At 66.5% G+C, this 227340-nt stretch carries 205 protein-coding genes, 8 tRNA genes and 3 pseudogenes (2 of these 216 running past the window's edge); 101 read left to right on the forward strand and 115 right to left on the reverse strand.

Features of this window, described 5'->3' with window-relative positions; all coding sequences use genetic code 11:
* From AC5P8C_RS01820 to AC5P8C_RS01840, 5 genes are all read right to left on the reverse strand, one after another.
* Positions 1-592 carry the 5' end (the start) of a (2,3-dihydroxybenzoyl)adenylate synthase gene (locus AC5P8C_RS01820; protein ID WP_495218277.1) on the reverse strand. Its footprint begins 1061 nt before the window's first position, so only the first 592 of its 1653 coding nucleotides appear in the window; it begins with the start codon at positions 590-592; its stop codon lies beyond the left edge, outside the window.
* On the reverse strand, positions 589-1782 hold the full coding sequence (locus AC5P8C_RS01825) for an isochorismate synthase (RefSeq protein WP_159360263.1): 1194 nt from the start codon (positions 1780-1782) through the stop codon (positions 589-591). Before AC5P8C_RS01825 ends, AC5P8C_RS01820 begins: the two co-directional genes overlap by 4 nt.
* Positions 1779-2975: an MFS transporter gene (locus AC5P8C_RS01830; RefSeq protein WP_241872694.1), complete on the reverse strand. Its 1197-nt coding sequence runs from the start codon at positions 2973-2975 to the stop codon at positions 1779-1781. The genes AC5P8C_RS01825 and AC5P8C_RS01830 overlap by 4 nt, the downstream gene beginning before the upstream one ends.
* A 154-nt stretch (positions 2976-3129) precedes the next feature.
* Complete coding sequence (locus AC5P8C_RS01835) at positions 3130-3441, reverse strand: DUF3817 domain-containing protein (RefSeq protein ID WP_053443181.1); 312 nt, start codon at positions 3439-3441, stop codon at positions 3130-3132.
* Between the two features lie 125 nt (positions 3442-3566).
* Entirely contained in the window at positions 3567-4502 is a 936-nt protein-coding gene (locus AC5P8C_RS01840; protein WP_495218278.1) for a TIGR03571 family LLM class oxidoreductase, read from the reverse strand.
* Between the two features lie 66 nt (positions 4503-4568).
* Here AC5P8C_RS01840 and AC5P8C_RS01845 point away from each other — a divergent pair, with 66 nt between their 5' ends.
* From AC5P8C_RS01845 to AC5P8C_RS01865, 5 genes are all read left to right on the forward strand, one after another.
* Positions 4569-5018: a GNAT family N-acetyltransferase gene (locus tag AC5P8C_RS01845; protein ID WP_010485217.1), complete on the forward strand. Its 450-nt coding sequence runs from the start codon at positions 4569-4571 to the stop codon at positions 5016-5018.
* A gap of 119 nt (positions 5019-5137) precedes the next feature.
* Positions 5138-6658, forward strand: coding sequence for a thioredoxin family protein (locus AC5P8C_RS01850; protein WP_495218279.1), 1521 nt, complete (start codon positions 5138-5140; stop codon positions 6656-6658).
* 439 nt (positions 6659-7097) lie between these two features.
* Positions 7098-7727, forward strand: a complete 630-nt coding sequence (locus AC5P8C_RS01855; RefSeq protein ID WP_019659930.1) for a superoxide dismutase — start codon at positions 7098-7100, stop codon at positions 7725-7727.
* Entirely contained in the window at positions 7724-8302 is a 579-nt protein-coding gene (locus AC5P8C_RS01860) for a flavin reductase family protein (RefSeq protein WP_019659931.1), read from the forward strand. The genes AC5P8C_RS01855 and AC5P8C_RS01860 overlap by 4 nt, the downstream gene beginning before the upstream one ends.
* On the forward strand, positions 8299-8634 hold the full coding sequence (locus AC5P8C_RS01865; RefSeq protein ID WP_019659932.1) for a tetratricopeptide repeat protein: 336 nt from the start codon (positions 8299-8301) through the stop codon (positions 8632-8634). The genes AC5P8C_RS01860 and AC5P8C_RS01865 overlap by 4 nt, the downstream gene beginning before the upstream one ends.
* Before the next feature lie 5 nt (positions 8635-8639).
* Here the strand turns inward: AC5P8C_RS01865 and AC5P8C_RS01870 are convergent, their stop codons facing one another.
* Entirely contained in the window at positions 8640-9788 is a 1149-nt protein-coding gene (locus tag AC5P8C_RS01870) for a fatty acid desaturase family protein (RefSeq protein ID WP_010485207.1), read from the reverse strand.
* Positions 9789-9799: 11 nt separating this feature from the next.
* Positions 9800-10870 (reverse strand): ferredoxin reductase, encoded by a 1071-nt coding sequence (locus AC5P8C_RS01875; protein WP_050563255.1) that lies wholly within the window; start codon positions 10868-10870, stop codon positions 9800-9802.
* Between the two features lie 92 nt (positions 10871-10962).
* On the opposite strand from AC5P8C_RS01875, the gene fabR reads away from it, so the two are divergent.
* The gene (gene fabR / locus AC5P8C_RS01880; RefSeq protein ID WP_005409961.1) at positions 10963-11619 is read left to right on the forward strand and encodes an HTH-type transcriptional repressor FabR; all 657 of its coding nucleotides are present in this window, start codon (positions 10963-10965) and stop codon (positions 11617-11619) included.
* A 111-nt stretch (positions 11620-11730) separates the two neighbouring features.
* Here fabR and mntR read toward each other — a convergent pair whose 3' ends face one another.
* Positions 11731-12195, reverse strand: coding sequence for a manganese-binding transcriptional regulator MntR (gene mntR / locus AC5P8C_RS01885; RefSeq protein WP_019659934.1), 465 nt, complete (start codon positions 12193-12195; stop codon positions 11731-11733).
* Between the two features lie 117 nt (positions 12196-12312).
* Between mntR and AC5P8C_RS01890 the strand changes: the two genes are divergently transcribed.
* Positions 12313-13644 (forward strand): Nramp family divalent metal transporter, encoded by a 1332-nt coding sequence (locus tag AC5P8C_RS01890; protein WP_495218280.1) that lies wholly within the window; start codon positions 12313-12315, stop codon positions 13642-13644.
* 248 nt (positions 13645-13892) lie between these two features.
* Here the strand turns inward: AC5P8C_RS01890 and AC5P8C_RS01895 are convergent, their stop codons facing one another.
* From AC5P8C_RS01895 to AC5P8C_RS01910, 4 genes are all read right to left on the reverse strand, one after another.
* On the reverse strand, positions 13893-14219 hold the full coding sequence (locus tag AC5P8C_RS01895; protein WP_019659936.1) for a thioredoxin family protein: 327 nt from the start codon (positions 14217-14219) through the stop codon (positions 13893-13895).
* Positions 14191-14658: a flavodoxin gene (locus AC5P8C_RS01900; RefSeq protein ID WP_080112517.1), complete on the reverse strand. Its 468-nt coding sequence runs from the start codon at positions 14656-14658 to the stop codon at positions 14191-14193. The genes AC5P8C_RS01895 and AC5P8C_RS01900 overlap by 29 nt, the downstream gene beginning before the upstream one ends.
* 25 nt (positions 14659-14683) lie before the next feature.
* Positions 14684-15724: a ribonucleotide-diphosphate reductase subunit beta gene (locus tag AC5P8C_RS01905; RefSeq protein WP_024957408.1), complete on the reverse strand. Its 1041-nt coding sequence runs from the start codon at positions 15722-15724 to the stop codon at positions 14684-14686.
* Between the two features lie 99 nt (positions 15725-15823).
* The gene (locus tag AC5P8C_RS01910) at positions 15824-18187 is read right to left on the reverse strand and encodes a ribonucleoside-diphosphate reductase subunit alpha (protein ID WP_019659939.1); all 2364 of its coding nucleotides are present in this window, start codon (positions 18185-18187) and stop codon (positions 15824-15826) included.
* 431 nt (positions 18188-18618) lie between these two features.
* Here AC5P8C_RS01910 and AC5P8C_RS01915 point away from each other — a divergent pair, with 431 nt between their 5' ends.
* Positions 18619-19596, forward strand: a complete 978-nt coding sequence (locus AC5P8C_RS01915; protein WP_019659940.1) for a zinc-binding dehydrogenase — start codon at positions 18619-18621, stop codon at positions 19594-19596.
* A 231-nt stretch (positions 19597-19827) separates the two neighbouring features.
* Entirely contained in the window at positions 19828-22455 is a 2628-nt protein-coding gene (locus tag AC5P8C_RS01920) for a TonB-dependent receptor domain-containing protein (RefSeq protein ID WP_026347015.1), read from the forward strand.
* Between the two features lie 108 nt (positions 22456-22563).
* On the opposite strand, the gene betT is transcribed toward AC5P8C_RS01920, so the two are convergent.
* The 4 genes from betT to AC5P8C_RS01940 all read right to left on the reverse strand — a co-directional run bounded on the left by betT (position 22564) and on the right by AC5P8C_RS01940 (position 25892).
* Positions 22564-24543: a choline BCCT transporter BetT gene (betT, locus tag AC5P8C_RS01925; protein ID WP_019659942.1), complete on the reverse strand. Its 1980-nt coding sequence runs from the start codon at positions 24541-24543 to the stop codon at positions 22564-22566.
* A gap of 195 nt (positions 24544-24738) precedes the next feature.
* Positions 24739-25119, reverse strand: coding sequence for a VOC family protein (locus AC5P8C_RS01930; RefSeq protein ID WP_019659943.1), 381 nt, complete (start codon positions 25117-25119; stop codon positions 24739-24741).
* A gap of 96 nt (positions 25120-25215) precedes the next feature.
* Positions 25216-25539, reverse strand: a complete 324-nt coding sequence (locus AC5P8C_RS01935) for a DMT family transporter (protein WP_019659944.1) — start codon at positions 25537-25539, stop codon at positions 25216-25218.
* On the reverse strand, positions 25539-25892 hold the full coding sequence (locus AC5P8C_RS01940; protein ID WP_019659945.1) for an SMR family transporter: 354 nt from the start codon (positions 25890-25892) through the stop codon (positions 25539-25541). Before AC5P8C_RS01940 ends, AC5P8C_RS01935 begins: the two co-directional genes overlap by 1 nt.
* A gap of 150 nt (positions 25893-26042) precedes the next feature.
* Here AC5P8C_RS01940 and AC5P8C_RS01945 point away from each other — a divergent pair, with 150 nt between their 5' ends.
* On the forward strand, positions 26043-26894 hold the full coding sequence (locus AC5P8C_RS01945) for a LysR family transcriptional regulator (RefSeq protein ID WP_019659946.1): 852 nt from the start codon (positions 26043-26045) through the stop codon (positions 26892-26894).
* Positions 26895-26968: 74 nt separating this feature from the next.
* On the opposite strand, the gene AC5P8C_RS01950 is transcribed toward AC5P8C_RS01945, so the two are convergent.
* Entirely contained in the window at positions 26969-27889 is a 921-nt protein-coding gene (locus AC5P8C_RS01950; protein ID WP_019659947.1) for a M14 family metallopeptidase, read from the reverse strand.
* A gap of 131 nt (positions 27890-28020) precedes the next feature.
* On the opposite strand from AC5P8C_RS01950, the gene AC5P8C_RS01955 reads away from it, so the two are divergent.
* The 3 genes from AC5P8C_RS01955 (at position 28021) to AC5P8C_RS01965 (ending at position 32782) form a co-directional block, all read left to right on the forward strand.
* Positions 28021-30102: a TonB-dependent receptor family protein gene (locus AC5P8C_RS01955; protein WP_495218281.1), complete on the forward strand. Its 2082-nt coding sequence runs from the start codon at positions 28021-28023 to the stop codon at positions 30100-30102.
* Positions 30103-30164: 62 nt separating this feature from the next.
* Positions 30165-31937, forward strand: coding sequence for a chloride channel protein (locus AC5P8C_RS01960; RefSeq protein WP_050563258.1), 1773 nt, complete (start codon positions 30165-30167; stop codon positions 31935-31937).
* Positions 31938-32065: 128 nt separating this feature from the next.
* Positions 32066-32782, forward strand: coding sequence for an MgtC/SapB family protein (locus AC5P8C_RS01965; RefSeq protein ID WP_005409984.1), 717 nt, complete (start codon positions 32066-32068; stop codon positions 32780-32782).
* A gap of 72 nt (positions 32783-32854) precedes the next feature.
* Here the strand turns inward: AC5P8C_RS01965 and AC5P8C_RS01970 are convergent, their stop codons facing one another.
* Positions 32855-33262, reverse strand: a complete 408-nt coding sequence (locus AC5P8C_RS01970; protein WP_019659950.1) for a MerR family transcriptional regulator — start codon at positions 33260-33262, stop codon at positions 32855-32857.
* 63 nt (positions 33263-33325) lie between these two features.
* Here AC5P8C_RS01970 and AC5P8C_RS01975 point away from each other — a divergent pair, with 63 nt between their 5' ends.
* Entirely contained in the window at positions 33326-34153 is an 828-nt protein-coding gene (locus AC5P8C_RS01975; RefSeq protein ID WP_019659951.1) for a class I SAM-dependent methyltransferase, read from the forward strand.
* A gap of 82 nt (positions 34154-34235) precedes the next feature.
* On the opposite strand, the gene AC5P8C_RS01980 is transcribed toward AC5P8C_RS01975, so the two are convergent.
* The 4 genes from AC5P8C_RS01980 to AC5P8C_RS01995 form a co-directional block, all read right to left on the reverse strand.
* Positions 34236-34526, reverse strand: coding sequence for a DUF6959 family protein (locus tag AC5P8C_RS01980; RefSeq protein ID WP_019659952.1), 291 nt, complete (start codon positions 34524-34526; stop codon positions 34236-34238).
* A 119-nt stretch (positions 34527-34645) separates the two neighbouring features.
* A complete protein-coding gene (locus AC5P8C_RS01985) occupies positions 34646-35488 on the reverse strand; it encodes an OmpA family protein (RefSeq protein WP_019659953.1) in 843 nt (280 codons plus the stop codon).
* A gap of 63 nt (positions 35489-35551) precedes the next feature.
* Complete coding sequence (locus AC5P8C_RS01990; RefSeq protein ID WP_495218282.1) at positions 35552-40657, reverse strand: YadA-like family protein; 5106 nt, start codon at positions 40655-40657, stop codon at positions 35552-35554.
* 236 nt (positions 40658-40893) lie between these two features.
* Positions 40894-41874, reverse strand: a complete 981-nt coding sequence (locus AC5P8C_RS01995) for an AraC family transcriptional regulator (protein WP_495218283.1) — start codon at positions 41872-41874, stop codon at positions 40894-40896.
* Positions 41875-42558: 684 nt separating this feature from the next.
* Between AC5P8C_RS01995 and AC5P8C_RS02000 the strand changes: the two genes are divergently transcribed.
* From AC5P8C_RS02000 to AC5P8C_RS02060, 13 genes are all read left to right on the forward strand, one after another.
* The gene (locus tag AC5P8C_RS02000) at positions 42559-42750 is read left to right on the forward strand and encodes a Flp family type IVb pilin (RefSeq protein ID WP_021204284.1); all 192 of its coding nucleotides are present in this window, start codon (positions 42559-42561) and stop codon (positions 42748-42750) included.
* 67 nt (positions 42751-42817) lie between these two features.
* Complete coding sequence (locus tag AC5P8C_RS02005; protein WP_058982314.1) at positions 42818-43363, forward strand: A24 family peptidase; 546 nt, start codon at positions 42818-42820, stop codon at positions 43361-43363.
* The gene (locus tag AC5P8C_RS02010) at positions 43360-43836 is read left to right on the forward strand and encodes a TadE/TadG family type IV pilus assembly protein (protein WP_495218284.1); all 477 of its coding nucleotides are present in this window, start codon (positions 43360-43362) and stop codon (positions 43834-43836) included. The genes AC5P8C_RS02005 and AC5P8C_RS02010 overlap by 4 nt, the downstream gene beginning before the upstream one ends.
* Positions 43837-43859: 23 nt before the next feature.
* The gene (gene cpaB / locus AC5P8C_RS02015; RefSeq protein WP_495218285.1) at positions 43860-44897 is read left to right on the forward strand and encodes a Flp pilus assembly protein CpaB; all 1038 of its coding nucleotides are present in this window, start codon (positions 43860-43862) and stop codon (positions 44895-44897) included.
* Between the two features lie 18 nt (positions 44898-44915).
* A complete protein-coding gene (locus AC5P8C_RS02020) occupies positions 44916-46274 on the forward strand; it encodes a type II and III secretion system protein family protein (protein WP_495218286.1) in 1359 nt (452 codons plus the stop codon).
* A 27-nt stretch (positions 46275-46301) separates the two neighbouring features.
* Positions 46302-47558 (forward strand): CpaE/TadZ family protein, encoded by a 1257-nt coding sequence (locus AC5P8C_RS02025; protein WP_495218287.1) that lies wholly within the window; start codon positions 46302-46304, stop codon positions 47556-47558.
* Positions 47543-48892 carry a TadA family conjugal transfer-associated ATPase gene (locus AC5P8C_RS02030; protein WP_019659962.1) on the forward strand — a complete coding sequence of 450 codons (1350 nt, stop codon included), beginning with the start codon at positions 47543-47545 and terminating at the stop codon, positions 48890-48892. The genes AC5P8C_RS02025 and AC5P8C_RS02030 overlap by 16 nt, the downstream gene beginning before the upstream one ends.
* Before the next feature lie 2 nt (positions 48893-48894).
* The gene (locus AC5P8C_RS02035; RefSeq protein WP_329766525.1) at positions 48895-49851 is read left to right on the forward strand and encodes a type II secretion system F family protein; all 957 of its coding nucleotides are present in this window, start codon (positions 48895-48897) and stop codon (positions 49849-49851) included.
* 25 nt (positions 49852-49876) lie between these two features.
* Positions 49877-50812: a type II secretion system F family protein gene (locus tag AC5P8C_RS02040; RefSeq protein ID WP_329764955.1), complete on the forward strand. Its 936-nt coding sequence runs from the start codon at positions 49877-49879 to the stop codon at positions 50810-50812.
* Complete coding sequence (locus tag AC5P8C_RS02045; RefSeq protein ID WP_329766524.1) at positions 50812-51702, forward strand: tetratricopeptide repeat protein; 891 nt, start codon at positions 50812-50814, stop codon at positions 51700-51702. Before AC5P8C_RS02040 ends, AC5P8C_RS02045 begins: the two co-directional genes overlap by 1 nt.
* Positions 51699-52157: a DUF3613 domain-containing protein gene (locus AC5P8C_RS02050; RefSeq protein ID WP_019659966.1), complete on the forward strand. Its 459-nt coding sequence runs from the start codon at positions 51699-51701 to the stop codon at positions 52155-52157. The genes AC5P8C_RS02045 and AC5P8C_RS02050 overlap by 4 nt, the downstream gene beginning before the upstream one ends.
* Positions 52158-52165: 8 nt before the next feature.
* Positions 52166-54319: a TadG family pilus assembly protein gene (locus AC5P8C_RS02055; RefSeq protein ID WP_019659967.1), complete on the forward strand. Its 2154-nt coding sequence runs from the start codon at positions 52166-52168 to the stop codon at positions 54317-54319.
* A 99-nt stretch (positions 54320-54418) separates the two neighbouring features.
* Positions 54419-55132 (forward strand): DUF2968 domain-containing protein, encoded by a 714-nt coding sequence (locus tag AC5P8C_RS02060; protein WP_019659968.1) that lies wholly within the window; start codon positions 54419-54421, stop codon positions 55130-55132.
* Positions 55133-55199: 67 nt separating this feature from the next.
* Here the strand turns inward: AC5P8C_RS02060 and AC5P8C_RS02065 are convergent, their stop codons facing one another.
* Positions 55200-55586, reverse strand: coding sequence for a hypothetical protein (locus tag AC5P8C_RS02065; protein ID WP_155029728.1), 387 nt, complete (start codon positions 55584-55586; stop codon positions 55200-55202).
* A gap of 186 nt (positions 55587-55772) precedes the next feature.
* Here AC5P8C_RS02065 and AC5P8C_RS02070 point away from each other — a divergent pair, with 186 nt between their 5' ends.
* Positions 55773-56597 carry an alpha/beta fold hydrolase gene (locus AC5P8C_RS02070; protein ID WP_495218288.1) on the forward strand — a complete coding sequence of 275 codons (825 nt, stop codon included), beginning with the start codon at positions 55773-55775 and terminating at the stop codon, positions 56595-56597.
* 123 nt (positions 56598-56720) lie between these two features.
* Here the strand turns inward: AC5P8C_RS02070 and AC5P8C_RS02075 are convergent, their stop codons facing one another.
* The 7 genes from AC5P8C_RS02075 to AC5P8C_RS02105 form a co-directional block, all read right to left on the reverse strand.
* Positions 56721-58367 carry an MFS transporter gene (locus AC5P8C_RS02075; RefSeq protein ID WP_019659971.1) on the reverse strand — a complete coding sequence of 549 codons (1647 nt, stop codon included), beginning with the start codon at positions 58365-58367 and terminating at the stop codon, positions 56721-56723.
* Positions 58361-59644 (reverse strand): alginate export family protein, encoded by a 1284-nt coding sequence (locus tag AC5P8C_RS02080; protein ID WP_495218289.1) that lies wholly within the window; start codon positions 59642-59644, stop codon positions 58361-58363. The genes AC5P8C_RS02075 and AC5P8C_RS02080 overlap by 7 nt, the downstream gene beginning before the upstream one ends.
* Positions 59623-61470: an amidohydrolase gene (locus AC5P8C_RS02085; protein ID WP_495218389.1), complete on the reverse strand. Its 1848-nt coding sequence runs from the start codon at positions 61468-61470 to the stop codon at positions 59623-59625. Before AC5P8C_RS02085 ends, AC5P8C_RS02080 begins: the two co-directional genes overlap by 22 nt.
* A 119-nt stretch (positions 61471-61589) precedes the next feature.
* On the reverse strand, positions 61590-62015 hold the full coding sequence (locus AC5P8C_RS02090; RefSeq protein WP_111102432.1) for a DoxX family protein: 426 nt from the start codon (positions 62013-62015) through the stop codon (positions 61590-61592).
* A gap of 2 nt (positions 62016-62017) precedes the next feature.
* Positions 62018-62674, reverse strand: a complete 657-nt coding sequence (locus AC5P8C_RS02095) for a hydrolase (protein ID WP_478418650.1) — start codon at positions 62672-62674, stop codon at positions 62018-62020.
* A complete protein-coding gene (locus AC5P8C_RS02100) occupies positions 62671-63114 on the reverse strand; it encodes a helix-turn-helix transcriptional regulator (protein ID WP_495218290.1) in 444 nt (147 codons plus the stop codon). Before AC5P8C_RS02100 ends, AC5P8C_RS02095 begins: the two co-directional genes overlap by 4 nt.
* Positions 63115-63164: 50 nt before the next feature.
* Positions 63165-63497 (reverse strand): hypothetical protein, encoded by a 333-nt coding sequence (locus AC5P8C_RS02105; protein ID WP_019659977.1) that lies wholly within the window; start codon positions 63495-63497, stop codon positions 63165-63167.
* 97 nt (positions 63498-63594) lie between these two features.
* On the opposite strand from AC5P8C_RS02105, the gene AC5P8C_RS02110 reads away from it, so the two are divergent.
* Positions 63595-66624 (forward strand): sensor histidine kinase, encoded by a 3030-nt coding sequence (locus tag AC5P8C_RS02110; RefSeq protein WP_235651840.1) that lies wholly within the window; start codon positions 63595-63597, stop codon positions 66622-66624.
* Positions 66617-67270 (forward strand): response regulator, encoded by a 654-nt coding sequence (locus AC5P8C_RS02115; protein WP_019659979.1) that lies wholly within the window; start codon positions 66617-66619, stop codon positions 67268-67270. Before AC5P8C_RS02110 ends, AC5P8C_RS02115 begins: the two co-directional genes overlap by 8 nt.
* A gap of 694 nt (positions 67271-67964) precedes the next feature.
* On the opposite strand, the gene AC5P8C_RS02120 is transcribed toward AC5P8C_RS02115, so the two are convergent.
* Entirely contained in the window at positions 67965-69248 is a 1284-nt protein-coding gene (locus AC5P8C_RS02120; protein WP_495218291.1) for an MFS transporter, read from the reverse strand.
* A 2-nt stretch (positions 69249-69250) separates the two neighbouring features.
* On the opposite strand from AC5P8C_RS02120, the gene AC5P8C_RS02125 reads away from it, so the two are divergent.
* The gene (locus AC5P8C_RS02125) at positions 69251-70180 is read left to right on the forward strand and encodes a LysR family transcriptional regulator (protein WP_019660202.1); all 930 of its coding nucleotides are present in this window, start codon (positions 69251-69253) and stop codon (positions 70178-70180) included.
* 119 nt (positions 70181-70299) lie between these two features.
* Here the strand turns inward: AC5P8C_RS02125 and AC5P8C_RS02130 are convergent, their stop codons facing one another.
* Together AC5P8C_RS02130 and AC5P8C_RS02135 are read right to left on the reverse strand one after the other, a co-directional pair.
* Complete coding sequence (locus AC5P8C_RS02130) at positions 70300-71757, reverse strand: amidohydrolase family protein (protein WP_026347047.1); 1458 nt, start codon at positions 71755-71757, stop codon at positions 70300-70302.
* Positions 71758-71808: 51 nt separating this feature from the next.
* On the reverse strand, positions 71809-72510 hold the full coding sequence (locus tag AC5P8C_RS02135; protein WP_019660204.1) for an ankyrin repeat domain-containing protein: 702 nt from the start codon (positions 72508-72510) through the stop codon (positions 71809-71811).
* A gap of 122 nt (positions 72511-72632) precedes the next feature.
* On the opposite strand from AC5P8C_RS02135, the gene AC5P8C_RS02140 reads away from it, so the two are divergent.
* Together AC5P8C_RS02140 and AC5P8C_RS02145 are read left to right on the forward strand one after the other, a co-directional pair.
* Positions 72633-73514 (forward strand): LysR substrate-binding domain-containing protein, encoded by an 882-nt coding sequence (locus AC5P8C_RS02140; protein ID WP_019660205.1) that lies wholly within the window; start codon positions 72633-72635, stop codon positions 73512-73514.
* 132 nt (positions 73515-73646) lie between these two features.
* A complete protein-coding gene (locus AC5P8C_RS02145; protein ID WP_019660206.1) occupies positions 73647-74084 on the forward strand; it encodes a DUF3806 domain-containing protein in 438 nt (145 codons plus the stop codon).
* A 78-nt stretch (positions 74085-74162) separates the two neighbouring features.
* On the opposite strand, the gene AC5P8C_RS02150 is transcribed toward AC5P8C_RS02145, so the two are convergent.
* Positions 74163-75323 carry an amidohydrolase family protein gene (locus AC5P8C_RS02150; RefSeq protein ID WP_049481998.1) on the reverse strand — a complete coding sequence of 387 codons (1161 nt, stop codon included), beginning with the start codon at positions 75321-75323 and terminating at the stop codon, positions 74163-74165.
* 182 nt (positions 75324-75505) lie between these two features.
* Between AC5P8C_RS02150 and AC5P8C_RS02155 the strand changes: the two genes are divergently transcribed.
* Entirely contained in the window at positions 75506-76147 is a 642-nt protein-coding gene (locus AC5P8C_RS02155; protein WP_019660208.1) for a hypothetical protein, read from the forward strand.
* Positions 76148-76227: 80 nt separating this feature from the next.
* Here the strand turns inward: AC5P8C_RS02155 and AC5P8C_RS02160 are convergent, their stop codons facing one another.
* Entirely contained in the window at positions 76228-78954 is a 2727-nt protein-coding gene (locus AC5P8C_RS02160) for a TonB-dependent receptor plug domain-containing protein (protein ID WP_019660209.1), read from the reverse strand.
* A 216-nt stretch (positions 78955-79170) separates the two neighbouring features.
* On the opposite strand from AC5P8C_RS02160, the gene AC5P8C_RS02165 reads away from it, so the two are divergent.
* Positions 79171-79770, forward strand: coding sequence for a GNAT family N-acetyltransferase (locus tag AC5P8C_RS02165; protein WP_019660210.1), 600 nt, complete (start codon positions 79171-79173; stop codon positions 79768-79770).
* On the opposite strand, the gene AC5P8C_RS02170 is transcribed toward AC5P8C_RS02165, so the two are convergent.
* Positions 79767-80543, reverse strand: coding sequence for a CDP-diacylglycerol diphosphatase (locus AC5P8C_RS02170; RefSeq protein ID WP_233654064.1), 777 nt, complete (start codon positions 80541-80543; stop codon positions 79767-79769). The genes AC5P8C_RS02165 and AC5P8C_RS02170 overlap by 4 nt on opposite strands.
* 68 nt (positions 80544-80611) lie before the next feature.
* Positions 80612-81286 (reverse strand): decarboxylase, encoded by a 675-nt coding sequence (locus AC5P8C_RS02175; protein ID WP_233654063.1) that lies wholly within the window; start codon positions 81284-81286, stop codon positions 80612-80614.
* 171 nt (positions 81287-81457) lie between these two features.
* On the opposite strand from AC5P8C_RS02175, the gene AC5P8C_RS02180 reads away from it, so the two are divergent.
* Positions 81458-81754: an I78 family peptidase inhibitor gene (locus AC5P8C_RS02180; protein WP_010485066.1), complete on the forward strand. Its 297-nt coding sequence runs from the start codon at positions 81458-81460 to the stop codon at positions 81752-81754.
* A 96-nt stretch (positions 81755-81850) separates the two neighbouring features.
* Here AC5P8C_RS02180 and AC5P8C_RS02185 read toward each other — a convergent pair whose 3' ends face one another.
* From AC5P8C_RS02185 to AC5P8C_RS02220, 8 genes are all read right to left on the reverse strand, one after another.
* Positions 81851-82735 carry a hypothetical protein gene (locus tag AC5P8C_RS02185; RefSeq protein WP_233654062.1) on the reverse strand — a complete coding sequence of 295 codons (885 nt, stop codon included), beginning with the start codon at positions 82733-82735 and terminating at the stop codon, positions 81851-81853.
* 115 nt (positions 82736-82850) lie between these two features.
* The gene (locus AC5P8C_RS02190) at positions 82851-83459 is read right to left on the reverse strand and encodes an SMI1/KNR4 family protein (protein ID WP_233654061.1); all 609 of its coding nucleotides are present in this window, start codon (positions 83457-83459) and stop codon (positions 82851-82853) included.
* 92 nt (positions 83460-83551) lie between these two features.
* On the reverse strand, positions 83552-85258 hold the full coding sequence (dld, locus tag AC5P8C_RS02195; RefSeq protein ID WP_026347049.1) for a D-lactate dehydrogenase: 1707 nt from the start codon (positions 85256-85258) through the stop codon (positions 83552-83554).
* On the reverse strand, positions 85255-86394 hold the full coding sequence (gene lldD, locus AC5P8C_RS02200; protein ID WP_021204483.1) for an FMN-dependent L-lactate dehydrogenase LldD: 1140 nt from the start codon (positions 86392-86394) through the stop codon (positions 85255-85257). The genes dld and lldD overlap by 4 nt, the downstream gene beginning before the upstream one ends.
* A 4-nt stretch (positions 86395-86398) precedes the next feature.
* Positions 86399-87163 (reverse strand): transcriptional regulator LldR, encoded by a 765-nt coding sequence (gene lldR / locus AC5P8C_RS02205; protein ID WP_005417039.1) that lies wholly within the window; start codon positions 87161-87163, stop codon positions 86399-86401.
* 53 nt (positions 87164-87216) lie between these two features.
* Positions 87217-88875, reverse strand: a complete 1659-nt coding sequence (gene lldP / locus AC5P8C_RS02210) for an L-lactate permease (RefSeq protein WP_233654060.1) — start codon at positions 88873-88875, stop codon at positions 87217-87219.
* Positions 88876-89080: 205 nt separating this feature from the next.
* The gene (locus AC5P8C_RS02215) at positions 89081-89533 is read right to left on the reverse strand and encodes an MgtC/SapB family protein (RefSeq protein ID WP_005413774.1); all 453 of its coding nucleotides are present in this window, start codon (positions 89531-89533) and stop codon (positions 89081-89083) included.
* Between the two features lie 129 nt (positions 89534-89662).
* Positions 89663-90421, reverse strand: coding sequence for an SDR family NAD(P)-dependent oxidoreductase (locus AC5P8C_RS02220; protein ID WP_019660217.1), 759 nt, complete (start codon positions 90419-90421; stop codon positions 89663-89665).
* Positions 90422-90744: 323 nt separating this feature from the next.
* Between AC5P8C_RS02220 and AC5P8C_RS02225 the strand changes: the two genes are divergently transcribed.
* Positions 90745-91698, forward strand: coding sequence for a helix-turn-helix transcriptional regulator (locus tag AC5P8C_RS02225; RefSeq protein WP_058981829.1), 954 nt, complete (start codon positions 90745-90747; stop codon positions 91696-91698).
* Between the two features lie 165 nt (positions 91699-91863).
* Here the strand turns inward: AC5P8C_RS02225 and AC5P8C_RS02230 are convergent, their stop codons facing one another.
* From AC5P8C_RS02230 to AC5P8C_RS02240, 3 genes are all read right to left on the reverse strand, one after another.
* The gene (locus AC5P8C_RS02230) at positions 91864-93774 is read right to left on the reverse strand and encodes a CocE/NonD family hydrolase (protein WP_495218292.1); all 1911 of its coding nucleotides are present in this window, start codon (positions 93772-93774) and stop codon (positions 91864-91866) included.
* A 213-nt stretch (positions 93775-93987) separates the two neighbouring features.
* On the reverse strand, positions 93988-94374 hold the full coding sequence (locus AC5P8C_RS02235; protein WP_233654058.1) for a DUF4440 domain-containing protein: 387 nt from the start codon (positions 94372-94374) through the stop codon (positions 93988-93990).
* Positions 94374-95732 carry an MFS transporter gene (locus AC5P8C_RS02240; RefSeq protein ID WP_019660221.1) on the reverse strand — a complete coding sequence of 453 codons (1359 nt, stop codon included), beginning with the start codon at positions 95730-95732 and terminating at the stop codon, positions 94374-94376. The genes AC5P8C_RS02235 and AC5P8C_RS02240 overlap by 1 nt, the downstream gene beginning before the upstream one ends.
* 105 nt (positions 95733-95837) lie before the next feature.
* Between AC5P8C_RS02240 and AC5P8C_RS02245 the strand changes: the two genes are divergently transcribed.
* Complete coding sequence (locus AC5P8C_RS02245) at positions 95838-96743, forward strand: LysR family transcriptional regulator (RefSeq protein WP_019660222.1); 906 nt, start codon at positions 95838-95840, stop codon at positions 96741-96743.
* A gap of 132 nt (positions 96744-96875) precedes the next feature.
* Here AC5P8C_RS02245 and AC5P8C_RS02250 read toward each other — a convergent pair whose 3' ends face one another.
* Positions 96876-99671 (reverse strand): beta-glucosidase family protein, encoded by a 2796-nt coding sequence (locus tag AC5P8C_RS02250; RefSeq protein WP_019660223.1) that lies wholly within the window; start codon positions 99669-99671, stop codon positions 96876-96878.
* A 338-nt stretch (positions 99672-100009) separates the two neighbouring features.
* Here AC5P8C_RS02250 and AC5P8C_RS02255 point away from each other — a divergent pair, with 338 nt between their 5' ends.
* The gene (locus tag AC5P8C_RS02255; protein ID WP_010485036.1) at positions 100010-100444 is read left to right on the forward strand and encodes a VOC family protein; all 435 of its coding nucleotides are present in this window, start codon (positions 100010-100012) and stop codon (positions 100442-100444) included.
* A gap of 305 nt (positions 100445-100749) precedes the next feature.
* The gene (locus AC5P8C_RS02260; RefSeq protein ID WP_019660224.1) at positions 100750-101454 is read left to right on the forward strand and encodes an AraC family transcriptional regulator; all 705 of its coding nucleotides are present in this window, start codon (positions 100750-100752) and stop codon (positions 101452-101454) included.
* Positions 101455-101463: 9 nt separating this feature from the next.
* Here the strand turns inward: AC5P8C_RS02260 and AC5P8C_RS02265 are convergent, their stop codons facing one another.
* Positions 101464-102342: a sterol desaturase family protein gene (locus tag AC5P8C_RS02265; RefSeq protein WP_227844431.1), complete on the reverse strand. Its 879-nt coding sequence runs from the start codon at positions 102340-102342 to the stop codon at positions 101464-101466.
* A gap of 116 nt (positions 102343-102458) precedes the next feature.
* Between AC5P8C_RS02265 and AC5P8C_RS02270 the strand changes: the two genes are divergently transcribed.
* From AC5P8C_RS02270 to AC5P8C_RS02300, 7 genes and pseudogenes are all read left to right on the forward strand, one after another.
* The gene (locus AC5P8C_RS02270; protein WP_495218293.1) at positions 102459-103409 is read left to right on the forward strand and encodes a LysR family transcriptional regulator; all 951 of its coding nucleotides are present in this window, start codon (positions 102459-102461) and stop codon (positions 103407-103409) included.
* Between the two features lie 92 nt (positions 103410-103501).
* Entirely contained in the window at positions 103502-104152 is a 651-nt protein-coding gene (locus AC5P8C_RS02275; protein ID WP_495218294.1) for a DsbA family oxidoreductase, read from the forward strand.
* A gap of 34 nt (positions 104153-104186) precedes the next feature.
* A pseudogene (locus tag AC5P8C_RS02280) lies at positions 104187-105195 on the forward strand (cyclase family protein).
* A gap of 218 nt (positions 105196-105413) precedes the next feature.
* Positions 105414-106028, forward strand: a complete 615-nt coding sequence (gene imuA / locus AC5P8C_RS02285) for a translesion DNA synthesis-associated protein ImuA (RefSeq protein ID WP_019660229.1) — start codon at positions 105414-105416, stop codon at positions 106026-106028.
* Between the two features lie 9 nt (positions 106029-106037).
* Complete coding sequence (locus tag AC5P8C_RS02290) at positions 106038-107447, forward strand: Y-family DNA polymerase (RefSeq protein ID WP_019660230.1); 1410 nt, start codon at positions 106038-106040, stop codon at positions 107445-107447.
* A 6-nt stretch (positions 107448-107453) separates the two neighbouring features.
* Entirely contained in the window at positions 107454-110564 is a 3111-nt protein-coding gene (locus AC5P8C_RS02295; protein ID WP_233654057.1) for an error-prone DNA polymerase, read from the forward strand.
* 81 nt (positions 110565-110645) lie between these two features.
* Positions 110646-111152: a hypothetical protein gene (locus AC5P8C_RS02300; RefSeq protein WP_495218295.1), complete on the forward strand. Its 507-nt coding sequence runs from the start codon at positions 110646-110648 to the stop codon at positions 111150-111152.
* Between the two features lie 102 nt (positions 111153-111254).
* Here AC5P8C_RS02300 and ptsJ read toward each other — a convergent pair whose 3' ends face one another.
* Complete coding sequence (gene ptsJ, locus AC5P8C_RS02305; RefSeq protein WP_197597123.1) at positions 111255-112541, reverse strand: MocR-like B6 salvage transcription factor PtsJ; 1287 nt, start codon at positions 112539-112541, stop codon at positions 111255-111257.
* A 76-nt stretch (positions 112542-112617) separates the two neighbouring features.
* Between ptsJ and AC5P8C_RS02310 the strand changes: the two genes are divergently transcribed.
* The 9 genes from AC5P8C_RS02310 to AC5P8C_RS02350 all read left to right on the forward strand — a co-directional run bounded on the left by AC5P8C_RS02310 (position 112618) and on the right by AC5P8C_RS02350 (position 120497).
* Positions 112618-113391, forward strand: coding sequence for a YggS family pyridoxal phosphate-dependent enzyme (locus AC5P8C_RS02310; RefSeq protein WP_010485014.1), 774 nt, complete (start codon positions 112618-112620; stop codon positions 113389-113391).
* A complete protein-coding gene (locus AC5P8C_RS02315) occupies positions 113388-114089 on the forward strand; it encodes a glutamine amidotransferase (RefSeq protein WP_235651856.1) in 702 nt (233 codons plus the stop codon). The genes AC5P8C_RS02310 and AC5P8C_RS02315 overlap by 4 nt, the downstream gene beginning before the upstream one ends.
* Positions 114086-114310, forward strand: coding sequence for a hypothetical protein (locus AC5P8C_RS02320; RefSeq protein WP_010485009.1), 225 nt, complete (start codon positions 114086-114088; stop codon positions 114308-114310). Before AC5P8C_RS02315 ends, AC5P8C_RS02320 begins: the two co-directional genes overlap by 4 nt.
* 94 nt (positions 114311-114404) lie before the next feature.
* Positions 114405-114911, forward strand: a complete 507-nt coding sequence (locus tag AC5P8C_RS02325) for a hypothetical protein (protein WP_019660235.1) — start codon at positions 114405-114407, stop codon at positions 114909-114911.
* A gap of 124 nt (positions 114912-115035) precedes the next feature.
* The gene (locus AC5P8C_RS02330) at positions 115036-115545 is read left to right on the forward strand and encodes an RNA polymerase sigma factor (RefSeq protein ID WP_111099238.1); all 510 of its coding nucleotides are present in this window, start codon (positions 115036-115038) and stop codon (positions 115543-115545) included.
* Entirely contained in the window at positions 115542-116468 is a 927-nt protein-coding gene (locus AC5P8C_RS02335) for a FecR family protein (RefSeq protein WP_019660237.1), read from the forward strand. The genes AC5P8C_RS02330 and AC5P8C_RS02335 overlap by 4 nt, the downstream gene beginning before the upstream one ends.
* Before the next feature lie 64 nt (positions 116469-116532).
* Positions 116533-119004: a TonB-dependent receptor gene (locus AC5P8C_RS02340; RefSeq protein WP_026347051.1), complete on the forward strand. Its 2472-nt coding sequence runs from the start codon at positions 116533-116535 to the stop codon at positions 119002-119004.
* A complete protein-coding gene (locus tag AC5P8C_RS02345) occupies positions 118991-119791 on the forward strand; it encodes a ChaN family lipoprotein (RefSeq protein ID WP_233654054.1) in 801 nt (266 codons plus the stop codon). The genes AC5P8C_RS02340 and AC5P8C_RS02345 overlap by 14 nt, the downstream gene beginning before the upstream one ends.
* On the forward strand, positions 119784-120497 hold the full coding sequence (locus AC5P8C_RS02350; RefSeq protein WP_019660240.1) for an energy transducer TonB family protein: 714 nt from the start codon (positions 119784-119786) through the stop codon (positions 120495-120497). Before AC5P8C_RS02345 ends, AC5P8C_RS02350 begins: the two co-directional genes overlap by 8 nt.
* Here AC5P8C_RS02350 and AC5P8C_RS02355 read toward each other — a convergent pair.
* The 8 genes from AC5P8C_RS02355 to AC5P8C_RS02390 form a co-directional block, all read right to left on the reverse strand.
* On the reverse strand, positions 120494-120928 hold the full coding sequence (locus AC5P8C_RS02355; RefSeq protein WP_019660241.1) for a RidA family protein: 435 nt from the start codon (positions 120926-120928) through the stop codon (positions 120494-120496). The genes AC5P8C_RS02350 and AC5P8C_RS02355 overlap by 4 nt on opposite strands.
* A gap of 123 nt (positions 120929-121051) precedes the next feature.
* Positions 121052-121954, reverse strand: a complete 903-nt coding sequence (locus AC5P8C_RS02360) for a cation diffusion facilitator family transporter (protein WP_019660242.1) — start codon at positions 121952-121954, stop codon at positions 121052-121054.
* A gap of 28 nt (positions 121955-121982) precedes the next feature.
* Entirely contained in the window at positions 121983-124271 is a 2289-nt protein-coding gene (locus AC5P8C_RS02365; RefSeq protein ID WP_019660243.1) for an Orn/Lys/Arg family decarboxylase, read from the reverse strand.
* A gap of 20 nt (positions 124272-124291) precedes the next feature.
* A complete protein-coding gene (gene adiC, locus AC5P8C_RS02370) occupies positions 124292-125644 on the reverse strand; it encodes an arginine/agmatine antiporter (protein ID WP_021204506.1) in 1353 nt (450 codons plus the stop codon).
* Positions 125645-125720: 76 nt separating this feature from the next.
* The gene (locus AC5P8C_RS02375) at positions 125721-127169 is read right to left on the reverse strand and encodes a DcaP family trimeric outer membrane transporter (RefSeq protein WP_233654053.1); all 1449 of its coding nucleotides are present in this window, start codon (positions 127167-127169) and stop codon (positions 125721-125723) included.
* A gap of 513 nt (positions 127170-127682) precedes the next feature.
* The gene (gene dsbG, locus AC5P8C_RS02380) at positions 127683-128525 is read right to left on the reverse strand and encodes a thiol:disulfide interchange protein DsbG (RefSeq protein ID WP_134730743.1); all 843 of its coding nucleotides are present in this window, start codon (positions 128523-128525) and stop codon (positions 127683-127685) included.
* Between the two features lie 30 nt (positions 128526-128555).
* Complete coding sequence (locus AC5P8C_RS02385; protein WP_233654052.1) at positions 128556-129359, reverse strand: TlpA disulfide reductase family protein; 804 nt, start codon at positions 129357-129359, stop codon at positions 128556-128558.
* 80 nt (positions 129360-129439) lie between these two features.
* Positions 129440-130507 carry a GlxA family transcriptional regulator gene (locus tag AC5P8C_RS02390; protein ID WP_019660248.1) on the reverse strand — a complete coding sequence of 356 codons (1068 nt, stop codon included), beginning with the start codon at positions 130505-130507 and terminating at the stop codon, positions 129440-129442.
* A 184-nt stretch (positions 130508-130691) separates the two neighbouring features.
* Between AC5P8C_RS02390 and AC5P8C_RS02395 the strand changes: the two are divergent.
* The 7 genes and pseudogenes from AC5P8C_RS02395 to AC5P8C_RS02425 all read left to right on the forward strand — a co-directional run bounded on the left by AC5P8C_RS02395 (position 130692) and on the right by AC5P8C_RS02425 (position 132028).
* Positions 130692-131104 (forward strand): annotated as a pseudogene (locus AC5P8C_RS02395) (heavy metal-responsive transcriptional regulator).
* 89 nt (positions 131105-131193) lie between these two features.
* A tRNA-Ala gene (locus tag AC5P8C_RS02400) sits at positions 131194-131269 on the forward strand.
* Positions 131270-131323: 54 nt separating this feature from the next.
* Positions 131324-131399, forward strand: a tRNA-Glu gene (locus AC5P8C_RS02405).
* A gap of 184 nt (positions 131400-131583) precedes the next feature.
* Positions 131584-131659, forward strand: a tRNA-Ala gene (locus AC5P8C_RS02410).
* Between the two features lie 48 nt (positions 131660-131707).
* Positions 131708-131783: transfer RNA gene (locus AC5P8C_RS02415), tRNA-Glu, on the forward strand.
* Between the two features lie 46 nt (positions 131784-131829).
* A tRNA-Ala gene (locus tag AC5P8C_RS02420) sits at positions 131830-131905 on the forward strand.
* Positions 131906-131952: 47 nt separating this feature from the next.
* Positions 131953-132028 (forward strand) — tRNA-Glu (locus AC5P8C_RS02425).
* Positions 132029-132168: 140 nt separating this feature from the next.
* Here the strand turns inward: AC5P8C_RS02425 and AC5P8C_RS02430 are convergent.
* Positions 132169-132585 carry a GNAT family N-acetyltransferase gene (locus tag AC5P8C_RS02430; protein WP_019660250.1) on the reverse strand — a complete coding sequence of 139 codons (417 nt, stop codon included), beginning with the start codon at positions 132583-132585 and terminating at the stop codon, positions 132169-132171.
* 77 nt (positions 132586-132662) lie between these two features.
* Between AC5P8C_RS02430 and AC5P8C_RS02435 the strand changes: the two genes are divergently transcribed.
* Entirely contained in the window at positions 132663-133619 is a 957-nt protein-coding gene (locus AC5P8C_RS02435; protein WP_171952754.1) for an SOS response-associated peptidase family protein, read from the forward strand.
* A gap of 10 nt (positions 133620-133629) precedes the next feature.
* On the opposite strand, the gene AC5P8C_RS02440 is transcribed toward AC5P8C_RS02435, so the two are convergent.
* Positions 133630-134010 (reverse strand): response regulator, encoded by a 381-nt coding sequence (locus AC5P8C_RS02440; RefSeq protein WP_021204524.1) that lies wholly within the window; start codon positions 134008-134010, stop codon positions 133630-133632.
* 132 nt (positions 134011-134142) lie between these two features.
* Here AC5P8C_RS02440 and AC5P8C_RS02445 point away from each other — a divergent pair.
* Both AC5P8C_RS02445 and AC5P8C_RS02450 read left to right on the forward strand, forming a co-directional pair.
* A tRNA-Leu gene (locus AC5P8C_RS02445) sits at positions 134143-134228 on the forward strand.
* Between the two features lie 384 nt (positions 134229-134612).
* A complete protein-coding gene (locus AC5P8C_RS02450; RefSeq protein WP_134735598.1) occupies positions 134613-136049 on the forward strand; it encodes a GGDEF domain-containing protein in 1437 nt (478 codons plus the stop codon).
* Here the strand turns inward: AC5P8C_RS02450 and AC5P8C_RS02455 are convergent.
* Positions 136046-137872, reverse strand: a complete 1827-nt coding sequence (locus tag AC5P8C_RS02455; RefSeq protein ID WP_495218296.1) for a methyl-accepting chemotaxis protein — start codon at positions 137870-137872, stop codon at positions 136046-136048. The two genes, AC5P8C_RS02450 and AC5P8C_RS02455, sit on opposite strands and share 4 nt — an antisense overlap.
* 577 nt (positions 137873-138449) lie before the next feature.
* Between AC5P8C_RS02455 and AC5P8C_RS02460 the strand changes: the two genes are divergently transcribed.
* A complete protein-coding gene (locus AC5P8C_RS02460; protein WP_495218297.1) occupies positions 138450-139538 on the forward strand; it encodes a DUF5694 domain-containing protein in 1089 nt (362 codons plus the stop codon).
* Between the two features lie 39 nt (positions 139539-139577).
* Here AC5P8C_RS02460 and AC5P8C_RS02465 read toward each other — a convergent pair whose 3' ends face one another.
* From AC5P8C_RS02465 to AC5P8C_RS02510, 10 genes are all read right to left on the reverse strand, one after another.
* Positions 139578-139808: a hypothetical protein gene (locus AC5P8C_RS02465; protein WP_495218298.1), complete on the reverse strand. Its 231-nt coding sequence runs from the start codon at positions 139806-139808 to the stop codon at positions 139578-139580.
* Between the two features lie 62 nt (positions 139809-139870).
* Positions 139871-142060, reverse strand: coding sequence for a PAS domain S-box protein (locus AC5P8C_RS02470; RefSeq protein ID WP_111099252.1), 2190 nt, complete (start codon positions 142058-142060; stop codon positions 139871-139873).
* A gap of 208 nt (positions 142061-142268) precedes the next feature.
* Positions 142269-144656, reverse strand: a complete 2388-nt coding sequence (locus AC5P8C_RS02475) for a Tex family protein (protein WP_495218299.1) — start codon at positions 144654-144656, stop codon at positions 142269-142271.
* Positions 144657-144863: 207 nt separating this feature from the next.
* Entirely contained in the window at positions 144864-145079 is a 216-nt protein-coding gene (locus AC5P8C_RS02480; protein ID WP_005410085.1) for a hypothetical protein, read from the reverse strand.
* Positions 145080-145840: 761 nt separating this feature from the next.
* Positions 145841-146293, reverse strand: a complete 453-nt coding sequence (locus AC5P8C_RS02485; RefSeq protein WP_019660259.1) for a hypothetical protein — start codon at positions 146291-146293, stop codon at positions 145841-145843.
* Positions 146290-146493, reverse strand: coding sequence for a PspC domain-containing protein (locus AC5P8C_RS02490; protein WP_019660260.1), 204 nt, complete (start codon positions 146491-146493; stop codon positions 146290-146292). Before AC5P8C_RS02490 ends, AC5P8C_RS02485 begins: the two co-directional genes overlap by 4 nt.
* Positions 146494-146557: 64 nt before the next feature.
* Entirely contained in the window at positions 146558-146926 is a 369-nt protein-coding gene (locus tag AC5P8C_RS02495; protein WP_026347052.1) for a YfeK family protein, read from the reverse strand.
* Positions 146927-146959: 33 nt separating this feature from the next.
* The gene (gene phaC / locus AC5P8C_RS02500; protein ID WP_495218300.1) at positions 146960-148027 is read right to left on the reverse strand and encodes a class III poly(R)-hydroxyalkanoic acid synthase subunit PhaC; all 1068 of its coding nucleotides are present in this window, start codon (positions 148025-148027) and stop codon (positions 146960-146962) included.
* Positions 148024-149088: a class III poly(R)-hydroxyalkanoic acid synthase subunit PhaE gene (gene phaE, locus AC5P8C_RS02505; protein ID WP_019660263.1), complete on the reverse strand. Its 1065-nt coding sequence runs from the start codon at positions 149086-149088 to the stop codon at positions 148024-148026. Before phaE ends, phaC begins: the two co-directional genes overlap by 4 nt.
* Before the next feature lie 22 nt (positions 149089-149110).
* Positions 149111-149725 (reverse strand): CDP-alcohol phosphatidyltransferase family protein, encoded by a 615-nt coding sequence (locus AC5P8C_RS02510; RefSeq protein WP_019660264.1) that lies wholly within the window; start codon positions 149723-149725, stop codon positions 149111-149113.
* A gap of 293 nt (positions 149726-150018) precedes the next feature.
* On the opposite strand from AC5P8C_RS02510, the gene AC5P8C_RS02515 reads away from it, so the two are divergent.
* A complete protein-coding gene (locus AC5P8C_RS02515; RefSeq protein ID WP_019660265.1) occupies positions 150019-150720 on the forward strand; it encodes a class I SAM-dependent methyltransferase in 702 nt (233 codons plus the stop codon).
* 81 nt (positions 150721-150801) lie between these two features.
* Here the strand turns inward: AC5P8C_RS02515 and AC5P8C_RS02520 are convergent, their stop codons facing one another.
* From AC5P8C_RS02520 to ppsR, 5 genes are all read right to left on the reverse strand, one after another.
* Entirely contained in the window at positions 150802-152163 is a 1362-nt protein-coding gene (locus tag AC5P8C_RS02520; protein ID WP_495218301.1) for an MATE family efflux transporter, read from the reverse strand.
* Positions 152164-152280: 117 nt separating this feature from the next.
* Positions 152281-152898 carry a DUF2239 family protein gene (locus AC5P8C_RS02525; RefSeq protein WP_019660267.1) on the reverse strand — a complete coding sequence of 206 codons (618 nt, stop codon included), beginning with the start codon at positions 152896-152898 and terminating at the stop codon, positions 152281-152283.
* Between the two features lie 143 nt (positions 152899-153041).
* The gene (locus AC5P8C_RS02530; RefSeq protein WP_495218302.1) at positions 153042-153530 is read right to left on the reverse strand and encodes an NUDIX hydrolase; all 489 of its coding nucleotides are present in this window, start codon (positions 153528-153530) and stop codon (positions 153042-153044) included.
* Positions 153531-153572: 42 nt separating this feature from the next.
* A complete protein-coding gene (locus AC5P8C_RS02535; protein WP_058981414.1) occupies positions 153573-154082 on the reverse strand; it encodes a DUF1249 domain-containing protein in 510 nt (169 codons plus the stop codon).
* A gap of 168 nt (positions 154083-154250) precedes the next feature.
* Positions 154251-155072 carry a posphoenolpyruvate synthetase regulatory kinase/phosphorylase PpsR gene (gene ppsR / locus AC5P8C_RS02540; protein ID WP_005417170.1) on the reverse strand — a complete coding sequence of 274 codons (822 nt, stop codon included), beginning with the start codon at positions 155070-155072 and terminating at the stop codon, positions 154251-154253.
* A gap of 144 nt (positions 155073-155216) precedes the next feature.
* Between ppsR and ppsA the strand changes: the two genes are divergently transcribed.
* The 3 genes from ppsA (at position 155217) to AC5P8C_RS02555 (ending at position 159533) form a co-directional block, all read left to right on the forward strand.
* Entirely contained in the window at positions 155217-157595 is a 2379-nt protein-coding gene (gene ppsA / locus AC5P8C_RS02545) for a phosphoenolpyruvate synthase (protein ID WP_495218303.1), read from the forward strand.
* 159 nt (positions 157596-157754) lie between these two features.
* Positions 157755-158528 (forward strand): hypothetical protein, encoded by a 774-nt coding sequence (locus tag AC5P8C_RS02550; protein WP_494533540.1) that lies wholly within the window; start codon positions 157755-157757, stop codon positions 158526-158528.
* Positions 158529-158639: 111 nt separating this feature from the next.
* Positions 158640-159533 carry a mechanosensitive ion channel family protein gene (locus AC5P8C_RS02555; protein ID WP_494533541.1) on the forward strand — a complete coding sequence of 298 codons (894 nt, stop codon included), beginning with the start codon at positions 158640-158642 and terminating at the stop codon, positions 159531-159533.
* 89 nt (positions 159534-159622) lie between these two features.
* Here AC5P8C_RS02555 and AC5P8C_RS02560 read toward each other — a convergent pair whose 3' ends face one another.
* The 5 genes from AC5P8C_RS02560 to AC5P8C_RS02580 all read right to left on the reverse strand — a co-directional run bounded on the left by AC5P8C_RS02560 (position 159623) and on the right by AC5P8C_RS02580 (position 163530).
* Entirely contained in the window at positions 159623-160738 is a 1116-nt protein-coding gene (locus AC5P8C_RS02560) for an alkene reductase (RefSeq protein WP_495218304.1), read from the reverse strand.
* Positions 160739-160877: 139 nt separating this feature from the next.
* On the reverse strand, positions 160878-161753 hold the full coding sequence (locus AC5P8C_RS02565) for an EcsC family protein (protein WP_227844455.1): 876 nt from the start codon (positions 161751-161753) through the stop codon (positions 160878-160880).
* A 170-nt stretch (positions 161754-161923) separates the two neighbouring features.
* Positions 161924-162496, reverse strand: a complete 573-nt coding sequence (gene orn, locus AC5P8C_RS02570; RefSeq protein WP_019660274.1) for an oligoribonuclease — start codon at positions 162494-162496, stop codon at positions 161924-161926.
* Between the two features lie 74 nt (positions 162497-162570).
* The gene (gene tadA, locus AC5P8C_RS02575; protein ID WP_010484897.1) at positions 162571-163095 is read right to left on the reverse strand and encodes a tRNA adenosine(34) deaminase TadA; all 525 of its coding nucleotides are present in this window, start codon (positions 163093-163095) and stop codon (positions 162571-162573) included.
* Positions 163096-163170: 75 nt separating this feature from the next.
* Entirely contained in the window at positions 163171-163530 is a 360-nt protein-coding gene (locus AC5P8C_RS02580) for a winged helix-turn-helix transcriptional regulator (RefSeq protein ID WP_010484895.1), read from the reverse strand.
* A gap of 77 nt (positions 163531-163607) precedes the next feature.
* Here AC5P8C_RS02580 and AC5P8C_RS02585 point away from each other — a divergent pair, with 77 nt between their 5' ends.
* Together AC5P8C_RS02585 and AC5P8C_RS02590 are read left to right on the forward strand one after the other, a co-directional pair.
* A complete protein-coding gene (locus tag AC5P8C_RS02585; protein ID WP_495218305.1) occupies positions 163608-164375 on the forward strand; it encodes an NAD(P)H-dependent oxidoreductase in 768 nt (255 codons plus the stop codon).
* Between the two features lie 68 nt (positions 164376-164443).
* Positions 164444-164881, forward strand: a complete 438-nt coding sequence (locus tag AC5P8C_RS02590) for an acetyltransferase (RefSeq protein WP_019660277.1) — start codon at positions 164444-164446, stop codon at positions 164879-164881.
* 21 nt (positions 164882-164902) lie between these two features.
* Here the strand turns inward: AC5P8C_RS02590 and AC5P8C_RS02595 are convergent, their stop codons facing one another.
* Positions 164903-165421: a GNAT family N-acetyltransferase gene (locus tag AC5P8C_RS02595; protein ID WP_495218306.1), complete on the reverse strand. Its 519-nt coding sequence runs from the start codon at positions 165419-165421 to the stop codon at positions 164903-164905.
* Positions 165422-165675: 254 nt separating this feature from the next.
* Here AC5P8C_RS02595 and AC5P8C_RS02600 point away from each other — a divergent pair, with 254 nt between their 5' ends.
* The 3 genes from AC5P8C_RS02600 to AC5P8C_RS02610 are packed head-to-tail and all read left to right on the forward strand — an operon-like array spanning position 165676 to position 168354.
* Positions 165676-166332 carry a hypothetical protein gene (locus tag AC5P8C_RS02600; protein WP_495218307.1) on the forward strand — a complete coding sequence of 219 codons (657 nt, stop codon included), beginning with the start codon at positions 165676-165678 and terminating at the stop codon, positions 166330-166332.
* Between the two features lie 43 nt (positions 166333-166375).
* A complete protein-coding gene (locus AC5P8C_RS02605; protein WP_019660280.1) occupies positions 166376-167029 on the forward strand; it encodes a hypothetical protein in 654 nt (217 codons plus the stop codon).
* Positions 167026-168354, forward strand: a complete 1329-nt coding sequence (locus AC5P8C_RS02610; protein WP_495218308.1) for an XVIPCD domain-containing protein — start codon at positions 167026-167028, stop codon at positions 168352-168354. The genes AC5P8C_RS02605 and AC5P8C_RS02610 overlap by 4 nt, the downstream gene beginning before the upstream one ends.
* 52 nt (positions 168355-168406) lie before the next feature.
* Here AC5P8C_RS02610 and AC5P8C_RS02615 read toward each other — a convergent pair whose 3' ends face one another.
* The 19 genes from AC5P8C_RS02615 to AC5P8C_RS02705 all read right to left on the reverse strand — a co-directional run bounded on the left by AC5P8C_RS02615 (position 168407) and on the right by AC5P8C_RS02705 (position 187681).
* Positions 168407-169675 carry a hypothetical protein gene (locus AC5P8C_RS02615; RefSeq protein ID WP_495218309.1) on the reverse strand — a complete coding sequence of 423 codons (1269 nt, stop codon included), beginning with the start codon at positions 169673-169675 and terminating at the stop codon, positions 168407-168409.
* Between the two features lie 96 nt (positions 169676-169771).
* The gene (locus AC5P8C_RS02620; protein ID WP_346469576.1) at positions 169772-170779 is read right to left on the reverse strand and encodes an XVIPCD domain-containing protein; all 1008 of its coding nucleotides are present in this window, start codon (positions 170777-170779) and stop codon (positions 169772-169774) included.
* A 57-nt stretch (positions 170780-170836) separates the two neighbouring features.
* Complete coding sequence (locus AC5P8C_RS02625; protein ID WP_019660284.1) at positions 170837-171373, reverse strand: hypothetical protein; 537 nt, start codon at positions 171371-171373, stop codon at positions 170837-170839.
* 541 nt (positions 171374-171914) lie between these two features.
* Positions 171915-172445, reverse strand: coding sequence for a DUF4189 domain-containing protein (locus tag AC5P8C_RS02630; protein WP_495218310.1), 531 nt, complete (start codon positions 172443-172445; stop codon positions 171915-171917).
* 347 nt (positions 172446-172792) lie between these two features.
* Positions 172793-173362, reverse strand: coding sequence for a DUF4189 domain-containing protein (locus AC5P8C_RS02635; RefSeq protein ID WP_329842100.1), 570 nt, complete (start codon positions 173360-173362; stop codon positions 172793-172795).
* Positions 173363-173628: 266 nt separating this feature from the next.
* Entirely contained in the window at positions 173629-174180 is a 552-nt protein-coding gene (locus tag AC5P8C_RS02640) for a DUF4189 domain-containing protein (protein WP_080112520.1), read from the reverse strand.
* A gap of 38 nt (positions 174181-174218) precedes the next feature.
* Entirely contained in the window at positions 174219-175361 is a 1143-nt protein-coding gene (locus AC5P8C_RS02645) for a TrbL/VirB6 family protein (RefSeq protein ID WP_495218311.1), read from the reverse strand.
* A gap of 79 nt (positions 175362-175440) precedes the next feature.
* The gene (locus tag AC5P8C_RS02650) at positions 175441-176238 is read right to left on the reverse strand and encodes a hypothetical protein (RefSeq protein WP_019660287.1); all 798 of its coding nucleotides are present in this window, start codon (positions 176236-176238) and stop codon (positions 175441-175443) included.
* Positions 176239-176297: 59 nt separating this feature from the next.
* Positions 176298-178736 (reverse strand): VirB4 family type IV secretion/conjugal transfer ATPase, encoded by a 2439-nt coding sequence (locus AC5P8C_RS02655; RefSeq protein WP_155029776.1) that lies wholly within the window; start codon positions 178734-178736, stop codon positions 176298-176300.
* 81 nt (positions 178737-178817) lie between these two features.
* The gene (locus AC5P8C_RS02660; protein ID WP_019660289.1) at positions 178818-179126 is read right to left on the reverse strand and encodes a VirB3 family type IV secretion system protein; all 309 of its coding nucleotides are present in this window, start codon (positions 179124-179126) and stop codon (positions 178818-178820) included.
* Positions 179119-179529 carry a TrbC/VirB2 family protein gene (locus tag AC5P8C_RS02665; protein WP_058981388.1) on the reverse strand — a complete coding sequence of 137 codons (411 nt, stop codon included), beginning with the start codon at positions 179527-179529 and terminating at the stop codon, positions 179119-179121. Before AC5P8C_RS02665 ends, AC5P8C_RS02660 begins: the two co-directional genes overlap by 8 nt.
* A gap of 73 nt (positions 179530-179602) precedes the next feature.
* The gene (locus AC5P8C_RS02670) at positions 179603-180586 is read right to left on the reverse strand and encodes a lytic transglycosylase domain-containing protein (protein ID WP_495218312.1); all 984 of its coding nucleotides are present in this window, start codon (positions 180584-180586) and stop codon (positions 179603-179605) included.
* 3 nt (positions 180587-180589) lie between these two features.
* Positions 180590-181633 (reverse strand): P-type DNA transfer ATPase VirB11, encoded by a 1044-nt coding sequence (virB11, locus tag AC5P8C_RS02675; RefSeq protein ID WP_019660292.1) that lies wholly within the window; start codon positions 181631-181633, stop codon positions 180590-180592.
* Between the two features lie 14 nt (positions 181634-181647).
* Complete coding sequence (locus AC5P8C_RS02680) at positions 181648-182919, reverse strand: TrbI/VirB10 family protein (RefSeq protein WP_019660293.1); 1272 nt, start codon at positions 182917-182919, stop codon at positions 181648-181650.
* A complete protein-coding gene (locus AC5P8C_RS02685; protein WP_019660294.1) occupies positions 182916-183695 on the reverse strand; it encodes a TrbG/VirB9 family P-type conjugative transfer protein in 780 nt (259 codons plus the stop codon). The genes AC5P8C_RS02680 and AC5P8C_RS02685 overlap by 4 nt, the downstream gene beginning before the upstream one ends.
* Positions 183692-184747, reverse strand: a complete 1056-nt coding sequence (locus tag AC5P8C_RS02690; protein ID WP_019660295.1) for a VirB8 family type IV secretion system protein — start codon at positions 184745-184747, stop codon at positions 183692-183694. The genes AC5P8C_RS02685 and AC5P8C_RS02690 overlap by 4 nt, the downstream gene beginning before the upstream one ends.
* A gap of 89 nt (positions 184748-184836) precedes the next feature.
* The gene (locus tag AC5P8C_RS02695; RefSeq protein WP_021202791.1) at positions 184837-185283 is read right to left on the reverse strand and encodes a hypothetical protein; all 447 of its coding nucleotides are present in this window, start codon (positions 185281-185283) and stop codon (positions 184837-184839) included.
* Positions 185284-185707: 424 nt separating this feature from the next.
* The gene (locus AC5P8C_RS02700) at positions 185708-187387 is read right to left on the reverse strand and encodes a type IV secretory system conjugative DNA transfer family protein (protein WP_019660297.1); all 1680 of its coding nucleotides are present in this window, start codon (positions 187385-187387) and stop codon (positions 185708-185710) included.
* A gap of 36 nt (positions 187388-187423) precedes the next feature.
* Positions 187424-187681: a hypothetical protein gene (locus tag AC5P8C_RS02705; protein ID WP_019660298.1), complete on the reverse strand. Its 258-nt coding sequence runs from the start codon at positions 187679-187681 to the stop codon at positions 187424-187426.
* Positions 187682-187810: 129 nt separating this feature from the next.
* Here AC5P8C_RS02705 and AC5P8C_RS02710 point away from each other — a divergent pair, with 129 nt between their 5' ends.
* The 9 genes from AC5P8C_RS02710 (at position 187811) to AC5P8C_RS02750 (ending at position 196259) form a co-directional block, all read left to right on the forward strand.
* A complete protein-coding gene (locus tag AC5P8C_RS02710) occupies positions 187811-188107 on the forward strand; it encodes a hypothetical protein (protein WP_233654032.1) in 297 nt (98 codons plus the stop codon).
* A gap of 246 nt (positions 188108-188353) precedes the next feature.
* A complete protein-coding gene (locus AC5P8C_RS02715; RefSeq protein ID WP_019660299.1) occupies positions 188354-189565 on the forward strand; it encodes an MFS transporter in 1212 nt (403 codons plus the stop codon).
* A 196-nt stretch (positions 189566-189761) separates the two neighbouring features.
* The gene (locus AC5P8C_RS02720) at positions 189762-190031 is read left to right on the forward strand and encodes a hypothetical protein (protein ID WP_019660300.1); all 270 of its coding nucleotides are present in this window, start codon (positions 189762-189764) and stop codon (positions 190029-190031) included.
* Positions 190032-190284: 253 nt separating this feature from the next.
* Positions 190285-190533, forward strand: coding sequence for a hypothetical protein (locus AC5P8C_RS02725; protein WP_019660301.1), 249 nt, complete (start codon positions 190285-190287; stop codon positions 190531-190533).
* A 10-nt stretch (positions 190534-190543) separates the two neighbouring features.
* The gene (locus AC5P8C_RS02730; protein ID WP_019660302.1) at positions 190544-190726 is read left to right on the forward strand and encodes a hypothetical protein; all 183 of its coding nucleotides are present in this window, start codon (positions 190544-190546) and stop codon (positions 190724-190726) included.
* 217 nt (positions 190727-190943) lie between these two features.
* Positions 190944-192647 carry an ATP-binding protein gene (locus AC5P8C_RS02735; protein ID WP_026347058.1) on the forward strand — a complete coding sequence of 568 codons (1704 nt, stop codon included), beginning with the start codon at positions 190944-190946 and terminating at the stop codon, positions 192645-192647.
* Between the two features lie 236 nt (positions 192648-192883).
* The gene (locus tag AC5P8C_RS02740) at positions 192884-195025 is read left to right on the forward strand and encodes a TonB-dependent siderophore receptor (protein ID WP_019660304.1); all 2142 of its coding nucleotides are present in this window, start codon (positions 192884-192886) and stop codon (positions 195023-195025) included.
* Between the two features lie 200 nt (positions 195026-195225).
* Complete coding sequence (locus AC5P8C_RS02745) at positions 195226-195792, forward strand: putative periplasmic lipoprotein (RefSeq protein WP_019660305.1); 567 nt, start codon at positions 195226-195228, stop codon at positions 195790-195792.
* On the forward strand, positions 195789-196259 hold the full coding sequence (locus AC5P8C_RS02750) for an outer membrane lipoprotein (protein ID WP_495218313.1): 471 nt from the start codon (positions 195789-195791) through the stop codon (positions 196257-196259). Before AC5P8C_RS02745 ends, AC5P8C_RS02750 begins: the two co-directional genes overlap by 4 nt.
* A gap of 133 nt (positions 196260-196392) precedes the next feature.
* On the opposite strand, the gene AC5P8C_RS02755 is transcribed toward AC5P8C_RS02750, so the two are convergent.
* Positions 196393-196746, reverse strand: coding sequence for a winged helix-turn-helix transcriptional regulator (locus AC5P8C_RS02755; RefSeq protein ID WP_019660307.1), 354 nt, complete (start codon positions 196744-196746; stop codon positions 196393-196395).
* A gap of 101 nt (positions 196747-196847) precedes the next feature.
* On the opposite strand from AC5P8C_RS02755, the gene acuI reads away from it, so the two are divergent.
* Both acuI and AC5P8C_RS02765 read left to right on the forward strand, forming a co-directional pair.
* Entirely contained in the window at positions 196848-197837 is a 990-nt protein-coding gene (gene acuI / locus AC5P8C_RS02760) for an acrylyl-CoA reductase (NADPH) (RefSeq protein ID WP_495218314.1), read from the forward strand.
* 150 nt (positions 197838-197987) lie between these two features.
* Entirely contained in the window at positions 197988-200741 is a 2754-nt protein-coding gene (locus AC5P8C_RS02765) for a UvrD-helicase domain-containing protein (protein ID WP_495218390.1), read from the forward strand.
* 52 nt (positions 200742-200793) lie between these two features.
* On the opposite strand, the gene AC5P8C_RS02770 is transcribed toward AC5P8C_RS02765, so the two are convergent.
* A tRNA-Ser gene (locus AC5P8C_RS02770) sits at positions 200794-200883 on the reverse strand.
* 124 nt (positions 200884-201007) lie between these two features.
* On the opposite strand from AC5P8C_RS02770, the gene AC5P8C_RS02775 reads away from it, so the two are divergent.
* A complete protein-coding gene (locus AC5P8C_RS02775) occupies positions 201008-202081 on the forward strand; it encodes a DUF4241 domain-containing protein (RefSeq protein ID WP_495218315.1) in 1074 nt (357 codons plus the stop codon).
* A gap of 81 nt (positions 202082-202162) precedes the next feature.
* On the opposite strand, the gene AC5P8C_RS02780 is transcribed toward AC5P8C_RS02775, so the two are convergent.
* On the reverse strand, positions 202163-203155 hold the full coding sequence (locus AC5P8C_RS02780) for a LysR family transcriptional regulator (protein WP_005410175.1): 993 nt from the start codon (positions 203153-203155) through the stop codon (positions 202163-202165).
* Positions 203156-203282: 127 nt separating this feature from the next.
* On the opposite strand from AC5P8C_RS02780, the gene AC5P8C_RS02785 reads away from it, so the two are divergent.
* Together AC5P8C_RS02785 and AC5P8C_RS02790 are read left to right on the forward strand one after the other, a co-directional pair.
* Positions 203283-203870, forward strand: a complete 588-nt coding sequence (locus AC5P8C_RS02785; RefSeq protein ID WP_171952781.1) for an FMN-dependent NADH-azoreductase — start codon at positions 203283-203285, stop codon at positions 203868-203870.
* Between the two features lie 136 nt (positions 203871-204006).
* Positions 204007-204363 carry an SH3 domain-containing protein gene (locus AC5P8C_RS02790; RefSeq protein WP_019660321.1) on the forward strand — a complete coding sequence of 119 codons (357 nt, stop codon included), beginning with the start codon at positions 204007-204009 and terminating at the stop codon, positions 204361-204363.
* A gap of 148 nt (positions 204364-204511) precedes the next feature.
* On the opposite strand, the gene serS is transcribed toward AC5P8C_RS02790, so the two are convergent.
* Positions 204512-205792, reverse strand: coding sequence for a serine--tRNA ligase (serS, locus tag AC5P8C_RS02795; RefSeq protein ID WP_019660322.1), 1281 nt, complete (start codon positions 205790-205792; stop codon positions 204512-204514).
* A 113-nt stretch (positions 205793-205905) separates the two neighbouring features.
* On the opposite strand from serS, the gene AC5P8C_RS02800 reads away from it, so the two are divergent.
* Together AC5P8C_RS02800 and AC5P8C_RS02805 are read left to right on the forward strand one after the other, a co-directional pair.
* Positions 205906-206544: an energy transducer TonB gene (locus AC5P8C_RS02800; protein WP_031269809.1), complete on the forward strand. Its 639-nt coding sequence runs from the start codon at positions 205906-205908 to the stop codon at positions 206542-206544.
* A gap of 119 nt (positions 206545-206663) precedes the next feature.
* Positions 206664-207236 (forward strand): energy transducer TonB, encoded by a 573-nt coding sequence (locus AC5P8C_RS02805; protein ID WP_495218316.1) that lies wholly within the window; start codon positions 206664-206666, stop codon positions 207234-207236.
* Between the two features lie 173 nt (positions 207237-207409).
* On the opposite strand, the gene aroA is transcribed toward AC5P8C_RS02805, so the two are convergent.
* The 4 genes from aroA to AC5P8C_RS02825 form a co-directional block, all read right to left on the reverse strand.
* Positions 207410-208717: a 3-phosphoshikimate 1-carboxyvinyltransferase gene (gene aroA, locus AC5P8C_RS02810; protein ID WP_021202773.1), complete on the reverse strand. Its 1308-nt coding sequence runs from the start codon at positions 208715-208717 to the stop codon at positions 207410-207412.
* Positions 208718-208795: 78 nt separating this feature from the next.
* The gene (gene pheA, locus AC5P8C_RS02815; RefSeq protein WP_019660326.1) at positions 208796-209995 is read right to left on the reverse strand and encodes a prephenate dehydratase; all 1200 of its coding nucleotides are present in this window, start codon (positions 209993-209995) and stop codon (positions 208796-208798) included.
* A 51-nt stretch (positions 209996-210046) separates the two neighbouring features.
* Positions 210047-211132: a 3-phosphoserine/phosphohydroxythreonine transaminase gene (gene serC / locus AC5P8C_RS02820; RefSeq protein ID WP_019660327.1), complete on the reverse strand. Its 1086-nt coding sequence runs from the start codon at positions 211130-211132 to the stop codon at positions 210047-210049.
* A gap of 253 nt (positions 211133-211385) precedes the next feature.
* The gene (locus tag AC5P8C_RS02825; RefSeq protein ID WP_495218317.1) at positions 211386-212192 is read right to left on the reverse strand and encodes an FHA domain-containing protein; all 807 of its coding nucleotides are present in this window, start codon (positions 212190-212192) and stop codon (positions 211386-211388) included.
* Positions 212193-212317: 125 nt separating this feature from the next.
* Here AC5P8C_RS02825 and AC5P8C_RS02830 point away from each other — a divergent pair, with 125 nt between their 5' ends.
* From AC5P8C_RS02830 to AC5P8C_RS02840, 3 genes are all read left to right on the forward strand, one after another.
* Positions 212318-212593, forward strand: coding sequence for a polyhydroxyalkanoic acid system family protein (locus tag AC5P8C_RS02830; RefSeq protein ID WP_019660329.1), 276 nt, complete (start codon positions 212318-212320; stop codon positions 212591-212593).
* A gap of 80 nt (positions 212594-212673) precedes the next feature.
* Positions 212674-213165, forward strand: a complete 492-nt coding sequence (locus AC5P8C_RS02835) for a phasin family protein (protein ID WP_021202770.1) — start codon at positions 212674-212676, stop codon at positions 213163-213165.
* Positions 213166-213403: 238 nt separating this feature from the next.
* Complete coding sequence (locus AC5P8C_RS02840; protein WP_021202769.1) at positions 213404-214414, forward strand: restriction endonuclease; 1011 nt, start codon at positions 213404-213406, stop codon at positions 214412-214414.
* A gap of 146 nt (positions 214415-214560) precedes the next feature.
* On the opposite strand, the gene AC5P8C_RS02845 is transcribed toward AC5P8C_RS02840, so the two are convergent.
* From AC5P8C_RS02845 to AC5P8C_RS02860, 4 genes and pseudogenes are all read right to left on the reverse strand, one after another.
* Positions 214561-214938: a type II toxin-antitoxin system HicB family antitoxin gene (locus tag AC5P8C_RS02845; protein ID WP_021202768.1), complete on the reverse strand. Its 378-nt coding sequence runs from the start codon at positions 214936-214938 to the stop codon at positions 214561-214563.
* A 138-nt stretch (positions 214939-215076) separates the two neighbouring features.
* A pseudogene (locus AC5P8C_RS02850) lies at positions 215077-215145 on the reverse strand (type II toxin-antitoxin system HicA family toxin); the annotation flags it as partial.
* Between the two features lie 93 nt (positions 215146-215238).
* Entirely contained in the window at positions 215239-215967 is a 729-nt protein-coding gene (gene hutC, locus AC5P8C_RS02855) for a histidine utilization transcriptional repressor HutC (RefSeq protein WP_021202767.1), read from the reverse strand.
* 28 nt (positions 215968-215995) lie between these two features.
* Positions 215996-217366, reverse strand: coding sequence for a formimidoylglutamate deiminase (locus tag AC5P8C_RS02860; RefSeq protein ID WP_495218318.1), 1371 nt, complete (start codon positions 217364-217366; stop codon positions 215996-215998).
* 67 nt (positions 217367-217433) lie between these two features.
* On the opposite strand from AC5P8C_RS02860, the gene hutI reads away from it, so the two are divergent.
* The 4 genes from hutI to hutU are packed head-to-tail and all read left to right on the forward strand — an operon-like array spanning position 217434 to position 222710.
* The gene (hutI, locus tag AC5P8C_RS02865) at positions 217434-218657 is read left to right on the forward strand and encodes an imidazolonepropionase (RefSeq protein WP_495218319.1); all 1224 of its coding nucleotides are present in this window, start codon (positions 217434-217436) and stop codon (positions 218655-218657) included.
* Positions 218654-220195: a histidine ammonia-lyase gene (gene hutH, locus AC5P8C_RS02870; protein WP_019660335.1), complete on the forward strand. Its 1542-nt coding sequence runs from the start codon at positions 218654-218656 to the stop codon at positions 220193-220195. The genes hutI and hutH overlap by 4 nt, the downstream gene beginning before the upstream one ends.
* Entirely contained in the window at positions 220192-221046 is an 855-nt protein-coding gene (gene hutG, locus AC5P8C_RS02875) for an N-formylglutamate deformylase (protein WP_019660336.1), read from the forward strand. The genes hutH and hutG overlap by 4 nt, the downstream gene beginning before the upstream one ends.
* Complete coding sequence (gene hutU, locus AC5P8C_RS02880) at positions 221043-222710, forward strand: urocanate hydratase (protein WP_495218320.1); 1668 nt, start codon at positions 221043-221045, stop codon at positions 222708-222710. Before hutG ends, hutU begins: the two co-directional genes overlap by 4 nt.
* 146 nt (positions 222711-222856) lie before the next feature.
* On the opposite strand, the gene AC5P8C_RS02885 is transcribed toward hutU, so the two are convergent.
* The gene (locus tag AC5P8C_RS02885; RefSeq protein ID WP_019660338.1) at positions 222857-223525 is read right to left on the reverse strand and encodes a GAD-like domain-containing protein; all 669 of its coding nucleotides are present in this window, start codon (positions 223523-223525) and stop codon (positions 222857-222859) included.
* Between the two features lie 190 nt (positions 223526-223715).
* Between AC5P8C_RS02885 and AC5P8C_RS02890 the strand changes: the two genes are divergently transcribed.
* Together AC5P8C_RS02890 and AC5P8C_RS02895 are read left to right on the forward strand one after the other, a co-directional pair.
* On the forward strand, positions 223716-225152 hold the full coding sequence (locus AC5P8C_RS02890; protein ID WP_019660339.1) for a serine hydrolase domain-containing protein: 1437 nt from the start codon (positions 223716-223718) through the stop codon (positions 225150-225152).
* 190 nt (positions 225153-225342) lie between these two features.
* Positions 225343-227340 carry the 5' portion of a TonB-dependent receptor family protein gene (locus AC5P8C_RS02895; RefSeq protein WP_495218321.1) on the forward strand. It continues 111 nt past the right edge of the window, so only the first 1998 of its 2109 coding nucleotides appear in the window; the start codon lies at positions 225343-225345; the stop codon falls past the right edge of the window.

Here is a 227340-nt window from a genome sequence, read left to right on the forward strand (position 1 = left end):
TCTGCAGGAACGCTACCGATTGCGGGTCCGGATCGACCAGCAGCTGGCTGCGATCGCCCTGCAGCGCCTCCAGCGCGACGAACTCCGCCGCATCGCCGTCGATCACCACATGGCGAACCGCCGGGACCTCGGCCTGCAGCGCCCGCGCCAGCCCGCGGTGATCGAAGCCGTCGTGCACTGCCGTGGTGATGTAGGCACTGGCTTCGGCCTTGCTGGCGAAGTGCACCAGCTCGGTGATGCGGTGCGCCGGCAACGCGTACACCGGGACCAGCCCGGCACGGAACAGGCCACAGACCGTGGTGATGAAGCCTGCCGTGTTGCCCAGCTGCACCAGCACCCGCCCCCCTGGCTGCAGGCCCAGCGCCAACAGGCCGGCGCCGATCCGCCCGGCCTCGTGCCACAGCTGTGCATAGCTCAGGCGGACGTCACCGGCGACCACCGCGATGTCATCGGCATAGCGTTCTGCACGGTCGCGCAGGAACGCCGGGAAGGTCTCGCCACGCCAGTGACCGGCCTCGCGATAGCGCGCCACCAGCGCGTCGGGCCACACCTGCTGCAGTGGCAGGCGGGAGGATTCAACGGAAGCATTCATGCGGCAGGCTCGATGGCGGGCGCGGATTCATGGACACCCAGCGCGTTCAACAGGGCAGCAAACTTCGCTGCGGTTTCAGCCACCTCGGCCTCGGGGCGCGACTCGGCGACGATGCCGGCACCGGCATACAGGCGCAGTTGCGTGCCCTGCAGGCGCGCGCAGCGGATCGCCACGTACCAGTCGCCGTCACCCTGCGCGTCCAACCAACCCACGGCGCCGGCATAGAAGCCACGCGGTACAGGTTCCAGCTCGCGGATGCGCTGCAGCGCCGCCAACCGCGGCGTACCGCAGACCGCCGGCGTGGGATGCAGCTGTGCCAACAGCTCGGCCGCCGATGTCTGCGGATCCTTCAGGGTGGCGTGGATGCGGGTGCCGAGGTGCCACATGCTGGCGGTGGCATGCAGCACCGGGCGCGGCTGTGCATCGATGTGGCTGCAGTACGGTGCCAGGCCTTCGACGATGGCTTCGACCACGTGGCGGTGCTCGTCGTGGTCCTTGGTCGAGGCCAGCAGCGCCTGCGCCGCACGCTCGTCCTCGGCGGCATCGGCACTGCGCCGCGCGGAACCCGCCAACGGATGCGACAACAGTTCGGCGCCGCGCTTGCGCAGCAGCAGCTCCGGCGTCGCACCGACCAGCCATGCCGGTGCCTGGCCCAGCTCCACCGGAAGCGGCACCGCGTAGGTCGCCACCGACGGATCCGCGCCCAGGCGTGCCAGCAGCACGTCCGGAGAAAGCGCCTGGCGGGTGCGTGCCAGCAGGCTGCGCGCCAGCACCACCTTATGCAGGTTCTGCTCGGGCGCACGCAAGGCCTGCACTGCCGCAGCGACTGCAGCGGCATAGTCCTGCGGTACAGGTTCGGCCCGCAGGGCGCCGTCCAGCGGCGGTGCGGCCTGCGGCTGCAGTGCCAGCGCCGGCAGCAGGCGCTCGGGCTGGTACAGCGCATCGTCGGCACGCGGCTCGAACGGCACCGCGCCAACCAGCAGGCCCGGGCCGCCACGCTGCTGGGCAAAGAACTCCGAAACGCGTTCTGCCAACGTCGCCAGTGCACCGGCTGGCAACGTGGCGCGGCAACCGCGGGCGTGCACGTGCTGGCCGGCATGCCGCAGCAGGAACAGCGACGCGTCGTCGGTGCTCTCCTGTGGTGCTGGCGCAGCCTCCGGCCACGCGCCCTGCATCAGGGAATCGTTCATGGGGTCTCCTTCATCCGATGCACTGCGGCCAGCGCGCACAGCAACAGCAGCAGCGCGCCCACCAGCAGGTAAGGCAGGCTTGGCCCGCCGCGATACAACAGCGTGCCGAGCATCGGCCCGGCCACCATGCCCAGCCCTTGCGCGGCCGCCACGGTGCCTGCGGCGGCGCCCTGCTCGTGCGCCTCTACCGCATCGGCGGCCAGCGCCTGGAACGAGGGGAATACGAAGCCCATGCCGAACGCAGCCAGCGCATACGCCGCAGGCAATTGCCAGGCCTGCTGCGCGCCCGCCACCGAAGTGAAGCCGATGCCGGAAATGAGAGCGCCGAGGACGATCCAGCGACGTGGATGCACCTCCAGCTTCATCACCAGCGCCTGCGCCAGGATCAGGCCGACGCCGACCGCTGTGAGTGCAATGCCGGCCATGCGCGCGCCGGTCGCCGCATCCAGACCCAGGCGATCAATTGCGAAGAAGCCGACCGTGACCTGCGCGATAGTCACCGAGACCATGGCGATGAACGCTGCCAGCTGCGGCAGGCACAGGCGCGCGTCGAGGCGGCTCATCGGCGTGCGGCGCTGTGCGGACGCGCCCACCACGGGCGGTGTAGCCGGCAGCCGCCAGGCCAGCAATGCCAGTGCCAGCAACGGCAGCAGCGCGGCCACGTACAGCGCCAGCGACAGATTCGTATAGGCCAGCCAGCCCGCGGCGGCCGGGCCGAGCACCATGCCCAGCGCGTTGGCACTGCCCAGGCGGGCGAGGAATTTTGCACGCTGTCCGGTGGGTGCTTTGTCGGCGATCAGCGCGGCTGCGGTAGGAGGCACAGCCGCGTAGAACAGGCCGATCAGGCCACGCGCGCCGACCAGCACCAGCACTGACACCAGCACCGGCGGCACTGCCTGCAGGGCGACGTCGATGAACACCGCCAGCGCGATGTAGACCACGGTGTAGGCACTCATCGCCAGCATCAGTACGCGCTTGCGTCCGATGCGGTCGCTGAGCTGGCCCCAGGGGCGCGCGGCCAGCATCCACAGCACGCCTGCAGCGGTGACCGATAGCCCGGCATGCCACTCGGACAGGCCAAGCATGCGGACCACCGGGCCGATCACGGCGACGAAGGACATCATCGCCATGGTGCCGATCAGGGCAGCCAACACCAGCGCCGGCAAGCCGGGAACGACGGGACGTGCGTGCATGGAACACCAGCCGTAACAGGAAAGGATTGGCCGGGCGCGTCTGCACGCCCCGCCCGGCACCCGCCCCACTCAGAACCGGATGCCACTCTCAAATGATAACGGCTCGTATTTGCATTTGATACCCATTCTCTTGAATGGGCATGCAACAGTGGGTTCAGCGCATCGCACGGAGGCCCAGCAGGCCACGGCGCTTGAACCACCACTCCAGCGGCAGCGTCACCAGCGGCGGGATTGCCGCCAGCAGCGCCAAGGCACTGGCCCACCACGGCCAGCGCAGGCGCACCGCCGCAAACAGGGTAACCGCCACATAGGCCAGGAAGGCCACGCCGTGCAGGGGCCCGAACAGCTTCACCAGCGCTACGTTGGCCATGGGGCCGTACTTCATCCACATGCCGATGAGCAGGCCGGCCCAGGTCACAGCCTCGATGAAAGCGACCGCGGCGAACAGGCGTCCGGTCGGGTGCATGGGGGAACGTTGGGTCACACGGGGCTCCGGCATCGGGGTATCAAATGCGAATGATACGCAGATGCGAACCCCATGTAGAGTCGAGCCGTGCTCGACCGCTTGAACGTGTCCACCAAGGTGGACACCTACCGGAGCCTATGCGGCAGAACGTGCTCCCCGATCTCGCGCAGTACCGCGTCCATCGGTCGCCCGTTGTCGACCAGGTTGAACGTCACATGCGCCACGCCCTGCGCATGCACGCGCAGCAGGTAATCACGCAGGCCATCGCGGCCGACCTTCAGGCCCAGCGGCAGCGGCTCGGCTGGCGCCTGCGGATCTGCCTGCAGATCCAGAAGCATCGACTGCACGAATGGCTTGCGTGGCCCACCGCGCTGCACCAGTGCCTGTTGCCACAGCCCGATGCGTCCTTCCTGAGCGGCCTCCTCGCGGTGATAGGTGGCCCAGCCTTCGGCCTCGCGCGCGATCCACTGCAGGCTCTGCCGCGCGGTACCCACCACCAGCATCGGAATGCGCGTGGCCGGGGCCGGCAGCACGTCGAAGCCACCGGTCACCTGCAGTACGGCGGTCCGCTCATCGGCCTCCGGTGACAGCGCCGCGCGCAACAATGCCCAGCGTTGACGGAACGTCGCCGCCCTGCCCTCCAGATCCTCGCCGAAGGCGGCGAATTCTTCCGGGCGGTCACCCGAACCCAGACCCAGTACGAAGCGTCCGCCGCTGATCCGGTCCAGGCTCAAGGCCGACTTCGCCACCTGCAGCGGCTGGCGCAACGGCAGCACAATGGCCGCGCTGCCAACCACGATCCGCTCGGTCGCCGCAGCCAGCATGCTCAGCCACAGGAACGGGTCGTCCAACGCGCTCGTTGTCGCGTCCGGACCCTGCGGCACCATCAGCGGCACATCGCGCGTCCACAACGCGGCAAAGCCCAGGTCATCGGCCAGTCGCGCGATACGTCGCGCCTCACGTGGATCGGCCAACCCATGCGACGCCACGGGCGTCATCAGGCCCAGGCTCAGACCCTGCTGCGGAAACAAGGCAGCGTACGCGGGATTGAAATCACTCATGCCGCCAGCTTAGCGTGAAGGCCTGCGGCAACAATGACGCGCCGCCCACCACCGGAAGAACACTGCATGCCGACGATCCGCCCTGCCCACGTCGATGACCTGCCCGCGATCAGCACGGTGTGCCTGGCTGCCTTCACTGCGGCGGTCGCACCTTCGCTCAGCGCGGCCGGCATCGCCACCTTCGGCAGCGTCGCCGCGGCCGAAGCGTTCGGCGCGCGCCTGCACGGCGACAACCACATCCTGGTGGCCGAGCAGGACGGCCGCGTCGTCGGCGTGATCGAACTGAAGGAAGGCCGGCACCTGGCGATGCTGTTCGTCGATCCCGGCTACCAGGGCCAGGGCATCGGCCATGCTTTGTTCGACGCGGTGCTCCCGCAGGTGCGCGAGCCGGTCCTGACCGTGCGCGCCTCACTCAATGCAGTGCCAACCTACCTGCGCTATGGCTTCGTGCTGGACGGCGACGTCGGCGAGTTCAATGGGCTGGTGTATCAGCAGATGGTGCGGGCAGCGGCCTGAAGGCATCCGCCGGCCAATACCCGGCGGGCGTCATGCCCTGCGGCACGCCCGTCATAAGCAAACTGAATCAGCAGGCTCCCCGGCCGTTCCTACAATGGCCTGTCACCCTGCCCTTCGAGATGCTGCCGATGCGCGTCGCGCTTTCTATGTTGCTGCTGGCTTCGGCGCTGAGCGCCTGCACCCCGGCCCCGGTTTCCATCGCCAACTCCGCCGAGGTGCCCGCGCCGGCCAAGGCAATCGCCTGGCGCCAGGGCGATGTCGATGATGCCTTCGCCGAGGCCGCCGACAGCGGCAAGCCGGTGCTGCTGTACTGGGGCGCCGTCTGGTGCCCACCGTGCAACCAGCTCAAGGCGGGCCTGTTCAAGGACCCGGCCTTCATCGCGCTGACCAGCAAATTCGTTCCCGTCTACCTGGATGGCGACGAGGAAGGTGCGCAAGCCTGGGGTGAGCGCTTCGGCGTACGCGGCTATCCGACCCTGATCGTGCTGGACCCACAGCGCAACGAAATCACCCGCGTGGCCGGCGGCAATGATGCAACCGAACTGACCCGGGCACTGACCGTCGCCGCAGGCCGCCGCAGTGCTGTTGCCGCCACCTTGGCCACCGCGTTGGCAACGCCGGACCGACTGGCCGCAGAAGACTGGCAGGTGCTGGGCGACTACGGCTGGGAAGTGGACGCCAACCGCCTGGCCGGCGAGCGCAGCAGCGAGGATGTGCTGCGCCAGTTGTCCAAGGCCGCACCCGACGCTGCCCTGCAGCGCCGCTTCGCTCTGCTGGCCTCGGCAACGGCCGAAAAGCCCGATGCCTCGCCCACCGAAGTACGCGAGCTGCTGCAGGCCGTGCTGGCGCAGCCCGCCGAAGTCCGCCGCAACCGTGAGTTGCTGGGCTATGCAGGCGTGCAGCTGGTCAAGCAGGCCAGTGCCGGGCCGGCCACCAGCAACACGCTGGGACAGCAGCTGCTGGTGGCATTGGAGCGGGCAGACGCCGAGCGCGGCGACCGCGCCGACGACGCATTGTCGCGTGCGTTGACCGAAGTGTCGCTGGCCCGCCTGCAGCAGCCGAAGGGCGCATTGCCCGCGGCCCTGGTTGATCGGGTCAAGCAGCGCGTGGCTGCTGCCGACGCTGCCGCCACCGATGCGCATGCGCGCCAGGCCACGATCAGCAGCGCGGTCTACGCACTACGCCAGGTCGGCGACGACGCAGGCGCCGAGTCGCTGTTGCTGGCGGAACTGAAGCGCAGCGAACAGCCGTACTACTACATGCCCGAGCTGGCCGAACTGGCCGAGCAGCGCGGCGACACCGCCGGTGCGCTGGAGTGGTTGAAGCGTGCCTACGACGGTGCGCAGGGCCCGGCCACCCGCGTGCAGTGGGGCGTGCTGTACGTGGAAGGCCTGCTGAAGCTGGCACCGAACGATGCACCACGCATCGAGCAGGCGACCGCCTCGCTGATCGCCGAGCTGGAGGCACAGCCGTCGGGCTACCACCAGCGCACCCGCCAACGCTTCGAGCGCCTGGCCGGGCAGTTGAAGGCGTGGAGCGGCAAGCACCAGGGCGCGGAGACGCTGGCGCGGTTGCAGCAGCGGATGCAGCAGGCGTGCGGGGAGCAGGTGGATGGCGCCTGCAAGGATTGGTTGAGTTGAGTTGATGAAGGCGCTGGCGGCTGGTTCGCCTGCCGGCGCCTTTGTTGATACCGGTTGTGGCGGGGGGAGGGGCTGGCCGGGACACGCCGTAAACCCATCCTTGGGGGCTCGATGGCGCCATCCATGGCGCCAACGGTCCCGGCCAGCCCCTCCCCCCCGCCACCGGACCGTTTCCTGCGAGCGCGGGCAGCACTTCAGCGCGCCGGTGAGGTTCGAAAAGCGGGTTCTGGTAGTGCCGGCCGCTGGCCGGCAACCCGACCTTGCCGGCATGCCGGCCAGCGGCCGGCACTACCATTTCGCTCGTGCTGTCCTGCAGGAAGAATCAAAGCGATGAACGCGCACGCACCTCAATCCCGCCCCTTGACCTCAACCAATGTTGAGGTGCGATAACAGTCTCCCCACGGCCAGCCCTCTGGCCTTCCCCACGGAGATTGCTTCGATGTCGTACTCGCTTCCCCCGCTCCCCTACGCCTACGACGCCCTTGAGCCGCATTTCGATGCGCGCACGATGGAGATCCACCACAGCAAGCACCACCAGGCCTACGTCAACAACCTCAACGCCGCCATCGAGCAGGCCGGCATCGCCGAGCAGCCGGTCGAGGCGATGATCGCCAACCTCGATGCCGTGCCCGAGGCGCAGCGCGGCGCCATCCGCAACAACGGCGGCGGCCACGCCAACCACAGCCTGTTCTGGACCGTGCTCAGCACCAACGGTGGTGCACCCGATGACGAACTGGCCGCCGCCATCGACCGTGACCTCGGCGGTTTCGATGCTTTCAAGGAGGCCTTCACCAAGGCGGCGCAGACCCGCTTCGGCAGCGGCTGGGCCTGGCTGACCAGCGATCGCGATGGCCGCCTGCAGGTGGAAAGCAGCGCCAACCAGGACAGCCCGCTGATGGGTGCGGCCGTGGGCCTGTCCGGCAACACCCCGATCCTCGCACTGGATGTCTGGGAACACGCCTACTACCTGCACTACCAGAACCGTCGCCCGGACTACATCGGTGCGTTCTTCAACATCATCAACTGGGCCGAGGTCGGCCGGCGCTACCGCCAGGCCAGGGCCTCATGAGCGGCGAGACACTGCCATACGCCGGGCCGTGGGCGGGGGTCTTCCCCTCCCCGGCCCCGGTGCCGTCGGTCGAGATGCCGCCGCGGGCCCTGCGGCGGCTGCTCGGCCACTTTCCTACCGGCGTGGCCATCGTCTGCACCCGCGATGCGCAGGGCAAACCCATCGGCCTGACCATCAATTCGTTCGTGCCGGTGTCATTGCAGCCGCCACTGGTGCTGTGGAACCTGGCGTTGCATGCGCAGAGCCTGTCCACCTTCCAGCGCGCCACCCGCTTTGCGATCAGCGTGCTGGCGGCCGACCAGGAAGCGCTGGCCCGGCGCTTTGCCGATCCGCAGGTCCGCAACCGCTTCGACGGCCTGGCATTGCTGGATGATGACGAGGATGCCCCACCACGCATCGCCGGTGCGGTCGCCCACCTCACCTGTACCCGCCACGCACAGTGGCCGGTGGGTGATCATCTGCTGCTGGCTGGCCGCATCATCGAAGTGCACGAGAACGGCGGCGCGCCGCTGCTGTTCCATCGTGGCCGCTTCCAGCCCGGCCGCACCGAACTGCTGGTGGAGGTGCGCGGATGAACATCGAAGCCCTGGAATGCATGCTTGCCAACGGCAAGGACGGCGCGCTGCTGCGCTTCGGCCTGGGCAAGGGTTGGCTGGATGCGGGCAACCCGGTGCGCGCGGCCACCCATCTGGGCCGGTGCGTGGTGCTTGATCCGCAGTATTCCGCGGCGTGGAAGCTGCTGGGCAAAGCCTGGCTGGCCAGTGGCCAGCCGCAGGCGGCGCGCGAAGCATGGCAGCGCGGCTTGAGCGTGGCCGGCAGTAAGGGCGACCAGCAGGCACGCAAGGAAATGCAGGTGTTCCTGCGTCGCCTGGACCGCGAACAGGCGGCCCTGGCGAAAGCGGGCTGAGTCGATCAGCCCGCGTTGGCCGATGCCGGTGCGGACATGATGTCCGGCATCGGCAGGCGGCGCGGCTTGCTCGGGAACGCGTGACGCAGGATGCGCCAGACCACCTGGCCGAACTGACGCGGCAGCGAGCCGTTGTTGTAGTGCTGGCCGTAGCGGCGGCAGATGTCCTTCACTTCCTTGGCGATGGCCGCATAGCGGTTGGCCGGCAGATCCGGGTAGAAGTGGTGCTCGATCTGGTGGCTGAGGTTGCCCGACAGCACGTTGATCAGGAAGCCACCGCTGATGTTGGACGAACCGCGCAGCTGGCGCAGGTACCAGTGGCCGCGCGATTCATTGCGCAGGCATTCCTTCGGGAAGGTTTCCGACTCTGCGGTGAAGTGGCCGCAGAAGATGATCACGTAGGTCCAGATGTTGCGCAGGCCGTTGGCCACCATGTTGCCCAGCATCACGGTGAGGAAGAACGGGCCGGCCAGCAGCGGGAAGAACACGTAGTCCTTCAGCACCTGGCGAGCCATTTTCCGCGCCACCGGGCGGGTCTGCATCCACATCGCACGGCCACTGATGCGGCCCTTCAGCCAACGGCCCAGTCGCAGGTCCTGCGCGGCCACGCCCCACTGGAACAGCAGCGCGAAGATCGGCGCGATGATCGGCTGCAGCAGGTAGAACGGCTTCCAGCGCTGTTCCGGGAAGATGCGCAGCAGGCCGTAGCCGATGTCATCGTCCATGCCACGCACGTTGGTATAGGTGTGGTGGCGGAAATTGTGGGTCTTGCGCCAGTTGTCGGCGGTGGCAACGATATCCCACTCGTAGGTGTTGCCATTGAGCTTGGGGTCGCCGGTCCAGTCGAACTGGCCGTGCATGACGTTGTGGCCCAGCTCCATGTTCTCCAGGATCTTCGACAACGCCAGCAGCAGCGTGCCGGTGATCGCGGCCGGCCACAGCAGCGGCATCCAGAACAGCGGCGAGAATGCTGCCAGGAACAGCAGGCCACGGCCACCCACGCCGAACCATCGCACGGCGGCAGCCACACGGCGGATGTAGCGGGTATCGGAGGCGCCGAGGCTGCCGATCACACGGTCGCGGATCGCATCGAGTTCCTCACCGAAGGCATGCATCTCGGCGGTGCTCAGGGCACGGTCGGTAGCGCGGGTCATGGCAGGCGTCCTCAGAGATCCAGAGTCAGGTCGGTGGTCGGTGCGCTCACGCAGATCCGCACCGGCTGTGCCGATTCGGACTGCAGGTCGCCGGTGCGAAGGTGGCGGGTGGCGCCACTGACGCGATCACAGGTACAGGTGTTGCAGATGCCCATGCGGCAACCGTGCTTGGGCTTGATGCCATGCGCTTCCAGGCTTTCCAGCAGCGAGCGGCCTCGCGGCACGCTCAGCTGGCGGCCACTGCGCGCAAGCGTCAGCGACACCTCGCCTTCGCTGCTGGCATCGCGCAGTGGCGCCGGCGGGGTGAAGGCTTCGGCCTGGAAGCCAGCCACCTGGTGCGCCAGGCGCTCACGCGCAGCGGCAACGAAGCCATCCGGACCGCAGGCCAACACATGGCGCTGCGCCAGCGGCGTGTCATCGCCGGCCACCTGCAGATCATGGGTATCGATGCGCGCGGCCGGCGCCTCACCCTCGCGGGTGGTCAGCAGATGCACGCGCAGGTTCGGATGGGCCGCGGCCAGCGCCTGCAGTTCATCACGGAACTGCAGATGGGCGGCGGTGCGCTCCCAATAGAACAGGTCCACCGGTGCTGCCAGCGGGCGCTGGCAGGCGTCGCGCAACAGGCTGCGCATCGGCGTGATGCCACTGCCGGCAGCCAGCAGCAGCACCGGCGCCGCGGCCGGCATATGGAACTCGCCGAAGGCGGCATCGAGGCGGAACAGTTCGCCCGGTTGTGCATGGTTTACCAGATGCTGGCTGACCCGGCCGCCATCGATCGCCTTGACGGTGATCGCCAGCTCGCGCCGACCCAGTGCGGTAGGGCTGTAGCTGCGCTGCCACAGGCGCCCCTCAATCTCGACGCCCAGGGTGACGTGCTGGCCGGCGCGCATGCCGGCCCAGTGCCGGTTGGTGCGCAGGACCAGGGTCGCCGCGCCCTCGCCGGCCGGCTCGCGCCGGACCAGTCGGGCCACCGGCTCGCGCAGGGTCCACAGGGGATTGAGCTGGCCCGCCCAGAAATCGAACAGCGACGGCGAGACCCAGCGGTACGGAGAGAACAGGGACGGACGGACGACAGCGCTCATGGGCGCACTATACGGGCGCACATACACCTGTGTATACATGTGTATATTGAACCGGATTGGGTATGATTCAGCCTCGCCCCACCGGAACCCCCATGGCCGCCGCCACCGCCTTGTCGACGCCTGAAGATGCCAACAGCCCGGCCCGCCGTACGGTGAGCCGCGAGGATCTGCTGGCTGCCGCCCTGAAGCTGATCGGGCCACACCGCAGCCTGTCCACGCTCAGCCTGCGCGAAGTGGCACGTGAGGCCGGCATTGCGCCGAACAGCTTCTACCGGCAGTTCCGCGACATGGACGAACTGGCCGTGGCGCTGATCGACGCGGCCGGCCGTTCGCTGCGCACCATCATCGGCGAGGCCCGCCAGCGCGCCACCTCTACCGCCACCAGCGTGGTGCGCGTTTCCGTGGAGACCTTCATGGAACAGCTGCGCGCCGACGACAAGCTGCTGCACGTACTGCTGCGCGAAGGCGCGGTCGGCTCGGACGACTTCAAGCACGCGGTCGAGCGCGAGCTGCACTACTTCGAAGAAGAGCTGCAGCACGACCTGGTGCGCCTGGCCGCACTGGATGGCGCCGTACTGCATGCCCCGGAACTGGTGGCCAAGGCCATCACCCGGCTGGTGTTCGCGATGGGCGCCACCGCCATGGACCTGCCGCCGGAGAAGGATCCGGAACTGGTCGAGCAGATCTCCACGATGATCCGCATGATCATCGTCGGCGCCCGCACCCCCGCCGCGTTCCGTCGCGGCTGACGATCGGCCCCGGGGCTCGGATCCCTTTCCGCCGGAAAGGGCTCTGACCCGTTTCCCTCCCCACAGCGGCCTCCAACCTCCGGCCTGCAGGGCCCGGCCCCAGCGGTCTGCTCAGCCGCCCTCGGCCTTGCGCACGAACGCCTCGAACAGCGCCAGCGTCTGCTCGCTCACATGGTGCTCGATACCCTCCGCATCACGCCGTGCCGTATCAGGGTCCACGCCCAGCGCCAGCAGGAAACGCTCCACGGTCTGGTGCCGCTGGCGGCTGGCATGGGCCAGCGCTTCGCCTTCCGGGGTCAGGAACACGCCGCGGTACGGCCGCTGCACCACCCAGCCATCGCGGGCCAGGCGCCGCAGCATCTTCGCCACGGTGGGTTGGGCCACGCCCAGGCGGGTGGCGATGTCGACCTGGCGGGCCTCGCCGCCGTCGGCCAGCAGGTCCGAGATCAGCTCGACATAGTCCTCCACCAGCTCCATCCGGTGCGCTTCGCGCACTTGCCGGAAGCTCTCGACCTGGCGCTCAGCCTCGATCAAGGGGGTGCTTTTCAGCGATGTCGAATCGTCGGTCTTGCCCACGCCTGCGCCTGTCCTTCCGGTGTACTGCGGTGTCGAAGCTGAATTCTGGACCAGTCACACGACAAAGACGATTGTTTCACATTGCTAATGACTATAGCACGGGCTATATTCGGATCCATGAACACTCTGGCGCCCCGCGACCCTTCGGCCTCCACCCCGGCCAGCCTGGGCGCGCTCAACGCCTCGGTCGCGGTGCCCGAAAAGGGCCACTGGTGGTTCCGCCTGCTGGCCTTCCTTGGCCCGGGCTACATGATCTCGGTCGGCTACATGGACCCGGGCAACTGGGCCACCGACCTCGCCGGTGGTTCGCGCTTCGGCTACCTGCTGCTGTCGGTCATCCTCATCTCCAACCTGATGGCGGTGATCCTGCAGGCGCTGTCGGCACGGCTGGGTATCGCCACCGGCATGGACCTGGCGCAGGCCTGCCGCGCGAGGTACCCGAAGCCGGTGAACCTGGCGCTGTGGGCGCTGTGCGAGGCAGCGATCATCGCCTGCGACCTGGCCGAGGTGATCGGCACCGCGATCGCGCTGAAGCTGCTGTTCGACCTGCCACTGCTCTGGGGCGCGGTCATCACTGCGCTGGATACGCTGCTGGTTCTGCTGCTGATGAACCGCGGCTTCCGTGCGCTGGAAGCCTTCGTGATCGCGCTGCTGATGGTGATCTTCGCCTGCTTCGTAGTGCAGATCGCGATGGCTGCGCCGTCAGTGATGGCGGTGCTGGGCGGCTTCATTCCGCGCGCGCGGGTGGTGACCGATCCGCACGCGCTGTACATCGCGATCGGCATCATCGGTGCCACGGTGATGCCGCACAATCTCTACCTGCATTCGTCCATCGTGCAGACCCGCGCCTACCCGCGTACCGACGAAGGCCGCCGCAGCGCGCTGCGCTGGGCGGTTACCGATAGCACCCTCGCGCTGACCCTGGCACTGTTCATCAACGCCAGCATCCTGATCCTGGCAGCGGCGGTGTTCCATGCCAATGGCCGATTCGACGTGGAAGACATCGAGCAGGCCCACCAGCTGCTGGCGCCAATGCTGGGCGTGGGCGCGGCGGCGACACTGTTTGCGATTGCCTTGCTGGCCTCGGGCCTGAATTCGACAGTGACCGCCACGCTGGCCGGCCAGATCGTGATGGAAGGCTTCCTGCACCTGCGCCTGCCGCCGTGGCTGCGTCGGCTGATCACGCGCGCGCTGGCGATCATTCCGGTGGTGGTGGTGATCCTGCTGTTCGGCGACCAGGGCGCGGTGAAACTGCTGGTGCTGAGCCAGGTGGTGCTGTCGATGCAGCTGCCGTTCGCGATCATTCCCCTGGTTCGGATCGTGACCGACAAGGTGACGATGGGTGCGCTGGTGGCACCGCGCTGGCTCGGCGCGATCGCCTGGGTGATCGCGCTGGTGATCGTGGTGCTGAACGTGAAGCTGCTGGTGGATACCTTCAGCGGAGCCTGACGCCGAAGCACGGACCCTGCCCCGGTAGATCCACGCCATGCGTGGATGCCCTTGTAGAGTCGAGCCATGCTCGACTCATCGCTCACCGCGCGAACGGCAGCCGAGCATGGGCTCGGCTCTACAAAAAGTGAGGCGCGCGAAGTGCTGCCAGGCGTGGCCCGGCGCTACCGATATGACCGTGGTAGATCCACGCCATGCGTGGATGGCTTCTCGCATCGTGCGGAGAGCAGTCGAGCATGCGCTCGGCTCTACAAATGCAGCGCGATCGCGGCCTCGATCTGTTGCGGCGACTGGAACCCGGCGAGGCGCGTGCGTTCATCACCATCACGGAACAGGGACAGCGTCGGCGTCTGCCGCAGCCCCAGTTCCCTGAAGAACGCCTCGCCCAGCACCTCCAGCTGCACGCGCAGCAGCGTGGTGCCCTGCCCCGCGACGCTGTTGGCCACCAGGTGCAGCGACATCTCCAGCATCCGGCACCCCGGGCAGTGGTCCTTGTGAAAATCCACCAGCACCCGCGGGTGCTCGGCCAGCAGCTGCTGGAACTGCTCAGGCGTGGTGGCGTCGATGATCTGCATCCGTGTTGCTCCAGTAGTGGGCCAGGACCGTATCGGTCCAGGCGTCGATGGCTGCGGCGTGACGCTCGCCATGCGGCATCTGCTCGATCTCGAGCGGCGGATAGTCGCTGCGGAAATAGCGGATCAGCCGGTGCACGGCGCCGCAGTAGTACTCCTGCCCCCACTGCGTTTCGCCGGTGCCGAACACCGCCAGCTGCCGTGGCCGCTCGCCGCGCTCGGCGATGCCGGCCACCCATGCCTTCATCTCCGCTGGCGTGCGGCCGGCGTTGTCGGTCCAGCAGCCCAGCAGCACCAGGTCGGCCTCATCGGCCGCCAGCGGCGGTGCCTGGCGCAGGTCGTCGGCCTCCTGCCAGTACACCGCATGACCGGCAACGCGGCAGCGTTCGGCGATCTGCCGGCCGAGTTCGCGGGTGTTGCCGCTCAAGGAGGCGACCACCATCAGGATGCTCAGCACGGCGCCAGGCTCAGAGATCGTCGAAGCCGTTGTCGACGTTGGTCTTCTTGTAACTTGCATTGCGCATCTCGAAGAAGTCGGTCTTGGTCTCGGTGAAGTTGTCGGCGTAGGCCTTGATCCACGGCATCACGTTGTCGGTGGTGTCGCTGTACAGGCGCTCGATGCCGAGCATGCCGGCCATCTTGTTGGCGCGGTACTTCACGTAGCGCACCATCTCGTCCACGTCGATGCCATCGATGCCATCCAGCACCTCCGACGACCACTGCGTCTCAAGCTCGATGGCATGTTCGAATGACTGGTGCACATAGGCGGTCAACTCATTGGTCTGCAGCTCGGGGTTTTCACCGATGATGGCGCGGATCAGCTCGCTGATGAACTTGGTATGGGCCAGCTCGTCGCGATTGATGAAGCTGATGATCTTGCCGGTGCCGTTCATGCGGTTCTGCCGCACCATGTTGTAGAAGTAGGCGAAACCGGAATAGAAGTTGATGCCTTCCAGGATCGAGGACTGGATCAGCGACTTGAGCAGGGTCTCGGCGGTCTTCTCGCGCATGAAGTCGTCATACGCGCCCATGATCGGGGCATTGCGCTTGATGATGGTCGGGTGGGTGCGGGCGATCTCGAAGATGCGGTTCTGGTTCGGCAGGTCGGTGATCGAGGCCAGTACGTAGCTGTAGCTCTCGTTATGGATCACTTCCTGCTGGCCGATGATCGCCGCATTGGCATGCGCGGCCGGGTCGGTGATGTACTCGGCGACGTTGTAGATGAAACGGGTCTGCGGTGAGTCGAGCGTGGCCAGCAGGCCGATGATCGAATCGTAGGCGTTCTTTTCACGTGCGTTGAGCTCGCCGTACTGGCGCGCATCGAGCTTCATGTCGACCTCGTCGGGAATCCAGAAGTTGGTCGACAGCTCCTTGTAGGCCCGATAGAAGGACGGATACGGGATATCGTTCCAGTTGAGGATGCCGCTGGTACGGCCGTTGATGATGCCGGTGCTGCGGTTGGGATGGCGCGGTTCGAGGATCTTGATGCGGTCGAGGGGGGTTGCCATGGTGTTACCTGCAGGGGGTAGCGCCGGGCCATGGCCGGCGGAATGTGCGACGGCCGCGCGATGCGCTCGCCGGGCGTGGCCCGGCGCTACCGTGGATGGTCAACTGGCGCACCACTCGCATTCGCTGATGTCGATGTCGTTGGAGCGCACGTAGTAGGTGGTCTTCAGGCCTTCGCGCCAGGCGCTCAGGTGCAGCTCCAGCAGCGTGCTGGCGCGGATGGTGCTGGGCACGTACAGGTTGAAACTGATCGACTGGTCGACATGGCGCTGGCGGCGGGCGTTCTGGCGCACGCTGGCGAACTGGTCGACCTTGTAGGCACCCTTCTCGTAGTACGGCCAGGTTTCCAGCGACAGGCCCGGCGCCGCCACCGGCCGCCGGAAGTCCTTCTTTTCCTCGTAGTAGAACGCGCTGTAGATCGGGTCGATCGAGGCCGTGGATCCTGCAATCTGCGCGGTGCTCATGTTCGGCGCCACCGCCAGCAGCCAGCCGTTGCGCAGGCCGTGCGTGGCGACCTCGCGGGCCAGGCTGTCCCATGCGGCGCCAGTGTAGTCGCGGTCACGGAAGTAACGCCCGTGGTGCCAATCGCTGCCGGTGAACATCGGATAGCTGCCCTTCTCCTTCGCCAGCTGCGCGCTGGCCTGGATGGTCAGGAAGTTGATGCGCTCGTAGAGACGGTCGGCCAAATCCTCGGCATCCGGTGACTCCCACTGGATCGCCTGCTGCGCCAGCAGGTGGTGCCAACCGAACGTGCCCAGGCCGATGGCGCGGTACTTGCGGTTGGTGATCGTGGCCTGCGGCACCGGCAACGCATTGAGGTCGATCACGTTGTCGAGCATGCGCACCTGGATCGGGATCAGGCGCTCCAGCACATCGGTGGCCAGCAGGTCATCCGGCGCACTGATTGCCCGGCCGAGGTTGATCGAAGACAGGTTGCAGACCACGAAGTCACCGGCGCGGCGCGTGGTGACGATCTGGTCGCCGCTGACGATCTCCTGGATCATCCGCGTCGGGCTCATGTTCTGCAGGATCTCGGTGCACAGGTTGCTGGAATAGATCATGCCCGCGTGCTTGTTCGGGTTCCGGCGGTTGACCTCGTCGCGGTAGAACAGGAACGGATTGCCGGTCTCCAACTGGCTGAGCATGATCCGCTTGAACAGATCGATCGCCTTCACCGTGCGGCGGCTGATGCGCTCGTCGGCCACCAGTTCGGCATAGCGGTCGCGGAAGCTGCCCGCGCCGCGCGTCTCATCGTAGAAGTCCTGCAGGTACCAGCCCTTGGCCTGCTTCACCTCGTGCGGGTCGAACAGGTACCAGTCGGCGCGGCGCTCGACCGCTTCCATGAACAGGTCGGGCACGCACACCGAGGTGAACACATCGTGCGCGCGCAGGCGCTGGTCGCCGTTGTTCAGGCGCAGATCCAGGAAGGCCTCGATATCGCGGTGCCAGATGTCCAGGTACACCGCCACCGCGCCCTTGCGCTGGCCAAGCTGGTCGACCGACACCGCGGTGTTGTTGAGCTGCTTGATCCACGGCACCACGCCGCCGGAGGAATTGGCCACGCCCCGTATCGGCGCGCCGCTGCTGCGCACATAGCCCAGGTAGGCGCCGACGCCGCCACCGTGCTTGGACACGCGGGCGATATCGGTGTTGGAGTCATAGATGCCCTGCAGGCTGTCGTCCACCGTGTCGATGAAGCAGCTGGACAGCTGCCCACCCACCTTGCCGGCATTGGCCAGGGTCGGTGTGGCGACGGTCATGTACAGGTTGGACAGCGCCCAGTACGCCTCGCCGACCAGCTGCATGCGGCGTTCGCGCGGCTTTTCCTCCTGCATCAGGTACAGCGCGATGGTCAGCCAGCGCTCCTGCGGCAGTTCGTAGACCTCGCGGCTGCGGTCGCTGGCCAGATAGCGCGTGGCCAGCAGGTACAGGCCGTTGTAGGCGAACAGGCGGTCGCGCTCCGGGTCGATCATCTCGCCGGCCTGCTGCAGCTCTTCCTTCGAATAGCAGCGCAGGATGTCGTTGCTGTAGATGCCGCGGTCAGCCAGGCTTTCCTGCAGGCCCACATACGAACCGTACTTCAGGCCGACGTCGTAGAAGCGGTTGCGGCTGGCGCGCTTGTACAGGCGGCGCAGGTAGATGCGCGCGGCAAACTGTTCCCACTCGGGTGCAACCAGGTCCACCCGCGATTCGGCCTCGCGGATCAGCAGATCGACCAGGTCGTCGGCGCTGATGCTCGGTTTGCGCTCGACCATCGCCTGCACCACGCGGCGATAGTCGCTCACGTCCAGCTGCGGGAACTCGGCATGCACGGCGTCGATGCTGCGCTGCAGGCGCTCGGCCTCGAACGGCAGGCGGCGGTTGCCGGCCTCCTTGGTGATCCAGGTCGGCACGCGCTCGCCACCGGCGCGCAAGGCGTCGCCGGCGCCGGCCAGATCGGCCACGCGGAAGGTACTGTCGGTCATGGTGGTGGAACTCCAGGCTCGCACGCGCTTTGGCGGTCGATGCCATGGCGGCCCTGAACGCGATACCGGCGCACGGGGCGAACGGGTGGATTGCCAGGGCACGGGAACGTAGGTCGTCGGCATCTGCCTGCGCCTGCGGCCGGTATCCGGGCCGTGGGGGCGACCTGCGTCCGCACGATGGCGGCCGCGTCGACACGGCAAGCCATCAGGGGCGGGCCGCAGGACGTTTGCTGCATGTCCGGCGGCGGCGGCTGACCGGGAGTGACGGCCACAACATAGTGGGGATATCCCGAACCGTCAACACAAGATGCGGTAATCAGCACATGTCGCGACGATCAGTCGCAGGATGCCGTGTTGCAGCTGCGGCGCCTTGTCGACAGCCCCTGCGGCCCCAGTTCGGTACAACATCAACTTTCCCCGGAACACCACCCATGCGCGCTGCCCAGTACCCCTCCTTCGGCAACCCGGCCGACGTCCTTGCCATTGCCGATGCGCCGCTGCCTGAGCCCGGCCCCGGCGAGGTGCGCATCCGTACCGTGCTGGCCTCGATCCACAACCACGATCTGCTGACCGTGCGCGGCCTCTACGGCTACAAGCCGACCCTGCCGGCGATTGGCGGCAGCGAAGCATTGGGCGTGGTCGACGCACTGGGCGACGGCGTCGACGGCCTGCAGATCGGCCAGCGCGTCGCCGCAGCCTCGGTACACGGTACCTGGGCCGAGGCCTTCATCGCGCCGGTACGCATGGTGATTCCGATGCCGGAGGCGATCCCCGACGAAATGGCCGCGCAGCTGATCGCCATGCCGCTGAGCGCGCTGATGCTGCTGGAGTTCCTGCACGTCGAGGCGGGCCAGTGGATCGTGCAGAACACCGCCAACGGCGCGGTGGGCAAGTCGCTGGCGATGCTGGCGCGGGCGCGTGGCGTGCATGTAGCCAACCTGGTGCGCAATGCGGATGCCGTGGCGCAGTTGCAGGCGCTGGGTATCGATCATGTGTTCGACACCTCGGTGGACGGCTGGAAGGATCGCGTGCGTGAAGCGACCGGCGAAGCACAGGCGGCGGCGGCCGTGGATTCCATCGGCGGCGACGCCAGCGGTGACCTGGTCGACCTGCTCGGCCACCACGGCACGCTGGTGTCGTTCGGGGTGATGAGCGGCGAACCGATGCGCATCCCGGCCGGCGGCCTGATCTACAAGGAGGCCACAGTGAAGGGTTTCTGGGGCAGCAAGGTCAGCCAGGCGATGGCCGTGGAGGACAAGCGCCGGCTGGTTGGCGAACTGCTGAAGCGTGCGGCGAGCGGCGAACTGACCTTGCCGGTGGAGCAGATCTTCGCGCTGGACGACATCGCCCAGGCGGCGAAGGCCGGGGCCGGTTCGGGCCGCAACGGCAAGGTGCTGCTGCGGCCTTGATGGGCTGGCATTGCCTTCTGTAGAGCCGAGCCACGCTCGGCTGCTTCCGGTCAGTGCGCGGAGCCGAGCGTAGGCTCGGCTCTACAGCAGCGTGCGCACCAATGCTCTGCACTCCTCGCACCGTTCGTTAAGAACCTGTGATGTATAACTGAATGCGCTTTCGTCATTGGAAGGCGCATGTACCTGCATGCGGTACTGACGGCTCCTCCCCCGTTCGGCGTTGTCGCTTCCATGTACCGCACCACCCTGAACCTGCTTGCCGGCGCGATCGCGCTCGGCCTCACCGCCGGCGCTGCCGGCGCCGCTGAAACCGCCGATGCCGGCAAGGACAGCACCACCCTCGGCACCGTGCTGGTGACCGGCTCCAACATCAAACGCAGCGACACCGCCGGGCCGAACCCGGTGCAGATCGTCAGCCGCGAACAGATCGAGCAGACCGGCCGCTCCACCCTCACCGACGTGCTGCGCAACCTGTCGGCCAATGCCGGCAACAGCTTCGACGAGCAGTACACCGGCAGCTTCGCCGCCGGCTCGGCCTCGATCGGCCTGCGTGGCCTGTCGCCGAAGAACACACTGGTGCTGGTCAACGGCTACCGCGTGTCCAACTTCGGCTTCGCGCTCAATACCCAGGACACCTTCGTCGACCTCAACGCGCTGCCGATCAGCGCGGTGGAACGCATCGAAGTGCTGAAGGACGGCGCCTCGGCGGTGTATGGCTCCGACGCCATCGCCGGTGTCATCAACATCATCCTGCGCAAGAACTTCCAGGGCGTGGAAGTCGGCGGCGGCTTCGGTACCGCCACCCAGGGCGGCCTGGACGAACGCAAAGCCAACCTGCTGGCCGGCTTCGGCGACCTGGAGCAGCAGGGCTGGAACGTGCTGTTCGGGCTGGACCTGCTCAAGCGTGATCGCCTAGACGCCGACCAGCGCGCCTATACCCGCAGCGGCGATTTCCGCGACCAGCCCGGCGGACGCCTGGCCGGCTGGTCCACCGCCGGTGGCAATTGGCTGTCCAACCCGCGCGCGCCGCAACCGTTCGCCAACTGCCCGGATGGCAGTCAGCTGCGTCCCTACAGCGATTTCGGCAGCACCCTGCCCGGCCAGGCCTGCGCCTTCAACGCGCAGCCGTTCAAGACCTTGCAGCCCGGCGCCGAGCGCCTGCAGGCGTCGTTGAGCGCGACCTACCGCTTCAACGACAGCGTCGAAGCCTTCGCCGACGTGCTGTACAGCCACAACAAGGCCGACCAGATCTTCAGTGCGCCGCTGACCGTTGGCCCCGGCCTGCGTGCCTACAACCCGGCTACCGGCACGCTCATCGACGTGCCGGCGGTGCTGCCGGTCGGCCATCCCAACAACCCGGGCAGCACGCCACTGCCGTTCGAGTACACCTTCTTCGATCTCGGCCCGCGCCTGAAGGACAACACGCAGGTGTTCTACCGCGCCCTGGCGGGCGTGCGCGGCAGCGGTGAACGCTGGGACTGGGAAGTGGCGGCGCTGACCTCGCAGAGTGCACAGCGCGAGTACGTGGACAATTTCGTCAACCGCTACGCGTTCGAACAGATCCTGCGCGATGGCAGCTACAACTTCCTCAACCCGTCCAGCACGCCGGGCGCGCTGGATGCACTGCGCCTGCAGACCAAGCGCCCGGGCTGGTACAGGCTGCACGCGTTGAACGTGAAGGCCTCGACCTCGCTGTGGGAGCTGCCGGCCGGTGCGGTCGGCTTCGCCTGGGGCGCCGAGTTCCGCAAGGAGTCGCTGGATGCGCGTACCAGTGCACAGGTGCTGTCGGGCACCGAACTGCGCCCGGCCATCAACGTGGTCAACGGCGAGCGCCAGGTCAGTGCCGCCTATGCCGAACTGAGCGTGCCACTGCACCGCACGTTGGAGCTGCAGGTGGCCGGCCGCGGCGATCACTACGATGACTTCGGCAAGGCGTTCTCGCCGAAGGTGGCGCTGCGCTGGCAGCCGTTGGACAGCCTGCTGCTGCGTGGCTCGTTCTCGCGCGGGTTCCGCGCGCCCTCGTTGCCGGAGATCGCGCCCGGCCAGACCGTCAGCTACGGCTCGGTGATCGATCCACTGGATCCGCTGCAGCCCGGCGGCAGCCGTGGTGTGACCAACATCCGCACCGGCAATCCGGACCTGAAGGCCGAACGCTCGCGCAACTTCAACCTGGGTGCGGTGTGGTCGCCGGATGCCGATACCAGCATCGGCCTGGACTGGTACCGCATCGAGCAGGACAACCTGGTCAAGCCGGACAGCGCGCAGTTCATCGTCGACAACCCGACGCTGTTCCCCGGTCGCGTGCAACGTGATGCGCAGGGACGCATCCAGTTCATCACCAACCAGTACGCCAACCAAGGGGAGTTGACCACTTCGGGGCTGGATCTGGACGCCAGCCGCACCTTCCGTACCGACGGCTGGGGCAACTTCACCGTGGCCGGCAGCTGGACCCACCTGCTCAGTTTCAAGCAGCCGCTGGTAGCCGGCCAGGCACCGTACGAAGGCGCCGGCAACAACCGCCACGGCGCGCTGCCTCGCACCCGCGGCACCACCTCGTTGAACTGGGCGGTGGGCGACTGGAGCAGCACGCTGAGCCTGCAGTACGTGAGCGGCTACGACCAGCGTGTGGCGACGGCGACCAGCAACCCGGGCCTGCGCGACCGCATCAAGCCGTATCACCAGCTGGACCTGTACGTAGCGTACGAAGGGATTGCCAACACCACGCTGTCGCTGTCGGTGCTGAACCTGACCGACAAGGACCCGCCGTTCGACCCGGCCGGTGGATCCAATGGGTTCGACATCAGCCAGTACAACCTGCGCGGGCAGTTCGTCTCGCTGGGCGCTCGTTACAGGTTCTGATTGCCACTGTAGAGCCGAGCCATGCTTGGCTGCTCTTCCGACACCGAGGAGCCGAGCGCGGGCTCGGCTCTACAGGGGGGTGCGGACCAACGGTCCGCACCCACCGCATCAACGGCTCAGGTGCAGGAACTGCAGGTGCCGTTCGTACTGGCTGATGATGTCGTTGATGATCTGCTTTCGGCTGTATCCCACCAGGTCGTAATCCTGGCTGCCTTCGAACAGGTGCACCTCGGCGCGGTAGTAGCGCTGGTTGCGCAGCTGCTGCGCGGCAAACGACGGGGTCAGGTAGCCGCTCAGGATCACCCGGTACAGGAAGTCCTGCTGCTCGCCGTGGTTCACCGTCAACTCCATGTCGCCGGCCTCGAAGCGCGTGGCCACGTCCCAGGCCTGCCCGCGCAGCTGCTCGGCCACCGCCTCCATCGCCGGCTTCACCGTGTCATCCATGAAGCGGTAGACCTGGTCGCGCACCGGGAAGTGCATGGCCTGGCTCAGGCGCTGGCGCCAGCCCCGGTGGTGGCGATCGTCTCCGATCAACGGCGACGGCCGGTACTGCAGCGCGCGCTTGCGGTGCGACTCGTCACTGAAGGCGCGGGTCAGCCCCCACATCATCAACAACAGGATCGCCGAGAACGGCAACGACGCCAGCACCACCGCCGACTTCAGCGCATCGATGCTGCCGGCCAGCAGCAACCCGGCGGTCAGCACCGCGATCACCGTGCCCCAGAACACGCGCAGCCAACGCGGACCATCATCCTCCGGCGCACCGCCGTGCGAGGACAGCGTGGACAACACCACCGCCCCCGAGTCGGCCGAGGTCACGAAGAAGATGAAGCTGACCAGCACTGTCACCGTGATCACCGCGCGGCTCCAGGGGTAGCCGTCCAGCAGCGCATACAGCACGGTCGGTGGATCATCCACCGCCAGCTGCGCCAACTGTTGCTGGCCGTGGTGCAGCACCTGGTCCAGCGCGCTGTTGCCGAAGATCGACAGCCACGCCAGGGTGAAACCCAGCGGGATCAGCAGCACGCCGAACACGAATTCGCGGATGGTGCGGCCGCGCGAGATACGTGCAATGAACAGCCCGACAAAGGGCGCCCAGCCGATCCACCAGGCCCAGTAGAACACCGTCCAGCCGCCCAGCCATTCCGGTCGGCCGCCGTAGGCATACACATCGAAACTCTTGCCGACCACGCTGCCGAGGTAGTCGCCCAGGTTCTGCATCAAGGTGCTGAGCAGGTACTGGGTGGGGCCGGCGCACAGCATGAACAGCACCAGCGCGATCGCCAGCAGCATGTTGATGTTGGCCATCCAGCGCACGCCTTTCTCGACGCCGGACACGGCCACCGCCACCGCCGCGCCCATCATGGCCACCACCAGGATGATCTGCACCAGGTTGGAATGCGGGATGTTGAACAGGTGCGCCAGCCCGGCATTGAGGTGCAGCACCCCGAAGCCCATGTCGGCGCCGATGCCGAACACGGTGGCGACGATGCCCAGCGCGTCCACGGTGTAGCCGATCGGGCCGTTGATGCGCTTGCCAATCAGCGGGTACAGCGCCGAGCGCAGCGCCAGCGGCAGGTTGTGGCGGTAGGCGAAGTAGGCCATCGCCATCGCCGCCAGCGCGAACACACCCCAGCCATGCAGGCCCCAATGCAGGAACAGCAGCTGCATGGCCTGGCGCGCACCGGCCTCGCCCGCGGCCGGATCGCCCTGCGGCGGCTGCAGGTAGTGGGTCAGCGGTTCGGAAACGCAGAAGAAGAACAGCGTGATGCTGATGCCCGCCGCGAACAGCATGCCGGCCCAGGAGAGGTAACTGAACTCCGGTTCGTCATGGTCGGCACCGAGCTTGATGCCACCGTACTTGGACAGCGCCACGCCGACCACGAACACCAGGTACAGGGTCATCGCCAGCAGGTAATACCAGCCGACGTTGAGAGCGGCCCAGTCCTGTGCCTTCAGCAGAAGGCGGCCTGCCCCCAGCGGGAACAGGCTGACGAACAGCGCGAACGCCACGACAACGATCGCCGCGAAGGCGAACACAGGCCGAAGGGTGCGCACCGGGGATTGTTGCGGCTCCAGTACATCCATGGGGCGGCGTTCTCCGGTAGATCAAAGGGTTAGCCGACCGATTGTGGCTGAACCGCAGTGGACAGAGCATGAAGTTGCGGCCTGTGGTCACAGGCCCGGCCCACCATTCCGTGTTATCACGCGCGCGCAGGAGCGTGCCTGCGAGCGCAGCCGCGCGCGGACCGCGTGCATCGCGGCCACGCGCGTCCTGTCCAATCACGACATCACATGGACCGCACACAGCTTGTTGCCATCCGGGTCACGCAGATAGGCCAGGAACACCTGCCGACCGGACATGTTGCGGACGCCGGGGGAATCTTCGATGGCGGTACCACCGTGAGCCACGCCAGCTTCCTGCCAGGCACGCACGGCCTCTGCACTGCCCAGACTGAAACCGATGGTGCCACCGTTGGCATGGCACGCTGGCTGCCCATCGATCGGCGCGGTTACACCGAACATCCGCCCATCCTTGAAGTACAGCAGCCGTCCCTTCTCGTCGAATACGCCCGCACGTGCCCCCATCGCGGCGAACAGGGCGTCGTAGAAGCGACGCGCGGCCTCCATGTCGTTCGTTCCTACGGTGATGTGGCTGAACATGCGGGCACTCCATGTGGAAAACCGCAGTGTCGATGAGCAGGGGCGACTTCGCAAATCGCTGCACAATCGCCGCCCAGCTCGCGACAAGGCGTGCTGCTACTTGGCGGTGCTGAGCAGCAGTACCGCCGCCGTGACCAGGGCGATGCCAACCCAGCCGATCGGCCGCAGGCGGTTGCCGAACAGCAGGCGGCCGCAAGTGGCGGTACCGATCACGCCGATCGCTCCCCACATCGCATAGGCGGTGGCCAGGTCCATGTAGCGCACCGCCTGGCCCAGCAGGGCGAAGGCGATCCAGACCATGACGACCGCGCCGACGGCCCAGCGCCAGCGGCGGAAGCCCTCCGACTTGGCGACCATCATGTTGGCGGCAACGTCGATCAGCGCAGAACAGATCACGAAAAACAGGGCCAGGGTATTCATCAGTGCGCCTCCCCGAGGGTGACACAGACGATGCCGACCACCGCCAGCACGAGGCCGGCCAGCTGCTGCAGCGACAGACTCTCGCCAAACACGGTGAGGCCGACCACGGTCAGCAGGGTCAGGCCCAGGCCTTCCCACACCGCATAGGCGACACCGACCGCGATGCGGCGGACCGACAGGGCCAGGAAGTAATAGGACAGCGCCAACGCGCCGGCCATGATCAGGTAGCCGGTCCAGCCACCATCGCGGGCTGCATGGGCCATGAACGAGGTGCCGACCACTTCGGCAACGATCGCCACGGTCAGGCAGGCCCAGGCGACCAGCGCGCCACGGGCGGGAACAGTACGGGACATGTGAAACTCCTTGCGGGACGCGGACAGGGCCCCGCCCTCAGTAGATCCACGCCATGCGTGGATGCCCCGCAGACAGGGGCGACGGCGGACAGTATCATCGCCTTTTACGGTCGATTCAAAATGGATACCATCGATAGGAGCGATGGATCAATGCCCTATTCCCCTGAATCCCTGCAGGCGTTCGTCGAAGCGGCCGCGCTCGGATCGTTCTCGGCGGCGGCGCGTCGCCTGCGCAAGACCCAATCAACGGTCAGCACCGCCATCGCCCACCTGGAGGCGGACCTGGGCGTCAGCCTGTTCGACCGCAGTGGACGCTACCCGCAGCTGACCGAAGCCGGGCACCAGGTGCTCGTCCATGCCCAGGAAATCCTCGCCGCCGATACCCGCCTGCAGCAGTTGAGCGTGCGGCTGGCCGCCCCGGTCGAAGCGCGGCTGACCGTGGTGTTCTCCGACGTGTATCAGCTCGATCCGGAGCAGCGCGTGTTGCAGCGCTTTGCCGAAGCGTTCCCCGAGATCGAACTGGAATGGCTGGATGCCGAAGGCGAAGACGTGCTGGAACTGGTCGGCAGTGGTCGCGCCGCGCTGGGCCTGCTGCCGCGCCAGGAAAGCTACCCGGATGGTCTGGTGGCACGGCCGTTGGCCCATCACAGCGAACTGTCGGTGTATGTGGCGCGCGACCATGCGCTGGCCGACGCCGGCCGTCGCGCAGCTTCCCAGCTGGCACGGTACCGGCAGGTGCGATTGAGCGCGGAGGTCGACCATGCGCGGGCGGTTACCGGGCTGGCGTGGACCGCCACCGACTACCTGATGGTGATGGAGATGGCCGAGGATGGCATCGGCTGGGCCGAGCTGCCCCGCGCATTGGTGCAGCGCTACGACCGCGGGCAACTGGTGGAACTGACTCTGCCCGGCTGGCCACGACGCATCCACAGCGACCTGCTGTGGCGCCGCGATACGCCGCCGGGGCCAGCGGCGCTGTGGTGGGCCGACGCGTTGGGGTGAACCGAAAAAGGGGACGGAGGGGATTAAGTCGTTTGTGCCGCAAACGACTTAATCCCCTCCGTCCCCTTTTTTCATCAACGATGGGCGAGCGCGTAATCCAGCGCCGCGCACACCGCTGCCACCTGGGCGTCGTTGCACTGCTGCGGGGTCGCCCGCGGGCTGTCCGGGTAGACCTCGGTGGTGGTGGTGTAGGTCGCACCGGTGATGCCGGCACACAGGCCCAGCTTCACCAGCGGATACTCGATCACGCCGTGGGCCACCACCGGCGAACCGATGATCTCGCCCTTGTCGTCGGCCGGCGCGATGTGGGTGACCTTCTCCACCGCGGCGATGACTGCCTGCTGGAACGCCGCCTGCGGGTTCTCGCTGTCGTCCACCAAGTAGAAGCCATCGGGAATCAGGCCCGGCTCGAACGGCTTGCCGTCACGCGCGGCCAGCGCCGGGCGGAACTCGCTCTCGTCGCTGTCGGTGGTTTCGTGCAGGTCGATGTGCAGCACGAACTGGTCCTTGATCGGCGCGATCAGTTCGATGACAGCGGTCGATTCGCGGGCCGGGCCGTCGGCGCGGAAATTGCGGTTCGGGTCGATCGCATCGAAGTTCCAGCGGTTGATGCGCTCGAAGCCCCACGGATTCACGCACGGTGTCACCAGCAGATTGGCCTTGCCGGCGTAGTCGGCGGCGTGCTTTTCGAGGAATTCCAGCGCGCCCATCACGCCGCTGGTCTCATAACCGTGCACGCCACCGGTAACCAGGGCAGCCGGCAGCGCCGGGTTCCAATCGCGGCTGCGCAGGGCGAACAGAGTGTAGGTCTCGCCAGCGTAGTCGAGCTGGCCATAGGCCACCTTGTCGAAGCGCGAAGCCAGCGCCTCGATGCGGGGCAGCACCTCCTCGTCATAGCGACGCAGGCGCTGCTGGCGGCCACGCCACACCTCCCGTTCCGCTGCGCCCCACGGCTGGCCAGGGGTTCCGACGGGGTAGAAGGCAGCTTGGGACATGGCAGATCTCGGCGGTCAGGAAAGCAGTCGCGCACTTTACCACCGGGGCATCGGCATGAACCGGCAGCGCATTCCCTTGCACAACGGAATCAGCAATAATTCTCATTTACGACCTTCCACAGCCTGCACCGATGCCCATCCTCGCCCTGCAACCGGCCCGCCTGCCCCTGGCCGCCGCCCTCGCCCTGTGCCTGCTCCCGACCACCCGTGCCTTCGCCCAGGACGGCGCCACCACGCTGGACAGCATCCAGGTCGCCGGCAGCTGGCTGGGTACCGGCCTGCATGACAGCGTCAAGCGCTTTGCCGGCGCGCGCACCGTGGTCGACCGCCAGCGCATCGAGGCCAGCGGCGCGGCCAGCATCGGCGATGCCATGCGCCGCATCCCCGGCGTGCAGGTCACCGACAACTCCGGCACGGCCGGCAGCTCGGTGTCGCTGAACATCGGCGTGCGCGGCCTCACCGGGCGCTACTCGCCGCGCTCGACCGTACTGTTGGACGGCGTGCCGCTGGCGGTGGCGCCGTATGGCCAGCCACAGCTGTCGTTCGCGCCGACCAGCCTGTCCAACATCGAGTCGATCGACGTGGTGCGCGGCGGCGGCGCGGTGCGCTACGGGCCGCAGAACGTCGGTGGCATCATCAACTTCAGCACCCGCGCCATTCCCACCGAGGCCGGCCTGCACGGCGAAGCCGGCGTCCGCTACACCGCCTACGACCATGGCGGCGGTGACAGCACCCAGTACAACGCCTTCCTCGGCGGTACCGGCGACAATGGCCTGGGCGCGGCCCTGCTGTACTCCGGCCAGGATGGTCGCGGCTGGCGCCGGGGCAGCGATGACCGCTTCAATGATCTCGCGCTGAAGTTCGCCTACGCCATCGACGAACAGCAGGAGCTGCGTGCCAAGCTGTCCTACTACGACGTACGCTCGCTGACGCCGGGCGGCCTGACCCGTGCGCAGTACGAGGCCGATCCGTTCCAGAACACCCGGCCGACCGATTTCTGGAAGGGCCACCGCACCGGCATCGACCTGGGCTACACCAACACGCTGTCGGCCAACAGCGAGTTCGAGGTGCTGGCCTATTACAACGAGAGCACCCGTGCCAGCTCGCTGATCAACGCCGCCAACACCCAGCTGACCGTGCAGCCGCGTGACTACCGCGTGCTCGGCATCGAGCCGCGCTACACCCAGCGCCTGCACTGGGGCGCCAGCGTGCACGACATCACCGCGGGCTACCGCTTCCTGCGCGAACGTGGCAACGACCGCAGCTACACCGTCACCCGCCGCACCGGCGTGGCCAGCGCCACCACCCGCTTCGACAACGCCACCGATGCGCATGCGTTCTACATCGACGACCGCATCGCGATCGGCCAATGGCGGATCACTCCGGGCGTGCGCATGGAATGGATCGACATGGACCGCCGCCAGGCCGTTGGCGCGGCAACCTTCAGCAGCCGCAACGACAAGGCCCTGCCCTCGCTCAACATCGCCTACCTGCTGACCCCGCAGCTGACCGTGTTCGGCAACTACACCACCTCGTTCGGGCCGGTGCAGAACATCCAGCTCAATTCGCAGACGGCCAACAACCCGCTGAACCCGGAAATCGCCAGGACCACCGAGCTGGGCGCGCGCTGGCAGGACGGCGCCCTGCGCGCGGAAGTGACCGTGTTCAAGATGCGCTTCGACAACCAGATCCTGCAGGTGCCGGGAATCACCCCGCCGACCTTCCAGAACATCGGCGCCACCGACCACAAGGGCGTGGAGAGTGCACTGGAGTACCACTTCGCCGAGGACAGTGCGCTGGCCGGGCTGGAGCTGTACGCCAACTACACCTGGACCAAGGCGATCCAGCAGTCCGGTGACAACCGTGGCCTGGACGTGCCCTTCTACTCGCGCGACACCGACAGCATCGGCGCCCGCTACGCGCTGGCCGGCTGGACCTTCAACGTCTCCAGCACCCACCAGAGCGGCCAGTTCTCCGACGCCGCCAACACCTGGGCCGAGAGCGCTGACGCGCGCGTGGGACGCGTGCCGGGCGTACGCCTGTGGAATGCCCAAGTGGCCTGGCAGGTGCCGGGGCCGGGTAACAGCGAGATCGCGCTGGGCGTGAACAACCTGGCCGACAAGCGCTGGTACACCCGCAACGTCGATGGCAACGCAGGCCGCATGGTGGCCGCGCCGCGCACCTTCTACGTAAAGGGCCGCTACCGCTTCTGAGCCGGTAGCCGCCCGATGCGGTGACGGTGGCGCTCACGGTGGCGGCGTATCATGCCGCCACCATGTCTTCGCCCGTTTCGCCATCGCGCCTGCATCTGGCCTTCCAGGGCCTGCGCCTGCGGCTGCGCGGCAGCGACCTGTGGTTCATCGCGCTGGCGCTGCTGGTTGGCCTGATCGCCGGCTACCTGACCCTGCTGCAGTCGGGCATCGCGCGCTGGCTGCAGGGCACGTTGTATGGGCTGGACGACGGCATGCGGCTGAGCTCCCTGCCCTCGCTGACCTGGACCGCGCTACTGGTGCTGCCACTGGGCGGACTGCTGGTCGGCCTGGTCAGCCTGGCGGCGACGCGACTGAAACGGCCACTGCTCGATGCGGTGGAAGCCAATGCGCTGCACGGCGGCCGCATGTCGATGCGCGACAACCTGATCGTGCTGACCCAGACCCTGCTGTCCAACGGCTGCGGCGCGTCGGTCGGCCTTGAGGCTTCGTATACGCAGATGGGCGCGGGCAGCGGCTCGCAGCTGGGCCGGGTGATGCGCCTGCGTCGCAACGACGTGCGCATCCTGGTCGGTGCCGGTGCCGCCGGTGCCATCGCCGCTGCGTTTGGTGCGCCGCTGGCCGGTGCGTTCTACGCCTTCGAGATCGTCATCGGCGCCTACACGCCGGCCGCACTGGCGCCGGTGGCCGTGGCCGCACTGGCCGGTGCGTTCGTGGCCGATCAGGCCGGCATCGAGGCTTACCTGCTGCCCGCCGCTTCGACCATAGACGTACGCGCCGCCGACTACGCCATTTACGGACTGCTGGGCTGCTGCTGCGCGATGGTCGGCATTGTCATCATGCGCCTGATCGCGTCCATTGAAGGGAGGGTCAAGCGCAGCCCGTTGCCACTGTGGGGCCGCCCGGTGGTGGGTGGCCTGCTGCTGATCCCGCTGGCCCTGGCCAGTCCGCAGGTGCTGTCGTCCGGCCATGGCGCGCTGCACCTGGACCTGACCACGCACCTGCCGTTGATCTGGATCGGCGGCCTGCTGACCCTGAAGTGCCTGGCCTCGGGCATCTCGCTCGGCTTCGGCTTCCGTGGCGGCCTGTTCTTCGCCTCGCTGTTCATGGGCACCCTGGTCGGCGCGCTGTTCGCCGGACTGCTGGGCATGGCCACCGGCGTTCCGGTGATCGACGCCACCTCGGCCGCGCTGGCCGGCATGGCCGCGCTGGCTGCTGCCGTCGTTGGCGCGCCGATGACCATGGCCATGCTGGTGCTGGAAGGCACGCACGATTTCCTGCTGACCAGCGTGGTGATGAGCGCGGTACTGGTGTCCAGCACGCTGGTGCGGCAGTGGTTCGGCTACTCGTTCTCGACCTGGCGCATGCACCTGCGCGGCGAGACCATCAAGAGCGCCCGCGACGTGGGCTGGGTGCAGAACCTCAACGCCGGCCGGCTGATGCGCAAGGGCGTGGCCACTACTCCGGCCGATCTCGATGCCGCCGCGTTCCGCCAGCGCTTCCCGCTGGGCTCGGGCAGCCGGGTGATCCTGATCGACAGCGAAGGCCATTACGCAGGCATCGTGCAGATTCCGCGCGTCTACGGCGACGGCGTGAAGCCGGAGACCATGATCGGCGAGCTGGCCGAGAACCGTGACGTGTCACTGTCACCGGCCGCGGACGTGGTCAGCGTGATGCAGCGCTTCGACCAGACCCAGGCCGATGAACTGGCCGTGGTCGCCGCCGACGGCCAGGTCCTGGGCGTGGTCTCTGAAGCCTTCGTCCGCAAGCGCTACGCCGAGGAACTGGACAAGCGCCAGCGCGAACTGATGGGCGAGCGCGTCGAGGACACCGACTGACCCCGCAAAAAGGGGACGGAGGGGATTAAGTCGTTTCTGGCACGCTGACTAACCACGCGTGGCGTGGACCGCTGGAAATCCACGCATGGCGTGGATCTACTGTCACCTCGACCGGGTAGACTCCGGCCATGCGCTTCATTGAGACCTTCCAGGCCGGTCCCTTCGCCGACACCGTGGTCAGCCTGCTGGCCGCCTTCGTGCTGGGCACGCTGATCGGCGCCGAGCGCCAGTACCGGCAACGCACCGCCGGCCTGCGCACCAATGTGCTGGTGGCCGTAGGCGCCGCCGCCTTCGTCGACCTCGGCATGCGCATCGCCGGCAGTGCCGAGGCGGTGCGGGTGATCTCCTACGTGGTCTCCGGCGTCGGCTTCCTCGGCGCGGGCGTGATCATGAAGGAAGGCATGAACGTGCGCGGCCTGAACACCGCCGCCACCCTGTGGTGCTCGGCGGCGGTGGGCAGCTGCACCGGCGCGGACATGTTGGCCGAAGGCGTGCTGCTGACCGTGCTGATCATCGCCGGCAATACCCTGCTGCGGCCGCTGGTGAATGCGATCAACCGCATCCCGATCAACGAAGCCGCTACGGAAGCCACCTACGAGGTGCGCCTGAGCGTGGATGCCGAAGCCGTACCACGGGTGCGTGAGCGGTTGGTCGATGCGCTGGAAGCAGCGCAGTACCCGGTCGGTGATGTGCAGGTGGTCGAGCATGCCGATGCACCAACCGATGTGATCGCGGTGCTGGTCAGTACTGCCGTGAGTGCCGATGAGCTGGACGTGGTGCTGGCGCGGATGGAGCACGTGCCGGGCGTGCTGCATGCCACCTGGGAAGTCAGTACCCGCGATTGATTCCATCCACGCATGGCGTGGATCTACCGAGGTCGTGGTGAAGTAGATCCACGCCATGCGTGGATGCTTCTCTCACCGACCCGCCATGCGCTGCTGCGCACGCAGCAGTTTCTGGAACGAACCGCACTTCCGAGCGTCCTCCGCCTGCGGGCAGGCCGCCGCGCGTTGCAGGTGCCGGCGCACCCGTTGCAGCCGGGTGATCTGCCGCTGCAGCACATCGGCCTGCGCCAGCAGGGCCTCCCGGTCCAGGGAGATGCACCCGCGCTGCAGTGGCAGCGATGCCCCGATCTGCTGCAGCGACAGACCGGCCGCCTGGCCGAGGCCGATCAACGCGAGCCGTTCCAGCACCTGCTCGTCGTACTGCCGGCGCAGGCCGCGACGGCCCAGTGCCTGCAGCAGCCCAAGTTGTTCGTAGTAGCGCAGGGTCGAGGCCGGCACGCCGCTGCGCTTGACCACCTCGCCAATATCCAGTTCGCGCACGGGCTTGACCTCAAGTGACCTTCAAGCGCCAACCTATGGGCAACTACCCACCGAGGCAAGGCCATGGCCAGCACACCCCCCCTTGATCAGAACGCCCTGTGGAACGGCCCTGGCGGCCAGGTCTGGGTTGCGCAGCAGGCCCTTCTCGATGGCCTGTTCCAGCCGATGGCCGACCTGCTCGTGGCCGAACTTCCGGAAACCGTCACGCAACTGCTCGACATCGGCTGCGGTACCGGGGCCAGCCTGCTGGCATCAGCCGCCGCACGCCCGTCGGCGCACTGCACCGGCCTGGACATCTCCGCGCCGATGCTGGCGCTGGCCCGTCAACGCGCCGAGGCGGCAGGGCTGGACGCAGACTTCATCGTCGCCGACGCACAGCAGCATCCGTTGCCCACCGCGCACTTCGACTGGATCCAATCTCGGTTGGGCGTGATGTTCTTCGAAGATACCGAGGCCGCCTTCGTCAACCTGCGCCGCGCGGCGCGACCGGGTGCCGGCCTGCGTTTCCTCGCCTGGCGCGGCGCCGGGGAAAATCCGTTCATGACCACCGCCGAGCACGCCATCGGCGATGCCCTGGATCTTCCGCCCCGCGTACCGGGCGAACCGGGCCAGTTCGCCTTTGCCGACGGCGAGCGCGTGCAGCATCTGCTGCAGGCCGCCGGCTGGAATGACGTGGAGGTTGTTGCGGTAGACCTGCCCTGCTCGCTCGCCCGCGAGGACCTGCCTACCTATGTCGGCCAAGTGGGCCCGTTGGGCCTGGCGTTGCGCACGATGCCGAAGGAACGCGCCGATTCTCTGCTGGCCCGAGCACTGGCCGCATTCGCACCGTTCGTCGAGAACGACCGCGTACGCGTGGATGCCGCCTGCTGGCTGGTCCGCGGCCACGCGTAGAAAAATGGGACGGAGGGGATTAAGTCGCACATGCCCGTGTCGTGCCGGAAACGACTTAATCCCCTCCGTCCCCTTTTGTCGTCTACAGCGCCTCGCCGGCGTCGGCCAGACGAGATTCGATCAACGCATACCACTGCTGCAGCACGTCGATCAGCATGTCCAGCTCCGCATCGGTACGCTGCGCGCGGCCGCTGCGCAGGCAGGCCTGGGCCTCCTGCAGCTGGGCAAGGAACCCGGCCACGGTATCGGCCTGCAGGATCAGGCCTGGCAGGCGCCGCCCGGGAATGCGTACCACGGCATGGTTGCCGAGCTGGCCGTACACGCTGAGTGTGGTTTCCGTCTTCATGGAAAGAGGCAGGAATTGAGCGTTCATCGCGTGCACCGTTAGAAGACCTGAGCCGCAGGCAGGCGTGGACGACGGGGGAGACGTTGCCACGCCTGCCGGCGGTCAGGGGGGACTCGGGACCGGGGCCTGGCCCCGGTGAGGGAATTTCAGCGCGGCTGTGCCACTCCGGCGATCTGCACGCGACGGTTTGGCGCCAGGCAGGCGATCAGCGCGCGCCGATTGCGCTGCTCGCACTGCACGATCGGCTCGGCCGCGCCGCGTCCTTCGGCGCTGATGCTGGCTGCAGGCACGCCGCCCTGCACCAGCGCGCTGCGCACGGCCTCGGCGCGGCGCTGCGACAGGGTCTGGTTGTAGCTGGCACTGCCGATACGGTCGGTGTAGCCGGTCACCCGGATCGACTGCACCTGTGCGGCTTCACGCACCTGCGCCAGGATGCCCTGCACCGCCTGCTGGCCCTCGGCGCTGAGTACAGCGCTGTCGAAGCCGAACAGCGCGTCGGCAGACAGCCGCAGCGGCTGTTCTGGCAGCGGTGCCGGTGCCGGTGCCGGCGGGGCCGGTGGCCGCGGCGGCTCCAGCACGGCCGCGCACGATTCCGGCTTCCAGTACCCCGCCTGGGCAATGCCCTTGCTGTCAAAGCGGACCTGGAACTGGCAGGTGAAGTACTCCGCGCCCTGCGCGGTGCGGAAGTTGAACAGGTAGTTCCACTCGCGCACGCCCCACATGCCTTCATTGAAATGCGGCGTGCCCAGCAGCGTGTACAACTGCCGCTTGCTCATGCCCGGCGCGAAGCGGCGCAGGTCGGCGACGTCCGGATAGATGCCTTCCTTCAACGAGGCCCTGGAGGCCTCCGGGAACTGCACGACGGTGGCTTCGGCAGGACCGTCGGTGGCCGGCGCATGGCTGCGGCAGGCGGCCAGCAGGCCCACCCCCAGGATCAGGCCCAGCGTAGCGGCATGTTGGCCGGCGCGGGCGATACGATGCTGTTTCATGTCATTCCCCCTGTAGACGTTTCCGCGGTACCGGGCCGCGCGTGCGGCCCGGCGGCGGAGATATCACCACTGGATGCCGGCACCGACGGCCACGCCGGCCTCGCCACGGCTGTTGGTCGAACCGCTGAACTTGTAGATCCAGCGGCCGCCTTCGGAGACACCGGAGATGCCCAGCGCCACGCCCGATTCGCCGTTGTAGCTCCCAGCCGCGATCGAGGCCATGCTGCGGCCCGCCTCGCTGGGCTGCGGCAGCGCTGCAGTGGCCATCGCCGAGGCGATACCGGCCGAAGCACGGTTGTCGGTCTTGCGCAGGTCGCGCTCGAAGCCACCCATGCGCTCGTCGGTGTAGGCCTTGGACCAGTCCAGGGTCTGCGCCATCCCCGACTTCAGCTGATCCACGTTGACCGCGTCGGTACCGGCGGTGCCAGCGGCAACGTTGCGCACCGTGGTCGGGCCGCTGCTGGTGCTGCCCAAGGTGACGCTGTTGTAGTTGGTCGCACCGTTCACCGTGGTGTCGTAGCGGATGGTGCCCTGCTGCGAGGCCTGCAGCTGGCGCACGTTGACCGCGTCGGTGGCCTGCGAGCCGTCAGCCACGTTGACCACCTGGCGTTCGGCGCCGCTCGCACCCACCGAGACCGTGTTGGCCCGGTTCGCCACCGAACCCGCACCCAATGCCACCGAGTTGTCGGCCTGCGCCTGTGAACCATTGCCCAGCGCGGTCGAGTTGGTACCGGCGGCGGTGGAGCCTGCACCGCCGGCGGCCGAGTTGGCACCGCTGGCGGACGGGTCGGCCAGGTTGTTGGTGTTGTTGGCGCGGAAGCTGCCGGCCACGTTGGTGATGTTCTGGATCTTCTGGTCGGTGTACTTCTTCGATTCGTCGATGGCGTAGTTCACGCCGTTCTTCAGCTGGCCGACATTGGTCGCGTCGTACGTGTCGGAACCGTCGGCGACATGGGTGATCTTGCGCTCGCTGCCAGTACTGCCGACCGAGACCTCACCGGCCGAGTTGCTGGCGCCGGTCTGGCCGTAGGCACCGGTATAGCCGCTCTGCGCACCGACGCTGGCCACCGAACCGGCACCCAGTGCCACGCTGTTGCCGGCGCTGCTGCTGGCACCGTTGCCGACCGCCACGCTGTTGGCACCGGCTGCACTGGCCTGCGGGCCGACCGCCACCGCTTCCGCACCGGCCGCGGTGGCTGCGGCCGCCGTCGAGTTCACCGCCAGGTAGGCACTGCCACCGCCACCGTTGGTGATGCGCTGGTTGAGGACCTTCAGCGAGCCATCGACGGCAGTGAAGGCGGCGGTGACGTTGTTGTAATCGCCGCTGGTGAAGGTGCCATCGGTGGCGATGCTGGAGATGCTGAACGTCGGCGCGGTCCACGCGTTGGTGGTGCCGTTGTAGGCAGTGGTGCCGCCGAAGTAGTTGGCGATGGTGCTGTGGGTGCTGAACAGCTGGTCGCCGGTGATGGCATCGCTGCTGCCGGCCAGGATGCTGCCGGCGGCCACATTGGTGATCTTCACCGCGCCGCTGCCGGTGCCCGTCAGCGTCACGCTGTTGAGCACGTTGCCGCTGCCGTCGACGTCGTACTTCACTGCCAGCTTGTCGATCTCGCCGGTCTGGTCGGCCACATTGGCCAGTGAATTGCTGACCGCGTCGAAGGCGGTACCGACGTCGTTGTAGTTGCCCTTGGTGATCGTGCCGTTGGCGGCAACGTTGTTGATCGAATAGGTCGGCGCGGTCAGTACGCCGCTGGCGTTGACCGCCGCGCCACCTCCGAGGTGGGTGGCAACGGCCTGGTTGGCCGCAAACAGCTGGGCACCGTTGATGGCCTCGCTGCTGGTGGCACTGACCTGGCCCGGGCCCAGGTTGCGCAGCGTGGTGGCGGTGCCGCTCTGGCCCAGCGTGGCACTGGCGTAGTTGACGCTGCCGTCGCCGTTGAGGTCATAGCGCAGGGCGCCCTGCTCCGAGGCCTGCAGCTGGCCCAGGTTGACCGCATCGGTCGCTGCGGTACCGGCCGCCATGTTGGTGACCTGGCGCTCGGCACCGGCGGCACCGATGGATACGCTGTTGGCACGGTCAGCCAGGCTGCCGGCGCCCACCGCGATGCTGTTGGAGGCGGTGGCGCGGGCATTGGTACCAACCGCGATCGAGTCGGCGCCGGTGGCCACGGCCTCGGTACCGGTCGAGTTCACCCGCAGGTACTTGGTACCGCCGTTGCGGATATCGGTGATCTGCGTGTTGAGGTTGACCAGCGAACCATCCACCGCCGCGAAGGCATCGGTGGCGTTGGTGTACAGGCCCTGGGCGATGGCGCCGGTGGTGGAGATCGTGCTGATCTCGAACAGCGGCGCAGTGAAGGCACCGCTGGCCGGATCGAACGCGGCGCGGCCACCGAAGAAGCTGGCGATGGCGACGTTGGTCGCAGCCAGTTGGCCACCGTTGACTGCTTCCAGGCTGCCCGCGGTGACCGCGCCGCCGGCCAGGTTGCCGATGGTGGTGGTGCCAGTGCCCGCGCCAAGCGTCACCCGACGGTAGTTCGGGTTGCCGGCACCGTCCAGGTCGTAGGTCACCGCAGCTGCCGCCACATCATCGATCAGGCTGATGGCGCCCTTCAACTGGGCCACATTGACCGCATCGGTGTTGACGCTGCCGGCAGCCACGTTGGTGATCTGGCGCTCGCCGCCACCGGCGGTGCCCACCGATACTTCGCCGGCCGAGACCTGCGGTGCAGTGAGGCCATAAGCGCTGTAGCTGGCCTGCGCGCCGCGCAGTGCAGCCGAACGGTAGCCCAGTGCGACCGAGTTCGCCTGGTTGGAGGTGGCTTCAGCACCCAGCAGGGTCTGGCCGTTGGCGGTACCGACGGCACTGTCACCGACGATCACCGAATGGCCCATGCGCGCAGCGTAGTCTGCGGTCGGGACGCCGGTCGGGTTGGTGGGATCGTTCACGCCATCGCCCGGGAAGGCAACGTTGGCATCGACCCTGGGCAGTTCGTGCCGTGCATTGGCGCCGATCACCACTTCCTTCGAACCGTTGGCGAAGGCGCCATCACCCATCAGCACCTGGTAGTCCTGTGCCGCGTTGACGGCCCAGCAGGAGATGTCGGCCAGCGCGATGTCCAGGCACTTCGCCGCCCATTCCGGCGAATCCGTTGGCAGTAGCAGCCCGAGCAGGCCACCCGGATTGCCGTTGTTGATGTTGTAGATGTAACTGTCCGAGGTAACGCCGCCAATGAGCGTCAGGTGCGAGCTGCCGCCGGTGGCGGCGCCGCCGAGGCCATTGAGGGTGCTACCGACCGGCGACAGGTTGACCACCGGCAGGCCCAGCACATTGACCGTCGAGTAGGTCTGCATCACGTTGGCGTTGCTGAGCTTGAGATTGCCGTTGCTCAGGTAGCCGTCGCCGCCGAACAGGCTGCTGGTGGTCGGCCCGATCAGCTGCCCGACATTACCGACCAGGCCGCCGGTGCCGATGATCAGGCCCGCGTTCGGGTCGGCCGGCGCCGGCGCCTTTGGGCTGGTGGGCGGTATGGCCGAGGGTTGGGTCAGGCCGAGGCCGCCGAGCGTGCCACCGACCAGGCCGCCTACGGCACTGCCGAGATTGCCGATGGTGCCGTTGAGGTTGCCGTTGAGCAGGTTGCCTACGGCACTGCCGACATTGCCCAGCGTATCGCCCAGCAGGCCACCCAGGCCGCCGAGGCTGCCACCTGTAGCGCCATTGAGGACACCGCCGACGGTGCTGCCCACTGCACCCGCTGTATTGTTGAGCGTGCCGCCGACGGCACCGCCAACGGCACCGAGGGTGCCAACTGCATCGTTGAGCGCGCCACCGACGGTGCTGCCGACCGAACCGACCGTGCCGTTGAGTGCACCACCCACGGTGCCGCCAACTGCGCCAACCGTACCAACAGCCCCGTTGAGCGCGCCGCCGACGGTGCTGCCGACCGAACCGGCCGTGCCGTTGAGTGCACCACCCACGGTTCCGCCGACTGCACCAACCGTACCAACAGCGCCGTTCACTGCACCACCCACCGCGCTACCAACAGTTCCAACGGTGCCATCGAGCGTGCTGCCCAGTGCTTCGCCTACCGTTCCAACCGTGCCGTGCAAGGCGCCGCCGACCGCACCAACCGTGTTGCCTACGGTGCCATCAAGCACGCCACCTACGGCGCCGCCTGCCGCGCCGACAACGCCGCCCACCAGGCCATCGACGCCCAGCGCGCTGTTCTGCGCCGCCACGGTCGCTTGGCCGGCCAGCTTCAGATTGCGGTCGGCCACGACTTCGTGGCCACCCGGCGCCTGCACGCGCACGTTGCCGGCAACACCAGCATCGAAGGCTGCGGTGATCGCGCGATCATGCGTTTGGCCCGGCAACTCCTCCTTGGCCGGCAGCGTGACCGCCGCCGTCGCCTTGACCTGCCCCTGCCCGTCGATCTGATGGCCCGCCAGCTTCAGCTGCGAATCCACCTTGCCGTCAACGGACGCCTTGAGGCCGGACAGCGAGCCAGCCGGTGCGCCAGCAACAGCGGCGGCCGCCTTGGCACCGGTATCGATCGAGGCCACCTGGGTACCGGCGATGCCAACGCCGGCCTTCGCCTGGGCATCCGCAGCCACACCGAGCGGCGCGTGCGCGGACGGCACAACGTTGGCCGCCAGCGAGGCATCAATCTTCGCCACACTGGACGCTGCGTGCCCCAACCCGGCATTGGCGCGGACATCGGCGGCCAGCGCAGGAACCGCGACCTGCTTCGGCGCAGCGTTCGCCGCCAGCTTCACCTGCACGGTGGCCGGCAGCACGTCCCGCACGATCGGCAGCACGTTCGTACTCAGCTGCAGGCCGACACGCGCATCAGCGCTGATTGCCGGACTGCTCTGGGCCTGGCGCGAGGCTGCGGCCAGCGCCACTTCCGCGTCGACCTTGACCGGCATCGGCTGCGCGTACTTGGCTGCGAGCGCCTGCAGGTCGCGCAGCGACTGATTGGATTCGGTTGCGCCTGCATGCCCGCTGGCCAGCGCACACAACAGGGCAAGAGCCAGGGCAGTCGGCATCAGCAGAGCACTGCGCGGATCGCGGGCGGCGCTGCCGCCGCTGTCGCCAGTGGCCAGTTCCGAGGCCACAACCAGAGCATTGAGCTGGCGGTTCCATACACGCCGGTAGATGCGGTTCATGAGCATTTCCCCCGTAGGCGAACAACTGGAATGTCAGTGGACTTGCCGTAAGGCAGGTGACTGACATTTCAGCGTTTGCAACGGCGGTGGCGCACTTCAATCCGGCACGGCAATCGCGCATTCCGGCAAATCCACGGCCGGAATCGGCAGCCGTCTATGCAGAAGCGGCAGCATGATCGGCAAACGGATGCGCAATTCCGGCACAAATGCCGTGGAAACCCTTGCGGGACCTTGGCTCAGGCCGGCTGGCCGATCTGCGCGGGCGCGCGCATCAGGGTATCGCGCGGCAGTTCGCCGAATACCTTGCGATAATTGTCAGCGAAGCGCGAGAGGTCCCAAAGCCCGCAGCTGAGCGCGATGGCCTTCACCGAGCGGCGGCTGGAATCGGCCATCGACAGGCTCCGGCAGGCGGCACACAGGCGCAGCATGGAGAGGTACCGGTTCGGCGAAGTGCCGAACAGGTCCTCGAATGCATAACGCAGGCCGCGCTCGCTGACGCCAGCGGCATCGCAGATTTCATTCATGTAGATGTTGCGGCGCAGGTTGAGCCGCATGAAATTCTCGGCACGCTGAGCAATCAGATAATGTGTGCGCCGCGCACGGCTGCAGCCCGGGCGGTCGGCGGTACCCGCGCCCAGCAGTGCCTGCACATGCTCATGCAGCAGCCGCTCGGCTTCTTCCGGCTGCAGGCCGGAACCCTGCCCCAGCTGCAGGTGCAGCTGCTGATAATGGCGCGCCAACGGCGCTGCTTCGTTGGCCAGGCTGAACAACGAAAGTGCCTGCCCAGCCGGTGGCGTGCTGCGCAGGGTCAGTTCGGTCAGCTTGCGCTGCACGCGCGCCGCCGGCACCAGCATCAGCGTCATGTGCGTGCCCGGGCTCAGGGTGAACTCGCTGATGCCCTCCGGCATCACGGTCAACGCCATACCCGCCGCAAGCGGTACACCATGGCACCAGCTCAGCGTCTCATCGGTGGCGTGCAGATAGCCGAGCATCGCCCAGTCCGGCGGCAGCATGAAGCGGCCACGGCAATGGAATCCACAGCTGATGCTGCAGAACAACGCCTCCTCGTGCACGCGTGAAGCGAAGGCTGCCCGCGGCCCATTGCCATCGAGCAGAAGCAGTTCAACATCACATACACGAAGCACGCCGCTCAGCGTCGCCAGGTCGATCGACCGCAGGCCGCTGTCGTCGCTGTCTCCTACCGCACCATCGACCATGACAGTGTCGCCCCCCGATTATCCGTCGTGCGATACGGCCCCCACTGCCTGACAGGGCGCGCACCTCTCATGGAATCTCTTCCATCACCGGGATGCGCGCCGCCAACGCACGTACCCCAAAAGAAACGCGAGTACTTGAATACGAGTATGCCCGATAATTCAGCGGGGTAAACATCTGCCCCGCGTTGAATAGGATGGATACAGACGTGAAAATCATGCTGACGTGATTGGCACAGTTCTCGCATTCGACTGAAACCAAAATCACATTATCTGCACGTCGATGAATCGTTGTGCGAGCGAACGGATTTCCGTCACAGAACCCGCGTGAAAAATTAAGGACCGAAGGGATTCTGCCGAATTTGCATATAGGTTCCGGTTGCAGCCGGCCGCCATTCAGGCAAAGTCGATAACACGGTGATCCGGTCTTTGATAATGACCGCACCCAGGGGGACAGCATGACCATGCACGTATCGCTCGACACGTCGACCACCGGCCCCGCGCCGCGCGGTCGCGGTTGTGCGAACGGCGTCCCGCCTGGAAGCGATCACCCTGCTTGAGCACAGCGGGTCCATCCCGCCTTGCCTCCTCCGCCAGGACGTGCGGAGGTCCACGGACGATCCCGGCGGAGCCGGGCCACCGCCCAACAGGTGTCCTGTAGCAGACAGGTAGAGGGAGACAATCGTCATGAACGCATCGATCCGCAAGTTCCTGAAGGAAGAAGATGGTGTCACCGCGCTCGAGTACGGGCTGCTGGCCGCTGTGATTGCGGGAGTGCTGATCGCACTGGGCAGTACGCAGATCCAGACATTCTTCAGCACGCTCTTTGAGAATCTCACCAAGCTTGCCAACAAGGCTTCAGGCAGCACGCCCGCCTGAGCCGCCTCCTGGATTGGATCAGGGACAGCAACTGCTGAGCGTCCACTGACGGGCGACGGAGTGTGCGATGACACTGCTGGGTTTATTGGCCATCGGCGTATGCCTGCGGATCGCGATCAGCGATCTGTACGCCCGGCGGGTGCCCAACGCCTGGCTGCTGTCCGCATGCGCGATCACCGTTGTCGTGCTCATCGCCGGACAGTTCAACGCGCCGCGCCTGCCGTGGGCTTCCCACGTTGCCGGCGCGGCGCTCGGCCTGGTCGCATTGCTGCCGTTCCATGCGTTGCGCTGGATGGGCGCCGGGGATGTCAAGTTCTTTTCCGTGCTGGGATTGATGCTGGGCTGGCAGACACTGCTGCCGATCTGGATCGCGGCCAGCCTCGCAGCGGGCGCACATGCCGCGTTGGTGCTGGCGTCACGCCGGGTGGGTCCAGTACTGCCCATCGGCCTGCAAGCCCAGCTGAACCGGGCCAGTTCGCAGTGGCATTCACACCCGGCGCTGCGCGACATGCAGAACGCCCGCCAGGGACGCCATGGCATTCCCTATGCAGCCTACCTGGCCGTGTCGGCCATCGCCTGGATCCTCATCACTACGTATGGAGGTGTGCCATGAACACCCCCAACCCGCGCCGGCAACGTGGTGCGGCCAGCATCGAGTTTGCCTTGATGCTCATGCTGGGCCTGCTGCCACTGCTGCTGTTTACGTTCTCCGGCGTGATGATCATGGCGGCCCAGCAGACGCTGGCAACCGCTTCGGCCGAGGGTGCGCGCGCATCGCTGCGCTATGGCAGCGCCAATGAACGTCGTACCGCGGCGTGTATTGCGGCGCGCAGCTCGATGCAGTGGCTGCTGAACTTCTCCGGGCAGTCCGTCGACTGCAGCAATGGGGGAAGCAACGCCATCCTGGTTTCCGCGCAGGCGCCCTGCGCCGGACTGGCCAGCGCCCAGTGCATGACCGTGACCGTCAGCTACGACTACGCAAGCCATCCCTTCCTGCCCGGCACCGCCACGCTCTACAAGTGGGTAATGCGGACTCCCATCCGCAGCGTGGCGGTCGCGCAACTCGACCTCGGCAGCGGCAACTGACGATCGCTACAGGAGACGGTTCCATGCTCAAGTTGACCCGCATCGCCGCCGTCGCCCTGATCGGGTTGGCCGTGCTGCTGGCGGTCATCGCCCTGATGATCGGGCGCAGGCAAGCCGCGCCGGCCACGGTTGCCCCGGCCGCGCAGAGCGAAGCCCAGGCAATCACCGTGGTGGAGGCGGTGGCGCGACTGCCGGCCGGCGAACCCATTTCTGCCAATGGACTGCGCCTGGCGCAGCGCAGCGCCCCGATTGCCGGTGCCGCCTCCAGCATTTCCGCCGTGGTGGGAAAGGTGCCGGTGCAGGACATTGCCGAAGGCACGGCAATCAGCAGCAATGCGCTTGCGCAGGGATTCTCGCTGCAGCTGCGCCCCGGAGAGCGCGCACTCGCGGTACCGGTTGACGAGTTGGTGGGTGCCGGCAACCGCATCGTGCCGGGCGATTTTGTCGACGTGTTCCTCAACCTGCGCAACGCCCAACCCAACGCCAGCGGGCCGGCCGATGCAGCACAGACGCGCCTGCTGTTGTCGCGCCTGCGCGTGCTCAGCTATGGCCAGCAGGACATCGCCCTGGCCAACGCTGGCGCTGTCGCCAGCACTGAAGCCGATGCCCGCAACGATCCACGCGCCGCCGACATCACCGGAAGCAGCAGCACCCAGAGCACGGGCAGCGAGACCACCCAGCCGGCACGCAGCGCGGTACTGGCGGTACCGGTGGCCGACGCCAACCGGCTGTTGCTGGGTGCGCAGCAGGGCAAACTGTTCCTGGCCCTGCGCAACCCTGCCGATCCCGGCCAGCCCGACCTGGCGCTGTTCCCGCAGGCACGCGGTGTGATCGATCCGCTGCGGGGGCTGGATGCGGAACAGCAGCTTGCGCTGCAACGGCCGGAGAATCACGCCTACGCCGGCATCGACGGTGATGCATTGGCCGGCCGCAGCAACACGCCGGCCCGCAGCACCCAGGATGCCACGGCACGCACACCCGCACCCCGGCGCAGCGCCCCGCGCGCATCGGGTATCGAAATCATCCGGGGTGACAGCTCCGCCCCCCGTGGTTCCCTTTGACCTGCATCGAGCGCATCCATGACCGAACGTCGCCGCAGTCCACGCCCTTCCCCCCGCCAGCGCTGGCTGGCCCTGCTGCTGGTGCTGCTGGCACCGGCGACGAGCGTGGCCGCCGACGACCTGGTACTGCAGACGCGCGAGCAGCGCCCCTGGCCCCTGCCGGGTGACCTGGAGCGGGTGGCCATTGCCGATCCGGGCGTGGCCGATATCGTGATGCTGCACGGCCAGCGCCAGGCACTGCTGGTCGGCAAGGCACCGGGCACCACCACGCTCCTGCTCTGGCACCGCAAGCAGGCCGAGCCACAGCGCCTGCAGGTGCGGGTACAAAGCGCGGTGCAGGGCGCGGCCGACGCGGGCGCGAACGGACTGGTGTTCACCCAGCAGGACAATCAGGGCCTGCTGCAGGGAAGCACCGACAGTGTGCTGTCGCACATGCAGGAACAGAAGACCGCCGCGATGGCCCTGGGCAAGGACGGACTGCTTGCCGACGCATCGACGGTAAGCAGCGGCGGCGTCGTGCAGGTCGAGGTCAAGGTGGTCGAATTCAACAAGACCGCTCTGAAGCAGATCGGCATCAGCTTCCAGAACCGCAATGGCAGCTTCGCCTACGGATTCGCCCGCCCGGGCGGCCAGCTGCCGGGCAACACCGGCATCCTGCCCGGCATGCAGGAAGGCAACTCCAGCAACGAAGCCGAATCGCCCATTTCTTCGGCGTTCCGCCTGGTGTTCGGCTCGACCAAGGGCCTGTGGAATGCCGACGTCGACCTGCTGCAGAGCAATGGCATGGCGCGCGTGCTGGCCGAACCTACCCTCGTCGCATTGTCCGGCCAGAGCGCCAGCTTCCTTGCCGGCGGCGAGCTGCCAATCCTGGAGCCGCAGGGGCTGGGCACCACCACGATCACCTACAAGCCCTTCGGCATCGGCCTGACCGTGACACCGACGGTACTGGCGCCGAACCGCATCGCCTTGAAAGTCGCGCCGGAAGCCAGCGACCTGGACTACAGCAACGCCATCGCGCTCAATGGCGTGCAGATTCCATCGATCACCACCCGCCGCGCCGACACCACGGTCGAGCTGGGCGATGGCGAGAGCTTCGTGATCGGTGGCCTGGTCAGTTCCAACGTGGTTTCCAGCGTCGGCAAGATTCCGCTGCTGGGTGACCTGCCGGTCATCGGCTCGTTCTTCCGCAACTTCGACTACAAGCGCCAGGACAAGGAGCTGGTGATCATCGTCACGCCACGCCTGGTGAAGCCGCTGGCCCGCAACACCGAACTGCCACTGCCCGGCGACCGCGAAGCCAAGCCGCACATGCCCGAATGGGGCGCTTGGCTGCTGGGTCCAATCAGCCAGGACCCGGTACCCGGCTTCTCACGCTGATTCCATGATGCCTGCGATACCACGCCCATGCCCTACGCCACTGCCCAGCCGCTGCATCCGCAAGGACCGCCGATGAACCTGGTCCTCTACGGAATGGATCGCGAACTGCTGCCCCGGCTGGCGGCCAAACTGCCGCCGACCACCACCCTGCACTGGCAGGACAGCAGCGCCCCGACCTCCGCCCAGGACCTGCACCGCGGGCCGCAGAACCTTGTGCTGCTCGACTTCCGCCCCGAGCATGCCGCCGCCTCCAGCGTGCTGGCGCAGCAACTGCAACAGACAGAACCGGACCTCGCACTGGTTGCCGTCGGTGCCACCAGTGCCGGACAGGTAGAGGGCGTCGTCATCGCACTGCGGGCGGGCCTGCGTGACGTACTGGACCTGGACAGCGACAACGCCGGTGTCGAGGCCGCACTGCGTCGTGCCCTGTCACCACGACCAGCTGCCGCCGCGCAGCACGCGCACAAGGCGCGCCTGATCGTCCTGCTGGGCGTGCGCGCCGGGGTCGGCACCAGTACGATGGCCGCGCACCTTTCGGTGCTGGCACAGCAGACCCGTGCGCTGGCACAGGGCGAGGCAGTGCAGCAGGACGGCCTGCTGATGGAACTGGCCCAGCCTTCGGGTGACCTTGCGCTGTACCTCAACCTGGACAGCCGCTTCCATTACGAAGACGCGCTGCGCAACGCCAGCCGCATCGACGCCACCCTCGCCCGCACGGCCATGGCCCGGCACGATTCCGGGCTGGTGCTGCTGGACCGCGCCAGCGGAAGCGACGCGGTGCCGCCGTCCGATCCGGGTGCGCTGCTGCAGCGCCTGCGCACCGTGTTCGCCAGCGTGCTGTGTGATGCCGGCGGCTGCCCGGTGCGCCAGCTGCCACCGCTGCTGCTGGACCAGGCCGACGAGATCTGGCTGGTCACAGATGCCTCGATCGCCACGCTGGTGTCGCTCGATCAGGCACTGAAGCACCTTGCCGGGCAACGCGAACGCGAGAAGCGGCTGCAGCTGGTGATCAACCGCCACGATGACAGCAGCGGAATGAGCCCGGAGCAGATTGCGCGCCGCTTCGAGGTGACCCTGCTGGCCACGCTTCCCGAGCGCCCCCGCGTGCGCCTGTCAGCGAGCCAGGGCCACCTGCTGCTGCAGGATGCGCCGCGTGACCCCTATCTGCGTGCCCTCGCCCCACTGGTTTCGCGCCTGGACCCGGCCGCTTGCCGGGTGCAGGCGCAGGGCCTGCGGGAAAGACTCTCCCTTGCCCTGGGTGGATCGCAATGGAAGACAAGGTAACCCCTTTCCCGCATGCCGTTGCCCGGCCGGTGCTGCCCGAAAGCACGCCGGGCCATCAGCCGTTCGCGCAGACCGAGCAGTACCAGAAGGTGCTGTCGGCAGCGCATGAGCACCTGCTCAACAGCATCGAGGACGAGCGCATCGACATCGATTCCTGGGCGCCCGACACCATCGCCCGCTGGGTGCAGGTGCAGACGGTGGGCTTCATCCAGGAGTGGCGCATCCCGATCAACGAAGAAGAGATGCAGGTGGTCGCCGACGGCCTGGTCAAGGAGCTGACCGGCTTTGGCCCGCTGGACGACCTGCTGCACGACCCGTCCATCGAAGACATCCTGATCAACGGTTTCAAGGATGTGCATGTTTCCCAGGGTGGCCAGCTCAAGCGGGCCACCCAGCGATTCACCGACGATACGCACCTGCTGCGCATCCTGCGACGTATCCTGGCCCCGCTCGGGCGCCGCCTGGATGACTCCAACCCGATGGTCGATGCGCGTTTGCCCAACGGCGGCCGTCTCAACGCGATCATCTCGCCGCTGGCCGTGGACGGACCGATGGTGTCCATCCGCAAGTTCCGCAAGGATCCATTCACTCCCGATGAACTGCTGGCCAAGGGCACCTTCGACGAACCGATGCACGCCCTGCTGAAGGCGATGGTGCTGGGCCGCTGCAACATCCTGGTATCCGGCGGCACCAGCTCCGGCAAGACCTCGCTGCTGAACGCCCTGGCCAGCTACGTCCCCGCGAACGAGCGCGTGATCACCGTCGAGGACACCGCAGAACTCTCGCTCAACCACCCGCATGTGGTCCGCCTGGAAAGCCGCATCGGTGGCGCCGAAGGCCATGGCGCGGTGAGCATCCGCGATCTGGTCCGCAACAGCCTGCGCATGCGCCCTGATCGCATCGTGGTGGGCGAGGTGCGTGGCGCCGAGGTGCTGGAAATGCTGCAGGCCATGAACACCGGCCACGACGGTTCGATGGCCACCATCCACGCCAATTCACCACGCGACTGCCTGTACCGGATCGAGATGCTTGCTGGATTTGCCGGCTTCCAGGGCAGCGAGGACAGCCTGCGCCGGCAGATCGCCAGTGCCATCGACTTCATCGTGCAGATCTCGCGCCTGGGCAGCGGCCGCCGCGTGCTGGTATCGATCACCGAGATCACCGGTGTCAGCGACAACCTGATCACCACCCAGGAAATGTTCCGCCACGAACTGCAGATCGACGGCAACGGCAAAGAGATCGATCGCTGGGTCGGGCTGGGCTTCCATCCACACTCGCACAAGCTGGAGCCGTTCCGCCAACAGCTGCGCGAATCGCTCTACGGAGACTTCTGAGCATGGGAACCGGCGCGCTGCTGGGCATGTTGAGCATCATCGCGGTGCTGCTGGCGCTGGCAGCCTGGCTGTGGGGCACGGCCAGCAGCCGTGAACAACGCCAGGTTTCAATGCGGCACGCCGAGCAGCAGCTTTCGCGCGGAAGCGCCGCGGGCGGGGCACCCGCCGGGCCATCCGTCACCGCTGCCAACGATCCGGCGCGGCCCGCCAGCACCGGGCGCCGCGTGCTGCCGCTGGATGGCCTGCTGCAGCGCGCAGGGCTGCAGACCGGCTGGAAAATCCCCATCATGCTGCTGGTACCGGGGCTGGTACTGTCGGTGGTAGCGATGGCGCGGCTGGGCACCGCGTGGATGTTTCCGCTGACCCTGCTGCTGTACCTGCTTGGCTGCTGGCTGTGGGTGATGCGGCGGACCACGAAGCTGCGTGCGCAACTGCTGCATCAGCTGCCGGACTTCCTCGACAACCTGGTGCGGCTGACTGCACTGGGCAACAGCCTGCAGGCCGCGTTCCAGGTTGCGTCGATGCAGACCAGCGCGCCGTTGCGCGGGCTGTTGGACACCACGGTGCGCTTTGCGCGCAGCGGCATGGAGTTGGACCGTGCACTCGCGCAGGCCGCGCAACCCTATCGCATGGAGGTGCTGAAGGTGTTGTCGGTGGTGATCGGTGTCAGCGTGCGCATCGGCGGGCGCTCCGACCAGATCCTGCAGCGCATGGGTGATTTCATGCGCGACCTGGAACAGGCGCAGCAGGAGCTTTCGGCGACGACCTCCGAGACACGCATGTCTGCGTGGGTGCTGGGCCTGCTGCCACCGGCCTGCGCGGTGCTGATGGCGATCGCCAGCCCGGACTTCTTCCAGCCGGTGCTGCACGATCCGCTTGGCCACAAGATCCTGCTGCTTGCACTGGGCATGGAGCTTGTCGGCGGCTTCCTGCTGTATCGCCTGGCCAAATCGCTATGAACCCCCGCCCCGCCGGAGACGACCGATGAGCGCCAGCGCCTGGTTCGCCCTCTCCCTGCTCGTGCTGGCTGCCGGCATCGCCCTGCTGGGTATCGGCGGCTGGATACGCAGCGATCGTGAGCAGCGTACAACGGCCACGTTGAAGACCGCCCTGCAGCCGCGCGAGACGTCCCGTGACACCGAACCTGCACGGCACGATTCGCTGGGCTGGCTCGAACGCTTCGGCCGTGCCCTCAGCGGCGGCCGCCTGGAAACGGCATTGCTGGCCAATGAAGATCGGCTGCTGTTGGATCTGGCCGGGTGGAACACCCGTCGCGGTACGGCCATCTACCTCGGCCTGCGCCTGCTGCTGGCCGTGCTGGTGCTGGCACTGGTGCTGACATTCAGCAGCGTCACCGGGCTGGCCAGGATCATGGTGATCATCGGTGCCTTGGCCGCTGGACTGCTGTTGCCCAAATTCGTTCTCTCTTCCTGGGTGAAGCGGCGCCGGCGTGCAGTCGAAACCGAGCTGCCGCTGCTGATCGACCTGCTGCGTCTGCTGCAGGGCGTAGGCTTCAGCATGGACCAGAGCCTGCAGACGCTCGGCGACAAGCTTCGCGATGCATTGCCGGTACTCGGCAGCGAACTTCAGGAGGCCAATGTCGCCTATACCCATGGCCGCACGCGCGCGCAGTCCCTGCGGCGGCTGAGCGAGGTCTATGCCGACGATGACCTGACCAGCCTGATGCAGCTGATCCTGCAGGTGCATGCCCATGGCGGTGCGGTGCAGGAGCCCCTGCGGCAGTTCAGCCTCCGCCTGCGCGAGCAGCGTCGCAACACGTTGAAGGAAAAGGTCGGCAAGCTCTCGGTGAAGATGACCGTGGTGATGATGCTGACCCTGCTGCCAGCGTTGATGCTGGTGCTCGCCGGGCCGGCGCTGGTCGCGCTGGCCACCACCCTGTCCAAGATGGGATCGCCCTGATGCCTGCCCTGCGCACCTCCTGCCTGCTGCTTGCCCTCGCTGCCATCACCAGTGGTTGTGGGTCGACCACGCCGAAGTACCTGCGCGCGCCCAGCCTGGCTGCGCCCGAACCGGCACCGCAGGACAGCCGCAATGCGTACCTGGAGTTGATCGAGCGCATGCAGCAGCAAGGCGCGTGGTATGCCTCGCTCGCCCACGTCGACGCCTTCCGCCAGCGTTACGGCGACCCGCCGGCATTGCGGCTGCTGCAGGCCGATGCGCTGCGAGAGACCGGCCAGGCCGATGCCGCGATCGCACTGTACCGCGCGCTTTCCAGCGGCCCCCAGGCCGCCGCAGCCGCGCATGGGCTCGGCCTGATCGCCGCGCGCCGAGACGACGACGCCGGCAGCGAGCAGGCGCTGGCGCGGGCAACCCAACTGCAACCGTTGAATACCAGCTATCTCGGCGATCTGGGCTATGCGAGGCTGCGCGCCGGGCAGTTCGAGCGCGCGCGCGAACCCTTGGCCAAGGCCCTGGAACTGTCCCCAGGCAATGCCAAGGCCACCGCCAACCTCGCCCTGTGGGCGGTGCTGCGCGGCGACACCGCCACCGCCGAGCGCCTCGCCCAGCAGGCCAACCTCAACAAGGACACCCGGCTCAGCATCCAGCAGCAGGCGGCGCAGATCCGGGCCCGCCTGCAGCAGCGCCAGGCCGCAGCGGCTGCTGCGGCGGTCGTGCCGCCCCCTGTGGGCGCTGTCGACAGCGACGCCACCAACAACCCGCGCGGCGTCACGCGACTGGCGGCGGAACCGCGCCGCGACAGCCGCGACGAACGCGATCCACAGCGCCTGCCGCCCTCGATGCTGGAACGCTTCAGCGCCTCCGACCACCCGAACGGAAACACACCATGACCGCGACGCCCCTGGCCCGACGCCTGCTGCCCGCTCTGATCTGCCTGCTGCCGGCCGCCGCAGTGCAGGCGCAGCAACAGCCGCTCACCGGACAGATGCTTGGCCGCAGCACACCGGCAGCGCCGGCTGCGCAGCCGCTGCAGTCCGAGTCATTGCCTGCCGTGGACCTGGCGGCCCGGCCCGCACCAGTGCCGCAGGCGGCGCCTGCTGCAGTGGACATCACCGACGGCAACGCTGCAACCGCGCGACCCGGCCGCAGCCAGATCGGTGATACCGCGCGCAACCTGTTCCGCCTGCAGGCGTCCGGACAGCAGGCCGGGCAGCACCTGCCGATCCTCGGCGACCAGGCGACGCTGAGCTACGCACGCTACATGAAGAGCTTCGAACACGAGATCCCGGACTTTTTTGAAACCGATGTCGCCAAGTCCAAGGGATCATCCTCATCCGGACGCTGAGGTAGGCCATGAAACGCCCACGCCAGTTCAGTTTCAGCCGCGCACGGGGCGGCATGTCGATCACCATGATGCTGGTCATGCTGGCGTTGCTGGCGATGCTGGGGCTGATCGAGATCGGCTACCTGTTCTGGGCCAAGCGCGATGCGCAGAAAGTTGCTGATCTGGCCGCACTGGCCGGAGCGCAACGACTGGAGCTGTGCACCTCGGACAACAGCGACAACAGCGCTGCGCGGCACAGCGCACTCACCCAGAACACGTTCGAAGGGAGCCTGCAGATCCGCTGCGGCAACTGGAGCGCCAACCGCACCACCGCCAACCGCTTCGTCACCACCATCGATGCCAGCAACCCGCGCAATGCCGTGCAGGTCGTCGCGCAGCGCAGCGTGCTGCCGTTCTTCGGGCAGAACACCACCCTGCCCACCGTCAGCGTGGAGGCCGTGGCCCGCCGTTCCGAACCGACTGCGGTGTTCGCGGTCGGTTCGCAGCTACTGCGCACCAATGGCGACTCGGTACTGTTGTCGACCCTGCGCCTGGTCGGCCTGGATGTGACCAACGCCACGGTGCTGTCCTATGACGGCCTGGCGCAGGCCAACGTCACGCCTTCGGGTCTGTTGAAGGCCCTCGACATCCCGGTGAGCGCCAACCTCAGCGTGGCCGACTTCAACCGCCTGCTGTCGGTCAACAAGGTTTCGCTGGCGCAGCTGGTCGACGCCACCGCCACCGTGGTCGGCCGCGACTCCACGGTGGGCGTGCAGCTGCGCGCCCTGTCCGACCTGGTTGCCACCCAGCTGGACATCAACAAGCTCAACATCGTGCTGGGCAGCCAGTCCGGCGGCGGCGGCCTGTTCGCCGAAGTCGTCTCGCCCGACGGCACGGTCGGCAGTGCACTGGAGTCACAGATCAACGTGCTCAACCTGATCAACACTGCGATCTCCATCGCCAACGATGGCAACGGCGTGGCGGTCAAGGGGCTGGACCTGCTGGGCATCAAGATCCAGGCCGGCGTGGTCGAGCCGCCATCGATCGCCATCGGCGGTGTCGGCAGCCGCGCCTACAACGCGCAGGTAAGGCTGGTGGCAGACGTGGACAGCAACAACCTGTTCGCACTGGGGCCACTTCTGAACCTGCTGGGCACGCGCCTGCACCTGCCGCTGCATGTCGATGTCGCCAACGGAATGGGAACGCTGACCGGAATCCAGTGTGGCGCCAATCCACCCAGGGCCACCATCCAGGTGGATTCGTCGGTCCTGCGGGCCTGCGTCGGCAACGTCGATCCATCGCAGCGTTTCTCGAAGAACAATGTCTGCGACGCGACGCTGAACAACGAACAGCTGCTGAAACTGCTCGGACAACCCCTGATCAACGACAAGATCACGCTGCCGGCCCTGACCAGCTCGCAGAACCTCACCCTGGCCGCTGGCGAAACCGGCTCGACGCGCATCAATCCACTTGCTCTCGGCAACGCAGTATCCGACCTTGTCAATGAGCTGCTGCGCGTGCTGTCGGGCATGCTCAGTTCACCCAAGCAGGGCATGAGTGCCAACGACACGGCCAAGGCCCTGGCCGACCGTTACCTGCAGGCCACCTTCCCGCCGAACACCCGGTATGAGGTGGACAAGTTGATTCCACTGCTGCGCGATGGCGACGCCAGCCGGCAACTGGCCCCGCTCAACAGCTGGACCGTACCCGGAGGCCTGCCCTACGCCTGTGGCCTGCTGAACCTGTCCACCTGCCACAAGGACGGTCCGGTCTGGGATGCGTTCAAGGTGACGGTCACCGGTCAAGGACTGGGCGTGCTCGATGGACTGCTCGGCTCGCTGGTGGGCGGCCTGCTGATCAACCGCTGCGACAGCCTGCTGGGCAACCTGATCGACTACAACGGCTGCGTGCGCAACAACCTGGCCTCGTACATACAGACCGCGCCGGCCGGGTTCCTTGACGGCACCGGCGGCACCGGCGTCACCAACCCCGATGGCACGGTCAGCTGCAGCGGCCTGCTGTGCACGCTGCTGAAGCCGATCCTGTCCGCCTTGCGCCCGGTCCTCAACAGCGTCGGCACCTTGCTGACCAACCTGCTGGCCAGCGTGCTGGGCCTGGAGCTGGGGCGCACCGACGTCAACGTGCAGTCGATCCAGTGCAGCGCCGCACAGCTGGTCTACTGACCCGTGACGGGCGCCCTTGGCGGCGCCCGCGCACATGCTAGACTCCCGGCGGGGAACCACTTTCATCTCAACCCACACTCATCCGTGGATGGTCTAGACATGCGAGAAACTTCAGGGGGCGCGGTCTTCGCCCGGCGCGCGTACGGCGCGGCACTGCTGGCCGTGAGCATGATGCTGGTGGCACCAGCGGCGATGGCTGCCCGTGGCGACCGCGAAGCTGCCGCAGAGCCGGCCGCTCGTAGCGCACCGGTGGTGCGCAATACCGTTGACGAGCTCAAGCAGCTGATGGATGCCCGCCAGCTGACCGAGCTGCGCACCACCTACAACGGCAATTACGGCGCCAGCCTGCTGTTCAACGCCAACACCCTGACCTACTACGTCGCCCTGTTCCAGGAGAAGAATTTCTGGCGGGTGATCAAGACTGACGCCGTCGACAACGCCGAGCGTGTCTACCGTACCTTCGCGCAACAGTCCGAGCAGCTTGCCCAGGTCTACATCGACACCACCCGCCTGGAAGCCGGCAAGCGCTATACCGAGCGCCTGGTGGCCTACAACGAGGAACGCCTGCGCACCCTGCAGCAGGAAATGGAACAGCAGCAGGCGCAGTCGGCCCAGGTCAGCGCGGCCCTGCAGCAGGCCCAGCAGCAGGCAGTCAGCCTGAGCAGCGACGTGCAGAGCACGAACAGCCAGCTGGACGCCCTGCAGCGCCGCATCCAGATCCTGCAGGCCGAACAGGGCAACCCGGAGCTGAGCCTGCCCAAACCGGACAGCGTGCCCTCGCCGGCACCGGCGACAGCCAGCGACGGTCGCTGAGGTCCGGCACCTGGCATCTGCTCTCAACGGCGCCCTTGGGCGCCGTTGTCGTTTCTGGCACCTGGATTCAACGGCACGCGTCATGCACCGCATCATCCAGCTGCCGCCGCTGTACGAAGTCCAGGCGCTTGGCCTGGGCGAGCGCCTTCCCGCGTTGCTGCCGCGCGTGCTCACAGGCGGCGGGATCGGTGCTGATGGGTATCAGAGCGGCCCGCGCACGCCCCTGCTGCACCACACGCGGACGGCTTGAGGCCGGGCTCGCTGGCTTGGCCACGGTCGCACCTGTCGAAGGCGGCTCCGGCGGCACCTCCCAGCGCCATTCCGCACGCCCCTGGCACGGCGTCTGCTGGTAGACAGGATGCGGCCCGTCCACGCATTTGTAGACGTTGGTCCGGGCGTGCGCCGCCGTGGTCAGCAGCAGGCACACCCACAGGCTCCAGAACGCATTCGACATTGCAGGCTCCTCGACAGGGCAGCCGCCATCGTCAATGCCGGAACGGCTTCGTGCTAGAGCGGTATGCGTCACATCCGGCGCAATCCAGCACAGCCGTGCAAGTCGCCGCTCTTGCGCTGCGCTGTACTGCCGGAGGCTCCGGCATCCACGCCGCGGCCGTCCCTCCCTTCCGCCAAGGAAACCACAATGAGCAACTTCATCACCGTCGCCGACGGCGCCCGCATCTTCTTCAAGGATTGGGGTACCGGCCAGCCGATCGTCTTCGCCCACGGCTGGCCGCTGTCGTCCGATGCCTGGGATCCGCAGATGCTGTTCATGGGCCAGAACGGCTTCCGCGTGGTCGCCCATGACCGTCGCAGCCACGGCCGCTCCAGCCAGACCTGGGACGGCAACAACATGGACACCTACGCCGATGACCTGGCTGCAGTGATCGAGACGCTGGACCTGAAGGATGCGATCCTGGTCGGCCATTCGACCGGCGGCGGCGAAGTGGCCCACTACATCGGCCGCCACGGCAGCAAGCGCGTGGCCAAGGTGGTCCTGGTCGGCGCGGTGCCACCGCTGATGCTGAAGACCGATGCCAACCCGGCCGGCACGCCGCTGGAGGTGTTCGACGGCATCCGCAAGGGAACGGGCGGTGACCGCTCGCAGTTCTTCAAGGACCTGACCACACCGTTCTTCGGTGCCAACCGCGATGGCAATACCGTCACCGAGGGCATGCGTGATGCGTTCTGGCTGCAGGGCATGCTCGGTGGCGTCAAGGGCCAGTACGACTGCGTGCACGAATTCTCGGAAGTGGACTACACCGAAGACCTGAAGAAGATCGACGTGCCGGCGCTGGTGGTACACGGCGATGACGACCAGATCGTGCCGTTCGATGCCTCGGCGAAGCTGTCCTCGCAGATCATCAAGGATGCCGAGCTGAAGGTGTACGCCGGCGCGCCGCATGGCCTGACCGTCACCCACGCCGACCAGTTCAACGCCGACCTGCTGGCGTTCGCGCGCAAATGATGTCCCGCGGCGGCGCTGCACCGGCGCTGCCGCTCCTTCGGTAGTGCCGGCCGCTGGCCGGCAACCCGATCATCCATCGTGATCACGCGGAGCCGGCCAGCGGCCGGCTCTGCCACCTGCGGGTCAGATGTCGGTGTGGTGATGCGGCACGGCGGCAGGCAGCGGGTCATGCCCTCCCACGAAGTGACGCACCACGGGGGCGCGCTCGCCGCGATGCAGCTCCCGCAGCACTTCCTGGATGGCCTTGTCATCCGCGGTGATGCGCTCGTGCTGGCGCAGGTGCTCCAGCCACGACGGGGTCACGAAATACTCCAGGTGGATGCCCGGGCTGGCCACGTCCTCGACGACACCCCAGACCACCGCACCGTCGCGGCGACGGATCGTGCCCAGCGCGCGCATCTGCGCCTGGAACTTGGCACGGTCAGCATCGTCGATGCGGTACTCGATGGTAACCAGCACCGGCCCCCGATCATTCGACACCGGCACCGACAGTTCCGGCGCCGGCCAGTGCCCGGCCGGACGCAGGTTCAGATCCTCGGTGCCAGCAATGCGCACGCGCCACACCAGCAATCCGCCGATCACCGCACCTGCGGCAGCCACCAGCAACGCCAGCTCCGGCGACGTACGCTGTGCGAGCGCGCCCCAGCTCAGGCCGCCGGCGGCCATGCCGGCAGAGAACACCATGATGTACAGCGCCAGCGCACGCGCACGTACCCATGCCGGAACCGCAGTCTGCGCAGCGATCTGCAGCGACGACAGCACGGTGATCCACGCAAATCCATTGACCAGCATCACCGCCGGAAGCACGTACCAGCTGCGGGTCAGCGCCAGCCCGACCAGGCTCAGGGCCAGCGACAAGGTCGCCAGCAGTACCAACAGGTCACGATCCAGTTGCGCACGCAGCTTCGGCAGCAGCAGCGCACCGCCCACTGCGCCGATGCCGATGCAGCCCAGCAGCATGCCGTACTGCCCCGCCCCGCCATGCATCTGCCCACGCACCACCACCGGCAACAGCGCGTTCATCGCCGCGGCAAAGAAGAAGAAGCCGACCGACTTGATCAGCACCGCCTGCAGCCGCCCGGCGCGGCTGGCGTAACGCAGGCCCGCCTTCAAGCCGGCACCGAAACCTTCCGGTGGCAGGCTGGACTGCTTGGGATCACGCGTCCAGCCCCACACCACGAACAGCATCGCGGCGAAGGTGATGGCGTTGAAGCCGAATGCCCACACCGCACCCAGCTGCGCCACGATCACGCCACCAATGGCCGGGCCGATCGAGCGCGCGATGTTGATGCCGATCGAGTTCAGCGCCACCGCCGAGGCCAGCATCGGCTGCGGTACCAGCTCGGATACAATGGCGGCCTGCGCGGGCATTGCCATCGCCGCACCACAGCCCATGCAGAAGGTCAGCAGCACCAGCAACTGCGGGGTCAGCAGGTCCATCGCCGTCAACGCGGCCATCGCTGCGGCCACCAGCAGCATCCAGCCCTGGGTCGCCAGCAGGTACTTCCGGCGATCGACAATGTCGGCCAGGGTGCCGGCAGCGAGCGCCAGCAGCACGATCGGCACCGTGGTGGCCGATTGCACCAGGGCCACCATCAACGGCGAACCGGTGCGTTCGGCCATCACCCAGGCGGCGGCTACATCATTGACCCAGGTGCCGATGTTGCTGGCCAGGATTGCCAGCCAGATCGAACGGAACATCTGGATCTTCAGCGGGGACCAGGCGCCTGCGGCCTGTGTGGAGTGTTGCGACGCGGTTGCGTTCACCATTGCCATGCTCCAACGATCGAGGCGAACAGCGTGTCCTGGCCTCCGGCCTGCTTCAGTGCAGGACCGGCGTCGACCCAGGCCAGCTGCAGCTGCCATTGCCAGTGTTTGCTGGCCTGCCAGCGGGTTTCAGATTTGTACTGGGTGCCGATGCGGCGCGCGCCACCGGCGCTCCCCGGCAACGCCAGCAGCGGTGCCGGTGTGGTGTAGACCGCATCGGCACGACGCTGCTTCCACGCCATCTGTACGCCCAGTTCCGTGGTCACCGCATGATGCAGGCGCAGGGTCAGGGTCGGTTGCAGGTCCATCAGGTTGGCCGGGGCCAGCAGGCTGGCCTCGCTGAAGTAGGCCGATTTAGGGAACAGTGCATTGAAGGTTCCCAGGCGGCCGTCATGCAGCTTGCCGTCGCCACTGGCGATATCCGCCTTCAGCCCCAGCCTCGGTTGCAGCGGCCGCTCGGTCCAGCGCCAGCCGGTGTCGGTGGCGAGCGTCCAGGCGCGGACATCCAGCGTGCCGGCAACCGTCTGCAGTTCACCGCCCTGCGCCACCAGCTCGCTGTTCCAGTCCAGCGCACCGAACTGGCCGAACCAACGCGCACCGAGGGTCTCCCGCCGCTCGGTACCGGAGCCCGCCGCAAAGCGCGCGCCTTCACGACGGTAGTCCAGCAGGTACAGATCCCACTGTCCCACGCCCTGCCCGCGTGCCGCGGTGGCATAGGCACCCCACAGGTGCGCACCGTGTTCGCTGCGATCATCAAAGGCACCCGGCCGGTTCTCGACCGGCCGCAGGGCCATCAGGTCAAGCGTGCCGAGCCGCCCCTCCCAGCCCAGGCGCGCACCATCGAAGGCCAGGCGGATGTTCGGCCCATCGCGTACCGACAACAGCCGCGAGCTGCCATAGCCGGCTTCCTGCCGGCCGAGCTGCACATGGAAGCCACCGCGCTGCCAGCGCCAGTACGCCTGCTGCACGTCCAAGGCACCACGGTCGGTGCGGCCCGGGCCGCCTGCCTTGCCATTCTCGGCATGCACGCCCAGCTGCAGTTTTGCCTGCCAGGTGTCCTCCACATAGGTGGCCGACGCCAGTGCGCGCAGCAGGCCATAGCCATCTTCGCTGCCGCCGATACCGAACCGGGTCGGGTCGTAGTACAGGCCACGCAGGCGCAGCGATGCGTCCAGCTGCAGCTCGCCGTTGCCCGCGTCGCTGCAGCGGCCGCCCTCGCAGGCCAGCGCCAGCGAGGGCACGGACAGTAGCGCCAGGCTCAGAACGCGAAGCACGAGCATCCCATCGCGCCCCAGAACCCGGCCAGGTCATCGGTCGGCGCCGCGTGATGCGCGGCATGACCGTGAGCACCATGCGTACTGCAGGCCACACCGTGATGGTGGCGATGGGCAGCGGCTAACCCGGTGGCGGCACCGCCGACGTGGTAGCCACCGAAGCGGTTGACCGGCGACCAGTCCGGCATCGCCGGCGGCAGCTGCGGCACCAGGCCGGCGTAATCCCCGTCGGCGTGCACGATGCGGCCGCCGACCACGGTCAGCAGGCTGGTGATGTCGGCGATCTGCGCGTCGTCAACGCGGAAGAAGTCGGCCGAGAGCAGGATGAAATCAGCCATCTGGCCAGCTTTCAGCGTGCCCTTCACTGCTTCGTCGCCGGAGAACCAGGCGCTGCCCTGGGTCCACAGGCGCAGCGCCTGCTCGCGTTCGAGCAGGTTTTCCTCGCCATACAGGGCCAACCCGCCCACGGTGCGCCCGGTCACCAGCCAGGACAACGCCACCCACGGGTTGTAGCTGGCCACGCGGGTGGCGTCGGTACCGGCGCCGACCGGTACACCTTCGGCCAGCATGCGCTTGACCGGCGGCGTATGCCGCGCAGCCTGTACGCCATAGCGCTCGACGAACGCCTCGCCCTGGTAGGCCATGCGGTGCTGCACGGCGATACCGCCACCCAGCGCACGGATGCGCTCGATGTTGCGTGGGGTGATGGTCTCGGCGTGGTCGATGAACCAGTGCAGGCCATCGAACGGCACCTCGCGGTTGACCTGTTCGTACACATCCAGGATGCGCGTGATGCTCTCGTCGTAGGTGGCGTGGATGCGGAAAGGCCAGCGCTTCTCGACCAGCAGCTTCACCACGTCGTGCAGTTCCGGCTCCAGCTCCGGCGGCAGTTCCGGGCGCGGCTCGTTGAACAGTTCGAAGTCGGCGGCGGAGAACACCAGCATCTCGCCCGCGCCGTTGTGGCGCAGCAGGTCATCGCCCTGGCGCGGCTGCAGGATCTCGCTCCAGCCACGGAAGTCATCCGCCTCCTTCCCCTTGTTCTGGGTGAACAGGTTGTAGGCGATGCGCACCGTCAGCTGGTCATCGCGATGCAGCTGCTCGATGACCTGGTAGTCCTCGGGGTAGTTCTGGAAGCCACCGCCGGCGTCGATCACCGAGGTGATGCCAAGCCGGTTCAGTTCGCGCATGAAATGGCGCGTCGAGTTGGCCTGGTACTCGATCGGCAGGCGCGGGCCCTTGGCCAGCGTCGCATACAGGATCAGCGCATTCGGCTTGGCCAGCAGCAGCCCGGTCGGGTTGCCCAGCGAATCGCGCACGATCTGCCCGCCCGGTGGATCCGGCGTGTCCTTGCTATAGCCGCAGGCGCGCAGCGCGGCGCGGTTGAGCAGCGCGCGGTCATACAGGTGCAGCAGGAACACCGGTGTATCCGGCGCGATGTCGTTGAGCTCCTGCAGGGTCGGCAGGCGCTTCTCGTTGAACTGTGCGGCGGTGAAGCCACCGACCACGCGCACCCACTGCGGTGCCGGGGTGCGGTCGACCTGGGCCTTCAGCATGTCCAGGGCGTCGCCCAGCGAACGCAGGCCGTCCCAGCGCAGCTCCAGGTTGTAGTTCAGGCCACCGCGGATCAGGTGGGTGTGGCTGTCGTTGAGGCCGGGCAGCAGGCGCCGGCCCTGGGCGTCGATCAAGGTCGCTTCATTGCCCCAGCCACGCATGATCTCCTCGTCGCTGCCGACGGCGACGATGCGGCCTTCCTGTACAGCCAGCGCCTGCGCATACGGCTGCTGCGGGTCGAGGGTGGTGATGCGGGCATTGCGGATGACCAGCGTGCTCATGCGACGCTCCTTGGAAGTGGAATCGAGTGCGGCACCGGCGCGACCTGCCAGGCCGAGCGCAACAGCGGCGCCGCTGGCCAGCACCACGTTGCGGCGGCCGTGATCGAGGGGATCGTGACTCATGCGAGGTCTCCCGGAAGGCGATGGACGTCCAGTGCCCAGGTGCCGGGCCCGGCCAGCGCGATGGCCAGCAGTACCGTGGTCCACATCAACGGGTACTCACTGCCACCGCGCATCCAGAACCAGCCCCTGGGCAGGGCCAACAGGACGGTGAAGCCGATGAAAGCAGCCGCTGCAAGCGCGGCAATGCGGGTCTGCCATCCCAGCAGCACGGCCAGCCCGGACAGCACCTGCAGCAGGGCCAACAGCAGCGGCAACGGCGCCACTGCCGGCAGCCCGAAACCGCGCAGCTCGGTGGCGAAGCCGGCCAGCCCCGGTCCGCCGAACCAGCCAAACAGCTTGCCCAGCGCGTGCGGCAGCAGGAAGCCTCCTGCCGCCACGCGCAGCATCAGCAGGGCCAGGTCAAGGCCATGGCCGGCCAGCATGCTCAGTGCCCGCCTTCCTGCGCACCGAACATCCGCTTGGCGTACTGGATGCCGATGCCGTAGCCGCCGGCGTGGTCGCGCGCAATGCCGGTGGTCAGGTCGTAGGTTTCACCCCGTGCCCAGTCGCGCTGCAGTTCGAGCAGGTACTGCACGCTGGTCATCGGCACCGCGCCGGCCTGCACCATGCGGGTGATCGCACGCTCGTGCGCTTCTTCGCTGACATCGCCACAGGCATCGGTGATCACGTGGACCTCGAAGCCCTGCGCCAGCGCCGACAGCGCCGGACCCACGATGCAGACACTGGTCCACAGGCCGGCAAGCACCAGCCGACGCTTGCCGATGCGGTTGATCTCATCGATTACCGGCTGGTCTTCCCAGGTATTCATCGACGTGCGGTCGAACACCGGCTGGCCCGGGAAGATCTGCGGCAGTTCCGGGAACATCGGGCCGGAGAATGACGTCTCGGCCACCGTGGTCAGCACGACCGGTACATTGAACCCCTTGGCCCCCTTGCTGATCAGCGACACGTTGTTGCGCAGCGCGGAGATGTCGATCGTGTGGGTAGCAAATGCCATCTGCGACTGGAAGTCGATCAGCACCAGGGCATGGTCGGTGGGCGACAGCAGGGCCGGGGCGGGTGTGGCGGTGGCATGGGTCATGGATGGACTCCGTTGGAAACACGATCAAGGGGAAGCGACAGGGCGGCATCGCCGGCCCGATACTGGCCGGGGCTGCAGCCGGTCTCCGCGCGGAAGCTGCGGACGAAGTGGCTCTGGTCGAAGAAGCCCAGCTGCTGGGCCAGGCACGCCATCGGCAACTGCGCGCCAGGTAGCAGCTGGCGTGCGCGTTCGATGCGGCGACGGCGCACATAGCGCAGCGGGCTGGCGCCGGTGCCGCTACGGAACAGGCGCACAAGGTGGAAGCGGCTGACGCAGGCGACGGCCGCCAGTTCGGTGACCCGCAGCGGCTGCGACAGATGCTCATCGACATAGCGCAGGGCGCGCTGCAGTGCGGCGGCCTGCTGCGGTGCCAGTGGCGCGGCGGGCGGATCGGGCGGAGTGACGGTGACCATGCGGGGCGCCGCGAGGGGGTGCCCCATGGTGCGTGGCCGTTGCGCGATGCCCTACCCCCGTCGGTCGAGGCCGGCACCTACCCGAATGGGGGAGGCCGACGGCCGAGCAGGCGGCGCCCGAACAGGCACGCATCCAGTGAATAGGCCCCCGGCCCCACAAGCAGCAGCGCCGGCGGCAATGCCACCAGTGGCCAGGGCGCCTGCTGCGCGAACAGGCCCACGGCCGCCGTGAGCGCTGCCAGTGGCGTCAACATACCCAGTGCAAGCATGGCCGCTGCAAGCAGGCACAGCGCCGACCACCCACTGCCCTGAGCATCCGGCGCGCACAGCGCGGCGGTCACGCACAGCCGGAACCACAGCAGGCCGATGCCCGGCCCCCGATCAGGGAACATCACGAACAGGCGCTGCATGGCCAGGTTCCAGGAGGAGATGCCGGCGTGATAGCCGACCGCAGCGGCCACCGCCTACCCCGTTCGGGTCACCCCGGGCTGCCCCGCACCTGCCAGAATGCGCGCCATGCGTGGCCGCCCCTTCCCGTTCCTGCGTTGCCTGCCGACGCTGCTGACGTGCCTGCTGCTGTTGACCGCCCTGCCCGCCCTCGCCGTGCAGCGCCCGCCGGTGGGCGGTGGCCTGCCCGATTACGAACATACCGCCTGGCGTGTCGGCCAGGGCGCCCCAGGCGATATATGGGACATTGCCCAGGACCGTGAGGGCCTCTTGTGGCTGGCTACCGGCTCGGGCCTGTACCGCTTCGATGGCCGTCGCTTCGAACGGCAGGCAGCGCCCGTCGGTAGCCAGTTCCCGTCCACCAACATGGTCACGCTGGCGCATGCCGCCGACGGCGCCCTGTGGATCGGCTACTTCCAGGCCGGCATCAGCCGCTTCGCGCAGGGACGGCTGCACAGCTACGGCCATGAGCAGGGGGTGCCGGTCGGCGTGGTGCCGCGCTTCAGCCAGGATCGCGATGGCCAACTCTGGGCGGCGATCAATGGCGGGCTGCGCCGCTTTGACGGACACCGCTGGCAGCCACTGCCGGCCGCTGCCGGCCTGCCCGAGCACCGTGTGCAGTGGGTGCTGCACGACAGCCGGGGCAGGTTCTGGGTGCTGGCCGGCCTGAAGATCTGGATGCGCGCGGCGGGCCAGACCGCGTTCGAGGACACCGGCATCGCGGTCTCGCAGATGGCGACGCTGGCCGAAAGCCCGCAGGGTGAAGTGTGGCTGGCCGACCGGGTGCGCGGCACCTCGCCACTGGCGAACGCGCAGGGTCTGCTGGCAGACAGCGAACGTGAGGCACGGCGGCTGCCGGAACTGGTCGCTGCGCGCCTGCAGTTCACTGCCGATGGCGCGCTGTGGGCCACGATGAGTCCGCACGGCGGCGTTGCCCACATCACCTTCGCCGGCACCCGGGCCGTTCGCATGGAACGCTTCGATTCGCCGCAAGGACTGACCGCCACATCGGCAGTACCGATCATCGTCGATCGCGAAGGCAATCTCTGGATTGGCACCAATCTCGGCCTCAACCGTTTCCGCGCACGCAGCGTGCACACCCTGGCGGTGGGTCCAAGCGATCCCTACCGCTCGCTGGTACGGGCCAGCGATGGCCGCGTGTATGGCTATGGCGAAGACCTCAAGCCCTACGACCTGCGGCGCACCCTGCTGGATGGCAGCGCCACGCAGCTGCAGGCTGCCGCGCGCCAGGCACCCACGCCGATCTGGCAGTTCGACTGGGTCAACCTCGCGCGCACGGTCGCCGGCCACACCACATTGATCCCGCTGCCGGCGCCGTTCACCGGGCAGCCGCTGCATGCCCTGTTGTTCCCCGATGACGGACAGGCCTGGGTCTGCACCGGCGAACGCGGGGTGCTGCACTACCAGCATGACCAGTGGCAACGTGAAATCCGCCTGCCCGAGCAGGCCTGCTCATCGCTGGCGCTGGATGCGGATGGCCAGCTGCTGCTCGGCTATGCCGATGGCCGCCTGCGCCGCCTGGGTGCGAATGGCACCGAGAGCTTCGACTCCGGGGACGGCCTGTCGGTAGGGCCGATCACCGCGATGCTGCACCACCGGGACCTTCTGCTTGTCGCCGGCGAGGCCGGGCTGGCAGCACGCCTGGGCAATGGCCGTTTCGTTCCGGTGCGCACTGACATGGCCGGCGTACTGGAAGGCATCACCGGCATGGTCACCGATGCACATGGATACCTGTGGCTCAACGGCAGCCGTGGACTGGTTCGCCTGGAAACCGGCCTGCTGCGCCGCGCCGTGCGCAGCGGCCTGCCGGTCATGCCACGCCTGTTCGACGCAGCTGACGGCATGCCGGGCATTGCCCTGCAGAGCGGACCGATCGCCACCGCAACGCTGGCCGACGACGGCCTGCTGTGGTTGGCCACCAACCAGGGCCTGGCCTGGCTGGACACCACCCGCTCGCACGTCAATACGATGGCTCCCAGCGTGCGCATCGGCGAGGTACTGTATGGCAGCGAGCACGCGCCGCTACGCGATGGTCTGCGCCTCCCGGCCGGCACCAGCCAGCTGCAGATCGATTACGTGGCGCTGTCGTTGGCACGTCCGGAGCGCAACCGATACCGCTACCGCCTGTCGGGCGTGGATGACGGCTGGCAGGACGCTGGCAGCAGCACACGTGCGTATTACACCAACCTCGCGCCCGGCAGCTACCGGTTCGAGGTGGAAGCCGCCAACGAGGATGGCATCTGGAGCACCGCACCGGCCAGCCGCAGCTTCCGCATCGCTCCCACCTTCATGCAGACCCTGTGGTTCAAGCTGCTGTGCACCGCCGCCGTGCTTGCACTGCTGGTGCTGGCCGTACGCATCCGCAGCGGCCAGCTGGCAGCCTTGTTACGCGCGCGCCTGCAGGAGCGCAACGGCGAACGCGAACGCATCGCGCGCGACCTGCACGACACCCTGCTGCAGGGTAGCCAGGGCCTGATCCTGCGCCTGCACGCGATCAGCCAGTCAGCGCAGACGCCGGAACCGGTGCGCAGCCAGCTTGAGTCAGCGATGCAGCTGGCCGAGCGCAACCTGGCCGAGGGTCGCGAGCGGGTAAATGCGCTGCGCGAGGCGCCGTTCGCGGGCCGCGACCTCGCTTCGGCGCTGGCCGACGTGCACGCCGAATACGCCGGGCATGGCATCAATCCCCTGCGCCTGACCGTGGAAGGCGCGACGCCACCGCTGCAGGCCGACGCGGCCGAGGAGGTGTTCCTGATCGGGCGCGAGGCCATCCGCAATGCGCTGCGTCATGCCAACGCCAGCGCCATCGAAGTGGAACTTTCCTACGGAACGCGCTGCTTCCTGCTGCACGTGCGCGACGATGGCGTGGGCATCACCCACGAAAATGCCGGCCATGGCCATTGGGGCCTGCAGGGCATGCGTGAGCGCGCCCAGCGCCTCGGCGCGGAACTGCAGCTGTGGACCCGCCCCGGGCTGGGTACCGAAGTCGCGCTGGCAGTTCCGGCCCGGCGGCTGTATCAGCGCCGCCGATCGCGTTGGCATTGGCCCTGGAGTAGAGAAAACCATGACTGAGTCCCCTGCCCCGATCGGCGTGCTGGTGGTCGACGACCACCCGCTGCTGCGTGATGGCCTGGCGGCACTGCTGGGCGCTCATGCCGACCTGCGCCTGCTCGGCGAAGCCGCCGATGGCGAAGAAGCCATCGCACGCTACCAGCAGTTGCAGCCTGACGTCGTGCTGATGGACCTGCAGATGCCCCGCCTGGATGGTGTGGAAGCCATCGTGCGGATCCGCGCGCTGGACCCACGCGCACGCATCATCGTGCTGACCACCTATCGCGGTGACGTACGTGCGGTGAGGGCACTGCAGGCCGGCGCCAGCGCGTATCTGCTGAAGGACATGCTGCGCCACGAACTGGTCGACACGATCCGCATGGTGGCCGGTGGCCGCCGTGCGCCGATTCCTCCAGCGGTGGCCGCCAGCATCGCCGCGCATGTGATCGAAGACCGCCTGTCACCGCGCGAGACCGAGGTACTGCGGCACGTGGCCGGAGGGCTGTCGAACAAGCGCATCGGCGAGCGCATGCAGATTTCGGAGCAGACGGTGAAGGCGCACATGAAAAGCCTGATGGACAAGCTCGGCGTGGGTGATCGCACCCATGCGGTCACCCAGGCGCTGCGGCGCGGCATCATCAGCCTGGACGACAGCGGGCACGATTAGGGGGGGGGGGGGTCGGCAGGGCCTGCAGCCCTGCACCCGCAGTAGTGCCGGCCGCTGGCCGGCAACCTCAACAGCAAAATCAAAAGCGGGCTCTCCGTGGGATGGCGCGGCGGTGTCGGACTGCGGGGACGCTGCAAGTACGTCCCTGTAAGCTTGGCAGCCGCATCCATGCGGCTGACACCCCGCACTCCGACACCGCCCCACCTCTGACAGATTCCGATGGCGGTTGGTAGGTGTCGACCTTGGTCGACACTTCTGTCAGATATCGAAATCAATCAGGGGTCAGATCCGTTTTCCGAAGGAAAACGGATCTGACCCCAAGAGCCATTCCAACAGACCGCAGGAACCTGTCGAAGGCGGGGTGGGTCCGGTTGCGGGGGCGTGAGCGCCATGGGCCCGAGGCATGCCTCGGGCGGGTTGGGCAGGACGCCCAACCCCGGTCTTGCCGTGTGCGCAGGACAGCGCACACGAGCAAGGCGCGACCGAGCCCCCATGGGTGAGGGCGCTTCGCTTGCGAAGCATTGCTTCGCAAGCGCCCGAACGCCCAGCCGCCAGCGGCTGGGCCGGACTGGGGATTCACGGCGTCCCCCGCAACCGGACCCACCCCGCCTCCCTACAGGAACCCCGCTGTTGCTGTTGCTGTTGCTGTTGCCTCCAGCAGGTGCAGGGCTGCAAGCCCTGCCAAACACCCCCCTTACTTCAAGCGCAGCAGCAGGCTGCCGCCCGCACACACCACCGCCAGCCAGGCCACGCCGTGCCACCCCCACTGTGCCAGCGCCAGGCTGCCCAGCGCACCGCCGGCGGCCATGCCGATGAACATGCCGGTGAACAACAGCGCATTGAGCCGGCTGCGTGCCGGCGGTACCAGGCCGTAGACCAGGGTCTGGTGCGCCACCAGCGCCGACTGGAAGCCGAAGTCGAACAGCAGCGCACTCACCACCAGCAACGGCAGCAGCGCGGCGGCCGGCAACCAGGCTTCGGCGAGCAGCAGGCCGAAGCCCAGCAGCGCCACCGCAATCGCCAGCCGTGCCACCGCATGGCACCCCAGTCGATCAGCAAAACGGCCGGCAAACGGCGCGGCCAGTGCACCGGCCGCACCCGCAATACCAAACGCACCCGCCGCCGCACTACCCAGCCCCAGGCGGGCATGCAGCATCAGCGCCAGGGTCGACCAGAACGCGCTGAATCCCACGGCCAGCAGCGACTGGCTGGCCACCGCACGGCGCAGCTGCGGCTGCTCGCGCCACAACGCCAACAACGAACCCAACAACGCCGGATAGCGCAGCGTGCTGGTCGGCGCGAAGCGCGGCAGCGCACGCGCCATCACCGCGCCCATCGCCGCCACCGATACCGCCGCCAGCACGAACTGCGTGCGCCAACCCCACGCTTCAGCCACCACGCCACTGACCACCCGCGACAACAGGATGCCGAGCAGCAGGCCGGTCATCACCCGGCCGACGATCTGGCCGCGCTGCGCGTCCGGCGCCAACACCGCCGCTGCGGGCACGATGTCCTGAGCCAGGGTGGCCGTCAGCCCGACAAGCAGGCTGGCCACCAGCACGCCCGGCAGCTGCCCGGCCATTGCTGCTGCGCCCAGGGCGAGCGCCAGCAGCGCGGACTTCAACAGGATCAGGTGGCGGCGGTCAAAGCGATCGCCCAGCGGTGCCAGCAGCAGGATGCCCAGTGCGTAGCCGAGCTGGGTCAGGGTTGGCACCAGGCCGGCGGCGCGCTCACCTGCGCCGAGGTCCTGGGCGATCAGGCCCAGCATCGGCTGGCTGTAGTAGAGGGAGGCGACCGAGAAGCCGGCACCGGCAGCCATTGCCAGCACCAACGGGGTGGAAGGTACGGTCGCCGGTGCGGCCGCAACAGACAGCGAGGGGGTAGACATGGGGGAGTCCGGATAGGAAGTGGGCGTATCCTGCCTGTATTCGCCAGACGTCTGTAGTAGGCTCTGGCACATATGCTTCATACGCCACATGCATGAATGACCTCGCCACCGGCGCTGATCGCCTGGATCTGCTGCGCACCTTCCTGCGCATCGTCGATGCTGGCAGCCTGTCTGCTGCGGCCCTGCAGCTGGGCACCACCCAGCCGACGGTCAGCCGACGCCTGCAGGCACTGGAGCGGCAGCTCGGCCTGCGCCTGCTGCAGCGCTCCACCCACGGCCTGCAACTGACCGAGGACGGCCTGCGCTGCCAGCGTCATGCACAACGCGTGGTCGACGAATGGGAGTCGCTGCAGGCCGAACTGAACGGCGAACCGGAAACGCTGCGCGGACGCCTGCGGGTGATGGTGCCGCATGCCTTTGGCCAGGCGCAGCTGCTACCGACCATGCTCGCGTTCCTCGCCCAGCACCCACAGCTGAGCCTGGAGTGGATCCTGGAAGATCGTCGCCCGGATTTCATCGCCGAAGGCATCGACTGCGCGGTGCGTGTGGGACCGGTCGACGAACCGCGCATGGTGGCACTGCCGCTGGCCGAAGTGCCGCGCATCGTCGTGGCAGCGCCCTCGCTGGTGGACGTCACGGCGGTCAGTACGCCGGAACAGGCGCAGGCACTGCCATGGATCTCGCTGGTCACCTACTACCGCGAACGCCTGCTGCTGCATGACGCGCAGGGGCGCGCGCATACCCTTTCGATCAGCCCGCGCCTGCTCAGCGACAACCTGTTCGTGGTGCAGCAGGCTGCACGCGCCGGGTTGGGCGCAGCGGTGGTCTCGGCTTGGCTGGTGGCCGACGACCTCGCCCAAGGGCGGCTGGTGCAGCTGCTGCCGGACTGGCAGCCGCCGGCACTGCCGGTGCATGTCGTGTTTCCGGCCGCGCGCCAGCAGCCGCCGCGGCTGCGCGCCTTCATCGGTGCGATGAAGGCCGCACTGCCGCAGCTGCATGGCATGCGGCCGGCACCGCGTTAGGTCATCGGCCGCATCATCCACGCATGGCGTGGATCTACTGCTGATCGCGGGTATGGATGCCCGGACGGCAACCGGTAGATCCACGCCATGCGTTGCGTGGATTCCGCCCCGCCCCACCCTCAATTGGCCTTCGCCGCCTCCGCATTCCACGCCGCGACCTTGGCCCTGGTATCAGCCAACATCCTGTCCAGCGCAGCGCGGTCATACACGTTGCCGCGCAGGATCACGCTGTCGATCTTCTCGGTGGCGGCGATGTCCTGCAGCGGGTTGGCGGTCAGCAGCACCAGATCGGCAGCCTTGCCCTGTGCAACGCCACCGTAGCGGTCCATCTGGCCGAACCAGGCCGGGCCGGAACGGGTGGCGGCCGACAGCGCCTGCGGCGCGCTCAGGCCCTCCTTCACGAACAGCTGCAGCTCCTGGTGCAGGGCGATGCCCGGGAAATTGAACGAATTGAGGAAGCCCGCATCGGTACCGGCGATGATCGTCACGCCGGCCTCCTGCAGCATCGGCAGCACTGCGGCCACCTGGTGGTACTGCGCGTGGCGCGCTTCGATCTGCGCCGGCGTCGCCTTCGCCGCGCGGTCCACGCGCCACTGGTAGGTCGCGCGCAGGCCCGGGCCGATGTAGGCCAGGTACGGGTCGTTGGCGTGGTCATCCTGGTCGAGGAAGTCGAGGATGCGGCCGCCGTTGAGGGTCGGGGTCACGAATACGCCACGCTTGGCGAAATCACGGTAGGCCCGCATTGCGGTGTCACGGTCGAAGCTGGCGTCGAGGCGGCGATTGGCTTCGGCGCGATCGATGCGCCCGGCGCCGAAGTCGGCGGCGATCTGCGCTTCGTCCTTGCTGCCGGCCTTGAATGCGTAGTCCAGATGCTCGATCGAGGCCAGGCCGGCATCGACCGCCTGCTCCACGGTCAGCGCCATTGGAATGTGGCCCGAGGCCTTGAAGCCGGCCTTTCGCGCAGCGCTGGCCGAGTACAGGAACAGTTCCGGCGTCAGCGTGCTGTCGGTGATCTTCACGAAATCGACCTTGTCGTGCTGCAGTCGGGTAATCGCCTTGTCGACGTCGGTCTCGCTGCCCACTTCGATCGTGCCCTTCCACACCGGCTTGATGCCCTCGATCTTCGCGCCGGAACTGAGCAGGCGCGGGCCGAACAGCGTGCCCTTGGCGATTTCGCCACGCCACTGCAGCACCTGCTCGGGCAGATCGCCGGAACAATCACGCACGGTGGTGATGCCGTGCGCGATGTACAGCGGCAGCAGTGCCTTGTTCTCTTCGATCAGCGCCGGGCCACCGCCGAAATGCACGTGCATGTCCCACAGCCCCGGGATCAGGTACTTGCCCTTGGCGTCGATCTGGCGGGCCGCGCTCCATTGGCTGCGCAGCTGCGCATCTGGACCGACGGCGACGATGTCCTCGCCGCGGATCACCACGCTCTGCCCGGCCAGGGTGCTGGCGTGCTCGACATCGACCACGGTGGCATTGCGGATCAGCAGGTCGGCGCGCTCGGCGGCAGAGGCCGACAGCGGTGCTACCGCAAGGAGGATGGCAAGGGACAACGGACGGGAACGGAACATGGACAGCATCCTGATGGGCACGCCCAGCGTGCGGGTGGAAGGGGTTTGCATTCAGCGCACCGCGCCGTGCTGGCGCAGCAGGGTCTCAATTCCGGTATAGCCGCGCTGGCGCGCGTGCGTCAGCGGCGTCACGCCATCGCCGTCGGCAAGCTCCGGGTCGGCACCGGCCTCCAGCAGCAGCTGCACGATCTGCACGTGGCGCGCACCGCCATCGCCGAGCAGGATCGCTTCCAGCAGCGCGGTCCAGTGCAGGCGGTTGACATGGTCCACCGCCACGCCCGCGCGCAACAGCGTACGTACGGTGGCGACGTGGCCACGCTCGGCGGCCGGAATCAGCGCGGTGCCGCCATAGCGGTTGGTGCTGCGCAGATCGGCGCCATGCGCCAGGGTCATCGCCAGGATCTCATCCAGGCCACGCGCACCGGCGTACAGGTAGGCGCTGTCCTGCATCGCGTCCTTGGCATTGACGTCGGCACCGGCTTCGATCAGCTCGCGCGCGGCATCCACGTTGTTGCCGTGCGTGGCCAGCAGCAGCGCGGTGCGGCCCTGGCCATCGCGCGCCTCCAGCGTGGCGCCATCCTCGATCGCCTGTCGCACTGCATCGGCGTCGCCGCGGCTGGCAGCATCCCGCAGGCGCGCGTCTGCGTCGGCCCGGGACGTGGCGGTGCAGGCGGGGGTGACCATGGCCAGCAGGCACAACAGCAGCACGCGCGTGAAGGGCGCAGGCCAGCCAGCGGAATGATGGACGCGCATGACAGTGTCTCCTCGTGTCCGTCGCCACGGAACGCCGTGCGACGGTAGCAACAGCCGCGCATTGCCGGCCCCTGCCCTGCATGGTAGAAGTCGGCCTGGGTATCCAGAAGTGAAATGTTCAAATGCAAGACAGTGCCAAATCGAATAGAACCCTGTTCGAACTGGACCTGCTGCGGGCGCTGGTGATGGTGGCCGACTGCGGCAGTTTCACCACAGCGGCCACGCGCCTGCATTCGACCCAGTCCACGGTCAGCCAGAAGGTGCGGCGGCTGGAGGAACTGGCCGGGCATCGCCTGCTCGAGCGCGGCCACCGCGATGTACACCCCACCGACGCCGGCCACACCCTGCTCGGCTACGCGCGGCGCATGCTCGACCTGAACGAGGAAATGGCACAGGCGCTGGCCGGCGCGACGGTGGAAACCGCGGTCCGCATCGGCGTGCCGGAGGACTTCGTCAACCCGCAGACCACCCGCATGCTGGCCGCCTTCAGCCGCCGCCACCCGCAGGTGAAGCTGGAGATCAGCAGCGGCCTCAGCCGTGACCTGGCGCAGGGCTTCGACCACGGCGAGCTGGACCTGGTGCTGGTCAAACAACGCCGCAACAGCCGCCAGGCGGTGCATTGCCGGCGCGAGCCGATGCACTGGATCGACAGCCTGCGCAGCAGTTGCCTGCAGCAGGACCCACTGCCGCTGGTCACGTTTCCGCCGCGCGGCCTGTACCGCGACGAGATGATCCACGCCGTGGAAGCGCTGGGCCTGCGCTGGCGCATCGCCTTCACCAGCTCATCGCTCAGTGGCATCCAGGGCGCGGTGGCCGATGGCATCGGCATCAGCTTGTTGCCGCGCCGTGCAGTCACCCGCGAGCACCGCATCATCGATGGCGAGCGCGACCTGCCGGTGATCGACAACTACGAGATCGGCCTGCTGCATCGTGCCGACGCCGATGATGCGGTGCGGGCACTGGCCAGCGAGCTGTGGCGGCAGGTACGGCGCGAACCGGACTGACCACAGTAGATCCACGCCATGCGTGGATGCCTTTCGCGCATCACGCATCGAAACATGGTCACTCCGGCCGTACGACGGGCAACAATCGCCTCGTAGAGTGCCTGTTGTTTCCGTGCTCCACGGCGCCCTGGCATGTCCGACCAATTCCCCACCCGTTTCGATCCCCTGCCTGCTGCACTGCAGACCCATCTGCAGCACCAGCGCTCGCTGATCGCCGCGCGCGTGGCCGCCAGCTTCCCGACGCTGCCGGTGCAATGGCCGCTGGCCCCCAGCACATTGCAGCGCGTGGTCGATGCCGAGCTGATCGACCGCGCCGACTGCGATGGCTGGGAAGCACTGGGCGTGGCATTCGGTGACACTCTGGCCCAGCGTGTGCCGGGCCTGACCTGGATGCAGGTGACCGATGCCTGGGGCATCGACGCGGTGCTGCGCTATGCCGACAGCAGCCTGCAGATCGGCGCCAGCACCCTGCTGCTCAAGCGCGTGGAGCAGGGCGAGATCATCGACATCGCCCACCTGCTTGCGTGGCTGGAAGAGTTCGTCGCTACCCGCGCTGACGATTACGCCTGACGGCATATCGGGGTAGATCCACGCCATGCGTGGATGAATGAGACCGCGCGATGGTGCCGTCCACGCCATGACGCGGATCTACAGCCAGCGGCCGTCGACCACCACCCTGCGCTCCACCGGCACCCCGGCCACGGCGGCCGGGCCGTGGTCGGCACGCACGGCCACGAAGGTCGCCGGCCGGCCTTCGGCAATACCATGCTGCGGCAGGCCGATCACCTGCGCGGCATGGGTGGTGACCATGTCCAGCGCCAGCATCAGGTCGGCATCGGTGTAGAAGCCGGAACGGTAGCCCAGCAACATCGCCCGCTGCAGCAGGTCGCCGTTGCCGTAAGGCCACCAGCAGTCGCGGATGTTGTCGTTGCCTGCGAACACGCGCACACCGGCATCATGCAGCGCGCGCAGCGGCGGGAACGGATGATCGCCCGGCGCATTGCTCATGATCGCCACACCCGCCGTGGCCAGTGCTTCGCCCACCTGCAGCGCGCGCGCCAGCGGCACGTCGCCCAGCGAATAGGCATGGCTTACCGCAACCCGCCCCTGCAGGCCGGCGGCCCGCGTCCGCGCTGCAATGCGCAGAAGCTGCGCCAGGCCGGTTTCGCCGGGCTCGTGCAGATGGATGTCCAGCTGCACGCCGTAGCGCTCGGCCAGGCCGAACAGCAGCGCCAATTGGCCTTCGGCATCACCATCGAGCGTGGTCGGGTCGATGCCGCCGAGCACCTCCACGCCCGCAGCAAGCGCCTGCTCCAGTACGGCGGCGGTGCCGGGACAGGAGATCACCCCTGCCTGCGGAAACGCCACCAGCTGGATCCGCATGATGTCGGCGCAGCGCAGCGCCGCCTCGCGCACTGCTTCGAGATGGCCGAGACCGGTGCTGGCGTCGATATCGACATGGCAGCGCATCGCCACGGTACCGAAAGCACTGCATTGGCGGATCAGCGCCTCGGCACGGTCCACCATCGGTGCCGCATCCGCCACCGCCGCCTTCTCCACCGCCAGCCGCTCACGCAGGCTGTTCACCGGCTGGTGCGGGTGCCAACGGTCGCCGACAAAGCTCTTGTCGAGGTGAATGTGGCCGTCGACCAGCCCGGGCAGCACCGCGAAGCCCTGCAGGTCGACGCATTCCGCCCCTTCTGCCGGCGTGGCCTCGTCATTGAGGCCGCTGATGCGGCCATCACGGACATGGAAATGCAGTGGCGCACCGTCGCGGTCGACACCGCCATGGACGAACTGGAGGGTCATCGGGAACTCCCGGAATGCCAAGAATGGCGCCATCGTGCGCCTCGCCGCAGCCATCGACCAACGAAATATCTGGATGGTACGCATTCACCAGAACGATGATTGCCCTGCGACAACCGGTCGCAGCCACGCCGTGCACACCCCTGAACGGGTAACATGGGCGCCTGTTTCCGCTGTGATTCCGCATGGGCCCGTCCGACCGCCACGATCGTCTCCGCCGCTGGCAGGCCGCGTCCCTGCTTGCCGCCGCCCCGATCGCCAGCCTGTCCGCCACTGATGCGGCGGCCGCTGCGCCGCTGCAGTCGCCGCCGGGCCAGCAGCGCATTGCCCCGGCTGCACTGGTCGAGCGCCTGCACCAGCGCGTGCTGTCCGGGCAGAGCGCCACCGCCACGCTGGAACACTGGTGTGCCGAACATGGCCTGGCCGAACAGGCGCGGGTCCGCGCGGTGCGCATACACGGTCACGACAAGCCGGCCCCGGCCGACGTACTGCAGGCACTGGGTGCAGCACCCGGCGCCGAGCTGCGCTATCGCCGGGTGCAGCTGGTCTGCGGCAGCCGCGTGCTGTCCGAGGCCGACAACTGGTACCTGCCCGGCCATCTCAGCCCGGCCATGAACCAGGTGCTGGACAGCACCGACGAACCCTTCGGTCGCGTGGTCGGCCCGCTCGGTTTCCAGCGCCAGACCTTGGCCGACCAGACGTTCTGGCCGCCGCGGGGCGAAGGCGACCGCGGCGTGGTCCTGGAGGTGCGTGCCCTGTTGCGCGACCGCCAGCAGCAGCCTTTCAGCTACGTCATCGAGTCGTACCTGCAGCAGGCACTGCCCTAGGCCGCCGGCGCGCGCCATCACAGCGGATAGGGACACAGCAGAAGGCCCGGCATTGCCGGGCCTTCTGTCTGCCCGCCCGATCAGCGGAACCGGTAGTCCAGCTGCACCCAGTACTGGCGGCCATACGGGTCGTAGTTGCCGACCGGGTAGAACGGCCAGCCGCCACCGTTCCTGTCCGCCGGCGGGCGGCTGTCGCGCAGGTTGTTGACGATCACGCCCACCGACAGGTTCTCGCCGAACTGGCGGAACACGCTGGCGTTGTACGTCATGTACGGCGCGATGCGGCCACTGCCATCGGTCTTCGGCAGCGAGCCGAAGCGGTTGCCGTACAGCGTAGTGGTCCAGTCACCCTGGTTCCAGGTGATGCTGCCGTTGGCCTTGCTGCGCCACTGGTAGTCATCCAGCGAATTGCGGATGTCACGCTCCGGATCATCGGAGAACTGCCGGTACTTGTGCTCCAGCACCACGGTGTAGGCCAGGCGCGTGGTGAACCGCCCATAGTGGCCGGCATCGAAACGCCAGTTGCCCTTCAGGTCCAGGCCGCGCACCGATTCGGAGGCGGCGTTGATCGGGTTGATCAGCACGCGGGTTACCTGGTCCGGCTGCACCGTGGCATTGGACGGGTTGCGGATCACCCGCGACAGCGCGTCCTGGCACAGCGGTGAACCGATATCGCGTGCTTCGCCACCCAACGTGCGGCCCAGGCGGCAATCGGCTTCATCACGAAGAATACGGCTGGTGTCGAGGCTGGTGACCTCATTGTCGATACGGATGTCGTAGTAGTCAGCACTGAAATCCAGCCCGGACAGCGGCGACCAGACCACGCCGAAACCATAGGATTTGGCGGTTTCCGGCTGCAGCTGTGCGTTGGCGCGGTTGCTGTAGTCGATCGACAGGCCGTTGTAATCGCAGTTGTCATACGACTGGCCTGCGGTGCGGCAGCGCCAGTAATCGGTCATGCCCGGGTTGTAACCACGCGTCTCGGTCGCGAACACGTAGTTCATGTCCGGCGCCCGGAAGCTGGTGGCAGCGGTACCACGGATCAGCAGGCTCTCGATCGGGCGGAACTCGACGCCGAAGCTCCAGGTCGCCTTGCCGATGTGCTCACCACCGGCACGGTACTGGTCATAGCGCCCGGCCAGGGTGGTGGTGAGCGACTGCAGCAACGGCAGCTGCAGCTCCACGCCGGCAGCATAGCGGTCGCGCTCGCCACCGGCACCAATACCGGCGCTGGTGTTCCAGAATTCACCGGTGCCCAGTCGCGGGTCCGGTCGATTGCGATAGCCCTGGCTGCCAGCCTCGACCACCGCGGCCAGCGCAGCGTCGCCACCGGGCAGTGCGAACAGCCGGCCGTTGACGCTGGCGCTGAAGGTCTGCAGCCACGCCGCGTTGCGGCTCTCCTGGTAGCCGGACAGGCTCTGGTACTCGTTCGGGCTCAGCGGCTGGAACAGGCGCGCCGGATCCGGCGCATAGACCTCTACGCCATTGCGCACGCCCAGCTTCGGGCCAAGCAGGTATTCGTTGATACCGGCCAGCAGCACCGGGCGGCGGGTGCGGTTCTCGTAACGCGAGCGGCTGTAGACCGCCTCATAGTCCCAGCCACTGTCACCGATCTGGCCACGTGCGCCGACGTTGAACGACCACGAGTTTTCCAGGAAGCGGTTGGCATTGCGCGGCAGGCCGCCGATTTCTTCCGGCGCGAAGCGGCGGTACCAGCTTTCCAGATTGCCGGTGGTCTGGTTGTAGAAGTAGTTGCGCGCCGAGGTCCAGGTCGGCGCACGCGTGTTGTTGTAGATGCGCGCGCTGCCCACGGCGACATCGGCGAACAGATCGGTGGTCTCGTTGACGTGGAAGGTCAGCAGGCCATAGCCATTGAGGTTGCGCTTCTGGGTCTGCACGGTCCAGTAACTGGCTGCGGCCTCATTGCTGCCGCAGTACCAGCCCTGGCGCGGGTTGTTGGCGCGGAACACGCTCCCGCCATAGATGTCCGACGCTGCGTCGCAGCCGTTGACGCCCGGATCGATGTTGCGGCCGGTGGCAGCATTGCGGCGATAGGCGATCGCGGTCGCCTGCGGCGCCTTGCCGGCCGGGTCATCATCCAGCGAATCCATGAAGTCGCGCTGGCGCGCATGGATCGCCTTGCGCACATCGAACTCGAAGCCGAACAGCGCATCCCAACGCTCGCCGGAACTACCCCCGACCACCTGCGCGCGCTGGTTGTCACCACCGCCCTGCTGGGTGCCACCGGCGCGCACGTTCACGTCCACACCCTCAAAGCGGTCTTTGAGAATGATGTTGACCACGCCGGCGATGGCATCGGAGCCATACACCGCCGACGCACCGGCCGCCAGGACCTCGATGCGCTCGATCAGCGCACTGGGAATGTTGGCCAGGTTGACCACGTTCACCGAGCCCTCGTAGGCCAGCGGATAGTCGGCCTGGCGGCGGCCGTTGACCAGCACCAGCGTGCGGTTCGGGCCCAGCCCGCGCAGGTTGATGGTGTTGGCGGCCGGGGTGAAGGTATTGCCGAAGTCCTCGCCCTGCACGTTGCCGGTGTTCTCGGTCAGCGCGCTCAGCGCATCGAAGGCATTGCGGTAGCCCTGCGCGTCGATCTGCTCGCGGCTGATCACCGTCACCGGCGAGGGCCCCTCGACACTGGCGCGCGGAATGCGCGAGCCGGTGACCTTCACTTCCTGCAATGTGGTGGGCGCGCTTTCCTGCGCGAAGGCCGGCAGCGAAACCAGCATCAGGGACGACAGTGCGAGCACCAGCGGACGCGGGCGCAGCGCCTTGGGGGAGGCGGACATGGGCTTCCTGGGGGGAGTTGGGCGGGTGGTAGCGGGAGCGGCCTGTGGGGCACATAACGATCCCGTAACGAAAGTGTCCTGAATGGGTGGTTTCAACGGAAATGACCAGGCCTGATGGCCTTATGCCTGAACCGAATCAGTCCCCCGGCGCCGCTCACCGCATTTTTGCAATGTTTTGAATGGTGCAGGGGGGCGGGCACGGCCATCGTGCCGGGGATGATGATCCCGTATCCCACCCCGCTTCTCCCCCCGTTGCGGCCGGTGCTGCGCCGTCACCTGCTGCAGCTGCAGGCCGCACCGGTCACCCTGCGCCCGTTCCAGCGTACCGACCTGCCGCGCTGGCGCCTGTTCGATGACCGCCGCCGGCGCGGCCGACGCCATCCGGCGGGTATCGACGAGGAAGCCCGCTTCCTGGCCCACATGCACCGTTCGCGGCTGGAGCAGGACAACGATCAGCTGATGCTGGGAGTATTCGATGACGAGCACGGCACAGTACTGGACCAGTTGCATGTCCGCCTGCAGTGCTTGCAGACGCGCTGCGCCGAGCTGCTGTCGCTGCAGCATTGGCACCCGCACGCGGATGCAGCGCTGCGGGCGCTGTGCCCGTTCCTTTTCGAGGATGTGGGCGTGCACCGCCTGTTCGTGATGCTGCCACCGGACTGCAGCAGCCCGTTCGCCACTGCACTGCACGCCTTCGGCTTCGAACAGGAAGGGCTGCTGCGCGACCATCACCTGGATCTGGACGGTTGGCAGGATCGCCAGCTGCTGGCGCTGACCGCGCCGGTCTGGCGCAGCCGCCAGCAGCCCCAGGGTTAGCGGACCCGCTCCAGCGATACGCCTGCGCCGGTCAGCACCGCGCAGGCGTGGTCCTGCAGCTCTTCAGCGCTGGCCTCGTTACCGGTGCCGGGGTCCACACGGGTGGCCAGCAGGATGAAACCCGGGCCACCCTGCACCGGGTCCCGTCCCGCCACCACCAGGCTCCACTGGCCCACGTCGCCCACGCCGGCGAGGTCATAGGCCAGCAGATTGAGCGGATTGGCGGTCAGTTCCGCGCCCGGCAACAGGCGGGCCTGGTACTGATGACCACGCAGCGGCACCGGCAGCGGTGCCCAGCGGCTGCCCAGGGCAGCGGCATGCGCGTCCAACGCCTGCAGCACGTCGGCACGCAGGCAATCCACGTGGATGTGCAGCTGGTGCTGCGAACGGCCGTGCGGCGAGTTCAACGCCAGGCTCGCGACGTTGCGCGGCAGCGGTTGCCGCAAGGCCTGCTCGGTGTGGCTGCGCGCCTGCCAGGCCGCAGCGAAGTAGTTCGGTGCACCGCGCTGGTACAGGCTGCGGCTCTCGATACCGCTGACCTTGTCCAGCGGCATCAGCAGGAACTGGTAGTCGCCGTGCGCGTCCTTGACCAGCACATCGCGACGGTCTGCGGCCGGCTCCACCCGCAGGCAGTCACCCCGCGGCCCTCCAGCGCCACGGCAGTCACGCTCGATCAACCGCCACAGCGCATCGGCATGAGCCGGTGGCGGCGGCGCGCTTGCACAGGCAGACAAGAGCAGAAGGGACGGCAGCAGGAAGGGGCGCAGGGACACGGAAACAACTCACGGAACAGGCACGGCACACAGCGCCGCGCTGCATTCTAGCCAATGCGCTGCTGCAATCAGTAGGTGCCGAACGGCACTTCAACCACGATCGGTGCCCCGCCCTCGCCCGCCTGCAGGCTGTAGCGGTCCAGCGCACCATCGTCATCAGCATGCGGCTGGCGTTGGAAATGCAGCGGATAGCGAATGTCTCCCAGGCGGACGGCGCTGCCGTCGGCCTCCAGCGCGGCACCTTCGGGAATAAGCAGCCCGCCCAGGTCGCTGTAGGCGCCCGGCACGTCGGCGAAGCTGTAGTCGGCCAGTTCGTCCACCCGTTGCATCGCATAGACGTGCGGCACATAGGGACGTACCGGGCTGCGGCCATTGCTCAGGTCGGTCACCCAGGCCTGCGGCAGGTGGTACTGCTCACGCAGCGCGGCCACCCCCAGCGAGGGGCTGGCCACCTGCAGGCAGCACACCGTCCGCTTGCCTTCACGGTCGAGGATAGCGAAACGGTCGCCACGGGTCGCCGCCTGCGGCAGCATGGCAAAGGCCAGATTACGCTGCGCAGGCTCGTAGCCCGCTTCGGTCTGCAGGTTGCGCCAGGCGCCGAACACCGGGGTTTCGACCGCCGCAGGTTCCGGATCGGCAGCGGAGGCGGCAGACGCCACGCCCAGCAACGACAGCGACAGCGACAGCGCCAGCGCCAGCGCCGTCATCGTCTTGTTCTTGCCGCGGAAACTGCCTGACGTCATACCGTACCCAACACCTGCGCCGGAAGGGCCCGGCCTGCCTGCTGGCGTACTGCCAGCCATTGCTCCCACTATGCAATGACCACGCTGTGCCGGCAATGACCGGATCGCTGACGCCTTTCGCACGCCCGGTGCTATCGTTCCCGTCATCTTCCCCTGCGCAGGAGCGCTCGCATGTCCGCATTCCGTCTGTCCCTGTTGCTGCCGGCCTCTGCCCTGCTGCTGTCGGCCTGCGTCAGCACCCCTGGCCCGGAAGTCAAAGGCAGCGGCCGCTGCGACGCCAGCCAGCTGGGCTGGGCGATCGGCCAGCCGGCCAATGAGCCCAACATCCGCCGCCTGTCCCGCGAGAGTGGTGCCGGCCTGGTCAACCCGATCGGCCCCAGCACCATCACCACCAAGGACATCCGCCAGGACCGCCTGCGCGTGTTCGTGGACAAGGACAACGTCATCACCGCCACCCGCTGCGAGTAAGCGCCGCCTCAGTTTTTGTAGAGCCGAGCCCACGCTCGGCTGCTCTGCGGCCGGGCCACGCGAGAACCCGAGTCGAGCATGGCTCGACTCTACACTTCAGGGTTCGGTATAGCCGGCGCAGTCCGGCAGCGCCTGGTCCGGGTGGAACATGCCCTCGCGGAAGTGGAACAACCGCGTATAGGTGCACGCCGGATCCTGCTCGGTGCGCAGGTCTTTCTTCTTCAGCGGCCCCTTGGCCAGCGAATCCTCGAAGCGCGAAACACCGGCCGGGAACCGCGTCGCCACGGTCTGGTAGCGCAGCACCGGCATACCCTCGGCAGCCGTGTCCAGCGCCAGCTTCGCCGAGAAGCCGTATTCGTCGTGGCAGGCACCGGCGCGCTGCCTGATGTCCTGCTCGCTGAAACAGGCGCGGATCATCGCATTGCCCAGCCATGGCACGGTCAGCACGTCGTCGTCCACCTGGATGTCGTTCTGCAGGTGGCGCACGCGTGCCAGCTGCAGCGTGGACGCGTCGGCACCTCCACCGGAGTACATGGTGCTGAACTTGACGATGCCACCCACCAGCACATTCTGGCGGGCGCGCTGCTGCGGGTCGGTCACCGGTTCATCGCTGCCCACGCCAGGGGCCAGCCGCACGATCCATGGCCACAGCGACAGCTCGCTTTCCTGCGGCACGTCGATGCTGACGTGGTAGGTGTGCGGCTTGCCCCGGCCCTGCACCTTCTCAAGCACTTCCAGCACGCTCGGCCGGTCACCCTCCTCGGCAACCGGTTGCACGCGCATGCACCAGTTGCCGTCCCGCGTGCAGTCATAAAGCCCCGACGGTCCAGTCTCACTCGCGATCAGCACCTGTCCCAGCGGCTCCATCACGTTGCCGGCGGCATCGCGCTGCTGCGGCAGGATCGCGGACTGGGCCAGCGCCAGCAGCGGGGTCGCCAGCAATGCAGTGCAGAGAGTGGCGCGGGCGAGAACGGTGGGCATCGAGGAGATTCCTGCTGATGAATCCGGATCGTAGCGCAGGAAAATCGGGAAAACTGCGAGCCAGCCCATTCAACGGACACCCGACTGCCCTCTTCTATCAGAGCATCAATCCAAACTACGCCCCACCAGCACTTCGTAGAATTGCCGGGGGAGCGAAGCCGTCATCAGTTGGCGACTCGAGATTCTCACCATCCCAGCTTGCCTGACTGATCCACTCCACCGCCTTTTCAGCGAACTCAGCGAAAGTGGGAGCGAGAAGGTACTTGATGTCTTCATCCGCACCAAAGGCAATCACCTGTCCTTCACCACCGTCAATGTCGGGATCGAAATCCAATCCCATGTGATTGCCGCCACCATCGTGAGTCAGCGGTATCCAACGCGCATTGGTGTACATCGGCTTCACCACCCCCGCGGGACTCGACCTCATGAACTCCGCGCAGTCCTCGTTCATGCCGTCGGCCTCAATCTCACGCCAACCGTGCCACTGCCGCCTGATCTCCATGGACGAAAGCATTTGACTCCCGAACAGAAGCCCGACCCCATCCTGCCCATCGTGAATCATCAGCAACTGCCTTAGCAGATCTGGCAAAGCGACTCCAAGCTGAGCCTCCAGTTCAACCAACTCGCTTTCGGAGGCTCCCGGCCGCAACTGCATTTCATCCAGACAACTCTTCTCGCGAAGCGACGCTTTGATGAATGCCCATATCTGATCTGCAGTCTGCATTGGTCCTGTATCCCTCCCAGCCAAGACCTCAGCCTAGTGCCAACCCGATCAGTGAGGAATGCAAGAAGTCCGAATTTTCAGATGGTGCGCCGCTAGTGCCCACTACAGTCGCAGCCACCCCACCCCTTGGCCTTCGAGGTCTGGCCGATGCCCGGGTTGAACGTATTGCTCGGGTCCAGCTGCCTGTAGAAGCCCGCCAGCGCAGGCTTGGCAGGGTACAGGTGGCCGACATTGTGCTCGGCCGGATACTCGGCGCCACGCTGGTCCAGCAGCGCCCACATCGCATGCTCGATCGCCATCGGGTCTTCACCTTTGCGCGCGATGTAGTCCTGGTGGAACACGTGGCACAGGAAGTGGCCGTAGTACAGCTTGTGCAGCAGGCGCGCGTCGATATCCGCCGGTAGCTGCTCGAACCAGTCGGCATCGTCACGTCGCAGCGCGATGTCCAGCGCGACGATGTCCTGCACCTGGTCACGATGCACTTCACGGTAACGCACTGCGGCACCGGCCACCGCGAAGCGATGCAGGAACGCCTTGCGCCCCTCCTCCGCCGTGCAGTGGAAATAGCCGCCTTCGTGGCCAGCGAAGAAGCTGCGCAGCCAGGCCTCGGTTTCCGCAGCGTCCTGGGCAGAGACCTTCAGCAACAGGTGATGCTCGTAGCGCTGGCGGAACTCGCCCATGCGCTTGGGCAGGTGCGAGGGCAGCAGGCCCGTCAGCACCTGCATCACACTGTCGGTCACGCCGCGCAGGCCCAACCGCTCGAACCAGCCATCGACACGGCTCTTCAACGCGAACGCGGCGGGCACGCGGGAAGTGCCAAGGCGGTCGATCAGCAGGAAGCTGTCCTTGCCGTAGCGCTCGCCGATATCATAGGCATCGCGGTGGATGTACTCGCCGGCAATCGGCAGGCGCTCGAAGCCAGTCAGCAGCTGGCGCCGGATCGCGGTGAGGCTGTCGGTACGGTTGCTGCCTATATAGAAGACCTCCGCAGCCTCTTTTTCGAAGGTGTCCAGGCGCACCGCGAACACCGCCAGCTTGCCGGCAGATCCCGCTGCCTCGAAGTGGCGGCTGGGGTCGGCATTGAAGCGTGCCGGGGTATCGGCGTCGACCTTGCGCACTTCCTCGGCATAGCGTGGGTCGGAAGCCGCACGGCCGTCGCCATCGCCCACGTCGGCGGCCGTGTAGTCACCGGCCTGCAGGCGCTGCAGGATCTGCTCGGGCGTATCACCCAGCGCGATGCCCAGATGATTGACCAGCTGCAGCTGGCCCTGCGCATCGACCTGCGCATACAGCGCCAGCTCGGTGTAGGCCGGGCCACGGCGCACCAGCGCACCGCCGGAGTTGTTGCAGATGCCGCCCAGCACCGAGGCACCGATGCAGGACGAGCCGATCACCGAATGCGGTTCGCGACCCAGCGGGGCCAGCGTCTGCTCCAGGCGGTCCAGCGTGGCGCCGGGCAGGCACAGCACCTGGCGGCCTTCGTTCAACAACTGGATGCCGGTCAGGCGCAGCGTGCTGACCAGCACGATCGGCCGGCCATAGTCATCGCCGTCCGGGGTCGAGCCGCCGGTCAGGCCGGTGTTGGCCGCCTGCAGGATGATCGCCGCGCCGCCCTGCACCGCTGCCTGCAGCACGTGCCACAGTTCCAGCAAGGTACCCGGACGCACCACCGCCAGTACCGGGCCATCGCCGAAGCGGTAGCCGCGACGGAAGCGGCGCGTGGCCTTGTCACCGGTCAGTACATGGCGACCGCCGACCGTATCGCGCAACTGCGCCAGCACCGCATCGTGGCCACTCATGGCAGGCTGGCCAGCGAATCGCGGCCGATGTCGGCGATGCGGCGCGCGCCGGTCAGCGTCATCGCCACGCGCATTTCCTTGGCGATCAGGTCCAGCAGGTTGGCCACCCCGGCTTCGCCCTGCGCAGCCAGCGCATAGACGAAGGCGCGACCCAGCAGCACGGTGTCAGCACCCAGCGCCAGCATGCGCACCACGTCCAGGCCGGTACGGATGCCCGAATCGGCGAGAATCTTCAGGTCGCCCTGCACCGCATCGGCGATGGCCGGCAACGCACGTGCGGTGGACAGCACGCCGTCCAGCTGGCGGCCACCGTGATTGGAGACCACGATGCCATCCGCACCGAACTTCACCGCATCACGCGCGTCATCCGGGTCGAGGATGCCCTTGATCACCATCGGGCCCTTCCAGAATTCGCGGATCCACTCCAGGTCCTTCCACGAAATGGAGGGATCGAAGTTGCTGCCCAACCAGCCGATGTAATCCTCCAGCCCGGTCGGGTTGCCGCGGTAGGTGGAGATGTTGCCGAGGTCATGCGGGCGGCCGAACAGGCCCACGTCCCACGCCCAGTGCGGATGGGTGATGGCCTGGCCGATACGGCGCAGCGAGGCATTCGGGCCGCTCATGCCCGAGTGTGCATCGCGGTAGCGCGCGCCCGGCACCGGCATGTCCACGGTGAACACCAGCGTGGTCACGCCGGCGGCCTGCGCCCGCTCCAGCGCGTTGCGCATGAAGCCACGGTCGCGCAGCACGTACAGCTGGAACCACATCGGCCGCTGGATGGCCGGTGCCACTTCCTCGATCGGGCACACCGACACCGTGGACAGGGTGAACGGGATGCCGCGGCTGTCGGCCGCGCGCGCCGCCTGTACCTCGCCGCGCCGGGCATACATGCCGGTCAGGCCGACCGGCGCCAGCGCCACCGGCATCGCCAGTCTTTCGCCGAACAGCTCGGTTTCCAAGCTCAGGTCGGACATGTTGCGCAGGATGCGCTGGCGCAGCGCGATGTCGGACAGGTCGGAAACGTTGCGCTTCAGCGTGTGCTCGGCATACGCGCCGCCATCGATGTAGTGGAACAGGAACGGCGGCAGCCGGCGTTGCGCTGCGGCACGGTAATCGGTGGAGGCGGAGATGATCATGGGGTCAACCGTGTGGGGAAGGCAGGCGCGAGGCCCGCGCACGCCGGGCTTCGTTGTCATCGAGGGTGCGCAGCGTGGTGTGCACGAATTCGAGGTGGGCATGCGCGGCGGCGCGCGCGCGTTCGGGGTCGCCCGCCAGCACCGCGTCCATCATCTCGCGGTGCTGGTCGGACAGCGGCGAGAAGGTCCTCGCCGAGGTGTAGAGCTTTTCGCGGCTCTGCGAGATGTTGGTCTGCAGCAGTTCGAACAGTCCGCGCATCACCTGCAGCAGCACCAGGTTGTGCGAGGCCTCGGCGATGGACAGGTGGAAGGCCGCGTCGGCCTCTGCCTCGCCGGTGGGGTCGTCCTTGCCGTGCGCATCCATCATGGTCTGGAAGGCCTGTGCGATGCGCGCGCGGTCCTCGTCGGTGGCCCGCAGCGCCGCATGCCAGGCGGTGGCACCTTCCAGCGCGTGGCGGATCTCCAGCACGTCGAAGCGGTATTCCGGGTCGCCCTGGAACAGCGGCAGGTACGGCGCCAGCGGTTCATCCAGCGCCTGCCGCGCGCGTGCCGCAGGCTCGGCCACGTAGGTGCCGCCACCGACCCGTGCGGTCAACAGACCCTGGCTGGCAAGCTGCGCGATGGCCTCGCGCAGCGCGGTACGCGAGACCCCCAGCTGCACCGCCAGGGTGCGCTCGGCCGGCAGCCGGTCGCCCGGCCGCAGCTGTTGTTCCTGCACCAGGCCGCGCAGCTGCGCAGCCACCTTGTCCGAAATACGTTGCGTGCTCATGGCGCCATTGTGGCCCGAAGCGCGCAGCGGGTGGTTGGCCAGCCGCGCATGCCTCAGGGAATCATCCAGGTCAGCCAGTAAGCCTGGGCCAGGGTGATCAGGCCGACCATCGTGGTGAAGATCAGGCTGTGCTTGACCGTGAAGCGGAACAGGTCCGATTCCTTGCCGGCCAGGCCGACCGCCGCGCAGGCAATGGCGATCGACTGCGGCGAGATCATCTTGCCGGTGACACCACCGGTGGTGTTGGCCGCTACCAGCAGCACGTCGGACACGCCGATCTGCTGTGCGGTGGTGGCCTGCAGTGCCGAGAACAAGGCATTGGACGAGGTGTCCGAGCCGGTCAGGAACACGCCCAGCCAGCCCAGAAACGGTGAGAAGAACGGGAACGCGTCGCCGGTATGCGCCAATGCCAGCGCCAGCGTCGCCGACAGGCCCGAATAGTTGGCGATGAAGGCGAAGGCGAGCACCATGCCGATCGAGTAGATCGGCATGCGCAGCTCACGCACGGTTTCGCCGAAGGTGCGCAGCGCCGAACGGGCCGGCATGCGCAGCGCGATGATCGCGATCACCGCAGCGAGGATGATCGAGGTACCGGTGGCCGAGAACCAGTCGAACCTGTAGACGGCTTCGTAGCTCAACGGTGCATCCACGATCGGCGGCATCTTCTGCACCATCTGGTCCAGGCCCGGCACCGGGATCTTGAGCACCCAGCTTTCCAGCGGGCCACCCGCCGCGAACAGCGACTTGAACGGCTTGATGCTCCACAGCGTGACCATCGCGGTGAGGATCAGGAACGGCGACCACGCCCTGGCGATCTGGCCAACGCTGTAGCGGGGCGCTTCCAGTGCCTGTGCGGCCGCCTCGGCGCTGGTTTCGGTATCGAAGCGGAAGATCCGCACCGGCTTCCAGCGGCGCAGGAACAGGGTCAGGCACACCAGCGACGCCAGCGACGCGGTGATGTCCGGCAGTTCCGGGCCGATGAAGTTGGAGGTCAGGTACTGCGCGATGGCGAACGAGCCCCCCGCAACCAGCACCGCCGGCCACGTTTCCCTGATGCCGCGCCAGCCATCCATGATCGCCATGATCCAGAACAGCACGATGATGGTCAGGAACGGCAGCTGGCGGCCGGCCATCTGGCCGATCTCGAATGCGTCCAGGCCGGTGACCTGCCCTGCCACGATGATCGGAATGCCCATCGCGCCGAACGCTACCGGCGCAGTGTTGACGATCAGGCACAGGCCGGCGGCATACAGCGGCTTGAAGCCCAGCCCGACCAGCAGCGCTGCGGTGATCGCCACCGGCGCACCGAAGCCGGCCGCGCCTTCCAGAAAGGCACCAAACGCGAAACCGACCATCAGCATCTGCAGGCGCTGGTCTTCAGTCACGGACAGGATCGAGGCGCGGATGATGTCGAACTGCCCGGTCTTGACCGAAACTTTGTAGAGGAACACCGCACCGATGATGATCCACGCGATGGGCCACAGGCCGTAGACGAAACCGAAGCCGGCCGCGCCCAGCGCCTGCGGCACCGGCATGCGGTAGAACAGCAGGGCCACGCCGAGTGCGATGGCCACGGTGATCGTGCCGGCCAGCCAGCCCTTCATGCGCAGCACGGCCAGGGCAACGAAGAAGAACGCGATCGGCAGCAGCGCGATCAGGCTCGACAACCACAGGTTGCCGGCGGGGTCGTACAGGTGTTGCCAGGGCTGCATGAAGATTCTCGACTGGGAACGCAGGAGCCCACCGCAAGCGGTGGGTCGCCGTGGCCGTCGATCATTGGTATTACCATTGATGATTCGATCAGACCACTTGTAGCAGATTTAACCGCCACTCCGACGACGAGCCTATTAGACCATAAGGCTAGCCGTCATATTGGTCCGACCATTACAAACTTCATGGTAGGCAACGCGACCTTCCCTACGAAATCCGCTTCTCCAACCGCCGCATCACCGCCAGCACCAGCACGCACAGCACGCTCACGCCGATGGCGATCACGTACTTGCTGATCCCCACCGCAATCCCGATGGCCGCCGCCATGATCAACGAGCTGGCCGTGGTCAGGCCGCTGACCTGGTCCTCGCGTGAGCCGCGCAGGATGGTGCCGGCGGCCACGAAGCCGACGCAGGCCACCACCGCTTCAATCAGGCGTACCGGATCGACCTGCAACAGGTCGCGGTAACGCTCCTGCTGGAAATGTTCGGCCACCGAGTCTCCGAGACCGACGATCAACGCGGCGGCCCCGGCGATCAACATGTGCGTTCGCAGGCCGGCGGCGTGCTTGCCCATTTCCCGCTCGACACCGAGCACACCGCCGAACAGCATCGCTGCGGCTACGCGCAGCAGGATCGAGACATCCTGGGTAAGTTCCATGGGCAGGCTCCGGGAATTTCCCTGAGCGTCGCGTGGAATGCGTGGCATAGAGGTGAAGGCCACCCCACAGTGCGTTCACCCGGTAGCGCCGGGCGATGCCCGGCTACCCCGTAACCCGCGTTCAGCGCATCACTGCGCGAGGTAGCCACCATCGATGGCGTAGTACGTGCCGGTCGCGAACGAGGCATCGTCGCTGGCCAGCCAGGCTACCAACGCGGCCACTTCCTGCGGCGTACCCAGCCGCTTCAACGCGTGCCGCCCTTCCAGCGTGGCGCGCACCTTCGGGTCCATCTTCTCCAGCAGCGGTGTGCTGATGAAGCCCGGCCCCACTGCGTTGACACGGATGCCGTCAGCCGCATGTTCCCACGCTGCGGTCTGGGTCAGCCCGACCACGCCGTGCTTGGCCGCCACGTACGCAGTGGAACCGGCATAGCCCACTTGGCCCAGGATCGAGGCCATGTTGATGATGCTGCCGCCCGTGCCGGCCGCGCGCATGGCCTGGATCTGCGCACGCTGGCACAGGAACACGCTGGTGAGGTTGACATCGATCACGCGCTGCCAGCCATCGATAGGATAGTCACCGCTGGCGGCGGCCGGCCCGCTGATGCCGGCGTTGTTGACCGCCACGTGCAGGCCGTCGAGTTCCTTGATCGTGCGCTGCACCGCTGCCTCCACCGCCGCGTCGTCGGTGACGTCCAGCGCGATGCCGATGGCCTGTGCACCCGCATCCCGCAACTGCGCCACGGTGGCATCGACCGCATCCTGCTTCAGATCCCAGACCGAGATCCGCGCGCCGGACGCCGCCAGGGTCTGCGCCACAGCCAGGCCTATACCGGACACGCCGCCGGTCACGATCGCGGTCTTGCCGGTGAGCTGGTAGTCAATCATCTGCGTTCTCCATCAGTGGGGGTATCGAAGTGGCCTGCAACAGCCAACCGCCCCACCCTACGCGCGCGCCCGTGACGGCCAGGCTGACATCGCATCTTCAGGTGATCGTTCCAGCCATAAGACCTCAACTGAAGTTTATGTATGGAATTACGTACGGATATGCATGCAAAACGCCGGCGTATGTTCGGCGGCATTTTCACTTTGGCCGTAATCGCCAATCGTTTTGACCTTATTGAGGTCAAAAGCGCGCGAATCGCGGCGACAATGGGAAACACTTCCAGTTTCTTCGACACATCCAATTCAACCTGTGTTTGCGCAGAGCGATGTCCCGATATTTCACTTTTGCTGATTACCGCCACTTCGGCGAACGCCATGGCTACGACTACCGGATCGAAGGGAGTGAACTGCGCGACGACCAATGGGCAGGGCGTGGCGACGTCCACGAGCAGTCACTGCGCGGTGGCCTGGGCCTGATCGCCTCGGACGTGCACAACCGGTTCACCTACACGGCCACCGCTGTGCACGGTGCCGGCCTGACCATCCGCCTGATGCTGCAGGGCGAAGTGGATGTCCAGTTTCCTCGTCGCAAGGGGTTCACGCTGCGCGCCGGCACAGGCATGACCACAAGTCACCATGAACCTGTTTCCATGGCCGGTCTGCATCCTGGTGGCAGCCACCTGCGCGGGGTCAGCTTGAGCGTACCGGCCGACCTGGACGTGGACATGCTGCGCCTGCCGGCACTGCAACGGGTCCTTCATTCCCCTCTGCAGTGCCGCCACTGGGCCATTCCGCATGCCTTGCTGCCAACGCTCGCCCAATTGTTCGACAGTCCCTGGCAGGACGACATCGATGCGCTGTGGCGCGAAGGCGTGGCCCTGCAGGTGTTGGCCGTCGGCCTCCAGGCCGAGGATATGCAGACCGAGCATGTCCGCACACTGCGCGCCGGCCAGCGCGAGCGGCTGGAGCGCGTGCGTGCCTACCTGCATGACGACCCCAGCCATGCCCACAGCCTGATCGAACTGGCCCAGCTGGCCTGCATGAGTCCCAGTTCGCTGCGCCGCCACTTCGCACAGCAGTATGGAAGCTCGGTGTTCGACTATCTGCACGAACAGCGCATGCGCCACGCCGAACAGGGCCTGCGCGAGGACGGCTGGACAGTTGAACAGGCCGCTGCGGCCTGTGGTTACCGCCATCCCAGTAACTTCGCTGCGGCGTTCCGCAAGCGTTTCGGACTGGTGCCCAGCCGCTGGCGCACGGGCCCATCGAAGGTGGACTGAAGGCCCGGGCCCTGGCAGGTGTCGACCTTGGTCGACACGCTCCTGCGCCATCGCGGATGCCGGCCAGCGGCCGGCACTACCAACGCCGCCGGGCATGGCCCGGCGCTACCGACACCGCACATCCCTGGGTAGCGCCGGGCCATGCCCGGCGTCACCCTGGCCGCTTCAATACACCGGCAGATCGATGTAGCTCGCCTGTGCCGCGCTGTGCCAGACCCGCTGCGTGGCCTTCTGGTAATCGCCCGGCCTGGCCAGGTAAATATTCGGCACGTAAGTCTGCGGGTTGCGGTCATACAGCGGGAACAGGCTGGACTGCACCTGCACCATCACCCGGTGGCCCTTCTGGAACGTGTGGTTTGCGTTGGGCAGATCGAAGCGATACGGCAGCACCTGGTTGGCGGTCAGAGGCTTCGGATCGGTGAAGCTCTCGCGGTAGCGGCCACGGAAGATCGCCAGCGACACCGGCAACTGGTAGCCCCCCATCTCCGGCGTGGACGCTTCCTGGTCCGGATACACGTCGATCAGCTTCACCACCCAGTCGCTGTCGGTGCCACTGGTCGAAGCCTGCAGGTGAACCACCGGCGCGCCGCCGATGCGCAGCGGCGCGGTCAGCGGTTCGGTGATGAAGGTCAACACGTCCGGGCGCCCATCGACGAAGCGCTGGTCCTTGACCAGCCAGGTGGTCCACATGTCGCGGTCGCCGAAGCGGATCGGGCGCGGCACGAACGGCACCGGCTTGGCCGGGTCGGACACGTATTCCTCGAAGTCGCCCTCGCCCGCCGCCGGTGCCTGGAACGCCAGCTTGCCGCCGGCGCGCAGGAACAGCGGCTTGCTGCTGGCGGCACAGCCCTTGTCGCAGCTGCGCGGCCAACCCTTCAGGCGATCCCAGTGGTTCTCACCGGTGTTGTAGATCAGCACCGGTGGCGTATCGGCCTTCGGCGCGCCATCCACCAGGTACTGGTCGAAGAAGGGCTTGAGCACGTCGCGGCGGAACTGCAGCGCGGTATCGCCGTCGAACTTCAGCGCACCCAGTTCGCTGCCGCTGTAGTTCACCTGGCTGTGTCGCCACGGGCCCATCACTAGGTAATTGCGGTGGTTGCCGCTATCGCGTCCTTCCATCGCCTGGTAGGCGTGGTTGGCACCCCACATGTCCTCCTGGTCCCACAGGCCCTGCAGCCACATGGTCGGCACCTTCAGCGGTGTCTTTGCCATCACCGCGTCCAGCGCCTGGCCCTGCCAGAAGCCGTCGTAGGCCGGATGCTCGACCAGCTTCTTCCACCAGGTCAGCTGGTCCACACCGGTGAAGCGCGCGTAGTCGCCGGCCGAACCGATGCGCAGGAAGGTGCTGTAGTCGTCGTAGCCGAGGCTGGGCAGCGGCGTGCCCTTGCCGCGCTTCTCGGTCTGCATCGCGAAATAGTTGAAGTTGACCTGGCGGAACGCACCGTAGTTGAGCCAGTCGTCGCCCATCCAGCCATCGACCATCGGGCTCTGCGGCGCAGCCACCTTCAGTGCCGGATGCGGGTCGGTCAGCGCCATCACCACGGTGAAGCCCTCGTACGACGAGCCGAGCATGCCGACCTTGCCATTGCTCTCCGGTACGTTCTTCACCAGCCAGTCGATGGTGTCCCAAGCATCGGTGGAGTGGTCCACCTTGGTGTTGTTCAACGGCCCGCGCAGCGGCCGGGTCATCACGTAATCGCCTTCGGAGCCGTACTTGCCGCGGATGTCCTGGAACACGCGGATGTAACCGCCGTCGACGAACACCTCGTCGCCCTGCGGCAGCAGATCGCGCATGCGTGGCGAATGACTGCGGCTGGCGCGGCCAGCGGCATCGTAAGGTGTGCGGGTCAGCAGGATCGGCGCGTTGCGGGCGCCCTTGGGCACCACGATCACCGTATACAGCTTGGTGCCGTCACGCATCGGCACCATCACCACGCGCTTGTCGTAGTCACGACCGACATCAGGGGCAACGAAGGGCTTGCCGCTGATGTCCGGGGTCATCGGCGGGGTATCGGCGGCCAGCACGGTGCTGGACAGGCAAAGGGCAATGGCTACAGCGACGGCACGCACACGCATGGACAACCCCTCCCGGCAGGAAAGCCTCAAGCCTACTCCTGCCCCGGGCCGTGAAGTGTGTGCAGGCTTTGCATTCTGCGGTGGATGCGGGTAGGACTGATGGCACATGTGCCGCTACGTTTGCCGACGACAGGTAGTGCCGGCCGCTGGCCGGCAACTTCATGATCCTGCGGCGCGTTACGACGGTTGCCGGCCAACGGCCGGCACCACCGATCAATCTGCCGTTACCTCATGCAGCGCCAGCCAGCACCAGCGCCCCTGTTCTTGCCTCAGTATCGCCAGCGACTCCCGCCATGCGGATGCGCCACCGTCGATCGAATGACCTTCGCGATAGCGCAGCACCGCCAGCGGTGATATAGCATCCACCGCCTGCACGGCTTCGATGGAAATCTGCAGCCCCGGCCGCGCGCCATGGCCACCCGCGAACAGTGCCTGCACGGCATTACGGTCCAGCCTGCGACCCGCGATGCCGACCATGCTGAAGTCCGCGCAGAAATGCGCCATCAGATCATCCAGCGCATCCGCAGCCACCTCGGCCCGGAACCAGGCCTGCAGTTTGTCGTGCAGGTGGTGGATTTCATGTTCTGCGGTCGTAGCCATCAAGTGTTCTCCGGTTGCGAAAGGGTGATCCTCTGCGGCCGACGCAGCAACGCCATCGGCAACAGCGTCATTGCGGCGGCCAGACCCAGAGCTACGCTGGTGGCGCGTGCTGGCAGCCACTGCATGGCCAGCGCCAGCAACAGCGCAATGGCGGCAGTACCCAGGCAGAAACTGAGCTGACGGTTGAGGTTCCAAAGGGCACTGGCATCGCCCAGCGCTTCACCCTCCACGCCGTGGAAAGCCAGCGTCTGCGCGGTGCTGCTGCACAGGCTGCCGCCGGCGCCCATCAGCGCGAACAGCAGCCCGGCCAACGCGAAGGCCGGCTGTGGCAGCAGCGCCATCAACAGCAGGCCGCTGGCCTGAAGCAGCATGCCCACGCGTAGTACCGTGGCCGGGCCGAAACGGGCCAGCAGGCGTTTGCTGGCAGTAATCGCCACGGCCGAGGCCAGCGCCCAGGGCAGCATCAACGCGCCGATGCGTGCCGCGCTGTAACCGGCCTGGTGCAGCTGCAGGGTACTGACCAGCTGGCTGCCGATGAACACACCGGGCACTGCCAGATAGACCAGCATCGCCAGGCGCAGGCCCCGATGGGACAGCAGCGACCAGCGCAGCAGGGGCTGCGCCTGCTGCCGTGCATACCGCAGGTGGGCCGCCGCCAACAGCATTGCGATCAACAGCAGTACGGCACCGGCGGCCCGATGGCCGGGTTCACCCAGCCAGGTCAACGCCAGCAGCAGCGCGCCCAGCGCCAGCATCGCGGTGGACAGCGCATAGGCCTGCAGGCGCGGCGCACTGCGCGCGCCATCGGCCGGCATCCACGCCAGCACCAGTCCAATCGCCACCACGGCCAGCGGCAGGCTGGCCCAGAGCACGCCGCGCCAGGACAACCACTGCACCAGCAGCCCACCGAGCGCGGGCGCCAGTGCTGGTACCAGCAGCGCAACCAGCAGGATGCGGCGGGTCAGCGCGCCACGCTGGTCGGGCGTGCACTGCCGGTACGCTGCTGCCTGTGCCACCGGAATCAGCAGGCCACCGGCCAGGCCCTGCAGCAGGCGCCAGCCCAGCAGCCAGCCAATACCCGCTGCTGCGCCGGCCAGCGCAGCGGCAACCGCGAACAGCAGCAACGCCACCAGCAGCAGGCGACGCTCACCACAGCGCGCGGCCAGCCAGGGCGCCAGCGGGATCACCACGCTCAGGCCCAGCATGTAGGCGGTGCCCACCCAGGCCAGGGTGCTGATATCGGCGTGCAGCTCCGCTGCCAATACCGGATAGGCCACCGTGGCGATGAACATGTTGACCAGATCCAGAGCGAACACCAGCAGGAAGATCGCCTCATGGCGCAGGCGGGGAGACGGCATCGGCGGCGCTCCAACAGGGAAGCGGCCAGCATGCCGTGCGGGCCTTGTTGGAAAAACACGACAGCAACTGCAACACTGTCAAATCCACTTTGACAATGAATTGCCATGGTCAGCCTCGATCGCTTCGATATCTTCCGCGCCGTGGTCGAGGCCGGCAGCCTGACCGCTGCGGCTGATCGCCTCGGCCTCAGCCGCGCGGTGGTCAGCTTCAACCTGAAGCGGCTGGAGCAGGAGCTGGGCGTGACCCTGCTGTTGCGCAGTACCCGCCACCTGGCCCTGACCGAGGCCGGCGAACAGTTCCTGCAAAACTGCGTGCAGGCACTGGATGCCGCACAGGCAGCCATCGATGCCGCGCGCCGCGACCAGCACCAACTGCAGGGTGTGCTGCGCCTGACCACCACGCCGGAGTACGCCCAGCTACGCTTGATTGCTGCGTTGGAGGCGTTTCGTGCGCGGCACCCGGCCCTGCAGCTGCACCTGTCGACCTCACCGGCACCGGCCGACCTGATTCCCGAGCGGTTCGACCTGGCAATCCGTCTTGGCCGCCTGCCGGATTCGGGCCTGCACGCCAGCGAACTGGAACGCCATCCACTGTGCCCCGTGGCGGCTCCGTCCCTACTGGCACGCCTGCCCTCTGCCGATGCTGCCGACGACCCCGTGCAGCTGGGCGCCCTGCCCCGCCTCGGTTACCCGCGCCTGGCCGACGTGCCGGTGATCGCGCCTGATGGCAGCGGCGCCCTGTTTGCCACCAACCCGGGCAACGCGGTGGTACGCGTGGATGGTGCCAGCAGCCTGCGCGCGTTCGCCCTGGCAGGCGCCGGGGTCACCGTGCTGCCACGCTGGCTGATCGAGGACGACCTGGCCCAGGACCGGCTGCGCCCGGTGCTGCGCCAGCACCGCTTCCCGCAGCAGAGCGTGTACGCGGTCTACCCGCACAGCACGCAGCCCTCGCCGAAGGTGCGGCAGCTGATCGATTTCCTGCGCGGGTGGTTTGGCAGCGCGCCTGTGTGACTTCCGCGCTCGCCGGGCATGGCCCGGCGCTACCCCATCACCACAGCCCTGGTAACGCCGGGCCACGCCCGGCGAGCGCAGCGGTACCCCACAAACAAACACGGCCCCTTCCGGGGCCGTGTCTTCAAGGCATCAGCGCAGCACCTGCTCCACCAGCTGCACGTCCACGCTCTGCAGCGGCTCGGCCGCATTGCGCGACAGCTGCACCTGGTAGGTGCCGCCGTCGATCTTCCACTGGCGGGCCTGCGCATCGTAGTGCGCCAGCGTCTTCGGCTCGGCTTCGATGCGGATGCGGCGCTGTTCGCCCGGCTGCAGGGTCACCTTGTCATAGCCGATCAGGCGGATCGGCGTGGTGCTGCCGGCCGGCAGCTTCAGGTACAGCTGGGCCACGTCGGCACCGGCGCGCTTGCCGGTGTTGCGAATGTCCACGCTGGCGACCAGGCGCGAGCCTTCCACACTCACCTTGAGGTTTTCATAGGCGAACGAGGTGTAGGACAGGCCATGACCGAACGCGAAGGTGGGCTTCAGGCCCTTGGCCGCCATCCACTTGTAACCGACGTTGGCACCTTCGATATCGAAATCGAACACATCACCGAACGGCTTGGCCGGCTTGAAGCCGAGGCCGTCGATGTGCGGGCGCGGCAGCTGCGATTCGTCCACCACCCAGGTCACCGGCAGGCGGCCGGACGGATTGACCTGGCCGGTCAACAGCGCGGCAATGCCTTCGCCACCGCGGATGCCCGGGTACCAGGCCTGCAGCATCGCCGGCACCTGTGCCAGCCATGGCGTGCGCACCGGGCCATTGGTTTCCAGCACCAGCACGGTCTTCGGGTTGGCCTTGGCCACCGCCGAGATCAGCGCGTCCTGGTTGTCCGGCAGCTGCATGTCCGGCAGATCCACCGATTCGGCGGCCCACTGGGTGGCGAACACGATGGCCACATCCGCCTGCGCGGCTGCCTTGGCCGCGGCGGCGACGTTGGTGCCGTCCACGTACTCGATGGTCGCGTCCGGACGCGCTGCGCGCAGCGATTCCAGCGGCGAGGACGGGTGGAAGATCACCGGGCCCGGCCAGGTGGTCGGCAGCACGCCCGGCACCGCATTGGTGCCCTTGGCGGTCACGCCCACCATCGACGAACCACCACCACCGATCACGCCCTTGTCGGCATGGCCGCCAATGATGACGATGCGCTTCACCGTGTCGGCCAGCGGCAGCAGGTTGCCTTCATTGCGCAGCAGCACGCTGCCCTCTTCCACCGTGCGCTGGGCGACGGCGAAGCCGGCCTCGGCATCCACCTTCTGGTGCTGCGGCGGGTTGTCGAAGTTGCCATGCAGGAACATGGTGCGCAGGATGCGCGCGACCATGTCATTCAGGCGCGCCTGCGGCACCACGCCGCCATGCACGGCCAGGCGCAGCGGCTCATCGAAGAACACCGCCGCGTCGAACACTTCACCGGCCGACTGCTGGTCCAGGCCGGCCAGCGCCGCCTTCGAGCCGCTGTGCACGCCGCCCCAGTCGGACATCACGAAGCCGGGGAACTTCCATTCCTGCTTCAGCACCTGGTTCATCAGGTAGCCGTTCTCGCAGCCGTAGGTACCATTGATCTTGTTGTACGAGCACATCGCCACGCCCGGGCGGCCGGCTTCGAGCGCGATCTCGAAGGCCAGCAGGTCCGACTCGTGCATGGCCTGTTCGCCGATGCGCACGTCGTGGAAGTTGCGCCGGGTCTCCATGTCGTTCAGCGCGAAGTGCTTCATCGAGGAGATCACGTGCTGGCTCTGCACGCCCTGGATCAGCGCGCCAACCATCGAGCCGGCCAGCAGCGGATCCTCACCGGCATATTCGAAGTTGCGGCCGTTGCGTGGGTCGCGCTGCAGGTTGACGCTGCCCGACAGCAGGATGTTGAAGCGCTGCTGCCATGCCTCGCGGCCCATGGTCGCGCCGCCGGCGAAGGCGACTTCGCGGTTCCAGCTGGAGGCGGTGGATGGGCCGGACGGCATTGCGGTGGCGAAATCGCCCGGGCGGATGCCGCCCGGATTGGTCACGCCGACACCGGCATCGGCCGACTGCTGCGACGGGATGCCCAGCCGCGGTACGCCCGGCACGAAGCCGGCCGAACCGACCGCACCTTCCGGCAGCGGGCCACCGTCTTTGCCCAGCCCGAAGTAGCTGTGCAGCATCTGGAACTTCTCATCCTCGGTCATCGCCTTCAGCAGCAGCGCAGCGCGCGCATCGGCGTTGAGGGCGGTGTCCATCCATGGCTTTTCGCCGTGCTTGTCGGGGGCATAGGCCAGGGTCAGCAGGGTGGCGCGCAGGGTGCTGCCCTCCATCTTGAACGGTGCGCTGCTGGCGGCCTGGAAGCCGTCGCTGAAATAGCTGGCATCGGCTTCCAGCGCCACACGCGCCGGATCGAAGCCTGCGGCCTTGGCCGATTCACCGGCCACTGCGCCGAGCAGCACCGCCGGGGCGCCCAACCGCGAACGGGTGACCAGCGCCGGCAGCTGCACCGCACCTGCACCGGCATCGGTATAGACCGCCACGGTATGGCGGCCATCGTCCAAGCGCAGGTAGTTCAGGCCTGACTGGTCGGGGCCGGATTCGGCGGCGATCGGCAGCCGGGTCAGCACGGCCTGGCCGCGCTGGGTCTGGCCGTCGTCCTTGCCGGCGGCAACGAAGCGGTATTCATAGCCCAGGCCGTCGGCCAGCACCTGCAGCGGATCGACCTGGCCGATGCCGCGCTGCACCTGGCGCACGCTCACCGCGTCCACCTTCAGGCTCTTCAGTTGCGCCGCCAGGGCCGGCATCGCCTCGGCGTTGGGCGCCTGTTCCAGGGTCAGCACAGTGAACGCGGCGGGGTCGGCCCAGGCCGGAGCGGCCAGTGCGGCAGACAGGGCCAGAGACAGTGCAAGCGGTTTTGTAAACGTTTTCATCGGCAGGCGTAATTCCGTTGCCAAGGCAATCGGTCCAGGGAAAGTGCCGCCGAAGGGTGCAGCGTTCATGCCGCGCAGGGGTTGCCGGGCAACGTCCCGCAGGCCGAAGGGCGGGCCGGTCTGCGCGCGGGACCCTCCTCCCGGCGTGACAACCTGCCTGCCCGGGCCGCGCAGGGCGACCCAATCCTGTGAAGATTGTGCGAGGGCGTTCACACCTGTCAACAGGACCTAAGTCACAGGGGCAACCCGGCCAATGGTTATCAGGCCATCACTGGCGGTCATCAGCAGGCCGCGTGGGGCTGCCGATAATGAGGTGTCACCGGCCCTGGACCCCGCCCATGAACATACACCGCGACTTCGACCATCTCTGGCGCGACCGCTGTGATACCTCCACCCAGCGCAGCCCACGCGTGCTGATCCGGGTATTCGTTGCCCCTGGCGAACTGGAGCGCAGCGTGGCGTTCTACGAGCAGTTGCAGGGTGTGGTGGCCGATGCGGGCTTCCCGTTTCCCGATGCCGGCCTACGCCTGGCGATGGTCGGTGCATTCCTGCTGATCGAAGGTTGCGATGAGGCACTGGCCCCGTTCACTTCGACCACGGGGACACTGCTGGTCGATGACGTTCGGCCCTATCACGACAAACTGGTCGCGGCTGGCGCCGAGATCATCTTCCCGTTGCAGGTGGTACCGACCGGGGCGGCGTTCAACGCGGTGCATCCCGATGGCACGGTGGTCGAGTACGTGCATCACCGGCCCGACCCGCACGGCCGGTGAGGGTGCGCACGGCCGGGCTGCGCCCGGCCCCCGCGGTAGTGCCGGCCGCTGGCCGGCAACCTCAGAAGCAACAGCCGAAGCAAAAGCGGGCTTCCTGTGCGATGGCGGGGTGGGTCCGGTTGCGGGGAACGCCGTGAATCTGTCCCTGGAGGCTCGGTCGCGCCATCCATGGCGCTCACGCCCTCCGCAACCGGACCCACGCCGCCTTCGACAATTCGTCGCAATCTGCAGTAGATCCACGCCATGCGTGGATGCTCTTCGTTTCATTGTCGAATTACTCGATTCCGATGGAGATTCATCCACGCATGGCGTGGATCTACAATCCCGTCATGTCTTCCCCCGCCCTGCCCTGGAACGGCACGTTGCTGCTGGATGCGCACGCCGCCGTACTGCACGGTCATGCCGGTGACAGCGCTTCGCATGCGCACTACGCCCATCAACTGCTGTTGAGCGACGGTACGTCCTGGCACATCGAGATCGATGGCGTGCAGCAGCAGGGCCAACGGCTATGGCTGCCTTCGTTCCAGCCGCACGCGATCCTGTCAGCGCCGGAAGCGGGCTGTACGGTGTTCCTTGAGCCGGCGCATGCCGATCCCGAACAGATCCAGCGGCACCTGCATGCGCTGCCGGGTAACGCGCTGGCGCTGCACGACTGGCTGCCACGGCTGAGCCGCCCGCAACCGCTGGACCGCCGCGTGCAGGCGGCACTGGCCCGTATCGCCCAGCACCTGCCTGGCCCGGTGCCGGCTGCCGACATCGCCAAAGCGGCGCACCTATCGACCAGCCAGCTGCACCGGCGCTTCCAGTCCGAGCTGGCAGTGACCTTGCGCGGCTGGGTGCTGTGGCAACGGCTACGCACTGCGCTCACGCATCATCTGAGCGGTCACAACCTGACCGACAGTGCGCATGCCGCTGGATTCGCCGATCTGGCCCATCTCTCGCGCAGCCTGCGCCGCATGTTCGGCATCGGTGCCGCGCAGCTGCAGGGCCTGCAGCTGCACGCGGCCTGACATGTTCAATCATTCGCGCCTGCGCAGGCCTTCCGGCAACTCCGGCACCTCGCCATGCGGCAGTTCGCGGAACGGCGCCAGCAGCTGCCCCGGATAATCGCGCGGATAGTCCGGTTGGCTGCCGATGCCGAGGTCGCGTTGCTGCAGCCGATAGCCCGGTGCATCGAAGGCGGTCCCCAACAGGTGATCCCATGCGGTCAGGAACAGGCCGAAGTTGACGTCGCCGGCGGTGCCGTAACGCATGTGGTGGAAGCGGTGCAGCGGCGCCCATGCCATCACCCGGCCCAGCACGCCGGGACGCATGTCCACGTTGGAGTGCTGCAGCAGCAGCTGGATGGCAATGGCGAAGGCCAGCACCGCAGCCACCGGCATCGGCAGGCCCAACAGCAGCAGCGGCAGTACGCCACCCACCGCTTCGGCCGCCTGGTGCAGCGGGTGTTTCATCAGCCCGTTGAAGCCGTACATGCGGGTGACGCTGTGGTGCACCGCATGCAGCCGCCACAACCAGCCGATGCGATGGCTGGCGTAGTGCACCAGGGTGATACCGAGATCAGCGCAGACGATGGCCAGCAGCGCCTGTAGCGCGAATGGCCACTGCAGAGGCCAGGCCTGCCATGGAATGATTGCCGCCAGCAGCGGCACCGCCGCGATCGACAGCAGGTTCAGGCTTTCATTGACCAGTGCATGCAGGGCGTCACGCAGGCTGTCGCCGTGGTCGTGATTGAACGCGGGGTCATACGGCCACGCGCGCTCGGCGGCGAACGAAACCGCAATGGCGGCCGCCAGCAAGGCCAGCAGCCACAGCGGGTCACCGTGGCAGTGGCCGATCCAGACGACGGCAGTGGCGACGAATCCAAGCAGGAACAGCGGGGCATACAGGCGGAGCATCCAGTGCTTCATGGGCAACCCGGAAAGTGAGGGGCCTGCATGCTGGCGTGGCGTGTGGATTGCTGGCTTGAACAAACGGCGCAACTCTGCGGGCACCACGCTTCCCACATCCACGCATGGCGTGGATCTACAATGGCGCCCTCATCGCGCCCGGGGCCGGCATGGATTCCTTCAACCTGATGCGTGCCTTCCGTCGCATCGTCGAACGCGGCGGGCTCGCTCGTGCCGCCGAAGACCTGGGCATGTCGCCGGCCGGGCTCAGCAAACAGCTGCGCACGCTGGAAGCGCATCTGGGCGTGGTACTGCTGCAGCGGACCACGCGGCGCATGAGCCTGACCGAGACCGGCCACGCCTATTACCGCGAATGCTGCCGCCTGCTCGACGAACTGGACGCATTGGAACGTGGCATCGCCGAACAGCGTGGCGAGGTGGCCGGGCGCCTGCGTGTCAATGCACCGCAGTCGTTCGCGCTGAGCACGCTGTCGCCGCTGCTGCCCCGCTTCCTGCAGCAGCATCCGCAGCTGTCGCTGGACCTGGTGATGGAAGACCGCCTGCTCGACGCGGTCGGCGAAGGTTTCGATGTGTCGCTGCGGCTGCGTGCCGAGCTGGATGATTCACGCCTGGTGCCGCGCCGGCTGGCGTCGCTGCAGCAGGTGCTGTGCGCGGCCCCGTCCTACCTGCGGCAGCATCCGGCACCGCAGGCAGTGAACGATCTGCAGGCGCACAGCGTGCTGGCTTACAGCCTGTCCGACTCACCGGGCAGCTGGCCGTTGCTCGGTCCTGATGGCCAGGTGACGATCACCCTGCCAGCGCGCGTCACCGTCAACAACAGCCTGCTGCTGCGCGACCTGCTGGTGGCCGGCATGGGCATCGGCGCCCTGCCCTCGTTCCTGGCGGCACCCGCACTGGTCCGTGGCGAACTGCAGCAGGTGCTGCCCGACCACCGCTATCCGCCGCGCTTCGTGCATGCGGTCTACCCCACGTCGCGCCATCTGCAACCCAAGGTGCGTGCCTTCATCGATTTCCTGCACGCCGAGCTGCCCGGCTGCGCTGGCCTGGATTTGTAACCGCCAGCGAAAACTGAGCTGCCCGCGGCGTGCTGTTTCGGCCACGCCGCGCTGCCTACTCTGCCGCCTCCCCTCTCACCGATGGCAGGCAGATGTCTTCCGTTCCTTCCCCCGCCACCGCCGCGCCGGTGGTCGATTTCTTACACGACGTGGTCTGCGGCTGGTGCTTCGTGCTGGCCCCGCGCCTGAAGCAGGTCTCCGCCGAACTCGGCATCCAGGTGCGCCACCGCAGCTTCGTGCTGCAGGACTCGCGCGCACAGATGGTCGAGGTGTTCGGCTCGATGGAGCGCGCCAAGGCGATCATCCTGCGCCACTGGACCGACTGCGCCGCGCATGAAGACACCGCGCGCATCGATATCGAAGGCATGCGCGCGCAGGACTTCGAGTATCCGTCCGGCTGGCTCGGCGCACTGGCCTGCCAGGCTGCCGGCATGCTCGGTGGCAACGACGCCCATGGCGCGATGTTCGATGCCGTGCAGTGGGCGCACCTGCACCAGCACCGCAACATCGGCGACGCCGAAGTCCTGCTGGATATCGCCGAAACGCTGGGCCACCCGCGTGGCGCCTTCGCTGACCACATGCGCAGCGACGCAGTAGCCCGGCGCGTGCAGGCCGACCGTGCCGAAGCCGCGACCCTCGGCATCCGCTCCATTCCCACCGTGATCGGCGGCAACGGCCTGCGCCTGCAGACCCTGCCGCTGCCACACCTGCGCCAAGCCCTGGCGCACCTGGTCGCGGCCTGAGCCGCGCCCCCCCCACCCTGCAAGGAGACTCCCCATGACCCCACGTACCCTGGCCACCGCGCTGGCCCTGCTGCTGGCCGGCACCGCAGCTTCCATCACCGTATCCGCGCACGAACGCGTCCCCTCCGGCCAGCAGGTCGGCACCAGCCCCTGGGGGCCGAAGGACGAGATCGGCCGCCTCAACCTGATCACCGAGGCCTCGCGTGCGGCGATCCTGTCGCGGGTCAGCGGCGGCAAGGCCTATGACCTGGCCACCGAGTACTACGTCGGCATGCCCAGCTGGCAGGATGCCGGCGACCCGCACTACCAGTTCTGGATGACCCACACCCCGCGCGGCACGGTGATGGACGACCCGATGGGCGTGGGCGAGACCATGAACCTCACCCGCAGCTACACCGGCACCGCGTTCTCGATGTACAGCCACACCGGCACCCACATCGATGCGCTGAACCACTTCGGCATCCACGGGAAGATCTGGAACGGCTTCGAGGCCGACAAGCATCTCGGCGATCGTGGCTGGAATGTCACCGGCATCGAGAAGTTCCCGCCGCTGATCGCGCGTGGCGTGCTGATCGACGTGGCCGCCGCCAAGGGCGTGGACATGCTGCCGGACAGCTATCGCGTCACCCGCCAGGACCTGAAGGATGCGCTGGCACGCCAGAAGGTGAAACTGCAGCAGGGCGACGTGGTGCTGATCCGCACCCGGCCGCATGCGCCTGTTCGAACAGCCCAGGGCCTACATGGCCAACCCGCCGGGCATGGGCCTGGATGCGGCACGCTTCCTGGTCGAGGACGGCGGCGCGATGATCGTCGGTGCCGACAACCTCAGCTTCGAGACCTTCCCCTCCGAGGTGTCCGACGACTACGTGCCGCTGCACACCTACCTGCTGGCACAGCAGGGTGCGCCGATCATCGAGCTGGTGGCGCTGGACGAACTGGCCCGCGACAAGGTCTACGAATTCGCCTTCATCGGCGGCCCGCTGAAGATCCGCGGTGGCGATGCCGCGCCCCTGCGCCCGGTGGCGTTGCCGGTCCCCCCGTAACCGCATCCTGTGGGTGCCGACCTTGGCCGGCACTCCTACCCCCTTCAGCAACCTGAAACCCGGCCCTCGGATTTCATTAGTAATTCTACTTACAACGCGAGTAGCATGTCTGGTCTCAGCCCCTGATACCGGCCCGTCGATACTCGCGCCATGCCCGCCGTTTCCGCCCGTTCCTGCCGTTTCCAGCCCACCCGGCGCCTCCCCGGGAGGATCGGCTGATGGGTGCGGTCGTTGCCCTCGACCGGCTGCTGGACGGGCGCCAGCTGTGGCGCGGCCCGGCCCGCCAGGGCCCAGCCAGCGACCATCTGGCCAGCGGCCATCCGGCACTGGATGCACGCCTGCCCGGCGGCGGCTGGCCGGCCAGCGGACTGTGCGAGGTGCTGCAGGCGGCGCCCGGCGTTGGCGAACTGGCGCTGGTATGGCCGGCACTGGCCAGGCTGAGCCAGCGCGACCGCCCGATCGTCCTGGTCGCTCCGCCCTACCGTCCGCATGCCCCGGCCTGGGCCGCCGCCGGGCTGGACCTGGGCCAGTTGCAGATCATCCACGCCGCGCCGAAGCAGGCACTGTGGGCCGCCGAACAGTGCCTGCGCTCTGCGGCCTGCGCGGCGGTACTGTGCTGGCCGCACCAGGCCGACGACCGTTCACTGCGCCGGCTGCAGGTGGCTGCCGACAGCGGCCAGTGCCTGGGCTTCGTGTTCCGCGAGGCGCAGGCCGCGCGCAATCCCTCCCCGGCCAGCCTGCGCCTGCAGCTCGACCACGGCCAGGTGCGGGTGCTGAAGTGCCGTGGCGGGTTGCCGCCGGCGCAGCCGTTGCCGCTGGCCATCGCCCACTGAGGACGCGCCATGCACTGGGCCTGCCTGTTGTTGCCGCAGCTGGCGCTGGACAGCGTGCTGCGCCTGCAGCCGGATCCGCAGCGGCCGCTGGTCCTGCTGCAGGGGCCGGCGCAGCGTCGCGTGCTGCGCGCGGTCAGCCCGTCGGCACGTGCAGCAGGGCTGCGCCCAGGCATGCTGCTTTCGGCTGCGCAGGTACTGGTGCAGGACATGCAGCTGCACGACTACGACCCGAGTGCCGAACAGCACACCCGGCAGCTGCTGGCCAGCTGGGCCTATGCCTACAGCTCGCAGGTCAGCCTCGATTTTCCGCATGCGCTGGTGCTGGAAATCGGTGCCAGCCGCGCCCTGTTCGGTGACTGGCTGACGATCCAGCAGCGCCTGCGCAACGAACTGCACGAACTCGGCTTCCGCCACCGCCTGGTGGCCGCGCCTACCCCACATGCCGCGCGCGTGCTGGCCAACGTCCACGATGGCCTCGGCCTTGATGCGCAGCAGCTGCCGGCGGCGCTGGCGCAGCTGCCCCTGGCACGTTGCGGCCTGCCCAGCGAGGCGGTGACCGTGCTTGGCCGTTCCGGCCTGCGCACGCTGGGGGCGGTGCTCAAGCTGCCGCGCGACAGCCTGGCCCGGCGCTTCGCCCCCGAGGTCCTGCAGCAGCTGGATGCATTGCGCGGGCTGCCCACCGCGCCATTGCGCTACTACCAGCCACCGGACCGTTTCGATGCGCGCATCGAATTCGAATACGAGATCGAATCCAGCCAGGCCCTGCTGTTCCCGCTGCGCCGCCTGCTGCTCGACCTGGCCGCCTTCCTGTGCTCGCGCGATGGCGGCGTGCAGCGCTTCGACCTGCATTTCGAGCATGACCTGTTGCCGGCCAGCGTGCTGACCATCGGCCTGTTGGCGCCCGAGCGCGATCCCACGCTGCTGTTCGAGATCGCACGCAACCGCATGGAAGCGTTCGCCCTGCCGGCCGGCAGCCGCGCACTGCGACTGCAGGCCGAACAGCTGCCGCCGTTCGTACCCGCCGCGCGTGACCTGTTCGATACCCGTCCGGCGCAGGCGATGCCGTGGAACCAGCTGCGTGAGCGCCTGCGCGCGCGGCTCGGCGATGACGCCGTGCAGCCGCTGGCAGTGCAGGCCGACCATCGTCCCGAACGCGCCAGTGGCACCCAGCCACCGGCCAAGCCCCCGTCGTACTGGCCACTGCGCCCTGGCTGGTTGCTGGATGCGCCGCAACCGCTGCGTGATCCGAGGCTGCGCATCGTCACCGGACCGGAGCGGATCGAATCGGGCTGGTGGGACCAGGCCGACGCGCGCCGCGACTACTACGTGGTGGAAACCGCGCATGGCCAGCGCGGCTGGGCTTTCCGTGACCGCAACAATCCACATGCGCCGTGGATGCTGCACGGCTGGTTCGGCTGAGCCGCCATGCACAGCGAACTGCCCGGCTACGCCGAACTGCACTGCCTGTCGGCCTTCAGTTTCCAGCGCGGTGCTTCGATCGCCGAAGAGTTGTTCGCGCGCGCCGCGGGCCAAGGCTACCGCGCGTTGGCGATCACCGACGAATGCTCGCTGGCCGGCATCGTGCGCGCCTGGCAGGCAGCGAAGACACATGGCGTGGCACTGATCGTCGGCGCCGAATTCCAGGTCGAGGACGGGCCGAAGCTGGCCCTGCTGTGCACCGACCAGACCGCCTATGCCGGGCTGTGCCAGTTGATCACGACCTGTCGGCGGCGGGCTGCCAAGGGCGAGTACCGCTGCCTGCGCGACGATCTGCTCGGCCTGCCCGACGGTTTGTTGTGCCTGTGGCTGGACCGGCAGCCATCCGCCACCGATCTCGAGTTGCTGCGCACCGGCTTCGATGATCGGCTGTGGCTGGCGGTGGAACTGCACCGTGAACACGATGACGCACGCCGCCTGCAGCAGCTGCGGGCCTTCGGCGAACGCCACCGCCTGCCCCTGGTCGCCAGTGGCGATGTGCATATGCACGTGCGCCGCCGCCGTGCCCTGCAGGACACACTGACCGCGATCCGCCACCGCTGCAGCGTGGCCGAGGCCGGCTGGCGCCTGTTTCCCAATGGCGAGCGCCACCTGCGCCCGCGTACCGCGCTGGCCCAGCTGTATCCGCCCGAACTGCTGGCTGAAACCCTGCGCATCGCCGAACGCTGCCACTTCACCCTGGAACAGCTGCAGTACACCTATCCGCGTGAGCTGGTGCCCGAAGGACACGATCCGGACAGCTGGCTGCGCGTGCTGGTCGAGCGCGGCATCCAGTGGCGCTGGAAAGGCGGCATCGAAGCGAAGCAACGCACGCAGATCGAGCACGAACTGGCGCTGATCAAGCAGAAGAACTACGCCTCCTACTTCCTCACCGTGCAGGACATCGTGCGCTTTGCGCGCAGCCAGGACATCCTCTGCCAGGGCCGTGGCTCAGCGGCCAACTCAGCGGTGTGCTTCGTGCTGGGCGTGACCGAGATCGACCCGGCACGCAGCAACCTGCTGTTCGAGCGCTTCATTTCCGCCGAGCGCGACGAGCCGCCGGATATCGACATCGACTTCGAGCACGAGCGTCGCGAGGAGGTGCTGCAGTACGTGTTCAAGCGCTACGGCCGCGAGCGCGCCGCACTGACCGCGGTGGCGATCAGCTACCGTGGCCGCAGCGCGATCCGCGACGTGGCCCGCGCACTGGGCCTGCCGATGGACCAGGTCAACGAACTGGGCGCGGCGATGGACCACTGGGGCGGCAACATCCCATTGCCGGAAACCCTGCGCGAGCGCGGTTTCGATCCGGACACGCCGTTGATGCGGCGCCTGCTGGCGCTGACCGCCGAGCTGATCGACTTCCCGCGCCACCTGTCGCAGCATCCGGGCGGTTTCGTCATCTCCGAGCATCCGCTGTCGACCCTGGTGCCGGTGGAGAACGCGGCGATGGCCGATCGCACCGTCATCCAGTGGGACAAGGACGATCTGGATGCCACCGGCCTGATGAAGGTCGACTGCCTGGCGCTGGGCATGCTCACCGCCATCCGCAAATGCCTGGCGATGTTGAAGCAGCACGGCCTGCACGAAGGGCGCATGGACGCCATCCCGCCCAAGGATGCGAAGACCTTCGACATGATCTGCGCCGCCGATACCATCGGCGTGTTCCAGATCGAATCGCGCGCACAGATGGCGATGCTGCCGCGCATGCAGCCGCGCACGTTCTATGACCTGGTGATCGAAGTGGCGATCGTGCGCCCCGGACCGATCCAGGGCGACATGGTGCATCCCTACCTGGAGCGGCGGCGGATCCTGCGCGAACAGGGCCCGGAGGCACTGAACGATCCGGACAATCCGCTCTACCCACCGCAGCTGGAACGCGTGTTCGCGCGTACGCTGGGCGTGCCATTGTTCCAGGAACAGGTGATGCAGCTGGCGGTGGAAGCAGCCGGCTACACGCCTGGCCAGGCCGATGCCCTGCGCCGTTCGATGGCGGCGTGGAAGCGCCGTGGCGGTCTGGAACCGCATCGCGAGAAGCTGCTGGCCGGCATGCTGGAGAACGGCTTCAGCCGCGAATACGGCGAGCACCTGTTCGAGCAGATCAAGGGCTTCGGCGATTACGGCTTCCCGGAAAGCCACGCCGCCAGCTTCGCCCTGCTGACGTATAACAGCTGCTGGCTGAAATGCCATCATCCCGCCGCGTTCACCGCCAGCCTGATCAACAGCCAGCCACTGGGCTTCTACAGCCCCGACCAGCTGCTGCAGGACGCGCGCCGGCATGGCATCCGCGTGCTGCCGGTGGACGTGCGCTACAGCGACTGGGACTGCACCCTGGATTTCAGCAAAGGGCCGGCGGCGATCCGGCTCGGCCTGCGCCTTGTCGATGGCTGCAGCGAAGCGGCCGTGCAGGCCATCATGCGCGAACGTGCGCGTCGTCCGTTCGACGACGTCGGCGACCTGTGCCAGCGTACCGCGCTGGATCGCCGCCAGCAGGGCCTGCTGGCCGACGCCGGTGCGCTGCGTGGGCTCAGCGGCCATCGCCATCGTGCACGCTGGGATATCTCCGGCGTGGAAAACCGGCTGCCGCTGTTCGATCAGACCCGCGCCACCGCCGAAGCGCGCGTGCCGCTGCCCCTGCCCAGCGCCTGGCAGGATATGCAGGCCGATTACCGCAGCACCGGCACCACCCTCGGCCGTCACCCGATCTCGTTCCTGCGCGCGCAGCTGCGTAGCCGTGGCTGCCTGGATGCCGCACAGCTGGCCGGGCACGGCCACGGCCGCCGTGTGCGCATCGCCGGACTGGTGCGCATGCGCCAGCGGCCACAGACCGCCAGCGGGGTGACTTTCCTCACCCTCGAGGACGAGACCGGCATGGTCAACGCCGTGGTCTGGCGGCACCTGGCCGATCGCCAGCACCGGGTGCTGGTCGATACCCAGCTGATGCAGATCGATGGCCGCCTGGAACGCGTCGATGGCGTGCAGCACGTCATCGTGCAGCGCATGCACTGCCTGGATGAACTGCTGCAGGGACTGCGCAGCCACAGCCGCGATTTCCACTGACGATACACAACGTCACACAACGAACTGGCCATTGCCGGTCCGCATCCGCTATCGTCGGCACATCCAAGGAAGGACGACCCGATGCCCCGTGCGCTGCTGCTGACCACCCTGGTGGTCTCGACCCTCGCCCTGCTGGTTTCCGGCTGGACCGCCTGGAGCCTGCATCGCAGCCAATCACCACAGCGCATCATCGAGGCGCGCGGGCTGGTCATCCACGATGCAAGCGGCCAGCCGCGGGTGATCCTCGGCGCACCGGTTCCCGATCCGCTCAGCCAGGGCCGCACCCAGGGGCCGCGTGCCACCGCCCTGTCAGGCCTGATTCTGCTCGGTCCCGATGGTTCCGAACGCGGCGGCTACGGCACCAGCGACCGCGGCGGCGAAGCCCTGCTGACCCTGGACGATGCCAGCGGCACCACTGAAGTATTCAAGGTCGTCGCCAACCCGGACCGCGGCGCCAGCCTGATGGTCAAGCACCAGAACAACACCGGCGCCATGCTCACCTCCTGGCAGGGCAAGCCGGAGCTGATGTTCGTCGATGACAGCGGCCAGTCCTACTACGTGCGCCCCGGCGCCAACGCCGCGCCCTGATCTGCTTGTGTAGCGTCGAGCCATGCTCGACGTTGCTTCGCCTTTGTAGAGCCGAGCCATGCTCGGCTGCTGTTGATAGAAGCAGTCGAACATGGCTCGACGCTACAGAGCGAACACCGCCGCCAGGTCATCCGCCAGCTGCCGCAGCTGCGCTGCCCCCAGCGCAGCGCAGGTGATGCGCAGGCCATGCCCCGGCGCTGCCACCGTGAACACTTCGCCCGCGCGCACATGCCATCCACGCGAAGCCAGGGCCAGCACCTGCGGATGGCTGTCGGCCTGCAACGGCAGCCACAGGTTCAATCCTTCCATCGGCAACGGTGTCGGCAGGCCACGCGCATGCAGCAACTCCTGCAGCGAGCGCAGGCGCTGCTGGTAACGCTCACCTGCCGAAGCGATCTTCGCCCGCTGCGTTGCCGACGACAGCACCGAGGTCGCCGCATCCTGCAGCAGGTGACTGACCCAGCCGGTGCCGGACGCCAATCGCAGCCGCAGCCGCATCGCGGTCTCTTCATCGCAGGCCAGCCAGGCCAGCCGCAGGTCCGGGCCGAGCGGTTTGGACAACGAACGCAGCAGCGCCCAGCGCCGGCCATCCAGCGGCAGCACCGAGTGATAGGCCTGCTGCGAGAGCAGCGCGTAGTGATCGTCGATCAACACCGCCACCTGCGGGTAGGCCGCCAACAACTGCCGCAACGCCCGCGCCCGCTTCGCATCCAGGCTGGCCCCGGTCGGGTTGTGTGCCCGCGGGGTCAGCAACACCGCGCGTGCACCGGCCTCCAGTGCCTGCCGCAGCGAATCGACCTGCATGCCATGCGCGTCCACCGCCACCGGCAACGGCGCGTGGCCCACAGCGTTGAGCACGTTGAGGCTGCCGAGGAAGCACGGATCCTCCACCGCGATGCGATCCCCCGGCAGCAGCCACGCCGACAGCAGGCGTTCGATGCCATCGACCGCGCCATGGGTCAGTTCCAGCGCATAGCCCTCCGGGCAGTCCGCATCCAGCGAGGCGCGTGCCAGCGCCTCCAACCTCGGGTCGACCGTGCCCACGCCATACAGCCGTGGTGCGGCCGGGGCCAGGCGCAGGTTCGGCAGCAGGCGTGGATCCGGGTTGCCACCGGCCAGGTCCTGCAGGGCCAGCCCGGGCGTACTGCCTTCACGCGCCAGCGGCGGCGGCAGGCCACGCACCACCGTGCCGCGGCGGCCCGCCGTGCTGGCCAGGCCCGCCGCATCCAGGCGCTTGTAGGCAGCAGCCACGGTGTTGCGGTTCACTCCCAGCTGCTCGGCCAGTTCACGCACCGGCGGCAACACGCTGCCGGCCGGAAGGCGGCCCTTGCCGATGCCGTCGCGGATGCTGTCGAAGATCGACTCGGCGCTATGCCCGGTGATTTTCATTTTGTCCTATGCCAAAATATATCTTGTCCTGTGCCAGTGTATCCCACCCTGGCCACCCTGCATTGGAGGTGCCCGCATGCCCCTTGCCGCTGCCGACTGGCCCGTCGCCCAGTCCGTTGAACAGATCGCCGCCAACCTGGTCACGGTGCGCCAACGCATCGCCGATGCCTGCGCCCGCGTCGGCCGGGACCCGGCCAGCGTGCGCCTGCTGCCGGTCAGCAAGACCGTCGATGACGCCCGCATCCGCATGGCGGTAGCCGCAGGCTGCCACGAACTGGGCGAGAACAAGGTGCAGGAGGCACAACGCAAGGCTGAAACGATGGCCGACCTGGGCGTGCACTGGTCGGTGATCGGCCATCTGCAGACCAACAAGGCGCGCTACGTGGCGCGCTTTGCCAGCGAGTTCCAGGCGCTGGACAGCCTGCGCGTAGCCGAGGCCCTGCAGCAGCGCCTGCAACTGGAAGACCGCACGCTGGATGTGTTCGTGCAGGTCAACACCTCGGCCGAACCGAGCAAGTACGGCCTGGAACCCGACGCGGTCGAGGCCTTCGTGCAGCAGCTGCCGGCCTTCGACCGCCTGCACGTGCGCGGCCTGATGACCCTGGCCATCTTCACCCCCGATGTCGAGCGCGTGCGCGCCTGCTTCGTGCGCCTGCGCGAACTGCGCGACCAGCTGCAACGCACCGCCCCGCCCGGCCTGGACCTGTCGCAGCTGTCGATGGGCATGTCCGGTGATTTCGAAGTGGCCATCGAGGAAGGTGCCACCGTGGTCCGCGTCGGCCAGGCCATCTTCGGTGCCCGTGCCACCCCGGACAGTTTCTACTGGCCGAACAGCGGAGCACCGGCATGAAGCACGCGGTTGTCCTGCAACACGTTGCCTTTGAAGACCTCGGCACCCTGAAACCGTTGCTGCTGGCGCAGGGCTGGCAGCTGCACGTGCTGCAGGCCGGTGTCGATGTGCTCGATGGCGCCGAAACCGCCGATCTGCTGGTCGTGCTGGGCGGTCCCATCAGTGCCAATGACACAGTGACCTATCCCTTCGTCAACGACAGCATTGCCCTGCTGCAGCGCCGGCTGCAGCGGCAGCGGCCGACCCTGGGCATCTGCCTGGGTGCACAGCTGATGGCGCGGGCACTCGGTGCCAGTGTCGCTCCCAGTGGTGGCAAGGAAATCGGCTTTGCGCCACTGCTGCTGACCGATGAAGGCCAGCGTTCTCCGCTGCAGTCCCTGCAGGGCATTCCGGTACTGCATTGGCATGGTGAAGCGTTCGAACTTCCGGCCGGTGCACGCCGCCTGGCCAGCACGCCGGCCTGCCGTCACCAGGCATTCGCCATCGGCAGCCACGCACTGGCCCTGCAATGCCATCCGGAACTGGACGCCCGCCAGTTCGAGCGTTGGCTGATCGGCCACACGCTGGAGCTGGCCCAGGCCGGCATCGATCCCAACGACCTTCGCGCGCAGGCGCGTCGCTATGGCGCACCACTGGCTGCGGCCGCCACCGCGATGTTCGACCATTGGCTGCAGGACCTGCCGGAGACACCACAATGAACTACCGATTGCAGATCCACCGCGATGGCGCCCACTGGGGTCACTTCGACTGCAGCGGCCCCGATGCCCTGCAACGCATGGACGCCATCGCCGCACAGCTGCCTGCCGATCAGGGCTTCCAGCTGAAACGGCAGAAAGGGGTCAGCGAAGAGCGCATCCTGTCCAGCAATGCCGATGGCCTGCGCGTACTGGCTTCGCAGATCCAGTACCGCGACATCTGACCCGATGGTAGTGCCGGCCGCTGGCCGGCACCCGAATCTTCCGGCCAACGGCCGGCACTACCCTGGCTGTTCGCCCGCGTGCGAAGCTTCACGGATGCTGACCCTGCAACGCGGCAGCCACCACGGACTGCTCATCGCCCCGGGCTGGCCCTCCACCCGCATCCAACTGGAAGAAGAGGTACTGCAACGCCTGCTCGACGCGCAGGCAATGCTGCCTGCCGGGCTGCGCCTGCTGCTCACTCGTGGCTTCGAACCCAGCCACAGCCGTCTCGGCGGCTTCCGCCGCGTGGTGCGACGGCTCGGCATTGCAGTGTTCCGCACCTGCTACCCGCAGCGCCGCGATGAGATCGATGCCATCTTCGGTACCAACGGCCACGACATTGATGGCCGTCATATCGATGTCTCACTGGTACTGCACGGCAAGCGGCTGCGGCTGCTGCCTCTGGGCGTGTTCACCCCACCGCGCTGGCAGGATCGTCGCGTCGCCCATCATGCCGAGGCCGTCGCGCAGGTGAAGCGCAGCCTGCAGCAGTGCGGCTTCGAGCTGCATCACAACGCCACCGAAGCCCTGCAGATCCACTGCGACTATCGTCCGCGCTGACGCTGCGGCGGCCCATGCGTACTGCGCCTCATGCCATGGATGCAAATGATTCTCTTTTGCTGTAAGGTGCAGCTGCTGCCCTTGCCGCCGCGGGCTGTTCCCTTTCCCAGTTGTCGCCCGCCCCGTGTCCACGCCTGTCGAACCGACGGATGTCGCGCAGCTGTGCGCAGCCCATTACCGGCCGCTGCACACCCATGTCCGCCGCAAACTCCCGCAACGCAGCGACGCTGATGACGTCGTCCAGGAAACCTGGCTGCGTGTCGTCAAAGTCGCCACCAGTGGCCTGCTGAGCAATGGCCGCGCCTATCTGTACCGCGTCGCCCACAACCTGATCGCCGATCACTACCGGCAACGCCAGCGCCGTCGCGAAGAGGTGCTGGATGACACGCAGTTGAATGCCATCGCCGATCCTGCGCCGCTGCCCGAGCAGCGACTGCTCGACGCCGAACAACTGCGCCACCTCGACGCGATCATCGCCGCGCTGCCGCCACGCTCGCGCCAGGTGTTCCTGCTGGCCCGTGTGGAACAGTTGGCGCTGGCCGAGATCGGGCGCCAGCTGGGGATCAGCCGGCAGACCGCGCACGGCCATCTGCTGCGCGCCCTGGTCGCGTTGCAGCAGGTGCCGGGCGCATGAGCCAGGAGACCATTGCACGCGAAGCTGCACGCTGGTGGCTGGATGCGCACGACGGCGACCGCGATGAGAACGCGTTCGAGCAATGGTGCCGGGCCGATCCACGCCATGCGGCGCAGTACCTGCACCTGCAGGAGTTGTGGCAGGCCGGTGCGGCGACGCCCAGCCTGCAGCGGCAACAGCAGCGCAGGCAACGCCGTCGCCTGCGCGAAGCCGGCATTGCGGTTCTGTTGCTGTGCGCGCTGGGTCTCTACAGCCGCCATGCCTCGCCACCCGTGGCACAGGTACTGCGTACGGCCGCTGGCGAGATCCGCGAGGAAACTCTTCCGGATGGTTCGCATGTCCTGCTGTCACCTGGCAGCGAAGTGAAGGTGCGCATCGATGGGCAGCGCCGCCAGCTCCAGCTGCAGCGCGGCCAGGCCTGGTTCCAGGTCGCCGCCGATGCCGACCGGCCCTTCCAGGTGCATACCCCACAGGGCACCGTCACTGCACTGGGGACCGCATTCGATCTTGCCGTGCAGGGCAACAGCAGTGTGGTCACCGTTACCGAGCATCGCGTGCGCGTGGACAGCGGCAACGTCAGCATGCTGGCCGACGACGGCGAGCAGCTGCGCTTCGATGGGCAGGCAACAGCCCATGCAACAACGGCTGCCCCCGGAACATTGGCCTGGCGCGAGCGGCGCCTGCACTGGGTCTCGGCCCCGCTGGTCGACGTCACGCAGGGCCTGGACCGCTGGCATGGCGGGCATACGTGGGTCGTCGGCGAGCAGCTGCGCCAGCAGCCGGTCACCCTGCTCGGCAGTGCCGACGGTGCAGCCCGCAATCGCGACCAGCTGGCCACGCAACTGCAGGTGCGTGTGCTGCGCCTCGGCGCGGGCATACAGGTGTGGCTGCCGCCACGCAGGGAGCAGCGTGGTGGACCCTGACATCCGGCCTGCGACGGCGTCTCCCCAGGATGACGACGTTCTGCGTCAGCCCCTGGAGCCCCCGATGCTGTGCCCCCGCCCCATTGTCCTCGCCCTGTCGCTGGCCTGCACCAGCGCCCTTCCGCTGCTGCCCGGCAGTGCCCACGCACAGACCGCCACACGTACCTACGATCTGCCCGCCCAGCCGCTGGCGGCCGCGCTGGACGCCTACAGCCGGCTGACCGGTGTTGATCTGGTGATCGGCGCGGCGCTGCCTGCCGGTCATTCGGCCCCTGCTCTGCGCGGTGACTTCGACGATGCGCAGGCCCTGTCGCGCCTGCTGGCAGGCAGCGGCCTGCGACCGCGCTTCGTCGATGCGCGCCGCGCCGCCCTGGAACCGGCGCCGGCTGAACGCACCGATGGCAGCCGTCGCACCGGCCCGCTGCGGGTGCAGGGCACTACCGCGCACGGCCAGGCACCGGGGGCCGGTGCCAGCCAATATGTATCGGTCACCCACGATGGCTTTGCGCCCTCGGTCGGCAGCGAGCGCGTGGCGATGGCCGAACGCCAGGATGGCAACAGCCTGCTGCGTTCGATGCCCGGCACCCACAGCTTCCATTCGCGCAGCCAGCCGGGCCTGCAGGTCAACATCCGCGGCATGACCGGTGCCGGCCGGGTCAACACCATGATCGACGGTGTCACCCAGACCTTCCGCAACAATGCCGGGCATGGTTCGGGCGGTCCGTTCGCCTATGTCGATCCCTTCCTGCTGGCCGGTGTGGACGTGCAGCGCGGTGCGGTCGCTGGCGGTGACGGCGCTGGTACGCTGGCCGGCAGTGCCAACTTCCGCACCCTGGATATCGACGATCTGCTGAGTGAGGGCCGTGACTGGGGCCTGCGCGCCGGCTATCGCCATGGCAACAACGGCTATGGCAGCGGCCGCACCTTCGCCGGTGCATGGCGCCACAGCGAAGAAGGTGGCGACCGTCAGTTCGGCCTGCTGGCCGCCGCCAGCAGCAGCCGCAGCAGCGAATACGCGACCGCGCGTGGGCAGAAGAACAGCGCCGACCCCGGCAGCCAGCAGCCCAGCAGCTGGCTGCTGAAAGCACGCCTGCAGCCCAGCGACCAGCATCGGCTCGACCTGAGCCACATGCGTTACGAAAACGACTTCTACCACAACTACCCGTGGCAGATTTCCGCGCGCAACCAGCGCGCCAGCTACCAGTACACGCCCTATTCGCCATGGATCGACCTGCGCGCGACCTTCGCGAGCAACAAGACCCGGCTGTTCTATCCGCCGGTGGAAGATTCAAGCTACATCGGCCGCCGCACCCACAGCAGCCTGAGCAGCTGGACCGTCGACAACACCAGTCGCTTCGACATCGGCGCACTGCAGGCGCGCTGGAACACCGGCATCAAGCACCAGTCGGACATCTATGTGGCCGATACGCCCATCCTGCGCGGTGCCAACCCGCAGGGTCGCAGCCAGCTGGACAGCGTGTTCAGCACGCTGGAACTGCAGTACGACATCTACGCGCTGACTGCCGGCCTGCGCCAGGACCGCTTCGGCATCCGTGGCCACATCCCGGTGTGCTCGGATGTACCCGGCCAGTGCGCGGAGATCAATGGCGGCGACATCGACGTGCGGCGCAGCGAGCGCGCACTCAGCCCGAGCCTGGCGGTTTCACTGCAGGCCACTGACTGGCTGCAGCTGTTCGCCGAGGTCTCGCGGACGTCGCGTCCGCCGCGCGTGCAGGAGATGTTCTTCGAGAAGATCCCGCTGGAAGGCATGAGTGATGCCGATGGCGTTGGCGCCAACCCGTTCCTGCGCCGTGAGCGATCGCGCAACCTGCAGTTCGGCGCCAACCTCAGCGCCTCCTCGCTGCTGGTCGACGGCGACCTGGCGCAGCTGCGGGTCACCCGCTTCGACAACCGCATCCGCGACTACATCAAGCCGCAGTACCTGCTGATCGTGCATCCGCCGGAAGTGGAACCGTTCGTGGTGCCGATCGACGGCGATCCGCAACTCACTGCCTGGACCGATGCACTGGACGTGGACGACTTCAGCACCACCACGCGCTGGATGAACCACCCCGGCGTGGTGCGCATGCGCGGTATCGAACTGGAAGCGCATTACGCCAGCGAGCACTACCACACCACGCTCAGCTGGACCCGCTCGCACACCAGTGCGCCGGCCATCGAGTTCGTCAACCTGGAAGACATCACCTCCCTGCCCGACCGCTACTGGACGCTGGACGTGGGCGGCCGCTGGTGGCAGCAGCGCGTGCAGGCCGGCCTGCGCGCCGAGTACTCCGGGCCGACCGAGGAAGGCTACGACTTCTTCCAGACCCGCAAGACCGGCGGCACCGGCGTGCTGCTGGACTTCTACGCGAGCTTCAAGCCCCAGGCCAACACCACGCTGTGGCTGAACATCGAAAACCTGCAGAACAAGGCCTATGACAACAATGCCTCGATCGACAGCATCTTCAGCCCGATCCTGGACCGCGGCAACGGCCGTGGCCGCACCGTTTCGATGGGCGTCAATGTGGCGTTCTAGCCGTCGCTGGCTGCCCGTATGCCTGCTCGCGCTGGCCGCGGTGGCTGGCGCGCAGCCGGTGCCCGGCACAGTGATCGACCTGGCCACTGGCCAGCACCTGGACGAAGCCGCATTCGTGACACGCGCGGCGGACGCCCAGCGGCTGTTGCTGGGTGAACGCCATGATCTCGCCGGAGACCACGCCGCCCAGCGCTGGCTGCTGCAGGCCCTGCAGCGGCAGCGCCCGCAAGGTTCACTGGTGCTGGAAATGATCGCCAGCCAGCGCCAGCCACGCCTGCAGCGGGTGCAGCGCTGGCTGGCCAAGGGCAACCAGGCCGAAGGTGCACGCCTGCGGGAACTGCTGGACTGGGATACGCGCTGGCCGTGGGCCGCGTATGGCGGGCTGGTACGGGAGGCTGCCGATGCAGGCACGCCGTTGTTCGGCGGAAACCTGTCGCGTGCCGAGGTCAACGCGCTGCTGACCTCGACCGAGGGCGTGCGATTCCCGGTGGTCGCTGCCCGCCAGCGCCTGTCGGCGGTGGTGCTGGCCCAGCACGCAGACGCGGCACCGATGCTGGAAGGGATGCTGGCCGTGCAACAGGCCCGCGATACGCGCATGGCGCGGGTGCTGCTCGATGCGCCCGCGCCAGCGCTGCTGGTAGCAGGTCGCTGGCATGTACTGCGCGGTACCGGGGTACCGGGCTACCTGTCACAGGATACGCCTGCGCTGGTGATCGCATTGGCTTCACCGGGTGAAACCGTCGATGCAGCTGATGCCGATCTGCTGTGGGTGCTGGACGATGAGTGAGCGTGGCCAACACTGGCAGGCGATCGCGATCACCGTCGTCCTGCATCTGCTGCCACTGCTGCTGTTGGTGCACTGGGTCGCGATGCCGCCATTGCTGCCGCCGCCCGAGCAGGACGTGCGCATCAGCCTGCGCCTGCTGGCACCGGCCACGCCGCCGCAACCGGTGGAGGAACGCCAGGCCGAGACCCCCAGCCAGGCGCAGCAGGCCCGCGCCTCGCAGCCCACGAAGTCGCCGCCGCCACCCAAGCCTACGGCGGCACGCGAGGGAGAGCTGGCCGCCAGCGAAACGGGTGGGACGGGCCGCCAGCCACTGCCAGTCGCCCCGCCTGCGGCCGCGACCGATGCAAGTCCCGCACCGGCATCGATCACGGCCGCGCCGCCCGCTCCAGACGCGCCACCGGCAGACTTCCAGGCCGGCGCCGCCAGCGACCAGTGGGAAGCCCGCCTGATGGCGCGGCTGGAGCGTTACCGCTACTACCCTGCCGCCGCGCGCTCGCGCCGGCAGCAGGGCACTGCGTGGGTCAGGGCCAGCATCGACCGCGAAGGTCGCCTGCTGGCGCTGCGGCTGGAGCAGTCCAGTGGCCAGCCGATGCTCGATGACGCCGCGCTGCAGACCTTCCGTCGCGCGCAGCCGCTGCCGCCCATTCCCGATGAACTGAAGGCACCGCAGGAGCTGGTGGTGCCGGTGGAGTACTACCTGCGCTAGGCGGCATAAGCCTCCGCCTCGATCTCGAACAGCATGCCGTCCAGCGCCAGCCGCGGCACCGGGATCAGCGTGCAGGTGGGCGCCGAGCGGTTCGGCCAGCGCCGCCGCACCTGATGGGCGATGATGCCCAGCCGGTCTTCGTCGTGGTCCACCACCAGGATGCGCAACCGTGCGACATCGGCCAGGCTTGCCTGCGCCGACCGCAGCGCGATCTCCAGGTTGTCCAGCGCTTGCCCGACCTGTTCCTCGAAACCGGGGGAGAGATGGCCATTGGCATCCTCACCGCCCTGCCCGGCAATATGGATCACCCGCGCGGGCAGGCGCACCACCGCCACGTGCGAGTAGCCGTTGGCCGAAGGATCGTAAAGCCCCGCAGGATTGAACAGTTCCAGCAGGCCATGGCCGAGGCCCGGGGTGGTCAACAGGTTCATGCCGCGCGCCTCGTGGGGGATGCGAGGCAGTCTGCGACCTCAACATTGGTTCAGGTCAAACAGATCCGGTGCAACAGACCGGTCCGCCACGCGCAACGATCGCGCCCACGTGTAGATCCCGGCTCACGTCCACGCCGGATCGGCAGTGAAATCGATGGTCAGCCAGAACGTGCTGCCCCGCGCATCCAGCCGCACGGCGATCTCGTCGCGCATCGCATCGACCTCCCCCACTGAGCCGAGCGGCGTGGCCGGATCAGCCAGCACATGGATCTCGATGAAGCGCATCCGCCCCATCTTCGCCACGTGGCTGGTGAAACCGAGGTAGCCACGCTCGGCCACGAACGCCTGCATCACCTGCTGCACGCGCCGGTCCAGATCGTCCGGCGCAACCTGCAGCACTTCACGCATGGCCTTCCACGCGCTGCGCGCCGGGACCGGCAATACCGCCAGGCTGATCAACGCCAGCACGATCGAATCCAGATACGGCACCCAGTGGTGCCACTCACCGCCATGCAGGACCAGGGCCAGTATGAAGGCCAGCACTACTGCCAGGCTCATCAACCCACCCAGCAGCCAGCCCCGTACATCCAGCCACAACAGCGCCGAGCGCAGGCGCCGCGCCCGCTGGGCGACGAACGCCGCCATCGCCAGGTTGCTGGCACTCAGCAATGCCGCCCACCACAGCGCGGGCCCTAACTTCACCTCGTGCCCGCCCGTGGTCAAGCCGATCACGGCGTTGGCCAGCGCATACACGCAGGCCAGCGACAGGATCACCCCGCCCAGTGCCTCGACCATCGGTTCCAGGTGCCAGTAGCCGTACTGGAAGCGCGGGCTCTGTTCCCGCGCCACCAGCCGCAGTACCGACAGCGACACCAGGGTCAACGCAACGTCGACGAGGCTGTACACGCCGTCGAACAGGATGGCCTGCGATCCCACCAGCAGGCCACCGCTGAAGCCGACCACGCTGACCGCGATGGTGACCCCGATCGAGAACTTCAGGATGCGTTGCTCGCGCGCGGTATCCATCGTTCGCCGAAGGGCCGACCGTCGCCGGTCAGGCCTTCAGTACCTCCACCTTGTACGAGGTCACGTCGCCGTCGTGCTCGATGATGAGCCCGTGCACGTCCGACTCGAAGCCCGGGAAGCGGGCATTCTGCTCACGGGCGATGCGCAGCGACTGGATGATCGGCTCATCGCTGTCGCCAAAGCGCTCGCCCGGCATGATGGTCGGGATGCCCGGCGGGTACGGAACCAGCATGGTCGCCGCAATACGGCCACTGATCTGCTCGATATCGACCCGCTCGATCTCGCCCTTCACCAGGTGGTTGTAGGCGTCGGCCGGGGTCATCACCGGTGTCGGCAGATCCACGTACATCTCGCGCATCACCTTGGCCACGGCGAATTCCTGGTTGAACGAATGAAGCGCGTCGCACAGGTCGCGCAGGCCCCAACCGGCGTACGCGTTCGGATAATCAGCCGCCAGCGTGGGCAGTGCCTGGCTCAGCGGCGCGTTGCGGTCATACAGTTCCTTGAATGCCATCAGTTCGGTGACCAGCGTGCTCCACTTGCCCTTGGTGATGCCCATCGAGAACAGGAACAGCACCGAGTACAGGTTGGTCTTCTCCACGGTAATGCCGCGGCCCCACAGGAACTTGCTCAGCACCGCCGCAGGGATGCCCAGCTTGCCCATGCTGCCGTCCATCGCCAGGCCTGGGGTCAGCAGGGTCACCTTGATCGGGTCGATCAGCACATAGTCGTCGACCAGGTTCTCGAAGCCGTGCCAGTGTGCGTCCGGTTGCAGGTACCACTCTTCGCGCTTGGCCACCATCGGCGCCGGCGTATCGCCCTTGTCCAGACTGCGCTCGAGCCTGGTCGGCTGCCATACGCTGAACCACCAGTCGTCGCGCCCCAGGTCATCGCGGACATGCAGCATCGCGCGGCGGAAGGCAATCGCCTCGTCATGCATTTCCTGCACCAGCGAGCGGCCGGCATCGCCTTCCATCATCTTCGAGGCTACGTCACAGGCCGCGATCACCCCGTAATGCGGGCTGGTCGAGGTATGCATCATGAACGACTCGTTGAAGCGCTCGGCATCCAGGTTCCGTTGCGCCGAGTTGCGCACGTGGATCATCGACGCCTGCGAGAACGCCGCCAGCAGCTTGTGGGTGGAATGCGTGGTGAAGATGATCGCATCCTGCTCACGCGGCTTGCCCTTGGCCATGCCGTAGTGGTTCTCGTAGAAAGGATGGAAAGCGGCGTAGGCGTACCAGGCTTCGTCGAAATGCAGGAAGTCGACCGCGCTGCCGATTTCGTCGGCAATCTTCTCGGCGTTGTAGCACAGGCCGTCGTAGGTCGAGTTGGTCACCACCGCGATGCGCGGCTTGGAGCCAGCCTGATAGGCCTTGCTGGCCAGCGGATTGGCGGCGATGCGCTGCTGCAACGATTCCGGCGTGAACTGATCCAGGCTGATCGGGCCAATGATACCGTGTGCATTGCGGCTGGGGGTGAAGTACACCGGTACCGCGCCGGTCATGATCAACGCATGCAGCAGCGACTTGTGGCAGTTGCGGTCGACGAACACCACGTCGCCGCGCGCCACCGTGCCATGCCAGACGATCTTGTTGGCGGTGGAGGTGCCATTGGTGACGAAGAAGGTATGGTCGGCACCGAAGTTGCGCGCCGCCTCTTCCTCGGCATCCTTGATCGGGCCGGTGTGATCCAGCAGTGAGCCCAGCTCCGGCACCGAGATCGACAGATCGCTGCGCAGGGTGTTCTCACCGTAGAACTGGTGGAATGCACGGCCCACCGGTGACTTGGTGAACGCCACACCGCCGGCATGGCCCGGCGTGTGCCAGGAGTAGTTCGACTCGGCCGCATGGTGGATCAACGCCTTGAAGAACGGGGGCAGCAGGTTCTTCATGTAGTCTTCGGCCGCGCGCATCACCTGCCGCGAGATGAAGCTCTTGGTGTCTTCGAACAGGAAGATGAAGCCGTGGATGTATTTGAGCAGCTTGCTCGGCACCTTCTCGATGGTGCGGCGCTCGCCGTACAGGAACACCGGCAGGTTGGCGCGGCGCGCGCTCTGCTCGCGCAGGAAAGCGGTCAGGCGCTGGAACTCGCCATCCACCTCTTCACTGCCGTCGATCGAGATCAGCACCGCCGAGGCCGCCACGTAGGTGCGGGCGCCGGCCCGGGCATCATCCAGGTTCAGCCCGCACAGCACGCGCTGGTCATTGCTGCGCAGCTCTTCCACCAGCGCACGGATCAGGATGCCGCCGATGCGCGGCGACTCGTAGTCGTTGTCGATGACAATGACCGGATAGTCCAGGGACTTGAAGTACACGTCGATTCTCCTTGTCGAACTCAGGAATGCCGGGCGCCGGCGCTGATGGCCGATGCCTCGCGGGCGCGCTGCCGCTGCTGGCGGCGCTCCTCGCTGAAGAAGGGATAGAACACGGTGATGAACAGCACGAACAGGAAGGCGTACTGCACGATGGTTCCCGACGAGCCGTAGATCGCCCACAGGCAGTACACGACGGTCAGGCTGGTGAGCGTCCAGAACGCACCGGTGTGGACCAGGGTGTGCGAGCGCTCGACCACGAAGTAGCAGGCCACGCACGAGTAGATGTAGGGCAGCAGGGTCAGCACCACCGCCGCCGACGTGATCACGTCGAACTGGGCCGATGCGGTTTCCGAGGTGGAGGTGACCAGCACTGCCAGGGTCATCAGCACGGCCACGATCAGCACGCCCTTGACCGGCACGTCGTCCTTGTTGGTCTTGCTGAAGATGCTCGGGAACAGGCCATCATCGGAGGCCGCCTTGGCACTCTGCGCGGTCAGCAGGATCCAGCCACCCAGCGAACCGGCCGCGCCGATGAACGCGCACAGGCTGACCAGTGCACCGCCCCAGCCACCGACGGCCTTGGCCGCGGCCAACGCGAACGGTGCGTCGGACACCTGCAGTTCCGCGTTCGGCACCATGCCCATGATCACCGACGAACTGGCGATGTAGGCGATGGCAGCCAGGAACACGCCGGCCAGCGTCGCGCGGGCGACGTTCTTCTCCGGATTTTCGACCACACCGGCAGTCACCGATGCAGACTCGACGCCGATGAAGGCCCACAGGGTCAGTGCCGCGGCGCTCGAGATCGCACCGAAGTTCGACTCGCCAGACACGTTGTAGGCGCCCTTGAAGATGTCGGCATCGAAGAAGAACCAGCCGAAAATGGCGATGCCCAGGATCGGCACCAACGCAAAGCTGGTGGTGACCGTCTGCACGCGGCTGACGAAGGCCGGGCCGATCACGTTGGCAAAGCTCAGTGCCCACACCAGCACCAGTACCGCGATGCAACGCACCAGTGGCTCGGACAGGATCGGGAAGAAATAGCTGAAATAGCCCACCGCCGCGATCGGGATGGCGACGTTGCCGATCCAGTTGGCGAACCAGTAGATGGTGTTGGTCTGGAAGCCCATGTACGGCCCGAACCAGTCGCGCGCGTAGGCATAGGGACCGCCCGCCTTTGGGGCGAGCTTGCCCAGCTTGGCGAACACGAAGGCCAGCAGCAGCGCACCGGCGGTGGTGATCAGCCAGCCCCAGATCGAGGCGGTACCGATCTTGGCCAGGCTGGACGGCAGCAGGAACACGCCTGAGCCCATCATGTTGCCGGCGACGAGGAAGGTGGCTCCGACCACCCCGATTTTCTTTGCTTCTGCCATGACGATCTCCGGTACTGGCATGAGCCCGGCAGCACCGGGCGTGGGGACGGTTGCGCTGGCTTACGACCGCTGGCGCCTATTTGATGAAGTTGTATTGCAGGCTACCCTGCACCCGGACCGTGTCGCCGCGTGCGCCGGCCTGCTGTTCCAGGCGGCCGTACAGCAGCTCCATGCCCATCGTCCACGACGGCGCGGGGCTCCAGATCAGGTTGAATACGCCGTACCGGCTCTGCCGGAAGGCATCGGCCGCCAGTGCGGCATTCCGCTCCAGGGTCAGCTGGCCGAAGATCAGGTTCGATCGCCACAGCTCGGACCAGTAGTGGGTATAGCCGACGAAGCCGCCGTGCAGGTCCAACGCGTCGAGGCGGCCATCGGCACCGACCACCGCGTCCAGCCCGGAGCCGGTCAGGTCGGCGGTATAGCGGCTGAGACCGCGCCCTCCCAGCGCACCGAACAACAGCAGGTCGCGCTCGCCCACCGACGCCGAGCCGCTCAACTGCACGCCGCCAGCCATGCGCCGGTCGCGCTCGTTGTCACCGTCGTATGCCAGGCTGCGTGCCACTGCGCCCAGTTGCAGGTGGCCCCAGTCGCGTTCCATGCGCGCAGTGACGGTCACGTCCGGCAGACGGTTCACTGCAGCGCGCTCTTCGCTGGCACCGGCAAGTTCGGTCTTCGGATCTTCGGCGGCGACGGTCAGGGTGTTGCCCTTGCCCAGCGCAAAGCTGTGGTGGATGCCGGCCACCAGCAGATAGCCCGCGCCGCCTGGACCAGCGAAATCCAGCGTGTCGGGCAGGCTGTCCGGATCCATGAAACTGGAATAGCCATAGCCGGCATAGGTGTTGCCGAGCTGGCCATAGGCGTGACGCAGGCGGAATTCGTAGCCATCGCTGCTGCCGAAGAAGTCGTTTTCCAGGTAGAAGCGGAGGTTGCCGTGCGTGGTCGGGCGCCGCGCCTCGAAACTGAAGCGGGTCTGCTTGGCGTGGATGTTGAAGTTGGACACGTCACGGTGGCTGCCACCGACCGGCATCGACGAAGGAATGAACTGGTCCTCGTCACCGGCTGCGCGGGAATCCGCGATGGCATCCAACTTGGCATAGCCGCCGATGCGGATCACCGTATCAGTGCCGGGAATGGCAAAAAACCCCTTCAGATCGGGATCGGTCGGGCCCGCGGCACTGTCCGGACGCGATGCCGCCGTGGATGGATCGGCGACCGAATCGCGTTGTGGCAATACGGGCTGGGCGACACCCGGCACCTGGGTGGGATGGATCACCCCCGTCGTGGCCGCTGTGGGGGCGAAAGATAACGCTCCGGGCTTCGCCTGTGCCTGCGGCTGCGCCTGCACAGGCGCATGATCCCGCTGCTCCAGCCGATCCAACCGTTGCTGCATGCCTTCCAGCGCCTGGCGCATGGCGGCAATCTCACGCCGCAGTGCCTGCGCATCCTGCGCATCACCCTGTTGCGCGTACGCCGGCATGACCGCCAGTGCCCCAAGACATGCCAGATTCAGTACCGCCATACGCATTGCATCCTCCCCGGACGAACACTCGCATCACGGTTCCGGAGCGCACGCATGCGCCGCCCTGGCCTCGCGTTGCCGTTGCTGGAAATGCGGGTACTGCGTCGACGACACCAGTCAGCCTGCACGCGGCAGACAACAGGACAATGACACTGCCCTGCCTCTATCCATGTCGCTTCCATCAAGGCCGCGCAGCCAGAGAGGTGGCGACCGCAGCAGTCTGGGTAACAATCAGGGAGTGAGAGTGTCGTGAATGGCTGTGCCGACCTGCCCGCATCCGGGCAGCCGCGGCGCGGCATCCATGGCGCGTTGACGCTGTATTCCATGCGTCACAGGCTAGTCCGCCTGTCGTTTTTGGCCTTGATTGGAATCAAGGCGTGATGTTTGATCTCAGTCACGATTCAGCCGTGACGACGAACAGCCCATGCGCAAGCAGTTGTGTTCGCCTGGGGCCTGGAACGCAACAGGCCCGCACGTCACCATGCGGGCCTGTGGTCGACATCATGATGCAGGCTCAGATCAGCGCGGGCCGAGCACCGTCTGCAGGTCATCCCCCTGCGGCAGACCGGCGCGGCGCTGCACCTGGCCCTGCGCATCCTGGAACAGGATACCCGGCGTGCCCTGGAACCCCATCTCGACCATCAGCACCTGGTTGGCGTCGAGCTTGCCCGCGATGTCGCGGCTGATGCTCGGCAGGGCCTTGATGCCGCCACGGTCGAACTGGTGCTCGTTCTGAAGCAGGGCCGCGCTCGGGTCACGCGCGGAGAGGATCGCTGCCGCCTTGGCCGGACTGTCCTCACGGATGACGCCGACCATGATGTGGCGCAGTTGTACCTTGCCTGCATCCACCCACGGACGCGCCGCCTCCCAGAATTTGTGGCAGTAAGGGCAATTGGCATCGCTGAAGGTGTAGACCACGCGTGGCGCATCGGCCTTGCCGTCAGGCACCCACGCGCTGGCTTCCAGCTTGCTCCACATCCTGGCGGACATCGGCGAGGCGACCAGCTTCTCAACCGCCTCTGCGGCTACATCATTGCCTTCCGCGTCGAACAGACTGCCGACCAGTACGTGCTTGCCATCGGCAGTGACATAGGCCGCCGCCGGCTGCTGGCCACCGACCACGCCAGCGAAGCCCCGCAGGCCTTCGGGGGCATCGAACTCGGCAACGACCTCGAAACCGTGCTTCTCGATGCCCTTCAGCACCGCAGGGCGGTCGCCCTTGTTGGCAGCAGCTGCGGCGCTCGCGGCCGGTGGCGCAGCGCTCTTGCCCGGCGGCGTCTGTGCCTGGCTGCAGGCGGCCAATGCCAGCAGGACCGGCAGCAACAGCACCGCGGGGGCGGCGCGCAGGGAAGTCGACAACATGGGAACTCCGTAGTGAGATGCCCGCGCAGGCTACCGCAGCCGACGCAGTTTGTGTTCAAGACCGGCTGCCGTCAGTTCGCCGAGGTGCAGCTCTCGCAGGCGCCCTTCCGCGTCGAAGAACAGGGTCGAGGGATAGGCCTGCACGCCCAGCGCCGTAGAAGCCGCAGCGTCGCCGTCCAGCAATACGTTGTCCAGCATAAGGCGTTCGCGCGCAACAAAACCCTGGACCTCGTCGAGGGTTTCACCCTGATTGAGGAACACGAACTGCACCTCCGCATGCGCCTCCTGCGCGGCTGCCAATACCGGCATCTCGCGTCGGCAGGGACCACACCAGCTGGCCCAGAGGTTCAACACCAGTGGCTTGCCACGGAACTGCTGCAGATCAACCCTGCCCCCCTCCAGGTCAGCAACCTGCACTGCTGGCAGGTGCATCTGCCGCGCCTGCCATGCGGACAGCAGTTGGCTGCCACCCGCCCACAGCAGCACCCCCGCCAACGACGCGCCCAGCACGGGCATGCGTAACGCCCGCCACGGGCGTAGTCGCCACAGCCCCCATGCCAATCCCGCAACCAGGACGATCACCAGGTGATAACCGCCATCGGCAATCTGCAGAATGCCCCACGGCGCCTCGCGGTACAGCGTGAAGTTCAAGGCTACGAAACTGATGCGGCCGCACAGCAGGCCGACCAGCAACATGTCCAGAACCATGCTGGGTGCAGAAGGCAGCGGCATGCCGTCCTTCCTGCGTGACCACAGGCGAGCCACAGCCATCGCCAGCAAAACGCACGCGAGAATCAACACCACCGGCATCGGCACCGGCCCAACGCTCGACATCAAACCACCTGTTCAATCGTCCACTGACTGCATGGTCGAAGTGTCGCGCCCCGGTTGCAAGCGCGACGATGTTGGCGCCGTCAGGCCGCGCTTCGCCCGTGTTGCATCACCGACGGCGATTGCAGCCCACGCAGGCTGCCCGCCACCGATGGCATCAACGGCCGCTCGCGGCGCTTGCTGTTGACGTGACGCCGATAGTTGGCTGGCGTCATGCCCACGATGCGTAGAAACAACCTGCGGAAAGCACTCTGGTCAGCGTAGCCGACGCCCCAGGCCACCTCGTCGATGCCTGCTCCCTGCTGCAACAGGGTCTGGGCCTTGGCGATGCGCAGCCGTTGGCAGTATTCGATCGGCCGCAGGCCGGTGGCCTTGAGGAACCGCCGCTGCAGCGTGCGCGGCTCCAGCCCGGAAACCTCGCAGATCGCGGCAAGCGTGGCGCCGCGTGCGGCCGTGGTGTGCAGCCAGCGCTGCGCCTTCAACACATCACGATCGCCATGTGCGAAGTTGGCACTGAAGCGTTCAAGATCCTGCTGGATCGTGGCGGGCACGGTGATGCCCAGTTGCTGCGCGACCGCGCTGGCCACGCCCTGCCCATGCAGCCGGTACAGCAGGCGCAGCCCCAGGAAGCGCCAGGCCTGGACCCCACCGACCGTCAGCAGGTCGCCGTCATCCACCAGTGCCCGCTCGCTCGGCACCCAGCTCGCTGCCTGCGCCAGCAGGCCTGGATGGCGCCCCAGATCGGGGCCACTGACCGTGCGTCCCGCCAGCAACCCTGCCCGTGCGAGCACGCTGACGCCATCACTGGCAGCGGCCAGCAGGCTGCCGCCGTCGTAGTGTGCGCGCAGCCAGTCCAGCAGGACCTCGTCCGCGCGCAGGCACGCGCCGGCACTGATCTGGCCGGGAACCGCAATCACGGCCGGAATGGCCGCATCAAGCATTTCCGCACCGGCAATACGATGCACACCGGTCTGGCTGGCCGGCACGATCCAGCGGGTGACCAGCACCCGCTTGAACGGCCGACGCTGCTGCTGGGCCAGGCGATTGGCAACGTGCGCCATTTCGGCCAGAACGGAGGCGGCGGACGGATCACCTCCGGGGTACTCGACCACCGCGATCTCGACGAATCCTTCGTTCCTGAATCCTTCCACAGCCCCTCCTCGCTTCGTTGCAGGCCATCGAACGGCCGGTTCAGGCGAAGGGTAGGAACTGGGCCAGCGGCGGGGCTATGAAGAAAGTTGCAAAGTGCCCTGAATGCGCGCCCCCGGACCCAGCCTTGACTCTCGACCAGACTCCATCCTTCAAAATGACCGGCAGCATCCGCAGGAATCCGCCATGAACATTGGACAACTGGCCCGCAGGCGGGCGTGCCGATCGATACGGTGCGCTACTACGAACGGCAGCAGCTGCTGCCGACCGCTGCCCGCTCGGCGGGCGGTTACCGCATCTTCGGCGAGCAGGACCTGCGCCGGCTGCGATTCATCCGCCGCGCCAAGGCACTGGGCTTCAGCCTGGAAGAGATCGGCGATCTGCTCGCACTGAGCGATCACCACTCACAGGACATGGCCAGCGTGCGCGATACCGCGCAGGCACGCCTGCAGGACATCTCACAGCGAATGACGGAGCTGCAACGCATGCACACCGCACTTTCGCAGCTGGTCAACGCCTGCCCCGGCCACGGCACACTGGACCAGTGCCCAATCCTGGCGGCGCTGACCGACGACGCTGCGCAGGCGACAGCGGACTGATATCGGCGTCGCAACGCGCGTGAAGAAAAGTGCAACAAATGCTTGCCAACCCCCTGGGGCGAGGCTATTATTTCGCTCCTCAGCGACGTGGGGCCATAGCTCAGCTGGGAGAGCGCCTGCATGGCATGCAGGAGGTCAGCGGTTCGATCCCGCTTGGCTCCACCAATCTTTCGGCATTAGGCCGTCGAAAGGTCGCTAAAGAACATTGATGAGAATTGCGTCCCCATCGTCTAGAGGCCTAGGACATCACCCTTTCACGGTGGCGACCGGGGTTCGAATCCCCGTGGGGACGCCACTCGTCACGAACAATGAGGACCCGGCCGATAACCGGGTCTTTTTTGTTCACCGCCTACCGGCATTCAGGTTGTGGCGTAGCGGTTCCCCTGCCCCCGTGGCCGCGGTTGAACCGAAACGAAAAAAGCTCGAAAAAAGCTTCCACAAAGGTGAACACGCAGGTATGATAGGCGGCTCGGTAACACGGGGCCATAGCTCAGCTGGGAGAGCGCCTGCATGGCATGCAGGAGGTCAGCGGTTCGATCCCGCTTGGCTCCACCACTTTCGACATTAGGCCGTCGAAGGTTCTACAACTTGAAGTTTTCGTGCGTCCCCATCGTCTAGAGGCCTAGGACATCACCCTTTCACGGTGGCGACCGGGGTTCGAATCCCCGTGGGGACGCCAGTTTCAAAACGGACTCTGCTCCCGGCAGATCATCCGGAGTTTCACTGGGGCCATAGCTCAGCTGGGAGAGCGCCTGCATGGCATGCAGGAGGTCAGCGGTTCGATCCCGCTTGGCTCCACCACTTCGACATTAGGCCGTCGAAGCATCTACAACTTAAAGTTTTCGTGCGTCCCCATCGTCTAGAGGCCTAGGACATCACCCTTTCACGGTGGCGACCGGGGTTCGAATCCCCGTGGGGACGCCAATTCTTGAAAACCCCGACCCTGGTCGGGGTTTTTCTTTGCCTGTGATTCCTGGGAAGGCCCTGTCCACGCATGGCGTGGATCTACTGCAGGGCCCGGGTAGATCCACGCCATGCGTGGATGCCCTCACCGCCACCCGCCTTCAGAACCGCCGGTACATCCCGATCGATGCAGGCGCGGTGGGAGCGAAACCAAACCGCGCGTACAAACGGTGCGCTTCGCCATCTGCCAGAAGGCTGACATATGCCGATGGCGGCAGGTTGGCCTGCATCCAACCATCCAGGCGACGCATCACCTCCTTGCCCAGGCCCTGCCCCTGCAGGCGCGGCAACACGGCGATATCGCAGACCTGCAGGTGGCAGCCGCCATCGCCGACGATGCGTCCCATCGCCACCAGCTCGTTGCCCTGGTAGGCACACACGCCATACAGGGTATTGGGCAGCGCGCGTGCCGCCGCCTCCTGGCTCTTGGCACTGAGGCCCGCCAGTACACGCAGCTGGCAATAGTCTTCAACCGTGGGCACGGCGTCGCGGAACTGGCAGGCGACGGAATCATTCATGCGCTATCTCCCTGTAGGTCGGGCTATCCTGCCTTATCCATGTCGCAGCCGCTGCGACCCACGCCCGCAGAGTTCCCATGTGCTACTCCGCCCTGATCCGCGCCGACTACGCCAAGCTGGTGCGCGAATTCGGTGCCATCCTGTCGCTGGAAGAGTTCGCCGAGCTGTACGCGCACGATCCCGGCAAGAAGCGACCGAAGACCCCGAAGGCCATGGACGACGGCTTTGCCGGCGCGCGCACCGAGCAGGGCCGCGATATCGTCGCGAAAATCCAGCAGTGGCATGCGCAGGAACGGCAGCAACTGGAAGCGGAACTGGCCCGCCAGCGCGAGCGACGCGATATCGCCAATGCCACGCTGGCGACCCGCCCCACCCAGAAAGCCCGCAACGACCTGCGCGTGGCCGGCAACCGCATCGGCCGCGCGCAAGCCCGACTGGAAGACCTGCACCGGGTGCAGCTGCTGCCACGCGACAACCGCATCTTTCCCGGCACCTATGCACCGGTCATGGTCAGCGATGGCGGCAAACGCGTGATCAAGCCGATGCGCTACCAATGCCGGCTGCCGGACAAGACGGCGCGCAACGATGTCCTGTACCCCGGCACCTACAACGCCAGGCGCGACAGCCTGGAAGGCTATTGGCGCGGTGCGTTTGGCCTGCGCCACGGCGTCGTGGTGGTGCAGGCGTTCTATGAGCACGTCCCACGCCATGCCATCGCCGGCCGGATGCTGGGTGCCGACGAGAAGGAACAGGACGTGGTGCTCGAGTTCCGCCCCGATCCGCCACGTGACCTGCTGCTGGCCTGCCTTTGGGCGGAATGGGAGGGACCGGAAGGCCGCCTGCTCTCGTTCGCCACGATCACCGACACCCCGCCACGCGATGTCGCCGCCGCAGGTCACGATCGCGGGGTGATACCGATCCGCAGGGAGCATCTGGATGCGTGGCTCAATCCCGATCCGCACAACCTGGCCGGGCAGTACCGCGTCCTCGACGACCGCGAGGACATCCGCTACGTGTACGAGGAGGCCGGCTGAAGCGCCGTTCTCACGCCGTTGCGCTGGAACGACCCACCGCACGGGCCAGCGCCCTGGTCAGATCCGCCGACAGATACGGCTTGACCAGCAGTACTCCGGCCAGCATCGACTCGGGCAGCTGCTCAGCCAGCATTCCGGTGGCGAGCACGAATGGTACGCCGCGCGCCGACAGTGCTGCCGCCACTGGCTCGCTGGTCTCATTGCGGGCCAGGCGATAGTCCAGCAGGGCCACATCCGGGGCCGAGTCTTCCAGCATGCGCAATGCTTCAGCCACGCTCGCCGCCAACCCGACCACGGTCGCGCCGGCATGCACCAGCTGCATCTGCAGCAAGGCTGCGCTCATCTCGTCGTTCTCGACCACCAGCACCCTCAGGTCCTGCAACACTGTCATCCGGCACCGCTCCTGGAGGCATTCAAGCCGGCGCAGTATAGCCACCACAGAGCCGATGCCGACAGGAAGCGCCCCGATTGGCCTTGCCTCTATGAAAGCCCTGCCGACCTCGGTTACACTCGCACGCTGCCTGCCGGTGTGGCGGAATGGTATACGCAGCTGACTCAAAATCAGCCGGGGGTAACCCCATGAAGGTTCGAGTCCTTTCACCGGCACCACTGCATCAAAGGCCAGGTCCCTGACCTGGCCTTCTGCATTTCCAGTGCCGGGCGCCGGAACTGGGATCGATGCCAACGCCCGCCCTGCCCTCGCTCCCCGAGATCCCGACCGCACGGCTGCGTCCACCTCACGCGGATGACACGACGCCCTGGTCGCGCTGCTTCTCACTGCCGGGCGTGGCCAAGCGCGGCTGCACCCTCGACCGCGTGGGGACACCCGTGCCTTCTGGATGAACGCCCGCGGCACAGGCTCCGCGCCAACACAGAGGAACGCAACTGCGACTTCCGGCAAGTATTTAAATAGACACAGCGCACACTTTTCTTGCAAGCCTCACGTGCTTCTGCCTATCGTGATCCCAGCCGGAGCTGGGGGTGGGGGAATGCATGACGTTGCGTGCGGCGCTGTTTTTTCTGGTTACGCACGCGCTCGTCATTGCCTTTATCGGCCCGCAGGACCCGGTCGGCTCCTACCTGATGCTGATCACCGCACCGCTGCTGGCTGCACTGGCCTGCGTGCGGCGTGCACGTGACAGCCACCAGGCCGCCTGCAAATGGCGGACGCTGGGCGCGGCCGTGGGCCTGTTCTCGCTGGCCCTGCTGGCCCTGCTGTACCGCAATGTGACGGGCCTGGATCCCGCGCAGACGGCCGTGTCTTCGCTGATCCTGTACGTGTTCTACCGCATCCCCCTGACCTACGTTGCCGCCAGCCCGGGAGGCGGCAACCGCTGCATCCGCGCGGTGGACCTGCTGATCATCGCGTTGCTGTGGCTGTTGTACTACGGGCACACGCGGGCGATGGCGCACTTCAACGCCGCATTGTGGACGCAGTGCCTGAACACCATGAGCAGCATGCAGAACAGCCTGGTGTTCTGCTTCGCACTGATCCGTTTCCTGGCCGAGGACGATCCGGACCGCCGCGATTTTTTCCGGACGCTGACGATCTACGCGCTGGGCTACTTCCTGCTGGCCTTCTACATCAATACCTATCAGCCGCAGGTGCCCGACGGCAGTTGGGGCGACCTGCTGATCAGTGGACTGTTCGTGCTGCTGGCCACCCTGGCGGGCAGCCATCGTCGCTACCCGACAGTGGAGGTATCCCGCAGCCTGCGGCGCATCATCGATGCCGGCGTACCATTGATGCTGCCATTGCTGCTGATGCTGGTGGCGCTTCTGGTCGCGCGCCTGCAGCCGACCCTGGCCACGGTCGGCTTCATCGGCTCCCTGCTCGGCTATGCCCTGCGCAGCGTGCTGAGCCAGGTGGAGATCCAGCGCCAGCGCGACGAGCTGGAAAAACTGGCACGGCGTGATCCACTGACCGGCCTGGGCAACCGACGCAGCTTCGATGAATCGCTTGGCGCGGCCCACCGCCGCGCGCGGCGCCAAGGTCTGGGCCTGGCCGTTCTCATGATCGATATCGACCACTTCAAGCGCCTCAATGACACCTATGGCCACCCGGAAGGAGATCAGCGCCTGCAGTCGGTCGCCGCCATTCTTGATGGCTGCCTGCAACGGGGTGACGATCTGCTGGCCCGCTATGGCGGCGAGGAGTTCATCGCTGCCCTGCCCTCGCCCGATGCCGCCCACGCCATGGCCCTGGGCGAGCGGGTCCGCGCTTCGGTCGAAGCGGCTGCCCTGCCCGCCCCCGAGGCCACCGTCACCATCAGCGTCGGCGTGGCGTGGCAGGCACCGGGCGAAGAGCACGATCCGCGCGACCTGGTCGAACGCGCCGACCAGGCCCTGTATCGGGCCAAACGCGCCGGTCGCAACCGCGTATATGGCGACGCAGATACTACGGAAGACAGATGCAACCGCCGGGCCTAGACGGCGTGCAGCGCCGCCGCTCCCTGCCGCTGCCCTGCCGCGCCCTGCACGCGGAAGCTGGCCACGGTCTGCAGCAGCTGCGCCGACTGTTCTTCCATGCTGCGTGCCGCCGCCGATGCCTCCTCGACCAACGCGGCATTCTGCTGGGTGCCCTGGTCAATCAGATCGACGGCCTGGTTCATCTGCTGGATATCGTCGCTCTGCTGCTGCGCGGCCGTGCTGATTTCGCTCATCAGGTCACTGACCCGGCGCACGTTTGTCACAATCTCATCCATGGTGCGGCCCGCGCTCTCGACCTGCGCGGTACCGGCGCCGACATTGGCCACCGACGCATCGATCAGGTGCTTGATCTCCTTGGCTGCGCTGGCCGAACGCTGCGACAGCTCACGGATCTCGGTGGCAACCACGGCGAAGCCACGACCATGTTCACCGGCGCGCGCGGCCTCCACCGCTGCGTTCAGCGCAAGAATGTTGGTCTGGAAGGCGATGCCGTCGATCACCCCGATGATGTCGACGATGCGCCGCGATGAGGCATTGATCACCGCCATCGTCTCGACCACCTCATGCACCACATTGCCGCCCCGCGCGGCGACATCGGCTGCCCCACCGGCCAGCTGGCTGGCCTGGCGGGCATTGGTTGCGGTGCGCTGCACCGTCTCGGCAAGACCCTTCATCGACACCGCAGTCTCCTCCAGCGAGGCCGCCTGCTGCTCGGTGCGCTGCGACAGGTCGCTGTTGCCCTGCGCGATTTCAGTCGCACCCACGGCGATGGTGTCGGCCGCGAACTTGATCTGGCCGATGATCGCGGCCATCGCCTCGACCAGCGAATTCACGCCTTCGCACAACTCGGCAATCGGCCCGCTCTTGTCGGCGGTGGCTACGCGCTGGGTCAGGTCACCCAGCTTGGCGGCAGCCACCACCTCTCGGGTCTGCGCCACGGCGCGCTGCATGGCCTGGTTCTCGTGCACCTGCGCGGTGATGTCGGCGGCATACTTCACGACCTTGAACGGCTTTCCGTTGAGGTCCAGGATGGGGTTGTAGGAAGCCTGGATCCAGACCTCGCGCCCGTCCTTGCCCAGGCGCCGATACTGGCCCGCATCATATTCGCCGCGCCCAAGTTTCTCCCAGAACTGGCGATATTCCACGCTGCTGCGATGCCCGGGCTCGACAAACAACGAATGGTGCTGCCCGCGCACTTCGTCCAGGCTGTAGCCGGTGGCGGCGAGGAAATTGTCGTTGGCCGACAGGATGCGGCCATCCATGCTGAACTCGATCACCGCCTGCGACTTGGCGATCGCGGCCAGTTGCCCCGCCGTGTCGGCCACCTGCAGCTTCTGCGCGGTGATGTCGGTCGCGAACTTGACCACCTTGTACGGCCGCCCCTGGCGGTCCAGCACCGGGTTGTACGAGGCCTGGATCCAGATCTCGCGCTGGCCCTTGCCGAAGCGGCGGTACTGTCCGGCGTCATATTCGCCGCGCCCCAAGCGCGCCCAGAAGTCGCGGTACTCGGCGCTGCGCGCCTGCTCGGGGTCGACGAACAGGGAATGATGCCTGCCCTGGATCTCCTCCAGCCGGTACCCCATCGCCTGCAGGAAATTGTCATTGGCCTGCAGGATGGTTCCGTCGAGCGCGAACTCGATGACGGCCTGCACGCGATGCAGCGCGGCCACCTGCGCCTCCAGCTCGGTGCGGTCGGTCATCGCCTTCGCTGTGCCGGTGCGTTGCTGCGGCGCCAGCACGCCAAGCAGCGTACGCCACGGCGACCATCGGGTATGCAGCTCGTCCGGCGCCTGCGCGCCTGCCGTGAAGCCTGGAATGAGCATTGTCTGATCCTCGGTGTCCGGTAAGCGGTTGTGACCCGCCGGGCGGAATGCCCGGCGGCAACATCAGTTGCCAGGGACTACAGGTGCCCACGGCACCTCTCGAGCGACTGCCAAGAACGTCTGCTGCGGGTGCGATCGGCATCTGGAAGCGGCGGAACACACTGCGCGGACCGCCCATGGGGGGCAGTCTGGGGTCCTGCGGCGGGTAACTGAAGCGGGATCCAGAGGGAGTATCGGCGATGCCGTCGGCCGCTTTAGCGGCATTCCGCGACGTCCGTCGCAACTCCGTCCATTACAGGCGGAATGCGGTGGACAATTGCCGTGTACTTCACACCTTTCTCACGTGCCTCCGCCTTCACACCGAGGCATTGGGCCAATGAACGGCTGGACCGGATCCGTTCCGCCACCGGTTGGCGGAACGCTGTACAGCGCAGGCGCCGGGAGGCAGCCGACCACATCGCCGACAGAAGGATGCAGCTCAAGGAAAAAAGGTTTACATGACCGATGCGGGGTTCGCCCGCAGGGGAAAACGACCAGCATGAAGGTCCCGCAGGATGCTCATCTACATGGAGATCGCATGTCCCCTCGCTTTGCCAGCCTTCTTCTCCTGGCCCTATGCAGCAGCAATGCGCTGGCCACCGGCACCGCCTATCGACCGGCCTTCCACCCGGACCAGCTGAAGGGACCGCCCGCAGGACGCCCGAACGAAGTGCTGGTGCTGGGCAGCCCACACCTGTCCAGCCTGCCGGAGACCTTCACGCCGGCGATGCTGGAACCTCTGCTGCAGCGCCTGGAAGCCTGGCGGCCCACCGCGATCGCAGTGGAGAACCTGTCCGGCCTGCAGTGTGACTTCATGCGCCGCAATCCGGCCCGATACGCGGAGAGCGTCGCGGACTACTGCGTCGATCCGGCACCGGCGCAGGCCGCCACCGGTCTGGACGTGCCCAGCGCCAACGTGGAAATGGAACGCCTGCTTGCAGATTGGCCCAAGGCGCCAAGCGCTGCCCAGCGACGTCGCTTGGCTGCAGTCTTCCTGGCTGCGGGCGAGAGCAGCTCGGCAGTCGTCCAATGGCTGCGGCTGCCCCGGGAAGAGCGCCGTGCGGCCGACAGCCTGACTCCGGAGCTGGTGCAGTTCCTCGACACGCGCATGACCCGCCGCAACGAGGCCGTCCTGGTGGCCGGCGTGCTTGCCGCACGCCTCGGACTGGAGCGCCTGTGGTCGGTGGACGACCACACTGCGGATTCGCCCACACCGGAATCGCAGCAGAAGGCCTACGCTGCCGCCATACGCGGCGCCTGGGACAACGCCTTCGTCAAAGCACGCAGGGCGGCTGATGAACGGCTCGGAGCCAATCTTGTTCAGCCGGAAGGATTGCTCGCGATGTATCGCGCCTACAACGCACCCGAGACCGCGATGGTGGCGTTCAACAGCGACTTCGGCGCGACGCTTGTCGAACCCTCACCGGAAGGCTTCGGCCGCAACTACCTGGGCTACTGGGAAACCCGTAACCTGCGCATGGTCGCCAACATGCGCGACGTGCTCGGCCAGCATCCAGGCACCCGCATGCTGACCATCGTCGGCGCGTCACACAAGGGCTATTACGAGGCTTACCTCAACCTGATGCATGACGTGCAGCTGGTCAGTTCGGATGAAGTACTGCGCTGACGCAACTGCGCATGGGGGATGCGGTAACCATCCGCCGCATCACTCCACCGCGTTCCTGCCCGCCCGCCACAGCATGATGCTGGCGGCACCGATGCAGGACAGCGTGAACACCAGCAAGGCGACCGCGCCGCCCTGCAGCACCGGCAGCAGGGCCTGCGCGTGCAGGTCGCCGCGCAGCTGTTCCGCACGCAGGCAGGCGGCCAGGGCCAGGCACCAGCCGACCATTGCCGGGGCGTAGGCACGCAGCGTCATCGGGTTGCAGACATTCATGGGACCACCTGTAGGAGGGGAAGTGCGCGGAGTATTCGCGCACGCCCTCTCACAGGTTGAGATCAGCCCTCGGTCGGATCGATGTCGCCGCCCGGCAGCTCACTCGCCTCGCCCTGTACCTGCACGTTGTTGCGGCCCATTGCCTTGGCCCGGTAGCACTGGGCATCGGCCGCCGCCACGGCCTGGTCGACGCTCATCCCGCCCGTCAAGGGCGCGATGCCGATGCTGGCGCCCACATGCAGGCGGTCCTGGTCCCACGGAATCGACAGCGACGCAAGGGTGTGCAGCAGCTCGCCGCCAATGCGCGCTGCACGACGCGGCGTGCAACCGGACAGGATCACCGCGAACTCATCCCCACCCAGCCGCGCCACCACATCCGAATCCCGCACGCCGTGGCGCAGCACGCTGGCCACCGCCCACAGCACGGCGTCACCGGCCAGATGGCCCCAGGTGTCGTTGACCGGCTTGAAGCGGTCCAGGTCGATGTACATCAGCGAGGCGGCCTGGCCGGTACGCTCCACGCGGGTGATCGCCTGCTGCAGATGCACCTCGAAGCCACGACGGTTGCTCAGCTCGGTCAGCGGATCGATCTCGGCCAGGTGGCGGGCTTCGCGCTGCCGCGCCCGCTGCTGGGTGTCGTCGCGCAGCACCCACACCGCGCCGCGCACATGGCCCTCGTCATCGCGCAGCCAGGCGCGGGTCAGATCGACCGGGATCGTGGCCGTGCCCAGGCGCAGCAGAAGGTCGGCATGCAGGTCCACCGCATTGCTTTCCGGGTCCAGCAGCACGGATACATCAAGCACCGAGCCGGGCGCGTATTCGGTGGTCAGCGCCAGTACGTCCTGCACGTTGTGCCCTGCCAGCGACAGCGCGCCATCACCGGCGAGGGTGCGGACAGCAGCGGCGTTGGCGTAATCGATACGACCGTCCAGACTGACGCTGAGCACCAGATCGGCCACGGCATCGAGGGTGATGCGGCTGCGCTGCTCGCTCTCGAACAGGCGCTGTTCGCTGCTGCGCTGGGCGCTGATGTCCTGGATCTGCGACACGAAATGCAGCGGCTCGCCATGCTCGTTGCGCACCAGCGAGACCGACAGCCGCGCCCAGATCACCTTGCCGTCGCGATCGAGATAGCGCTTTTCCAGGTGATAGTGACTGCGCCGCCCGGCCAGCAGATCCTGCACCAGGGCCAGGTCGGCCTGCAGGTCATCGGGGTGGGTCAGGCGTTGGAAATCAACCTGCAGCAGTTCCTCGCGGGGGTAGCCCAGGATCCGGCACAGGGCGTCATTGACGTCCAGCCAGCGCCCCTCCAGCGACACCAGCGCCATGCCCAGCGCCGCCGACGTGAACGCACCGGCGAATTTCTCCGCCGCCAGGCGTGCTTCGGCACGTGCCTGCAGGATCTCGGTGATGTCGATGGACATGCCGACGTAGCCGATGCGCGCGCCGCCGGCACCATCCATGCGGCTGATCGACAGGCGCACCTGGCGTGGCTGGCCGTCCTTGCGCCGCAATGTCCATTGCCTTGAATAGGTCTGCGCATCGGCACGAGCGCTGAGGGCTTCAAACGCGCCCGGCAGGCGTCCGTCCGCAGCCGCCAGCGGGCGCAGCCATGCCGCCAACTCGTCCGGATCGTGGAAATCACCCAGTCGCCGCTGTCCGACCACTTCCTCCGCGCTGTATCCCAGCAGGCGTTGCGCACCGGTATTGAACAGGGTAATGGTGCCTTCGGTATCGGTCGCGATCACCGCCACCTCGTCGGACGCATCGACCACGGCCTGCAGCCGCTGCCGGCTTTCGGCGGCGTCCTGCCGCGCCTGCTGCAGCTCGGTCACGTCGGCATGCGCACCGGCCATCCACAGCGGTCGTCCCTGCCCATCCCATTCGAACACGCGGCCACGGTCGTGGATCCATATCCACTGGCCGTTCTTGTGGCGCATGCGGAGCAGGCAGACATAGTTGTCGCTGCGGCCTTCAAAATGATCCTCAAGTGCCGCGTCAGACAGGACGATGTCATCGGGATGGACCAGCTTCAGGAACGTCTTCTGGCACACCGGCTCCAGCTCTTCCAGGCGATAACCGACGATCTCCGCCCAGCGCGCATTGACCCGCATCTCGCCGGTCTGCACGTTCCACTCCCAGGTGCCGGCGGCGGTGCCGTCAATGATCATCGCCAGGCGACGACGCTCTTCGGCCAGCGCCTGCAGGCGCCGCTCCAGCAACCCGTTGCCGTTGGTTCCCTGGCCGGCCATCAACCCGTACCCCGGCCCGCACAGGGAGGCAGCGGCCGCAGCGCGACGCTGCAGACCTCAACGAAGACGACGGGTCCTGCTGGCGTCATGGCCCTCCCCAGCAACAGCGGGGTGGCCGGACGCCTCCCCTCAAGCGCAAGTGTGCGCAATCACGGGGAAAATCGACAAGTCCCCCGCCACGAATCAAGCGTGACGGGGAACACGGTCCTCAACTGCGCTTGGCGCGAGCGAAGGCCTCGGCCAGGGCGTTGTTGGCCGGGGGCGCGGACGCGGCGGGACGGCCGCCATTGCCCTGGCCCCGGTTCGGCCCGCGGTTCTGGCCGCCTGCATCGCGGCGCGGACCCTGCCCATGGCCGCGCTCATCACGCTGGCCCGGGCGGCTGGTGGCTTGGCCGGGGGTATCGTCCAGTCGCCGGGTCAGGGCGATGCGCTTGCGCGCCACGTCCACCTCCAGCACCTTCACCTTGACGATATCGCCGGCCTTGACCACGTCGCGCGGGTCCTTCACGAACGTATCGGACAGGGCCGAAATGTGGATCAGGCCATCCTGGTGCACACCGATATCGACGAAGGCACCAAAGGCCGCCACGTTGCTTACCACACCCTCGAGCACCATGCCCTCGCGCAGATCCTTGATGTCCTCGACGCCCGCGGCGAAGCGTGCCGCCTTGAACTCGGGGCGTGGGTCTCGGCCCGGCTTCTCCAGTTCCTTGAGGATGTCACGCACGGTCGGCACGCCGAAGGTGGCATCGGTGAACTGCTCGGCCTTCAGGCCACGCAGGAAGCTGCCATCACCGATCAGCGCCTTGATCGGGCGTGCAGTGCTGGCCACAATGCGCTCGACCACCGGGTAGGCCTCGGGGTGTACCGCCGAAGCATCCAGCGGCTCATCACCGTCGGCAATGCGCAGGAAGCCCGCGCACTGTTCAAAGGTCTTCTCGCCCAGGCGCGCCACCTTCAGCAGGTCCTTGCGGCGCTTGAACGGGCCGTTCGCATCACGGTGGCGCACGATGTTCTCGGCCACCGTGGCCGACAGGCCGGACACCCGCGACAACAGTGCAGCCGAAGCGGTGTTCACGTACACGCCCACCGCGTTCACGCAGTCCTCCACGCGGGCATCCAGCGCGCGCGCCAGACGGTACTGGTCCACATCGTGCTGGTACTGGCCGACACCGATGGCCTTGGGTTCGATCTTCACCAGTTCGGCCAGCGGGTCCTGCAGGCGGCGGGCGATCGACACCGCCCCACGTAGCGACACGTCCAGCTCCGGGAACTCCCTGGCCGCGAACTCGGACGCCGAGTACACCGACGCGCCGGCCTCGCTGACCACCACCTTCTGCAGCTTCGGGTTGCCAGCGGCCTTGATCGCTTCGCCGGCCAGCTTGTCGGTTTCACGGCTGGCGGTGCCGTTGCCGATCGCGATCAGTTCCACGTTGTGCTTGGCGCACAGCTGCTTGATCGTCTGCAGCGACTGCTCCCACTGGCGACGCGGCTCGTGCGGGTAGATGGTGTCGGTGGCCACCAGCTTGCCGGTGGCATCGACCACGGCGATCTTGCAGCCGGTGCGGATGCCCGGGTCCAGTCCGAGCACGGTCTTCGGGCCGGCGGGTGCCGCCAGCAACAGGTCCTTCAGGTTGTCGCCGAACACCGCGATGGCCTCGGCTTCGGCCTTCTCGCGGGCCTGGTTGAACAGGTCCAGCAGCAGGTGCGTGTGCAGCTTGGCGCGCCAGGTGAGCCGGCAGGCGTCCAGCAGCCAGCGGTCGGCGGCGCGGCCCTGGTCGGCGATGCCGGCCCTGCGCGCCACGCGCCCTTCGGCGTACTGGTGGCCGGCCTCGGCATCACTGCCGGGGTCCAGCTCCAGGAACAGGATCTCCTCGCGGCGCGCGCGAAACAGCGCCAGCAGCCGGTGCGAGGGAATCTTCGCCAACGACTCGGCGTGATCGAAGTAATCGCGGTACTTGGCGCCTTCGGTTTCCTTGCCCTCGGCCACGCGCGCGCGGATCACGCCGGTTTCGCCCAGCCAGGTGCGCAGTTCGCCGACCAGCGCGGCGTCTTCACCCCAGCGCTCCATCAGGATCGCGCGCGCACCTTCCAGCGCAGCCTTGGTGTCGGCCACGCCTTTGTCGGCATTGACGAAGCTGGCCGCAAAGCTCTGCGGGTCCTGCGTCGGGTCGGCCAGCAGGCCATCGGCCAGCGGCTCCAGCCCCGCCTCGCGGGCGATCTGGGCGCGGGTACGGCGCTTGGGCTTGTACGGCAGGTACAGGTCTTCCAGACGGCTCTTGGTATCGGCGGCCAGGATGTCGTTGCGCAGTTCGTCGCTGAGCTTGCCCTGTTCGCCGATGCTGGCCAGCACCGCTGCGCGACGGTCCTCCAGCTCGCGCAGGTAGGTCAGGCGCACTTCCAGGTTGCGCAGCTGGGTGTCGTCCAGGCCGCCGGTCACTTCCTTGCGGTAGCGCGCGATGAACGGAACGCTGGCGCCCTCGTCGAGCAGGCCGACGGCGGCGCGCACCTGGGCGGACTGGGCACCGATCTCGTCGGCGATGGTCTGGGCGATCTGCTGGGCGAGCGCGCTCTGGGCGTTCTTGGCGTCGTGCATTGCTTCAGGTCTGTGCCGCATTACGGGAAGACCCCATTCTGGCAACCCGCGACGGAGCCGGACAAGGCATTGACAGGGCGCAAGGTTCAGCGGCGTAGCCGGATTGGACGCCGGCATCCTGGCAAAGCGCGGGCCCGGACTGGCCCTGGGCTGGGATGCCGGCGCGGACGCGCGATGGTGGGCGCGCCCTGCCGCGTGTTACGAAGGTCAGCGGTAGTGGCGGGCGGCGCGCTGCATGACGATCTCGTCACGCATGCCTTCCAGGGCCATCAGGCGGACCTTGCCGACACCCTGCAGTTCCATGAACCGCTCCGTGTAGAACTCCGGCCCCAGCGCGGTGTCGGCGCGGGATTTGCTGAAGCCGTAGGGCACCACGCCCTTCTCGCCATCCTTGCTACCACCGACATAAAGAACGATTGCCATGTGATGTATTCCTCCAAATTGCTACTGCGTACTGCACTCGATGAGCGATGCTGCGAGCTCATCGAGGGAGAGCTTACCGCGTCGAACCTGACTGGAACGTCACGAAGGCTAATGACGATCGGTTGCATGCAGATGACGGCGGGATCGCAGCAGAATGCTTACGGATCTTTAACTTCCGGCTAACGAATCAGTACGGGATTCCCGCCAACGGCGCAGCCCCTCGTGGGTGGTTTGGTTGGTCGCGGAAAGCCGGTTTCCTGTGGGCTGGCCGGGAGGGTGGGTAGGCCGGGGACACCGTGAACCCATCCATGGGGGCTTGGCCGCGGCATCCATGCCGCGGACACCCCGCCCTACCCACCCTCCCGGCCGCTGACAGATTCCTGGTGCCTGCCGCCACCCACGGAGAATAAAAAGAAGATCAAAAGCAGAAGCAGCCGGGCTGGCCGCTTTTTTGTTGTAGAGCCGAGCCTGCGCTCGGCTTCGCGAGCTGGCCTGAAAGCAGCCGAGCGTGGGCTCGGCTCTACACGAGCGCAGCGCGCGACCCGCTTTTGCTGTTCTTTTTCTTTTCCGTGGCTGGACGCGGCCGGGAACTGTCAGCGGCCGGGCGGGATGGGTTCGCGGGACCGTTGGCGCCATGGATGGCGCCATCGAGCCCCCATGGATGGGTTTACGGCGTGTCCCGGGAACCCATCCCGCCCGGCCCAATCGCATGAAACGTATTCCGCGACCAAGCCACGAGGGGCTGCGCCGTTGGCTGGAAACTACGGCCACCAGCCACGCCCGAACCGGGCGAAATGATCGGCCGCCCGTTCAAACGGGTTGCGCGCACTCACCCCGCCGCACAGCAGGTATACCGGCAGGTACAGCGGGCCCAGCACCATGTACTGGTACACGTGCGCACGTTCGTGATCATCCAGCCGGATCAGCGGTTCCACGCCCCACCCCGCCTGATGCGCATAGGTGCGGCAGGAAATGCCCAGGTCATGGCCGGTATGCAGGATTACGTTCCCCAGCGTGATCGCCCCGCCCGGCCCCCACGGCCAGCGGTCGAACACCAGCGCACAGTCGCGCGCGCTCCAACGCAATGACGCGCCGCCGAGCATACCGGCCAGGCCGCCAATCAGGCCGAGCAGCGAATTGGGCAACGTCCATGCTGCGCCCAGCATCTGCAGCGCACGCAGCCACAGCGGCCAGGGTCGAGCGGCCGTGTTCAATCGGCCTCGTTCGGCATCAGCAGCCACAGGATCAGGTAGATCAGAATGCCGGGGAAGGCGGCCGAGCCAATCGATATCAGCACGAACACGATCCGCACCAGCGTGGCGTTCCAGCCGAAGCGGTGGGCGATGCCGCCCATCACGCCGGCGATCATGCGATCGTTCAATGAGCGCGACAGCGTCTTGGGCGTGGTGTTCATGGCAGCGGCTCCGGGAAACGGACAAGGCAGTCGAGCGTGGCTGGACTCTACACCGCCCCGATGTCTACGGCGTGCGGTGGCGCAGGGCCTGCAGGCGTGCGCCGAACCAGGTGGCTGCGGTCTGTTCAGGCTGACCCGGGCACTGGATGCGGTAAGGCTTGCCGCTCATGCTGCTCTGGCTGGCGGCGCGCTCGATGAACTGCTCGGCGCTGTCCACCATGTCCTTCTTCAGCAGGTAGTCGTACTTGCGCTGCAGATGGGCGCGCGCATCGCTGCCGTCGTACCAGCTGCCATTGCGCTGGAACCGGCACTGCGAGCCGTCCAGGCTGGCGATCAACTGGGCGATCTCCCGCCGTGCATCCGCACTGGGTGCGGCCTGGGCAAGTGGCGCTGCCAGCAGTACCGCAAGAATCAGCAAAATCCGGTACGTCATCATCCCTCCAAGTCAGTCGAGCAGGGCCCGACTCTACAGGTCGCGCGCCTTCAGCCAGCCATCGATCGTGGCCGGCACTTCGCGCTGCGCGCGGCCGGACACGTAGATACCAATATGGCCACCGCGGAAACTGGACTCGGTGTAGTCATCCGTACCCAGGCGCCCGCGCATCGCGCGCGAGGCGTCCGGTGGCACCAGATGGTCCTGCTCGGCGTAGATGTTCAACACCGGCAGCGTCACCTGCGACAGATCCACCGCTTCGTCGCCGATCCGTACCGTGCCCTTCATCAGGCCATTGGCCTGGTAGAACTGCTTGATGAAATCGCGGAACGCCTCGCCCGCCAGGTCCGGCGAATCGAAGATCCACTTTTCCATGCGCAGGAAGTCCTCCAGCGCCGCCTTGTCATCGAGGATGTCGAGCAGGCCGACGTACTTCTGCACGTTCAGGCGGAATGGCTTGAGCATCAGGTAGCTGGCATTCATCAGGTCGGCCGGGATGTTGCCCAGCGTGTCGACCAGCAGGTCCACGTCCACCTGCCGCGCCCAGTGCGAGAGCATGTTGTCGGCGGTCTGGAAATCGACCGGGGTGACCATGGTGATCAGCTTGCCCAGCTTCTGCCGGCGCAGCGCCGCGTAGCACAGCGCGAACACGCCACCCTGGCAGATGCCGAGCAGGTCGACCGGGCTACCACTGCGCGCACGCAGCGCATCCACCGCGCCGTCGATGTAGCGCAGCAGGTAGTCCTCCAGGGTCTGGAAGCGCTCCGAGCGATCCGGGTAGCCCCAGTCCAGCACGTAGACGTCCTGACCCAGCGCCAACAGCTTCTGCACCAGGGAGCGGTCGGCCTGCAGGTCGACCATGTACGGCCGGTTGACCAGCGCGTACACGATCAGCAGTGGCGTGCACCGGGTCGGCGCCTGTTCGCCGACGAAGCGGTACAGCACCACCTTGCCGTCGCGCCAGACTTCCTCGCGCGCGGTCACGCCATAGTCCACGTCTTCCACCTGCGGCAGCAGCTTCAGCCCCTCCATCAGCTTGCGCTGCATGGCCAGGGTCTCCTGCATCAGGTCATCGGCGTTGAAGCCCAACGGTCCCTTCATCGGTCACTCGCCCGTGAGGAGGTGCGAGATTGGGGCTTTTTCGCAGCCGCCTTTTTTGCAGGCGCCTTCGTTGCCGGTGCGGTCTTCTTCGCGGCCTTGCGCGCGGCAGGCTTCACTTTTGCCGGCGCCGGCTGCGCAACCGGATCGACCGCAGCGGTTCCGGCCTGCACTGCCACCTGCGCCTGCAGGCGGCGCAGGCTGCGCTCCAGCTCGGCGATGCGGCGGTGTGCGGCATCCATCTCGCTGCGGGTCGGCAGGCCGATACGTTCACTCATCTGTTCCACCTCGCGCTGCAGGCCGGCACGCAGACGCATCTGCGCGTTGCCCAGCGAGGCGTACACCTGCTGGAACGGTTCGGACATGGCGACCTTGGCGTAGGCCTCCTCGGCCACTTCGATCCACAGGTCGAACATCGCGCGGGCGCTGGTCAGCTGGCTGCCCGGCTGTTCGTGCTCGGCCAGGCGCTGCTCGAACAACGCAAAGGCCTCGTCCAGTGCCCGCTTGATCAGGTCGACATAGGCGCGCGAATGCTGCTGGTATTCTTCCTGCGCACGCAGCAGGGCCTGCCAGCGCGCCTGGTGCTCGCGGCCGGGGCCGAATGCCGGGCTCTGCAGCCATGGGCCCGCCTGCAGCTGGAACTGCTGCAGCCATGCGGCGAATTCGGGCACGGCGGCGCCGGCGTGGGTGCTGCCACGGGCCCCTTGCAGCATCCATTGCAGCATGCCATCGCCCTGCCCCTGCACCGCCTCACGCCAGGCCTGGGCCACATCGGCACTGCTGGCGTCGCGGCCGGCAAACCGAGCGGCGACCTCTTGCATGGTGCCGTACCAGCTCCCGGCCTGTTCGCGGAACCGGCGCACGGCATCTTCCGGCGCGCCGGGCGCCTGTTCGGGCAACAGCTGGCCCCACCAGTCGAACAGGCGCTGCCAGCTGCCCGGGTCGTCGCCCGCCGGTGCGCCGGGCGTGCCCGCGTGGCGCAGGGCATCGCCCCAGGCGCCGAAGTACTGCCGGGCCAGGGTCTCGAAATCACTGCTGCCGGCGTCGTGGGCCGAGCTGGTCATCGCAGGCCTCCGCAGGGCTGGCTCATGGCTTGGGAATGCGCAGGGTCTTGCTGATCATCAGCGACCCGGACAGGGCGAACAGCAGCACCATCGGGTGCAGCTGCCACGGACCGATCTGCCACTGGCCGAACCAGATGTTCTGGCCGATGGCATCGGTACCGGCGGCGATCGCCAGCACGATCACCAGCACCAGGCTGGTCGGGATAGGGGTGCCTTCAAAATACGTGACCTTGCCCTCGTCGCCGGTCATTGCCTCGGCGGTGACGTTGTAGCGCGCCAGGCGGCTGACGCCACAGCAGACGAAATAGCTCAGCACCAGCCAGTCCCAGCCGCCCTGCATGCCACATGCATAGGCCAGCGCCGCCGGCGCGACGCCGAACGAGATCACGTCGGACAGCGAATCCAGCTCGCGCCCCAGTGTGGAGCTGGACTTGCGCCAGCGCGCGATGCGGCCGTCGAGGGCGTCGAAGATGAAGGCCAGCGGTATCAGCGCCATGCCGAACAGCAGGTAGCCGCGCTCGCCGTCCTGCAGGAAGCGCATTGCGGCAAACACCGCACCGGTGCCGCAGAAAGCATTGGCCAAGGTGAACCAGTCGGCCAGCTGAAATTCGCGCAGCATCGAGAAGTGACGTTTCATGGGGTCTCACGGAGCATCGAGGCCCACAGGTTACCGCGAGCGCCGCTGCCGGCGACAGCGCCGGCAGGCCGCGGCCTTCACCGTTCCCTCACACGCCCTCACCGGCGGTGAATTTTTCGCCACCCATCTTGACAGCCTAGGGGGGTGGCGCCTGTCGCGGCTTATCCACAAAGTTGCCCACGCGTAATCCACACCCCCTGTGGACAACCAGATCTCACCGACTGCGACGCTGGACATTTCCTCATCACCCTGCAGCGGGGTTTCCCTACTTCCCAAGCCGCAAGGTCAGCGCTATGGTCATCGGCGGACCCGCCGCCGCCACGTCCGAATCTCTTCGATGGACGACGACGATGCTGGATGCTTCCACCCTGGCCGCGCAGCTGCGGCAGCCCCATGGTGACGCCGCACTGGCGGTGGCCGACTCGATGAACCGCAGCAACAGCGCCCTGAACCTGGCCGCGATCGGGCTGCTGGCGGTGGCGGCCGGCGAACGCATCCTGGAGGTCGGCCCGGGCAATGCGGGCTTCGCGCCGCTGATGCTGCAGGCCACCGGCAGCCACTATCTGGGCATCGAGCTGTCCACCGCCATGGTCGAGGCCGGCAACCAGCGGCTGGCCAGCGCCGGGTTGGCCGAGCGTGCGGCGATGCGGCACGGCGACGCCCATGCGCTGCCGGTCGCCGATGCCGCGATGGATGCCGCGCTGGCGGTCAACACCCTGTACTTCTGGCCGAACCTGGCCCCGGTGCTGGATGAGCTGGCGCGGGTACTGCGCCGGGGCGGCCGCCTGTGCCTGGCCTTTGGCGACGCCAGCTTCATGCGCAGCCTGCCATTCGCTGCCGACTTCCAACTGCATGAGCTGGATGTGGTGGAGCTCGCACTGCGGGTATCGGGCTTCCGTGTCTCGGCCTGGCGCAGCCACCGGGAATCCGCGGCCGGCAATGACGGCCAGACCCGCGAAAAGCACTTCCACCTGCTGTTGGCACAGCGGCGCTGAAGCTGCCTGCCTGACCGAGTGGTAGAGCCGGCCCCTGGCCGACTGCCCCGGCCATTCCGGATTGCCGGCAAGCGGCCGGCACTACCCAGCCTGCACCCGCCTCCAGCGAGCAAAACAGAGCACCTGCATCACCAGCATGGCCAGCAACCCCAGCGGCCACGCCCACCACAGCCCGGCCAGTCCGTGCCGGGACTGCAGCCACATCGCCAGTGGCAGCTCCAGCAGCAATACGGCCACCATGCCCAGCAACGCCGGCAACAACACCGTGCCACCGCCTCGCATCACTCCGACCAGCACCGCACTGCCTCCCATCGCCAGCACGCCCCACACCACGGTGCGCAATTGCTGCGTGGCCAGTTCGCGCACGTCGGTCGCCGCCAGGATCAGGCCAGTCAACCAGGGCGCCAGCGCCACAACCAGCATCACCACCCCGCTCAGTATCGCCAGTCCAAGCAGCACGCCGGTGCGGGCGATGGCGGGCAGCCGTGCCGTACGTCCCGCCCCCAGCGCATGCGCGGCGAGGATGGTGGCGGTGATGCCCAGCGACATCGCAGGCAGCTGCACCCAGCTCATCAACTGATTGACCGCGCCGTAGGCGGCCGTGGCGGTATAGCCGTGGCGATTGATCCAGCCCAGCAGCACGATCTCGGCCACGGCCAGACTGAGCATCTGCAGCGAGGACGGTACGCCGATGCGTAGCATCGGACGGATGAGTGCTCCATCGAAACGGATCGCTCGCAGCAACTCATGCCCCGGTGCCAACGGGTGCCCCATCCGCTGCCACCGCCACATCAGCCAGGCCAGGGCCAGCAGCGAGGCGAGCGCCGCCGAGACTGCCGCACTGGCTGCGCCCAGCTGCGGCAGGCCGGCCCAGCCCAGGATCAGCAGCGGCGTGCACAGCAGGCCGACCACCGTGGCCAGCAGCAGCGCATGCAGCGGCGTCTTCGCATCGCCCACCGCGCGGCTCACCGCAGTGGCCAGCCACAGCAGGAAGAACACCGGTACCGCCAGCAGCAGGATACGGGCATAGACGATGGATTCGCCGAGGATCGGGGCCGGCGTACCGAGTGCCACCAGCAGCTCTGGAGCGAAACCGCCGCCCACGACCATCACCAGCACCGACATGAGCAGGATCAGCGCCACCGCGCTGCCAGCCACAGCGCGCGCCTGCCGCGGCCGGCCCGCGCCCCAGGCCTGGCCGATCAGCACCATCGCACCGGTCGCCAGGCCCATTACCAGGGCCAACAGCAGGAAGAAGACCGGGAAGAACGCTGCGGCGGCAGCCACCGCCTGCGTCCCCAGCAGATGGCCGAGGTAGATGTTGTCCAGCGTGCCTGCGGCAAGCTGCAGTGCATTGGTCATCAGCATGGGCAGCAGCAGGGCCAGGTAGGTGCGCGACAGAGGCGGCGCGACCAGGGGCGTGGGATGTACAGGGGGGGTCATGGGACTCTCTGGGCAAGGGCTGCCCTGCCCGGCGTTTCCGCCAGCAAAGCACGCACAGGGGAAGCGGGCCGTGGCCCGCGATCAGGTGGCGCCGCCGCTCAACGACGGCGCGATGGCTCAGCCGTCGGCGCTCTCGAATGCCAGGCGCAGGGCGTGGTTGCGCACGTCCTCGGGCCAGCTGCGCAACGCCATTTCCAGGCCCGCTCGGTCGTGCGCGAACAGGACACGGATCGCCTCCTCGAAACCCGGCAGGTCGCCGGCGATGGTCTGCAGGAAGTGATAGGCACGCTCGCTGTGGCGGCGCTGCTGGTCCTTGTCCGCACCGGCACGGCTGGCCGCCTCCACCAGCCTGCGCAGAACCACGGAGGCGCCACCCGGCTGTTCGGTCAGCCACGCCCAATGGCGCGGCAACAACGTCACCTCGCGGGCAACCACGCCCAGCTTGGGGCGGCCACGGCCGCGCGGGGTTGCCGGCACATCTTCGGCAGTGATGTCGGCATCCGCCTCGACGGCGGCGGGAAACGCTTCGATGACCCGCGCCAGCAGTTCTGCGTCGCTACCACGCGTATCGAAATCACGGGTGCGGCCGGTAGCGTTGTCGAACACCAGCAGCGGTCCGGCAGCGTTGCCGGCGCGCAGCTGTTTCAGCGCCAGCGCCGCCACCTCCGGGGTACCGGAAGCGACCAGGCGATGGCCGTCGAAGCAACTGAAGGGAGGGAGTCGGGACGCAGGCATGGCAATGGCATCAGAGGCGATGCGCCAATATTGCCCGGGTAATTTGCGGCCGTCAATATTACCCGGGAATTAATCAACCAGAAGAGCGTGCCAACCGCGGTTGGCCCCCACCGGAATGGGTGGCACCCACACGATTCGCCAGGTTACAGACGGCTGAAGGACCAGCTCACCATGCGGCCGTCCTTGTACGGCATCACGCCGTGGAACGGGCGCGGGTCGGCGTCGAACACCAGCGGCAGGAAGTTGCGGTCGCCTTCCCACATCGGCAGCGTGTCCAGCTTGTCCAGATCTACCCACTCCAGCGTACCTTCGTGGTTGCCGCCGTGCGGGGTACCTTCGAAGCTGTCGATGACGAACACGAAGCCCAGCCAGTCTTCGCCGTGCTTGCCGAAACCGGGCCAGCTGAGAGTGCCGCGCAGGCGCATGCCGGTGCAGTCGATGCCGGCTTCCTCGGCAATCTCGCGGCGCATGCTGGCCGCCACGTCCTCGTCCGCTTCGATCTTGCCACCCAGGCCGTTGTACTTGCCGAGGTGATGGTCACCGGGGCGCGTATTGCGATGGATCATCAGCACCTGGCGACGATCGGGCGACAGCACATAGCCCAGGGTGGCGACGATCGGGGTGTACGGCATGGGGCGGCATCCAGCGGCAGGTCAGCCCTGGATTATGGCCGATCAGCGCACCAGCGACAGGCGGCGCTCGGCAGGCGCACCGGCGCCATCGGGGTCACGGCGCAGCGTTGCGACGCCGTGGCCGCGCTCGGCCAGGTATTCCAGCCACTTGCCGAGGAAGGTGTTCATCCGCATGCGATGACTGATCAGCTCCGCCGGCGGCGGGTACAGGCCCATGGTGTCCTGCCAGCGGCGGCCGACGTAGCAATGGGTGGTCTCGGCCTGGCGCGCGTCACGGTACAGGCGAACATAGGCCGAGGGATCCGGCTCGCCGGTGACCGGGTCGGCAATGTCGTAGGTCAGCCGCAGTTCCACCGTGTAGCGGTGGCACTCGATCACGTCCAGGCGAACGTCCAGGCCATCGCCGACCGAGGAGACGTAGCTGCCCGTCATCAGTCCAGCCGGTTCGAACAGGCGCACCAGATGGCGGTAGTTCTCCGCGTACAGGCCCATGAGCCAGCTCAGCCGGCTCAGGCGGGGAATGCGTTCGGTACGGGGCAAGGCTCGGGCCATGGGTCGATCCTACACGTTGGTGCTTCAACGTGGGGGCGGGATCACCCCGACCAAAGGGGCTCGGTATCGACCAACGGTCGATACCCACCGTGCAGGAGGGTCGATGCCCCAGCGCAGGAGGGTCATCACCCCGGAGGTAGGCCACGACCGTCGGTCGTGGCGCACGGATCAATACAGCTCGCGCTGCAGCCCCAATGTGGCCAGCACCTTGCTGGAAATCTCCTCGATCGAGGTATGCGTGGTGCTCAGGGTCGGAATCCGCTCCATGCGGAACATGGTCTCGGCCGCGGCCACCTCGCGCTTGCAGGTGTCCAGGTTGGCGTAGCGCGAGTTCGGGCGGCGCTCCTGGCGGATCTGCTGCAGGCGGTCCGGGTCGATGGTCAACCCGAACAGCTTGCGCCGGTAGTTGCGCAGGCGCGGCGGCAGGCGGTCGCTTTCCAGGTCCTCGTCGGTCAACGGGTAGTTGGCCGCGCGCACCCCGTAATGCAGGGCCAGGTAGATGCAGGTGGGCGTCTTGCCGGCGCGCGACACCGCCACCAGGATCACGTCGGCATCGTCGTAGTTCACCGCAATGCCATCGTCATGGGTCAGGGCGAAGTTCATCGCGTTGATGCGGCGGTGGTAGGTATCGAAATCGACCATGCCGTGGGCCTGGCCGACCCGGGCCAGGCGCGGGCTGGCCAGTTCACGCTCCAGGGGCTCGATGAACGGCGCGAACACATCCAGCATCAGCGCCCCGCTGTCGGCCAGGATCAGGCTCAGGCTCTGGTCCACGCAGGAGTTCACCACGATCGGCCGGACCTGGTAGCGCTCACCTGCCGCCTGGATCCGGGCGCAGGCTTCACGCGCTTTTTCGGGGTCGTCGACAAACGACATTCGGTCGGTAATGAAGCTGAATCCGGAGAACTGGGTCAGCAGGCTATGCCCAATGGTTTCAGCGGTGATACCGGTTCCATCGGAAACGTAGAACACCGGACGGATGGTCGACATGCGCGCTTTTACCCCCTACGAAGCTTAAAAAGGCCGCCAGCACAAGCTTGTGCCGACGGTGCTCTGCCCGGCATCATATCGGCTTCTTCCTACGGACGCGGCCACTCAGCCCGCCTCGGGCGATGGCCAAACGGAGCATCGCGCTTGAACGAGAACATCCTGTGGTTGCACGAACTGCGTCTGGCCGATCTGGCCCGCGTAGGCGGCAAGAATTCGTCCCTGGGCGAGATGATCGGCAACCTGGCCGGTCTGGGCGTTTCGGTGCCGGGCGGTTATGCCACCACCGCTGAAGCCTTCAAGGACTTCATCGCGCACAACGACCTGTCCAAGCGCATCTTCGACAGGCTGGCCACGCTGGACGTCGAGGACGTCAATGCGCTGACCGCCGCCGGCAAGGAAATCCGCGGCTGGGTAATCGACGCCCCGCTGCAGCCGCAGCTGGACCAGGACATCCGCACCGCCTACGCCAAGCTGAGCGCCGAGAATGGCGGCGGCGACGTGGCCGTGGCCGTGCGTTCGTCTGCCACTGCCGAGGATCTGCCGGATGCGTCCTTCGCCGGCCAGCAGGAAACCTTCCTCAACGTGACCGGTGCCGACGACGTCGTGCACAAGGTCAAGGAAGTGTTCGCCTCGCTGTACAACGACCGCGCCATCGCCTACCGCGTGCACCACGGTTTCAAGCATGAGGACGTGTTCCTGTCCGCCGGCGTGCAGCTGATGGTGCGTTCGGGCGTCGGCTCCTCCGGCGTGCTGTTCACCCTGGACACCGAGTCCGGCTTCCGCGACGTGGTGTTCGTCACCTCCTCGTTCGGCCTGGGCGAGATGGTCGTGCAGGGCGCGGTCAATCCGGACGAATACTACGTCTACAAGCCCACCCTGCAGGCCGGCAAGCCGGCGATCCTGCGCCGCTCGCTCGGCAGCAAGGCGATCCGCATGGTGTATTCGGATGTCCCCGGTGAGCGCGTCCGTATTGAAGACACCCCGGCCGAACTGCGCACCACCTTCTCGATCAGCGACGAGGACGTGCAGGAACTGGCCAAGCAGGCGCTGGTCATCGAAAAGCACTACGGCCGCCCGATGGACATCGAGTGGGCCAAGGACGGTGTCAGCGGCAAGCTGTTCATCGTGCAGGCGCGCCCGGAAACGGTGAAGTCGCGCAGCCACGCCACCCAGATCGAGCGCTTCGCGCTGACGGAGAAGGGCGGCAAGGTGCTGGCCGAGGGCCGTGCCGTCGGCGCCAAGATCGGTTCAGGCGTGGCCCGCGTGGTGAAGACGCTGGACGACATGAACCGCGTGCAGCCGGGCGACGTGCTGATCGCCGACATGACCGATCCCGATTGGGAACCGGTGATGAAGCGCGCCTCGGCCATCGTCACCAACCGCGGTGGCCGCACCTGCCACGCCGCGATCATCGCGCGCGAGCTGGGCGTGCCAGCCGTGGTCGGTTCGGGCAACGCCACCCAGGTCATCGAGGATGGCCAGCTGGTCACCGTCAGCTGCGCTGAAGGCGATACCGGCTTCATCTACGAAGGCAAGCTCGGCTTCGAACGCACCACGACCGATCTGGGCAACATGCCGCCGGCCCCGCTGAAGATCATGATGAACGTGGCCAACCCGGAACGTGCCTTCGACTTCGGCCAGCTGCCGAACGCCGGCATCGGCCTGGCCCGCCTGGAAATGATCATCGCCAGCCACATCGGCATCCATCCGAACGCGCTGCTGGAATACGACCGCCAGGACGCCGCGACCAGGAAGAAGATCGACGAGAAGATCGCCGGCTACGGTGATCCGGTCAGCTTCTACGTGGACCGCCTGGCCGAAGGCATCGCCACCCTCACCGCCTCGGTTGCACCGAACCCGGTGATCGTGCGCCTGTCGGACTTCAAGTCCAACGAGTACGCCAACCTGATCGGCGGCAGCAACTACGAGCCGCACGAAGAGAACCCGATGATCGGCTTCCGCGGCGCCAGCCGTTACGTCGACCCGAGCTTCTCGGCCGCCTTCGCGCTGGAGTGCAGGGCCGTGCTGCGCGTGCGCAACAAAATGGGCCTGGACAACCTGTGGGTCATGATTCCGTTCGTGCGCACCCTGGAAGAAGGCCGCAAGGTCGTCGAGGTGCTGGAACAGAACGGCCTGAAGCAGGGCGAGAACGGCCTGAAGATCATCATGATGTGCGAAGTGCCGTCCAACGCACTGCTCGCCGATGAGTTCCTGGAGATCTTCGACGGCTTCTCGATCGGCTCCAACGACCTGACCCAGCTGAGCCTGGGCCTGGACCGCGACTCGTCGATCGTCGCGCACCTGTTCGACGAACGGAACCCGGCAGTGAAGAAGCTGCTGTCGATGGCGATCAAGGCAGCACGTGCCAAGGGCAAGTACGTTGGCATCTGCGGCCAGGGCCCGTCCGATCACCCCGATCTGGCCGAATGGCTGATGCAGGAAGGCATCGAGTCGGTGTCGCTGAACCCGGATACCGTGGTTGATACCTGGCTGCGCCTGGCCAAGCTGAAGGCCAACGGCTGATCCGGCTGTAAGGCTGATTAAAGAAACCCCGCCTCGGCGGGGTTTCTGCTTTTGGGACCAACTGGGCCGATATGTCATTTGCAACTATTCCAGTAGGCGCCCTGAAATGGCCGACGCACACTGGGAGGACTGGAATCACTTCCCTGCAAGGTTCGCCCCATGACCATCCCATTCGCACTTGGACTGTTCAACTACTCCGGTCCGTTGGCAGGAGCGCGGGAATTCCAGGAGTTTCACGAGTTTGCTATATCCATGCTCGAAGAGCGTGGAGTACAGGCCACCTACTTTGCGTCTGACGGAAAGGGCCACAGCAGCAACTTGGCAAAACTGGGCAATGCAGCACATCGAAGACTTCTGGCCAGTGGCTTCAACGAGCTGACTCTCCTCAGTGTTGTCGCTGTACCCAAAGGAAGTGACGCGCCCGCCTATGATCTGACCGCATCAGTGGACTTCTCCTCCAGTTGTGAGCTTGGAACGGAATTCGTTCTGTTCTCCAAAGACGCTCGCTTTTCTCTGGAACCGCAGTCCTTCCGCGAGCTCCTGGTGGGGCTGATCGCTCTGTATGACTGGGACTTTGGCTACGTCACCCACCCGCCCTTCGAGCGGAGCCCGCAGGCCTACATCATGAGCTACTGCGATGGCACACAGCCGCAGGACGAAGAAGACCGCAACCAGATCTGGTATGACGCCCCGCCAGAGGTGCGCCTGCACAAGGCCCGCAACATTTTCCCGCTTAGTCTGCTCAATCCGGCACAGCTGGGTGCACCCGTCGCGCCCGACAAGACATTGGCTGGGATACTGCAAAGTACCCCCGGCTGCACATTGGAAGAGCTGGTGCCCGGCCGCCTCTGGCTCAGCACGGTAGAACCGCATCTGGTGCAGGGACTACGCTCGCTGCTCAAGGGTACGGGCGCATTGATCGAAGATGGCTGACATCACGTTCATCCCGCCGTGCCGATAATTTGCCCGCATGCAACCCCGCCTCTGCGGGGTTTTCAGTTTTTGGCGTTCTTGAGCGCCGCGCCCGTTCGACAAGGAGCCCGCATGATTGCTACAGCCCCGCCCGCCCCCGCCGCAACGCCCTGGTTCCACTCGCTCGACTGGGAACGCCTGCTGGAAACCTACGGCGTACCGTTGCTGGCCGCGATCGTGGTGCTGCTTGTGGGCCTGTGGGTGGCACGACGCCTGTCCAATGCCATGCCGCGCGCCACTGCGCGCATGGGCGTGGACCCGATGCTGGGCAGCTTCCTGCGCAACGTGGTCTATGCCACCTCACTCGTGATCGTGGCGCTGCTGGCCATCGACACGCTCGGCGTGAAGATCACCCCGCTGCTGGCCGTGCTCGGCACCGCTGGCCTGGCGGTCGGTCTTGCGTTGAAGGATTCGCTGTCCAACATCGCCTCGGGCGTGATGCTGGTGACGCTGCGACCGTTCCGCGTGGGCGATGTGGTGACCGTGGCCGGGCAGACCGGCACGGTGCGCGAAGTGCGCATCTTCCAGACCGTCATCACCGGTGCCGACAACCAGCACACCACCATTCCGAACACGCTGATCACCGCCGCACCGATCATCAACCTCACCGCCGAACCGACCCGCCGCGTCGAACTGGTGATCGGCATCGGCTACGAGGACAACATCCAGCTGGCACGCGACACCGCGCTGGCGCTGATGAAGGCCGACCCGCGCGTGCTGCAGACGCCGGCCCCGGACGTGGTGGTGTACGAGCTGGGTGCGCACGCCATCAACCTCGGCATCCGTTGCTACGTGAAGTCGGCCGACTGGTTCGGCACCAAGGTCACGCTGCTGGAGCAGCTGAAGCTGGGCTATGACAAGGCCGGCATCAACATTCCGTATCCGCAGCAGGACATGCACCTGTACCTGCATGGCAAGGATGGCGGCGTGGTTGAGGCCGACGCGCTGGTGCGCGACAAGCCCTGATCCATGCCGGTAGTGCCGACCAACGGTCGGCACCCACCCGTCGGCGATACGACATTGAAATGCCGGCCAGCGGCCGGTAGCCTCCAGGATCAGGCCGCGACGCTCTCTTCCAGCGTCGGGTAATCGGTGAAGCCGACCGCGCCACCGCCAAAGAACGTCGCGCGATCCGGCGGATTCAGCGCCGCACCGGTACGCAGTCGCTCCGGCAGATCCGGGTTGGCGATGAACGGCCGGCCGAAGCCGATCAGGTCAGCCCAGCCTTCCGCCAGTGCCTGCTCGGCGCGCTCGGCGGTGTACTTGCCGGCGTAGATCAGCGTACCCGGGTAGACCATGCGCAGCGCCTGTTTGAACGCCACCGGCATCAACGGTGCATCGTCCCAATCCGCTTCGGCAATGTGCAGGTAACCCACGCCCAGTTCACCCAGCAGATGCGCGGCCGCCAGATAGGTGGCCTGCGGCGTATCATCCACCGCGCCCTGCAGCGTGGTCAGCGGCGCCAGGCGCACGCCGACGCGGTCACTGCCGGCCACCGCGACCACCGCCTGCACGACCTCGCGCAGGAACCGCAGGCGGTTCTGCAACGCGCCGCCATAGCCGTCGGTGCGCTGGTTGGCCTGCGAGTCGATGAACTGGTTGATCAGGTAGCCATTGGCACCGTGCAACTCCACGCCATCGAAGCCTGCGTCCAGCGCATTGCGCGCGGCCTGCGCGAAATCGGCGACGACGCCCGGAATCTCATCTTCGCGCAGCTCACGCGGCATCGAATGCTGGATCATTTCGCCCACCCCGGCTTCGGGACCTGCCCCGGTCGGGTCGACGAATACCTTCACGCCATCAGCCAACAACGCCGACGACGACACCGGCGCGGCGCCGCCCGGCTGCAGCGCCACGTGCGAGACCCGGCCGACATGCCACAGCTGGGCGTAGATGCGACCGCCGGCAGCGTGCACGGCATCGGTCACCCGGCGCCAGCCCTTCACCTGATCCGGGCTATGGATGCCCGGGGTCCAGGCATAGCCCTGGCCTTGAGGGCTGATCTGGGTGCCTTCGCTGACGATCAGGCCGGCGCTGGCGCGCTGCGCGTAATACGTGGCCATTTCCGCAGTGGGCAGGTTGCCGGCCGACGAGCGCGAGCGGGTCATCGGCGGCATCACGATGCGGTTGGGCAGCGTCAGTGCGCCCAGATGATGAGGAGTGAACAACATGGCGGCGATCTCTTGCGGGAGGAGTGCCACCAAGAATGGGGATGGCCCCCGCCAGGCAACAGGCACGCACTGGCAAAACAGTTGTTCCCCCACGGCAAGGATCACCCGGTACGAGGGCTCATCCACGCATGGCGTGGATCTACTCCACCCTTGGCTCGATCTTTACCGCACCGTGTGCCACGCGGTCATAGCAGGTGCGCACCACATCTTCCCCGTACTTCAACTCCAGCCGGCGCACGATGAAGTGACCACGCGCCATGTCCTGGTAGTAGTCGGTGAACATGGTGTTCAGCGCTGCACCCGCGGCGGCACCAACGACCGGCACCGCCTGCGCGGCGAACTTCTCGGTAACGACCACGCCAAAGCGCGCCGCCACCTTCTCCACCATCTTCGCCAGCAGCTTGCCGGCTTCCTTCGGCGCCACGCCCAGGGTCAGGTCGCGGCCGGTCACCACCCGCCCGGCCAGCTCGGCCGACAGATGGCGCATCACATCGGTGGTGAAACCTCGAGCCAGGTAATAGCCCGTCTCGCTGGCGTCATCGCGTGGCGAGTTGCCGCCCAGCGCGAACACCTCCAGGCACGCCTGCCGGGTGCTGAAGTCGGACAGGTCAAACCCCTCGCTGCGGGCGACGTCGGCCACCGCACGCATCATGATCGTGGTCGACACCGGCAACTCGATGAGCAAGGCGGCAAAGCCGAAGGCGCCGCCGACCGCACCGGAGGTGGCTGCCGCCAGTTTGTGCCAGCGGGTCGACGCTCCCTTGCCGGGCGAGTTGTCCATGCTCCACAGGGCTGCCTGCGCCGACTTGGACAGCGCCGCCTGCACCGCACCGTGGATGCGGTTGGAGACCGAGCTGGGCAGCGCCTTCACCGCGAACTCCAGCGGCGTACCGACCAGGTTGGCCATGCGCGCGGTCAGGGTCGGCGCTTCCAGCAGGGCCACCGCGCGCTGCAGGTCGGACCAGTCGCGGGCGTCATGGGCGATGTCGCGGGGGAGCAGGATCGGCTCGTTCATGGCGCCGATCTTAGCGCCCGGAAGTTGAACGGTTCGTCGCGGGGTACGACAGAGGGGTCAGAGCCCTTTCCGCAGCAAAGGGATCCGACCTCCGCGCCTTGCCGGCCAGCGGCCGGCACTACCCGTTGGTGTGTCACCCGGTAGCGCCGGGCCATGCCCGACGGCGTCGTTCAGGCAGCCGGCAGGCCCGACAGCGCGCCCATGAACTGGCGGTAGTGACGCAGCTCGGCGATTGAATCGTGTACATCGCTCAGCGCGGTATGGTTGCTGTTCTTGCCGACGCCGGCGGCCACGCTCGGCGCCCAGCGCTTGGCCAGCTCCTTCACGGTGGACACGTCCAGGTTGCGGTAGTGGAAGTACTTCTCCAGGCGCGGCATCTGGCGGTGCAGGAAGCGGCGGTCCTGGCAGATCGAGTTGCCGCACATCGGCGAAAGGCCGGCCGGGATCCACTGCGCCAGGAAGTTCACCGTCTGCGCCTCGGCCTGGCCCAGGGTGGTGGTACTGTCCACCACGCGCTGCCACAGGCCCGAGCGGCGGTGCTGGTTGCGGTTCCACTCATCCATCGCTTCCAGCGTTTCCAGCGGATGGTGGATGGCGAATTCCGGCCCTTCGGCCAGCACGTTCAGCTGGGCATCGGTGACCACGGTGGCGATCTCGATGATCGAATCGTTGTCGGTATCCAACCCGGTCATTTCCAGGTCGATCCAGATCAGTCGCTCGTTGGCCGCGCCGTTGTCCGCCATGTGTCGCCTCGTTGCTGGGCAGGCGCGCGGCCTACCGGTGAAGGAAAGAGGCGCCCATCATACCCGTTCGCCCCTCAGCCCTCGCCGGCGTGGTCTTCCAGCAGCAGCGGCGGCTTGCCACGTTTGGCGCGGAAATAATTGGTCAGGCGTGTACTGGCTTCCTTGGCCAGCACCCCGCCGTGAATCTCGACGCGATGGTTGTGGCGGGCGTCGCCAATGAGGTCGAACACGCTGCCGCAGGCGCCCGTCTTGGGGTCACTGGCGCCGTAGACCAGACGGGCGACGCGTGCGTGCACGATCGCCATCGCGCACATCGCGCACGGCTCCAGGGTCACATACAGCGTGCTGCCGAGCAGGCGGTGGTTCGCCAGCAGCTTTCCGCCGGCCCGCATCGCCACGATCTCGGCGTGCGCGCTGGGGTCGTGCGAGGCGATGTTGAGGTTCCAGCCCTCCCCCAGCAGCTGGCCATCGGCACCCACCAGCACGGCTCCGACCGGAATTTCGTCGAACTCGCGCTGCGCGCGCTCGGCCAGCGCCAGCGCGTGGCGCATCCAGTGTTCATCGGTGTCGTGCACCGGCACGCCCAGGGCGTCGGTCATGGCGGTTCTCGCGTGTGTGCAGGGCCAGGATGGCCGCCGGGGCCGCATTGTACGCCCCGGGCCGTACAGGCGCCGCTAGCGCGCGTCGAAGCGCTCGCGGGCCGCATCCAGCGCCGGGAAATTGTGCTCCGCCCAGCGGTCCAGGGCGGACAACGTCTCGACCAGACCGTGCGCGACCTCGGTCAGGCGGTACTCGACATGCAGCGGTTTGCTGCCCCGGTCACACCGCTCGACCAGCCCATTGCGCTCCAGCTGTCGCAGAGTCTGGGTCAGCACCTTCTGCGAGATGCCTTCGATCTTCCGCAGCAACGCGCCGTTGCGAAGCGGGCCCTGCGCCAATGCCGGCAGCAGCAGCATCACCCACTTGCCGGAGATCAGCGCCAGCGCATCGCGCGCCGAGCAATCGGCGGCATAGACATCGCCCGGATAGGCCATGGTTACCTCAAGGTGCGTAATTGCCGGGGCATGCCGGCACCGCGAGGATGGTCGCACACTCCTCGAACACCTCGCCCATGCGCGCCCTGATCCTGCTTGCCCACCCCGAACCCCGCTCCTTCAATGCCCACCTCGCCGCGCAGGCGGCCGAGCAGCTGAGGCACGACCACTCGCAGGTGGATGTGGTCGACCTGTATGCGGAAGGCTTCGATCCGCTGGAAGCGGCCTGGCACCATCCACGGCGCCTGCAGCCCGAGCGCTTCGATGCCCAACGCGAACAACGCCACAGCGCCGAACTGGAGCAGTTACCCGCCGATGTGCGACGTCACCTGCACCTGCTGCGGGTCGCAGACCTGGTGATCCTGCAGTTCCCGCTGTGGTGGTTCGCGGCGCCAGCCATCCTCAAGGGCTGGCTGGACCGCGTGCTGGTATATGGGCCGATGTACAACAGCCGTCAGCGCCACGAACATGGCGTGATGCAGGGCAAGCGTGCCTTGCTGAGCGTCACCACCGGTTCATCGGCACGGGCATGCGCGGTGGACGGCCGCGAAGGCGACACCCGATTGCTGCTGTGGCCGTTGATGTACAGCCTGCGCTACGTCGGCTTCGAGGTGATGGAGCCATGCGTGGTGCATGGCGTGCGTTCCGAGCTTGCAGCGGAACGCGTGCAGGCCCACGACGAAGCACTGGTTGCAGCCACCCTCTCCTACCGCGAGCGACTGACGCACTGGCGGCAGTGGCCAATCGTGCCCTTCAACGACAGCGATGACTTCGAGGATGGGGTGGTGCTGCGCGCGGACGCGATCGCGCACAGCCCCTTCATCCGCCACCGCGACGCGGGATGAATCTTCGCCTGCAGGCGCTACCGGAAAGCCTCATACTTCGCACTCTTCCGAAGCACCTTGGTGAACCCATGACCACCCTGCGCCCCTCTCGCGCCGACGACGGCGCCGCCCTTGTCGACCTCTGGCGTCGCGCCGTCGACGCCACCCACGACTTCCTCAGCGCAGAAGACCGCCAGGCCATCGACGCCGAAGTCGCCGGTTTCCTGCCGCTGGCGCCGATGACCGTGGCCGTCGACGCTCAGGACCGCCCCCTTGGCTTCATGTTGATCGATGGCACGCACATGGAAGCGCTGTTCATCGATCCTGACGTGCGCGGTACCGGTATCGGCCGGCGACTGCTGCAGCATGCGCTGGCCCTGCATCCGCAGCTCAGTACCGACGTCAACGAACAGAACGCGCAGGCCGTAGGCTTCTACCAGCGCATGGGCTTCGTTGAAACCGGTCGCTCACCGCTCGATTCGCAGGGCCGCCCGTATCCGCTGATCCATCTCCGGTACGAGGGCTGAGATCAGCCCCGGCGGCGGGGGTCAATCCACGGGCGGGGCGCTTGCCTCGAATGCCGCTGAGTAGCGCACTTCGCCCTGCGCGATCGGCGGCACCAGGGAGAGGGCCTGGAAGTACGCTGCTGGAACACCCGGCAGTACCAGGCCCGGTTCGGCATGGAACCCGAATCGCCCGTAGTAGGACGGCTCCCCCAGCACCACGCAGCCCTGCGCGCCCTGCCCACGCAATGCGTCGAGCGCCGCGTGCATCAGCGCCGCGCCAATGCCCTGCCCCTGGCATCCGGGCAGCACCGAGATGGGCCCCACGCCAAACCAGCCGGTGCTGCCATCGCTGATCGTCACGGGCGACAGGGCGATGTGCCCGACGACCTGCCCGTCCTTCTCGGCGACCAGCGAAAGACTCAGCTCTCCACGCGAACGCAGCGCATCCACAATGAACTGCTCGGTGTGGCTGCTGTGCGGCACATCGCGGAAGGCCGCCTCGGTGAGTGCGTGGATGCTTGCCCGGTCTTTACTGGACTCAGGCCGAATCGTGTAATTCATGGCACCCGTCTCTGTGATGGAAATGTGAATTATTGATTTGAATCACACATCTGCAGAAGAGCCTGCGTCGCGCGCAGCGCCAGCGGAAACACCGGATCGCCCACGGCACAAGCGATACGCCCGAGGTAGCACCCGCCAGCGCGTCAAAAACTTGGCGCGCCGGGTGGCAATGGCTTGCCGGCACGCTCCATAATCGGAAAACCTGTCACCCAGGAAGGATATATGGACATGGACGCGCCATGCAGGACCGGGCCATGGATGTAGCACAGCGCGAACGCAGGGGACGGTCGTTGTTGGCGTTGCTCGCGCTATTGCCGCTGGCCGCGTGCTCACCTTATGCCGATGCCGAGCGCGACGTTGCTGCGGGTGGACGCGGCCTGGCCAGGCTCAACCCGGCGCCGAAGCAGGCCTACGAACTGGTGCTGACAGTGAAGGATGCACCGGGCCCGTTCGCGGTTGTTGAGGGCGTGGGCCAGTATGACGTCAGCAACTACGAAGACTGCGGGCGGGTCATCTGGTCCACCGGCACGGCCAGCCGCATCACCAGCCAGGAACCGGTGGAACTGCGCAGGACGGGCGAGAACGAATACCGCGGTACGTTCTACCTCGACCGCATGCAGGACCAGGACTATTACGATCGCGGTACGTGCCACTGGACGCTGACCGGCGTTGGCGCGATGTTGCGTGCCACGACCGGCGAAGCTGATACGCGATTCCTGACGTTCATCGACAGGAAGCGCATGGAGAGGGATTCACCTCTGACGCTCTATTACCCGAAACTCATCTATCCGCGCGCCACCACCGTCGCCAACTTCGGCGCCAGTGGCGAAGAAGATCCGTCAGGGTATAGCGAAGATCTGCGCGACGCGCTGTTCTCGACCACAACCACTGTGCGGACGCTCGCGCCATGAGCTGCCAGTGCCACATTTCCCCCTACACACCAGGAGGCCGACATTGCGCCACAAGATGATTCCGTGCCTTGCTCTGCTTCTATTGACCGCCTGCAATCCGGAGACCGCCATGAACCAGGAACGTGCCGCTGCTGAAGCCGATGTCGCCCAGGGTGGGCGTGGCCTCGCCAAGCTCAACCCCAGCCCGCGCAAGGCCTATGAACTGGTGCTGCGCCTGAAGGATGCCCCCGGTGATTTCGCAGTGGTCGAAGGCGTAGCGCAGTACGACGTCACCAACGAAGACCAGTGCGGCCACATCGAACCAGCCACCGGTACCGCCGCACGCATCACCAGCCAGGAGCCGGTGGAGCTGCGCAAGGTCGCTGATGGTGAGTACCGGGGCACTGTATACATCGACCGCATGCTGGACGAGGATTACTACGGTCGCGGTGTCTGCAAGTGGGAGTTCACCGGTGCAGGCGCGATGCTGAAGGCGACGGGGGCTGAGGGCGAGACGCGCTTCCTTTCATTTATTGAAGCAGCGCCATTCGTCAAAGGCGAGACCGAGACTCGCTACTATCCTCGTTCGGACTATCCGCGCGTGAACGAGATTCCTGACTACGGCGCAAGCGGCCAAGAAGACCCCACCAAGTTCCGCCCTGAGCTGCAGAATTCACTGTTCTCGGCTTCACTTGAAGCCAATGAGGTCCGCCAATGAGCCTCAGCAGCCAAGACTATGCGGGTATTTCCGACGACGTGTACAAGGACCGTGCGGTCGGTCGACGCGCTCCCGGCAAGGAAGAGCTCGTAGCGATCAACGGGCATGAGTACAAGATCCTCGAGCACGTTGATAATCGATTGAACGGTTATCAGGGAACGATCTACCAGCGAGTCGACACCAATGAAATTGTCGTCGCACATCGCGGCACCGAACAGATCGCCCGCGATGCGATCCTGACCGATGGTGGCATGGTTGTCGCCCGCACCAACGTCCAAGCACCGGACGCCATCGCGCTGACCCAACGCGCCCTCGCCTATGCCAAGAAGGAGGGGCAGGATCTCGGACAGCGCCCACCCGAAGTCACCGTCACCGGCCACTCTCTCGGTGGCGCTCTGGCCCAGATCACCTCGCACCATTTCAGCGTCAAGGGCGAAACCTTCAACGCCTATGGCGCGGTCAGCCTCAGCTACCGCATCCCGGAAGGCGGCAACACCATGATCAACCATGTCATGGCCTCCGATCCGGTCAGCGCGGCGTCGCCGCACTTCGGCCAGGTGCGCATCTACGCCAGGCCGAATGAAATCAGCACGCTCGCCGCGAACGGTTTCAGCAATCACTCGTTGCGCGCCCTTATCCCCGACCGGCCGATCATCGCCGCAGGCAGCTCGTTCGGCGCGCACAAGCTGGGCAACTTCCTCGGTGACGGCTCGGTGCTGCAGCACCCGGAAACGCAGAAGCTGGCAAAAGACAACGCCAGGATGATCGAGGAGTACCGCGACGACGTTGAATCACTGCGCCGTGGTGTCACCCGCGCGGCGCGGGGCATTCCAGGCGGCGCCGTCGACCTGTACGACCACATCCGCGGCCCGCTGCAGCCCGGTGAGCCGGCACGCCGCGAAGCGGAGAAGAACGGCCATCACACCAGCATGCTGCGAATGGACGATGCCAACCATGTGGGCAACCCACTGTTCAACGACGCGATCCGTGGCGTGCACGCGCAGGATGTCCGCGTCGGCCGGGTACCAGACGTGATGAGCACGCAACTGGCAGGCAGTCTGGCCGCCGAAATGCACGCAGCAGGCGGCAAGCGCATCGACGAAGTGGTCATGAATGCCGATGCCTCGCGCAGCTTCGCCGTGCAGGGCCAGGGCGGTGACCCCGCCCACCTTCGTGTGTCGGTGGATACGGCAGTGGCGATGAACACCCCGCTGGAACAGAGCAGCCAGCGCATCGACCAGCAGGCCGCCGACCAGCGCGTTGCGCTGGAGCGCGACCAGCAGCTCGAACAGCAGCGGAACCAGACCCGCAGCCTGCAGGCCTGATGCAGCGCGGGAGCCGGTCAGCCCGGCTCCCGCATCACTTCGAGACTCCGGCTCAGGGGCTGGACGCTGCCATTGGCACGGATGCTGCGGCCGTCACGAACAGATCGGGCCCGGAATCCGGGAATCCGCCACAGGCGCGATCGCCGGGTGCCACCGGGTCACAGGGCCACTGCGCGCGCGCGACCTTCTCGCGCAGCTCGAAGCGATCACCGGTCCAGACCACGAACGCGATGTGCTCACGGTTCCAGTCACTGTAGGCGCGCGGCCCCCCCTTCTGCACCGTCTCCGGGTACTGCACGAACCAGCGCATCGCCGGGCCATACTGCAGTTTGCTGTGGTCCAGGCTGATCTGTCCCTCACGCAACAGCTGCCGCGCACGATCCGCTTCCGTCTGCTGCGGCATGATCGGCATGGCATCAGCGGTCACATCCCGCGGCGCCGCATCGCCGCGGACCTGGTACACACGCTGGGCCACATAAGCCTCGCGGCAATCACCTGCGGGTACGCGGACCGGCTCCGCGCCGTACTCATCACGGTTGGCGACCTGGTCGCTGCAGGTGAACGGCGCCGACACCAGATAGAACGTGCTGTCGGCGTCGCGCCCTTCCAGCGAACGCACCCAGATGTCGCCCATCCGCACGACGAAGTCCGGGCGCTGGCCATAGCCCGGCACCGCCTTGAACCATGCCTTCTGCCGCACCTCGCGCTCGCGCCAGCTGCGCGGCAGGTGGATGTCCTGCACGGGCAGCGCGACCAGCAACGCGGCCAGATGCGCCGGCATGGTGCCCTGGCAGGCGCCAATCAGCAGGTCGCCCTGGGTCGCCAGCCGCCCGGCCAGATCCACCGGGCAGCGGGCACCGAGCGCCCGCTCGGTCGCCTGCTCTGGCGGCAACGGCACGATGGCCAAGGCGGGTGGCGCGGGAGCTACCGCCGGGACGGCTGGCTCGACGACGGCAGGCGGTGCAGCCACAGGCGCCGCCGCTGCGGGCGCAACGGGCGCAGGCGCCGGGTCCGCAGCCGGCGCCGGCTGCGCGTCCACCACGGGTGCCGCAGGGGGTGTCACAGCAACCGGTACTTCGGGAGCCGGCGTCACGACAACGGCGTCGGCCACCGCGGGCGCTGTAACGGGCGCCGCCCCTGCAGGCGCGTCAACAGTTGCCTCTGCAGCGGGGTGCGTCTCCACGACGGGCGCCGCTGCCTCCTGAGCCTGTGCCGACGCTGCGGCAAGTCCAAGTGACAGCAGCCAGAGCGGCGGCAGGCGGCGCACGGATGCATTGCAGCGGGCCGCGGCGTGCCGGACATTCGGGGGAACGATTCGCATGTGGTGTCCTTACGGGTGGGTTTCCATGTCGGCGCCACAGGGCGCCACGCGTCGTACGTAAAGCGCCAGCGGGCACCCTGCCCGCCGGCATCGGTGTTACAGGGATCGAGAGCGCTGCTCCTGCTCGCGGGCGAGCGCGGCCGCGGGGTCCTGCTGGGCGACGCTGGCGGCCAACTGCTGGCTGCTCTGCGCCAGCGGCTGCTGCGCCGCCTGTTCGCGATCGACCGATGCGCGCAGCATGGCTGGGTCACCCAGCGCGCCCTGCACGGCAAACAACGTGCGGCCGTCGTTGCCGGCCAGTAGATGATCGATGCGCGACATCCCCGCCTTCTGCGCGCTCAGCGCCAGTGCGCCGGCGGCATTGTCCAGTTCCTGCACGCTGCGCAGACCGCTTTGCGGCCCCATCTGCTGCAGGTGTTGGCGTGCGCCCTGGAACAGTACGTGTCCCGGCGCGCCCGGCTGCGACATGTCCCGTGCACCGGTCTGCTGCGCCGGCGCCCCGACTTCGCCCCTATCCAGACGCGCCATCACGTCCGGCGTCAGCTTCTGCTGCCAGACCTCGAAGCGCTGCTGGCGGGCCTCGATGCCATTGAGTGCGCCATTGATCGCACGCGTGGCCTCGCGCACATCCTCGCGTGCCGCCTCCGGAACGCGTGTCTGCCATTGCCAGACCGCGATGCGGCCGGCGTGCTCGGGCTGCGCAGCCAGTTCCGGATGGTTCACAAGGTCCAGGTCCAGCGCCTTGCCGGCACGCTCGTAATTCTCCTTTCCGACCAGCGGAAGATAGCCACGGCCGTGGTACTTCAGCGCGTCGCCCGGTGCGTCATTGCCCATCCGCCCGCCGTACATCAGTTCGGCCAGGTTCTCCGGGCGACCGCGCAACGCCTCTTGGCGGGCACTCTCCAGCGCACCATTGCCATTACGCCACGCGGCCTCGACCGGGATCTGCGAGATGCCCCGGGTGAAGTTGAAGCTTTCATTGAGCCGGCTCAGGCCACGCGACTCGTGCACGGCCTGCGCCATGAAGTTGGCCAGTTCCCGGGACGAGGTGATGCCGGCCTCCGTGGCCTGTCGCAACAATTGCGACTCTCTATCCTGCGACACGGTCAAACTCCTGCTCGATCATCGTTGGATACTCCCGCCTCCTCACCGGCATGGCACTCAGGGCAAGCTCACGTCGGCGACGACGGAAGGGTCGAAATCCTCGAATCGCACCCGGCCAAGCTCGGCCGCGGAGAAATCGCGCGTGTGGGTCGCTTCGGTTTCGGTGTCCACCACCTTGCGCTGCACGCCATGCACCCAGCACGCCTGCTCGGCAGGTGCATACCGGAAGGTGTAGACGCTGCTCCAGCGTTCGCGGCTGCCGCCGTTGGTGATCACGCTGAACGCGCCGTCTTCAATCGTCACGTAGGCGAAGGGGTCACCGGCCATGCCACCGCGCGTTGAGCACGGCACCAGCTTGTCGTTGCGTGCCGCCAGCTGCCAGCGGCCCGTGGCATCGCCCAGCAGCAACAGCAGGACCCGGTTCGGTCCGTGCTCGCCGGGCAACAAGCCCTCCGGAGGAGGTTGGTCGATCACCAGGAGCTGGTCCTGGAAACCATTGCCGGTCAGATCGCCGCGTACAGCTTCCAGCAGGTTCGCGCCGGACGGAACGAACGCCAGGGCATTGTCCATGTGCGTGCCACTCCCCTTCTCCATCCCCTGCAACTCCTTCAATCCCGTCTTGCCAGTTCCCGAGCGGAGGCCGGAAACGGGGCGATGCCCCGCACGTGCCCGGCGGCCGCCATGGCGGATGATAGCCCCGAGCCCACGGCAACCGCGATGGTGGCAAGCGTCACCCGCACCGCGGGGGGACACAGTCCTCATGGACGGAAAAGCTCCTGCGTTCGATGGCACCGGCGCGTCGGGATTTTGACGCGCACGCAGCTTACTTCGAGGAGGCAGCGCTCGTCGAAGGGGGCTTGGGATGAAAAGCGCACTTGATCACAGAATGAGTGCGGTTAACGTGAATGGATGCCTACTTGGAGATGACGGCAGCGCTGATCAGGCACTTAACACTCGTGCAGACGCAAGCGGAACGGGTGCAGCGAACACGGATCAGGTGAACGAACCCACCCGAATACAAGCACCATTGCGGCGCTCGGGATCCGTCATTCGCAATGAGAATTTCCAAAAAATTGAAAACACTACGGCCGGTCCAACGAAACAACCGGGGCGCTAGCCCGGCGCTATCCTCGCTTCACTTCCGCACATACTCAGGAGCTGAGCACGCGGTGTACACGACGTGGCATCCCTGCCCCCCATCCCTTATACAAAGACGAGTTGCCAATTGAATTGCTTCATCGACAGTCGCCTTTCCACCAAAGCTGGTGCCGCCGGAACCCGAACTGGGGACCACCGCAGCAACGCACTGATTCTCGTAGGAAAAAGAAGTTCGACAGGCACGACCACCTGAGTGCCGGCATTGCATCACAGCCTCTGCCTCTGCCTCAGACTTACTACGCTTCCCGATAGACACTCCGGACGCGCCCTCACGAGAAACAGAGATCGCGCCCCACGTTTCGATCCACTTCCCTTCGGGTTGCGGCGTCTTGAGCGAGCCGTCACCCGCCCCAGGGATCGGAGCGCATCCTTGGACACCTTGCCCGCCAATAGGATACTGCCCCGGAGGGCACCCGCCCTCCGCGAACGCTGCCGACTGGAAGACTGCGGCCAACAAAAAGCCCAGGATCACCCGCCAACTACGTAGAAGCGTAAACCTCCAAGACATCGCGCCTCCTGCCTGTATTCGACTGCACTGCTACCCATCTGCAAATATGCCATGAAGCTGCCCAAGGCGCCCTAGACGAACATGGCCGCCATTGGCGACAGTCAGATAGTGTTCGCTAGGATCGAGCCCATGTCGCGCTACTGCTGCCCGGACCTACTCAGATGTGAGCGCAGCACCCGCCACGTCAATTGCTGGGGCCAAATTTGTCGCTGCTGAACGCCTGATCATACCGAGAATCTCCCAACATCAAGAGTAGAGTTCTTCTTAGTTGATGGGCGCAAAAAAAACAGCCCGCTCAACGGCGGGCCATTCTATCGCCGCATCACGAGAAAAATGCGGGCAATTACTCAAAACTTCTCAAACTCCGGCTCGGTGCAATTGGACATGACAACTTCACATGTCTCTTTGGACGCAGCACGACATTGCGCCAAGGATAGGCCTTCCGCCTCCTCCTTTGTGGCTGCAGCAGAGTAGAAAGTCCCCCCGGTTCCCGCATTCGAGACAGCCGCCGTCGCGCATTGATTCTTATAGGTGAACTTCACTCGGCAATCCCGACCGCCTGCATCAGAGCAGGATCTCACCGCCGCGCTTCCCGCATCCGCCTTCTTCCTCCACCCACTTGCCGCTCCTGCGATTCCGGAAGGCGCGGCGGCAAATGCTCCCCAAGTCTTGATCCACCGTCCCGTTGGACGCGGGCTTTCCGCTCCTGATCCACCAGCAGGAATCGGCGCACATCCGCCGGCACCCCGCCCGCCAATCGGATACTGGCCTGGAGGACACCTTCCTTCCGCCCAAGCCAGGTCGGACGTAAGTGCTAGAACTACCGCTAGACTCGCCGCGAACCTATACATGACCTTCGAACCCCTGATGACGTTCGAAATCCCCCAACATCCGAAGGAAAGCTTTTCACCTGTCATCCAGAGCCAAATCCCGAAGAATCCACTATCAGCTAGCCATTCGCAGCCGGTACAGTCACCCGTGCTCCGCCAATCCGCAGAACGCAGGAAACTACGAAAGAGTGGCCACGATTGACAATGCGCAAGAATCTAAATCAACGCATCAACATCAAGCCAACTCTCTGAATTTCCGGCCCATTTACGCAAGCCCTGGATGCACCTTCAAGCTCCAGGCGACTCCGACGCAACCAATCAATCGACTTAAGAGAATCGACGAACTTGCATCGCTAGAACTTACGGAAAACAGGTTCAGAACAGTCTGCGTAAAAGACCCTGCACTTCTTTCCACTGGGATCTACGCAACCTTTACCCGCCAAGGAGATCGCTTGCCTTTTCTTTGGAGCCTTACCAACTGCGGATTTAGCCCCCGAGCCACCTGAAGAAGGAATCAACCACGCGACGCACTGATTTGAGTAAGAGACAGTAACCTTGCAGTCCGTGGCTCCTCCACCACCACAGCGCCTCACAGCCTCGGCAGCGGCGGCTTCTGCGGAATTCATTCCGGAGGCCATTCCTACCTCAGAAGTAGCTTCGGACGCAGCGATTGCTCCCCACGTACTTAACCATTCCCCCGTCGGCGTTGGAGGAAGTAGCGGCAGCTGATCCGAGCCACCGCTGTCGCCACCAGGAATCGGAGCACAGCCTCTGGCCCCTTGCCCTCCTATCGGGTAGAACCCTGGCGGACAACTACCGCCTTCGGCAAGTGCGGACACAGGAGCCAGCAGCACCCCAAAGAAAAGGAGCAAAGAAAGCAGCTTCATCGTTTTCACCTCTTGCATCCAGTACCCTACCCATTCAGCAACTGCCGTGACATAGCTCACCGAACTGCGGCGTTACCAAGCGACCCCGGCGTATGTACCGAGTTGCTAGTACCCGGCGCGATTTTCGGGATCGTAAGGCTCTGGCTACTCACGGATTCCTCTGAATTGGTTGGAGCTGCCGGCTTGTAACTACCCGGCGGCTGTCCGCTCGGTCCCGGCGCCTGTGCCACCGGGCTGCCACCTATCTGCGAATATGCCATGAAGCTGCCCAAGGTGCCCTGGAAGAACATGGCCGCCATTGGGGGCGCAGTCAGAATCAAGGTCGTCAGAATCAGGCCCATGCCGCCCTGCTGCATCGCCTGACTGGTCATACCGTCGCTGGAAGCCCCGTCAAGCAGGAACCTGTTCACCAGCGCCGTCGCCCAGAACGAGGAAGACACGCGGATCACCATATCCAATGCAATGGACACCATTGCCGACAGCACCGCCATCGAGAACATGGTCCCGATTCCGTAGAAGAGCCATCGCTGGAACAATTGTTTGGTCTGATCGAACAACAGACAGAGGATGAACAGTGGGCCGAAACCGATGAACAACGCCATCGCGACCTCATAGAGCAACAGCATCGAGCCAGCAGTCACCGCCGGGCCGCCCGTACCCAAGCCGATGAACCACATGGCTCGTGTCTTGTCTTCCTGCAGCCCCGGGTCATTCAGGATCTTGATTCCATCCACACTGGACAGCGCAACCTGCATCCAGGCCAAGCTCTTGTCGATCTGCTCCTCGGGCTTCTGATCCTTCCCGGTAACGACATGGGTGATGAGACCCTTCACGTCCTCGGTCAGGAATTCATGAAGATCCCGGCCAAACATGCCCATGCTTGTCGCTACAGCCACGATAAGTGCGGCGCGCGCCATGTTGGTCACCAAGATCATCATCGAATCGCGGCTGCGTCCGGTGACGATACGATAGCCCTGAATGAGGACCCACAAGGTCATGAGGGTCAGCGCCATTCCGCCCAACCACGCCATCATGTTGTCCATGACGTCGAAGCCGAACTTGCCGATTCGCTCCCGCAGATAGTCCAGGATGAGCTTGAAGAAAACGAAGTCGCCGACCGACTGGACGCGCGCCACGTGCCCCATCAAATCTTGGAATCCGCCCGAAAAATCAAAGTTGGCAATCGACCTGATCGTCATACCCACATTCCCTTGGTGATACCGCTATCGCTTGAGGCGCCCCGTAGGGACTCGAACCTCAGGTGCTTCATTCCACGCATCAGTCGATGGACAACGCCGTCTTCAGCGCTGCTGTCTTGACCAGGTCACTGATGACGGTCTTGGTTGGATCGCCCTTGAGCGCAGACTGGGCCACGACCTTCTGATTGGCCTCCATCACATCGATGTAGGCGTCGTATGCCTTGATCCGGGCTTCAAAGTTCTTGATCGTTGCGTTCATTTCGTTCGCAGTACGCATCGAGTCGTTCGCCACCGCGTTCATGTCACCGAGCCGATTGCTACCAAAACGCAACTGCGCGATGTCATCCATGCTCTTCAGGAACGCAGGCCCGGTCGTCTGCATGAAGTAAACCGCATCGTTGTATTTGCGATTCTGCATCATGCGGATGTTCACGCAGATCTGCGTCTGCTGGCTCTTCCAGTCGCCCTTTGAATTGAAAATGATGTTGGGCAGCATGTCCTTCAAATCTGCGCCGGTGCCACAGGTTTCAGCGACCAGGTACTTGGGCGAAACGGGCGTCAGCTGTGCAGCGGAAGGAAGACCGAAGTTGTTGACGATACCCTGCACCTGAACCAGCATCTCGCCATACTCCTTGATGGTCTGGTTCCAGTCCTGAAGCCACTGTGTATTTTCTCTGACGAACTGGGTCTTCTCCTGCACCTTGGACTGCAGGGTATTGAACTGGTTCCAGATGTGCTGCATCAGCGCTGGACCGGTTTCCTGCACCGGACCAAATGCCCCAGCATTGGTGGCAGACAGCGCCAAGGCAACACCCAGCACCTTGGCCACCGGCTTGAGTACCTTGCGGGCGCTGGCCCGACGCTTGACGATGTTCATGGCAAAACTCCTGTTGTTCAGATTGACATCCACTTGCCTGTCTCCTGCTTGCGCTGCCATCAAGCAGCGTCGGAACGGGGTTCCTTCCCCGAACCCTTCCGGTTCTTGTAGAAATCTTCCAACCACTGTTCCGGCGTGAGCTCGTCCACGGTGATCCGATTGCGGACTGCAGCGGTCTGCAACACCCGATGCATGATGTCGATGTTGTCGGTCGAGGCCGAGATCACCGACAGGATGTCGTCCATCCCACGCAGGTTGAGCTGGCAGACGCTGGACGCATGGCCCTGCTTGACCAGGAAGCAGCGCGAGCGCTCGTCCAAGGCGGTGACCACCCTGAACTCGGCCTCGGTCAGCTTCAGGCCATCCATGTAGTCGCTCTTGCTGGCATTCGGATTCGGCAGCAGGATCAGCGTGGCGGTCTGTTCGATCAGTGCGGCGGAGATATCGCTCTTCAGCGCGTCCTCCGGGCTCTGCGTCGCGAAGATGCCCAGACCGTTCTGCTTACGGATGGTCTTCTGCTTGTTCTTGGCGAATTCCTTCAGGCCACCCTCGCCGTCCAGGATCTTCCAGAATTCGTCCATCACGTAGATCAGCGGACGACCATCGATCAACGACTCCAGGCGGTGCAGCAGGTAATTGATGACCGGCACGCGCACTTCGGGATTGTCGATGATGTCGGTGTAGTCGAAGCCGATGATGTTGGCCTTGCTCAGGTCAACGGTATCCACCGGATTGTCGAACACCCAGCCCAGCGAATTGCCCGAGGTCCAGCGGCGCATGCGTGCATAGAGCCCATCGTCGCCCATGTTGGGCAGGCTCTTCTGGAAGTTGGTCATGCTGCGCAGGTGCATCGGCGTATCGAGCATGCTTTCCACTGCGCGGTAGATGTCCTCTTCCTCGCGCGCACTGTACTCACGCTTGCCGGCCAGCACCTTGATCAAGTCGGCCAGGAACTGAACGTTGGCTTCATTGTTCTCGCATTGGAACGGGTTGAAGCCGGTCGGCGCGCCGTTCTCCAAGGCCAGATAGTTACCACCGCAGGCGCGCACGAAGATCTCCGCACCCCGATCCTTGTCGAAGAAGAAGATGGTCGGTGACGGCTCATACTTCTGCACTTGGCTGAGCAGGAAGTTGATCAGTGCGGTCTTACCGGTACCGGACTTACCAATCACCATGGTGTTGGCGATCGCCTTCTCGCCCAACGAGTTCTCTGACGGATGGGTCGCGTGGAAATTGAAGTAGTACGGCTGGCCGTTGGTGGTCTGCAGCGTGGTGACGCAGTCGCCCCACGGGTTGTTGTGCTGCTTGCCGGTCGCGAAGTTGTGCAGTGGCGACAGGCCCAGGAAGTTCAGCGAGCTGACATTGGCCAGGCGGGTGCGGTAGCGCCAGTTGGCCGGCAGCTGCGAGTAGAAAGACGAGGTAACCGCCAGATCTTCCTTGGTCGACACAAAACCGGCATTGGACAGCTCGGCGCGCGTCGTGGCCACGTTCTGTGACAGCTTGGCCTGGCTGTCGCCGTAGACTGCCATGATGAAGTGGTATTCGCCGAGCACGAAATTGCCCGACGAGAGCTGATCCATCGCCTGGTCCAGCTCGACGATCTGGCTGACCGCCTTGTCGCCGGAGGAGATCATCATGCCCTTGGTGCGGTCGAGCACCTTGAGCGCGTCCTGGCGCCCCATCGGGCTGAACGAATGGGTGATGACGTACTCGTAGTCCAGGTACTTCAGGCCGTTGAGGATGCCCGGGTACGTTCCCTCAGCATATTCCTTGATGTTCAGGATGGCGCCGAAGTGGTTGGCACCGTTGGGGGTGTTGATGACGAAGTCACCGGTCTTGGCCGAAAACATGTGCCGGCTCACTGGCAGGTAGTCCTTGATCGGTGCCGACAGCACCGGCACCGGCTCGTCGATGCGATTGATCAGGTAGCCGAACAGCTCCAGCGTTTCAGAGAACACCACGCCGTTCTTTGCCTCGTACATTCCCAGGCGGTACGGCGCATAGTCGCGGATGACGGCCTCGACGTTGCCGGCCAGCTCCATCAACTTTTCTACTGCCTGCTCCTGCTCGGCGCGCAGCTTGTCCACGTTCGCCGACTTCTCGACGAAACGCTTACCCGCCACCACGGGGCGGTAGATCATGGTCAGGTACAGCTCGTTCTGCATGATGCGCTGTGAGGACAACATGCCCATGTACTGATCGGACACATCCTGGTTGAAGCGCTGCTTGTAGTTGCTCCTGCCCTTCAGGGTCCGGCGACGACGGATGTCGTGCACCCAGAAGGCGACGTTGACGAAATCCGGCGCGCGCAGCGTCTGCAGCAGGCGGTTGAACGTGTTGTGGCGATGCTCAAGCTCCCACTCCTCACGGCCGACGAACGGCAGCCCTTCCAGATGCCAGGTCAGCAGGTAGTCGCCGCCCGTGGTCTTGACCACGTTCGGGGCGACGTGCGACGACAATGGAATGAACTCGCTGATGGAGGTGTCTGGGCTGAACATACGACTGCTTCCAAAGAGGTACTGCCAAAAAGTTTCAACAGACCCGACGGGCGCGGACGCCCGCCAGGCCGGATCCGGACCTCAATCCATTCGGGCCGGCTTGTCGCGGTAATGGTTGGGGTTGAACACCCACATGCCATCGTGTTCCTGCACGTTGCGGACTTTCAGCTTGAACATCAGGCGCAGGCCCAACAGGCGGAAGATCATTTCGTCACGCTTGGCCATCTGCCGCATGATGAAGACCGCCACCGGAATGGTGAGCAGGAACCAGAAGTTCGTGTACATGCTGAGCAGCAGCAAGCCACCTGCCACCATGAAAAATGGCAGATAGGGCACGCCCAGGAACATCGCTGGGCGCGTGCAGCCGCGGAACACGACGTTCTTATGCACTGTAGTACTGGATCACATGGTTGATCAGGTAGGAGGTGCTGGTGCCACCACCACACTTGCCGTCGCTACCATCACCCAGCAGCATGCGCGCGATCTGGCCCGCAGCGCCGATCAGCACGCCGCCGATCAGAATCGGTGCAACGTCAGCGATGCGCTTGTGCGCGAACGCGATCTGATAACCGGCGAAGATCACCGCGATGGTGACCACGGCGATCGAGGCGATGTTCAGCAGGCCGTTGATGTTGTTGAAGAAGCCGCACACCTTCTTGTCGGTGCCGCCGAAGTCGACGGCACCGTTGGCGAAGACCTGCGGGGCGAACATGGCGCCGACGAAAACCGTGGCCATCAGCAGGGTCTTCAGCGTGCGCTGGGCCTGGACGAGGTCGAGATTGGATCGCTTCATGGATTGATTTCCTTGTTGATGGACTAACACAACTGAATCGGCCAGCCGGGGGACTGGCCGCACCACGACTTCGTCAGAACACGAAGGCCGCATCCCCTGCGGGAATCTGCTGCACCGGTGCGGCCTGCACCGGTGCGTTGTACGAATTCTCGGCACCCGCCACAGGCTGGTTGCGCTCGCTCCAGGGCCGCAGCATCACGGGCCCCTCATTGCTGGCACCGGCAGCGCCCGGCAACTGCTGCGGCATGGCCATCGCCTGCGCAGCACCCTGCTGAGGCAGCTGCTGCGGCATGCCACCGGCCTGCTGCTGGGGATAGGCGGGCCCTTGGCTGGGCTGCGCCTGGGGCTGCATCATCCTGTCCACTGAACCCAGCACCACCTTGGACAGCGCCTGGTCGGCGAGATTCAGCAGACTGCCCCGCGCCATCGCACCGGTGGACGGGTACACGACATAGGCGCGTGCCGGATCTTCCGACGGCACGTACACCGGGCCATTGGACTGTGCAACGATGCGCGCCTGCGCCGGCGAAGCGAGCTGCGGATGATGCTCGACCTTCACTGCACGGCGCTCACCGCGACTGACCACGTCGATCGGTGCGACACCATTGCTGGCGACCTGCTGGCCGCGGCGGATCGAGTCGTAGATCTTCTGCACGTAGCCGTGACGGAAGCCGGTCTCGAAATTGCCCGAGTAGTAACAGCTGAACGACTTGCCCCAGTCACCACCGGAGCGCTTGTAGCAGTCGGCGAGAATGCGCGAACCGGCCTGCAGGTTCGGGCACTGCTGGAAGGCCTTCTCGTAGGAATCCAGCCCGTAATTGCCCAGGTTGTAGCGATTGACCTGGGCCAACCCGATCGAGAAGTTGTAGCCCTTCTCTTCCAGCATGCGCACCGTCGCCAGCGCTTCATCCAACGCCTTGGGCTGACGCACCAGTGCACCGCCGACCACGCCGATGGCATACGGGTTGCGCGACGACTCCACGTTGATGACGTGTTGCATCACGTCCATCGAGACGGCCATTTCCGGGCACGCCATCATTTCCAGTCCTGGCAGCATTGGTCAGCCCTCCTGCCCCTGGGCACGCCCAGGATTGAAGTCGATGCCGGTGATGTAGCGCGAGCCGGCATGCGCCTTGATATGCACGACGATGTCGATGGTCATCATCAACAACCGCTTGATCACGTTGAACTCCAGGCCCGAACCTTCGGCTGAAGCCTTCACCATCAGCGCCAGCTGGTCCCAGGTCTGCTCCGGGCTGCCGGCATGGCAGCTGGTGATCGAGCCCGGGTGGCCGGACGCGCAGTTGCGGATGAAGTAGAACGCTTCGTCACCGCGCAGCTCGGCCAGGATGATGCGTTCGGGCTTCATGCGCAGGCAGGCTTCCATGCAGCTCTTGGCCGTCACATTGCTGGTGCTCTGCCCGCCCTTGGAATACAACAGGTGCACCACGTTGGGCTGGGTCAGGAACAGCTCGCGTGCGTCCTCGATGGTGACCAGGCGCTCGTTGTCCGGAATATGGTTGACCAGCGCCTTCATGAAGGTGGTCTTGCCGCTGCCGGTCGCGCCGGATACCACGATGTTCTTGCGGTACATCACCGCACGCCGGAAGAACTCGGCGTACTCTCGCGAATGACGCAGCTCCAGCAGCTCGCGATCCTGCTCGCTGATGCTGCCATCGCTTTCCAGAATCTGGTTGAAGAAGCCGTCTTCGTGATACTGCGTGAGCGACTTGGTGTGCTTGGAAGGCAAACGGATGGTGATCGACACCTTCCCCGCGTCACAGGCCGGCGGAATCACGAACTGCGCACGCTGGCCGGTGGGGAACGTGAGCGACACCACCGGATCGGCATCGGTGATGCGCTGGCCGGTGTTGCTCTCGTTCACCACTGCCGTGCAGAACTGCCGGGCCCGCTCGAACGTCAGGCTCGGCACCTCCACCCGCTGCCACCCCGCCCGGGTTTCCAGGTACAGCTCGCCGGGACGGTTGATGCAGATTTCCGTCACTTCCGGAGAAGTCATGTACTCGGCGATGCCCAGCACTTCGTACTGATAGCGCAGGAAATCGCTGGAGACGAGGGCGAGGGGGGACACTTCGGCGTCCATGATCGTTCGTTGGGTTACCGGCGGGGGTTCAGCACGTTGGTGAAGTCAACGTCCTTTGCAACGTAGACGTTCACGATCGTGCCCTGGTTGATGGTGACGGTCGGCGGACGACGCTGGCTCAGCGATTCATTGGCCAAGCGCTCCATGGTGCGTGCGGTGGCGCTCTCATAGGGCGACTGGATGGTCATGCCGTTATTCGCCACGGTAGTGGTTTCCGGGCCATGCTCTGCAGCGGCGTACTTGAACGCATCCGCCAGCAGACTGATCATCAGCGCCGAGGCGATACGGCTGCCCCAGTGCGCGCTGTACTGGCCCGGATGCCCGGCGCCGCCCAGCTGATCCACGCCCGGACTGGACATGGCCACGTCGATACCATTCGGCGTAGTGATGCGATCCCAGATCACTTCCACCCGCTTGCCGGTGGGACCGCCGCCATAGGCGCCATAGATCTTGGAGCCCTTCGGCAGTAGAAGATTGCGGCCGTTGATCGAGTACACCGGTTCGGTCAGCAGGCACGAAGTGTAGCCCGCGATATCGGTGATGATGCGGGTTTCCAGCACGCAACGCAGGTAGGTACCCCGCACCAGCAGCGCATCGGGACTGCGGATGTAGCTGGCATTGGACACGTCATCAACATCGGGGCCGCGACGAACCCGGGCCGGCGCTGCATTCTGCTGTCCACCCATCATCTGGGCCTGGAGGCGAAGGGTACGGGTCAGCTCGTCTTCCTGGCCCCCCTGCCCATCACCGCCCGCGCTGTCGCCAGCACCAACGAAGCCGTTCCCCGACGCTCCCATCCGGCGCTCGGCGAGCGTCGGACCCCGCGGGGCTTCGCGCTCGCTCATGCTGAAGGCCGGTTCTGCGCGAGTAGGCCCGGACGGCGGCGGCGGCAGCATCGGAATCGGGTCAACGGGCTGCATCGCCTGGGACGGAACCGGATCCGTCTGCACAGCGTCCGGCAGCGTCGGCGTGGACACACGCGCGACTTCCGGCACCTTCTGTGCAGCGTCCTTGTCATCCTGGCCCTTGCGGAACAGCAGGAAGCCCATGGCCACCAACAGCAACACGATGCCACCGAGGAACAGCAGCGCCTTCCGGTTCAGCCGCTGCTCTTCGGCCGAGCGCAGCTGCGGCGCGGCCGCGTCCAGATCCGGCGCCGGCTCGGCCTGGGCCGTGCCGAAGTAGGGATTCGACGGCGCGTCCGCGGCACCCTGTGCGCCGTACGGGCTCTGGCTCTCGTCGCGTCCATTGTTCGGGTCGTTTCCGGGAGTGTTCTGCTGGCTCATTTCTTCACGTTCCTTCGCAGGCCGACGACGAAGTCGCCGTGGCGGATGACCAGGTACGGGTAGGTCCCGTGCACGATCAGCGTATTGCCTTCAACCGTGGTGTTGACCACGAAGTCTTCACCGTATTCCGTTTCGCGACCAAACACGGCCGGGAAGATGCCGGTCTTGTACTCCGGCGAGTTCGGCAGTTTCAGATAGGTGAAACGGCCATCGTCATAGGCGTTGACCGGGATCAGCCACCCCATCTTCTTCGCCTTGCTGGTCGAATAGGAGTAGTTGAAGTTGTACTGGCGGTCCTTGGCCAGTTCCGAGCTCAACAGCGGTTTGGCCTCTTCCTCGACCGCTTCCTGGGCGACACCGAACACGGTGTCGTTGGGATAGACGAAGGCGATCTTGTACTGCACGCCTGCACGACGGGCCTGCTCCAGCTGGCGCCAGTCGGTGGCCACCACCTTCAGTTCGAAGATGTAGGAATGGGTCTCGGTGCGCACCATCATGTTGGTGTCGACGTCGACGTTCTTCGGCTTGAGGTAGAACACGTTCTCGCGACGGGTCAGTTCCCAGCCGCTGCTGAAGCCGGTGCTGTAGTCGAGGATCTTCTCGTTCGGGCTCAACTCGATCTGGGTGGTCAGGCCCAGGCCGGTGCGAACCGGATAGATGCGGTCCTTCTCGTACTCGTAGTGGTCAACCGCCTGCGCCATCGCCGCTGCCGGGAACAGCAACGACAACATCGACAGCAGCGCCAGCGCGCTTCCCCTGATATTTCGACTACTCATCGGTTGCTTGCTCCATCAGCAGTTCCGGTGGAATTGTTCTGCGCCGGCCTCATGGCCGGCTGTCCGGGCATGGCCTGCCCCGGCATTGCTTGCCCCTGCACCGGCTGACCCGGCATCGGTTGGCCCTGTACAGGCTGTCCCGGCATTGCCTGGCCCGGTACCTGGCCGTTGGCTGGCACCGCGACCGGCTGGCCGGTGGCCGGGTCGATCATGGTGGCTGCGGCCGGATTGTTGGGATCGTAGACACCCTGTGCCTGCTGCGCCGCCTGTGCGGCCTGCTGCGCCTGCGCCTGCATGGCACCGTCATCCGGCACCGGCACGCCACGCGAATAGTCGTTGTCGACGCGGTACTCGGTGACCTGGAAGGCCAGCGGATTGAGGATGCGATCCTGTTCGGACAACGCCAGGTTCTGGTTGTACTCGAAGCGCATCGTCACCAGCTGGTTGTCCAGGTAGGTAGAGACGCCGGTGCGCTTGTCCAGCAGGCTGCGCTGGATGCGCACCGAAGCGCCGCGGAAGCTGCCGTTCGGCTCGGCACCCAATGGCGTGATGCTGAGGATCTTGACCCGGATGGCGCGCTCGCGACCGTACATCACGAACGGGTTCTGCGGATTGTTGCCGGCATAGCGGACACGCATGGACTGCGCCACCGGATCGGTGGACATCACGAACACCAGTTCCCAGTCACGCAGGCCCATCACCGCCGAGTCATACGATTCGCGCGCGAGCACGTACTGGGCGACGTTGCTGCGATTGATCGCTTCGTTGGTGGTGATCGTCTCGCCCTGGAAGGTGCCACTCAACCGCGCGACGGTCGCCGTACCCGTGTAGGCATCGGCCATCACCAGGAACGGCACCTTTTCCTTCAGCGGCAGCATGTAGTAGTAGCCGCCCGCCAGTGCGAGCGACATCAGCAATGAGCCTGTGGCGACCCACCATGCACGCCGCTCGCTGCGGCGTGCCATGTCGGCCACGGTGATCTCGTAGCTGACCGCCTTGGCGACCGACTGCTCGACCTTGGGGCTATTGCCGGGATCCTTCTTGCGGAACATGGATTCTTCCGTACTGCTGAAACATCAATGGGCGTGGCACCCCTGCGACAGGCGCGGGGAGCGGCACGTTCGATGATTTCGAGGTGGACTCAGGTGCCGCTGTTGGAATCAGCGCCCTGCGCCGACGCGGTCGGCGTCGAGCCAGCGCTCTGCACAACGATCTGGTTGCCAACGATGGAGACCGAGATACCCTGCGCCGAATAGGCCGATGTCAGATCGATCACGGCCTGCTGCGCGTTGGTCGTATCGATCTTCGAGACCGCGCCATACAGGGTGAAATCCGAGCTGAGGCGGTAGTCCAGCGTGCGCCCGGAATCCTTGGCCCAGCGCTCGAGCATGGCTTTGAGCGTGCCATCCATCGGCGAGGCCTGGTAGACGTAGCTGGAGTACAGCGGAATTTCGGTCGTTGTCGCAGCAAAGCGGTTGACCGGCTTCCAGCGGCCTCCGAAATCGGGAGCGGACTTGGTGGCGCAACCGGCCACCATCAACGCCGCCACTGCGGCGATGGACATTTTCGCGATAAACGCCTGATTCATACGGGCTTCACTTTGACGTACGAAAAAGCAGTCCCGAGCATTGGTCCCCTGGTCGTCCGGCGCTGCATCGCGCACGCCGGAATCAGAGGGATGCGCTGCGTGCGGCACACCCACTCCGGCTCCCCTGCAGCCAACGGCTGCCAACCAAGTTGCGGGGCCGCCGGACATAGCCGACAACCCACCCGCATACATCACCAACGTCGAAACCATCCTTGTTTCCATGGCACAAACTCCTGGCCACCCTACTGCCACATCTTTGACATCCAGCACACATTTCTGGACGACAGACATAGGGTCGCACAACCACGCGTCAATTCCATGTCAGACAAGTCTGAAAATCTATGAACAGATGCCGAATTCTTGACTTACCTCACGTTTTCACTTCAGTGAATATGAATCCAAGTCACAAATTTAGCGTCGTGAATTAGACGTTAAGCATCGGAACATCGACCTTCGGCAGCAGTCTGGACGTGAAATAGCGATCCTTGTAATAGCGGATCTTGTCGCATTTCACCGGATGCGGTATGCCTTCGTAGAGGAACACTTCCTTGTCGGGCCCCATCGCCTTCAGCTCCTGCGGCAGCATCAGTGCACGCCGCTCTTCGGTGAAGTTGTGGGTCTTCTCTCTGGCATGCGTGACGTTCTTCTTGCGCACCGTGGTGTAGCCCAGCATGTCCGAATAGTCGTTGGCATCCTGCTGCTCACGCGGCGCGTACAGGATCTGCAGGGCATGGTTGGTGATGATCGTGCGCGAGACTTCGCGGCCGTATGTGGCATCGAGCTGGGCCATGCTCTGGATGATCGGCAGCAGGCGGATGTTGTAGCCAGCCATGTAGGACACCGCCGAGGCGATGATCTCGACTTTGCCGATCGAGGTGAATTCGTCCATCAGCAGCAGGCACTGGTACTTCAGGTCCGGGTTGGACCTGGGCAGTTCCTTGGTATTGAGGTTGATCAGCTGGCTGAAGAACAGGTTGATGATCAGCCGGCTCTCGGCCAGCTTGTTCGGCTGGATGCCGATGTAGATGGTCATCTTCTTCTTGCGGACGTCGGTCAGCAGGAAATCGTTGCTGCTGGTGGCCTTGTCCAGCACCGGGTTGATCCAGGGGTTCAGCGGCTCCTTGAAGGTGCCCAGGATCGAGGCGAAGGTCTCGTCCGCCTGCGACAGCATGTTGGCGAAGGCCGAACGTGCGTTGGCACTGAGGAACGGCCGCTCCGACAGGGTCTTGAGGTACTTCTTCAGGTCGGTCCCGTCGCCGGAGGACAACCGATACACCGCGCCGAGCGTGGGCGTGCCGGCGCCCCCCGGGAAACCGCTGCTGCGCTCGTCGTCCCAGTTCTCGAACAGGTACAGGGTGAAGGCCATGAACGCGTTGCGCGCCTGGCTGACCCAGAACTTCTGGTCCTCGGCCCCATCCGGATACAGCATCGCAGCGATGCTCATCAGGTCCGAGACGCGGAACGCCGGATCGTCGGAGACGTAGCTGAGCGGATTCCAGCGATGCGTTCGCCGGTCCTCGGCGAAAGGATTGAACAGGTAGATTTCCTGACCCTGGCTGGCGCGCCAGCCGCTGGTCAGGTCGAAGTTTTCCTGCTTGATGTCCAGCACCACCAGCGATTCGCCGTACTCCAGCAGGTTCGGGATGACCACGCCCACGCCTTTGCCCGAGCGGGTGGGCGCGGCCAGGATGACGAACTGCTGGCCATCCAGGCGCACCAGCTTGCCACCATGGCTGCCGACCACGATGCTCTGGCCAGTCTTCTTGAACATGCCATGCCTGGCCAGGTCGGCGCCGGTGGCAAAGCGTGCATCGCCGTGCAGCGAGCGCTTGTCCTTCTTCAGCAGCAGCACCAGGCCGGTCACCACCAATACCAGCAGCGGCAGGCCGAAGCCCACGTAGCCGGCCCATCGGATCTTGCCAACGAAGGGCGCGACCTGTGGCTGGTCCAGCGCGTTGAAGTACTGGTAGTAGGTGTTCCAGGTGAACAGCTTGGTATCCAGGCCCAGGAACAGCAGCGTCAGGTAGCCGGAAAACACGAAACCAAGCAGCAGGGTCGCCAGCGTGATGATGGCGATGAGCAGATACTTCTTACTGGGCAACACCCGAATCCTCCATGATGCGCACGAGGGCGCGACGGCCTAGCGGCGGCGCCAGCGCGACGCCTTTTTCCGCAGGTGATTTTCGTTCTCCAGCCCGGGCTCTTCGCCCTCTTCACGCACCCGTTGCAACAGCAACTGGCGCGCTTCGGCCAGCGATACCAGGTCGGTCAGACGATCCCCATCGTCGGCGACGACCGCATGGCCGACCACATCGCCCGGAGCGTACACCGGCTCGTGGGACACCGCTACCAGCTGGTAGCGGCCACGGGTTTCCAGCACATGCCTGAATTCCTGCATCGAACTCCTCCTCCTCGGGGCGACGCCGCGCCCCTGCCCAGCCATCATGCCCATCGCAGTGTCATCGCCGCATCGACAACCGCTCCTGCTTTTGCGCGAAACTGTGCGCCGATATCCAACGAGACCGATATGGACTGGGTAGCACTTGCCCGCACCCTGGCCACCGAGGCGCACGCCGGCCAGATGGACAAGGCCGGCCAGCCTTACATCGGCCATGTGGCACGGGTGGCGGCTGCGGTGCGCGGCGACGATGACGCCGAAGTGGTGGAGTGGCTGCATGATGTGGCCGAGGACTGCCCGGCGTTTGCCGCACGCATCGAGGCATTCCCCGCCCCGCTGCGCGAGGCGGTGCACCTGCTCAAGCGCGCCGCGGCCCCCGACGCGGACAGCTACTACGCGCGCATTGCCGCCCACCGCTGGCACTGAAGGTGAAGCGGGCCGATCTGGATGACAACGCCGATCCGCAGCGCCTGGCGATGCTCGACACGGCGACGGCCGGGCGCCTGCGCGGCAAGTACGCGCACGCCCGGGCAGCGCTGGGCATCTGACCAGGCCGCACGGACAGCGGGGGGCGGCGTGTCACTGATCGAACGCTGATTTACCTGAGCGCTGCTGCCCTTGTTGCGGTGCAGCAGTACAATGGGGGGCTCCCCCGCCCCGTCGCGCCCCCGCATGAGCCCCACCTCTTCCCTGGCTGCGCGGCTGACGCCCCGTCAGCGCACCCTGATCATCCTCGCCCTGTCTCTGGGTGGCTTCGCCATCGGGACCAGCGAGTTCGCCAGCATGGGCCTGATGCTGGAGATCAGTCGCGGCTTGTCGATCTCCGAAACGCAGGTCGGTCACCTGATCAGCGCCTATGCCATCGGCGTTGTCGTCGGTGCGCCGATCCTCGCCTTCGTGGGTGCCAGCTTCCCGCGCCGCAAGCTCTTGTTGGCGCTGATGGGCTTCTACGCGGTGGGCAACCTCGCCAGCGCGCTGGCACCCAATTACGGCACCATGCTGGCGGCACGCTTCGTCGCCGGCCTCCCGCATGGCGCCTACTTCGGCGTTGCGATGCTGGTGGCCGCGGCGATCAGCCCTGCCGGCCAGCGCGGCCAGGCGATGTCGCGGGTGCTGCTGGGCCTGTCGATCGCAATCCTGGTCGGCAACCCGCTGACCACCTGGCTGGGCCAGCAGCTGAGCTGGCGCACCGCCTTTGCCCTGGTCAGCGTGCTGGCCATCGCCACCGTGGCGATGATCGCCCGCTTCCTGCTGCCGGATCCGGACGAGGTGCGCACCTCGCCGATGCGCGAACTGCGCGCCTTCAACACGTCCCAGGTGTGGCTGGCGTTGGCAATCGGCGCAGTCGGCTTCGCTGGCATGTTCTGCGTGTTCACTTACCTGGCTCCGACCCTGGTGCAGGTCACCGGCGTGGCCGAATCGTGGATGCCGCTGGCGGTGGGCGTGTTCGGCATCGGCGCGATCATCGGCAACATCGCCGGTGGCTGGCTGGTGGACAGGTTCCACTTCAAGGCCGCCGCCGTGGTCCTGCTGTGGTCGATCCTGATGCTGCTGCTGTATCCGCTGGCCGCGCAGTCCGTGTGGACGATCGGCCCGATGATCATCACCGTCGGCACCATGGGCGCGCTGGCGGCAGTGCTGCAGACCCGCCTGATGGACGTGGCCGGTGAAGCACAGACGCTGGCGGCCGCCTCCAACCACGCCGCGTTCAATACCGCCAATGCGCTCGGCCCCTGGCTGGGCGGCATGGCGATCAGCGCCGGCTTCAGCCCGGCCAGCACCGGCTATGTCGGTGCGGCCACTGCCATTGGCGGCCTGCTGCTGTGGTGCGTGGCGGTGTCACTGGACAGGAAGCGTAAGGCCGCCGTCGCCGGCAGCCACTGAAGAACCGGCATTCACAGGCAAGTGGATGCCAGCGCCTTGACCAGCACGGCGCTTCGTACCGGCAGCACCTGCAATCTGCCGAGGGGTGTTCCACCAAGGATGCTCGACCACGCGCTTCGGGTGCAATGAACACATTTCGTGGATGTGCCTTTGGGCAAAGTGCAGCCGACGCCCCTCGGCCTGCACCGGACCCGCAATGCGCCACCACCGCGTTCCTGCCCACCACGATGCCATTGCCTTGCAGGCCGGCATGCTGGGCAGTGTGCTGGGCGTGGCGCTGTTCAAGGCCATCGCGTTATCTGCATTGGCGGCCGGATCGGTGATGGCCATCGGGCTGTGGCTGGTGGCCTGCGCGCTGCTGGCTGCATGGGCGCTGGCCGCCTATCTGGCGTGCCTGGCGCTGAGCCGGCGTGTGTTCGTGCTGATGCTGGTGCTGTGCACGGTACTGATGATCTGCATCGCCTGAGCCGGCAGGGCGGGACTTCTTCTGCCGCCTTCATTGTCCTGCGGGACCCGCTGCAACAAGGGCGTGGAGTGTGATCAAGCGAGCGCGACGGCTGTGACAAGCCGTGGGACCTGATTGGAAAGGATCCCTGAAAAGGAACCGCTCCCCATTGCCGCGCCTGTCTTGATCGTGTCCATGCATCTGGCTGACTGCGCCATCACGGCCAACGCGCGACGATGCGATTTCCCAACCTCCCTGCCCTGTCGAGATCCAGATGCCGGACACTGCCCATCCTGTCATTCGCGCATTCGAGGCCGTGTTCGATCTGTCCGGCGGCGTGCAGCGCATCACTGCGCTCACTGTTACCTGCCGGCATTGCTCCTCGACCAGTTCGGCCAGCGAAGACAATCTGGTTCACCTTCCGGGTGGAGCACTGTTCCGCTGCGACGAGTGCGGCTGCCACCAACCGGTCAGCCACGCCAGGCTGTCGGATTGGCAACCGACCTCGTTGCTGGGCATCTGAGGGCCGGCTCATGGGCATGACGGCGCAACAGCGGGAGATCCTGGAGGCAATCGCCGCTGCGCAACCGGTGCGCGGCGACGCGGCGACGTGGGCAGTCAACGCGGGTTTGGCGGTACAGGCGGAAGACGGGGATATCGATCTTACCGACGCCGGCCGCGACGCCCTCGCCGCGCGGAGCGCACGTGAGGACTAGACGCGGCGATCAGGCCGCCTTCGCGACCTTCCGCCAGGGGCAGAGTCCGCGGGCGTAGTGAGCAGCGCGCGGCGGTCCCGATCGCGGCAACCTGCAGGACAGAGGTGCAACGCTGCCCCGTCAACCGAAGTGGTGATGCCCTTCATGCCGGTGATGTGCAGGGCGCCATGACATCCACTCGGCTATGCTGCGCCACCTTCCTGCGCCAATGGCGGCCATGCATCCTTTTCCCCTGCCCGTCTCGGCGCCTGAGCAGCTTGCCTACCGACTGCTGCAGGACAGTGACTGGGCGCGTTCGGCCACTGCCGCGAGCGCACCGGCCGAGCTCCGCATGTTGCTGGCGATGATCCTTGATTCGCCCGAACCCCTCTGGCTCGCCTGGGGCAAGGAAGACAAGGCCTTCTTCTTCAATGATGCCTACCTGCCCTTGCTGGGAGGAAAGCTGCACGGCGCGATGGGCAACCGCCTGGAGGATGTCTGGGCCGATGTGTGGCCGGACGTTGCGCAGGCGGTCAACGATGCCTTTGCCGGCACCAGCCGCAGCTTCAAGAACCTGCCATTGATGATGGATCGCGACGGCTCGATGCGCGAAACGTTCTGGACGTTCTCCTATTCACCGCTGCGCGTCGGCTGCGGCAGCGTTGCCGGCATCCTGTGCGTGGTCAGCGAGCAGACCGAACGGGTGATCGAGCGCGACCTGCACAGCCGGCAGGTCGCGGCGATCACCGAGCAGGCGCGGGAAGCCCACCTGGAACTGGTACGCGCCCGCGAGCAGCTGCGCCAGTCGCAGAAGCTGGAGGCGATCGGCCAGCTTACCGGCGGCGTGGCGCACGACTTCAACAACCTGTTGCAGGTCATCACCGGTTCGGTGGACATGCTCCTGCACACGTGGCCGGCAGATGACAACCGACGCCGCTACATCCAGGCCATTGCAGCAGCATCGGACCGCGCCACCAAGCTGACCGCGCAACTCCTTGCATTTTCGCGCCGCCAGAGCCTGTCGCCGGAGGTCTTCGATCTGTGCGAAAGCGTGCGCGCGCTCTCGGATATCATCACCACGGTTCTGGGCGCGCGCATCCAGGTATCGTTGTCGTTGCCGAGTACGCCGTTGCCGGTGCTGCTGGACCGGACCCAACTCGACACCGCATTGATCAACATCGCGGTCAACGCCCGCGATGCGATCGACGGGCACGGCAGGGTGACCATCGAAGTGGAACAGGTCACTGCGGTGCCTTCGGTGCGCTTCGCCGCCCCGATGAAGGGCGACTTTGCTGCCATCAGTGTCACCGATACCGGCGCAGGCATCGACCCTGCAGTGGTCGACCGCATCTTCGAGCCCTTCTTCACCACCAAGAGCGTCGGTGCCGGGACCGGGCTCGGTCTCAGCCAGGTGTTCGGTTTCGTCAAGCAGTCCGAAGGCGAGGTGGACGTGCAGAGCCAGGCGGGCGCCGGTAGCCGCTTTACGCTGTACCTGCCGCTGGCGCAGGCAGGAGAAACGACGGAACGGCCGGCGGCGCAATCGGGGCTGCAGCATGGCCACGGCGTCTGCGTGCTCGTGGTGGAAGACAACGTCGACGTGGCCGAATTTGCGGTTGGCGCCCTGCGCGAGCTCGATTACAGCGTGATGCTTGCGCGCAATGCAGACGAGGCCTTGGCGGAGCTGGAACGGGATGCCTCGCGCTTCCACGTGGTGTTCAGCGACGTCGTGATGCCGGGCATGAACGGCCTGGATCTGGCCCGCACCATCCGCGACCGCCTGCCAGAGCTCCCCGTCATCCTCACCAGCGGCTACAGCGAGTTGCTTGCCCGGGATCCGGGCCACGGCTTTACCCTGCTGCGCAAGCCTTACTCGTTGAAGCAACTGGCCTCGGTAATGACCGAGGCCGCGCGCCGCGCGCAGGCCGTGGTGGCATCGCCCTAGCGGGCGCGTTGCTGAAGCGAACCGAATCCGCGTTCCAGTGAGGACTCCAGCGCGGACGCTTTGTCGCCGACCTCGCACCGCTGATGGCACGTGCGGGGCCGCACCGGTGTGCGGGTGGCTTTGCCGGGCACACCGTACACCCACCCGAGCCTGCGTCCACAGCGCACCAGGGGGGATGGGCCACGAACCTTTGCAAATGCTAATCTTTCTCATTTGCAGCCCATCCTGACTCCCTCATGCCCCTTCCCGCCCTTCTGAAGAACGCGCTCTGCGCGGCGCTGTCCCTTTCCCTGGCGACGCCTGCATTGGCCTCCCAAGCCCCAGCCGACGCCCCGAAGGATCTGGACAAGGTCGAAGTCCGCGGCCGCGCGCAGACGCTGTACCGCGCCAACGATGCCGCTGTCGGCACTCGCACTGACACGCCTCTGGAACGGGTCCCTCAGTCGATCCAGGTCGTGCCGCGCGAGCTGATCGACGACCAGGCCGCGCGTCAGGTCACCGACCTGTATCGCAGCATCAGCGGCATCAGCTTCTTCAGCTATGCCGGCGTTACCTTGCGCGGTTTCCGCCAGGAAAACGTGCTCTACGACGGTCTGCGCGGTGATCCCTATGCAGGCTTCTCGGTACCGCAGCTGTTCAACATCGAACGCGTGGAAGTGCTGAAGGGTCCGGCCGGTGCGCTGTACGGCGGTGGTGATGCGGGCGGTGTCATCAACTATGTGACGCGCAAGCCCAAGGCGCGCGCCGAACACCGCATCGAGCTGCAGGCAGGCGACAAGGACTTCCGCGCCGGGTCGATCGAAGGCACCGGCCCCTTGAATGCCAGCGGCAGCATTCGCTATCGCGCCGGCCTCTATGCCGACAGCGAGCAGGGCGTACGCTGGAATGCCGACAGCGAAAGCGTGATCGGCGACGCCTCGCTGGCCTTCGACGTTGGCCAGACCGGCGAGCTGGTGCTGCAGTTCACCGACATCACCCAGAACCTGGGCGGCAACCGGCTCCGGGGCGTCCCAGTGAACGATGCCGGCACCTTCCTGACCGACCGGCGATGGAACCACAACGAGGCCAGTGATTTCCTCGACATGCGCGCCAGGGTGGCGCTGGCGCAGTATCGCTTCGCACCGCTCGATACGCTGGACGTGGATATTGCTGCGCGCTGGTTCAGCAACAACGAGCACCAGATGTACCACGAACCGATGGGGCTGATCGACCGTGACCGCGATGGCGTGGCCGAGTGGATGACGCGCCAGCTGCGCAACCAGATCCGCGACAACGAGGCGTTCACCGCCAGCGGCAATGCCGTATGGCGGATCAACACCGGCCGTATCGAACACAAGGTGCTGTTCGGCGCCGACGTCTACCAGCTCGACGCCGACTTCACCGCGCAGACCGCCAACAGTGCCGACCTGGCACGCGGCGCCGGTCCGGTGCGCGGCATCGATCTGTTCAACCCGGTCTATGGCGCCAGCACCTGGCACGACTACAATCTGGCCGCCCTGCCCTGGCGCAGCACCGCCACCCGCAGCAAGCGTTACGGTGGCTATCTGCAGGATGAGCTGGCACTGGGCACGCGCTGGCATGTGCTGGCCGGACTGCGTTGGGATGGTTTCCAGGACGACGATCGCATCACTGGTGGCAGCGTGGATGGCAACGACCTCAGCTGGCGGCTGGGCAGTACCTTTACCGTCCGGGACGGCGTGAACCTGTATGCCAACATCGCCAGCGGCTTCGTGCCGCAGAGTGCCGCCAACCAGAATCCGGCAGCCGGTGGGCCCTTCGACGCTGAGCGCAGCAGGCAATGGGAAATCGGCCTGAAATCCCTGCTGGCCGACCGTGTGACCCTGAACATGGCGGCCTACCGCATCGACCGCAGCAAGATCGTGCAGGCCACCGGCGAAGTGCGGGACGGCGTGAACCAGCTGGCCGCGCTGGGCCTGGTACGCAGCACGGGCATGGAACTGGACCTGCTGGCCGACGTGACCGAGCGCTGGGTGGTGAACCTGACCTACGCCTACAACGACGCACGGGTGAAGGATGCCGGCCCGAACGGCATCACCAATGCCTCCGGAGACCGCTTCGCGAATGCGCCACGCAACAAGCTCGGCCTGTGGACGCGCTACGACCTGCCGTCGATCAATTCGGCCATTGGCTTCGGCGCCGACCATGTGGGCCAGCGTGTCAGCCTGGATGGGCAGACGGTCAAGGCTTACACGGCGTTCGACATGAGCTGGAAGACCACGTGGAAGCAGTGGCAGTTCCAGGCCAACGTCAAGAACCTGTTCGACAAGGTGTACGCGGCCAGCGGCTTCATCGAGCGCAACGGGCATTTCCCGGGCGAGCCGCGACGGGTGTATGTGCAGGCGGCCTACCGCTTCTGAGCCATTCCTCCGGTCCCCCCTTTTAGGAATTCAGGCGAGCCGCGGGGCGGGCCGCGCATGCGCCCCCGATTCAGGTATGCTTTCGCGCGTTCAGCCACACCAGCAGGTCGCCGGCGGCAAAGCACGCGGTGCAGCACGGACGTTGCGGACGAGCACGAGACACACCATGGATGTTTCAGCGTAACCACAGGGGAAAATGGATGAAGAAGTTTCTGTTCGCAGCGATCCTCGCTGTGTCGCTGGTGGGCTGCACCACCAATCCGCCGCTCAATTTCTCGGTGCCGAACGTCGGGGTCAGCAGCAAGAAGATCGACGGTGAGCTGAAGTCGCTGACGGTCACACTGGCACGCCCGGACGAGGCCAAAGGCAAGATCCCGGCGCAGGCCCAGCACGAAGTGCCGCAGATGTGGCAGAACGCGCTGACCGAAGCACTGAACAAAATGGCGGTGTTCCGCGACGATGCACCGGTGAAGCTGAGCCTGTCGGTGAAGATCCTGGCCATTGACATTCCCAGTTTCGGGGCATCGATGACCACAAAGACGATCGCCCGTTATGAGCTGATCGATCGTGCCACCGGCAGCATCGTCTACACCCAGGACGTCAGCGCTTCCGGCGAGGTGCCGTTCAACTATGCATTTGCCGGTGTCATTCGCGCTCGCGAATCCATCAGCCGCTCGGCGCAGAACAACATCGCCCAGTTCCTGCAGGCGCTGGAGACCGTGGACATCACCAAGCCGATGTTCCCCAACAAGCAGGAAGCGCCGTGAGACGCCCGTTGCTGACCGCTTCGGTGGCGGCAATGCTGACGGCCTGCGCACCCAACGTGCGCACCGACAGTTACTCCATCGGCTCGGTTGGACAGGTCAACCGCACGGTGGGCGGTACGGTCATCAGCGTTCGCGCGGTCAGTATCGACGGTTCGCAGGGAGGCGGAGCCGTTGCCGGCGCTGCGGCTGGCGGGGTGGCCGGCTCCACCATCGGCGGCAGCGACCAGACAGCGGCCATCGGCGCCATTGGCGGCCTGGTGGCAGGCGCGATTGCCGGTGCGGCCTCTGAACGCGCACTCTCCCAGGCCAAGGGCCTGGAGTACGTGGTGCAGACGGAGAACGGCAATCTGATGACCGTTGTGCAGGGCCCGGACCCGGTGTTCAGCACCGGCACGCGGGTCTTGGTGCTGTATGGATCCCCCTCGCGGATCATTGCCGATCCGCGTCAACCGAAAGCTGCTCCGTAGTACCCGTGGTGCCTCTCCTGCCAGGGGCATCGCTCCAGCCGCTACGGGTGGTGTCATTCAACCCATCCGTATTGCGTGTAAGCGCGAGCGCATCCGGCCGGAATGCGCCGCCGCAGTGGAACCGGAAGTGTCTTCAACCCTGGCAATCGCCTTCCGTGCTTCCATGGCCGCGATAGGTTTCTCCCCACTCGCGCATGGCCAGCAGCACCGGCACCAGCGTGCGCCCGAACTCGGACAGCTCGTATTCCACTTTCGGCGGCACTTCCGGGTACACGTGGCGGATCACCACGCCATCGGCTTCCAGTTCACGCAGCTGGCTGGTGAGCATGGACTGGGTGGCATTGGGCACCCGTCGCGTCAATTCCATGAAACGCCGCTTGCCGGTCATCAGGTGAAACAGAATGATCGGCTTCCACACGCCACCGATGACCGACAGCGTGACTTCCACCGCGCAACCACTCTTGCCGTCCCACCGTTTGCTACGCATGCATACTCCGGAAAACCATAGTACCTACGGAAAATCGTCGTTCTTGTTGCGATAGAGGCGCAAGCCTAGCATGGCCCCATCCCATGAATGTGAGGCCATCCATGACGTTCAAAGCACTGCTGACCCGCAAGACGAACAACCAGCTTTCGACCGAACTGGTCGATTTCGACGAGGCCAACCTGATGGACGGCGACGTCCTGGTACAGGTCGAGTACTCCACGCTCAACTACAAGGATGCGCTTGCCCTCACCGGCAAGAGTCCGATCATCCGGACGTTTCCGCTCATTCCCGGCATCGATCTGGCAGGCGTGGTGCTGGAATCCAGCAGGGCCGACTTCACGCCAGGCGACCGCGTCGTGCTCAATGGCTGGGACCTGAGCATGGGCCATCACGGCGGCCTGGCCCAGCGCGCCAGGGTGCGGGGCGAATGGCTCAACCGGATTCCCGGCAACCTGAGCACCCGCGACGCCATGGCCATCGGCACCGCGGGCTACACCGCCATGCTGTGCGTGCTGGCTCTGGAACATGCCGGGGTGGCGCCTGCACAGGGCGATGTGCTGGTCACCGGCGCCAACGGCGGCGTCGGCTCGATTGCGGTGGCGATCCTGTCGAAGCTGGGCTATCGCGTGGTGGCCGCCACCGGACGCCCGCAGCATGCTGAGTATCTGCACAACCTGGGTGCGGCCGAGATCATCGATCGTGCGCAGCTTTCCGAACCGCGCGAGCGGCCGGTGAGTGCCGAGCGCTGGGCCGGCGTGGTGGATGTGGCCGGCGGCACGACGCTGGTCAATGCCATCGCCGAAACGAAGTACCGCGGTGCCGTGGCCGCCTGTGGCCTGGCCCAGAGCGATGCGCTGCACGGCTCGGTGCTGCCCTTCATCCTGCGCAATGTGACCCTTGCCGGCATCGATTCGGTGAATGCGCCACAAGAGGTTCGCCAGCGCGCCTGGGATCGGCTCGCGACCGACCTGGATCCGCGGAAGCTGGAAAGCACCGTGCAGCAGATCGGCCTGGCAGAGGTGCTGGATGTCTATGAGCAGATCATCCCCGGCAAGGTGCGCGGCCGCATCGTCGTGGATGTGAACGCCTGACGCCTGTCGCGCTGGCGAGGGTGCAATGCCATCGCTGGCTCGCGTGTGCGAGTGACCGGAAACGCAGCGTGCCATGCCAAGCCGCCTTATCATGGGTCGGCAAGGGCGCTTTACGCCCGGTGACGTACGCAAGGCAGTATCTGGATGTCTATGGAATGGCGCCCCTCGGGCTGGGGCCAGCGTGTGACCCGCTCGCCGGACTGGCAGTTGCGGCTGGATGGCGAACAGGTCGCGCTTTTGATCGACGGCAGGCAGTACCGCCAGCATGTAGCGAACGAACACAGCGTGCGGGTCGTTCGCGGCGTGCTCTGGTCCAGGGTCGAACTGACGACCGAGCGCGGTGAAGCACTGTCCGTGGATGGGCTGCCCAACAGCCAGGGCTCCCGGCTTGCCGCTGCCGTGCAGCACGTGCTTTTCGCGCGCTCCAAGCGGGGGCGCAAGGCACTGTTTGAGCACGTTCTGGCGCAGATCCAGGCGTGGCTGGCCGAGGCAGATGCGCTTGCCGACCGAGGTACTACCGGACGCCGCTGGATCACGTACGAACAGCAGCAGGCGTTGCTGGCCGACCGCCCCGCCCTGCCCCTGCCGCCCGCCAAGCTGGAGCAGCTGTTCCTCGACGAGGAGCTGCACGACGACCTGCACGCGCCCGGCCACCGCATCGCGCTGGACGCACTGCACGACTGGCAGCTGGATTGGCCCGCCGTGTGGGCGGACGCCAATGAGGCAATGGCGACCCGCGAACTGGGTCTGGCCAAGCCCTTCCTGGACCGGGTCGAGAGCAGGCCGCTGACCGAGGAGCAGGCTCGCGCCGTCATCTGCTTCGACAACCGCGTGCAGGTCGTGGCCGCGGCCGGCTCCGGGAAGACCTCCACGATGGTCGCCAAGGCCGCGTATGCCATTGATCGCGGCTTTGTCGAACCCGAACGGATCGTGATGCTCGCCTTCAACAAGGATGCCGCCCAGGAGCTGCAGGAGCGCGCACAGCGATGCTTCAGCCGGCTCGGCATGGGCGACACCGTAGTGGAGGCCCGGACCTTTCACGCCCTGGGCCTGTCCATCATCGCCAAGGCTACGGGGCGCAAGCCGGATATCCCGGAATGGGCGGTCGACGCGGCGCTGGGCTTCAACAAGCTGGCCGACCTGGTGGACAACCTGAAGGATCGCTCGACCCACTTCCGCACCCAGTGGGACATGTTCCGCCTGGTGTTCGGGCGCGACCTGCCGCCATTCGGCGCGGAAATGGAGGCCGATGGCTACGACCGCGATGGCACGCCCTACATCCGCACACTGCAGGGCGAGCGGGTAAAGAGCCTGGAAGAGTGCGTGATCGCCAACTGGCTGTTCTACAACGGCGTGGCGTATGACTACGAGCGGCGCTACGAGTTCGATACCGCGACGGATACCCATCGCCAGTATCGCCCGGACTTCTACTATCCGGACGCCCGGCTCTGTCACGAGCACTTTGCGCTGGATGCCGATGGCCAGCCGCCGAAGCACTTTCCCAACTACAACGAAGGGATGCACTGGAAGCGGCCGCAGCATGCGGCACGCGGCACCGCAGTGGTCGAAACGACGTCGTTCGGCCTGCGCAGTGGACTGGCCCTGCAGGATCTGGCCGAGCGGCTGGGTGCGTCTGGTGTCGAACTCGACCCGAACCCGGATCGCGAGCTGCCTGACCAGGGTGCCAGGCCGATGCCCGATGCCGACCTGATCGGCTTGATGCGGACCTTCATTGCGCACGCCAAGAGCAACTGCCTGACGCTGGACGATATGGCAGCGCGCCTGCGGCAGATGCCTGAGGATCAGTTCAAGGAACGCTACCGGCGCTTCCTGGAGATCGCCGGGCCGGTTTTCCAGGCCTGGGACGATGCACTGGCTGACGAGCGCAGCATTGATTTCGAAGACATGCTCAACATGGCCGCCGGGCTGCTGGAACAGGGCCACTATGAATCACCCTACGAACTGGTGATGGCCGACGAATTCCAGGACGCTTCGCGCGCCCGTGCGCGCCTCTGCCGTGCGCTGGTCAGCCAACCGGGCCGCCATCTGTTTGCGGTGGGCGATGACTGGCAGTCGATCAATCGCTTCGCTGGCGCCGACGTTTCGGTGATGACCGGTTTCCGCGAGTGGATGGGGCATGGCCAGGTGCTGAAACTGGAGCAGACGTTCCGCTGCCCGCAGGCACTGTGTGATGTTTCCAGCCGCTTCATCAGCCGCAACCCCGCGCAGATGGCCAAGAAGGTCCGCTCTGCTGCGCCGGCAGTCGGCCCGGTGCTGCAGGCGTTCCAGATGAACCGGCGTGAGGAGGTGCAGGATGGCGTTCGCCAGTACCTTTCGAAGCTGCACCAGCAACTGTTGTCAGGCGCGGTGGCGCAGGGCCGCAATGGACGCGTGACGGTCTTTGTTCTGGGGCGGTATCGCGCGGATCGCGGTGCGATGCCTTCGGATTGGAAGACGGCCTTTGGCAGCACGATGGACGTCGAGTTCCTGACCGCACATCGATCGAAGGGGCGCGAGGCGGACTACGTGATCCTGCCGGGCATGATCAACCGCAGCTTCCCGAGCCTGCGTGCGGATGACCCGGTGCTTTCGCTGGCAATGCCGGACGGGGATACCTATCCACTGAGCGAAGAACGACGGTTGTTCTATGTCGCGCTCACGCGTGCGCGGCGGTCGGTTGCGATGTTCACCCTGCAGGGCAAGCACTCGCCATTCCTGGATGAGCTGGTGAAGGACGGAGCAGTGGAAGTGACCGCGATTTCAGGTGCGGCCATTTCGGAAGAGCGCTGCCCAGCGTGCAAGGTTGGCGTGTTCGTGGACCGCAATGGGCCGCATGGGGCCTTCCGGTCGTGCTCCAGCTATCCGTTGTGCCACAACAAGCCGAAGGATGGGCGTCGCGGGTAGAGAAGCTTGAGAAAACAAGAAGGCCCCTGTCGCCAGGGGCCTTGTGGAATCCTGGCGGAGAGAGTGGGATTCGAACCCACGGAAGGTTTGACCCTTCGCCGGTTTTCAAGACCGGTGCCTTAAACCGCTCGGCCATCTCTCCAATCGGGTCCCGGTCGCCCGGGCAGCGGCATATTCTCGCACGTGAAGGCCATTTGCCCAAGACCACCTTGCCCCTGCCCTCCGCATCCGGCACGGTGGGGGCCTTCACCGCACTCGGAGCCCCCATGGCCCACCTCGACCTGGCCAACCTGCGCACCACCCTGCTGGATGACACCCAGCTGGCAGCTGTGGCCCTGCACCGCACCTTCGCCGGCCATCTGCCGGTCAGCAGCGGGCACCTGGTGGTCTGCGATCCGCTTGTCCAGGCCGAAGCACCAGCGCTGGCCGACTACACCGCCCCGCTGGGCCGGCATCCGGTTGAGATCATCGTGCACAGCGGCCGCCCGGCGCTGGCCGTGGTCTGGTTCAAGCCCCGCGAAGCCCTCACTGCGTCTGCCCTGCACTGGCAGATGGCGCGCTGGACCACGCAGGACCTGACCGGCCTGGATGAGGACAGCTTCATCGGCTACCCGGTCGACGCCGGCATCGGCTGCTTCATGGATACCGACACCCAACAGGCACTGCTGGCGCTGATCGAACGGGCCGATGGCGACGAAGACAATGCGTGGTCGGATGCCCTGATCGACCACGACGGCCTCGACGAAGGCGCCGAGTACCGCCCTTGGGGCGAGGACTCGCCGCAAGGCCTGGTGGTCTTTACCAGCGGCTGGGGCGACGGTGTGTATCCCAGCTACTGGGCGCTGGATACGTCCGGCATTCCGGCCGCCCTGGTCACCGATTTCCTGTGCATCCAGGGCGGCGATGGACGCGACGAGCGCGAGATCGCCGACCAGGCCTATCGCGACAGCCTCCCATACGAAGAGGCTGAAGCGCTGGCACGGCTTGTAGCGGCCGTTGAACGCGACGACCCGGATGCGCTGCACGTCCTGTTGAAGGACGCGCCGCAGCGCGCCAACCAGATCGAACCAGGCTGTGGCGGCACCGCTCTGTACGAGGCAATCCGCCTGGACCGCCCGCAGGCATTGCGGGTGCTGCTACAGGGTGGCGAGCTACCGGCGATGCCCGAGCGCCTGCACATGAGCAAGGTGACCGGCTATCTGGACTACGCGCGGTTCCTGAAGAAGCCGCGCAGCGCGGAGTTGATGGCGGTTCTGGAAGCACCCGTCGTTGCGGCCGAACCGCCACCGGCCGCACCGCAACGCCGCAGCTTCTGGGACCGGCTGTTCCACCGGAACTGACCGGGGCCGGAAAGCAGCAACGCCGGGCATGGCCCGGCGCTACCGTTTCACAGATTGGCGGTGCAGGTGCGGGCAGGTGCCTCAGCCCGCATCCACTGCCAACGCGCCCAGCGCACTGGCCTTGATCCGCTCCTTGGCCTTTTCACAGGCACCACCGCAATCCAGGCGCGAGGCCTCCAATTGCGGCGGCAGATGTTCGGCCAGGAAGTCGATGAACACGCGTACCGCCGGCAGCAGGCCGCGGCGCGAAGCGAACACGGCATGGCACACGCCCTGCGGCAGCGACCAGTCCGGTAGCACCACTTCCAGCTCGCCGTTGCGCACGGCGTCGGCGCACACGGTTTCCGGCAGCATGGTGATGCCGAAACCGTCTTTCACCATGCTCTGCAGCAACGGGAAGTCGAAACCGGCCACGCGCGGCTGCAGGTCGACCCGGCGCACTTCGCCTTCCGGGCCATGCAGTTCCCAGCGCTGGCGGGCTTCGTCTTCGCTGATGCTGAGGGTGACGTGCTGGGTCAGCTCTTCCGGGTCCTTGGGGCGACCGGCGCGGTCCAGGTACTTGGGGCTGGCCACCAGCAGTTCCTGCACCTGGCCGAAGCTGCGCATCACCAGGCTGCCGTCGTCATCCAGGCGCGAACGCACGCGCAGGGCCACGTCGTAGCCTTCGTTGATGATGTCCACGCGGCGGTTGCTGATGTTCAGCTGCAGCCGCACCTTCGGGTACTGCTCAAGGAACTTGGGCAGCAGCTTGGGCAGCTGCATCTGCGCCAGTGACACCGGCACGCTGGCGCGCACCACGCCGCGCGGCTCCGCGCTGAGGCGGTCCACCACTTCGCGGGCGGCCTGGGCCTCGGCCAGCATCGTCTGCGCATGGCGATGCACGCTGGTGCCGACATCGGTGACCGCGAAACGGCGCGTGGAGCGCTGCAGCAGGCGTACGCCCAGGTCGGTTTCCAGCTGGCTGATGCGGCGGCTCAGGCGCGACTTGGGAATACCCAGTGCGCGCTCAGCGGCGGCGAATCCGCCGTGGTCGACCACCATCGCGAAGTAGTACAGGTCATTCAGGTCATGCATACCCGAGTTCCATATCTAGAACAATACGTGGCATTCAACCACCTTTATTCCGCCTTTGCAACAACCTATCGTTCTCTCTGTCGGCGGGGCCACCCCGCCCCTTCCTCCCAGAACACAGGTGACTGCCATGAAGCTTCTGCATCTCGACGCCAGCGTGCTTGGCGACAACTCCGTCTCGCGCCAGCTGTCGGCCGCCGTGGTCGCCCGCCTCGCCAGCCAGATCGACGGCCTGCAGGTCGATTATCGCGATCTTGACGCCAATCCGGTACCGCATCTGCGCAGCAGCTCGCTGGCCAGGACCGACGCCGCTGAAGCGACCGATGCTGAACAGGTGATGCAGCAGTTCCTGGAGGCCGACATCGTTGTGATCGGCGCGCCGATGTACAACTTCAGCATCCCGTCCACCCTGAAGGCCTGGATCGATCGCGTGGCCGTGGCCGGCCGCACCTTCAAGTACACCGAGAACGGCCCGGTGGGCCTGGCCGGTGGCAAGCGGGTGATCATCGCCAGCAGCCGCGGCGGCATCTACACCGACTCGCCGGCCGACTTCCAGGAGCCGTTCCTGCGCCAGGTGTTCGCCTTCATGGGCATCAACGAGATCGAATTCGTGCGCGCCGAAGGCATCGCCTATTCGCCGCAGCACCGTGAAGACGCCATTGCCGGTGCGCTGGCGGCGCTGCCGTCGCACGAAGCGGCCGAACCCGTCGCCGCATAACGCGTCCCAGCGTTCGGCGCCCCTCTCTCCTCGTCTGGGCGCTGAACGCGGGCCGGGATCCCCTCCCCCATCCCGGCCCACCCTGGCGGCCCCGCTTTGCGGGGCCGTTTTTTTGTGGGCGCGTTAGGCTGGGGCCATGGACTACACCGTGACGGCTGCGCACCGCAGCGAATTTCCGCACCCGATCACCCTGCGCCGTGGCCAGGCGCTGGTGGTGGGCGAACGTTATGAAGGCCCGGAGGGCTGGGAAGACTGGTTCCTGTGCCAAGCCGAAGGGCAGCAGCCCGGTTTCGTGCCGGCGCCGGTGATCGGTCGCAATGCGCAGGGTGACGCCTATGCCACGGAGGATTACTGCGCGCGGGAGTTGGATGTGGATCCGGGGCAGCTGCTGCGAGGAATGCGCACGCTCAATGGATGGGCCTGGTGCGTGCCGGAGACCGGCGAACCGGGATGGGTGCCGCTGGAGAAGCTGAGGGCAGCAGAAACCCGGTAGCGCCCGAGCCTATGCTCGGGCGGCGGCGCGAAGCGCCGATAATCAATGCGGCCCGCGAGGGGCAGGAGCAGCCGAGCATAGGCTCGGCTCTACATGGATCTGTAGCGCCCGAGCCTAAGCTTCGGGCGGCGGCGCGAATCGCCGGCTGTCAGGCGATGGTTTCCAGGCCACCCATGTACGGGCGCAGGGCCTCCGGCACGGTGATGCTGCCATCGGCGTTCTGGTAGTTCTCCATCACCGCGATCATCGCGCGGCCGACGGCCACGCCCGAGCCATTCAGCGTGTGCGCCAGCTCCGGCTTGCCGGTGGCCGGGTTGCGCCAGCGCGCCTGCATGCGGCGGGCCTGGAAATCACCACAGTTCGAGCACGAGGAAATCTCGCGGTAGGTTTCCTGCGACGGCAGCCAGACTTCCAGGTCGTAGGTCTTGATGGCCGAGAAGCCCATGTCGCCGGTGCACAGCAGCACCTTGCGGTACGGCAGGCCCAGCTTTTCCAGCACCACTTCAGCGCAGCGGGTCATGCGCTGGTGTTCGGCATCGCTCTCTTCCGGGCGACAGATCGAGACCAGCTCGACCTTCTCGAACTGGTGCTGGCGGATCATGCCGCGCACGTCGCGCCCGCCGCTGCCGGCCTCGGCACGGAAGCACATCGAGTGGGCGGTCATGCGCAACGGCAGGCGCTCGGCATCGACGATCTCGTCGCGCACGATGTTGGTCAGCGGCACTTCCGAGGTCGGGATCAGGTAGCGCGTGGAATCGCCCACGGCGGTCTTGAACAGGTCGTCCTCGAACTTCGGCAGCTGGCTGGTGCCGCGCAGCGAATCGGCGTTGACCAGCAGCGGCACGTTGGTTTCCTCATAACCGTGCTCGCCGGTATGCAGGTCGACCATGAACTGGGCCAGCGCACGGTGCAGGCGCGCGATCGGGCCGCGCAGCACGGTGAAGCGCGAGCCGGACAGCTTGGCCGCAGTCTCGCCGTCCAGCCAGCCGTTGCGGGCGCCCAGTTCGACGTGGTCGAGCACCTTGAAATCGAACTGGCGCGGGGTTCCCCAGCGCGCCTGCTCGACGTTGTCGCTCTCATCGGCACCGGCCGGCACGTCATCGGCCGGCAGGTTCGGAATGCCCATCGAGATCGCTTCAATCTTCTCGCGCAGTTCGTCCAGCGCCACTTCCGAGGCCTTCAACTCGTCGGCGAAGGCAGCAACCTCGGCCATGATGGCCGAAACGTCCTCGCCCTTGGCCTTGGCCTGGCCGATGGCCTTGGAACGGCTGTTGCGCAGGCTCTGCAGTTCCTGGGTACGTACCTGGATGCGCTTGCGATCAGCCTCCAGGGCCTCCAGGGCAGACACGTCGAGCTCGAAGCCGCGGCTGGTGCGCAGGCGTTCAGCGAGGTCGGCGGGCTGGTGGCGGAGCAGGGCTGGATCAAGCATGGCAGGTGTCGTGGTGGGTATCAGGAACGGGATTATCGCTTGTTATACGGATTTCTGCCGCCCGGTTCATTCCCGCCGTGGCAGAATCGAGCCATTCCGTACTGGTCCGGTCCATGTCTGCACCCCGCTCGTCGTCCGCCAAGTCGTTCACTGTGCATATCCCGCGCAACGCCCTGAAGATCGCCGGCATCGCCTTCGGCGTGGGCGTACTGCTGTTCGTGCTGGTCTGGCTGACCGGCCGCGACAAGGAGTTCTTCCGCGCCGACCCGGCCGCGCAGACCCCGCAGGAAACCGCCCAGGTCGAGCCCCTCCCGGAACCGTTGGCCGCTGCGGCCGGTTCCAGCGACATGCCCGATGCCAAGCCGGCCCCGGTCGAGGAAGAAGCGCCGAAGCTGGTCGAAACCGCCCCGCCACCGCCCGCCCCGATCGCTGAAGCAGCCCCGGCCGCACCGGGCCCTGCGCCGGCGGCCACCGGCAACAGCCAGCCGATGCCGATTGCCGGTCAGTCGCCGCCACCGTCCTATCCCGCCGCCGCCCTGCGCGCCGGTGAAACCGGCACCGTGGTGGTACGCGTGGATGTAGACGCCACCGGCTATCCGAACAACGCCACGGTGATCCAGCGCAGCGGTTCACGCGACCTCGACCGTGCCGCGACCGACGCCGTGCGCCGTTGGCGATTCACTCCGGCCCAGAGCAACGGCCAGGCCGTGCCTGGCAGCATTGAAGTGCCGTTCGACTTCAAGACGCAGTAACTGAACGCTCCCCAGCAGGCAAGCTGAACCCTGCCGGTGATGTTGACGCAACGCTGACACTTTCCGTCTGTGGCTCGGGCAACACTGCCCATGTCGTCCATTGACGGAAGGAGTTTGCGATGGCTGTTACCACCCACGAAGACCTTCATTCGCCGCGGTTGCAGCGGGACTCAAGCGTACAGCACAAGAACGCGTCGCCCTGGATGTGGATCGCACTGATCGTGGCGATGTTTGCTGCCGCCCTGCTCTGGCTGCGTCATTCCAGCCAGGAAGATGTGGCACCTGCGCCGGTCGGCGAGCGCATGCTGCCGGCCCCCGAGCAGGCGGCGGTGACGGACGCAGCGACGCCTGCCGCGCGCCAGGCAACCCCGGCTACTGCTTCGCGGAAGGCCGCGCCGGTAGTGCGCAATCGTGAAGCCCGCCCGCTGGCCAGCAACCGCATGCCCACCTACCCCGCCGCCGCGCTGCGTAGCGGCGTGCAGGGCAGCGTGATCGCCAGCCTGAATGTGGATACCCGCGGCAATGTCGCCAACGCTGCGATCGTCTCGCGCAGCGGCGAGCGCAGTCGTGATCTGGATCGTGCGGTGCTCAGCACCGTGCAGAACTGGAAGTTCCAACCCGCGGTGCAGGATGGCCGCGCAGTAGCCAGCGTGGTGCGGGTCCCGGTGGATTTCCGTACCGAGCAGCGTTGATCGCGGACGAGGGGTTCGTGATGTTTAGACGGAGGCTTCGGCCTCCGTCCTTTTATGCGGAAAGCGTGCCAACCAAGGTTGGCACCTACCGGGAGATGTGAGCGTGCCAACCAAGATTGGCACCTGCCGGGCAATGCGATCCGCCGGGCATGGCCCGGTGGTCGCGATGCCGATCAGGCCAGGTTGAACCCGGCGCTGCGGGCCAGACCATCGAAGTCCGGGAAGGACGTGGCGACGTTGGCGATATCGTTGATCCGCACTTCGCCATCGCTGATCTGGCCGGCAATGGCGAATGCCATGGCGATGCGGTGGTCACCGTGGCTTTCGATGGTGCCGCTGCCCAGGCGCACACCGCCGTGCAGGGTGGCCCCATCCTCGGTCTCGTCCACCTGCATGCCCAGCGCGCGCAGGCCGGTGGCCATCGCCGCAAGGCGATCGGATTCCTTCACCCGCAGCTCGGCGGCGCCACTGACCACGGTCCGGCCTTCGGCGGCTGCAGCCGCCACGAACAGCGCCGGGAACTCGTCAATCATGTCCGGCACCAATTCCTCCGGAATGCGTGCCCCCTTCAGCGGGGCGTAGCGCACCACCAGGTCTGCCACCGGTTCACCGCCCTGCTCGGCAGGATTCTCTTCGGTGATGTCCGCCCCCATCAGGCGCAGCGCGTGCAGCAGGCCGGTGCGGCGCGGGTTCAGGCCGACCTGCTTCAGGCGCAGCTCGGAGCCGGGAATGATGCTGGCCGCCACCAGGTAGAACGCGGCCGAGGAAAAGTCTGCCGGTACCACGATGTCGGTGGCGCGCAGGCGCTGGCCGCCACGCAGGCGGGCCTTGCCGGGCGAGAATTCGATGTCCACGCCGAACGCCGACAGCATGCGTTCGGTGTAGTCGCGGGTCGGGTGCGGTTCGACAACGCTGGTTTCGCCCTGTGCGTACAGGCCTGCCAGCAACACCGCCGACTTGATCTGCGCGCTGGCCACCGGCGAGGCGAAGTCGATGCCATGCAGCGTCTGGCCGCCATGCACGTGCAGCGGCGGCGTGCCGTCATCCTGGGTGTCGATCTTAGCGCCCATCTGCGACAGCGGGCCGGTGACGCGGCGCATCGGTCGGCCCGACAGCGACTCATCGCCGATCAGTGTGCAGTCGAACGCTTGGCCCGCCAGCAACCCGGCCAGCAGGCGCATGCCGGTGCCGGCATTGCCGCAGTCCAGCGGTGCATCCGGCGCTTTCAGGCCGTCGATGCCGACGCCGTGCACGATGCGCTGCGACGGGCTGGGCGTTTCGATACGCACCCCCAGCTGGCTGAAGATGCGCGCGGTCGCGCGGGTGTCCTCGCCTTCCAGGAAGCCCTCGATATGCGAGGTGCCATCGGCCAGCGCGGCGAACATCACCGAGCGATGCGAGACCGACTTGTCGCCGGGAATGGTCAGGCTGCCCTGCAGGGGCTGGCCCTTGCGGGCGATCCAGTGTTGCGCGTTGCTCATCGTTCGATCATTCCGTAAACGCCGGCAGCCCGCCGGCGATGCATCAGGGGGTGGCGGCCGGGGCCGCCCCAGCAGCACTCAGGGCACGGCCACAGGATAGGAGCCCAGCACCTTGATCTGCGCCGAGTGCGCTTCAAGTTCGGCCAGCGCCGCCTGCATCGGCGCGTCGTCGATGTGGCCGGCCAGGTCGATGAAGAAGCCGTACTCCCACTTGCCGTGGTGCGACGGCCGCGACTCGATGCGGTTCATGCTGATGCCGTGGCGGGCGAACGGGCTGAGCACGTCGAACAGCGCACCGGGCTTGTCATGGATGAACACCAGCACCGAGGTGCGGTCGTGGCCGGAGGTCGGGAAGATGTTGCGGCCCACCACCAGGAAGCGGGTGGTGTTGTCGGCATCGTTCTGGATCGGCTTGGTGACCACCTTCTTCAGGCCGTACACGTGGCCGGCACTCTCGCCGCCGATGGCCGCCGCGTCGTCGGCGTTGCGCGCACGGCGCGCACCCTCGGCGTTGCTCGAAACCGGAATCTTCTCGGCCTTCGGCAGGTTGGCGCGCAGCCACGCCGAGGTCTGCATGAACGACTGCGGATGTGCGTAGATGCGCTCGATGTCCTCGATGCGGCCGCTGCGCGACATCAGGTACTGCTGCACGCGCAGTTCCACTTCGCCGCAGATCTTCAGGTTGGAGGTCAGGAACATGTCCAGGGTGATCTGGATGGTGCCCTGCCCCGAGTTCTCCACCGGCACCACGCCGAAATCGGCGTTGCCCGCTTCCACTTCCTGGAACACTTCCTCGATGCTGGCCATCGGCAGGCCCAGCGCCGAGCGGCCGAAGTGCTTGAGCACGGCCTGCTGGCTGAAGGTGCCTTCCGGGCCGAGGTAACCGATCTTCAGCGGCTCCTGCTGGGCCAGGCAGGCCGACATGATCTCGCGGTAGACGTGCACCAGCAGCTCATCGCTGAGCGGGCCTTCGTTGCGATCCACCACCATGCGCAGCACCTGCGCTTCGCGCTCGGGGCGGTAGTAGTCGACGGCGGCGGCGAGCTTGCCCTTGGCCTTGCCGACCTGATGGGCGAAGCGCGCGCGCTCGGCGATCAGGCTCTGGATGTCGCGGTCGATCTGGTCGATCTTCGAGCGCACATCGGCCAGCGCCAGCGGCGCCAGGGTGGGTGCCGGGTTCGAGGCGGCCTTGGCCTTGCCCTTCGCCTTGGCGGGCGCGCTGTCCTTGGCCGGTTCGGCCTTCTTCGGCGCCTTCTTGCTGGATTTGCTGCTTGCCATCGGAATTCCTTGTTGCGGGGCCCGCACCCGACGGTGCGCGCCGTTCATTGCTCAGCCGTGACGCTGCTGGAAATCGGCCATGAAGGCGACCAGCGCCTCGGCCCCGGCCAGCGGCATGGCGTTGTACAGCGAGGCACGGATGCCACCGACGACCTTGTGGCCCTTCAGCGCCAGCAGGCCGGCCGCCTTGGCCTCGGCCACGAAGCGGGCATCGAGATCGGCGTTGGGCAGGAAGAACGGGATGTTCATCCGCGAACGGGCCGCGTGTGCAACTTCATTGCGGTAGAAGCCGCCGGAGCCGTCGATGGCTCTGTACACCAGCGCGGCCTTGGCGGCATTGCGCTTGGCGAATTCGGCCACGCCGCCTTCGGCCAGCATCCACTTGAACACCAGCCCGGCCAGGTACCAGTTCCAGGTCGGCGGGGTGTTGAGCATTGAATCGCGGGCGACGTGCGAGCGGTAATCGAAGATGTCCGCACGTGGCTGGCCACTGCGCTCGAGCAGGTCGCGACGGACGATCATCACCGCGATGCCGACCGGGCCAAGGTTCTTCTGCGCGCCGGCGTAGATCACGCCATAGCGGCGCACATCCAGCGGTTCGCTGGCGATGGACGAGCTGAAGTCGGCGATCAGCGGAACGTTGCCGGTATCGGGAGCATCACGGAACTCGACGCCGTGGATGGTCTCGTTGGCGGTGATGTGCACGTAGGCGGCACCGGGCGACAGCTGCCAGTCGGCACGCGCCGGCAGCGTGCGGTAGCCGTTGGCCTCGCTGCTGGCGGCGATGTTGACGTCGACGTAGACACCGGCCTGCTTGACCGCGGTCTTGCCCCAGTGGCCACTGACCACGTAGTCGGCACGCTGGCCCGGGGCGGCGAAATTGAGCGGGATCAACGCCTGCTGGGTGGTGGCACCACCGGACAGGAACAGCACCGCATAGTCGTCGGGGATGTCGAGCAGGCGCCGCAGGTCGGCCTCGGCCTCGGCGGCCACGGACATGAATTCCGCGCCGCGATGGCTCATTTCCACGATCGAAGCACCGGACCCGTGCCAGTCCAGCATTTCCGCCTGCGCCTGGCGCAGGACCGATTCCGGCAAGGTTGCAGGGCCGGCACTGAAGTTGAACGCGCGCGTCATGTCACACCTGTGGGGCAAGACCCCTAGTATGCCGCAGTGCACCAGCCTTGCGGCCTTGTGGCGCAAGGGAAATTTGGTTTCATTGGAATCCATTGGCCGCCCGCATGGCGCCGGTAGTCGCCGACCTTGGTCGGCGTACGCCGTCAGCCGTCATTCCCGCCGAAGGAGCGTGCCGACCAAGGTCGGCACCTACCGGAAGCGGGTGGACACACGCCACGTGGGTAGCGTCGGGCCATGCCCGGCGGATACGGGGTCAGCGCGCGCCGAACCAGAGCAGCAGGCTGAGCAGCGCGGCCAGCAGCAGCGCACTGACCAGCAGCCACGGCCAGCGCCGGACCTTGCGCGGCACGGCCGGCAGCACCGGCGCCTGCTCGGCGCCCTGGCTGGACTCGTCTTCATCCGGCAGCGGGCGCCGGCGCGGGTCATGCGGCACTTCCAGCACAAACCGGTGCTGGCCATCAAACACCACCTGGTCGCCGGCCTGCAGCCAGCAATGGCGCACGGCCACGCCATTGACGCAGGTGCCGTCGGCACTGCCCAGATCGCGCAGCAGCACGCGATCACCATGCACTTCCACGCGGGCGTGTCGTTCGGCGAAGGCCGGATCGTCAATAGCGATGTCAGCGTCGCCGCCGCGGCCGATCAGGCGGGCCCGCGACAGGGTGAAGCTGCGGCCGTGGTGCAGGCCGCCAACTCCGCGCAACAGCCGCTGCTGCTCGTCGCTGCCTTCCTCGTTCTTCGGCGCAGGCGCCTGCAGCAGGCTCTCGACTTCACCTTGCAGGACCATCTCCACGCCGTCCACATACACCGCATCGCCCGCACGCAGCAGCGCCATGCGCCGCACCGGTCGACCGTTCACATGAATGCCGCGGATCCCGTTGCCGACCTGCAGCCACAGGCCGCGATCATCCAGGCAGAACTGCGCCAGCAACAGGGCACCATGGCCGGCATCGCCGAGCCGCACACTGCCGTTGGCCTGGCGCACGATGCGTTGCACCCCGGGCCGCAGCGGCTGGTCGGGCTGTTGTTGTTGGCTGAAGTGAACAAGCAGGTTCTGCACGCGGCGCAGCCTAGCAGGTTGGTTGCCAACGAAGAAGAACCCAGGATGAGTGCTTGGCGCGGAGGCCCTCGATGCGCACAATGCTCGCCCTCATTGATCATCCCCGCCCTGCGCCAGGAGCCTGCATGTCCACCATCGATGTCCGCCACGCCCACGGCCTGCCCGACGCGCAGGCGCGCGCCGCGATCGAGCAGGTCGCCGCCAAGCTGTCCGAGCGCTTCGGCCTGAAGTCGTCGTGGACCGCCGATGTACTGAACTTCTCCGGCAGCGGCGTGGACGGCGCGATCGAACTGCAGCCAGGCGCCGTGCGCGTGACGGCCAAGCTGGGCTTCCTGCTGTCGGCGATGAAGGGCATGGTCGAAGGCGAGATACAGCGCGTTCTGAAGGAAAAGCTGGGCTGAACCCCGGCCGCGGCCATCACGGCCGTGCAACGCCACGGCGCGCTACTCTCGGGGCAGGCCCAACTCCCACGGGAACTGCGATGAACCACTACGAGAACGACGACCGCCGCAACGACGACGCCTCTTTCGGTGACCAGGCCGAGCGCTTTTCGCGCAAGCTGAGTGACTCGGCGCAGCAGGTGTGGCTGGCCGGTCTTGGCGCTCTCGGCCGTGCACAGGCCGAAGGCAGCCGCTTCTTTGACGGCCTGGTGAAGGAAGGCGAAGCCTGGGAAGCCCGCCGCCGTGAGCGCAGCAGCGAACAGGGCCCGGGCTGGCGTGATAACGTCGAGAGCTCGCTGGACGAAGCCCGCGAGAAGGCCTCGGGCACCTGGAACAAGGTCGAGAAGGCCTTTGATGACCAAGTGCAGGGCGTGCTCAAGCGGTTGCATGTACCCACCGCCGACGAAGTGACGGCGCTCGAAGCCCGCATCGATGCCCTGCACGCGCGCCTGGCCAGGCTGGAAAACCGGGCAGCGTCGGGTACCGACGCCCCTGCTCCGGGCAGCCATCAGTCGCCAGGCGGCCTGCCCTGACCGGCTCATTGTTGCAATGCAATAAACTTTGATTGACAATCGCGAGCAACCCGCCAATCGCTTCGGCTGCCGTTTGTTCCCTCCCCTCACGGCTTCAGGATTGGCGGGTTTTTCGTGCCTGCTGTATTCCGAACTGGGCGTTCCATCACGCTTCCTGTCAGGAACCTCCTGACCCGGCCAGGTACCGCGACCTTTACACTGTCGTTCTCCGCTTTCGCCCCTTCCGCCCTACTCCTGCATGCTCCCCTGGATCCTGGCCCTGCTGTCGGCCCTGCTTACCTGTTCCCTGGCTGTTGTCTATCTGTGGTGGATCAAGCGGCGGCAGAAGGAGATGCAACTCGGCCTGCAAGCCCTGGCCGGCATGCACTGGCGCGAGTTCTCGGTACTGGTCAAGCGCATGCTGCGCGAACAGCGCGGCCTGCGTGAACTGAATGACCCGGCGGAGGAATCCCGCGAGCCGAGCAGCGACTTCCTGCTCAGCGACGGCCCCAACCAGTGGCTGGTGTCCTGCAAGCATGGCCTTGCCTACCGTATCGGCACCGCCGCAGTGAACGAGCTGGGGGCTGCTGCGCGCCTGGCCGGCGCCAAGGGCGGCGTGCTGCTGACCGAAGGCCGGATGGAACGCGACGGGCGCAGCGCTGCCGAGAAGCAGGCGGTAGAAGTACTGGACGGTCCGCGCCTGTGGCCGTTGCTGCAGCCCTACCTGCCGGCAGAAATCGAAACCCGTGTGCGCGCCAGCGCCCGCCATGAAGCCCTGCGCCGGATCGCCATTGCCGCGCTCGGCGCGGTCACGCTGGGCCTGCTGGTGGGATTGAGCCTGCAAGGCTTGCATGTGCAGGACACCCCGCCTGTTGCCGAGGTGGCGGACACCCCCGCGCCGGTTGCGCCTGCGGTTGAAGCGGCGCCCGAACCGGCGCCGGCCCCCGCCACCACGCCGCCGGCCGCTGCGCCTGCACCGGCCACGCCCTCAGCCGACGCGCGCAGCAACCCCAACCCGGATGCCGCCACGCTGGAGCGTTTCCAGGCCGATCTGTCCCGCGCCTTGGCCGGCAAGCCCGGTATCGCCAGCGGGGTCTGGCTGACCCGGCAGACGCTGGCGATCAACCGCACGGGCGAGCTGGACGCGGTGTGGCCGCAGGTCTGCGAGGAAGTGCTGCACTACCCCGCCCTGCGCAACGTGCGCATCCAGCTCAACGCCCGCCCCGGCGTGGATGAGCCGGTGCGCTGGCGCCAATGCGCCACGTACTGATGGGGCCGCATCCACGCGTGGCGTGGTTTTACTGAACCCCGATGCGCGACCCCTTGGTAGATCCACGCCACGCGTGGATGCCTTTGCAGAGTTGAGCCACACGCGAACAGCAGCCGAGCATCGGCTCGGCGCCACATGGCGCCAGCTCAGCCCAATGCTGCGAGATGGGCGATGTAACTGGAGCGCGATTCACCCGCCGCTCTGGCCTGCGCATCCAGCCTCGCCAGGATCCGGCGTGGCAGGCTGATATTGACCCGCTCGATGGTATCGTCCAGCAGAGCCGGATCAATGCAGATGTACGCAAGAATCCAACGGATGTCCTTGGATGCCTCGGCGGCGATCTTCTGCGGCGCGGAAGGTGTCGGAATCGGGCGCCCCTCATCCAGGGCCGCATCAATCCAGGCGAGTGCAGCTTCCTCGGCAGCGCTGAGCGCATCATCAAGCGTGTTGGCCGCCGAGAAGCACCCCGGCAGATCTGGAACGACCACACCCCACGCGGTGCGCTCATCGCCTGCCTCGATCAAGACTGGATATCGCATGGGCCCTCCTGCGTCAGTCCTGCGAGCTTCCGCAACGCCTGCACCAGTCCTTTCCCCGGATCCTTCCTTTGGGTGAGGAACGGTGATGATGTGAGGGTGCTGCGGGTGCACGAATACATGATGGGATCCGCGGATCCGGCGACAGATCCAACCTGCCGCTTCCAGATCCCGGATGAGGTCCCTGCTCTTCATGCAGGGCGATACACATCGTACACACGCCCCGACAGAGTTCAAGGCGACAGTCGTTCCGGCCCAGTAGATCCACGCCACGCGTGGATGGAATCCCTATCGCGCGCCCGGCGCGAAGCGCGCGACCAGGTCCCAGGCATCCCCCAGGAACACCTGGCGCACGCGGGTGATCGGCTGTTCACCGCGCCAGGTCAGCCGCTCGATCACCAGACAGGCTGTGCCGGGCTTCACATCGAGCAGCCTGGCGGTGGCGGTATCCGCGCCCCAGGCACTGATGCGGTGCTGGGCACGGGTCCACGACACGTTCTGCAGCAGCCAGCTGCCCGGCGCGGTGGTACTGAAATCGACCTCCAGCACCTCGGGCACCCCCACCGGGCTGATCAGCCGATGCTCCAGCGCCAGCGGGCGGCCGTCGGCCAGATGCAGGCAGCGCATCGCCAGCAGTTTCTCGCGGCCCGCCAGCTCTACCTCGCCGGCATTGCCGGGATCGGCCAGGCGCAGTTCCCGTTGCAGCAGGCGATAGGCGTACTGATGGCCGCGCGAGCCCACCTCCATCGCGATATCGGGAATCTCCAGCGCCACCTGTTCCAGGTGCGGCGGCTGCCGCGCCACGAATGAACCGGCGCGACGGCGGCGCTCGATCATGCCGCTCTCGGCCAGTGCAGTCAGCACCTTGTTCACGGTCATCCGCGAGCAGCCGTACTGCTCCATCAACTCGTGCTCGTATGGAATCCGGAAGCCCGGCGCCCACTCTCCACTGAGGATGCGGCTTTCCAGATCGCTGCGGATACGCTGGTTGAGCGTGGCGGACTTGCTGGCCTTCACGTAATGGGGTCTCGGTAGCGGGAGGCGATCAGCCCAGCACGCCGCGCAGCGCGGCGGCGAAGGCGGTGGTGATCGCCTCGCGCTGCAGGTGGCGGCCCTCGGCCACGCACTGGCGGCCATGCCGCCAGACCGATCGCAGCGCGCCATTACGTGCGGCGAACACCCAGCTGTCAAGCCATGCGTCATCCTGTCGCGCCTGCAGCGCGGGGTGCCCGGCATCCAGTTCGACCAGGTCGGCACTGGCGCCGACCTGGAGGCCAGCGGGCACGCCCAGCGCCTGTGCACCACCGTGCAGTGCGCCTTCGAACAGGAAGCGACCGGTGCTGCGGGTGGCATCCGGCGCCAGCACGTTGCGACCGCGCAGGGTCAGCCGCTGGCCGTATTCAAGCAGGCGCAGTTCTTCGGCCGCATCGATCAGCACATTGGAATCGGAGCCGACGCCGAAGCGTCCGCCCTCGCGCGCGAATGCCTGCATCGGGAACAGGCCGTCGCCCAGGTTGGCCTCGGTGATCGGGCACAGGCCGGCCACGGCCTGGCTGGCCACAATGGCCGCGCGCTCGTCATCGGTGATGTGGGTGGCATGCACCAGGCACCAGCGCGCATCCACCGGCGCATGGTTGTACAGCCACTGCACCGGGCGCTGGCCGCTCCAGGCCAGGCAGGCCTCCACTTCGCGCACCTGCTCGGCGATATGGATGTGCACCGGGCCGTCGGTCAGCGGCAGCAACGCACTCAGTTCCTCGCCGGTGACCGCACGCAGGCTGTGCGGTGCGATGCCGAGCACCGCGTCGGGCAGCGCGGCCAATGCCGGCTTGGCGGCCTCCAGCAGCTGCGCGAAACCCTCCACGTCGTGGATCAGGCGCCGCTGCGCTGGATTCGGCGCCGCCCCGCCGAAATCGGCATGCGCATAGAACACCGGCAGCAGGGTCAGGCCGATGCCGGTCTGCTCGGCTGCCGCCGCGGTCCGTGCACTCATCTCGGCGCGGTTGGCATAGGCGCGACCATCGGCGTCGTGGTGCAGGTAGTGGAATTCACCGACGCGGGTAAAGCCGCTTTCGAGCATTTCCATGTAGGCCTGGGCGGCGATGGCCTGCACCGCGTCCGGTCGCAGGTGGGCCAGGAAGCGGTACATCAGCTCGCGCCAGCTCCAGAAGCTGTCACCGTCACCGCCGCCGATCTCGGTCAGGCCGGCCATGCCGCGCTGGAAGGCATGGCTGTGCAGGTTGGGCAGGCCGGGCACCAGGATGCCGACGCGGGTGTCGTCGTGCTGGGCGCCCTGCCCCGTGTGGATCGCCGTGACGCGGCCGTCCTGCACCTGCAGGCGGACATCGCGGGCCCATCCCTCGGCCAGCAAGGCGTGGACGGCATGGAAACTGAGCGGGGAACGCGAATCGGACATGGCTGGACAACCCGAAATGGACGCCTATATTGTATAGACATATAAGCACAGCCGCGTTGTGGATGCCATGCACGTCGATACCCTCTGGTCCAACGTCCACCTGATCACCCTCGACGGCGAGGGGCTGGGTGTCATCCGCGATGGCGTGCTGGCCTGCGCCGGCGGCCGCATCGTCCATGTCGGCCCGGCCGGCAGCGATGCCCACCTGAAGCCGACCACCCGCATCGATGGCGAAGGCCGCTGGATTTCGCCCGGCCTGATCGACTGCCACACCCACCTGGTCTACGCCGGCAACCGCGCCAACGAATTCGAGCAGCGCCTGCAGGGCGTGAGCTATGCCGAGATCGCCCGTGCCGGCGGCGGAATCGTCTCCACCGTGCGCGCCACCCGCGCCGCGACGCCGGAACAGCTGGCCCGCGAAAGCCGGCCGCGCCTGCTGGCCATGCGTGCCGAAGGCGTGACCACGATCGAGATCAAGTCCGGCTACGGCCTGACCTTGCCCGACGAACGCAAGCAGCTGCAGGTAGCGCGTGCGCTGGGCGAGGAATGCCAAGTCAACGTGGTCACCACCTTCCTTGGCGCGCACGCGATTCCGCCGGGCCGCGAGGCACAGGAGTACACCGACGAGGTGTGCAACGTGATGATTCCGGCCATCGCCGGCGAAGGCCTGGCCGAAGCGGTGGACGTATTCTGCGAGAACATCGCGTTCTCGCCGGCGCAGGCGCGGCAGGTCTTCGAAGCGGCGCGCGCGAACGGGCTGGCGGTGAAGATCCATGCCGAGCAGCTGAGCAACCAGCATGGTGCTGAACTGGCGGCCAGCTTCGGTGCCCTCTCGGCCGACCATATCGAACATCTGGACGATGCCGGCATCGCCGCGATGGCCGCCGCCGGCACCGTCGCCGTGCTGTTGCCCGGTGCCTTCTATTTCACCCGCGATACCACCCTCCCGCCGATCGCCGCGCTGCGTGCGGCCGGCGTGCCGCTGGCGCTGGCCACCGACAGCAACCCGGGCACTTCGCCGCTGACCAGCCCGCTGCTGGCGATGAACATGGGCGCCACCCTTTTCCGCCTGACCGTGGACGAGTGCATCGCCGGCTTCACCCGTGAAGCGGCGCGCGCGCTCGGACGCAGCGACCGCATCGGCCGCCTCGCCGTGGGCCTGGACTGCGACCTGGCGATCTGGGACATCGATGCCCCTGCCGACCTGGTCTATCGCATTGGATTCAACCCGCTGCACGCGCGCGTGGTGCGCGGACAGCCCGACCTGCCTGCCTCCTGGAGCAACACATGAGCAACACCCTGGTTCTTCGCCCCGGCCATGTCACTCTCGCCCAGTGGCGGCAGGTCTATCGCGGTGCGCCGCTTGCACTGGACCCGGCCGCGCTGCTGGTGGTGCGCGCCAGCGCTGCGGCGGTGGCCGCCATCGTCGCCAAAGGCGCACCGGTGTATGGCATCAACACCGGGTTCGGCAAGCTGGCCAGCGTGCGCATCGAGCGCGAAGACCTGGCCACCCTGCAGCGCAATATCGTGCTCTCGCACGCTGCTGGCGTGGGCGAACCGATGCCGGCCAGCGTGGTGCGGTTGATGATGGCGCTGAAGCTGGTCAGCCTGGCGCAAGGCGCATCGGGCATTCGCGAGGAAGCCCTGCTGCTGCTCGAAGCGATGCTGGTCAAGGGCGTATTGCCCGTGGTGCCGGCACAAGGCTCGGTGGGTGCTTCCGGCGATCTGGCACCGCTTTCGCACCTGGCCGGCGTGATGCTGGGCGTGGGCGAAGCCTACATCGGTGACGAACGCCTGCCCGCAACCGACGCACTGGCGCGTGCCGGCCTGCAGCCGATCGAACTGGGCGCAAAGGAAGGTCTGGCCCTGCTCAACGGCACCCAGTTCTCCACCGCCTATGCGCTGGCCGGCCTGTTCGAAATCGAAACCGTGTTCCAGGCGGCACTGGTCACCGGCGCGTTGTCGGTGGAAGCGGCCAAGGGTTCGGACACGCCGTTCGATCCGCGCATCCATGCCATCCGTGGCCAGCGCGGGCAGATCGCCACCGCCGCCACGCTCCGCGCGCTGATGCAGGGCTCAGGCATCCGCGAATCGCACCGCGACAACGACGTGCGCGTGCAGGACCCGTACTGCCTGCGCTGCCAGCCGCAGGTGATGGGCGCGGCGCTGGATATCCTGCGCCAGGCCGCGACCACGCTGGAAATCGAAGCCAACGGCGTGTCCGACAATCCGCTGGTGTTCACCGATACCGGCGAAGCGCTGTCCGGCGGCAACTTCCACGCCGAGCCGGTAGCCTTCGCCGCCGACATGCTGGCGATGGCGGTGTGCGAGATCGGCTCGATCAGCGAGCGCCGCCTGGCGATGCTGGTGGACCCGGCGCTGTCCGGCCTGCCGGCGTTCCTGACCCCGCGCCCGGGCCTGAATTCCGGCTTCATGATTCCGCAGGTGACCGCCGCCGCGCTGGTCTCAGAGAACAAGCAGCGCGCCTACCCGGCCAGCGTTGACTCGATCCCGACCTCGGCCAACCAGGAAGACCATGTGTCGATGGCCGCGCATGGCGCACGCCGGCTGATGCAGATGGCCGAGAACGCCGCCAACGTGATCGGCATCGAGCTGCTGGCCGCCGCGCAGGGCTGTGATTTCCATGCGCCGCTGCGCTCCAGCGCCGCGCTGGAAACCGTGCGCGCCACCCTGCGCGCGCAGGTGCCGACGCTGGAAGAAGACCGCTACTTCCATCCGGACATGGTGACCGCCACGAATCTGGTGCGCAGCGGCGTGCTGGCGCAGGGTTTGTCCGATCTGTTGCCGACCGTGGAGCCCCAGGCATGACGCCCCTTCCCGAATGGTTGACGGTGCACGAGGGCGACGCCCCGTTGATCGTCAGCTTTCCACATACCGGCACCGAGCTGCCGCACGACCTGATCGGCGACTACCACTCGCCGTGGCTGGCCCGCCGCGATGCCGACTGGTGGGTGCACGAGCTGTACGACTTCGTGCGCGGCATGGGCGCGACCACGGTGCGCTCGGCGATCTCGCGTTCGGTGATCGACCTCAACCGCGATCCCAGCGGCGTGTCGCTGTACCCGGGCCAGAACACCACCGGCCTGTGCCCGCTGACCACCTTCGACAACCAGCCGCTGTACAACGCCGGGCGCGAGCCGGACGACGCGGAAATCGCCCGTCGCCGCGACACGTATTTCCTGCCCTATCACGATGCGCTGGCTTCGCAGATCACGCGCCTGCGTGCACGCCACGGCACCGTGGTGGTGTACGACGCGCACTCGATCCGCTCGCATATCCCGCACCTGTTCGAGGGCGAACTGCCGCAGTTCAACCTGGGGACTGCCGGTCCGTCCGGTGCACCGGACACGTCCTGCGACAACGCCTTGAGCGACGTGGTGGAGAACCTGCTGAAGATCAGTGGCATGAGCCAGGTGCGCAACGGCCGCTTCAAGGGCGGCTGGATCACCCGCCACTACAGCAACATCGCCGGCGGCGTGCACAGCCTGCAGATGGAACTTGCCTGCCGTGGCTACATGCACGAGCCCCTGCCGGACCAGGTGGACGAACACAGCTGGCCCACCCCGCTCGACCCCGACCACGCCGCACCGCTGCGCCACACCCTGGCGCAGGTGCTCAACGCCTGCCTTGAATTCGCTACGAACCGGAGCGCCGCATGACCCGCAACGACCCGTCCCGCACCATCGCCACGCCGACCGGCACCACGCTGAACGCCAAGAGCTGGCTGACCGAAGCGCCGCTGCGCATGCTGATGAACAACCTGCACCCCGATGTGGCCGAGCACCCGCAGGAACTGGTGGTGTACGGCGGCATCGGCCGCGCCGCACGCGACTGGGAGAGCTTCGATGCCATCGTCGAAACGCTCAAGCGCCTGGACGACGACCAGACCCTGCTGGTGCAGTCGGGCAAGCCGGTGGGCGTGTTCCGCACCCACGCCGATGCACCGCGCGTGCTGATTGCCAATTCCAACCTGGTACCGCGCTGGGCCAACTGGGACCACTTCAACGAGCTGGATAGGAAGGGCCTGGCCATGTACGGCCAGATGACCGCCGGCAGCTGGATCTACATCGGCGCGCAGGGCATCGTGCAGGGCACCTACGAGACTTTCGTGGAAATGGGCCGCCAGCACTTCGGTGGCGACCTGACCGGGAAGTGGCTGTTCACCGGTGGCCTGGGCGGCATGGGCGGCGCACAGCCGCTGGCTGCCGTGATGGCCGGCGCCTCCTGCCTGGCCGTCGAGTGCCGCAAGAGCAGCATCGACATGCGCCTGCGCACCGGCTACCTCGACACCTGGACCGACAACCTGGACGAAGCGCTGCGCCTGATCGACGAGTCGTGCAAGGCCGGCACGCCGAAGTCGGTGGGCCTGCTCGGCAACGTTGCCGATGTGCTGGCCGAACTGCTCAAGCGTGGCGTGAAGCCGGACCTGCTGACCGACCAGACCTCCGCGCACGACCCGGTGAACGGCTACCTGCCGCAGGGCTGGACGGTCGAACAGTGGGATGAGAAGCGTGTCTCTGCGCCGAAGGAGGTGGAAAAGGCAGCGCGTGCTTCGATGGCCAACCACATCCGCGCCATGCTCGGCTTCCACGCGCTGGGCGTGCCGACCGTGGACTACGGCAACAACCTGCGGCAGATGGCGCTGGAGGAAGGTGTGGCCAATGCCTTCGATTTCCCGGGTTTCGTGCCGGCCTACATCCGCCCGCTGTTCTGCCGTGGCATCGGCCCGTTCCGCTGGGCGGCACTGAGCGGCGACCCGGAAGACATCGCCAGGACCGATGCCAAGGTGAAGGAACTGATTCCGGACAACCCGCACCTGCACCGCTGGCTGGACATGGCCGCCGAGAAGATCAAGTTCCAGGGCCTGCCGGCGCGCATCTGCTGGGTCGGCCTGGGTGATCGCGATCGACTCGGCCTGGCGTTCAACGAGATGGTCGCCAACGGCGAACTGAAGGCGCCGGTGGTGATCGGGCGCGACCACCTGGACAGTGGCAGCGTCGCCTCGCCGAACCGCGAAACCGAAGCGATGGCCGACGGTTCCGATGCGGTGTCCGACTGGCCGCTGCTGAACGCCCTGCTCAACACCGCCAGCGGCGCGACCTGGGTCTCGCTGCACCACGGTGGCGGCGTGGGCATGGGCTTCTCGCAGCACGCCGGCATGGTGATCGTCTGCGACGGCACCGAGGCGGCGGCCAAGCGGATTGGCCGCGTGTTGTGGAACGACCCGGCGACCGGCGTGATGCGCCATGCCGATGCGGGCTATGAGATCGCAATCGACTGCGCGAAGGAGAAGGGGCTGGATCTGCCGGGGATTCTCGGCTGATCGCAGGGGTGCCGGCCACTGGCCGGCACTACCGCAAGGCACCTGTAGAGCCGAGCCATGCTCGGCTCAGTGCTTCCAGGGTCACGACGTCTGACCGGAAGGCAGCCGAGCATGGGCTCGGCTCTACATGATTCGACTTGATCGGATCACTTCCGGGCCAGCGGTTTAACATCAATCGCATAGCGTGGAAACGCAGGTGTGGCGAACTCCCTGAGCATGTGCAGGTGCGGCTGAATCTTTAGCTTGCGCACATTCTCAATGGTGAATTCTCCGCCGCAAACCAACGCTGGCTCAAAGCCAAACATCTCATCCGCCAGCAAGTTCCCACAAGTGTTCACAGCCCTATCGAAGAGCAGTTCTTCATCCCCATCCATCAGATCAAAATCGTCGAGCTCCGCACAGGCGAAGAAGGCCTTGATGCCACCGTCCTGTCGTGCAAGAGACTTCGGCCTCAAACAGTTCTGAAGAGCAAACACTTCACTGCTGACTGGATCGATGTTCAAGCCCGCACCTGATGCTTCGCCGCACAGGTAGAGGCGTCCAAACCCGCTTCTGGCAAACACATGGTAGGTATCGATCTGTGTAAATGGAGTACCGGCCAACCACGCGCGCATCAGGCCGTCGTAGTCCTCGGGATTCACCGTCCACAGGCGTCCGTTGCCATAGTTCGCCCATCCATCCCGACGCCAATAGCTCAAGAGCGATTCGGGCAAGATGCCCGTCCACTTGGAGAAGCTGGTCTCTGGCACCGGATCGTGTTCAGTTGCCTCTCCGAAGCTCTCGATGAAGAGCGCGAAATCCTCATCCCCCTCCATTAACCCTCCCATGCAAGGCTATCTCGTCGGTTTGGACTGAGGCGTTCTTATATCTGGTGCCTCATCCGTCGCGAAGAGCTGTTTACGACAGGCCATTGGAAATTCACGCATTCACATAGGCGCCCGCCTCCGCTTGACCCGTCGACCGCCGCTGAGCAACATGCGCCATCACCGCTGATGGATCACCGCGATGTACCGCACCTTTGCTGCTGCATTGCTCTGCGCCCTGTTCGCTGCTCCACCCGCTTCTGCGCGTGGGCTCCCCGTCGGCCTCTCTTCACAGCTCGAAGCCCAACTGCAGACCAACCGCAAGCGCTACGGCATCGCCGGGCAAGCGGTGCTGGTCGCCCACAACGGACAGGTGCTGTACCAGGGCGCCAGCGGCGAGCGTGACCCGGCCTCCCACGCACCGGCCACCGTCGATTCCATTTTTGCCGCGCAATCGATGGCCAAGCTGCTGACCAGCACGCTGGTGATGCAGTTGGTCGATCAGGGCAAGGTGGATCTGGATGCGCCGGCCAGTCGCTATGTGCAGGACCTGCCCACTGCATGGCAGGCGATCCACGTGCGCGATTTCCTCAACCACAGCTCAGGTATCGGCGAGTACTACGACCGGGTGGAGAACCGCTGGGTGAGCAAGGGCTACCCCGGTGTAGCCCCTGATCTTGCCGCTGCACTGAAGGTGGCCGGCGCGGCACCAATGCAGTTCGCCACCGGCAGCCGCGTGCAGTACACCCAGGCCAACTACCTGGTGCTGACGGCGTTGCTGGAAGCGCACTACCGCAAGCCCTATCCGGCCATCGCGCGCGAACGCATCCTGCAGCCGCTGAAGATGACCAGCACCTCGTGGGGCGTGGCCAGCGTACCGGCGCAGCGCGCGGCGGTGCCGTACATCGGCAAGGAGCGGCAACTGCAGCCTGCCAATGAAGATCCCTGGCCGAACTACGGCTGGGGCCATGCCGACCTGCAGACCACCGTGGGTGACATGAACCGCTTCCTGCAGGCGCTGGCGACCGGCGAGCTGCTGCGCACGGCAACGCTGGAAAGACTCTGGCAGCCGCAGAAGCTGACCGGTGGCGGCAGCAGTTTCTTCTCCACCGGCTGGGACACCATCCGCAGCGACGGCTACACCCAGGTCGGCCACGATGGCGGCACCCGCGTGCGGGCGCGGCTGGCCTACAAGGGCTCGCTGGCCAGCGGTTACTGGGTGTTCGTGTACCTGAGCAACGGCAGCGCCCGCAATGTCTGGTCGAGCACGCTGGTGGAAAGCACGATGGCGGTGGCTGCGCCGCAGGAGTTTCCGCATGCAGTGCTTTCCGAGCGGCTGATCGGCTATGCGCTGGATGAAAGCACCGATGCGACACAGGCGATGCGTAGCTGGCTGCGCGACAGCAATGGGGTTCCCACGAGCGAACTGGAGCGTGCGATCAATGCCGATGGTTACGCTATCCGCGAGAGCCTCGGGGCACGCAAGGCGTTGAAGGTGTTCGCCCTCAACAGCGAGCTGTATCCGCAGTCCGCCAACGCTTGGGACAGCCTGGCCGAGTGCCATGCCGCGCTGGGGGAGAAAGAAACCGCTGATCGGCTGTATGCGAAGTCGAAGGCGCTGGCGAAGCCTTCGCCGTAAATCCTGTAGAGCCGAGCCCATGCTCGGCTGCTTTTCGTTGCGATTGGAGAAAACCCGCGCTGCGCGCGATAGCCGAGCGTGGGCTCGGCTCTACAGGGACACTGCGAGCGGCCATACCCAGGTGGAGGGTGACGTGGGGCCATCGACCTGTTAACTTGCGCGCCAATTTCGTGGTTTACAGCATTCCCGCATGCCGCTCTCGCCGTACCGCCCCACCCCGTCGCTGTTGTTCCTGGCCGTAACCCTCGGCCTCGCCACTACCGCCCAGGCCGCGCCACAGGCCACCACCCTCGATGCCGTGCAGGTCACTGCCGCCGATGCCAGCGCGCAGGCGCGAGAGGCGCTGAAGCGCGTGCCGGGCGCCAGCAACGTGATCGACGTGGCCAAGGCGGACAGCCGCCTGGCCAGCACTGCCGATGTGCTGGCCTACCAGCCGGGCATCAGCGCACAGTCACCGGGCAACGAAGGCACCAAGGTGTCCATCCGCGGCTCCGGCATCAACCGTGGCCCGGGCGCACATGCCTCCGGCATCGCGGTATCGATCGACGGCCTGCCGCTGACCGGCCCGGGCGGCACACCCTACGAACTGCTGGAACCGTTGTGGCTGTCGCGTGTAGAAGTACTTCGCGGGGCGAACGGTTTCGAGCGCGGCGCGCTGGCGCTGGGCGGTGCCATCGACTATGTAAGCCGCAGCGGCCGTGATTCGGCCGGCGTGCAGCTGCACTACGAAGCGGGCAGCCGTGGCTATCAGAAACGCGGCATCAGCTGGGGCGGTGTCAACGGAGATCTCGATTACTTCCTGGCCTATACCGATACCGAGTTCGATGGTTATCAGCGCCATGCGCGCGGCGACGGCAAGGGCGCGATGGCCAACATCGGCTGGCAGATCACCCCCGATCTGCAGACGCGCTTCTTCGTGCGCTACCGCGAAACCAATCATGAAACGCCCGGCCGCCTGACCCGCGATCAGATCCGCAACGATCCGCACGCCGCGAATGCGTCCAACCTGGCCATTGATGCGCGCCGCCCGCAACCGGGCAGCACCTGGGTGGGCAATGTCACCACGCTGCAGATCGATGAGGACTCCTCGCTGCAGGCCGGGCTGGTCTACCACACGTATCCGATGGACTTGAACGAGAGCCTGTACCGCCAGCAGCTGGACTACGCCAACCTCAACGCCACGCTGGACTACCACCACCGCCACCGGCTGTTCGGCCTGGACAGCCAAACCACGATCGGTCTGCGCGTCACCCACGATCTGGACGCCGATGTGCGCGAGTCGCTGCGCTTTGCCAGCAACGGCTATGCCGCCGGTACGCGCACGCGTGACTTCCGCCACCACGGCACCGACAGCACGCTGCACGTCGGCAATACCCTCACCTTCAACGACCGCCTGCGCATGCAGACCGGGCTGGCACTGATCAGCACCCGCCGCGACGTGCAGGTGACCTGGCCGAGCAGCGGCGGCCGCCTGCGCGACCACGACTGGGACTACGCGCCGCGACTGGGCTTCACCTGGCAGCACAGCGCGCAGACGCAGTGGTTCGGCAACCTCAGCCGTTCGGTGGAGGCGCCGCACCCGTGGTCGATGATCTGGGGCTCGAACCAGTACTTCGGGCCCGGCACTGGCCCGTCTACAGGCCGCCAGCGCGCGCCGGTGCCGATGCAGAACCAGACCGCCACCACGCTGGAACTGGGCGCGCGCGGTGACGCGGCGCTGGGTCGCTGGGAACTGACCGGCTACTACGCCCACGTGAACCATGAATTGTTGAGCGTGGAGCTGCAGCCGGTACCGAACCTGTTCATCGCAGAGAACAACGCCAGCCCCACCGTGCACCGTGGCATCGAAGCCGGATTGGACAGCACACTGTGGCAGGCCGCGCCGGGGCGCCTGTCGTTGCGCCAGGCGTACACCTTCAGTGATTTCGGTTACCGCCACGATGCGCGCTTCGGCAGCAACCGCCTGCCGGGCCTGCCGCGCCACAGCTACCGGGCCGAGCTGCGCTTCGATCATGCCTCCGGCCTGTACGCCGCGCTGAACACCGAATACGCCTCGCGCATCGCGGTGGACTACGCCAACAGCTACTGGGCCGATAGCCACGTGATCTTCGGCAGCCGCATCGGCTACGAGGCACCCGGTGGTCGCTGGCAGGCCTGGGCGGAGATGCGCAACATCGGCAACCGCCAC

The organism is Stenotrophomonas sp. YJH_SMC_46 (assembly GCF_059370315.1).

Coding starts and splice junctions, on each gene's coding strand:
- AC5P8C_RS01825 (WP_159360263.1), bottom strand. CDS start 1,782: ATGAACGATTCCCTGATGCAGGGCGCGTGGCCGGAGGCTGCGCCAGCA.
- AC5P8C_RS01830 (WP_241872694.1), bottom strand. CDS start 2,975: ATGCACGCACGTCCCGTCGTTCCCGGCTTGCCGGCGCTGGTGTTGGCT.
- AC5P8C_RS01835 (WP_053443181.1), bottom strand. CDS start 3,441: ATGCACCCGACCGGACGCCTGTTCGCCGCGGTCGCTTTCATCGAGGCT.
- AC5P8C_RS01840 (WP_495218278.1), bottom strand. CDS start 4,502: ATGAGTGATTTCAATCCCGCGTACGCTGCCTTGTTTCCGCAGCAGGGT.
- AC5P8C_RS01845 (WP_010485217.1), top strand. CDS start 4,569: ATGCCGACGATCCGCCCTGCCCACGTCGATGACCTGCCCGCGATCAGC.
- AC5P8C_RS01850 (WP_495218279.1), top strand. CDS start 5,138: ATGCTGCCGATGCGCGTCGCGCTTTCTATGTTGCTGCTGGCTTCGGCG.
- AC5P8C_RS01855 (WP_019659930.1), top strand. CDS start 7,098: ATGTCGTACTCGCTTCCCCCGCTCCCCTACGCCTACGACGCCCTTGAG.
- AC5P8C_RS01860 (WP_019659931.1), top strand. CDS start 7,724: ATGAGCGGCGAGACACTGCCATACGCCGGGCCGTGGGCGGGGGTCTTC.
- AC5P8C_RS01865 (WP_019659932.1), top strand. CDS start 8,299: ATGAACATCGAAGCCCTGGAATGCATGCTTGCCAACGGCAAGGACGGC.
- AC5P8C_RS01870 (WP_010485207.1), bottom strand. CDS start 9,788: ATGACCCGCGCTACCGACCGTGCCCTGAGCACCGCCGAGATGCATGCC.
- AC5P8C_RS01875 (WP_050563255.1), bottom strand. CDS start 10,870: ATGAGCGCTGTCGTCCGTCCGTCCCTGTTCTCTCCGTACCGCTGGGTC.
- fabR (WP_005409961.1), top strand. CDS start 10,963: ATGGCCGCCGCCACCGCCTTGTCGACGCCTGAAGATGCCAACAGCCCG.
- AC5P8C_RS01890 (WP_495218280.1), top strand. CDS start 12,313: ATGAACACTCTGGCGCCCCGCGACCCTTCGGCCTCCACCCCGGCCAGC.
- AC5P8C_RS01895 (WP_019659936.1), bottom strand. CDS start 14,219: ATGCAGATCATCGACGCCACCACGCCTGAGCAGTTCCAGCAGCTGCTG.
- AC5P8C_RS01900 (WP_080112517.1), bottom strand. CDS start 14,658: ATGGTGGTCGCCTCCTTGAGCGGCAACACCCGCGAACTCGGCCGGCAG.
- AC5P8C_RS01905 (WP_024957408.1), bottom strand. CDS start 15,724: ATGGCAACCCCCCTCGACCGCATCAAGATCCTCGAACCGCGCCATCCC.
- AC5P8C_RS01910 (WP_019659939.1), bottom strand. CDS start 18,187: ATGACCGACAGTACCTTCCGCGTGGCCGATCTGGCCGGCGCCGGCGAC.
- AC5P8C_RS01915 (WP_019659940.1), top strand. CDS start 18,619: ATGCGCGCTGCCCAGTACCCCTCCTTCGGCAACCCGGCCGACGTCCTT.
- AC5P8C_RS01920 (WP_026347015.1), top strand. CDS start 19,828: ATGTACCGCACCACCCTGAACCTGCTTGCCGGCGCGATCGCGCTCGGC.
- betT (WP_019659942.1), bottom strand. CDS start 24,543: ATGGATGTACTGGAGCCGCAACAATCCCCGGTGCGCACCCTTCGGCCT.
- AC5P8C_RS01930 (WP_019659943.1), bottom strand. CDS start 25,119: ATGTTCAGCCACATCACCGTAGGAACGAACGACATGGAGGCCGCGCGT.
- AC5P8C_RS01935 (WP_019659944.1), bottom strand. CDS start 25,539: ATGAATACCCTGGCCCTGTTTTTCGTGATCTGTTCTGCGCTGATCGAC.
- AC5P8C_RS01940 (WP_019659945.1), bottom strand. CDS start 25,892: ATGTCCCGTACTGTTCCCGCCCGTGGCGCGCTGGTCGCCTGGGCCTGC.
- AC5P8C_RS01945 (WP_019659946.1), top strand. CDS start 26,043: ATGCCCTATTCCCCTGAATCCCTGCAGGCGTTCGTCGAAGCGGCCGCG.
- AC5P8C_RS01950 (WP_019659947.1), bottom strand. CDS start 27,889: ATGTCCCAAGCTGCCTTCTACCCCGTCGGAACCCCTGGCCAGCCGTGG.
- AC5P8C_RS01955 (WP_495218281.1), top strand. CDS start 28,021: ATGCCCATCCTCGCCCTGCAACCGGCCCGCCTGCCCCTGGCCGCCGCC.
- AC5P8C_RS01960 (WP_050563258.1), top strand. CDS start 30,165: ATGTCTTCGCCCGTTTCGCCATCGCGCCTGCATCTGGCCTTCCAGGGC.
- AC5P8C_RS01965 (WP_005409984.1), top strand. CDS start 32,066: ATGCGCTTCATTGAGACCTTCCAGGCCGGTCCCTTCGCCGACACCGTG.
- AC5P8C_RS01975 (WP_019659951.1), top strand. CDS start 33,326: ATGGCCAGCACACCCCCCCTTGATCAGAACGCCCTGTGGAACGGCCCT.
- AC5P8C_RS01980 (WP_019659952.1), bottom strand. CDS start 34,526: ATGAACGCTCAATTCCTGCCTCTTTCCATGAAGACGGAAACCACACTC.
- AC5P8C_RS01985 (WP_019659953.1), bottom strand. CDS start 35,488: ATGAAACAGCATCGTATCGCCCGCGCCGGCCAACATGCCGCTACGCTG.
- AC5P8C_RS01990 (WP_495218282.1), bottom strand. CDS start 40,657: ATGAACCGCATCTACCGGCGTGTATGGAACCGCCAGCTCAATGCTCTG.
- AC5P8C_RS01995 (WP_495218283.1), bottom strand. CDS start 41,874: ATGGTCGATGGTGCGGTAGGAGACAGCGACGACAGCGGCCTGCGGTCG.
- AC5P8C_RS02000 (WP_021204284.1), top strand. CDS start 42,559: ATGAACGCATCGATCCGCAAGTTCCTGAAGGAAGAAGATGGTGTCACC.
- AC5P8C_RS02005 (WP_058982314.1), top strand. CDS start 42,818: ATGACACTGCTGGGTTTATTGGCCATCGGCGTATGCCTGCGGATCGCG.
- AC5P8C_RS02010 (WP_495218284.1), top strand. CDS start 43,360: ATGAACACCCCCAACCCGCGCCGGCAACGTGGTGCGGCCAGCATCGAG.
- cpaB (WP_495218285.1), top strand. CDS start 43,860: ATGCTCAAGTTGACCCGCATCGCCGCCGTCGCCCTGATCGGGTTGGCC.
- AC5P8C_RS02020 (WP_495218286.1), top strand. CDS start 44,916: ATGACCGAACGTCGCCGCAGTCCACGCCCTTCCCCCCGCCAGCGCTGG.
- AC5P8C_RS02025 (WP_495218287.1), top strand. CDS start 46,302: ATGCCCTACGCCACTGCCCAGCCGCTGCATCCGCAAGGACCGCCGATG.
- AC5P8C_RS02030 (WP_019659962.1), top strand. CDS start 47,543: ATGGAAGACAAGGTAACCCCTTTCCCGCATGCCGTTGCCCGGCCGGTG.
- AC5P8C_RS02035 (WP_329766525.1), top strand. CDS start 48,895: ATGGGAACCGGCGCGCTGCTGGGCATGTTGAGCATCATCGCGGTGCTG.
- AC5P8C_RS02040 (WP_329764955.1), top strand. CDS start 49,877: ATGAGCGCCAGCGCCTGGTTCGCCCTCTCCCTGCTCGTGCTGGCTGCC.
- AC5P8C_RS02045 (WP_329766524.1), top strand. CDS start 50,812: ATGCCTGCCCTGCGCACCTCCTGCCTGCTGCTTGCCCTCGCTGCCATC.
- AC5P8C_RS02050 (WP_019659966.1), top strand. CDS start 51,699: ATGACCGCGACGCCCCTGGCCCGACGCCTGCTGCCCGCTCTGATCTGC.
- AC5P8C_RS02055 (WP_019659967.1), top strand. CDS start 52,166: ATGAAACGCCCACGCCAGTTCAGTTTCAGCCGCGCACGGGGCGGCATG.
- AC5P8C_RS02060 (WP_019659968.1), top strand. CDS start 54,419: ATGCGAGAAACTTCAGGGGGCGCGGTCTTCGCCCGGCGCGCGTACGGC.
- AC5P8C_RS02065 (WP_155029728.1), bottom strand. CDS start 55,586: ATGTCGAATGCGTTCTGGAGCCTGTGGGTGTGCCTGCTGCTGACCACG.
- AC5P8C_RS02070 (WP_495218288.1), top strand. CDS start 55,773: ATGAGCAACTTCATCACCGTCGCCGACGGCGCCCGCATCTTCTTCAAG.
- AC5P8C_RS02075 (WP_019659971.1), bottom strand. CDS start 58,367: ATGGTGAACGCAACCGCGTCGCAACACTCCACACAGGCCGCAGGCGCC.
- AC5P8C_RS02080 (WP_495218289.1), bottom strand. CDS start 59,644: ATGCTCGTGCTTCGCGTTCTGAGCCTGGCGCTACTGTCCGTGCCCTCG.
- AC5P8C_RS02085 (WP_495218389.1), bottom strand. CDS start 61,470: ATGAGCACGCTGGTCATCCGCAATGCCCGCATCACCACCCTCGACCCG.
- AC5P8C_RS02090 (WP_111102432.1), bottom strand. CDS start 62,015: ATGCTGGCCGGCCATGGCCTTGACCTGGCCCTGCTGATGCTGCGCGTG.
- AC5P8C_RS02095 (WP_478418650.1), bottom strand. CDS start 62,674: ATGACCCATGCCACCGCCACACCCGCCCCGGCCCTGCTGTCGCCCACC.
- AC5P8C_RS02100 (WP_495218290.1), bottom strand. CDS start 63,114: ATGGGGCACCCCCTCGCGGCGCCCCGCATGGTCACCGTCACTCCGCCC.
- AC5P8C_RS02105 (WP_019659977.1), bottom strand. CDS start 63,497: ATGCAGCGCCTGTTCGTGATGTTCCCTGATCGGGGGCCGGGCATCGGC.
- AC5P8C_RS02110 (WP_235651840.1), top strand. CDS start 63,595: ATGCGCGCCATGCGTGGCCGCCCCTTCCCGTTCCTGCGTTGCCTGCCG.
- AC5P8C_RS02115 (WP_019659979.1), top strand. CDS start 66,617: ATGACTGAGTCCCCTGCCCCGATCGGCGTGCTGGTGGTCGACGACCAC.
- AC5P8C_RS02120 (WP_495218291.1), bottom strand. CDS start 69,248: ATGTGGCGTATGAAGCATATGTGCCAGAGCCTACTACAGACGTCTGGC.
- AC5P8C_RS02125 (WP_019660202.1), top strand. CDS start 69,251: ATGAATGACCTCGCCACCGGCGCTGATCGCCTGGATCTGCTGCGCACC.
- AC5P8C_RS02130 (WP_026347047.1), bottom strand. CDS start 71,757: ATGTTCCGTTCCCGTCCGTTGTCCCTTGCCATCCTCCTTGCGGTAGCA.
- AC5P8C_RS02135 (WP_019660204.1), bottom strand. CDS start 72,510: ATGCGCGTCCATCATTCCGCTGGCTGGCCTGCGCCCTTCACGCGCGTG.
- AC5P8C_RS02140 (WP_019660205.1), top strand. CDS start 72,633: ATGCAAGACAGTGCCAAATCGAATAGAACCCTGTTCGAACTGGACCTG.
- AC5P8C_RS02145 (WP_019660206.1), top strand. CDS start 73,647: ATGTCCGACCAATTCCCCACCCGTTTCGATCCCCTGCCTGCTGCACTG.
- AC5P8C_RS02150 (WP_049481998.1), bottom strand. CDS start 75,323: ATGACCCTCCAGTTCGTCCATGGCGGTGTCGACCGCGACGGTGCGCCA.
- AC5P8C_RS02155 (WP_019660208.1), top strand. CDS start 75,506: ATGGGCCCGTCCGACCGCCACGATCGTCTCCGCCGCTGGCAGGCCGCG.
- AC5P8C_RS02160 (WP_019660209.1), bottom strand. CDS start 78,954: ATGTCCGCCTCCCCCAAGGCGCTGCGCCCGCGTCCGCTGGTGCTCGCA.
- AC5P8C_RS02165 (WP_019660210.1), top strand. CDS start 79,171: ATGATGATCCCGTATCCCACCCCGCTTCTCCCCCCGTTGCGGCCGGTG.
- AC5P8C_RS02175 (WP_233654063.1), bottom strand. CDS start 81,286: ATGACGTCAGGCAGTTTCCGCGGCAAGAACAAGACGATGACGGCGCTG.
- AC5P8C_RS02180 (WP_010485066.1), top strand. CDS start 81,458: ATGTCCGCATTCCGTCTGTCCCTGTTGCTGCCGGCCTCTGCCCTGCTG.
- AC5P8C_RS02185 (WP_233654062.1), bottom strand. CDS start 82,735: ATGCCCACCGTTCTCGCCCGCGCCACTCTCTGCACTGCATTGCTGGCG.
- AC5P8C_RS02190 (WP_233654061.1), bottom strand. CDS start 83,459: ATGCAGACTGCAGATCAGATATGGGCATTCATCAAAGCGTCGCTTCGC.
- dld (WP_026347049.1), bottom strand. CDS start 85,258: ATGAGTGGCCACGATGCGGTGCTGGCGCAGTTGCGCGATACGGTCGGC.
- lldD (WP_021204483.1), bottom strand. CDS start 86,394: ATGATCATCTCCGCCTCCACCGATTACCGTGCCGCAGCGCAACGCCGG.
- lldR (WP_005417039.1), bottom strand. CDS start 87,163: ATGAGCACGCAACGTATTTCGGACAAGGTGGCTGCGCAGCTGCGCGGC.
- lldP (WP_233654060.1), bottom strand. CDS start 88,875: ATGCAGCCCTGGCAACACCTGTACGACCCCGCCGGCAACCTGTGGTTG.
- AC5P8C_RS02215 (WP_005413774.1), bottom strand. CDS start 89,533: ATGGAACTTACCCAGGATGTCTCGATCCTGCTGCGCGTAGCCGCAGCG.
- AC5P8C_RS02220 (WP_019660217.1), bottom strand. CDS start 90,421: ATGATTGACTACCAGCTCACCGGCAAGACCGCGATCGTGACCGGCGGC.
- AC5P8C_RS02225 (WP_058981829.1), top strand. CDS start 90,745: ATGTCCCGATATTTCACTTTTGCTGATTACCGCCACTTCGGCGAACGC.
- AC5P8C_RS02230 (WP_495218292.1), bottom strand. CDS start 93,774: ATGCGTGTGCGTGCCGTCGCTGTAGCCATTGCCCTTTGCCTGTCCAGC.
- AC5P8C_RS02235 (WP_233654058.1), bottom strand. CDS start 94,374: ATGGCTACGACCGCAGAACATGAAATCCACCACCTGCACGACAAACTG.
- AC5P8C_RS02240 (WP_019660221.1), bottom strand. CDS start 95,732: ATGCCGTCTCCCCGCCTGCGCCATGAGGCGATCTTCCTGCTGGTGTTC.
- AC5P8C_RS02245 (WP_019660222.1), top strand. CDS start 95,838: ATGGTCAGCCTCGATCGCTTCGATATCTTCCGCGCCGTGGTCGAGGCC.
- AC5P8C_RS02250 (WP_019660223.1), bottom strand. CDS start 99,671: ATGAAAACGTTTACAAAACCGCTTGCACTGTCTCTGGCCCTGTCTGCC.
- AC5P8C_RS02255 (WP_010485036.1), top strand. CDS start 100,010: ATGAACATACACCGCGACTTCGACCATCTCTGGCGCGACCGCTGTGAT.
- AC5P8C_RS02260 (WP_019660224.1), top strand. CDS start 100,750: ATGGCGTGGATCTACAATCCCGTCATGTCTTCCCCCGCCCTGCCCTGG.
- AC5P8C_RS02265 (WP_227844431.1), bottom strand. CDS start 102,342: ATGCTCCGCCTGTATGCCCCGCTGTTCCTGCTTGGATTCGTCGCCACT.
- AC5P8C_RS02270 (WP_495218293.1), top strand. CDS start 102,459: ATGGCGTGGATCTACAATGGCGCCCTCATCGCGCCCGGGGCCGGCATG.
- AC5P8C_RS02275 (WP_495218294.1), top strand. CDS start 103,502: ATGTCTTCCGTTCCTTCCCCCGCCACCGCCGCGCCGGTGGTCGATTTC.
- imuA (WP_019660229.1), top strand. CDS start 105,414: ATGGGTGCGGTCGTTGCCCTCGACCGGCTGCTGGACGGGCGCCAGCTG.
- AC5P8C_RS02290 (WP_019660230.1), top strand. CDS start 106,038: ATGCACTGGGCCTGCCTGTTGTTGCCGCAGCTGGCGCTGGACAGCGTG.
- AC5P8C_RS02295 (WP_233654057.1), top strand. CDS start 107,454: ATGCACAGCGAACTGCCCGGCTACGCCGAACTGCACTGCCTGTCGGCC.
- AC5P8C_RS02300 (WP_495218295.1), top strand. CDS start 110,646: ATGCCCCGTGCGCTGCTGCTGACCACCCTGGTGGTCTCGACCCTCGCC.
- ptsJ (WP_197597123.1), bottom strand. CDS start 112,541: ATGAAAATCACCGGGCATAGCGCCGAGTCGATCTTCGACAGCATCCGC.
- AC5P8C_RS02310 (WP_010485014.1), top strand. CDS start 112,618: ATGCCCCTTGCCGCTGCCGACTGGCCCGTCGCCCAGTCCGTTGAACAG.
- AC5P8C_RS02315 (WP_235651856.1), top strand. CDS start 113,388: ATGAAGCACGCGGTTGTCCTGCAACACGTTGCCTTTGAAGACCTCGGC.
- AC5P8C_RS02320 (WP_010485009.1), top strand. CDS start 114,086: ATGAACTACCGATTGCAGATCCACCGCGATGGCGCCCACTGGGGTCAC.
- AC5P8C_RS02325 (WP_019660235.1), top strand. CDS start 114,405: ATGCTGACCCTGCAACGCGGCAGCCACCACGGACTGCTCATCGCCCCG.
- AC5P8C_RS02335 (WP_019660237.1), top strand. CDS start 115,542: ATGAGCCAGGAGACCATTGCACGCGAAGCTGCACGCTGGTGGCTGGAT.
- AC5P8C_RS02340 (WP_026347051.1), top strand. CDS start 116,533: ATGCTGTGCCCCCGCCCCATTGTCCTCGCCCTGTCGCTGGCCTGCACC.
- AC5P8C_RS02345 (WP_233654054.1), top strand. CDS start 118,991: ATGTGGCGTTCTAGCCGTCGCTGGCTGCCCGTATGCCTGCTCGCGCTG.
- AC5P8C_RS02350 (WP_019660240.1), top strand. CDS start 119,784: ATGAGTGAGCGTGGCCAACACTGGCAGGCGATCGCGATCACCGTCGTC.
- AC5P8C_RS02355 (WP_019660241.1), bottom strand. CDS start 120,928: ATGAACCTGTTGACCACCCCGGGCCTCGGCCATGGCCTGCTGGAACTG.
- AC5P8C_RS02360 (WP_019660242.1), bottom strand. CDS start 121,954: ATGGATACCGCGCGCGAGCAACGCATCCTGAAGTTCTCGATCGGGGTC.
- adiC (WP_021204506.1), bottom strand. CDS start 125,644: ATGGCAGAAGCAAAGAAAATCGGGGTGGTCGGAGCCACCTTCCTCGTC.
- AC5P8C_RS02375 (WP_233654053.1), bottom strand. CDS start 127,169: ATGCGTATGGCGGTACTGAATCTGGCATGTCTTGGGGCACTGGCGGTC.
- dsbG (WP_134730743.1), bottom strand. CDS start 128,525: ATGTTGTCGACTTCCCTGCGCGCCGCCCCCGCGGTGCTGTTGCTGCCG.
- AC5P8C_RS02385 (WP_233654052.1), bottom strand. CDS start 129,359: ATGTCGAGCGTTGGGCCGGTGCCGATGCCGGTGGTGTTGATTCTCGCG.
- AC5P8C_RS02430 (WP_019660250.1), bottom strand. CDS start 132,585: ATGAATGATTCCGTCGCCTGCCAGTTCCGCGACGCCGTGCCCACGGTT.
- AC5P8C_RS02435 (WP_171952754.1), top strand. CDS start 132,663: ATGTGCTACTCCGCCCTGATCCGCGCCGACTACGCCAAGCTGGTGCGC.
- AC5P8C_RS02440 (WP_021204524.1), bottom strand. CDS start 134,010: ATGACAGTGTTGCAGGACCTGAGGGTGCTGGTGGTCGAGAACGACGAG.
- AC5P8C_RS02450 (WP_134735598.1), top strand. CDS start 134,613: ATGACGTTGCGTGCGGCGCTGTTTTTTCTGGTTACGCACGCGCTCGTC.
- AC5P8C_RS02455 (WP_495218296.1), bottom strand. CDS start 137,872: ATGCTCATTCCAGGCTTCACGGCAGGCGCGCAGGCGCCGGACGAGCTG.
- AC5P8C_RS02460 (WP_495218297.1), top strand. CDS start 138,450: ATGTCCCCTCGCTTTGCCAGCCTTCTTCTCCTGGCCCTATGCAGCAGC.
- AC5P8C_RS02465 (WP_495218298.1), bottom strand. CDS start 139,808: ATGAATGTCTGCAACCCGATGACGCTGCGTGCCTACGCCCCGGCAATG.
- AC5P8C_RS02470 (WP_111099252.1), bottom strand. CDS start 142,060: ATGGCCGGCCAGGGAACCAACGGCAACGGGTTGCTGGAGCGGCGCCTG.
- AC5P8C_RS02475 (WP_495218299.1), bottom strand. CDS start 144,656: ATGCACGACGCCAAGAACGCCCAGAGCGCGCTCGCCCAGCAGATCGCC.
- AC5P8C_RS02480 (WP_005410085.1), bottom strand. CDS start 145,079: ATGGCAATCGTTCTTTATGTCGGTGGTAGCAAGGATGGCGAGAAGGGC.
- AC5P8C_RS02490 (WP_019660260.1), bottom strand. CDS start 146,493: ATGAACACCACGCCCAAGACGCTGTCGCGCTCATTGAACGATCGCATG.
- AC5P8C_RS02495 (WP_026347052.1), bottom strand. CDS start 146,926: ATGACGTACCGGATTTTGCTGATTCTTGCGGTACTGCTGGCAGCGCCA.
- phaC (WP_495218300.1), bottom strand. CDS start 148,027: ATGAAGGGACCGTTGGGCTTCAACGCCGATGACCTGATGCAGGAGACC.
- phaE (WP_019660263.1), bottom strand. CDS start 149,088: ATGACCAGCTCGGCCCACGACGCCGGCAGCAGTGATTTCGAGACCCTG.
- AC5P8C_RS02510 (WP_019660264.1), bottom strand. CDS start 149,725: ATGAAACGTCACTTCTCGATGCTGCGCGAATTTCAGCTGGCCGACTGG.
- AC5P8C_RS02515 (WP_019660265.1), top strand. CDS start 150,019: ATGGTCATCGGCGGACCCGCCGCCGCCACGTCCGAATCTCTTCGATGG.
- AC5P8C_RS02520 (WP_495218301.1), bottom strand. CDS start 152,163: ATGACCCCCCCTGTACATCCCACGCCCCTGGTCGCGCCGCCTCTGTCG.
- AC5P8C_RS02525 (WP_019660267.1), bottom strand. CDS start 152,898: ATGCCTGCGTCCCGACTCCCTCCCTTCAGTTGCTTCGACGGCCATCGC.
- AC5P8C_RS02530 (WP_495218302.1), bottom strand. CDS start 153,530: ATGCCGTACACCCCGATCGTCGCCACCCTGGGCTATGTGCTGTCGCCC.
- AC5P8C_RS02535 (WP_058981414.1), bottom strand. CDS start 154,082: ATGGCCCGAGCCTTGCCCCGTACCGAACGCATTCCCCGCCTGAGCCGG.
- ppsR (WP_005417170.1), bottom strand. CDS start 155,072: ATGTCGACCATCCGTCCGGTGTTCTACGTTTCCGATGGAACCGGTATC.
- AC5P8C_RS02550 (WP_494533540.1), top strand. CDS start 157,755: ATGACCATCCCATTCGCACTTGGACTGTTCAACTACTCCGGTCCGTTG.
- AC5P8C_RS02555 (WP_494533541.1), top strand. CDS start 158,640: ATGATTGCTACAGCCCCGCCCGCCCCCGCCGCAACGCCCTGGTTCCAC.
- AC5P8C_RS02560 (WP_495218304.1), bottom strand. CDS start 160,738: ATGTTGTTCACTCCTCATCATCTGGGCGCACTGACGCTGCCCAACCGC.
- AC5P8C_RS02565 (WP_227844455.1), bottom strand. CDS start 161,753: ATGAACGAGCCGATCCTGCTCCCCCGCGACATCGCCCATGACGCCCGC.
- orn (WP_019660274.1), bottom strand. CDS start 162,496: ATGGCGGACAACGGCGCGGCCAACGAGCGACTGATCTGGATCGACCTG.
- tadA (WP_010484897.1), bottom strand. CDS start 163,095: ATGACCGACGCCCTGGGCGTGCCGGTGCACGACACCGATGAACACTGG.
- AC5P8C_RS02580 (WP_010484895.1), bottom strand. CDS start 163,530: ATGGCCTATCCGGGCGATGTCTATGCCGCCGATTGCTCGGCGCGCGAT.
- AC5P8C_RS02585 (WP_495218305.1), top strand. CDS start 163,608: ATGCGCGCCCTGATCCTGCTTGCCCACCCCGAACCCCGCTCCTTCAAT.
- AC5P8C_RS02590 (WP_019660277.1), top strand. CDS start 164,444: ATGACCACCCTGCGCCCCTCTCGCGCCGACGACGGCGCCGCCCTTGTC.
- AC5P8C_RS02595 (WP_495218306.1), bottom strand. CDS start 165,421: ATGAATTACACGATTCGGCCTGAGTCCAGTAAAGACCGGGCAAGCATC.
- AC5P8C_RS02600 (WP_495218307.1), top strand. CDS start 165,676: ATGGATGTAGCACAGCGCGAACGCAGGGGACGGTCGTTGTTGGCGTTG.
- AC5P8C_RS02610 (WP_495218308.1), top strand. CDS start 167,026: ATGAGCCTCAGCAGCCAAGACTATGCGGGTATTTCCGACGACGTGTAC.
- AC5P8C_RS02615 (WP_495218309.1), bottom strand. CDS start 169,675: ATGCGAATCGTTCCCCCGAATGTCCGGCACGCCGCGGCCCGCTGCAAT.
- AC5P8C_RS02625 (WP_019660284.1), bottom strand. CDS start 171,373: ATGGAGAAGGGGAGTGGCACGCACATGGACAATGCCCTGGCGTTCGTT.
- AC5P8C_RS02630 (WP_495218310.1), bottom strand. CDS start 172,445: ATGTCTTGGAGGTTTACGCTTCTACGTAGTTGGCGGGTGATCCTGGGC.
- AC5P8C_RS02635 (WP_329842100.1), bottom strand. CDS start 173,362: ATGACAGGTGAAAAGCTTTCCTTCGGATGTTGGGGGATTTCGAACGTC.
- AC5P8C_RS02640 (WP_080112520.1), bottom strand. CDS start 174,180: ATGCAAGAGGTGAAAACGATGAAGCTGCTTTCTTTGCTCCTTTTCTTT.
- AC5P8C_RS02645 (WP_495218311.1), bottom strand. CDS start 175,361: ATGACGATCAGGTCGATTGCCAACTTTGATTTTTCGGGCGGATTCCAA.
- AC5P8C_RS02650 (WP_019660287.1), bottom strand. CDS start 176,238: ATGAACATCGTCAAGCGTCGGGCCAGCGCCCGCAAGGTACTCAAGCCG.
- AC5P8C_RS02655 (WP_155029776.1), bottom strand. CDS start 178,736: ATGTTCAGCCCAGACACCTCCATCAGCGAGTTCATTCCATTGTCGTCG.
- AC5P8C_RS02665 (WP_058981388.1), bottom strand. CDS start 179,529: ATGAAGCGATCCAATCTCGACCTCGTCCAGGCCCAGCGCACGCTGAAG.
- AC5P8C_RS02670 (WP_495218312.1), bottom strand. CDS start 180,586: ATGCTGCCAGGACTGGAAATGATGGCGTGCCCGGAAATGGCCGTCTCG.
- virB11 (WP_019660292.1), bottom strand. CDS start 181,633: ATGGACGCCGAAGTGTCCCCCCTCGCCCTCGTCTCCAGCGATTTCCTG.
- AC5P8C_RS02680 (WP_019660293.1), bottom strand. CDS start 182,919: ATGAGCCAGCAGAACACTCCCGGAAACGACCCGAACAATGGACGCGAC.
- AC5P8C_RS02685 (WP_019660294.1), bottom strand. CDS start 183,695: ATGAGTAGTCGAAATATCAGGGGAAGCGCGCTGGCGCTGCTGTCGATG.
- AC5P8C_RS02690 (WP_019660295.1), bottom strand. CDS start 184,747: ATGTTCCGCAAGAAGGATCCCGGCAATAGCCCCAAGGTCGAGCAGTCG.
- AC5P8C_RS02695 (WP_021202791.1), bottom strand. CDS start 185,283: ATGAATCAGGCGTTTATCGCGAAAATGTCCATCGCCGCAGTGGCGGCG.
- AC5P8C_RS02705 (WP_019660298.1), bottom strand. CDS start 187,681: ATGCAGGAATTCAGGCATGTGCTGGAAACCCGTGGCCGCTACCAGCTG.
- AC5P8C_RS02710 (WP_233654032.1), top strand. CDS start 187,811: ATGGACTGGGTAGCACTTGCCCGCACCCTGGCCACCGAGGCGCACGCC.
- AC5P8C_RS02715 (WP_019660299.1), top strand. CDS start 188,354: ATGAGCCCCACCTCTTCCCTGGCTGCGCGGCTGACGCCCCGTCAGCGC.
- AC5P8C_RS02720 (WP_019660300.1), top strand. CDS start 189,762: ATGCGCCACCACCGCGTTCCTGCCCACCACGATGCCATTGCCTTGCAG.
- AC5P8C_RS02725 (WP_019660301.1), top strand. CDS start 190,285: ATGCCGGACACTGCCCATCCTGTCATTCGCGCATTCGAGGCCGTGTTC.
- AC5P8C_RS02730 (WP_019660302.1), top strand. CDS start 190,544: ATGGGCATGACGGCGCAACAGCGGGAGATCCTGGAGGCAATCGCCGCT.
- AC5P8C_RS02735 (WP_026347058.1), top strand. CDS start 190,944: ATGCATCCTTTTCCCCTGCCCGTCTCGGCGCCTGAGCAGCTTGCCTAC.
- AC5P8C_RS02740 (WP_019660304.1), top strand. CDS start 192,884: ATGCCCCTTCCCGCCCTTCTGAAGAACGCGCTCTGCGCGGCGCTGTCC.
- AC5P8C_RS02745 (WP_019660305.1), top strand. CDS start 195,226: ATGAAGAAGTTTCTGTTCGCAGCGATCCTCGCTGTGTCGCTGGTGGGC.
- AC5P8C_RS02755 (WP_019660307.1), bottom strand. CDS start 196,746: ATGCGTAGCAAACGGTGGGACGGCAAGAGTGGTTGCGCGGTGGAAGTC.
- acuI (WP_495218314.1), top strand. CDS start 196,848: ATGACGTTCAAAGCACTGCTGACCCGCAAGACGAACAACCAGCTTTCG.
- AC5P8C_RS02765 (WP_495218390.1), top strand. CDS start 197,988: ATGGAATGGCGCCCCTCGGGCTGGGGCCAGCGTGTGACCCGCTCGCCG.
- AC5P8C_RS02775 (WP_495218315.1), top strand. CDS start 201,008: ATGGCCCACCTCGACCTGGCCAACCTGCGCACCACCCTGCTGGATGAC.
- AC5P8C_RS02780 (WP_005410175.1), bottom strand. CDS start 203,155: ATGCATGACCTGAATGACCTGTACTACTTCGCGATGGTGGTCGACCAC.
- AC5P8C_RS02785 (WP_171952781.1), top strand. CDS start 203,283: ATGAAGCTTCTGCATCTCGACGCCAGCGTGCTTGGCGACAACTCCGTC.
- AC5P8C_RS02790 (WP_019660321.1), top strand. CDS start 204,007: ATGGACTACACCGTGACGGCTGCGCACCGCAGCGAATTTCCGCACCCG.
- serS (WP_019660322.1), bottom strand. CDS start 205,792: ATGCTTGATCCAGCCCTGCTCCGCCACCAGCCCGCCGACCTCGCTGAA.
- AC5P8C_RS02800 (WP_031269809.1), top strand. CDS start 205,906: ATGTCTGCACCCCGCTCGTCGTCCGCCAAGTCGTTCACTGTGCATATC.
- AC5P8C_RS02805 (WP_495218316.1), top strand. CDS start 206,664: ATGGCTGTTACCACCCACGAAGACCTTCATTCGCCGCGGTTGCAGCGG.
- aroA (WP_021202773.1), bottom strand. CDS start 208,717: ATGAGCAACGCGCAACACTGGATCGCCCGCAAGGGCCAGCCCCTGCAG.
- pheA (WP_019660326.1), bottom strand. CDS start 209,995: ATGGCAAGCAGCAAATCCAGCAAGAAGGCGCCGAAGAAGGCCGAACCG.
- serC (WP_019660327.1), bottom strand. CDS start 211,132: ATGACGCGCGCGTTCAACTTCAGTGCCGGCCCTGCAACCTTGCCGGAA.
- AC5P8C_RS02830 (WP_019660329.1), top strand. CDS start 212,318: ATGTCCACCATCGATGTCCGCCACGCCCACGGCCTGCCCGACGCGCAG.
- AC5P8C_RS02835 (WP_021202770.1), top strand. CDS start 212,674: ATGAACCACTACGAGAACGACGACCGCCGCAACGACGACGCCTCTTTC.
- AC5P8C_RS02840 (WP_021202769.1), top strand. CDS start 213,404: ATGCTCCCCTGGATCCTGGCCCTGCTGTCGGCCCTGCTTACCTGTTCC.
- AC5P8C_RS02860 (WP_495218318.1), bottom strand. CDS start 217,366: ATGTCCGATTCGCGTTCCCCGCTCAGTTTCCATGCCGTCCACGCCTTG.
- hutI (WP_495218319.1), top strand. CDS start 217,434: ATGCACGTCGATACCCTCTGGTCCAACGTCCACCTGATCACCCTCGAC.
- hutH (WP_019660335.1), top strand. CDS start 218,654: ATGAGCAACACCCTGGTTCTTCGCCCCGGCCATGTCACTCTCGCCCAG.
- hutG (WP_019660336.1), top strand. CDS start 220,192: ATGACGCCCCTTCCCGAATGGTTGACGGTGCACGAGGGCGACGCCCCG.
- hutU (WP_495218320.1), top strand. CDS start 221,043: ATGACCCGCAACGACCCGTCCCGCACCATCGCCACGCCGACCGGCACC.
- AC5P8C_RS02885 (WP_019660338.1), bottom strand. CDS start 223,525: ATGGAGGGGGATGAGGATTTCGCGCTCTTCATCGAGAGCTTCGGAGAG.
- AC5P8C_RS02890 (WP_019660339.1), top strand. CDS start 223,716: ATGTACCGCACCTTTGCTGCTGCATTGCTCTGCGCCCTGTTCGCTGCT.